This window comes from Streptomyces nitrosporeus, from assembly GCF_008704555.1.
Taxonomy (GTDB): Bacteria; Actinomycetota; Actinomycetes; order Streptomycetales; family Streptomycetaceae; genus Streptomyces; species Streptomyces nitrosporeus.
The window spans coordinates 795,803-1,026,488 of the sequence record NZ_CP023702.1; the positions used below are offsets into that span (position 1 = coordinate 795,803).

Sequence of the window (230,686 nt, forward strand, 5' to 3'; positions counted from 1 at the left end):
GGGTCCAGGTACTCCATCCCGTCCTGGGTGTGGACCTCCAGCAGGCCGGCGCGGCGCAGGGCGCGGTTGATGTCGACGGGCCGGTCCACACGGGTGATGCCGTACTCGGAGAGGGCGACGACGGTGCGGCCCTCGGCGCGCGCGTCGGCGAGCAGGGGTGCCATGGCCCGGTCGAGGTCGGCGGCGGCCCGGTGGGAGCGGGGGTCGTCGGGGCCGTGGCGCTGGAGGTCGTAGTCGAGGTGGGGGAGGTAGGCGAGGGCCAGGTCAGGGGTTCGGGTGGTGAGGATGTGCCGGGTCGCGTCGATGATCCACCGGGTGGAGACGAGGCCGGCGCCGGGGCCCCAGAAGTGGAAGAGGGGGAAGGTGCCGAGTTCGGCGGTGAGTTCGTCGTGCAGGGCCGGGGGGCGGGTGTAGCAGTCGGGTTCCTTGCGGCCGTCGGCGTAGTAGACGGGCCGGGGGGTGACGGTCCAGTCGGTGTCGGCGCCCATCGCGTACCACCAGCAGATGTTGGCGACGGTGTAGCCGGGGTGGGCGCGGCGGGCGGCGTCCCAGAGCCGGTCGCCCTGGACGAGTCCGTTGTGCTGGCGCCACAGCAGGATGTCGCCGAGTTCACGGAAGTACCAGCCGTTGGCGACGATGCCGTGTTCGGCGGGCATGGTGCCGGTGAGGAAGGTGGACTGGGCGGCGCAGGTGACGGCGGGCAGGACGGTGGTCAGCGGTGCCTGTGATCCGGTGCCGGCCATGGCGCGCAGGTTCGGCATGTGGGCGAGCAGCCTGGGGGTGAGGCCGACGACGTCCAGGACGAGGAGGGGGGCGGGGCGGGGGCCGGTGGCGGGTGCGTCCTGCGCGGCGGGCCCTGGTGCGGCGGTGGTCACGGCAGTTCCTTGAGGCCGAGGTCGGTCAGGAGGTCGCGGGCGAGGGTGAGTTCGGCGGCGATGCCGTCGGCGAGCTGGGCCCGGGTGCGGGGCCGCAGCTCGGCGGGGAGCGCCTGCCAGGTGTAGGTCTCGACCTCCAGGTGCCGGGTGAGGGGCACCGGGCCGCCGACCAGCCGGGCCAGGGCCGCTTCGAGCACGGGGAGGGTGGAGGTGAGCGGGGGCGCGGGAGGGGCGTGCAGCGGTACGTGGAAATGGGAGCGCCAGGGGGTGCTGTCGGGGAGGGTGCCGCCGAAGAGGGCTTCGTCGAGGTCGTCGGTGCCGCGCGGGCCGGTGGCGGTGAGGGTGCGGGTCTGGTGCAGGAAGCGCGGTTCGGCGAAGGCCGCGAGTGCGGCGCGTACCTCGGGAAGGTGGGGGTGTTCGGCGTGCAGGGCGACGGAGAGCTGGGCCTTGGTGACGGGGACGCCCGCGGTGCGCAGGGCGTCGAGTGCGGGGCCGGGTTCCTCGAAGGAGGTGGCGAGGTGGCAGGTGTCGACGCAGACGCCGATGCGGTCGTGGCCTATGGCGGTGAGGGGGGCGATGGCGTCGGCGGTGGTCTCGACGGTGCAGCCGGGTTCGGGTTCGAGGCCGATGCTGATGGATTTCCCGGTGAGTTCGGCGAGGGTGTCGAGGCGCTGTCCGAGGGTGACGAGGGCCCGGCGGGCGGTGCCGGCCGCGGTGGGGTCGGTGGCGTAGGGGGTGCGCCAGGCCAGCGGCAGTGTGGAGACGGTGCCTTCGGTGACGTCGTCGGGGAGGAGGGCGGCGAGGAGCCTCGCGAGGCCGGTGGTGTGGGCCAGCCGTTCGGGTTCGGTCCAGTCCGGCCGGTAGACCCGGTACTTGACCTCTTCGGAGCCGAACCCCTCGTAGGGGAAGCCGTTGAGGGTGACGACCTCCAGGCCGCGGTGTTCGAGTTCGGCGCGCAGGGCGCGGAGGGCGGAGGGGTCCTCGGTCAGGGTCCGGGCGGCGGACGCGGCGAGCCAGAGGCCGATGCCGAGGCGGTCGCGGCCGAGCCGTCTGCGTACGGGTTCGCAGTGGTCGCGCAGCTGGGCGCGCACTCCGTCGAGGGTTTCGGCGGGGTGGACGTTGGTGCAGTACGCCAGGTGGACGGTGGTGCCGTCGGGGTGGCGGAAGCGCATCGCTCACTCCCCTCCGCGGAGGACGGAGTTGCCCTCGTGAAGAGGGGCGGGGGCGGCGGGGTCGAGCTGGAGGCGGCCGCTCTGGGCGTAGAAGGCGACGGGGTTGCGCCAGAGGACCTTGTCGACGTCGTCCTCGTCGAAGCCGGCCTCCAGCATGGCGTCGGCGACCTTGCGGGTCTTCAGCGGGTCGCTCCTCCCCCAGTCCGCGGCGGAGTTGACGAGGACGCGGTCGGTTCCGTGGCGGCGGAGGACGGCGACCATGCGGTCCTCGTCCATCTTGGTGTCGGGGTAGACGGAGAACCCGGCCCAGCAGCCGCTGTCGAGGGCGGCCGGGGCGGTGGTCTCGTTGAGGTGGTCGAGCAGGACGAGTTCCGGGGCCAGGTCCGATGCGCGTACGGCGTCGAGGGTGCGGCGCAGGCCGGCCTGTTTGTCGCGGTGCGGGGTGTGGACGAGGGCGGGCAGACCGTGGTCGGCGGCGAGCTGGAGCTGGGCGGCCAGGGCGGAGTCCTCGGCGGGGGTCATCGAGTCGTAGCCGATCTCGCCGACGGCGACGACGGAGTCCTTGAGGAGATAGCGGGGCAGCGCGTCAAGGACGGGCGTGCAGCGGGGGTCGTTCGCCTCCTTGGGGTTGAGGGCGAGGGCGCAGTGGTGGGCGATGCCGTACTGAGCCGCGCGGAAGGGCTCCCAGCCGAGGAGGGCGTCGAAGTAGTCGAAGAAGCTGGCGGGCGAGGTACGGGGCTGCCCGAGCCAGAAGGAGGGTTCGACCAGGGCGCGGACCCCGGCGTCGTACATGGCCCGGTAGTCGTCCGTGGTGCGGGAGGTCATGTGGATGTGGGGGTCGAAGATGCGCATCAGGACTCCTCCGTGGGGGCGGTCAGGGCGAGGACGGTGCGCAGGTCCGGTGGTACGGGGCGGCCGGCCGCGGTGCGTTCGGCGGCGAAGTCGCGCAGCATCCGGGCGAGTTCGGTGTCTCCGCGGGCCCGGTCGCCGAGCCCGGCGACGGCTTCGACGGGCACGCCCGTGAAGAGGCACTTGAGGACGGCGTGCCGCCAGCCGTGCGGGCCGAGGTGGGCGGCGGCGTACGGGCCGACGGCGGCGGCGACGAGCCGGCTGTCGTTGGTGCGCAGGGCGTCCTCGACGAGCGGGAGTGCGTCCGGGCCGGGGACCAGCCGGTGCAGGGCGAGGAGGACGGCGCGCCGTTCGGCTGCGGTCCCCTGGTCGTAGAGCCGGGCCACGACGGCCGGGCGGGGCCGGGCCGCCAGGAGGAGCAGGACGCGTACGGAGTCGGCGTGCGCGGGGCCGCAGTGGCGGCCGGCGGAGGCGAAGCGCAGCTGCCAGGGCGGGACGGCGGTGCTGGGAGCGGGGCGGGGGGCGGCGTCCGCGGCTTCGGCGAGGGCGGCGTCGAGCCAGGCCCTGGCCGTGTCGCCGAGCCGGGCGCCGAGTTCCTTCCGGCCGGTCAGCACGGGGCGCTCACCTCCCGTGCCGCGCGGGGGCCGTGGCGGCGCGCAGGAAGTCGAGGGAGGTGCGGGCGAGGTCGGGGCCGGCGTGGGAGTGGCGGGGCAGTTCGACGACGGTGAGGCCGTCGTAGCCGGTGGCGGCCAGGGCTTCCAGCACGGGTGGGAAGTCGATCTCGCCGTCACCGAAGGGGAGGTGCTCGTGGACGCCGCGCCGCATGTCCTCGATCTGTACGTGGCGCAGCCAGGGGGCGGCGGCTTCGACGCAGGCCGCGGGCGGGAGGGGTTCCAGGCACTGGCAGTGGCCGATGTCGAGGGTGAGGCCGAGGGCGGGCGGGTCGCCGAGGAGGGTGCGGAGGTGGTGGAAGTCGGCGAGTGTGGCGAGGAGGTGGCCGGGTTCGGGTTCGACGGCGAGCGGGATCCCGGCCCGGGCGGCGGCGTCGAGTACGGGGGTGAGCGCGTCGGCCAGCCGTTCCCAGGCGGTGTCCGTGGGGGTGCCCGGCGGGGTGGTGCCGCTGAAGCAGTGCAGGGCGTGGGCGCCGAGGCCGGCGGCGATCTCCACGGACCGTACGAGCAGACCGGTGCGTGCGGCGCGGGCTTCGGGGTCGGGGTCGAGGAGGGTCGGGCCGTGTTTGCGGCGCGGGTCCAGGACATAGCGGGCGCCGGTCTCCACGGTGACGCCGAGCCGGAGGGCGTCGAGCCTGCGGGCCACCCGGCGGGTGCGGTCGCCGGCGTCCGGGGCCAGCGGGTCCAGGTGCATGTGGTCCAGGGTCAGCCCGACGCCGTCGTACCCGAGGCCGGCGAGGAGTCCGAGGGCGTCGTCGAGGCGGAGGTCGGTCAGTCCGTTGGTGCCGTAGCCGAGGCGGAGGGTCACGTGGGGCTCACCTTCCGTGCGAGGGAGCGGGCGAGGGGGCCGAGGCCCATGACGGCGAGCCCGGTCAGGGGTGCTCCGGCCCGGGTGGCCAGGGCGGCCTGGAGCGGGATCATGGCGCGGATGCCGCCGCCGACGGAGCGCCGGGTGAGGGGCGGGGACGGGTTGAGGGCGGCGTGCAGGAGGGGCCGCGCGGCGGTGCGGAGGTAGGCCCCGGTGAACGCGGTGAGCGCGAGCGTCCGCCCGGTGCCCCGGGGGCCCGGTGCCGGGGCCCGGCGGCCCCGGGACGGAAGCCGGTTGGTACGGAGGACGGCGGCCGCGAGTGCGGCGGCCGTGGCCAGCGCGGCGGTGGGCGCGGTGGTGGAACCGCCGTGTGCCTCGTGCCGGGAGACGTGGGTGACGGCGCAGGTGTGGGCGCCGAGCACCAGCGCGGCCGGCAGGGCCGTCGGCAGGGCGTGACCGGCGCCGGGGCGCGGTGCCCGTCCCCCGGGGCCCGCCGGACGCGCGGGCCGGGGGCGGGAGGCGCGGCCGGCCGGCGGGGTCCCCGGGGCGCCGCACGTCGCCGCCGCGCCCAGCAGCAGGTCGAGGCTCCGGGCCGTGGCCATGGCGGCGGGCCCCGCCGGGGTGTGTTTGAGGTGCAGGTCGTACGCCCAGACCGTGGCGGCCAGTCCGGTGGCCACCGCCAGCGCGGGGCGCCCCGCGCACGCGGCCAGGGCCAGCCCCGACGCGGTGAGGGTGGCCGCGGCGGCCAGGGCGGCGCCGGGGGTGATCCGGCCCGAGGGGATCGGGCGGTGCGGGCGGTCCACGGCGTCCTCGGCGCGGTCGGCCCAGTCGTTGAGGGCCATGCCCGCCTCGTAGAGGCAGAGGGAGGCCCCCACCGCGAGCACGGTGCCCCGGCCGGGGCGGTGCCCGGCTGCGGCGGCCCCGGCGAGCGCGTCACCGGGCACGGTGAACAGGGCCGAGATCCGGAGGAGTTCGGCCCAGGCACGCGGGCCCGTCCGGGTGCGGGGCCTGTCCGGTGCGGGCGCAGTCCCGCGCGCACCGGACAGGCTGTACGGGGGTGCCGCGTGGCGGCTCGCGGACGGCACGGGCGACGTGGACGGCACGGGCGACGCGGAGGGGACGGGCGACGCGGGCGGCACGGGCGTTCCCGCCCGGTCGGCGGGCGGGCGCGGCGGGTTCACCGGGCGGCCCGCAGACGCTCGGCGAAGCCGAGCAGCGCCGCGTACTGCTCGGGCAGTCCTGCCGGGCCTCCGTCGGGGTCCTTGAAGTAGAAGCCCAGTTCGGGGCGCGGGCCGGTGAGGCCGGTCTCATGGGCGCGGGCGAGCAGCCGGGCGAGGTCCAGGACGAGGGGGGCGGCCAGCGCCGAGTCGCAGCCCTGCCAGGTGGTCTGGAGGGTCATCCGCGCACCGAGGAACCCGTCGAAGGCGATGTGGTCCCAGGCGGTCTTCCAGTCGCCCATGGCGGGCACGTCGTCGATGTGGACCTCGCCCTCGGGCACCGCGCCGAGCGTGTCGGCGAGGACGCGTTCCTTGCCCGCGTTCTTGGCCGCGGCGGCGGCCGGGTCGGCGAGCGCGGCCCCGTCCCCGCCGCCCAGCAGGTTGGTGCCCGACCATGCCCGTACCGGCAGGGCCCGCTGGACGAACATCGGTGCGAGGACGGAACGCAGGAGGGTCTGCCCGGTCTTGCCGTCACGTCCGGCGTACGGCAGCCCGGCGGCTTCGGCGGCTTCCTCCAGACGGGGGCCGCGCAGGCCGGTGGAGGGGGTGAAGTTGGCATAGGGGCAGCCTGCGCGGAGGGCCGCCGCGGCGTAGAGGGAGCTGGTCGGCAGGCGGAGCGCTCCGGGCGCGGGCGCGGGCTCGGTCGAGGCGACGTTGACGACGACGGTGCGGGCGAGGCCGTGGCGGCGGGTGAAGTCCGTGATGTCGGCGGCGAACGCGGTGATCAGTTCGTCGTCGGTGCGGGTGTCACCGGGCAGCGGTCCGCCGGTCCGTATCTCCGCTTCGGCGGCGGCCGTCTCGGCCGGGACGGCGAGGGGCAGGCCGTGCGGGAGGACCCCGCCGGCCGCCAGCGCCTCGGCGCGCTTGGGCAGGGGGCAGTCCAGGGTGTCGTGGCCGCCGAAGACCAGGGAGGCCAGGGCCGGCAGTCCGCTGCCGGCGAAGGGCGGGGTCTCGGTGGCCATGCCGGTCGCCGGGTGGAGGCCGGCCGCGACGGCGGCGCATCCCACGGTGGCGGTGGTGGCGACGGAGCCGCGTGCTCCGATGAACCAGACTCCGGTACGGACGGCGTGTGCGGTCACGGGCTGCCTCCCTGGGGGCCGGGCGGGGGAACGAGCAGGAGAGGGGCGGGGAGAGCGGGGCGGAGAAGGCGGGTGGGGTGGGCGGGGCAGGCGGGGCCCGGTGGACGGTGAGGCGGGCGCGTCACCGTCCACCGGGCCCCCGGCCGGGGACTTCCACCGGGCTCCCGGCCGGGGACCTCCACCCGGACCGGGCCGGACCCGGTGTCCGGGCTCCCGGGCCCGGTCCGGACCAGAACGGACCGGACCGGCGGGAGGTCCCGGGCGGTGCCCTATGCCGGGGGCAGTTCCTTCAGCCGGATGTTGCGGAAGGACACCTGGTCGTCGGCCCCGTGGTTCTGGAGGCCGATGTAGCCGTCCTTCAGGCTGCGGGCGGGGTCGGTGTTGGTGAAGTCGTTGATCTTCGTCCCGTTGAGGAAGACCTGGAGGCGTTCGCCCCGGACCCGGATCTCGTAGCTGTTCCACTGGCCGGGCGGCCGCAGGACCCGGTCGCGGGCCTTGAGGTCCGCCGACTTGAAGGTGTAGACGGCGCCGGTGGTGCGGTCGGCGGCGTCGGTGGCGTCGATCTGGACCTCGTAACCGTTGTTCACCGCGGACCACGGGTCGTCGGACTCCGGGAAGCCCACGAAGACACCGGAGTTGTCGTCGCCCTCCATCTTCCAGTCCAGCGTGAGCGAGTAGGAGTGCAGCTCCTTGGCCTGGTAGGTCAGCAGGCCCATGCCTCCGGACGAGCGCAGTTCACCGTCGACGACGTCGAACTTCCCGGGTCCTGCCTGCTTCCAGCCCTCCAGCGTCGTGCCGTTGAAGAGGGACCGGTAGCCGGTGTCGGGCTTGCAGTCGGCCTTGGCCTGCCCGGAGGCGTAGCGCAGGCCGCCCAGCAGGTGCTGGCGGAAGGCCGGTTCGGCGTAGGACTCCTTGGTGTGGCCGAGGCCGGTGTAGAAGGAGCGCCCGCCCTGGTAGGTCTGGCACCAGGCGATGGGGTGGTCGCCCTTCATGGTGCCGCCGGTGTAGGTGGTCTCGTCCAGGGTGGCGAGTACCTGGGCCTTGTCGCGCGGGTTGGTGCGGTAGTTGTACCACTCGTCGGTGCGGTCCCACGCCTCGTCCAGGTGGGCGGTGGCCGGGTGGTCGTGGTTCTCGATCCGGACGGTGGCGGGCTGGATCTGCGGGTGGGAGTGGAAGTAGGCGCCGACGAGCCCGCCGTAGAACTCCCAGTCGTACTCGGTGTCGGCCGCGGCGTGGATGCCCATGTAGCCGCCACCGGTGGAGACGAAGTTCTCGAACGCCTTCTTCTGCCCGGCGTTCAGGATGTCGCCGGTGGTGGAGAGGAAGACGACGGCGTCGTAGCGGGCCAGGTTGCCGGTGGTGAACTGGGCCGCTTCCTCGGTGGCGTCGACGGTGATGTTCGCGTCCTTGCCGAGCTCCTTCAGCGCGGCGATGCCCTCCGGGATGGAGTCGTGGCGGAAGCCGCCGGTCTTGGAGAAGACGAGGACGCGCTTGGCGGTCCGGTCTTTGGGGGTGCTGGTGATCTGGAAATCGTCCACGTCGAAGAGTGCTCCCTGACCGCCCTTGAAGACCAGGTACAGGCCGGTGGCCTTCTTGGGCGCGCCGCGCAGCGGGACGTCGATGTCCTGGAAGGTGTCCCAGCTGCCGGTGACGGGGACGGGGGCGGAGCCGAGGATCTTGCCGGTGGGTGATCCGGCGCGTACCTCCAGGAAGCCTCCGGCGCCGGCCGAGGACGTCCGGGCGGTGAGCCGGGTGGTCCCGCCGAGGATGTAGGGGCTGAAGGAGATCCAGTCGCCGTCGTGGATGTCCCCGACGGTCCGGCCGCCGTGCGCGCTGGTCTTGCTCGGGGTGGTGACGCCCGAGGAGTCGTCGTAGTGCTCGGCCTGCCGGTGGCGCGGCTGGAGTTTGGCCTGGTCGCGGCCGGTCAGTGCTGCCTGGCCGCCGCCCCCGCCGTCGGTGTAGGCGGCGGAGATGCCGCCGTAGATGTTGGCGTTGGGGTCGTGGCCGCCTTCCATGGCGGTCTTGACGGTGCCTTCGCAGCCGTGCTCGGTGGTGATGTCGTGGCCGTGGCTGTCGTGGCCGAGGGTGAACTTGACCTCGACCTTCGAGCAGTCGACCGTGCCGTCCTCCGGATCGGTGACGGTCACCGCGAAGGGCACCTCGTCACCGAACTCGAAGAGCTGGCCGTCGGCCGGGAAGTGCATCTCGACGACCGGGGCGGTGTTGCCGACCGTCACGTGGACGCTCGCCGATCCGGTGCGGCCGGTCGGGTCCTTCGCGGTGACGGTGGCGGTGTAGGTGCCGTTCTTCCTGTACGTGTACGTGGGGTTCGCGGCCGTGGACGTCCCGCCGTCGCCGAAGTCCCAGGCGTAGGTGAGGGCGTCGCCGTCGCCGTCGGTGGTGCCGGCGGAGGAGAAGCGCACCCTGAGGGGCGCGGTTCCCGAGGTCTTGTCCGAGGATGCCTCGGCGATGGGCGAGCGGCCGCCGGTGGCGTTCTCGATGCGGTAGAGCGCGGAGTGCTCGTCGCCGCCGAACCAGGAGAGGCCGTAGTCCAGGACGTAGAGGGCGCCGTCCGGGCCGAAGGCCATGTCCATGACCTGGGTGCCGGTCCACGGGATGTCGTTGACGGACCGGACCGTGCCGTCGGCGTCCTGCTCGATGCGTTTGATCCACTGCCGGCCGAACTCCCCGGCGAAGAAGTCGCCGTCGTACTCCTCGGGGAACTTCACGGGTGAGTCGAGGTCCGCGTCGTAGCGGTAGACGGGACCGCCCATCGGGGACTCGGAGCCGGTGCCGAACTCGGGCAGGGAAGGCCCGTCGTAGGGGATCCAGGCGGCCTCGGAGGGCGGCAGGTCGACCAGGCCGGTGTTGTGCCGGGACTCGTTCTTCGGCGCGGCGCAGTCGAACTTCGCACCGGAGGTCCCGGTGGCGAAGTCGTAGCGGTTGTACGCCTGGTTGTCCCCGGTGCAGTACGGCCAGCCGAAGTTGCCCGGCTTCGTCACCCGGGCGAACTCGACCTGTCCGGCCGGTCCGCGGTCCGGGTCGGCGGCGCCGGCGTCGGGGCCGTAGTCGCCGACGTAGAGGATGCCGGTCGCCCGGTCCACGCTGAAGCGGAAGGGGTTGCGGAATCCCATGGCGTAGATCTCGGGGCGGGTCTTCTCCGTGCCCGGGGCGAAGAGGTTCCCCTCGGGGACGGTGTAGGAGCCGTCCTCGGCGACCTTGATGCGCAGGATCTTGCCCCGGAGGTCGTTGGTGTTGCCGGAGGTCCGGCGGGCGTCGAAGGCCGGGTTGCGGTCCGCCCGGTCGTCCAGCGGCGAGTAGCCGTCGGAGGCGAACGGGTTGGAGTCGTCGCCCGTCGAGAGGTAGAGGTTGCCCTCCGCGTCGAAGTCGATGTCACCGCCGACGTGGCAGCACATGCCGCGGGTGGTGGGGATGTCTAGGACCTTCTTCTCGCTGGCGGTGTCGAGGGTGCCGTCCTCGTCGAGGACGAAGCGGGAGAGCCGGTTCACGCCGTCGAACTTCGCGAAGTCCTCGGCGGTGCCGGTCTCCGGGGCGTCGCCGGCGGGGGTGTCCATCGGCGGTGCGTAGAAGAGGTAGATCGCCCGGTTCTCGGCGAAGCCCGGATCGACGCCGACGCCCTGGAGGCCTTCCTCGTCGTGCGAGTAGACGGGGATGGTGCCGGATATCCGGGTGTTGCCGGCGCTGTCGGTGATGCGCAGCTCGCCGCCGCGCGAGGTGTGCAGCACGCTGCGGTCGGGGAGCACCGCCAGCGAGATGGGCTCGCCGGTCTCGGCGGCCCCCTTGGCGAGGGTGACCTGCTGGAAGTCCTCGGCCGCGTCGGCGGCGGCGTCCCGTACGGCCGTGCTGTGCGCGGCCGGGACGCCGGCGGCGGCCGGCGGGGAGGCGAGGGTGAGGGTGGCGGCGGTGAGCAGTCCGCCGGTCAGGAGTGCGAGTGTCTTTCGGGCGCGGAGCCGTCTGCGGCTTCTGTGCACGTGCGTCCTCCGGAAGGTGCCGGTTGTACGGGCGGGTGGAGCCGTATCCGTTGCGCGCGGGGACTGCCGCGCTCGTGGCCCGGGGCCGGTGGGGGGCCGGGTCACACGAGTTATGTCGTGTACATGAAAAGAACGGTAGACCTGTTCGTCCAGGACGGAAAGGTCTTACGCACGAGTCGGATGCATCTTTTTCCCTTGCCAGGACAAAGCGGGGTGAGGGCAGGCCGGGGCGACCCGGGGCTCGGTGCGGGTGCCGCCGGGTCGTACCGTGCCTTCACTCCGCGGGCGCCGTGCGGCGCACGGCCGGGCCCCCGGGACCAGAGCGGGCCGGGGCCCTGCGCCCGGTCCTCAGCGGCCCCCTCCGAAGGCCGCGTCGAAGGACGCGCCCGGCGGGTCGAAGTCGTACCGCCTGAGCGAGGCCAGCGCCTCCGGCGCACCGGTCAGCCGGTCCATGCCGGCGTCCTCCCATTCCACCGAGACCGGGCCCTCGTAGCCGATGGAGCGCAGCATCCGGAACACGTCCTCCCACGGCACGTCACCGTGGCCGGCCGAGACGAAGTCCCAGCCTCGCCGGGGATCGCCCCACGGCAGGTGGGAGCCGAGGCGGCCGTTGCGGCCGTCGAGGCGTTTACGGGCCTCCTTGCAGTCGACGTGGTAGATCCGCTCCCGGAAGTCGTAGAGGAAGGCCACCGGGTCGAGGTCCTGCCAGACGAAGTGGCTCGGGTCGAAGTTCAGCCCGAACGCGGGCCGGTGGCCGACCGCTTCCAGGGCGCGGTGCGTGGTCCAGTAGTCGTAGGCGATCTCGCTGGGGTGGACCTCGTGGGCGAAGCGCACCCCTTCCCGGTCGAAGACGTCCAGGACCGGGTTCCAGCGCTCGGCGAAGTCCTGGTAGCCGCGGTCGATCATGTGCGGCGGTACGGGCGGGAACATCGCGACGAGATGCCAGATCGAGGAGCCGGTGAACCCGATGACGGTGTCGACGCCGAACGCGGCGGCGGCCCGGGCGGTGTCCTCGATCTCCGCGGCGGCCCGCCGGCGTACGCCTTCCGGTTCACCGTCCCCCCAGATCCGGGCGGGCAGGATGCCCTGGTGGCGTTCGTCGATGGGGCTGTCGCAGACGGCCTGGCCCACCAGGTGGTTGGAGACGGCCCAGCACTTCAGGCCGTACCGGTCGAGCAGCCGCCGCCGGCCGTCCAGGTAACCGGGGTCCGACAGGGCCTTGTCCACCTCGAAGTGGTCTCCCCAGCAGGCGAGTTCGAGACCGTCGTAACCGAAGTCGCGGGCGAGGCGGCAGACCTCTTCGAGGGGCAGGTCGGCCCACTGGCCGGTGAAGAGCGTGAAGGGGCGTGGCATCTACGGGACCTCCTGGAAGGGGACCGGTGTGTGTACGGAGTTCCTGGCGGCGCTCTCCTCCACCGCGGCGAGCACCCTCTGCACCTGGAGGCCGTCGGCGAACGACGGCTCGGGGGGCAGCCCTTCCGCGATCGTGCGGACGACGTCGCGTGCCTGGTGGACGAAGGTGTGCTCGTAGCCGAGGCCGTGGCCGGGCGGCCACCACGCCTCCAGGTAGGGGTGCCCGGGTTCGGTGACGAGGATCCGCCGGAACCCGGCCGTCACCGCGGGCTCGGTGTGGTCGTGGAAGGAGAGTTCGTTGAGCCGTTCCAGGTCGAAGGCGAGCGAGCCGAGCTCCCCGTTGATCTCCAGCCGCAGGGCGTTCTTGCGGCCCGCCGCCATTCGGGACGCCTCGAAGGAGGCCAGCGCCCCGGACGCCAGCCGTCCGGTGAACAGGGCCGCGTCGTCGACCGTGACCGCCCCCCGCGCGGTCCGGTCCGCGGTGCCCGCCGGCCCGGCGGGCAGGGGCCGTTCCCGTACGAAGGTCTCACTCACCGCGGACACCCCCACGAGCGGTTCACCGGCGAGGTACTGGGCGAGGTCCACGATGTGGGCCCCGAGGTCCCCCAGCGCGCCCGATCCGGCCCGCTCGCGCTTGAGCCGCCAGGTCAGCGGCGCCTCGGGGTCGACGAGCCAGTCCTGCAGATAGGTGGCTCGTATGTGCCGCAGCGCGCCCAGCCGGCCGTCCGCGACGAGGCCGCGGGCGTAGGTGAGGGCGGGCACCTTGCGGTAGTTGAACCCGACGATCGCCACCTGCCCGCGCGCCGCGGCGCGTTCCGCGGCCGCCGCCATGGCCTCCGCCTCGGCGACGGAGTTGGCGAGCGGCTTCTCGCACAGCACGTGCTTGCCCGCTTCCAGGGCCGCGACGGCGATCTCCGCGTGGCTCTCGCCCGGGGTGCAGATGTCGACCAGGTGGACGTCGTCCCGGGCGATCAGGGCACGCCAGTCGGTCTCCGCCGCCGCCCAGCCGTGGCGGGCGGCGGCGGCCTCGACGGCGGTGCGGTCACGTCCGCAGATCGCGGCGAGGACGGGGTCCGCCGGCAGGTCGAAGACATGGCCCGCGGTACGCCAGCCCTGTGAGTGGGCCGCGCCCATGAACGCGTATCCGACCATGCCGACGCCGAGCCGCGTCGTCGGCCGGCGTCCGGGCGGCGGTGCCCCGGTCTCCTGCTCCGTCTCTTCCCTAAGGGCCATGCGGGCTTCCTCCTCGTCGGTGGTGCGGTGGCGGCGGCGGTGCGGGATCAGCTGAAGCCGGTCGGCAGGTACTGGTCGATGTTGTCCTGGGTGACGACGGCCGAGTACAGGGTGAGGGAGGTGGGGATCTCCAGCTCGGCGAGGCCCGCGACACCCTTGCTCTGGCCGAGCGCGCGGGCCAGGTCGATGGCGGAGGCGGCCATCGTCGGCGGGTAGAGGACGGTGGCCTTCAGGACGCTGTTCCCGGCCTTGATGGCGTCCATCGCCGACTTGGCGCCCGCCCCGCCGACCATGATGAACTCGTCGCGGCCGGCCTGCTCGATCGCGCGCAGCGCGCCCACACCCTGGTCGTCGTCGTGGTTCCACAGGGCGTCGAACTGCTTCTGCGCCTGGAGCAGTTGCGCCATCTTGGCCTGGCCGGACTCCACGGTGAAGTCGGCGGCCTGACGGGCCACCAGCTCGATGTTGGAGTAGTTCTTCAGGGCGTCGGCGAAGCCCTGGCTGCGCTGCTTGGTGAGCTCCAGGTTGTCGATGCCGGCCAGTTCGACGACCTTGGCGCCCGCCTTGCCCTTGAGCTGCTCGCCGATGTAGTGGCCGGCGTTGAGGCCCATGCCGTAGTTGTCGCCGCCCACCCAGCAGCGGTACGCCTGCGGGGAGGCGAAGATCCGGTCGAGGTTGACGACGGGGATGCCGGCCTTCATCGCCTCCAGGCCGACCTGGGTGAGCGCCTTGCCGTCGGCGGGGAGGACGACCAGCACGTCGACCTTCTTGTTGATGAGCGTCTTGACCTGGCCGATCTGGGCGGCGGTGTCGTTGGAGCCCTCGGTGGTCTCCAGGGTCACCTCGGAGTACTTCTCCGCGCGGGTCCTGGCCTGGACGTTGATCGCGTTGAGCCAGCCGTGGTCGGCCTGCGGCCCGGCGAAACCGATGGTGACGGGGGTGCCGGGCTTGTCGTCGGCCGCGGCCGGCCGGCCGTCCGGGGCGGATGCCTCGTCCTTGGGCTCGTTGCTGGTGCAGGCGGTGAGGAAGGCGCCCGCGGAGACGGCGGCGGTGCCGAACAGAAGCCCTCTGCGGCTGGTTTCTGGCATGGCGGTGGACCCTTCATCCGGTGCGTGGCGTACGGAACGGTGAGCGGGCGGTGCGGTGGACGTACGGAACGGCGGGCGGGGGCGTACGGAACGGTGGGCGGGGCGGGAGCGGAGCTCCGGGACGCGCGCTCAGGTCCCGTCGTCCCGCAGGGAGCGCCGCTGGACCAGGACGGCGGCGACGATGATCGCCCCCTTGGCGATCTGCTGGACGTCGCTCTGCAGGTTGTTGAGCGCGAAGATGTTGGTGATCGTGGTGAAGACGAGGACCCCGAGGACGGAGCCCACGATGGTGCCCCGCCCCCCGCTCAGCAGGGTCCCGCCGATGATCGCTGCGGCGATGGCGTCGAGTTCGTACAGGTTGCCGTTGGTGTTCTGGCCCGATCCGGACAGGACGACCAGCATGAAGGCGGCGATGCCGCAGCACAGTCCGGAGAGCAGGTACAGGTAGAGCCGCTGCCGCCGTACGTCGATCCCGGCGAGCCGGGCCGCTTCCGCGTTGCCGCCGACCGCGACCGTACGGCGGCCGAAGGTCGTGCGGTTCAGGAGCAGCCAGCCGGCCGCGGTGACCGCGGCGAAGATGAGGACCAGGGGCGGGATGCCCAGGACGTAGCTGCCGGGCAGTCCGAGGTCCAGGACCGGCCGGACGGTGACGATCTGGGTCTTGCCGTCGGTGATCTGGAGGGCCAGTCCGCGGGCCGAGGCGAGCATGGCGAGCGTCGCGATGAACGGCACCAGCCGGCCGTAGGCGATGAGGACCCCGTTGACGAGTCCGGCGGCCAGCCCCACGACCACGGCGGTGAAGGCGATGCCCGCGAAGCCGTACTCCTGGGTGGCCAGGGTGGTCGCCCAGACGGAGGCGAGCGCGACCATCGCGCCGACGGAGAGGTCGATACCGCCGCTGATGATGACGAAGGTCATGCCGACGGTGACGACCCCGATGACGGATGCCTGCGTCAGGATCAGCTGGAGGTTCCCGGTGTCGAGGAACGCCTCCGGTTCGGTGATGCCGCCGACGGCCACCAGGACGGCCAGGACGCCGAGCAGCGACAGGTTGCGGACGTCGGCGCGCAGACCGAAGGCGCGTGCCGGACCGGCCGTCTTCGCGGGCGCCGCGGCGGGCCCGGTGGTGTCCTGCTTCCCGGGCCCGTGGTGCGGCGCCGGAGGGGCTGGCTGGGTCATGAGGTCGGGCTCCCTTCCATGACGAGGTCGAGTACGCGGTGCTCGTCGAGTTCGCGGGCGAGGGCGGTGTGCACGACGCGGCCCTCACGGAGGACCAGCACCCGGTCGGCCAGGCCCAGCACCTCGGGCACCTCGCTGGAGACGAGCAGGACGGCGAGGCCTTCGTCGGCCAGCCGGCGGATGACGGCGTAGAGCTCGGCGCGCGCGCCGACGTCCACACCGCGGGTGGGTTCGTCGAGCAGCAGGATCCGGCAGCCGCGGAGCAGCCAGCGGGCGAGCACCGCCTTCTGCTGGTTGCCGCCGGACAGGGTGCGTACGGCGGCGTCGGGGTGGTCGGGGCGCAGTGAGAGTTCCCGGGTGGCCGTCCGGGCCGCCGTGCGCTCGGCACGGCGGTCGAGCCAGCCGCCGCGGGCGAAGCGGGAGAGGGTGGAGAGGGAGACGTTGCGGGTGACCGATTCGGTCAGCAGGAGGGCCTGCGCCTTGCGTTCCTCGGGGGCGAGGCCGATGCCCGCGGCGACGGCGGCCCGGACGCTGCCGGCTCTGAGGGGGGTGCCCGCGACGGTGACCCGGCCCGCGGTGGGCCTGCGGGCCCCGTAGACCGTCTCCAGGATCTCGGAGCGCCCGGAACCGACGAGCCCGGCCAGGCCGACGATCTCCCCGGGGCGCAGTTCCAGGTCGACCGGTCCGAACTCGCCCTCGCGGCAGAGCCCTTCGACGGTGAGGACGGGGCCGGCGGCGGTGAGGGCGGGGCCGGCGGCCGGTCCGCCGTCCGGTGCGGGTCTCCGCGGGAAGACGTACTCGACGGTGCGGCCGGTCATCAGGGCGACGACGTCACCGGTGGGGGTGGACGCGGCGGGGAGGCCGCCGGCGACGGCCCGGCCGTCCTTGAGCACGGTGACGCGGTCGCCGATGCGCCGGATCTCCTCCAGCCGGTGCGAGATGTAGACGACGGCCACCCCGTCGGCGGTGAGGCCGTCGACGATCCGGAAGAGGTTGCCGACCTCGTCGGGGTCGAGGGCGGCGGAGGGTTCGTCCATCACGATGAGGCGTACGTCGTGGGAGAGCGCCCGGGCCATGGAGACGATCTGCCGGTGGGCGGCGGAGAGTTCGCCGACCTCGCGGGCCGGGTCGATCTCCGGGTGGCCCAGCCGTTCCAGGAGCGCGGCGGCCCCGGTCCTCGCGTCGCGGGTGCGGACGACGAACCGGGCGCTGACGGGCTCATGGCCGAGGAACACGTTCTCCGCGACCGACATGCCCTCCACCAGGTCGAGTTCCTGGTAGATGGTGGCGATGCCGAGGCGCATCGCGGTGATCGGCGAGGAGAGCCGGACGGGTGCGCCCTGCCAGGTGATGGTCCCGGAGTCGGGCTGGTGGGCGCCTGCGAGCACCTTGATGAGGGTGGACTTGCCGGCTCCGTTCTGGCCGAGCAGGCAGTGCACCTCACCGGCCTCGACCTCGAGGTCCACGCCGTCCAGGGCGCGCACGCCGGGGAAGGACTTGGTGATGCCGGACATCGTGAGCAGGGGTGGTTCTGGTGCCATGACGGGTCCCCTCGGCGGACGGGGTCCTTCCCGCTCCCGGGGTGCCGGGAGCGGGGGAAGGCCGGTGAGCGGGCAGGGCGCAGTACCCGGCGGCGCCGCGGACCGGCGAAACCGCTGAGGAACTGCTGGCGGTACTGCCGGCGGCGCGGGGTGCGGGGTGCGGCCCCACCGGCAGCGACAGGAACGGGCTGCGTGCGGAATCCGGGTGGTGACGGGACGAGCGGTGTACGGGACTGCTGTGCCGGCGGGACGGGCGGTGCGGGAGGTCCGTGGCGGCCGGGGGCGAGCGGTGGGGGGCGGTGGGGGGCGACCGGTGGGGGCGGGCTTCGGGAAAGGGGTGGTTACCGACGGGGTGGCGGTGGAGCGGTCGCCGGCAGGCGCACCGGCCCGGACGTCAGGCCGGTGAGAACAGGTGGTCGCTGATGAGGCGTGCCGCGCCGGTGACCCCGGCGGCCGGGCCCAGCTCACCGAGCACGATGGGGAGGTTGCCGGTGGCCAGCGGCAGGGACTGCCGGTAGACCTGGGTACGGACGCTGGCCAGCAGGTTGTGGCCGAGCCCGGTCACCCCGCCGCCGATCACGACGAGGCCCGGGTTGAAGAAGCTGACGAGTCCGGCGATGACCTGGCCGACACGGTTGCCGCCCTCGCGGATCAGGTCGAGTGCGGTGGGGTCGCCGGCCGCCGCGGCGGCGGCCACATCGGCGGCGGTGAGCGTCCCGGCCGCCTCCAGCCGGGACGCGAGTTCCGCCGACCGTCCGGCGCGGGCCGCGTCCTCGGCGTCGCGGGCCAGGGCCGCGCCGCTGAAGTGGGCTTCCAGGCAGCCCCGGTTGCCGCAGGCGCAGGCACGTCCGTCCGGCTCGACCTGGATGTGGCCGATGTCCCCGGCGCTGCCCGTCGTACCGCGGTAGACCTGGCCGCCGACGACGATGCCGCAGCCGATGCCCGTACCGATCTTGACGCACAGGAAGTCGCCCACGGTGCGGGCGACGCCCGCGTGCTGCTCCCCCATCGCCATCAGGTTCACGTCGTTGTCGACCATGACGGGGCAGCCCAGTTCCTGGCTGAGGGCCTCGCGGACGGGGAAACCGTCCCAGCCCGGCATGATCGGCGGGGCGACCGGCACTCCTTCGGGGAAGCGCACCGGTCCCGGTACGCCGATGCCCGCGCCGTCGAATCCTTCGGCCAGGCCCAGGGCGCGCAGCTTGGCCGCCATCACCAGTACCTGCTCGAAGACGGCGACGGGCCCCTCGCGTACGTCCATGGGGTGGTTGAGGTGGCCCAGTACCTCCAGTTCGGCGTTGGTGACGGCGACGTCGATCGAGGTGGCGCCGATGTCGACGCCGAGGAAGCGCAGTTGCGGGGCGAGCCGGATGTTGTGGGACCGGCGCCCGCCACGGGACGCGGCGAGGCCGTCCGCCACGACGAGCCCGGTCTCCAGCAGCCGGTCCACCTCGACGGCCAGTTTCGATCGGGACAGGTCGATCCGGTCGCCCAGCTGCGCACGGGAGTTGGGGCCCTCGTCACGCAACAGCCGGAGCAGTCGCGCCTGGTGCGTGTTCGCGGGTCGTGCCGTCATACGTCTCACGCGTCCCTCCCCGCCACCTCGGCCAGTCCGTCGGGCTTTCGATGGGAACGTAGCAGCGGGCGACCGGAGTGGGAAGAAGTACGGCAGGAATCCACCCCAACTTTCTCCACACCCAGGACAAAGATCGGGTGCGCCGGGCCTCCTGAAGCTGTCACCGGGCGGGGGACGTCACCCGGTGGGGGCCGCTGCCCGACGGCGGGCGTCACCCGACGGGGGCCGCTGCCCGACGGCGGCCACTGCCCGGTGGGGGCCGGACAGCGGCCGCTCGGGGCTCCGGCCGCCGCGGGCCCGGAGCCCCTTTCGTCCGGAGCGCTCAGGGGCAGCTGATGACCTGGCCCGCGTAGGAGAGGTTCCCGCCGAAGCCGAAGAGCAGCGCGGGGGCGCCGGCGGCGACCTCACCGCGTTCCACCAGCTTGGACAGGGCCATCGGGATCGACGCGGCCGAGGTGTTGCCGGAGTCCACCACGTCCCGGGCGATGACCGCGTTGACCGCGCCGATCTTCCTGGCCACGGGTTCGATGATCCGCAGGTTGGCCTGGTGCAGCACGACGGCGGCGAGGTCCTCCGGGGCCAGTCCGGCGCGCTCGCAGACCGTGCGGGCGATCGGCGGCAGCTGTGTGGTCGCCCAGCGGTAGACGGACTGCCCCTCCTGCGCGAACCGGGGCGGTGTCCCCTCGATGCGTACGGCGTTGCCCATCTCCGGGACCGAGCCCCACAGGACCGGGCCGATGCCGGGCCTGCCGCCGGTCTCCTGGTCGGCGACGACGACGGCGGCCCCCGCGCCGTCCCCCATCAGGACGCAGGTCGAACGGTCGGTCCAGTCGACGATGTCACCCATCTTGTCGGCGCCGACGACGAGGGCGCGGGTGGCCGCCCCCGCGCGGATCGCGTGGTCGGCGGTGGCGAGCGCGTGGGTGAACCCGGAGCAGACCACGTTGATGTCCATGACGGCCGGCGATCCCATGCCCAGGCGTGCCGCGACCCTGGCGGACATGCTCGGTGAGCGGTCGGTCGCGGTGGAGGTGGCGACGAGGACCAGGTCGATGTCGGCCGGCTGGAGTCCGGCCGTGGCCAGCGCCTTCGCGGCCGCGTGGGCGGCCAGTTCGTCCACGGGCTCGTCGGGACCGCCCAGGTGCCGGGTACGGATGCCGACCCGGCCGGTGATCCACTCGTCGCTGGTGTCGACCATGGCCGCCAGGTCGTGGTTGGTGAGCACCTTGGCGGGCTGGTAGTGGCCGAGCGCCACGACACGTGAGCCGGTCATGTACTGGGGTCCCCTCGCTACGTCAGGCAGGAATTCACCAGTCTTGGTTGCTACCGATCGGTACAAGGGCACGTGACCCGACACAAATACGGGCCGGTGGTTGGAGCGTCTCGAACAGAGCCTGCGGAATCCGTCCGGACAGGTCCCGGCAAAGACTTGAAAAAATCGCGTCCGCAGGGAACACATCTCGCGGTAGGGCGTGCGGGCGGGACATGGCAACCTCTGTACCGAGAGCTCCGCTCCCCCTTTCGTCCGGAGCTCCCAGGGCCTCTCCGGCCTCCGCCACGTACAGAAACGGGTTCACACGGCTATGGGACGGGTCACCGAGCGCCGCCGCACCATCCGCATCCGGGAGGGGGCGGTCACCACCCGCCCCGACACCCTCGTCGCCGAGGAGCCCCTGGAGATCCGGCTGAACGGCAAGCCGCTCGCCATCACGATGCGCACCCCCGGTGACGACTTCGCGCTCGCCGCCGGTTTCCTGGTGAGCGAGGGCGTGATCGGCGAGGGCGCGGAGGTGCGGTCGATCGTGTACTGCGCCGGGGCGACGGCCGACGGCGTGAACACCTACAACGTGGTGGACGTGCGGCTCGCGCCGGGGGTCGCCGTCCCCGACATCACCCTGGAACGCAACGTCTACACCACGTCGTCCTGCGGCCTGTGCGGCAAGGCGAGCCTGGACGCCGTCCGCACCACCACACGCCATCCCCTCACGGACACTCCCCCGGTCCGGGTGACCCCCGCCCTGCTGGCGGCGCTCCCCGGCCGGCTGCGCGAGGCCCAGCGGGTCTTCGACCGGACGGGAGGGCTGCACGCGGCGGCGCTGTTCTCGCCCGAGGGCGCACTCCTCGACATCCGGGAGGACGTGGGCCGCCACAACGCGGTGGACAAGCTGGTGGGACGGGCCCTGACGGAGGGCGGGCTGCCGCTGTCCCGGACGGTGCTGCTGGTCTCGGGACGCGCCTCGTTCGAGCTGGTCCAGAAGGCGGTGATGGCCGGGATCCCGATGCTGGCGGCGGTCTCGGCGCCCTCGTCGCTCGCCGTGGATCTCGCCGTCGAGAGCGGACTGACCCTCGTCGGTTTCCTGCGGGGCACCTCGATGAACGTGTACACCGGTGAGCACCGCGTCGCCCTGGAGGGCCCGGCGGACCCGGACTGAGGGCGTGCGGGAGGGGGCCGTGCGGGAGGGGGCGGGGCGCCGCCGGGAAGGCGGGGCCCTCACCACACGCCCCGGGGTCCCGGGCGAAGTCCCGAGGCCCCGGGCGAAAGGGGTGCCCTGCACGCTCCGCGCGGCCCGCTCCCCGTGCGACGGCGCCGCCCGCGCCGACGGGCGGGGGCGGCCGTGGGCGCGGCGTACGGATTCGGTGGAGATTCCCGGACAAGCTGCTTACTCTGCGGTCAGAAGTGCGCCCGAGCCTTGCCCATCTGGCCCGGTTTCGGCGGCTGACCAGTGCCGATGCCGCACTCCGCGCTCCGTCCGGGGCCTCCCGTGGGGGTCGCCGCGTGGGGTAGCGTCGCGGCGCCGTGCGGATGCCACAAGGAGCAGGTCGTTGCGCGAGTTCACTGTCCCACCCCTGGCCGCCGCCCCGCGAGCGGGCGGTCTCGCCGATACCGTCTTCGACTACGCCGAGGAGGATCCGCACCGGATCGCGCTCGGCCGCAAGGGCGCGGACGGCGCATGGCACGACGTCACCGCGGGGACCTTCCGCGACGAGGTGCTCGCCCTGGCCAAGGGGCTGATCGCGGACGGCGTCCGCTTCGGTGACCGGGTCGCCCTGATGTCGCGCACCCGCTACGAGTGGACGCTGTTCGACCTGGCGCTGTGGACGGTCGGCGCCCAGTCCGTGCCCGTGTACCCCACCTCGTCGGCCGAGCAGGTCCTGTGGATGCTGCACGACGCGGAGGTCACGGCCGTCATGGTCGAGCACGAGGACCACGCGATGACGGTCGGTTCGGTGATCGACCGGCTGCCGCGTCTGAAGCGGCTGTGGCAGCTGGACGCGGGTGCCCTCGCGGAACTGGTGGCGGCGGGGGCGCGGATCGACGACGAGGTGGTGCACCGCCACCGGCGTGCGGTGACCCCCGACTCCGTCGCGACGGTGATCTACACCTCCGGCACGACCGGGCGGCCCAAGGGCTGCGTGATCACCCACGCCGGTTTCATGTTCGAGGCGGACACCATGGTGGGCCGCTGGCACCCGGTGTTCCGCTCCAGGCCGGGCGACGAGGCGGCGACGCTGCTCTTCCTGCCGCTGGCCCATGTCTTCGGCCGGATGGTCGAGGTGGCCGCGCTGCGCGGGCGTGTGAAACTCGGCCACCAGCCGGAACTGTCGGCGAGGGCGCTGATGCCGGATCTGGTGTCCTTCCGGCCGACCTTCTTCCTGGCGGTGCCGTACATCTTCGAGAAGGTCTTCGACGCCGCGCGGCGCAAGGCGGAGACGGAGGGCCGGGCCGGGCCCTTCGACAAGGCGGTCGAGGTCGCCGTGAAGTACGCGGAGGCGATGGAGGAGCGGGCCTTCGGCACGGGCCCCGGCCCGTCCGCCGGCCTGCGGATGCAGCACCAGTTCTTCGACAAGGTCGTCTACCGGAAGATCCGGGAGGCGATGGGCGGACGCGTCCGGCACGCCATGTCGGGCGGTTCCGGGATGGAGCGGCGCCTCGGCCTGTTCTTCGCCGGGGCGGGTATCGCGGTCTTCGAGGGGTACGGCCTGACGGAGACCACCGCCGCGGCGACGGCCAATCCGCCCGAACGCACCCGCTACGGCACGGTCGGCCGGCCGATCCCCGGCACCACGGTGCACATAGCGCGGGACGGCGAGGTGTGGGTGCACGGCGCCCATGTGTTCTCGCGGTACCTGGGAGACCCCCGGGCCACCGACGAGGTCCTGCGCGACGGCTGGCTGGCCACGGGGGACCTGGGCTCCCTCGACGCGGACGGCTATCTCACCATCACCGGCCGCAAGAAGGAGATCCTGGTGACCTCGGGCGGCAAGAGCGTCGCTCCGGGCGGCCTGGAGGAACGCGTCCGCGCCCATCCGCTGGTCGCCCAGTGCATCGTCGTGGGCGACGACCGGCCCTACATCGCCGCGCTGGTCACCGTGGACCAGGAGGCGGTGGAGCACTGGCTCGCCATGCAGGGCCGGCCCGTGCTGTCCCCCGCGCAGCTGGTGCGCGATCCCGGTCTGGAGACGGAGGTCCGCCGGGCGGTGGTGGCCGCGAACACCGCCGTCTCGCAGGCGGAGTCGATCCGGACGTTCCGGATCCTGGCGCACCGGTTCACCGAGGAGCACGGTCTGCTGACACCGTCGCTGAAGCTGAAGCGCAAGGCGATCGAGACGGCGTACGCGGCCGAGATCGACGCCCTGTACCACTGACCGGGGCCCCTTTGCCTGACGGAGCATCAGTCGAACGTTTCGCCGGTACGCCGGCCGCCCGGGACCGGGAATGCCCGGGCCCCGCCGGTCGTTCCTCCCAGGAGAACCATTCCGACGACGTAAGGATCGACCGCTCGTGAGCCAGGTCCCCTCCATCACCCTGAACAACGGCCTCGAAATGCCGCAGCTCGGTTTCGGTGTCTGGCAGGTGCCGGACGACGAGGCCGCCACGGCCGTGGCCGCCGCCATCGAGGCCGGGTACCGGAGCATCGACACCGCCGCGATCTACGGGAACGAGTCGGGCACCGGCAAGGCCGTCGCCGCCTCCGGAGTGGCCCGCGAGGAGCTGTTCCTCACCACCAAGGTGTGGAACACCGACCAGGGTTACGACTCGACGCTCCGCGCGTTCGACGCCTCGCTGGAGAAGCTGGGCACGGACTACGTCGACCTGTATCTGATCCACTGGCCCGTTCCGGCCAAGGACGCCTACGTGGACACGTACAAGGCCCTGGAGCGGATCCTCGCCGACGGCCGCGCGAAGGCGATCGGGGTGTCGAACTTCGGCGACGGCCACCTGGAACGCCTGCTGGGCGAGACCTCCGTCGTACCGGCCGTCAACCAGATCGAGCTGCACCCGCAGTTCCAGCAGGCCGGGGCGCGGGCCTTCCACGCCGAGCACGGCATCGTCACGGAGGCCTGGTCACCGCTCGGTTCGGGCAAGGGCCTGCTGGAGGTCCCGACGGTGCTCGCCGTGGCCCGCAAGCACGGCCGGTCGCCGGCCCAGGCGGTGCTCCGCTGGCACGTCCAGACCGGCCATGTGGTGATCCCGAAGTCCGTGACGCCCTCGCGGATCGCCGAGAACATCGATGTGTTCGGCTTCGAGCTGGACGCCGACGACATGGCCGCGTTCGCCGCGCTCGACGAGGGCAGGCGCCTCGGTCCGGACCCGGCGGAGTTCAATCTCGGCGCCTGACACCCGGCCGCACCGGGCCCCGCCGCGAGGACGGGGCCCGGTGCGCGGGCGGAGTGCGCGGGGGCACCGCGCGGGGGCCGGGACCCCTCAGCGCCCCTCGGGGCCGGTGCCGGGTGCGCGGCGGCCCAGGTGCACGGTGCGTACGGAGAGCATGAAGACGTCCCCGCGCCTCCGGATGCCCGCCGGGTCGGCCGGATCGGTCAGCCGGTCCAGGGCGGCGATGTCCTGTGCGTCGAGCCGTTCGGCGAAGACCTCTCGCTTACGGGTGAAGTCGGCCACCACCCGGTCGAGGGCGGCCTCGGGCAGCGGCGCCGGCAGGTCCAGCAGGAAGCTGCGGGTGCCCTGCGCCTCCAGGCCGACGGCCCGGAAGAGCCCGGACCAGTCCTCGGTCTCCCGGACCGCCCCGGGCAGGGCGTCCCGCATCTCGTCGAACCAGCCCTCGCGCACGGCCTCCAGCCGGGTCTCCAGTCCGGGGCGCCCCAGTCCGGTGTCGCGTGGCAGGTGGCGTGCGGTCAGCCCGCCCTCGGCCAGGGCCAGGGTCCCGCCGGGGCGGAGCCGTTGTGCGAGGGCGGCCAGTGCGGCCCGCTGGTCACCGATGTGGTGGAGGGTGTTGCCCGCCCAGACGAGGTCCGCCTCGTCCAGGCTCCCGATGTCCTGCGGCAGTTCCGCGTGGACGGTCCGCACCCGTCCGGCGAGGCCCAGCCGCTCCGCGCGCGCCCGGGCGCGCTCCAGCAGGGCCGGTGTGCCGTCGACCGCGACGACCTCGGCGTCCGGGAAGACCTCGGCGAGCAGGCAGCTGACGACGCCGGGGCCGCTCCCGATGTCGAGGATCCGGCGCACCTCGGGCGCGGTGGGCAGCGCCGCGATCCAGCGGGCGGCGCCCTCGTACTGCGGGCGGCTCAGCTCGGCCTCCTGCTCCAGCAGCGGCCCCATGACGTCCCAGTCGAAGTCCCCGGTGTCGTGGGCGTGCCCGTGCGCACCGCCGTGTCCGGCTCCCTGGTGCCCCCCGTGCGCACCGCCGTGTCCGGTCCCCTGGTGACCGCCGCCGTGCCCGTGGCCGGGGTGGCTCCCCTGGCCGTGGCCCTGCCCGTGTCCGCTGTGCGCGGTGTGCTCGCTCATGCGCGCCAGCATCCACGGCCCGCCCCCGGGGAGCGAATTATCTTGCCGGTTCGGCAAGCCGCCTTTCCGGTACGGTCACCCGGCGGCGGCAGGCCCCCGTCCCCGGAGCCCGGGGGGCGGGGCGCGGGCCGGCGCGGCACCGGCGACGGCAGGACCGTCCGGACCTTGCGGCAGAACGAACGCCTTGTGTATTGCCGGTGCGTGCCGTCGGCCATAACGTGCTGGTATGGAGCTGGAGTTGCGTCATCTACGCACGGTAAGGGCCATTGCCGACACCGGCAGTCTCACCAAAGCCGCCGCCGCCCTCGGGCTCGCACAGCCCGCGCTCAGCGCCCAGCTGCGCAGGATCGAGAAGGCGCTCGGCGGGCCGCTCTTCGACCGGGACCACACCGGCGCGCGTCCCACCGCGCTCGGGGAACTGGTGCTGGACCGGGCGCGGGTGGTGCTGCCCGCCGTCAGCGAGTTGCAGGAGGAGGCGGTGCGGTTCGCCAACGCGTCGGCGGCCGTGGAGCGCTTCCGGCTCGGCGGGACCCACGGCCCGCTGCTCGGCGGTCTCGTCGACCGGCTGGCCGCCGCGCACCCGACGGCCCCGGTGACCACCTACACCTCGTGGTCGGTGTCGGAGATCGCCTCACTGCTGGTCGACGGGCGGCTGGACTTCGCGCTGATCGGGGCCTGCGGGGAGAGCCCCCCACCCCTCGCGGACCGGCTGCACTGGCAGGTGATCGGCGTGGACCCGGTGTTCGTGATGCTCCCGGAGGACCACCGGCTGGCCGGGCTGCCCGAGCTGGAACTGTCCGACCTGTCGGGTGAGTGCTGGGCCGATGTTCCCGGGGACGGCTGTTTCGCGGACTGCTTCACCACCGCGTGCGCGCGGGCCGGCTTCACCCCGGTGTCGGTGTACGAGACGGACACCTCGTCCGTGGTGCATCTGGTGCAGGTGGGGCGTGCCATCGGCCTGTGCCGGGCGACGTTCCCGCCGGCGCCCGGTCTGGTGACCCGTCCGCTGGCCGGTTCGCCGCTGACCTGGCGCCACCTGCTGGGGCGCCATCCCCGCTCGCCCACGGCCCAGGCAGCGGCGGGCGCGGTGAGCGGGCACACCCGTTCCGCGTACGCCGAGGCCGTGCGCCGCAGCGACAGCTACGCGCCCTGGCTCGCCGCCCACCCGAGGTTCGGCCCGGTGTCCTGACCGGCCCGGCGTCCCGTTCCGCCGCCGCCCCGGAGCGGGACGCCCCGTCACCGCGCTCCGTGTCCGGGTGCGACCGCCTCGACACGTCCGGCCAGTGTGAGGTCCTTCGCGGTGACCGCGCCGCCCGCGTCGTGGGTGTGCACGGCGAGCCGTACGGTGTGGTAACTGAGCGTCAGGTCGGAGTGGTGGTCCAGGTCGTCCTGGATCCGCGCGATGTGCAGGGTGAACGCGGCGGCCGCGAAGTGGGAGGGCAGCTGGTAGGTACGGACGATCCGGTCCCCGTCCAGCTGCCATCCGGGCAGCTCACGCAGCCCGGCCCCGACCTCGTCCGCGGACAGCGGTTCTGTGGGCATACCGGCTCCTGTCGGTCTCTGGCTCCTGGCCGAAAGGGCGCGTCCGGTGGCGGACGGGCCCGCGCCGCCGGTATCCGGTTTCGGATACCGACGCCGGTGACGTTACGGTTCCCGCATGACAACTGTCGCGCCCGACACGGGTGTAGGGCCGCAGCTGCGCGGCTGGCGGGAACGGCGGCGGCTCAGTCAGCTGGAGCTGGCGCTGCGCGCGGACTCCTCGGCCCGGCACATCTCCTTCGTGGAGACAGGGCGCGCGCGTCCCAGCGAGGAGATGGTCCTCCGGCTGGCGGACCATCTCGACGTGCCCGTACGGGAACGCAACGCCCTTCTGGTGATGGCGGGTTACGCGCCGCGGTTCACACAGACGGCGCTCGGTGACCCGGCGATGGCCCCGGTGCGCGAGGCGGTCGAGCGGCTGCTCCAGGGGTACGACCCCTATCCGGCGCTGGTGGTCGACGCCACGTACACGGTGATGGCGTCGAACCAGGGCATGCGGATGCTGCTGGAGGGGGTGCCGGAGCGGCTGCTCACGCCGCCGCTGAACGCGATGCGGCTGACCCTGCACCCCGGAGGTCTGGCCCCGCGGATCCTGAACCTCCCGGAGTGGCGCGCGGATCTGCTGCGGCAGATGGAGCGTCAGATGGCCCTGGTCCGCTCGCCGGAGCTGCGGGCGCTGTACGAGGAGGTCGCCGCCTACCCCGTGCCGGACCGTCCGTCGGGGGATCCCGGCGGGCCGGGTGCGGACGCCGGGTCCGGCGCGGGTGCGCCCTCGCTCGCCCTTCCGCTCCGGATCACGCACAGGGGGCGGGCCCTGTCGTTCCTCTCCTCCATCGCCACGTTCAACACGCCGATGGATGTGACGGTCGCCGAACTGGCCATCGAGACACTGCTGCCGGCCGACCGGGAGACCGCGGACCACCTGCGCTCCCTCGTCGCCTGAAGGGCGGGACCGCGGGTCAGGCCCCCGGCGGCCGGGTCCAGGGCGCGTCGCTGCGGGCCAGCAGCGCGGCGCACGCGCAGGCGACGGCCAGCAGGGCCACCGCGGCCGAGAGGGGCACCGCCGGCAGGTCGTGCAGCACGGCCAGCGCTCCGCACAGCGCGCCCAGCATCATCGCCGCCGCCGACAGGAGCCGCCGGCCGGCCCGGCTGCCGGGCCCCTTGGCGAACCTGCTGTCGGCGGCCGCCCCGGTGATGGTGAGGGTCAGTACGGTGGTCTTCAGGTCGGGTACCGCCAGTGCGCGGGCGGCCGCGTTCTGCACCCCCAGCCCGACGCCGAGCAGAGCGACGAGCGTGAACCGCACGGCCCCCGTCCAAGGGCCGCCCGACACCAGGGTGACGACCATGGCGGCGGTGACGAAGGCCGTCTCGGCGAGCAGCGCGTACAGCAGTTGCCGCCCCCGGTGGGTGCGGGCCGCGCGTACGGCGGCGCCGCCGGAGAACGCCCCGGCGGCGAAGGAGAGGAGGGCCACCACCGAGGCGAGCAGGGAGAAGCCGGGCGCTCCGGCGATGGCGAAGCCCCCGAAGACCACGTTGCCGGTCATGTTGGCGACGAAGACGTGGCCGAGCAGCAGATAGCTGAACGCGTCCACGAGGCCGGTGACCACCGTCAGGGCGAGCATCAGCGGGGGCAGCGGCCCGTGCCGGTCCCGTGGGTCGGGTACGAGCGTGGCCCAGGCCTCACGCAGGACGACGGGCATGAGCGGATCACTCCGATCGCTGGGGGTGGTCCGGATTGTGCCGCAGCCGTGCGCGGGTGGTGCCCGTACTCGCCGGGCACGACCCGAATGCCGTCGTACCCGGCGAGTCCGCCGCCTGTCCGTGCGCCCGCCCGTCTCCCCGTCCGGCCGCTACGCGGCCTGGGTGAGCTCGGCGCGGCCGAAGAGGAGCGCGTAGCCGGAGGGCAGCCGGCTCAGGATCCTGGTGAGCAGGTCGGGTCCCGCCAGGGCGGCCACCGTGGCGAGGACGGAGCCGGTGTCCCAGCGGGTGGTGGCCGGGGTGGCTCCGGAGCGGGCGGCGAGGTCCTTGACGAAGGCCCAGCCGGTCAGCGGCTGGACGTCGGGGACCTGTCCGGCGAGTATGCCCGCCGCTTCCGAGGGGAGCCGGGCGGCCAGCTCGACGCGTTCGTCCCCGGTCAGCTGGCGTCCGAGCCCTTCGAGGACCAGGCGGACAGCCGCCTCGGCCCGTTCACGGGTGGGGTAGGCGCCTTCGTAGCGGACCTTTTCCAGCATGTACTCGAACGTCGTCACGGGGGTCCGGGCCCGGGTCGTCGCGGACCGGTCGGTCGTCACTGCGCTGCTTGCCTTTCTGTCGCCGGGGTGGTGTCCTTCGGCGCCCCGGCCCCGGAGCGGGTTCCGGGGCCGGGGCGCTCGGCCGGGGGCCTGGCCGGGCCTCGTGGCCGGGGGCGGCTCGGCCGGGCCTCGTGGCCGGGGGCGGGAAAGGCGGATCAGGTGTCCGTCCCGCATCGCCCGGCCCGGATCGTCCGGCTCAGCCGGAGATCTCCTTCTTCGCGGCCGCCCCGCCGACGGCGATCTTCCGGGGCTTGGCGCGCTCGGCCACGGGGATGCGCAGGGTGAGTACACCTGCCTCGTAGTCGGCTTCGATGCCTTCGGTGTCGAGCGTGTCGGCCAGCATGATCTGGCGGGAGAAGACGCCCAGGGGGCGCTCGGAGAGCTCCATCTTCACGTCGTCGGCCCTGGCGGCGGGCCGCCGCTCGGCACGGACGGTCAGCATGTTCCGCTCGACGTCGATGTCGATCGCGTCGGCGCTGACGCCCGGGAGGTCGAAGACCACCACGTACGCGTCACCCTCGCGATAGGCGTCCATCGCCATCGTGGACGGGCGTGTCCAGGTGCCGGGCCCCGTCAGCTGCAGGCTCAGCCGGTCGAGCTCACGGAAGGGGTCGGTGCGCATCAACATCGTGGAACACCTCCATAGGTTCGGGCAGTAACTGCCAATGCGCTCACGGAAACCGTTGTAGCATGTCATCCAATGGATGACAAACATGATGTCATCGAAAGGATGACATCGGGGAGAGGGTTCTCATGACAGCAGCCGGCCGGCCGGCCTCCTCCGGCGCCGACGGACGCGGCCCGGCCTCGTTCCTCGCGGCCGCGGCGGCCCTGGAGACCATCAGCGACGCCCTGCACACCGCCCGGCGCGACGAGGCCGGCGCCCCGGCCGCCGCGGGTGCCGGACCGGAGCAGGCCCTGGCCTCCCTGCTCCTGCTGCGGCAGATCCGCGAGCAGCTCGCCGGATGGGAGAGCGGCCTGATCGAGACGGCCCGCCACGCGGGTGCCAGCTGGGCCGACCTCGCCCACCCCCTCGGCGTCGCCAGCCGCCAGGCCGCCGAACGCCGCTATCTGCGCAACCAGCCGGGCACCGCCGGGTCCACCGGCGAGCAGCGTGTCCGGGCCACCCGGGAGCGGCGCGCAGCCGACCGCACCGTCGCCGCCTGGGCCCGTCACAACGCCGCCGACCTGCGCCGTATCGCCGGCCAGATCGCCGGTCTCACCGATCTCCCCGCCGCCGCCCGGCTCCCGCTGAGCCGGCTCGACGCGGCCCTCGCCCATGACGACCCGGCGGACCTGCTGCCCCCGCTGCACGCCGCCCGTCCGCATCTGGCCGACGCCCATCCCGGCCTCGCCGCGCGGCTCGACACCCTCATGGACTCCGCGGACTCCCCGGCGGCCGGCCGCGGCTGACGGGGAGTCCGCGGCCGCCCGGAGTCACCCTCCGGGGCGGGCCGGCCGCAGCAGCACCGGGCGCAGCCTGCTGTAGCCGCGCACCGACACCGGACGGAGCACCTTGAGCTGGTAGGCCGCCGCCCCCGCCAGCTCACCGGCGAACGCCGTGTCGACCAGCACGGTGCCGGGCCGGGCCACCGCGGTGAGCCGGGCCGCGATGTTCACCGGCGCCCCGTAGACGTCCCCGAAGCGGCTGAGGACGGCGCCGTGGGCCAGGCCGGTCCGCACCCGTGGCAGTTCCTGTTCCGCGTGGACGCGGGCGGCGAGTTCCAGGGCGATGCCGGCGGCCGCGGACGCCGTCTCGCAGACGAAGAGCACCTCGTCGCCGATGGTCTTCACCACCCGGCCCCGGCCTTCGGCGACCACGTCGCCGGTCAGGCTCTCGAACCGGTCCAGCACCCGCGCGAGTTCGGTGCTGTCCAGCCCGCGGGTCATCCGCGTGTAGCCGACCATGTCGGTGAATCCCACCGCCCGGTCCCGTACGCCGGCGCCCTCCTGGAGCAGTTCCGCCCCGGCCCCCGCCGCACCTCCCGGACCGTGCTCCCGCGGCCCCTTCCCCGGCCCGGACGCGCCCTCCTCCGCCTCGGCGAGCACCTGCCCGGCGTACGCCGCGAGATGCCGGCGCCACACATGCCGCTGCAACAGCTCCATCTCCGGCAGCAGCGCCGCGGCGTGGCCCGCCAGCTCCGCCTTGTCCACCGGCCCGCCCGGATTCCTGTTCACCCAGGCCCAGAGCGTGTGCACCTGCCATTCGGCGAGCCGGGACAGATGATGGCCCAGGGCGCGGGCCATCATCGTCTCGCTCTCCGCGGTGATGAGCCCGGCTTCGATGAGCCGCTCCCCCGCGCGGAGCGCGTCGACGTCGGCGTCGGTGAACACCCGCGCGTCGTCGTCGACCATCGGGAAGCCGAGCGCGCGCCAGATCTGCGCGGTGCGCTCGGCCCCCACCCCCGACCGCTCGGCGATGTCCCGCCTCGTCCGGAGCCGGCCGCCGCCGAGGAGCACCTCCTCGACGGCCTGCCGCAGTTCACCGGCGCCGGACGCGTCCGGTGCCCCCTCCCCCGGCTCCGCCGTACTCATGTGGTGTGCACGATCAGCACGTCGAGATCCGCTTTCCTGGCGATGTCCGCGGGCACGGAGCCCAGGATGCGCCCGGCGAGCGAGCGCAGCCCCCGGTTCCCGACGACCAGGAGATCGGCCGAGCACTTCCGGGCGGTCCGCACGAGGGCGGCGACGGGCTCGCCCTCCACCGCGACCGTCCGCGTGCTCTCCGCCCCCTGGGCGCGGGCCCGGTCCCTGGCGGTGCGCAGGGTGGCCTCCGCGGGTGCCGAACCCACCACCTGGTAGGCCTCGTCACCTAACTGGTCCCGCGCCTGCGCGAGTTCGGGTCCGCGCATCGGCATGTACGCACAGGCGATCACGAGTTCGGCCCCACAGGCGGCGGCGATCCGGGCCGCCCCCTCGACCGCCGCGTACGACGACTCCGAGCCGTCCGTGCCGACCATGACAGTCCGGTAGGCGACCAAGACAACCTCCTTACCCGAAAGTAAACTTACTGTCGAGTAAAATAGGCCGCGCCGGGCCACCGGGCAAGGGGCCGGAAGGCCCCACTCGTGCGCGCGGCCGTTCCGTACGTCACAGCCCCGGCCGCGGTCCTGCGGCGGCCCGGACATCCGGCTCCCTCCGGGCCCGCGGACCACGGCGCCGGGGCGCCCGCGTACACCCCGTACGCGGACGCCCCGGCGAGCCCGGGCCGCAGGGCCGCCGTCAGACGCGCGCCCCGTTGTCTAGCGGATCGCGCCGCTTCTGCCGGGTCACCTTGCGTCCCGGTCCGCGCTTGCGCGCCGGGGGCGGCGCCTTGCTGCTCCTCTCCAGCAGGAGCGCCCCGGGGACGGCGGTCATCACCGAGGAGTAGGTGCCCACGCAGATACCGATCAGCAGGGCGAGCGCGAAGTCGGCGAGCGAGTCCCCGCCGAGCACCGCCAGGGCGACCAGGATGAACAGGGCGCCCATCCCCGTGTTGACGGTCCGCGGGACGGTCTGCAGAACGGCCCGGTTGGCGACGTCCGCGACGGGGGTCCGCCGGTTCTTCGCCCACAGTTCGCGGACGCGGTCGAAGACGACCACCGAGTCGTTGACCGAGTAGCCGATGACGGTGAGCAGGGCGGCCAGGAAGATGCCGTCGACACTGCGGCCGAGCCAGGCGAAGGCCCCGACCAGGATGACGACGTCGTGCACCAGAGCCCCGACCGAGGCGACGGCGAACGTCCACCGGAACCGGACCGCGAGGTAGGCGAGCTGCACGAAGACGGCCACGGCGAGGGCGATCAGGGCGTTGCGCCGCAGTTCGTCACCGAGACTGGGCCCGATCAGCTCGTCGCGCACCTTGGTGGTCTCACCGCCTTCCTCGGCGAGCGCGGCACGCAGGGCGTGCTCGCCGTCGTTGTCCAGCTTCCCGGTGCGTACGGACAGGTCCCCGTCGCCCGCGGTGGTGACCTCCGCGTCCTCGAACCCGGCACCGGCGACGGCGTCGCGCGCGGTCTCCACGTCGACGGGGCGGCTGGTGGAGTACTCGACGAGCCGGCCGCCGGTGAACTCGACGCCGAGGTTCACCCCGCGTACGAGGATGCCCGCCACGGCGACGGCGACCAGTACGGCGGAGACCGCCAGCCAGCGGCGCGGCCTGCGGAACAGCTGCGGGTCGCGGGCGTTCAGCCGGGTGCGGACGGCGCCCGGACGCGCGATGCCGTTGACGCCCCGGTAGGCGGCGACGAACTTGGACCCGGCCGCCACCTCGGTCAGCGCCCGCGCGATGACCAGCGCGGAGAACATCGAGGCGATGACACCGATGGCCAGCGTGACACCGAAGCCCTTGACCGGTCCGGAACCGAGGAAGAAGAGCAGGCCGGCGGCGATCAGCGTCGTCACGTTGGAGTCCGCGACGGCGCTCCACGCGTTGCGGAACCCCGCGGTGAGCGCGGAGCGCAGGGAGCGGTTCGGCCGGTCCGCGCACTCCTCGCGGGCCCGTTCGAAGACAAGGACGTTGGCGTCCACCGCCATCCCGATGGCGAGGACGAACCCGGCGAGCCCCGGCAGGGTGAGGGTGACGCCGAGGACGACGAGCGCGGCGTAGGAGATGACCCCGTACGCGGCGAGGGCGAGGGCGGCGAGCGCGCCGAAGAGCCGGTACATGACGGTGATGAACAGTGCGGTGGCCGCGGCGCCGATCAGGGCCGCCCGGGCGCTCGCGTCGATGGCGGCGGCACCGAGCGTCGGACCGACGGTCCGCTGCTCGACGATCTCCACCGGCACGGGCAGTGCCCCGCCCTTGATCAGCAGGGCGAGGTCGCGTGCCTCGTCCGCGCTGAAGGACCCGGTGATCTGCGTGGACCCGGAGGGCAGGCCGACCTCGCAGCCGACCGAGGGATCGACCTGCGGCGAGGAGATGACCTTGCCGTCCAGGACGATCGCGACCCTGCGGCGCTCGTCCTGGACCGGGTTGCAGGCGGCCTCGCCGGTCAGCTCGGTCCACTTCTTGCCCGCGTCCTTGTGGAAGTCGAGCGATACGGTCCACCCCGCGCCCTGCTGGGCGTCGAAGTTGGCGGTGGCGTCCTTGACTCCGGCGCCGGAGAGGCGCGGCGGCCCGAGGGCGAGCAGCCCGCCCTGCTCGTCCGGCAGCGTCGGCCCCCCTTCCGCCCCGGACTTCTCCTCGTCCGTCCCGGTCTGCTCGGTACCGGGTCCCTGGACGGCGTGGAAGCTGAGCTGCGCGGTCTTGCCGAGGACCTCGGCCGCCTGGCGGGGGTCCTGGACGTCCGGCAGTTCGACGATGATCCGGTCCTCGCCGGACCGGGTCAGGGTGGGTTCGGCGACACCCAGCGAGTCGATGCGCTGGCGGAGCACCTCCAGGGTGCGTTCGGTGCTCTCCCGGTCCGCCTTCGCGGTGTCCGAGTCCTTGGCCTGGAGCACCATGCGGGTGCCGCCCTGAAGGTCGAGGCCGAGTCTGGGGGACATGGTCAGCGTGATGTACACGGAGACGAGCAGTACGGCGACAGCCAGAACCGCCCGCACCGTGGTGGCGCGAGTCATGGGGATTCCTCCGAGGGGGCGTCGTCCGCCCGCGCTCAGAGAAGGCGGTGGCGGTACGACGGGTCTGTGGAACAGGACCGGTGGACGGCCGGCTGACCGGCCGTCACCCCGGGAGGACCACGGACCCCGGGCAGGGAGGCGAGGGCGCCGCCGGGCACGGCGGGGCGGGCCCGGTCCGCGGTACCCGTGAGGAGACGGGGCGCGGGCAGGCCGAGGAGACGCGGGGGCAGGGCCGCCTGCCCCAGCGGGGGGACGTGGTGCGGGACGTGGGGGCGGTCCGCACCGGCGCGCGGGCCCGGGGCGAAGACACCGGCCCACCACGCCGACGGCCCCGACACGGAGTCGGGGACGGCCCCGCCGGCCGGGGGGCCGCGGGTGGCCCGGGGGCCGGCCGCGGGCCCGGGAGGCGGCGGGGAGCCGGTCGCGGCCATGACGGCCCGTGCCGCCGCCGTAGCGCCGCCGGCAGGCGCCGCCTGTCCGCCACGGACGTCATGGACACCGCCGTACCGCGGAGCGCGGTCGGTCCGCTGGGTCCGCGCGTGGCCGGGGGTCGCCTGGCCGGTGGACACCTGCGGAGCGGGGTACGACGGCACGGCGGCCGGCGCGGACGCGGCCAGGACCTGGGCGACGGGCACGGCGCCCGCCGCCGCCGGTGCGCCGACCAGGGTGAGCACGGCCAGCAGGAGCGCGGCGAGGGCGTGGCGCATCCGCCGGACCGCCGGTGCGGCGGGCCGCCCCCACGGGCGCGCGTCGTCCCGGGGCGGCCCCGGGAGGCGGCTCATCCGGCCCGGCCTGAGGGACCGGCCGCCCCGCCCCGACCCGTATGGCCGAGGACGGAGTCGAGGATGAGGCCGGCGCCCCGGACGACCGCCGTCGAGGGGTCGTCGGCAAGGCGTGCCGGTGTACCGAGGCACAGGGAGATACGGCGGGTGACGTCCGGGCGCAGCGCACCGCCCCCGGTGAGTACGGGGCCCCTGCGCAGCGCACCGCGCACCGCTCCGTGCTTGTCCTGCCGCCACATGGACATGATCATATCCAGCACCCCGCCGGCGATCCCGGCAGGCACCGGTCCGGGTCCGGCACCGCCGGCGCGCCCCTGGTCCGTGCCGCGCCCGGCGCTGCGCCCGTCCCCGTGCCCGCCGCCGTATCCGCCACCGCCGGAGCCACCGGGATCGTGGAGATCACCGAGGCCGGATTCGGCCTGCCGGGCGTCGACGATCATCCCGTCCACGAGCAGGGTGACCTCGGTCAGCCCGGCTCCCATGTCGACGACCAGCAGCGGGCCGCCGGCCGGGGCCCCGAGGGAGGCGGCCACGGCCCTGGCACTGCTGACGGCCACGACATCGCGGACCCCGAGGGACGCCAGCAGTTCCCTGGCGCGGCCGCGGTACTCGGTGCCCGCCAGCACCGGATGGCTGAGGGCGATCACACTGCGGTGCCGGTCGGCCCCCAGTGCGGTGTCCACGAGACGGGCGAGCAGCCGGGCGCAGGAGTCGGGATCGACGATGCGGCCCCGCCGGACCGGCCGGCCGAACCCTTCGTCCCACCCCGCGCCGGTGACGAGTCCACGTCCGCTGACCCATGCGCGGGCTCCGGAGCTGCCCAGGTCGATGGCGAGCCCTCCGGCGGCGCCGCGGTGGCGGGAGGCACCGGGACGGCGGAGGTCCCCACCGGGACGGCTCCCCCGCCGGGGGGCGGGCCCGCTGTGCCGCTGTCCGTCGCGCAAAGAACGCACCGCCCCTCACCCCTGGCCCGGCCTCACAGCCATTCGCCACTCACTGACCCGCTGATAGCGAGGCATGACCGAGCCCTCACTATGCAATATCGGGCATAGGAACGCCACTCCCCCCACAATTCCAAGGTCTCCCTCCGGTCACAGCCGACCGGAACCGATGCGGGACCACCCGCGTACGGCCGCCCCGGCCCTCACCCGGCCCGCCCGCGCAGCCCCTCAGCCCCTCAGCCCCTCAGCCCCTCAGCCCCTCAGCCCCTCAGCCCCTCAGCCCCTCAGCCGAGAAACGACCCGACCATCTCCGCGAACTCCGCCGGCTCGGCGATCCTGACCCCCAGATCCTCCGCCTTGGTCCGCTTGGAACCGGCCTTCTCCCCCGCGACGAGCAGGCTCGTGCGCTTGGAGACGCTCGACGAGGACTTGCCGCCGGCCCGCTCGATCAGCTCGTTCATCTCGTTGCGGGAGAGCTTCTCCAGCGCTCCGGTCATGGCCCCCGTCACCACGACGGTCATCCCGTCCAGCGGCAGGCCTTCCGGCCGGCCGCCCGCCGCGGCCCCCTCCCCGGCCTCCGCCTCCTCCTCCCGCACCGCGCCGGGCTCCGGCGGCGGGGTGGCGCCGGGCTCGGTCATGTTGACCCCGGCGGCCACCAGCTTCGCGACCAGCGGTGCCAGCTCCGCCAGCTCCGAGACGACTCCCGCCGCCTTCTCCTTGCCTATGCCGTCGACCTGCTGGAGCGCCTCGGCGTCGGCTGCGACGATCCGGTCCATCGTCGCGAAGTGACGTGCGATCCGGCGGGACATGGAACGCCCGGTGCCCCGCACGCCCAGCGCGCAGAAGACCCGGGACAGCGGGCGGGTCCGCGCCGTCTCGATGGCCGCCAGCAGATTGTCGGTGGAGGTCTCCCCCATCCGCTCCAGGCCGAGCAGCTGGTCCCGCTCCAGGGTGAAGAGGTCGGCGAAGTCGGTGACGAAACCCGCGTCGACGAGCTGCACGACCCGGGTTCCGCCCAGGCCCTCGATGTCGAGCTGGTCGCGTCCGGCCGCGTACGAGACGGAGGCGACCAGGCGGCAGTCGCGGCCCCGGGTGCAGCGCCAGCGCTGTTCGCCGGTGTCGATCGCGGAACCGCACCGCGGGCACGACTCGGGGAACTCGATCGGCTTCTCGTCCCCCGTCCTCAGATGGGCGACCGGGGCTTCGATACGGGGGATGATGTCGCCCGCCTTGTAGACCATCACCCGGTCGCCCAGGCGGAGATCGCGGCGGGTGATGTCGGCCGGGTTGTGGAGTGTGGCGTAGCTGACGGTGGATCCGTCGATCTCCACGGGCTCCAGCACGGCCCGGGGCGCGATGATGCCGGTCCGGCCCACGTTCCACTCGACGCCGAGGAGGCGGGTGACCTTCTCGACGGCCGGGAGCTTGTACGCGATGGCCCAGCGCGGGGCCCTGGTACCGGTGCCCGCGTCGCGCTGGTCGGCGGCCAGGTCGGCCTTGATCACGATGCCGTCGATACCGAACGGCAGCGTGGCGCGCTGTGCGGCGATGTCCTCGACCCCCGCCCGGACCTCCTCGGCCGTGGCGGCCGTACGCGGGGCGACCGCCGTGTCCGCGGCGGTGTGCACACCGAGTCCCGCGACGTACCGGAGGATCTCGCTGTGCGGGAGCCCGGTCAGGGTCTCCGCGAGGCCGCCGGAACCGGGCAGCGCCAGGGCGCCGTAGGCGAAGAAGGTCATCTCCACGCGGTAGGGCCGGTCCTTGGCGCGCAGGGTGCCCGCCGCGCCGTTGCGCGGGTTGGCGAAGGGGGCGGCCCCGTGGGCGGTACGCGCCGCGTTGGCGGCGTCGAACTGCTCGTCGGTCATGAGTATTTCGCCGCGTACCTCGAGGGTGACGGGGTCCTCCAGCCGCTCGGGCAGGCCGAGCACCGTGCCGATGGCGTGCGAGACGTCCTCGCCGGCCGTGCCGTCGCCCCGGGTGATCAGCTGCTGGAGGCGTCCCTCGTGATACCGCACGGCGACGGCGAGGCCGTCCAGCTTGGGCTCCACGCTCCAGGCCGTGACGGGCCGGCCGATCCGCCGCTCGACGGACGCGGTCCAGGTGACGAACTGCTCGGCGGAGAAGACGTTGTCCAGGGAGAGCATGGGGACGGTGTGGGGGACGTCGCCGGTCGCGGTCCCACCCGCCACCTTCCCGGTCGGCGAGCCGGCCAGTACCTCCTGCGGGTGCTCCTCCTCGTAGGCGGCGATGCCCCGCGCCAGGCGGTCGTACGCGTCGTCGTCGAGGGTGCTCTCCCCCGTGGCGTAGTACGCGGCGGCGGCCCGTGTCGCCTCTTCGACCGCGGCGGCGTAGGAGGCGGCATCGGCGAGCACCACAGCTGAGTTCGTCGTCATGCCCCTATCCTGCCGCCCGCCACTGACAACGCCCTCCGCTGCTCACGGGCTTGCGCCGCGCCGTCCGCCGGCGCCCGGCGGCCGGGCCCGGGCTCCCGGGCCGTTCAGTCCCGCGCGCCCGGGAACGCGTCATCCGACGCTGCTGGGCCAGCGCCTTCTGCTCGTTCAGTCCCGCGCGCCGGGGAACGCGTCGTCGGCCCCCGGTCCCCGGAGCTCCGCCGGCACGCCGGTGCCCGGGACGGTGCGGGAGCCGTCCGCCCCGCCGGCGTCCGGGGCGTCCGGGCCCGCCGCACCGGGTTCCCCGTCCTCCGGGAGCCGCTCGTCGGCCCACTCGGTCCCGGTGAACCCCTCGGCCCGCAGGGGCACCTGGGGGCCGGAGAGTTCCCGGATCCAGCGGGCCAGTACCCGGTGCACCGCTTCCGCCCCCACCACGGCGGTGACCGTGTCCCCGTCCTCCGCGGACAGGACGTCCAGGGGGTCCGACAGCGTCCGGGGCCACAGCAGGAAGGGGTGCGACTGCCGGCCGCCCAGTCCGCCGTGCGAGCCGATCTGCTCCTCGAAGGCGTGGACCGTGCCCGTGGCGGGGTCGTACATCGAGTTGACCATGACGTCGGCGACGTGCGGGAAGGAGTCGGTGCGCCGTACCGCGTCCGCCGCGCCCGGGCCGAACACCGCGATCGGGCCCTCCCCGTCAGTGAGTTCCGACAGCGGGACCTCCTCTCCCCGGCGCCCCAGCACCACCGAGCCGTGTTCCTCGCTGCGTACCAGCAGGAAGCCGACACCGGGGTGGTTGGCGAGCGTTCCGAGCAGCGCGGGGTGGCGGCGGTCGATCTCCTCGCGTGAGGCGCGCCCCTCCAGGTCGGGGAAGGACAGCAGCCCCAGGTTGCCGGAGGCCAGGACGACGGGGTCGAAGAGCCCGGCCGCCCCCTCCGGCTGCGGTGGCTCGCCGACCGGCCGGTGCAGGGCGATGCGCACCGCGTCACGCGCCTCCGACGCGCTGCGGGTGCGCTGCGCCCGGCGCGGTACCGGCAGCCCGCACCCCGCCCGTACGAGGTCCTTGAGGGTGAGGCCGTAGCGGGAGGCGAAGGTCTCCCCGGGGCTCTGGCCGTGGTCGGAGAGCAGCACGATCCGATAGGGCCGCGGGGCGTGCTCGGCCGCCCTGGTGATGATGCCCAGGGAGCGGTCCAGGCGGGCCAGCACCTTGTCGGCGTCCCTGCTGTGCGGTCCCGAGTGGTGGGCGACCTCGTCGTAGGCGACCAGGTCGGCGTAGACGGCGCCGCGCCCGGCGAACATGTCGCCCAGGACCGCCGCGACGACGACGTCGCGTTCGACGACGGTCGCGAACGCCCGGATGAAGGGGTAGAGCCCGCCGCGTTTGACCCGCGGCAGGTCCTTCCGTATCCGGGCGCGGACGGACTGGCCGATCTCGCGGGCCACCTCGGCGACGAAGGACAGCGCGGTGCGGACGGCGTTGGCCGGGTCGGAGAAGTAGGCGAAGTAGCCGGCCCGGGAGCGGTGGCCCTTGCCGCGCCGGGCGGCCATGGACAGCACGAGTGCGAGCTGGGTGGCACCGCCGCTGAAGAGGTTGCCGCGGCTCGCCCCGTCGGCGGTGAGCAGCCCGCCGTCGTGGGTCAGGGCGATGGCCCTGCGCTGCATCTCCAGGGCGCTGGCCGGCCTGCTGGAGACCATGACGGTGCCGGTCTCCTTCTCGTACCAGCGAAAGGCGGGCACGTCGAAGTTGGAGCCGTGCAGGATGGCCAGCTGGCTGGCGCCGGTCTGGCTGGACCAGTCGGTGGTCCACGGGGTGAGCCGGTGCCCGGCCCGGTCGTCGAGGCGGGCGGCCACGGTGGGCATGAGGCCCTCGGCCGCGGCCCTCACGAGCACGTCGTGGCCGACCCCGTCGAGCTGGACGAACACGATGCCGGGAGGGCCGTCGCGCCCGTCGGGGGTGCGTTCGCGCCGTCTGCGGCGGTCGGCGAGGCGGGACAGCCGGCGCCAGTAGGCGTCGTCGTCACGGACGGCGAGCGCGGTGGAGGCGGCGGAGGCCACGGCCGACATGACGGCGGCGACGACGACCGCGGTCTCCGGGTCGGCGTGCCCCCGGTCGTCCGGGATCAGCCGGAGCGCCACCCAGAGCAGCGAGCCGTTGAGGAAGAAGACCAGGGCACCGAGGACCAGGGCGGGCACGATGAGCAGGGCCCGCACGAGCACGGGCCACACCAGTGCCGAGAGCAGGCCGAAGGCGCCCGCGCCCCAGGCCGCGGTGAACGCGGTCCGGGTGACGGAGTCACCATCGGCGGCCTGGAGCTGGAAGTCGGGCAGGAGGCCGGCGAGCACCAGCATGGTCACGGTGGAGACCGCCCACACGGCGGTCACGCGCATGAGGGCCCGTCCCGCCGTACGCCATCGCCCGTCACTCACGCCGTTCCACCTCACGTCCGGGCCCTGTGCCGTCAAGAGCCCGGAACCAGCCTTTCACAGCCGTCCGGCGGCCTTGTCAGCCCGGTCCCGTCGTCCGCCCCCGGCGCCGGGGGCCGTGCCGGCACGGCCCCCGTCAGCAGCCGTCGTACCCGGCGGTCGGCATGGACAGCCTGCGGTGGACACTCGCCTTGCCCCCGGAGGTGTAGGCGGGCTCCTCCAGACCGGCGAACTCCAGGCGCACCCCGCGCCGCTCGCACTCCGCGGCGAAACCCCCCGCCGAGGCCAGGGCGCGCGCGAGCACCCGGTCGTTGGGGACCACGAAGACCTCGACGCCCCCGCCGTCGCCCTCGTCCTCCTCCCACAGGGCGCGGTGGTCCGGCGGCAGCCCGTAGACGCGGAGCTGGCGGGTGACGACGTATCCCCGGCCGGCCGCCCAGCGGGCGCACATGGCGTGCTGGCTGCGGGTGTCGACGAGGAACGGGTCCCCGTCGAGCTCCTCGAGCGGTGTGAGACTGGCGATGGCCGCCACCCGTACGTCCCCGATGGTGTCCCCCTGGACCGCGATCCGAATCCGCACATCCCCCCGCACGGGGATGCCGTGTTCGACCCTACCCCGGGCATCGCCCTCCGTAGCCGCCCGTGCACGCCCGGCAGCGGGCGCGAAGAGGCGCACGGGGGTGCGGGGGCGCACGCCCGGCAGCACGGGCCCGGCCCGCTCCGCCGAGCGCCTACGCTCGTACCGGGCACTCCCGCGAGGCACGCGGGCCGGCCCGGCGAGGAGGCGGTGCGGTGGAGGTCACCTGGTGGGGTCATGCCACCTGCACGATCGAGGACTCCGGTGTCCGGCTGCTCACCGACCCCCTCTTCGTACGGCGCTTCGCGCATCTGCGGCGCCGCCGGGGGGAGGTGCCGCCGCCCGAGGCCGCGGTCGCGGACGCCGTCCTCATCTCGCATCTGCACTCCGACCACCTGCATCTTCCGTCGCTGGCCCGCCTGGCCCCGGGCAGCACGCTGATCGTCCCCAGGGGCGCTCCGGCGGCCGTGCCGGGCCTGCGGATGCTCCGCCGGATGCGCGGGCTGCTCATCACCGAGGTCGCCCCGGGCGACGAGGTGCGGCTCGGCCCGGTGCTGGTCAGGGCCGTCCCGGCCCGGCACGACGGCCGCCGCATCCCGGTCGGACCGCGCCGGGTGCCGGCCCTGGGGTACGTGGTCGAGGGCCTGTCCCGGACGTACTTCGCCGGTGACACCGGCCTGTTCGACGGGATGGCGGACGTGGTGGGCCCGGTCGACACGGCACTCCTCCCGGTCGGCGGCTGGGGACCGTACCTGGGCCACGGCCACCTGGACGCCGCCCGGGCCGCGCGCGCCCTGGAACTGCTGAGGCCGCGCGCCGCGGTCCCGGTGCACTACGGGACGTACTGGCCGATCGGGATGGACGGTGTCCGGCCGCACGAGTTCCACGCGCCGGGCGACGAGTTCGTCCGGCAGGCCGCGCGGCTGGTGCCGGAGGTGGCGGTGCATCTGCTGGGGCACGGGGAGCATGTGAGACCGGGGGCCGGCCGGTGATACAGGAGGTGCTCCGGCAGCTGCCGACGGAGTCGACGCAGCAGGCGGTCGGCTATCCGTCGCTGTTCGCCCTGGTGTCGCTCGGTTCGCTGGTCCCGGTGATCCCGACGGGAGTGCTGGTGAGTTCGGCCGCGGTGGTGGCCTTCCACCAGACGTCACCGTTCGCGCTGCTCGTGGTCTTCGCCGTGGCGTCCGCCGCGGCGTTCCTCGGGGACCTGTGCCTGTACTGGCTGGGGCAGCGCGGGGTGCGGTCGAAGAACGGCTCGAAGTGGCTGGCTGCGATCACCCGGCGGGCCGCCCCGGAACGCCTGGCCCAGGCGCGGGGGAAACTGGAGGAGCACGGCGTCGTGGTGCTGGTGCTGTCGCGGCTGGTGCCGGCGGGCCGTATCCCGGTGATGCTGGCGTGCCTGCTTGGCCGGATGCCGTTGCGGCAGTTCGCGCGGGGGGACGTCCCGGCGTGCCTGGCGTGGGCGGCGACGTATCAGCTGATCGGGATCCTGGGCGGCTCGCTGTTCCCCGACCCCTGGCAGGGGCTCCTCGCGGCGGTCGCGCTGACACTGCTGATCAGCGGGACCCCGGCCCTCTGGCGCCGGATGCGGGCGCGCTGGGCGCACTGAACCGCGAGGCGCGCGCCCGCCCGCACCGCTTCCGGAACCCGCCCACGCCGCTTCCGGAACCCGCCCGCAGGGCTCCGGCCCCCTTCCGCCCGGAGTCCTCAGCCGTCCAGGACGCGTGAGCCGCCGACGGGCAGGTCCCAGAGGTCGGAGCGCGGGTACCCGGCCCGCCGCCAGGCGGTGCGCAGCCGGGTCAGCGGTTCGAGCACCGGTTCGGCGGAGAGCAGGAAGGTCGCCCAGTGCATGGGCGCCATCGCGCGGGCGCCCAGGTCCGCGTATGCCTTGACGGCCTCCTCGGGGTCGGTGTGCACGTCCGAGAGCCACCAGCGCGGCTCGTACGCCCCGATGGGCAGGAGGGCGAGGTCGATCCCGGGGTAGCGGCGGCCGATCTCCTCGAACCAGTGGCCGTATCCGGTGTCGCCGGCGAAGTAGACGCGCCGGCCCCGGGCGTCGCCGAGCATCCAGCCGCCCCAGAGGGACCGGCAGGTGTCGGTGAGGGTGCGCTTGGACCAGTGGTGGGAGGGAACGAAGTCGAAGCGGACGCCGTCCAGCTCGGCCCGTTCCCACCAGTCGAGCTCGGTGACGCAGGTGAAGCGCCTCCGCCGGAACCAGCGGCCCAGTCCCGCCGGGACGAAGAGCGGGGTCCGGCGGGGCAGCCGGCGCAGGGTGGGGGCGTCCAGGTGGTCGTAGTGGTTGTGGCTGATGAGGACCGCGTCCACCGCCGGCAGCTCGTGCCAGGGCACGCCGACCGGGGTGATCCTGGCGGGGGTGCCGAGGATGCGCCGTGACCAGACGGGGTCGGTGAGGACGGTCAGGCCGCCGATGCGCACGATCCAGCTGGCGTGGCCCGCCCAGGTCACCGCGCAGGCGTCCTTCCGGACGGCGGGCAGCGGCCCGGGGGCGTACGGCAGCCGGCAGACGTCCCGCAGTCCCTCGGCTCCGGGCCGCAGCCCGTGCTCCCGGGCCAGGCGCGTCATGCCCCTGACACCAGGGAGGGGGGCGGTGAGGCGGTCCGCGAAACTGCGGGGCCAGGACCGGACCTCGCCGAGCGGCCGGGCCGTGGACGTGCCGCGGCCCGCGGGCCTGCCGCCGGAGCCCGGGAGGGAGCGCTCGGTCTGTTCCGTCATCGAGAGGCTCCCGTCATCGGAGTTCGTCGAGGGCTGCTGCGAACATGCTCAGCGCTTGTGCCACATGGGGCAATCGCAAGGGCTCCACAGCGGTGAGGGACGCCTCCTGCTCCTCGGGGGTTGAGCCGAGGAGCGGACCCGTGCCGAACCGCACGCGCAGGGCGCCCAGTTCGTCGCCGAAGCGGTGACCGCCGGGGACCGGGGTGCCGAGCCGGTCCGTCAGGTACTCCTCCAGTTCCATGGAGTCCGTCACGCCCCGGGCGGCCAGCCCGGGGCGGAGCGGGCCGAGGTCGGCGTAGAGGTGGCGGCCCGCCTGCGGGGGCCGGGCCAGCGCGCCCGCGGCCAGGACGGCGTGGTGGACGGCCGTGGCGAGGCTCGCGTGCAGGGCGGCGGCGAGACGGGCCCGCCCGGTGACCGCGTCGGGCTCCCGCAGCGCGTGGGCGGCGGCGTGGGCGACGGGGGCGGCGACCCGCGCGCCCAGAGCGGTGAGGATGTCCAGGACCCGGGCCCCCCGGGCGGCGGCGCGCCCGGTGGCGGGGAACCGCGCCACGGCGACCGGCCAGGCGGCGGGGGCCAGCGCTCCGGCCAGATCGGTCAGGACGGTGACGTCGTCGGGCCACATCTCGGCGGGGCTGAGCAGGACCGTGTCGCGCGGGCGGTGCAGGGTGTCCCGCCAGCTCTCGTCGCTCACGATGTGCAGCCCTTCGCCCACCGCGGCCTCGCAGACCTCGCGGACCAGCTCTGGCGGGGCGACGGTGGCGGTCGGGTCGTCGGCCACGGAGATCAGCAGCAGCCGGGGCCTGCCCCCTTCGGCGCGCACCCGGCGCACGGTCTCCAGGAGGGCGTACGGGTCGGGGATGCCGCCGCACTCGGCCGGGGTCGGTACCAGGTAGGCGGGCCGGCCCAGGAGCCCGGCCTGGGGCATCCAGGTGGCCGGGCAGGGCCGGGGCATGAGCACGTCGCCCCCGTACGCGGCCATGAGCGCGAAGAGCAGGGGCGGCGCGCCGGGTGCCGCCACGACGTCCCCGGGCCCGCCGTGCAGTCCCCGCCGCCAGTAGGCGTCGGCGGCCGACCGCAGGGCCGTCCCCCCGCCCGGCGGTTCCGGCCGGGCGTGCCCCGCGGAGGCGGCCAGGACACCGGCCAGCTCGGGCAGGACGGGCAGACCGTGCTCGGGCGCCGGGGGCCCGTAGCGCACGGGGCCCCGGTCCTGCCGGAGGCCGCCGTCCCCGGCCGCGTCCCGCTCCCGGCCCGCCCGCCGGTCCGCGCCCGCGGGGCGGGGCCGGTCCCGCTCGCTGCCCTGCATCCCGGACCTCCTCCGCGCGCGACACCCTCCGGCCCTTTATACGGAGATTCCCCGGCGGGCGCCCGCGCACGGGCGATCCCGCGTACCGGCGGCCCCGGGCCCGCCCCCGCCGGCCGGCCTCAGCCGGCGAACGGCGTCCCCGGCAGCCCGTGGCCCGCGTCCGGCAGCACGAGCAGGGAGCCCGACAGCGGGTGCGGGGCGTCCAGGCCGCCGCGGGCGCTCGTGACGTAGAGGTCGCGCAGGTCCGGGCCGCCGAAGGCGCAGGCGGTGGGACGGCGTACCGGCAGGTCCACCACGCGGTCCAGCCGGCCGTCGGGCGTGTAGCGGCGCAGCGCCGCGCCGTCCCAGAGGGCCACCCAGACACAGCCCTCCGCGTCCACCGTCAGTCCGTCGGGCCAGCCCGCGCCCGGCTCCACGACGGCGAAGGGGCGGCGGCCCGACACACCGCCGGGCCCGGCGCCGCCGGCGTCGAACACGTCGATCCGCCGCGTGGGCGTGTCGGTGTAGTACATGAGCCGCCCGTCCGGGCTCCATCCGGTGCCGTTGCTGACCGTGACGGTATCCAGCACGGCCGTGGCCGTGCCGTCCGCCGCCACCCGGGTCAGCGTGCCGCCGCCGGTCCCCTCGTCGTAGCGCATGGTGCCCGCCCAGAGGGCACCGTCCGGGGCCACGGCCGCGTCGTTGCCCCGGCGGCCGGGCACCGGGTCGTGGAGCAGCCAGGAGAAGGCGCCGCCGGCCGTGTACAGGCCGACGCCGTCCCGCAGGTTGACCACCAGACCGCCGCCCGCGCGCGGCTTCGCGGCACCGACGTGCTGCCCGGTCGCCATGACCGTACGGCGGCCGTTCGAGGGGTCGTACGTGTGCACGCGGGCGGAGAGGATGTCGACCCAGACCAGCCGGCCGGCCGCGGGGTCCCAGGTGGGCCCCTCACCGAGTTCCGCGTGCGCGCGGACGGCCGGTTCCCATCGGAGGCTCATACCTGGCTCCGGTGGTGCCCGAGGCGGCCGGAGAGGGCGTCCGCGCCGCCCGCGGCGAGCCGGGCCAGCTCCGCCTCGCGCTCCTCGGTCCAGCGGGTCACCGGGACGGAGATGGAGAGCGCGGCGACGACCCGGCCGGAGCGGTCGCGGACCGGCGCGGCGACACAGCTCACGTCCGGGTTCGACTCGCGGTGCTCCACGGCGATGCCCCGTTTACGGGCGACGGCGAGCGCGGACCGCAGCTCACCGGGGTCCGTGATGCTGTTGCCGGTCATCGCGACGAGTTCGCGCCCCTCCAGCCGGGCGTCCAGCTCCGCCTCCGGCAGCGCGGCGAGCAGCAGCTTGCCGACGGCCGTGCAGTGGGCGGGCAGTTTGCGGCCGGCCGCGGAGACCATGCGGACCGCGTGGGTGGAGTCCACCTTGGCGATGTAGATGACCTCGGCGCCCTCCAGGATCGCGACGTGGACGGTCTCGTCGCAGGTCTCGGCGACCTCACGGGCGACCTGCTGGCCCTCCGCGGCCAGGTCGAGCTGTTCCGCGTAGCGGCTGCCGAGCTGGTAGGTGCGCACCCCGAGCCGGTAGCGGCCCGGCTGCCCCGGGACCGTGACCAGGTAGGAGCGCGCGGCGAGGGTGGTGAGCAGTTCATGGACCGTGGTGCGCGGCAGCTGGAGCCTGCGGGTGACCTCGGGGGCGGAGAGGGTTCCCTCGCCCTGGAGGAAGAGTTCGAGTACATCCAGCGCCCTGGTCACCGCGGGGACGAGTCGCCCCATGATCACCCACCTCTTCTGTTCGACCCTCCGGCCAATGACCGGAATCACGAACGCAGGCTAGCGGGAGGCCACTTGTCCGGGCAACGTTCCCGGCGTGCGGGGCCCCGGAGGGCGAGGGACGGGTGCGGGCGGAATCGGCTTCCACGCCCCCGTTCACCCCGTATGCATCGATGCGGGCGCGCCTTCTGGTTCAGGACCCGGAGGCAGGGTATTGGCTGTGCCATGTCTCCTTCGAACAGACGCACCGCGGCCGGCTCCTGGCGGGACCGGCTCAACGCGTGGGATACGGCCGTCTTCCAGGCGGCGGCCCAACGGCGCTGGCCCGCCGCCGAGCACGTACTGCCCCGGCTGAGCCGCGGCGCCAACCACGGCGTGCTGTGGCTCGGCACCGCCGCGGGCATGGCCGCGCTGGGCACCGGCGCGAGGTCCCGGCGGGCGGCGCTGCGCGGGGTGGCCTCGCTGGCCGTGGCCTCGGCGGCGATCAATCTCGTGGCCAAGAGCGCCGTGCGCAGGGAACGGCCGGTGCTGGACGCCGTCCCGGTGATACGGCGGCTGAAGCGGCAGCCGTTCACCACCTCCTTCCCGTCCGGGCACGCGGCGTCCGCGGCCGCGTTCGCGACCGGTGTGGCCCTGGAGTCGAAGGGGTGGGGCGCCCTCGTCGCACCCGTGGCGGCCTCGGTGGCCGCCTCGCGCGTCTACACCGGGGTGCACTACCCCGGCGACGTACTGGCGGGGGCGGCGCTCGGGGTGGGGGCGGCGTTCGCGCTGCGGGGTGTCGTGCCCACCCGCGGACAGCTGCCCGCCCCGGGGCGCCCGCCGGCCGCCGCGCCCTCGCTGCCCGAGGGGGATGGCCTCGTCGTGGTCGTCAACCGGGAGTCGGGGTCGGCGACCGCCGCCGCCGGACTGGTCCGCGAGGCGCTGCCGCTCGCCACGGTGGTGGAGTGCGCGCCCGCCGACCTCACCGGCTGCCTGGAGGAGGCCGCGTCCACGTGCGTGGCGCTGGGGATCTGCGGCGGCGACGGGACGGTCAACCAGGCGGCGGCGGTGGCGGTCCGGCGCGGTGTGCCCCTCGTGGTGTTCCCGGGCGGCACCCTCAACCACTTCGCCTACGACCTGGGCATCGAGACGGTGCGGGACGCGGCGGGCGCGCTCGCCTCGGGTGACGCGGTCCGGGTGGACCTGGGCCGCTTCCGGCCGGGCCCGGAGGGGCCGGAGGGGTACTTCCTCAACGCCTTCAGTCTGGGGGTGTACCCGGAGCTCGTCCGGACCCGTGAGCGCTGGGCGCCACGGATCGGCGGCTGGCCGGCCGGGGTGCTCGCGGCCGTGGAGACGCTGCGCGGCGGACATCCGCTGACCGCCGAACTCCAAGGGAAGCAGAGGCCGTTGTGGCTTCTCTTCGTGGGCAACGGACTGTTCCGGCGGGTGGGGCCCGCCCCGGGCAGGCGCCACAACCTGGCGGACGGCCTGCTGGACGTGCGGGTGGTGCACGGCGGCCGCTCACCCGGGCTCCGGCTCCTCGCCGCCGCGGTCGCCGGACCGCTGACCCGCTCCCCCGCCCACGCCGCGGTGCGACGGCACCGTGTGCGGATCGCCGGCCTGACGCCCGGCACGCCCTACGCGTACGACGGCGAAGTGGGCCACTCGGGCACGGAGCTGACGGTCGACAAGCTCCCGGAGGCGCTCACCGTCTACTGCCCGATGCGGCCCTGAGCACGGCCGGCCGCGCTCCGGCGGCGGCTCGGACCACCCCCGGCATGACCGCATCCTGAGACGTCCATCTCAGGATGCGGCATCCGGGCGTACGGTGGTCCTACCGCCCGGCGCGCACGCGCCCGCACGGTCCGAGAGAGGACGTACGGTCATGCCACCCAGGGAAACCGCCGTGTACACCCACGGCCACCACGAGTCGGTGCTGCGCTCGCACCGCTGGCGCACCGCCGCCAACTCGGCCGCCTACCTCCTGGACGAACTCCGCCCGGACCTGCGGGTGCTGGATGTCGGCTGCGGCCCCGGGACCATCACCGCGGACATCGCCGCGCTGGTCGCTCCGGGGCGGGTCACCGCGATCGACACGGGCCGGGACATCCTCGGCCAGGCGGCCGCCGTGGCTGAGGAACGCGGCCTGGAGAACGTCGAGTTCGCCGTCGGGGACGTGCACGCGCTCGACTTCCCCGACGACTCCTTCGACGTGGTCCACGCCCACCAGGTGCTCCAGCACGTGGGCGACCCGGTCCAGGCCCTGAGGGAGATGCGGCGGGTGTGCCGGCCCGGTGGCGTCGTCGCGGCGCGGGACAGCGACTACGCCGCCATGGCCTGGTTCCCGGAGGTCCCCGGGATGGACGACTGGCAGGACCTGTACCGGCGGGTGGCCCGCGCCAACGGCGGCGAGCCGGACGCAGGCCGGCGACTGCTGTCGTGGGCGCGGCAGGCGGGTTTCACCGACATCACGCCGAGCGCCGGGACATGGTGCTACGCCGCCGGGGACCGGGCCTGGTGGAGCGGCCTGTGGGCGGAGCGCACGACGGCCTCGGCCTACGCCGGTGCGGCGGTGGGCGGCGGGCACGCGAGCGCCGGGCAGCTCACCGCGATCGCGGACGCCTGGCGGGCGTGGGGTGAGGAGCCGGACGCCTGGTTCCTCGTCCCGCACGGCGAACTGCTCTGCCGGGCCTGAGCGGGGGGCGGGCACCGGGGCGCGGACACCAGGACACGGGCGCCGGGAGAAGGGCGGCACCGGGGAATCGATCACACACCGGTGAGGTGCCAACTACCCTCGTGGTATGGAGATCCTGGGAACCACGCTGCGTATCTGCGTCGACGACCTGGAGGCCGCGGTGGCCTTCTACGAGGGCCTGACGGGCACTCCCGCCCTGCGCTTCGAGCGAGGCGGGGTCTCGGTCGCCGCGATCAGCTGTTTTCTGCTGATGAGCGGCCCGGAGCCGGAGCTGGAGGTACTGCGCAAGGTCTCGGCGACCATCGCGGTGAAGGACGTCGACGAGGCCCACGCGGCACTGACCCGGGTGGGGGCGAGGGTCGTCGCCGGTCCTGTCCCCACCCCGGCCGGCCGCAACCTGATCGCCCTGCACCCGGACGGCTCGGTCTTCGAGTACGTCGACCGGAACGCCGCGGTCTGACCGGCCGCCGGCGTACTCCCTACACCCCGGACAGCGCCTCCACCACGAGGTCGGTGAGCAGGGTGCCCGCGGTGCCGTCCGGGTCGAGGTCGGGGTCGTAGATGGTGACGTTGAGCCCGATGCAGCGTGGCGAGCGGAGCAAGGGGGCGAGGAGGGCGGCGAGTTCCTCCGGGAACAGGCCGCCGTCGTCGGGACTGTCGACCGCGGGCATCACGCTCGGGTCGAGGACGTCGGCGTCCAGGTGCACCCAGAAACCGTCGAGGGCGGGGACCTCCAGGCTCCGGACGGCATCCCGCGCGAGGCCGGTGGCGCCCCGTTCCCGGATCTCCCCCACCGTGGCGTTGGAGATCTCCAGCGCGGCCATCTCCGCCCGGTCCGGGTCGCCGTCACGCATACCGAAGAGCCGGACGTCCTCGTCCCTGAGATAGGGCCCGAGTCCTTCCAGGCCGGTGAGGTCCGCCTGTCCGCGTCCGGTGGACAGGGCGAGTTCCTCGCCGCCGGCGGCACCGACGTGGTCGCTGTTGCCGGGGTGGCGGAAGTCCGCGGATCCGTCGATCGCGGCGAGCCCGTACCGTCCGATGCGCCGCAGGGCGAGGGCGGCGCCGAGCTGGATGGAGCAGTCCCCGCCGAGCACCAGCGGGAAGTCGCCCGCCCGGACGTGGTGCTCGATCCGGTCGGCCAGTCTGCGCGTGTACCCGGCGAGGGCGGCGGCGTTGAAGACCCCGTCGCCCTCCCGCCAGTCCCCGAGGTCGTAGCGCGGGGGCACGACGACCCCGCCCTCGAAGGCGCCGAGCCGCTGCACGATCCGCCGGTCGCGCAGGGCGCCCGCGAGTTTGTGGCACCCGGGGACGACACCGGGTGCCGGAGGCCGCAGGCCGAGGTTGGACGGAGCGTCGATCACCACGATATTGCGCATGCGCCCCATCCTGACCCGCGTACTCTGCCGGCTCAACGTCCCCGGACGTTCCGGGTACGGCGTACGGGCGGAGGAAGAGGAGAGCGATGAGCACACGGCACACCTACCGGGTGATCGTACGGGGCACCTGGGAAGGGCTGACGGAAGCGGACCGGGAGCGGCTGCTGGCCGAGGCGGACCGGCACGGCCTGGCCGGGATGCGGTTCAGTGAGGAGGGGTCGCTGACCTACGACGCGGCGCTCAAGCACTTCAGCTTCCGCTACGTGGTGCTGTCCGACCCGGAGGACGGCGAGGAGATGGCGGCGGCCGTCGCCGAGGACCGCGCGCAGACGGTCCTCGCCGGGCGCGGCCTGGGCCACGGGGCGCTGCGTTCCACGGTGACCGACATGGACACCATGAAGATCAACCGCAAGGGGAGGCGGGGCTCCGGAGCGGCCTGACGCGGCGTCGTACAGCCGCGCGGCGGGGAGGCGCGGCCCCTGCCGCGGCGGCTTCGCCGTCCGCACGGGCAGCCCCGCGCCCGGCCCCGGCCTTCCCGGCTTCGCGCCGTTCGTACGCGGCGGGCGGTCAGGGCCGGTCGCCGTGCGGGCGGGCCGCCGGGCCCGTCAGGGTGGCCCAGTCGGCCGTGCGGTCGCACCAGCGGTCCAGGAGGGCCCGGTCGTGGCCGACGGCGAGCAGCCCCGCCCCGGTGGAGGCGCGGTAGCGCTCGACGGCCTCGACGAGCGCGGCGGTGGTGGACGCGTCCAGCATGGCCGTCATCTCGTCGCAGATCAGCCAGCGGGGGCGCAGGACGAGGGCGCGGGCGAGGCAGGCGCGCTGCAACTGCCCGTCGCTGACCTCGTGGGGGCGCCGCCCCAGCAGGTCCGGGGTGAGGCCGAGGGGCCCGGCCAGTTCGGCGACCCGTCCGGCGGCGAGGGCGCGCCGGCCGGTGGCGCGCAGGGGTTCGGCGATCAGGTCGGCGAGCCGCAGCCGGGGGTCCGCGGAGAGCCTGGGCTGCTGGAAGACGACGCCGACGGCGGTGCGCAGGCCGCGGGGCGCGCGGTGGCGCCAGCGGTGTACGGGGGTTCCGTCCAGGGTCAGGGTCCCGGAGTCGGGGCGGTGCAGCAGGGACGCGACCCGGGCCAGGGTGGACTTGCCGCAGCCGCTGGGACCCAGCAGGCCGACGGACTCGCCGGGGCGCACGGTCAGCGAGACCGCGCGTACGACGGGGGCCCGGCGGTCGTATCCGGCGGTGATGTCACGGAGTTCGAGCACGGACGCCCTCCGGCAGGCAGGGGTGGTGGCAGGCGACGGCGCGGTGTGTGCCCGTCGGGTCCGGCGGGCTCGCGCAGGCGTCGGTGGCCCGTTCGCAGCGGGCGGCGAAGGCGCAGCCCGCGGGGAGGTCACCGAGTTCGGGCGGCATGCCGGGGACGGGGGCGAAGTCCCGCTCGGGGAGGGCCCTCAGCAGCCCGCGGCTGTAGGGGTGGCGGGGGCCGGGTGAGCCGAAGAAGCCTTCCGCGTCGGCCAGTTCGACGAGGCGGCCGGCGTACATCACGGCGACCCGGTCGGCGATGCGTTCGGCCGCCACCAGGTCGTGGGTGATCACGAGCAGCGCGCGTCCGCCGGTGTCCGTTCCGGAGGGGCCGTCGTCCGTGGGGGTGTGAAGGTGCCGGCGCAGTTCGTCGACGGTGTGCTCGACGAGGTCGCGGTCGAGCCCGGTGGTCGGTTCGTCGGCCAGCAGCAGGGGGGCACCGCCGACGAGGGCCAGGGCGGTCGCGGCGCGCTGGGCGAGGCCGCCCGAGAGTTCGTGCGGGTACCGGTCCAGGTGCCCGCCGGGGTACGCGGCGCGGGCGGCGGCCTCCTCGGCGGCGGTGCGCAGGGCAGCGCGGCCCCGTACCCCGGTCAGCTGGGCGACGGTCTCCTCCAGCTGGGAGCGGATGGTGCGTACGGGTGTGAGGTGCGCGGCGGGGCTCTGCGGGATCAGGCCGATCATCCGGCCCCGTACCGTCCGGGCGAGGGTGCGTTCGCCGGCGGTGAGCAGGTCGAGGCCGCCGAGGCGGGCCGATCCGGCGGTCTGCGCGTTGGAGGGCAGCAGGCCGAGCAGGGCGGACGCGAGGACGGATTTCCCGCAGCCGCTCTCGCCGACCAGGACGAGGCACTCCCCCGGTGCGACGTCGAAGTGGGCGTCGGTGACGGCGGCGACATGGCGTCCGCCCGGCATGCGGAACCGTACGGACAGCCCGCGGACCGACAGGACGGGGGGCCGCGTGCGCGGGGTCACAGCATCAGCTCCGATCGGCGGCGCGGGTTGAGGCGTTCGCGCCACGCGCCGGCGAGGCCGGCGATGGCGAGGGTGGGCAGGATGATGAAGAGGCCGGGGAAGAGCGTCGGCCACCACTGTCCGGCCAGCAGGGTGCCGCGGGCGCTCTGGACGAGGGTTCCGAGACTGGCGGTGTGGGTGGGCAGTCCGAGCCCGAGGAAGGAGAGCGCGGACTCGTGCCACATCGCGTGCGGGATCATCAGCACGGCGGCCAGGGCGGCCTGGGGCAGGACCCCGGGCAGCAGGTGGCGTACCGTCACCCGCCACCGTGACGCGCCGCCGGACACGGCCGCGTCGATGAACGGGCGGGAGCGCAGGGAGAGGATCTCCGCGCGGACGATCCGGGCGGTGGACAGCCAGTGGGTGAGGGCGACCGAGATGACGACGGGCCAGACCCCCGGGCGGAACATCGCGATGATGAAGATGCCGAGCAGCAGGTGGGGTACGGACGAGAGGGTGTCGACGAGCCGCATGAGGCCCCGGTCGGCCCAGCCGCCCAGCGCACCGGCGCACGCGCCGACGGCGGTGCCGATGACGGTGGCCGTGAGGGCTGCCGCCACCCCGACGAGGAGGGAGACCCGCAGGCCGTAGACGCAGCGCAGCAGCAGGTCGCGGCCGACGTCGTCCGTCCCGAAGGGGTGTCCGGCGGACGGGGGCAGCAGCTTGGCGGACAGGTCGACGGCCTGCTGGTCGAGCTGGACGGCCGGCGGGACGAGCAGGACGGCCAGGACGGTGGCCGCGACCAGCGCGGCGGAGGTGTACACGCGGACGGTGCGGGTGGAGCGGCGGGCGGTGCCGTGCGACCGCCAGGCGGGGCCGGCCGGTGCGGCCGCCGCCTTCGTCCCCGTGTCCGCCGTTGAGGTCACAGCCGGTTCAGCTCCACTCTCGGATCGGTCAGCCCGTACAGCAGGTCCGCCAGGAGGTTCCCGGCGAGGACGGCGACGGTGGCGAGGGTGGTCAGGGCGGCGAGCAGCGGGAAGTCGACGGAGGTGGCCGCTTCCACGGTGGCCGCCGCGATGCCCGGCCAGCTGAATACGGTTTCCACCAGCAGGGCGCCGGTGATGAGTTCGGGTACCCGGGAGCCGATGAGGGTGAGGACCGGGAGGAGTCCGGAGCGCAGGGCGTGGCCGAGCAGGACGGTGCGTTCGCTCAGTCCCCGTGCGCGGGCCCCGCGCACGGGGTCCTCGGCCAGGGCGTCCCCGACTCCCTGGCGTACGTAGAGCGTGAACCAGGGCAGCTGGGACAGGGCGAGCACTCCGGCGGGCAGGACCACGTGGCTGAGGACCTGGCCGGGCGAGACGTGTTCGCTGGCGGTGTCGGTGAGCCCTCCGGCCGGGAGCAGGTCCAGCTGGAGCGCGAACAGCCAGACCGCGAGCAGGGCGGTCCAGAAGACCGGCGCGGCCTCCAGGGTGTAGGCGAGCGAGGTGACCGCCCGGTCGGTCCACGAGCCGGGGCGGCGGGCGGCGAGCACTCCGGCGGCCGTGCCGGCGAGCACCGCGACGCCGAACGCGACCGCGCACAGCAGCGCCGACCAGACGAGGCGTTCACCGATCACCTCGGTGACCGGCTGGCGCATCACCCCGGAGTCGCCGAGTTCGCCCGTGACGGCCTGGGTCAGCCACCGCCACCAGCGCGCCGCGAAGGGTTCGCCGGCGCCGAGGTTGGCGCGCAGCCGGTCCAGGGTCTCCTGGTCGGCGCCCAGGACCGCGGTCCCGCCGTAGGCCCTGACGGGGTCGAAGGGGGACGCGGCGGCGACGGCGAAGACGCCGAAGGTGACGAGGAGGAGGGCGGGGACGGCGAACAGGGCCCGGCGTGCCACCAGCCGCCCCATCGCCCCCCAGGGGAGCGGTGTCATTCCTTCGGCTGCCAGTCCTCGACGTTCCACCACGGTCCGCTGGCGAATCCGTGTTCGTGGGGTTCGGTCTGGGTGGTCAGCCCCTCCCAGCGGTCGGCGAGCACGTACAGGTGGTCGATGTGGGTGAGGAAGGTGTAGCCGGGGTCCTCGACGAGCTCCTTCTGGACCGTGTCGTAGGCGGCCTTGCGGGCGAGCGGGTCCTGGACCCGGCGCCCGGTGTCCAGGGCCTTGTCCACCGCCGGGTTGTCGTAGCGGCCCATGTTGTTGAAGCCGTCCCCGGCGAGGGAGGAGTGCAGCGTCGTGTAGAGCCCGTAGTCGGGGTCCCCGGTGCTGCCGAACCCGGCGAGGACCGCGTCGTCCTTCATGCGCGGCTCGATGACCTCCCAGGTGGCGCTCTCCGCCGTCACGTCGATGCCGGCCTTCCTGGCGTCGGAGGCATAAGCGAGGGCGTGGTCCTGGCGGACCTTGTCGCCCGAGGGGTAGAGCAGGGTGAAGGCGGCGCGGCGGCCGTCCCTGGCGCGGATGCCGTCCTTCCCGGGCTTCCACCCCGCGTCGTCCAGGACGGTCCGGGCCTTGCCGAGGTCCCGCTCCCGTCTGACGCCCGGGCCGAACCAGGGGTCGTCGACCGGGATCGGCCCGTAGGCGGGGCGGCCCGCGCCGTCGAGGATCTTGTCCACCATGGCCTCGCGGTCGACGGCGGCGTCCAGGGCCCGGCGGATCGCGCGGTCGCCGGTGACCTCGTTCGCGGTGGGCAGGGTGACGGTGCGACTGTCGTAGGACGTCGCGGTGTAGGTCTTCCTGCTGCCGTCGTCCTCGAAGGTGGCGGCGAGGGCGGGCGGGAGGACCGCTCCGTCGAGGTCGCCGGAGCGCAGCCGGGTGGCGCGTACGTCGTCGTCCTGGACGATCGCCATGGTGAGGGTCTTCACCTCCGGTGCCGCTCCCCAGTAGCGGGGGTTGGCCTTGAAGGTGAGCTTCTCGCCCTTGCGCCAGGAGGAGAGGACGTACGGCCCGGTGCCGACGGGTTCGGTGTTGAAGGAACCGGTGTTGGGGTCCTGCCCGCCGGCGGCGTGCTCGGGGACGATCGGCAGGACGGTGCGTCCGGCGAAGGGGGCGTAGGGGTACTTGAGGCGGAAGACGACCTTGTCGTCACCGGCCGCCCGGACGTCCTCGACGGCGTTCAGTTCGCTGCGCGAGGTGTTGTTGGTCTTCTCGTCCAGGACCGTGCGGTAGGTGAACACCACGTCGGCGGGGGTGAGCGGCTCACCGTCGCTGAACTCCACGCCCTGGCGCAGGGTGTAGGTGTAGGTGAGTCCGCCGTCGGTGATCTCGGGCAGTGCCGCGGCGAGCGCCGGTTCCAGGCCCAGTCCGGCGTCGTGGGCGAGCAGCCCGTCGAAGATCTTGGAGTTGCCGTCCTTGCCGTAGCCGAGCAGCGGGCTGAGGGTGTCCGGTTCCGAGGACACCCCGATCACCACCGAGTCGGCGGGGCTCCCGGCCTCCGCGCCGCTCCCGGGTGCCGAGCAGGCGGCAGCCGCCGTGCCCAGAGCCGCCGCGAGGGCCGCGGCCCCGCGTGTCCGTCGCCTCGCCATACGCCCCCACACCCCTGCTGCGCCTATGAAGTTATTGCATATTAGATGCAATAACTGGCTCGGGTAAACACCCCGTCATCCGCCCCCGGCGGGCCGGACGCGGGGCGGCCCGTGGGGCGGGCCCCTCAGGAGCGGCGGCGCCTGCGGTACACGGCGAAGGCTCCGCAGAGGATCCCCGCCAGGAAGACACCGAGCAGCGCCGCCCACAGCGGCATCGTCACCTGGGGCACGATCACGCGGATGGTGACGTCCTGGGTGTTCACGCAGATGAAGACGATCACGAGTACGGCCAGGACCGTGACGGCGATCCGGGCGGGGGAGAACGGGCCGGTGCCGGCGGTGCCCGCCGGGTCGCTCTTGGCATTCATGGGCCCAGGGTTCCCGCGGACGGCCGCCCACGGGAGCCCGGCGCGGCCGGACGGGTGACGGCCGGAGCCCGGCGGCCTCCTCGGCCGGCCACGGGCGGCTCCGGCGTCCCGGTGTCCTCCGGAATGCCGGTGACGGTGGCGGTACCGGTGACGGTGGCGGTGACGGTGCCGGTGACGGGCCTGATCGCCGGGGCGCGGGACGGGGCTCAGCGCAGCGCCGGGACCTCGGCGGTGAGCGTGCAGCGTCCGCCGCCGGCCGGCGCGTGCAGGACGGCGGGGACGCCGAAGGGGACCGTGAGCGCCGGGGACCCGTGCCCGAAGCCCAGCTCCTCGACGACCGGCACGCCGAGCGGCCCGAGCCGGTCGGCGAGCACCGCGCGTACCCGGTCGTAGGGCCCGCAGTCCTTCCAGGAGCCGCAGGCGACGCCGGCCACTCCGTCGAGCGCGCCGGCGCGCAGGAGCCGGGTGAGGAAGCCGTCGACGCGGTAGGGGTCCTCGGTGACGTCCTCGATCACCAGCAGCCCGCCCGCGGCCCGGGTACGGGCCCGCGGGGTGCCCAGGTCGGCGGCGAGCAGGCTGACGCAGCCGCCGTAGGTGATGCCCCGGGCGGTACCCGGGACCAGGGCCGCCGCCGTGTCCAGGCCGAGTGTCCGTACCGACTCGGGTTCGAACAGGGTCGCGCGCAGGGACTCCTGGGTGAGGGCGTCCTCCAGGAACGCCTCGGTGGCGATCATCGGGCCGTGCAGGGTGGCGAAGCCGGCCCGCAGGGCGAACGCCTCGTGCAGCACGGTGATGTCGCTGTAGCCGACGAAGACCTTCGGCCCGGCCGCGCGGATCGCGGCCCAGTCCAGCAGGTCGACCATCCGGTGGGCGCCGTAACCGCCGCGTGCGCAGAGCACCGCGTCGAACGAGGGGTCGCACCAGGCCGCCTGGAGGTCCCCGGCCCGGGCCGCGTCCGTGCCCGCGAGGTGGTCCAGTTCCGGGTGCGTGTCCAGGAGGTGGGGCATCGGTACGGGGTCCAGGTCCCAGCCGCGCAGCAGCGCGAGGCCCTTCTCCAGCCGTTCGGGCGGTACCGGGCCGCTCGGGGCGACGACGGCGACCCTGGAGCCCGGCCGCAGCCGGGCCGGACGGGCCGACGGGGCGAGGGGGGCGGGCGCGGGCGGGCGGGAGCCGGTCACTTCGTGAGTTCCAGCTTCGGGACGTCGTCCCGGTCGAACCCGAAGGTCTGGGCGTACAGGGAGAGTTCGGCCTCCAGCGCGCGGACCAGGGTGCCGGTGCGGCGGAAGCCGTGGCTCTCCCCCTCGAAGGTGAGGTAGGCGTGCGGGACGCCCCGGCCCTCGATCGCCGCGAGGAGGCGTTCGCACTGGGCGGGCGGGCAGATGGGGTCGTCGAGCCCCTGGAGCAGCAGGAAGGGCACGCGGAGGCGGTCGGCCCGGTTGACGGGGGACCGTTCGCGGTAGCGCTCGGGGACCTCGGCGTAGGGGCCGATGAGGGAGTCGAGGTACCGGGACTCGAAGTCGTGGGTCCCGCCGGCCGCCCAGCCCTCCAGGTCCAGGACGGGGTAGCTGATCGTCCCGCAGGCGTAGACGTCCGTCCCGGTCAGGGAGGCGGCCGCCGTCCAGCCTCCGGCGCTGCCGCCGCTGATCGCCAGCCGGTCCCCGTCGGCGGTGCCCTCGTCGGCCAGGGCGGTGGCGACGGCGGCGCAGTCCTCGACGTCGACGACGCCCCACCGCCCTCGCAGCCGCTCGCGGTAGGCCAGGCCGTAGCCGGTGGAGCCGCCGTAGTTCACCTCCACGACGCCGATGCCCCGGGAGGTGAGGTAGACGGTCTCCAGGTCGAGCACGAGAGGGAAGTGCCCGGTGGGGCCGCCGTGCGCCCGGACGACGTAGGGCGGCAGTTCGCCCTCGGGGCCGGTGCGGGCGGGGTGGTGCGGCGGATACACGTGGGCGTGGATCTCACGGCCGTCCGGGCCGGTGAAGGTGCGGACCCGGGGCTCGGGGTAGTACGCCGGGTCGACAAGGTCCCGGTGGGCCGCGCCCAGGGTCCGGGTGTGCCCGGTCGCGGTGTCCAGTTCCACCACCTCGTACGAGGTGGCGGGGCTCGCCGCGATGCCGATGACCCGGGTGTCCTGTACGGCCAGGGTGTCGGACCAGGCGGTCCACGGGCCTGCCGCGTCGACGAGTTCGCCGGTCTCCGGGTCGAGGATGCCCAGCCGGCTGGTGCCCCGGCCGTGCAGGACGGCGATCAGCCCGCCCTCCATCAGCCGGAACCAGCTCAGCCCGATCTTCCAGAGCGGTCCGCCGAACTCCTCGCCGCGGGGGGCGCAGAGCCGGCTCGTGGGCACGACCGCCCCGGCGGGGGCGTCCGGCCGCAGCCGCTGGAGTTCCCACCAGCCGCTGATGTCGGACACGAAGACCAGGGAGCCGTCGCGGTCCCACGCGATCTGGGCGACCGCCTCGTCGTCGCCGCCGACGAGGGGGCGCACCCCGGTGAAGGCGCCGTCCCCGGTGATCTCGGCCATCATCACGACCGTGCCGTCCCAGGGCATCCGGGGGTGGTCCCAGGCGATCCAGGCGGCACGCCGGCCGTCGTGCGAGATCTCGGGGCCGGTGACGAAGCGGTGCCGGTCGTCGCTGAGTTCACGTACGGCGGCACGGTCACCGGCGGCCGAGCCGTCCAGCGGCACGGCCGCGATCACTCGGCGTACGTCGGTGGGCGAAGGCCCGGTGAACTCCTCCAGCACGCACCACACCTCGCCGTGCGGCCCGCGCTCCGGGAGCAGGCGCGGGTCGGCCCAGCGCAGGCCGCCGCCGGTGCCGGAGAGCGGGGTGAGCGGCCGGGGAGCGTCCGGGCCGTCCGGGGCGTAGGCGTACAGCCGCTGGTCGGGGTGGTGGACGAAGACGACGAGCGGGCCGCCCTCCTCGGGGGTGCGGGCGATGCCGGCCCAGGGGACACCGCCGTACTCGATGACCCGGCTGCGCGGGTTCCAGGGTTCGGGCAGCACGGTCTCGACGGTTCCGTCGGCGCGGCGGCGGACCAGGGTGCGGCGTCCGCCCTCGGCCGGGCGCGGTTCGGTCCACCAGACCTCGTCGCCCACCGCCTGGACGTACTCGGGTCTGCCGTCCTGCGACGCGGCGACGGCGGCGTCGACGGGTGACGGCCAGGTTCCGTACGGCGCTGCGGTCACCATGGGTGGGTTCCCCCTCCGGTCGGGCGGTTCGGTCGGGTCAGGCGTCGCGCAGGAAGTGGTCCAGGACGCGGACGCCGAAGTGCAGGGCGTCGACGGGGACCCGCTCGTCGACGCCGTGGAAGAGCGCCTGGTAGTCGAAGCCGACGGGCAGTTTCAGCGGGGAGAAGCCGTAGCCGGCGATACCGAGCCGGGAGAACTGCTTGGCGTCGGTGCCGCCGGACATGCAGTAGGGCACGGCACGGGCGCCCGGGTCGAACAGTTCGACGGCGGCCCGCATCCTCCGGAACGTCGGCGAGTCCACCGGTGCCGTGAGCGGGACCTCGCGGTGTGCGTACTCCCAGGTGACACCGGGGCCGGTCAGCAGGTCCAGGGTCGTGTGGAACTCGTCCTCGCCGCCGGGCACCATGCGCCCGTCGATGTGGGCGGTGGCCCGTCCGGGGATCACGTTGACCTTGTAACCGGCTTCCAGCATCGTGGGGTTGCTGCTGTTGCGGACGGTCGGCTCGACGAGTCCGGCGGCCGGCCCCAGTTTGCCCAGCAGTTCGTCCACGTCGAAGCCGGGGGCGTCCGGGTCGGCCTGGATGTGGTGCAGGGCGGCGATCTCGGTGAGCGCGGCCCGCACGGTCGGGGTGATCCGCACCGGCCACCGGTGCCCCCCGATCCGGGCGACGGCCGCGGCGAGCCTGCTGACGGCGTTGTCCCGGTTGGTCTTGGAGCCGTGGCCCGCCTTGCCCTCGGCGGTCAGCCTCAGCCAGGCGGTGCCGCGTTCACCCGCCGCGATGGGGTAGAGCGACAGGCCGGGGCCGGCGTGGAAGGTGAAGGCGCCGGACTCGCTGATGCCCTCGGTGCAGCCTTCGAACAGCCCGGGGTGGCGGTCGGCGAGGAAGCCGGAGCCGTCCTCGGCGCTGGCCTCCTCGTCGGCGGTGTAGGCGATGACGATGTCCCGGCGGGGGCGGACGCCGGCGCGGGCCCAGGCACGGACGACGGCGAGGACCATCGCGTCCATGTTCTTCATGTCGATGGCGCCGCGCCCCCACACCACCCCGTCGCGCACCTCGCCGGAGAAGGGGTGCACGCTCCAGTCGGCGGCCTCGGCGGGGACCACGTCGAGGTGTCCGTGGACCAGCAGCGCGTCGGCGGACGGGTCGGTGCCCTCGATCCGGGCGACGACGTTGGTCCGGCCGGGGGTGCGTTCCAGCAGGACCGGTTCGAGCCCGGCACCGGCCAGCCGCTCGGCGACGTACTCGGCGGCGGGGCGTTCACGGCAGTCGCCGCCCCCGCGGTTGGTGGTGTCGATCCTGATCAGCTCGGAGGTGAACGTGACCGACTCGTCGAGTGCGGTGCCGTCGACCGGGCCGGGGGGCGCCTCAGCCATACTGCTCCTCCACGGCGGCCGACGCGATGGTCGTCACCGCCTTGAACGTGCGGATGCCTTCGTACATCGTCGCGCTGGTGTAGGCGACACGCCGTTCCCCGCTCGGCGCCACGCCGGGGACCACCGTCGCGGCGGCGGCCAGGTGCTCCGCGTCGAACTCCAGCTCCACGGTGAAGGGGCCGCCTGCCACCGGGGCGGTCCGGCCGGCGAGCGCGGTGGCCTCGCGGGCGGCGGTACGGATGTCGGCGGCGGTGCGCGCGGGGGTGCGGCACACGGCGGCGTACCGGGAGACGTGGTCCTTCACCGCGACCTTGCGGGCGTCCGGCGCGTAGAGCACGGCGTCCTCGCAGGTCAGGTCGTCGCCGGTGACCAGGACGACGGGAACGCCGTACTCGGCCGCGACATGGGCGTTGAGCAGTCCCTCGCTGGCCCGGACACCGTTCAGCCACACGCCGGTGATGGAGTTGGCGAGGTAGGTGTGGGCCAGGACGCCTTCGGTCCCGGCTCCGGTGTGGTAGCCGACGAAGGCGACGGCGTCGACGTCACCGTGCTGGATGCCCTCGACCATGGAGAGCGACTTGTGTCTGCCGGTCAGCATCCGGACGCGTTCGTCGAGGTGTTCCAGCAGCAGGTTGCGCATGGACCAGTGGGCCTCGTTGACGAGGACCTCGTCGGCGCCGCCGTCGAAGAAGCCGAGGGCGGCGGCGTTCACGTCGGAGGTGAACATCACGCGGCACCGCTCCCACTGCGGGGTCCCGGGGAGCACGTCGGCCGGCCAGGTCACCCCGGTGGCGCCCTCCATGTCGGCGCTGACGAGGATCTTCACGCGCACCACTCCGTTCCGCGCAGGTCACGGCGTTCCGGCTGCCGTCGGCATCGGCGCCGGGCATCGACCCCGCCACTCTGGGACAGATCGCGGACGCTGTCCAGCACTCCCTGCCGGCGGCCGGGGCGGGGAGCGGGGCGGGAGGCCCGCGCGCACGGGCCTCCCGCCGGCGGTCAGGACCGCAGGAGATCCTCGATGCGGGCGAGCTCCGCGTCGTCGAACTCCAGGTTGCGGACCGCCTCGACGCTGTTCTCCAGCTGGGCGACGCTGCTCGCGCCGACCACCGCCGAGGTGACCCGGCCACCGCGCAGCACCCAGGCCAGGGCCATCTGGGCCAGGGACTGGCCGCGGCCCCGGGCGAGCGCGTCCAGGGCGCCGAGCCGCTCCACCAGCTCGGGTGTGACCGCCTCGGCCGTCAGGAAGGGGCTGCTGCCCGCCGCGCGGGAGTCCGCCGGGACACCACGCAGGTAACGGTCCGTCAGAAGACCCTGTTCCAGCGGGGAATACGCGATGGAGCCGGTACCCAGCTCGTCCAGGGTGTCCAGCAGCCCGTCCTCCGCCCAGCGGTCGAGCATCGAGTAGCGCGGCTGGTGGATGAGGAGCGGGGTGCCCAGGCCCTCCAGGATCCGGGCGGCCTCGCGGGTCTGCTCGGCGGAGTAGTTGGAGATCCCGGCGTACAGCGCCTTGCCCTGGCGGACCGCGGTGTCCAGGGCGCCCATCGTCTCCTCGAGCGGGGTGTCCGGGTCGAAGCGGTGCGAGTAGAAGATGTCGACGTAGTCGACGCCGAGCCGGGTCAGGCTCTGGTCCAGGGAGGCCCGCAGGTACTTCCGGGACCCCCACTCCCCGTACGGCCCCTCCCACATGTGGTAGCCCGCCTTGGTGGAGATGACGATCTCGTCCCTGAGGCGGGCGAAGTCGCCCTTCAGGGCGCGGCCCAGGGTGAGTTCCGCGGAGCCGGGCGGGGGGCCGTAGTTGTTGGCCAGGTCGAAGTGGGTGATGCCCAGGTCGAACGCCCGGCGCAGGATCGCCGCCTGGGTCTCCGGGGTCCGGTCGCCTCCGAAGTTGTGCCAGAGCCCGAGGGACAGCGCGGGCAGCAGCAGACCGCTGCGTCCGGTGCGCCGGTAGGGCATGGCGGTGTAGCGGCCGGCGGACGGAAGGTACATACGAGCACTCCACGGAAGGGTTCCCCGGCCCGGCCGGGGGCGCGCCGGTGCTGCGCGCTCCCCCAGCCTGACGGAGAAAGATCCAGCGGTCCAACAGGAGATTCCGCTCGGATTCATGACCTATATTGCTCAATCGTGGAACTGCGCCAGCTGGAACATTTCGTCGCCGTCGCCGGGGAACGCCATTTCACCCGCGCGGCCGAGCGTCTCGCCGTGTCCCAGTCCGGGCTGTCCGCGTCCGTACGGGCGCTGGAGCAGGAACTGGGCACCCCGTTGTTCAGCCGCACCACCCGTACGGTGCGGCTGACGGAGGCGGGCCAGGCACTGCTGGTGGAGGCCGAGCGCACCCTGGCGGGGGCGAGGGCGGCGCGGGACGCGGTCGACGCGGTGCGCGGGCTGCTGCGCGGCACCCTGACGCTGGGTGTCGAGCAGTGCGTGGCCGGGGTCAGCCCGGCCAGGCTGCTGGCGGCCTTCCGCCGGGAGCATCCGCACATGGAGATCCGGCTGCGCCAGGAGGGCACGTCGAGCCTGCTGGACGGGGTGGCCGGCGGCCGCCTCGACCTGGCGTTCGCCGCCACGGTGAGCCCGCCGCAGTGGCGGGGTGAGCTGATTCCGCTGGCCCGGGAGCCGATGGTGGTGCTGTGCGCGCCCGGGCATCCGCTCGCGGACCGGCCCCGGGTGGAGTGGACGGGGCTGCGGGGCGAGGCGTTCATCGACTTCCACCCGGACTGGGGCCCGCGGCGCGCGGCCGACGAGGCGTTCGGCGCGGCGGAGGTACGGCGCACGGTGGCGCTCGAGGTCAACGACGTGCACAGCCTGCTGGAGCTGGTGCAGGAGGGCCTGGGTATCGCGGTCGTCCCGCACCACTTCTCACGCAAGCCGGAGGCCCGGGGGCTGGTCGCGGTGGAGTTCGCGGGCTCTTGCCGTCCGGTCTACGAGAGCGTGGTGGTGCTCCCTCCGGCCCGGGCCCTGAGCCCGGGGGCGAAGGCGCTGATGCGGCTGGTACGCCAGGACCCGCTGCGCGCGGACGCCGCCGGTGCACGCCCCCCGGGCCCGCCCGCCCGGAGTCCCGGGGCCCCCGCTGTCCGGGGCGCCCGGTCCGCGGACCGTCCACCGGCCGGCGCGCCGGCGGGTGGCGGAGGCGCGCGGTGATGCCGCCCCGGGTGCCGGCCTCGCCGGGAGGGCGGGACCGGCCCCCTCCAGGCCGCCGGGCACCACCCGGTACCCGGCGGCGCCCGCCGGGTACCGGTCCGGCCGTTCTCAGTCCTCGTGGCCCAGCTGGATGTCCCGCTCGGTGCGCCCGCCGCCGGGTACCTGGAGGACGGTGGCGACCGGCGGGTACCCGGCGGCGATCACCGTGTACTCGCCGGTCGACAGGTCGATGAAGCGGAACGACCCGTCGGGCCCGGTCGTGTGGGTGTCGACGACATTGCCCGCGGCGTCGAGCAGGGTGACCCTGGCGTCCTCCACCACCCGGCCGCCGGGCGCCCGTACGACACCGCGGAGCACCGCGCCGCCGGCCAGTTCGATGTCCTGCCGGGTCTCCCGGGCCGCCTGGACGCTCACCGGCAGCGCGGCGGGCCGGAAGGCGGGGGCGCTGGCGGCCAGGGTGTACTCCCCGGCCACCAGTTCACCGATCACGTAACCGCCCTCGCGTCCGGTGCGCGTGGAGGCCACGACCTCTCCGCGTACGTCGGTGAGGGTCACCGCGGCATCGCGCACCGGGGCGCCGTCCGGGGTGACGACCGCCCCCGCGAGCCGGCCCGCGCCGCCGAGGACCACGTCGAGGTCGATGGGCCGCTCCCCGACCGTGACGCTGACGGCCTGCGGCTGGTGGCCGCCGGCGGCGGCGATCAGCACGTAGGACCCGGCACCGGGCACGCTCAGCGCGTACCGGCCGTCGTCGTCGCTCGCCCCCCGGCCGACCTGGCGCCCCAGCACGTCGATGAGGGTGAGCGCCGCACGGCCCACCGTCGTCCCGTCGGAGTGCTGGACGCGTCCGGCGACCGGGACGCCCGGCAGCGGGGCCGCCGGTGCGGCTCCGGACCGCGGGTGGCCGGGCTGCGGCGCCCGGTCGAGGCGGGCGGTGGGGATCGGGGTGGTTGCCGTCGTCTCGGAGTCGGCGGCCGGGGCGGGGGTGTGGTGGGACACCAGCGGTTTCTCCTTGAGGAAGAAGGCGAGGAACAGGCCGAGCAGGAGCACCGGCACGAGGTAGAGGAAGATCCGGGGCATCGCGTCGGCGTACGCCTGGATGTACGCGTCCCGCAGCGCCGGCTCCATGGCGTGGACGGCCTGCGGGGTGATCGACGCCGGGTCGGGCAGGCCGGCCCCGGACGGCAGCCGCGCCCCGAGCGCGTCGTCGAGCCGCCCCGCGAACAGGGTGCCGAAGACGGCGGCGCCGACGCTGCCCCCGATCTGCCGGAAGTAGTTGTGCGCGCTGGTCGCGGTCCCGAGGTCGGCGGGCGGCACGGAGTTCTGCACGGCCAGCACCAGGACGGACATGACGAGGCCGATACCGATGCCCAGGACGGCCTGCCAGACCCCGTACGCGAACGCGGAGGTCCCGGTGCCGAGGAAGGACAGCAGCCACATGCCGAGCGCGGAGACCGCGCCGCCGGCCAGGGGGTAGATCCGGTAGCGGCCGGTACGCGAGATCAGCTGCCCCGACACGATGGAGGCGACGACGATGCCGCCCATCATCGGCAGCATGAGCAGCCCCGACTCGGTGGCCGAGACGCCCTCCACCATCTGGAGATAGGTCGGCAGGTAGCTGGCGGCACCGAACAGCGCGACGCCGACGACCGCGCCCACCAGCGAGGTGACGTTGAAGACCGAGTCGCGGAACAGCCGCAGCGGGATGACGGGTTCGGGCGCCCGGCGCTCGACGGCGAGGAACAGCAGGGTGGTCGCCACCGCGCCGGCGGCCAGCCCCAGGATCATCCGCGAGCCCCACGCGTACTCGGTGCCGCCCCAGCTGGTGAGCAGCACCAGGCAGGTCGAGGCGGCGGCGAGCAGCAGCCCGCCCAGTACGTCCAGGCGCGGCCGCGCGGCCGGCCTGGGGAGCTTCAGCACGACGGCGATGACGGCGAGGGTGACCAGGCCGAACGGCACGTTGATGTAGAAGCACCAGCGCCAGGAGGCGTGGTCGGTGAAGAAGCCGCCGAGCAGCGGCCCGGCGACCGAGGCGAGGCCGAAGACGGCGCCGATGAGGCCCATGTACCGGCCGCGTTCCCGGGGCGGGACGATGTCGGCGATGATCGCCTGCACGCCGATCATGAGTCCGCCGCCGCCGATGCCCTGGACGGCGCGGAAGGCGATGAGTTCGTCCATGGTGCGCGACCAGCCGGCGAGCGCGGAGCCGATGACGAAGACGACGATCGCGAACTGGAAGACGCTCTTGCGTCCGAAGAGGTCGCCCAGCTTGCCGTACAGCGGGAGACCGATGGTGGAGGCGAGCAGATAGGCGGTGACGGCCCAGGACATCTTGTCCAGGCCGTGCAGCTCGCCGACGATCTTCGGCAGGGCGGTCGCGACGATCATCTGGTCGAGCGCCGCGAGTAGCAGGGTGAGCATCAGCCCCAGGAAGACGAGCCTGACCCGGCGCGGGCTGATCGGTCCGTCCACGCTCCCGTCCGCCGCCTGTGCGGGCGGCGCGGGCGGGGCCGCCACGGCGGTCGCACCACCGCCCGGTCCGGCGCTCCCGGCCGGTCCGTACGGGCCGACCGGTCCGGCACCGCCGTCCCGGGCCGGGCCGCCGTCCCCGGGTCCCGCGCCCCCGCGTCCCGCCTCCCCGTACCCCGCCAAAACGGTTCCCCGGCCGTCCGGCCCGCCGTCCTCCGGGTCGTCCTCCAGCAGCGTGATCCCACCCACCACGTGACGCTCCCCTCGTCGCTCATGCGCCGCATATTTCTCGCATCCAGCGGCAAGGCGGGGCAAACGCGACCGGGCGTGTGTACGGCGCGCGGCAAGGGCGTATGCGCCGGTGGGAGGCCATGCGACACGCAACCGGCCATCCCGGAAAACCACTCGTTCCGGTGAGGCCGGTCACGAACCGGGCGTGTTCACCCGGGAGTTGCGGATCCGTCCGCGGTGGACACCGCGACACCCTCCGGGCGTCCCTGTTCCCCCCGGACCCTGCGGGCGGGAGCCGTCACTTCTCGACCTCGGCCGCGAGGTTCCCGAGCAGTTCGTCGTGGATCCGGGCGAGCCCCTTGGGCGCGAAGGTCCTCTCGAAGAACCCGCCGATACCGCCGGCGCCGTCCCAGACGGTCGTGACGACGGCCCTGGACCTCCCCTCGCCCGCCGGGGTCACGGTCCAGGTGGTGACCATCGAGGAGTTGCGGTCCTTCTCGACGAGCTGCCCGTCGACGGGCTCGCTGACCTCCAGCAGGCAGTCACGGACCCGCTTGCTGGTGGCCTGGAGCTTCCAGTGCACCAGGGTGCCCTCGCCGTCCCCGCCCTCACGCACCTCGTACTCGCTGTACTGCGCGGGGAGCACCTTCCCCCGGACCTCCTGGTAGTCCGCCAGAGCATCGAACACCGTGTCCGCGTCCGCCGCGATGATCCGTTCCGTCGTCGCCTCGACCTGCGCCATTCCTGCTCCTCCAGCACTCGGTTGTTCGGGGTGGTGCCGAGCCAACCACCTCCGGGGCGCGCCTCAAAATCCGGCCCCGGATGCCTCCCGGCGCCACGGCGCCGCCGGCCGGGCTCCGCGCCGGCCCGGCGGACCCGGCCCCGGTCACGTTCCCGCCGGCCACCCCACCCGCACGTACGCCCACCGCACATCCGTTCGCGTCTCCGGCAGGCAAACGGGTCAACTCTCGTCGAATCCGTCCCCCCGCCACCCGATCCGGGGAGCATGCGGCCGTGGCTGTGCTCCTCACAGCCGCTTTCCCCCACCACGGGAGGCCGTATGACGAAACGTGCAGGCATTCTGGCCGCGGTCGGCGCCACGGTCGCGGGGCTGGTGGCCGCGGTGCCGCCCGCCGCGTCCGACGTCCCCTCGGCGCCCCGGGCCGCCGCGCCGCTCACCTGGACCGGCTGCGCGACGAAGGCGTACCCGGCCCTGCAGTGCTCGACCGTACGCGTACCACTGGACCATGACGACCCGTCGGGACAGCAGATCACCCTCGCCCTCTCCAGGGTCCCGCACACGGCCGGCACGTCGCAGGGGCCGCTGCTGGTCAACCCCGGCGGCCCCGGCGGCAGCGGGCTGTCGATGGCCGGCTTCGTGGCCTCCGCGCTGCCGGCGGGCCTGGCCGCCCAGTACGACGTGATCGGGTTCGACCCGCGCGGCGTCGGGAAGAGCACCCCGGCCCTGAACTGCGTACCGGGCCACTTCGGTCCGGTACGCGCCGACACCGTGCCGGACTCCCCCGCCGCCGAACGGAAGAACCGGGAGCGGGCCTCGGCGTTCGCCGCCGCGTGCGGTGAGAAGCACGGCGGCCTGCTGCCCCACATGGACACGGCGAGCGCCGCGAAGGACCTGGACGTGATCCGCCGGGCACTGGGCGCCGAGCGGATCAGCTACTTCGGCTACTCCTACGGCACCTACCTGGGCGCCGTGTACGCCAAGCTGTTCCCGGAGCGGGTGCGCCGCCTGGTGCTCGACTCGAACGTCGACCCCGACGGTGTCTGGTACGAGGACAACCTCGGCCAGGACCACGCCTTCGACGCCCGCCACAAGGCGTTCGCCGCCTGGGTCGCGAAGCACGACGCCGCCTACCGGCTCGGTACAGACCCGGCGGAGGTCGAAGCCGCCTGGTACCGGATGCGCGCCGCGGTGAAGCAGAGGCCCGCCGCCGGTGCCGTCGGCCCGGCCGAACTGGAGGACACCTTCCTGCCCGGCGGCTACTACAACGGCTACTGGCCGCTGCTGGCGGAGGCGTTCGCCGCGTACGTCAACGAGGGTGACGAGGAGGCTCTCGCCGCGGCCTACGAGGACTTCGCGGCGGTCGACGCGAGCGGCGACAACGGCTACTCCGTCTACACGGCCGTGCAGTGCCGGGACGCCGCCTGGCCCCGGTCCTGGAGGACCTGGCGCGAGGACACCTGGCGGGCACACCGCAAGGCGCCCTTCATGTCGTGGAGCAACACCTGGTACAACGCCCCGTGCGCGTCCTGGCCGGTGGAGCCGCTGGAGCCGGTGCGGGTCGCCAACCACGAGATCCCTCCCGCGCTGCTGTTCCAGGCCACGGACGACGCGGCGACGCCGTACGAGGGCGGGGTCGTCATGAACCGCCGGCTGGAGGGGTCGAGTCTGGTCGTCGAAGAGGGCGGCGGCAATCACGGCATCAGCCTGAGCGGCAACGAGTGCCTCGACCGGTATCTGACCGGCTACCTCGCCGACGGCACCCTGCCCCGCGCCGGCGGCAGCGGACCGGACGCGGTCTGCGACGCGCTCCCCGAGCCGGAGCCGACGTCCGCCGCGGCGGACACGGAGGGCGCGGCGGACACGGGCGCGAAGAGCACGGGTTCCCGAGGGGCGGTGCTGCACGGCCTGCTCGGCTTCCACGGCTGAGGGGCCCCGTCGAAGCACCCGCCAGGGGCGTGGACGGGCGCGGTCCGGCACATCCGCCGGGCGGCGCCCGCCCACGCCCCACGCGCGTGCGCACCGGCGCCGCCCCCATCGGCCCGCCGTCCACCGCTCCCGCACAAAAACCACGGAGAGTAACCGCCGGACATGACGGGTGATGCATCCAGATGTCAGGCGCACGTGGCTGTTCCGCAGGTCATGAGGGCCGGACCCAGCGCGTTGTCCACTTGACTCGAATAACTGACGCCACGTTAACTTCAGTTGCCTGTGAGGAATCTGTGACTCTGGGGTGGGTGCCGTGAAGTCAGGCCGAGGGTCCGCGCACGCCCCGACCGCAGTCCTGGCTTCCGCCAGAGCGCCACCCGGTGTGCCCGCACAGGGGTGAAGGGGACGTGCACCGCTTCCCTGCCCGGGAACGGGGCGGCGACACCACCGCCCAGCGGTGGAGGGTCACACTCGTGGAGGTAGCGAAGGATCTTCACGAGCCGCGCCCCGTCGGCGCCCTCGACTACCGCCTGGCCCTCCCCGGCCACAGCCTCGCGGACTGCGAGAAGGCCTTCACCGGGCAGTGCGCCTGACCTCCTCCGGCGCCTGATCCGCCTCCTGAGGGGTCCGCGTACATGCGCCGCCCCTCCGTCTCCCGACAGAAACGGACGTTCATCCATGGCACGGATCATCCGGGCCGCGCTGACCATCGGCGTCGGCCTGGCCGCCCTCGTGGGCGGCGCGACCACCGCGAACGCGGCGGACAAGACGCATATCCAGCCCGGAACGGCGGGCGGCGGCCCATTCGCGGCCACCGCACCGGCGTGGGCCGGCACCGTGGCCCCGGCCCCGGCCGCCGCGGCCGACGAGACGCCGTCCGTCACGAGCCTGGCGGCCGAGGCCGCACGCAACGAGGTGCTGCGCATCGCCAAGTCGGGGCTCCCCGCGGAGCTGCGTACGTCGGCCTGGAACGCACTGCGCAGCACTCTCGGCGACGTCGCGATCGAGGCGTGGCTGGCCCCCGGCGGCGGGTACGACCTGGCGAAGCAGCGTCTCCGGGACACCCGGACCCGTAACCGCCTGTTCTGCGAACGGGTGGTGGCCACCCACACCGCGGAGTTCTCCCCCTGGGTGCACGCGGCCGCCACCAGCGCGGTGAAGGGCACGGACGCGGACCGGTCGGCCTTCGTGCAGACCGGTTACGCGCAGGCACAGCAGTACGACCGTGAGGCCAGAGCCGCGGACACCGCGCACCAGCAGGAAGTGGCCCAGCGGGAACGGGACTTCGTGCGGGCCCTGGCCGAGAACGACCCCGGGCAGGAGGTCCGGGTGGCGGCGCAGTGGGCCCTGCGGCCCGGCGCCGTCGACGCGGACGTGGCGGAGTTCTTCGGTTACGGCTGGGCGACCGGTGCCACGCTCGACCTGGAGGGCTACCGGCTGCGTATCTCGGACGCCGAGACACGCAGGCACCACGCCCTGACCCTGCTGATCCGTACGGCCGTCGCCGCCGAGGAGGCGCTCAAGGACGCGGCCGACGCGGCGCAGGCACGGGCCGAGGCCCAGGCCGCCTGGCACTCCGTGGCCGAGCACGCGCAGACGGCGGGCCAGGCGTGGGAGGCGGAGCGTCTCGCCGCCGCGGAGCAGGCCGCGAACTGGCAGAGCATCGCCGCGGCCGCCGCCGCGGGAGCGGACGGCATCTGGCAGAACATCGCCGGCGCCGCCGAGGCCAACCAGGGCCACTGGACCCAGGAACGCCTGGCGGCGGCCGAGTCCGCCGCCTACTGGCAGGACATGCTCGCCCGCGCCCAGGACGGCGAGGACCGTGTGACGGGCTGATCCGCCGGCGGTTCTCCGCCCCTTCCCCTGCCCGGCCCTCCGGGCAGGGGATTCCTTCCGCGTGGCGCGCCGCGGGGCACGGGCGCCGCGGTCCTTGTCGTGGGACCCGGCCGCTCCGGGCCGCGCGCCGGTGGTGCGGCCCCGCTCAGCCGGCCGGCAGCCTGCCCAGTGCCTCGGCCGCCGCCCGGCCGAGCCGGGGATGCGGCAGGGCGGCCTTCAGGACCGGGCGGGCCCTGCCGTCGCCGAGGGTGCCCAGCCCTTCCACACAGGCGAGCGCCACGTTCCAGTGCGGTTCGCCGGGCACCAGCAGCCGGTGCAGGGTGCCGACCAGCGCGGGTACGGATTCCGGCGCGCGCAGTGCCGTGAGCAGTCGCACGGGGTGCAGGGCGTAGGCGGTGCGCAGGGTGTTGGCGGCAAGGGCCGCGGCGGCACGGGGAGTCCGGGGGTCGCCCAGGAGCAGGAGGGCGTGGGCCGCGGAGCCGCAGCGTTCGGGGTCGCGGTGGTTGAGCAGGAGGACCAGTGCCTCGAAGGCCCGGCGGTCGCCCAGGCAGCCGAGCCGGAAGGCGGCGATCTCACGGGCCCAGAGCGGTTGGCGGTCGGCGACGAGGACACCGGCCAGTTCCTCGTCGTCCTCGGTGGCGAGCAGCCGGCCGAAGAGCGGGGAGCCCCCGGCCTCCGTCCGGAGCCGGTCGGTCAGCGAGGTCAGCTCATCGTTCACGACGCTCAGCTTATCGCCGCACACGGAACGTGTCGGCCCGAAGTGTGTGACAGCGCACAGGGATTCGGGGCTGGCGCGCTCGTTACCCGCCGGTTAATCTCAGGTGAGCGGGCAACACCCGCGACTCCGGCGGCCTGGTGACGCAGCCGTCCGGAGTGCCTGTCGGTTCAGCAGTACGTACGGCGTGGCTCCGGGACAGGGTCCGCCGCTCTTCCGGTCCCGCCGTGCCTCGGCACCCGCCCGGGACCGCGCTCCACGACACGCACCTTCCGCACGCCGGGCGCCGGCCTGTACGCGCCGCGGACGCCGTCGTGCTCCTCTCAGCCGTCACTCACCCTGGAGTCCCGTGATGGACACCCCGCTCACCACCATCGCCGTCGTCGGCCTCGGCACCATGGGAACCGGCATCGCCGAGGTCCTGGCCCGTGCGGGCCGCGAGGTCATCGGCATCGACATCGACGAGGCCGCCGCCCGCCGGGCCGTCGCCGCCCTGGAGGCATCCACCGCCCGCGCCGTGCGGCGCGAGCGGATCACGGAGCGGGAACGGCGCGACGTCCTCGCCCGGTTCCGTACGTTCACCGATCTCCAGGCCGCGAAGGACGCGGAGCTGGTCATCGAGGTCGTGCCGGAGTCGTACGAGATCAAGCAGGAGGTCTTCCGGGAGCTGGACGCGGTCGTCGCGCCCACCGCGATCCTCGCGACGGGCACGAACGCCCTGTCGGTGACCCGGCTGGCCGCCGAGTCGCGGCACCCGGAGCGGGTGCTCGGCCTGCACTTCTTCAACCCGGCGCCGGCGATGAAGCTGGTGGAGGTGGTCTCTTCCGTGCTGACCGCCCCGCCGGCCGTCGAGAGCGTCACCCGGCTCGCCCGCGACCTGGGCAAGGAGCCGGTCGCGGTCGGTGACCGGCCGGGGTTCGTCGCGGACGGGCTGCTGTTCGGCTACCTCAACCAGGCCGCGGCGATGTACGAGGCGAACTACGCCTCCCGGGAGGACATCGACGCCGCGATGCGGCTGGGCTGCGGGCTGCCGATGGGCCCTCTCGCCCTGCTCGACCTGATCGGTGTCGACACCGCGCGCACGGTCCTGGAGGCGATGTACGCGGCGTCCCAGGACCGGCTGCACGCCCCGGCACCGGTGCTCCGGCAGCTCAGCGAGGCGGGCCTGACCGGCCGTAAGGCGGGCCGCGGTTTCTACACCTACGACGCCCCCGGCGGCCAGGAGGTGGTGCCGGACGCGCTGACGCCGGCGGCGGGCACGGGCACGGCCGCGGGGCGGCCGGTGTCCTCGGTGGGCGTGGCGGGCTCGGGGACGATGGCCTCGGGCATCGCGGAGGTCTTCGCCAAGGCGGGGTACGCCGTGGTGCTCGCCGCCCGGAGCACGGAGAAGGCGGACACCGCCAAGGCGCGGATCGCGGCGTCGCTGGAGCGGTCGGTGTCCAAGGGCCGGCTCACGGCCGGGGCCCGGGACGAGACGCTCGCCCGGATCACTCCGGCCGGTTCCCTGGACGCGTTCGCCGGCGTCGATCTCGCGGTCGAGGCGGTCGCCGAGGACCTGGAGGTCAAGCGGCAGCTGTTCCGGACCCTGGACAAGGTCTGCCGGCCGGGCGCGGTGCTGGCCACCACGACGTCGTCGCTGCCGGTGGTGGCGGTGGCCCGGGTGACCTCGCGGCCCGAGGACGTCGTGGGGATGCACTTCTTCAACCCGGCGCCCGCGATGAAGCTGGTCGAGGTCGTGCGCACGGTGCTGACCGCCGACGACGTGCACGCCACGGTCCGCGAGGTCTGCGCGAAGATCCGCAAGCACCCGGTGGACTGCGGTGACCGGGCCGGTTTCATCGTGAACGCGCTGCTGTTCCCCTACCTCAACAACGCGGTCAAGATGGTCGGGGAGCACTACGCGAGCCTCGACGACATCGACGCGGCGATGAAGCTGGGCGGCGGTTACCCGATGGGCCCGTTCGAGCTGCTGGACGTCGTCGGCCTCGATGTGTCGCTGGCGATCGAGAAGGTGCTGTACAGCGAGTTCCGCGACCCGGGTCTGGCTCCCGCGCCGCTGCTGGAACATCTGGTGGCGGCGGGCTGCCTGGGCCGTAAGACGGGGCGCGGCTTCCGCGAGTATGCCCGCCGCTGAGCGGGGTCCGGCGGCGGGCGGCGGGCCGGCCGGGCCGCCCGCCGCCGGGGTCCCCGGTACGGGGGCCGGGTGGGGCGGGCTGCTGGGGCCCCCGGGCGGCCCGCCCCCGCGAGCAGACTCCCCCGCGCCGATGAGCTACGTTCACACCATGTCCCAACCCGCCAGGTCCACCCGTTCCTCCGCCGCGCCGGACGCCCCGGAGAGTGCCGCAGGCACCCGGGCCGCGGCCCAACGGCTCAAGATGCGCCGCGAACTGGCCGCCGCGGCCATGGAACTGTTCGCCACGAAGGGGTACGAGGCGACGACGGTCGACGAGATCGCCGGGGCGGCCGGGGTCGCCCGGCGTACGTTCTTCCGCCACTTCCGCTCGAAGGAGGAGGCGATCTTCCCGGACCACGACGACACGCTCGTACGGGCCGAGGCCGTCCTGAACGCCGCGCCGGCGCACGAGCATCCGCTCGACACGGTGTGCCGCGGCATCAAGGAGGTCATGAAGATGTACGCGGCGAAGCCCGCGGTGTCGGTGGCCCGTTACAAGCTGACCCGTGAGGTGCCCACGCTCCGGGAGGCGGAGATCGCCTCGGTGGCCCGCTACGAGCGGCTGTTCACGCGTTACCTGCTGGGCCATTTCGACGAGCGCGACCACCACGCGGGCAACGACGACCCGTTGCTGGCCGAGGTGGCGGCCTCCGCGGTCGTGACCGCGCACAACCACGTGCTGCGGCGGTGGCTGCGGGCGGACGGCCAGGGGGATGTGGAGACGCAGCTGGACCACGCCTTCGCGATCGTCCGCAGGACCTTCGGCACGGGCATCGGGGCGGGCCGCACCGTGGCGCCCGAGCCGGTGGGGGCACCGGCCGCCGCGGTCGCCGCGGAGGGCGAGGTCCTGGTCGCGGTGGCGCGCACGGACGCCCCTCTGGACGAGGTCATGCGGACGATCCGGCAGGCGCTGCGGGAACGCTGAACCGGCGGCCGTCCCTCAGGCCGGGGCCGCGGCCGTCCCGGTGTGCCAGGGCGGCGGCTGCACGCCCCCGCTCCACGCGGTGAGCCCCTCCAGGTCGACGCAGACGATGCCGCACCGCTCGGCGTACTCCAGGGCGGGCTCGGTGAACGTGCTGGTGGTGACGGCGAGGGCGGTGTCGGCCCCGTGGACGGCGTAGCAGGTGCCGCCGAAGCGCTGGAGGTCCTGGGAGCCGACCTTGTTGTCCGGGGCGTAGCGCTTGCACTGGACGACGATCCGGCGCCCGTCGGGGGCCACGGCGAGCACGTCGGCGCCCAGGTCCCCGGCGCCGCCCACGACGTCGACCTCCTGGCAGCCGTCCCTGCGGCAGAGGTCGGCGACGGCCTCCTCGAAGGCGTACGGGTCCATGCCGGCCCAGTCCTCGGGAGCCCGGTCCGCGGCCTCCTGGCGGGGCGCGGGGACCCCCGCGGCCGAGGCCGCGGCACCGGCCTCGGCGAGCACGGTGTCCGCCACCTCGTAGGCGGTCTCGACGACCGCGGCCGCGCCCCGGGCGGCGAGCCTGCGGTTGCGGCGCCGCCGCAGCAGGGCCACCGCCCCGGCCCCCAGCAGCAGGACCAGGACCACGGCGGCCACCGGGTGGCTCTCCGCGCTCTCCAGGGCCGTACGGAGCGTCAGGCCGGCCCCGCAGACCACCACGGCGATCAGGGCGAACCCGAACGCCGTGCGGCGCAGGTCGAACCCGGCCCGCCGGTCTCTTCCCACACGTCCACGTCGTGATGCCGGCACGGCCCACCCCTGTTCGTCGTCGGCGGTTCAAGATCACTCCTCGTCTTCCCCCTGCCGCCCGCTTGACGCCGTCGCGCCGGAAACCCGCTGGTGCGCCCAAAGCCCCCGTGATCGGATGCGCGGATGGACCCGCACGGCACACTGGCGCTCTTCGACCTCCGGATGCGCGAACACGCCCGCCCCGACGGCCCCGGCGTCCGGGTGGAGCGGGTGGGCGGGATCGTCCGGGCGACCGGCGCGGCCGACGACTGGAACGGCGTGCTGTGGAGCGATCCCGGCCTCACCGCCGAGGACGCCCGGGCCGGGATCGCGGCCCAGGTGGCGCACTACACGTCCCTGGGAATCGGCGAGTTCGAGTGGAAGCTGTACGCGCACGACGGCCCTCCCGGCCTGGGGCGGCTGCTCACCGAGGCGGGTTTCGAGGCCGGCGGGACGGAGACGGTGCTGGTCGCCCCGGTCCGGGAGCAGACCGCCCGGGTGCCGCTGCCCGCGGGCGTACGGCTGCGCACCGTGACCGGCCCGGCCGGGGTGGATCTGCTGGTCCGCGCCCATGAGCGGGCCTTCGGCACGGACGGGACGCGCCTGCGCGGCCAGGTCCTCCGCAGGCTCGGTGACAGCGCCTTCGCCGCCGTGGTGGCGCTGGCGGACGGGGAGCCGGTGAGTTCGGCCCGGATGGAGCTGTACCCGGGGACGGGCTTCGCCGGTCTCTGGGGCGGCGGCACCGTCGCCGCCTGGCGGGGCAGGGGGCTCTACCGGGCGCTGGTCGCCCACCGGGCCGTCCTCGCCGCGGAACTCGGCTACCGGTTCCTCCAGACCGACGCCACGGACATGTCCGCGCCGATCCTGCGCGGGCTCGGCTTCACGGCCCTGACGGCGACGACCCCGTACGTCTTCCGTACCGCTCCGTAGGCCGGGTCCGGCACACCGCGTACGGCTCCGTACGTCGTCGGCACCACGCCAGGGCCTCCTTCACACCGGGATCAACGCGACATAAAACCCATGATGGCGCTCATGCGTGCCGCGCGGATGACAACTGAGAGAAATTGCTGGCACTGGGTGCCTTGTCACTTGTCACGCAGTGCCATACGTTGAAGGTGTCCGGGCGGCCGGCGTGCAGAGACCTCTCGTACGCCGGCTGTCCCCGCGGACCCGAGTAGCCGCGCGCCCGGACGCCTGCGTCACAGGCACACCTTCCTGCTCCACCGAGCAGACCCGCAGCACCCATGCCGAACCGACGGCACACCTCCACACCGCACCGCTCCCCTGCCCACAGGGGCCCCCGGGCGTTCCCTCGACGCCCGGGACCCGATCCGCCCGGAGGCATCACCGTGAAGGAAATCCTGGACGCGATCCAGTCGCCGGACAGCACCGCCGCCGACTTCGCCGCCCTGCCCCTGCCCGAGTCGTACCGCGCGGTGACCGTGCACAAGGACGAGACCGAGATGTTCGACGGGCTCGCCACGCGCGACAAGGACCCGCGCAAGTCCCTGCACCTGGACGAGGTGCCGGTGCCCGAACTCGGGCCCGGCGAGGCGCTCGTCGCCGTGATGGCCAGCTCCGTGAACTACAACTCGGTCTGGACCTCCATCTTCGAGCCGCTGTCGACCTTCGGTTTCCTGGAGCGCTACGGCCGCCTCAGCGAACTGACGAAGCGTCACGACCTGCCCTACCACATCATCGGCTCCGACCTGGCGGGCGTCGTCCTGCGCACCGGCCCCGGGGTCAACTCCTGGAACCCCGGCGACGAGGTCGTCGCCCACTGCCTCTCGGTCGAACTCGAGTCCTCCGACGGCCACAACGACACGATGCTCGACCCCGAGCAGCGCATCTGGGGCTTCGAGACCAACTTCGGCGGCCTCGCGGAGATCGCCCTGGTCAAGTCCAACCAGCTGATGCCGAAGCCGAAGCACCTCAGCTGGGAGGAGGCGGCAGCGCCCGGCCTGGTCAACTCCACCGCGTACCGCCAGCTCGTCTCGCGCAACGGCGCGGGCATGAAGCAGGGCGACAACGTGCTGATCTGGGGCGCCAGCGGCGGCCTCGGCTCCTACGCCACGCAGTTCGCACTGGCCGGCGGCGCCAACCCGATCTGCGTCGTCTCCAGCGACCAGAAGGCCGAGATCTGCCGGAAGATGGGCGCCACCGCGATCATCGACCGCAACGCCGAGGACTACCGGTTCTGGAAGGACGAGCACCACCAGGACCCGCGCGAGTGGAAGCGGTTCGGCAAGCGCATCCGCGAGCTGACCGGCGGCGAGGACGTGGACATCGTCTTCGAGCACCCCGGCCGCGAGACCTTCGGCGCGAGCGTCTACGTCACCCGCAAGGGCGGCACGATCGTCACCTGCGCCTCGACCTCGGGCTACAACCACGAGTACGACAACCGCTACCTGTGGATGTCGCTCAAGCGGATCATCGGCTCGCACTTCGCCAACTACCGCGAGGCGTGGGAGGCGAACCGGCTGATCGCCAAGGGGAAGATCCACCCCACCCTGTCGAAGGTCTACTCCCTCCAGGACACCGGCCAGGCCGCGCACGACGTGCACCGCAACGTCCACCAGGGCAAGGTCGGCGTCCTCGCACTGGCCCCCCGCGAGGGCATGGGCGTGCGCGACACGGAGCTGCGCGAGCAGCACATCGACGCCATCAACCGCTTCCGGGATGTCTGAGGCCCACCCATGACGGAACGTCAGAAGGACCGCCCGTGGCTCATGCGGACGTACGCCGGCCACTCGACCGCCGAGGCGTCCAACGAGCTCTACCGGCGCAACCTCGCCAAGGGGCAGACCGGCCTCTCGGTCGCCTTCGACCTGCCGACCCAGACCGGCTACGACCCCGACCACGTCCTCGCCCGCGGCGAGGTCGGCCGGGTCGGGGTGCCCGTCTCGCACCTCGGTGACATGCGGCGGCTGTTCCAGGACATCCCCCTGGAGCAGATGAACACCTCCATGACGATCAACGCCACCGCGATGTGGCTGCTGGCGCTCTACCAGGTGGTCGCCGAGGAGCAGGGCGCCGACCCCGGCAGGCTCCAGGGCACCACCCAGAACGACATCGTCAAGGAGTACCTCTCGCGCGGGACGCACGTCTTCCCGCCGGTGCCCTCGCTGCGGCTGACCACCGACATGATCGCGTACACGGTCGGCCGCATCCCGAAGTGGAACCCGATCAACATCTGCAGCTACCACCTCCAGGAGGCCGGGGCCACCCCGGTCCAGGAGATCGCGTACGCCATGTCCACGGCCGTCGCGGTGCTGGACGCGGTGCGTGACTCGGGCCAGGTGCCGAAGGAGCGGTTCGGCGATGTCGTCGCCCGTATCTCCTTCTTCGTGAACGCGGGCGTCCGCTTCGTCGAGGAGATGTGCAAGATGCGGGCCTTCGGCCGCATCTGGGACCAGCTCACCCGTGAGCGGTACGGGGTCGAGGACCCCCGGCAGCGCCGTTTCCGCTACGGCGTCCAGGTCAACTCGCTGGGCCTGACCGAGGCGCAGCCGGAGAACAACGTCCAGCGCATCGTGCTGGAGATGCTGGCCGTCACCCTCTCCAAGGACGCCCGCGCCCGCGCGGTACAGCTGCCCGCGTGGAACGAGGCACTGGGCCTCCCCCGCCCCTGGGACCAGCAGTGGTCGCTGCGCATCCAGCAGGTCCTGGCGCACGAGAGCGACCTGCTGGAGTACGAGGACATCTTCGCCGGCTCCCGTGTGATCGAGGCGAAGGTGGACGAGCTGGTCACCGAGTCGCTGGCCGAGATCGCCCGTATCCAGGAGATGGGCGGCGCGATGGCGGCCGTCGAGTCCGGCTACCTCAAGTCGGAGCTGGTCTCCTCGCACGCGGCCCGGCGGGCCCGGATCGAGAGCGGCGAGGAGAAGATCGTCGGCGTCAACGTCCACGAGTCCACCGAGCCGAGCCCGCTGACCGCCGACCTGGACACCGCGATCATGACGGTGGACCCCGAGAACGAGGCCCGGGTGGTGGCCGCGCTGCACGAGTGGCGCGACAACCGCGACGAGGCCCGCGCGACCGAGGCTCTGGCGGCCCTGAAGAAGGCCGCGGCCGGCACCGGGAACCTGATGGCGGCGACCGTCGAGTGCGCCCGCGCGGGCGTGACCACCGGCGAGTGGACCTGGGCGCTGCGCGACGTGTTCGGCGAGTTCCGGGCGCCCACCGGGGTCTCGTCCGCACCGCTCGCCGTGGCCGCCGAGCCCGGCACCCCGCTCGCCCTGGTCCGTGGGAAGGTGTCCCGCACGGCGGCGGACCTGGGGGTGGGGCGGCTGCGGCTGCTGGTCGGCAAGCCCGGTCTGGACGGGCACTCCAACGGCGCCGAACAGATCGCCGTCCGCGCCAGGGACGCCGGTTTCGAGGTGGTCTACCAGGGGATCAGGCTGACCCCCGAGCAGATCACCGACGCGGCGCTCGCCGAGGACGTGCACTGTGTGGGCCTGTCCGTCCTGTCCGGCTCGCACGCCGAGCTGGTCCCGGACGTCCTGGCCCGGCTGCGCGCGGCGGGCGCCGCCGACATCCCGGTGATCGCGGGCGGGATCATCCCGCCGGCCGACGCGACCGCTCTGATCGAAGCCGGTGTCGCCGCCGTCTTCACCCCGAAGGACTTCGGCATCACGGAGATCATCGGCCGTATCGTCGACGAGATCCGGAAAGCGAACAAGCTCGACCCTCTGGAGGTCCCCGCATGACCACGCCCTCGCCCTCGGTGAACCGGCTGCGCCCCCGCCGCTCCTGTCTCGCGGTACCCGGTTCCAACCCGCGGTTCCTGGAGAAGGCCCAGGGCCTGCCCGCCGACCAGGTCTTCCTGGACCTGGAGGACGCCTGCGCGCCGCTCGCCAAGGAGGGCGCCCGCCACACCATCGTCGACGCGCTGAACAACGGCGACTGGACGGGCAAGACCCGTGTGGTGCGGGTCAACGACTGGACGACCCACTGGACCTACCGCGACGTCATCACGGTCGTCGAGGGCGCGGGCCCGAACCTCGACTGCATCATGCTGCCGAAGGTCCAGGACGCCCAGCAGGTCGTCGCGCTGGACCTGCTGCTGACGCAGATCGAGAAGACGATGGGCTTCGAGGCCGGCCGCATCGGTATCGAGGCGCAGATCGAGAACGCCAGGGGCCTGGTGAACATCGACGGGATCGCCGCCGCCTCCCCCCGTCTGGAGACCCTGATCTTCGGCCCCGCCGACTTCATGGCCTCGATCAACATGAAGACGCTCGTCGTCGGCCAGCAGCCGCCCGGCTACCCGGCGGACGCCTACCACTACATCCTGATGCGCATCCTGATGGCGGCCCGCGCCCACGACCTCCAGGCGATCGACGGCCCCTTCCTGCAGATCCGGGACGTCGACGCCTACCGCGAGGTCGCCGGCCGCGCGGCGGCCCTCGGGTTCGACGGCAAGTGGGTCCTGCACCCCGGTCAGGTCGACGCCGCCAACGAGGTGTTCTCGCCCTCCCAGGAGGACTACGACCACGCCGAGCTGATCCTCGACGCGTACGACTGGTGCACCTCGGAGGAGGGCGGCAAGAAGGGTTCGGCGATGCTCGGCGACGAGATGATCGACGAGGCCAGCCGCAAGATGGCCCTGGTGATCGCTGGCAAGGGCCGGGCGGCCGGAATGCGGCGCACCTCCAAGTTCGAAGCCCCGGAGGCCTGATATGCAGTTCGGACGAACCTACGAGGAATTCGAGGTCGGTGCAACCTACAAGCACTGGCCGGGGAAGACGGTCACCGAATACGACGACCACCTCTTCTGCCTGCTGACCATGAATCATCACCCGCTGCACATGGACAGCAATTACGCGGAGCGGACGACGGACTTCGGAAAGAACGTCGTCGTCGGCAACTACATCTATTCACTCCTGCTCGGCATGTCCGTGCCGGACGTCTCCGGAAAGGCCATCGCCAATCTGGAGGTGGAGTCGCTGAAGCACGTGGCGCCGACCTTCCACGGCGACACGGTCTACGGCGAGACGACGGTCCTGGACAAGACGCCGTCCCGGTCGAAGAGCGACCGCGGAATCGTGTACGTCGAGACCCGGGGCTACAAGCAGGACGGGACCCTGATCTGCGTGTTCCGCCGCAAAGTGATGGTCCCCACCGAGACGTACACCAAGGAGCGCGGCGGAGAGCAGCCCGGCCGCCCGGAACCGGTCCAGCCGCAGAAGAACATGGAGAAGTAGCCATGCCCCGACTCGCACAGACCGCCGGTCTGACCGACGTCCAGCAGGAAATCCTCGCCACGGTGCGTGACTTCGTCGACAAGGAGATCATTCCTGTCGCCACCCGGCTGGAACACCGCGACGAGTACCCGACCGAGATCGTCGAAGGGCTCAAGGAGCTCGGCCTGTTCGGGCTGATGATCCCGGAGGAGTACGGCGGCCTGGGCGAGTCACTGCTCACCTACGCGCTCTGCGTGGAGGAGATCGCCCGCGGCTGGATGAGCGTGTCGGGGATCATCAACACGCATTTCATCGTGGCCTACATGCTCAAGCAGCACGGCACCCAGGAGCAGAAGGACACCTTCCTGCCGCGGATGGCGCTGGGCGAGGTGCGGGGCGCGTTCTCGATGTCCGAGCCGGCGCTCGGCTCGGACGTGTCGGCCATCGCCTCCAAGGGTGTGCGGGAGGGCGAGGAGTACGTCCTGAACGGCCAGAAGATGTGGCTGACCAACGGGGGGTCCTCCACGCTGGCCGCGGTGCTGTGCCGGAGTGACGAAGGACACCCCGAGGGGACCGCCCCGCACAAGTCGATGACGACCTTCCTGGTGGAGAAGGAGGCGGGCTTCGGCGAGGTCCGGCCGGGCCTCACCATTCCCGGCAAGATCGACAAAATGGGCTACAAGGGGGTGGACACCACCGAACTCATCATGGACGGGCTACGCATTCCGGCCAATCGCGTTCTGGGGGGCGAGACCGGCCGGGGCTTCTACCACATGATGGACGGCGTCGAGGTGGGACGGGTGAATGTCGCGGCGCGTGGCTGCGGCGTCGCACAGCGTGCTTTCGAACTGGGCATTTCGTACGCACAGCAGCGTCAGACCTTCGGCAAGCCGATCGCCCAGCACCAGGCGATCCAGTTCAAACTGGCTGAAATGGCCACCAAGGTGGAAGCCGCCCATGCGATGATGGTGAACGCGGCACGCAAGAAGGACTCCGGGGAGCGCAACGACCTGGAGGCAGGGATGGCGAAGTACCTCGCCTCCGAGTACTGCAAGGAAGTCGTCGAGGACGCCTTCCGTATCCATGGCGGCTACGGCTTCTCCAAGGAGTACGAGATCGAGCGCCTCTACCGCGAGGCCCCGATGCTGCTGATCGGTGAAGGTACCGCCGAGATCCAGAAAATGATCATCGGTCGCCGGCTCCTCGAGGAGTACCGGCTCCAGGGCTGAATGTCTCCTTCGGGGTGATTTGGTGGCGAAGAACATCACATCGAGTCACCCCTGCCGGGAGCCTTTCGGCTGTCCGACTCGGCGGCTGGCTTGCCCAGTTACCGCTCGTACCCGATAGCATCGCCGGAAAGCCGCCGTCCCCCCGTTGCCAGCGCGGCATCATCCGCTACGAAGGTCATCCATGCCCGACAGCCAAACCCCTGCATCGCGCGGGGGGGTCCGCCTCGCCCGCGGCGCATCGCCGTGGCTCCTCCCGACCGTCGCCACCGCGGCACTCAGTCTCACCCGGGCCCGCAGGTCCGGTCGCTGGGCCGCCGTGGCCGTGCCCACCACCGCGCTCGCGGCGGGCATGCTCTGGTTCTTCCGCGACCCCGAGCGCGAGATCACCCAGGGGCGCGTCATCTCGCCGGCCGACGGCGTGGTGCAGAGCATCATGCCGTGGAAGGACGGACGCACCCGCGTCGCCATCTTCATGAGCCCGCTGAACGTCCACGTGAACCGCGCCCCGCTGGCCGGCACCGTGACGTCCGTCGAGCACGTGCCCGGTGGTTTCGTCCCGGCCTTCAACAAGGAGAGCGAGAACAACGAGCGCGTCGTCTGGCACTTCGACACCGAGCTCGGTGACATCGAGATGGTGCAGATCGCGGGAGCGGTCGCCCGTCGGATCGTCCCCTACGTCCCGCAGGGGACCAAGGTCGAGCAGGGCGAACGCATCGGCCTGATCCGGTTCGGTTCGCGCGTCGACATCTACCTCCCGGAGGGTGTCGAGGTCGCGGTCGAGGTCGGTCAGGCCACCACCGCGGGGGTGACTCGAATTGACCGTGACTGATCCCGACACCCGGGCGGACTGGGTGCCGGAGGCAGTCGAGGCCGAGGACCCCGACGGCACGGAGGACATGCCTCTCTCGCTGCGGCTGTCGATAGCGGACACGCTCACCCTCGGTAACGCCACGTGCGGTTTCATGGCGGTGTACTTCACCACCACCGGGATCCTGATCCCCCACCTCACGGGCAGCGACGAGTCGGGCATGGCCAGGCACTCCGCGGCCACCGCGGTGATCCTGATGCTCATGGCCGCGGTCTTCGACCTCTTCGACGGGCTCGTGGCCCGCAAGCTGCGGTCGTCGCCGATGGGCGCGGAGCTGGACAACCTCTCCGACCTGATCAGCTTCGGCCTCGCCCCGGCCTATTTCGTCCTGGTGTACGGAATGGTCGCGGACGACGCGCACCAGCGGGTCTCGGCGCTGGCCGCGATCGTGGTGCTGCTGGCGGTGGTGCTCCGGCTTGCGAGATTCTCCTGCGTGACCATGAAGGACGGCATGTTCCAGGGCATGCCGAGCCCCTTCGGGGCGCTCACGGTGGTCTCGATCGTGCTGCTGGAGCTGCCCTTCGTGCCGACGCTGCTCGCGATCGTCGGGGTGGCGTGGCTGATGGTCAGCCGGGTCGAGTACCCGAAGCCGCGGGGTGTGCTCGCGGTGGCGATGCTCAGCTGGATCGTGGCGGCGATGGGCCTCCTCGCGGCGTGGGCGTTCGACGCTCCCGGCGGGCAGCTGCTGCTGCAGACGGGCTGCGCCCTCCAGGTCGTGCTGGGTGCGGTGATCCCGCTCTTCGCCACGGCACGGCGGGTGAACACCTTCCGCGACAACCGCCGCGAGGCACGGGCGGCTCAGCTCCCGTAGCCGCGCGGAACCGACAGTGACGAGGGCCCGGACGCTCCCCAGCGTCCGGGCCCTCGCGCGTGCCAGCCTCTCCGCGCATGTCCGGTCCACGCTCCGGAGGCGCCCACCTCGTCCGGGGGATCCGGACACCCAACGGGCGTATGGTCCATATATGCGGTGTTTCACCGGTTGTCCGGTCAGGTCAGGGAAGGGCTGAGAGCGTGGAGGACCGAGCCGCCTCCTCCGCCGGAGCCACGGGCTCGGGCACGGAACTCCTCGACGGCGCCGTGGCCCGTCTCATGCGCGAGAGCGGCGCGTCCGTGGGGATGCTGTATCTGCTGCCCCGTGGCGAGTCCACCCTGCGTCTGGCCGTGCTGGCCGGCGTGCCCCCGCAGCTCGCCACCCCCTGGCACCGGGTGAAGCTGTCGGCCCCGATGCCCGTGGCGGACGCCGTGCGCCACCGCCGCCTGGTCTGGCTGGGCAGCCAGGAGGAGCTGGCCCGGCGCTATCCGCGCCCCGCCCTCGTCCTGCCGTACCGGCTGTGCCTGGCCGCCGTGCCCATCCGCACCGGGGCCACCGACCGGGGCGGTCTGGTGCTGCTGCTGCCCGGTTCGCATCCGCCGGAGCTGTCGGCGGCGGAGCGGGAGACCCTGGTCTCGGGCTGCCGGGACATCGGCCTGCTGCTCCAGCAGGCCGAGGCCGGGGGTTTTCCGGTGGTGCCGGGGAGCAGCCCGCGGGTGCTGGCCCCTCCTCCGTTCTCCGAGCCCGGGGAGGGGGAGGGGGCGGTCGCCCTGGAGTTCGTCCGGCGTCTGCCCGGCGGGAGCTGCGCCCTGAACCTGGACGGGACGATCTGCTTCCTCGACGGGGCCGCCGCCGCGCTGCTGGGCGCCGACCCCTCCGGCCTGCTGGGGACCCTGCCCTGGGAGTCGCTGCCGTGGCTGGACGACCCGGCCGTGGAGGACCGCTACCGCGACACGGTCGTCAGCCGCGAGCCGGTCTCCTTCACCGTGCTCCGCCCTCCGGACCACTGGCTGTCCTTCCACCTCTACCCGAGCGCCACCGGCATCAGCGTCCGGATCCTGCCCGCCGTGGAGCCGGACGCCCCGAGGGAACCGGGGACGCCAGGGCCTCCTGGGCACGGGCGGGCCTCCCGGCCGTCCGTGCCGGGCCGGGCCAGCGCCCTGTACCAGCTGATGCACCTGGCCGCGACCCTCACCGAGGCCGTCGGCACCCGGGACGTGGTCGAGCTGGCCGGCGACCAGATCATGCCGGCGTTCCGGATCCAGACCCTCGTGGTGATGAGCTCGGTGGAGGGGCGGCTGCGGATCGAGGGCCGCCGCGGCCAGGTCCCGGGGCTGATGGACCGGTTCGAAGGAGCCGCGCTCTCCTCGGACACCCCCGCCTCCCACGTGCTGATGACGGGGGTGCCGGGCTTCTTCACCGACTTCGCCGAGCTGGTCCGCCGCTACCCCTCGGCCGGCCTGCTTGAGGCGGTGTCCGCCTGCGCGTTCCTGCCGCTGGTCGTCTCCGGGCACCCGGTCGGCACCCTGGTCCTCGCCTACGACCGGCCCCGGGTCTTCGAACCGGAGGAGCGCGCCCTGCTCACCTCCGTCGCGGGGCTGCTCGCCCAGGCCCTGGACCGGGCCCGCCTGTACGACGCCAAGGACCGGCTCTCCCACAGCCTCCAGGCCCACCTGCTGCCGCGCACCCTCCCGCGCGTCGCCGGCCTCGACGTCGCCGCCCGGTATCTCCCGGCGGCCCGGGGCATGGGCATCGGCGGTGACTTCTACGACCTGATCCGTCTGGACGACACCACGGCGGCGGCCACCATCGGGGACGTACAGGGGCACAACGTGAACGCGGCGGCGCTGATGGGGCAGGTGCGGACCGCGGTGCACGCCTCCGCCGGGGCTCCGCCCGACGAGGTCCTCTCGCGCACCAACCGGCTGCTCACCGATCTCGACCCGGATCTGTTCACCAGCTGTCTGTACGCGCACCTGGATCTGGCCGGGCACCGGGCGGTGCTCGCCACGGCGGGTCATCCTCCTCCCCTGCTGCGGCAGCCGGACGGCCGGACCGAGGCCCTGGACCTGCCGCCCGGTCTCCTGCTGGGTGTGGACCCCGGCTCGCGGTATCCGACGGCCGAGGTACCGCTCCCCCCGGGCGCCGCGCTCGCCCTGTTCACCGACGGGCTGGTGGAGGCCCCGGGCGTGGACCTCGACGACGCCATGGCGGACCTGGCCGAGCACTTCGCGCTGGCCCTGGAGCAGCCGGTGGACGCCGTGGCCGACACCCTCGTGCGGTACGCCGAGCAGGCCACGCCGGGCACCGACGACATCGCCCTGCTCATCCTGAACGCGGTCCCGGAGGCGGACTGAGCCGGGGACGGGTGCTCCCCGGGCGGGGCGGGGTGTTCAGTCCCGCCGGAGCCCGGCGCGGCCGGCCGGGCTCCGGCGGAGGACGGACAGCTGGACCGCCAGTACCGCGCCGACGGTCAGTCCCGCGCCCAGCACCGCGCCGCCGGGCCCCAGCGCGGGCGCGGCGTATCCGAGGGCCAGGACGACGAGCGCGCCGCCGGACAGCAGCAGCGCGTGGCTCCCGGTCCCGGTCCCGGCGACGCGGTGCAGTACGCCCAGCACGAGCAGGACCAGCGCGACGGGCAGGGCGACCGCCAGGCCGGCCCCGCGGGGTGTCAGGTGCGCGTGGTGCTCGATGGTGGCCAGTGCCGCCTCCAGTCCCGCCCCGATCGCGGCGAGCGCCGCGAAGACCACGTAGTGCCCGTATCCCCAGAGGAGAGCGGTGCGCAGAGTGCTCAGTTCGGCGCCGGTGTCGATGAAGTAGAGCCACCACAGCGCGAGGACGAGAAGCAGGCCGCCGCCGGTGATCTGCAGGACGGGGGTGGAGAGGCCGTGCCCCGTCGAGGCGGCCTGGATGGCCGTGAAGCTGGCGAGGATCACCTCGCCGAGGACGATGATGGTGAACAGCCCGTAGCGTTCGGCGATGTGCCCGGGGTGCCAGGGGGTACGACGGCCTCCGTGCTCGGCCCAGGCGGGCACCGCCAGTTCCGCCGCCACCAGCACCAGGAAGGTGGTCCAGGCCCAGGTGCCCCCGGGTGCCCAGAGCCGGGCGATCCACCCCAGCTGGACCACGGCGACCCCGCACGCGTACCGCAGCGCACCGGCACGCCCCTCACGGTGGGCGAGGGCGGCGCGCAGCCACTGGGAGATCAGGGCCAGCCTCATCACGACGTAGCCGGCCACCACGACGGTGAAGTCGCCGTCCTCGAAGACGGCGCGCACCCCCGCGGCCAGGACGAGGACCCCGGTCATCTGGACGAGCGTCAGCAGCCGGTAGGGCACGTCGTCGGTGTCGTACGCGGAGGCGAACCAGGTGAAGTTCATCCAGGCCCACCAGATCGCGAAGAACACGGCGGCGTACGCGGCGATCCCCGGGCCCGTGCGGCCCTCGGCCAGCGCGTGGTGCAGCCGTAGCGCCGCCTGCGAGACCGCGACCACGAACGTCAGGTCGAACAGGAGCTCCAGAGGGGTCGATGCCCGGTGTTCCTCCTCCGGGTCCCGCCCGCGCATGGCCCACCGCGCCCTCCCGGTCCGGCCGGTGCCCGCGTCGCTCATCGCGTCTCTTCCTGTCCGCCTTCACTCCGCCCGCGTGGCTCATTCTCGCCCCCTGCGGGAGCGCGCCGGCCGGTGACACGGCCGGTCCGCGGCGCCGGCTCACGCCGGTGGCACGCGAAGGGGCCCGGGGCGGCGCGGCGGCGGGTGGAGCGGCGTCCCGGGAGGGCTCCGGACACCGGAACGGGCCCGGCCGCGGCGGCCGGGCCCGTCATCGGCCGGGTGGGGGTCAGGGAGCCGTCGTGAACGACTCCGCGGCCGGGGCCACCTGGGCCTCGCGGACCACCTTGAGCCCGCCGGGCGTCTTGGCATCCGGCTTCATGATCACGGTCTGCCGGGTGGACGGGGCAGCCGGGTCGGTGAAGTCATGGGCCATCCCGAAGTCGGCGCCGAAGTCCTTGATGGTGAGGAGGGCCTTGTCGACCCCGTCACGGGTGAGGTCCTTGGACGCGCAGGCCTTCTTCAGCGCCTCGCCGAACACGGAGGCGGCGTTGTAGCCGGCGATGACGCCGTTGTCCAGGCCGTCCTTCGGGTACTCGGCGCCGTACGCCTCGGCGAGCGCGGCCGGGCCCTTCGCCGCGTCCCCGATGGGGAGCGTGGAGGCGCCGACGTAGTAGTCCTTCTGGAGGGCGGGGCCCGCCTGGGTGGCCAGGAGCTGCGGGGCGTACGCGGAGTTGTTGCCGACGACGGGGACGTCGAACCCGGTGGCCGCGGCGACCCCGACCAGCGAGGCCGCCTGGCGGGGACCCGCGCTGATGACGACCGCCTTGACACCGGCCTGCTTGAGGGCGGAGACCTGCGCGGTCATGTCGTTGTCGGTCGGCTTGATCTTCTGCTCGACGACGGTGAGTCCGGCCTCCTTCGCCGCGTGCCTGGAACCGGCCAGGGCGTTCTCGCCGTAGTCGCCCTCGAAGTACACGTGACCGATCTTGTCGCCCTTGGCGATGCGCTTCTCGGCGAGGAGGTAGTCGATCAGGTTGATCGTCTCGACGTCGTAGGTGGCACCGATCATCCGGACGTACTTGGAGCCGAGCAGGTTCGCCGACCATGCCTGCGGCAGGACGATGCCCTTGTCCTGGCCGTCGATGCGCTTCTCGACGGCGGAGACGAACGGGGAGCCGATGAACTGGGGGAAGCCCAGCACGTCGGGTTCCAGCTCGGTGTAGGCGGCGACGGCCTTCTGCGGGTCGTAGCCGTGGTCACGGACCGTCAGCTCGATCTGCCGGTCGCAGATCCCGCCCGCCGCGTTGGTCTGCTTGACCCACAGCTGCTGGGCCTGGGTGACGCTCTTGCCCAGGGAGGCGTAGACACCGGTCATGTCGGTGAGCGCGCCCAGGGTGATCTTCGCGTCGGTGACGCCCTCCCCGGTCTTCACCCCGCTCTTGTCGGCGGCACCGTCGTCCGTCGTCTTCGCCTTCCCGCTGCATCCCGCCACCGCGAGGGCGAGGGTCGCGAGGACCGCTCCGTAGACACGCAGTTTCATTTCTTCTCCCCTGATTTCTTCGCACGCAGGCGCGTAAGGCCGCCGGGCAGGAACAGGACCACCGCGACCACCGCGGCGCCGTACAGATAGCGGGACGCCTCACCCGGTGCGATGCCGCCCGTGCCGGGGGCCGATACCAGGGGGAGGGAGTCGCTGTAGTGGGTCAGCACCTGCGGGAGCAGCGAGACGAACGCGGCGCCGACGACGGCTCCCGCGACGCTGCCGAGCCCGCCGATGACGATCATGGCGAGGTATTCGAGGGACAGGACCATGCCGAAGTACTCCGGGACGGTCCGCTGGAACACCAGGGCGAGCAGGACGCCCGCGAGGCCGGCGTACATGGAGGACAGGACGAACACCCCGCTGCGGTAGCGGGCCACCGGGACGCCCATCACGCCGGCGGCGATCCGGTGGTCGCGGATGGCGTTGAGCGCCCGGCCGGGCCTGCCGCGCAGGACGCCCCGGGCGAAGAACCCGCTGACGGCGAGGGCGGCCAGCGCCAGGTACCAGAGTTTCTCGGAGGACTGGAAGGGCACCGCGGCGACGATCACCTCGGTGTCGTCGAAGGTGAGGCCGAACAGCGAGAACGGCGGCACCTCACGGCCGTTGAAGCCGCCGGTGAGCGGTTCCGCGTTGAAGAGGACGTGCTGGCCGATGAAGATCAGCGCGAGGGTGGCGATGCCCAGGTACGCCCCGCGCAGCCGGCCCGCGATGGGGCTGAACACTCCGCCCGCCGCGCCGGCGAGAGCGACCGCGAGGATCGCGGCGAGCCAGGCCGGCAGGCCGAGTCCGCTGATCTCGTGCCCGTTCTCCGAACTGCTCTCCCCCGCCAGGAAGCAGTAGCCGTACGCGCCGACGGCGAGGAAGAAGGCGTGCCCCATGGAGAGCTGGCCGGTGCTGCCGGTGAGCAGGTTGAGCCCGATCGCGCCGATGGCGGCGGCCATCGCGAAGAGTCCGGCCTGGAGCCAGAAGCGGTCCAGGTAGAACGGCAGGAGCAGGAGGAGGACGGCTCCGGCGAGCCAGAGGTAGGTACGGGGCCGTCGCAGGCCGGCCGCGAGCGGTCCGGCCGGGCGGGCGGCGGCCTTCGGGGTGGCGGCCTCGGGGGCGGTGGTCTTCGGGGTGGTGGCCTCAGACACGGGCGAGCTCCTTCGTACCGAAGAGTCCCGCGGGCCTGATGAGCAGGACGACGAGCATCACGAGGTAGGGCGCGAGGTCGCCGATGCCGCGGCCGAGGAAGGACATGTCGCTCTGGTAGCCGGTGGCGAGGGACTCGGTGACCCCGACGATGAGACCGCCGACCAGCGCGCCGGTCGTCGAGTCGAGGCCGCCGAGGATCGCGGCGGGGAACGCCTTGAGCGCCGCGAAGGAGGTGGCCCGTTCCAGACCCGGGGTGGGGAAGACGGTGAGGAAGAGGGCCGCGACGGCGGCCAGCGCCCCGGCGACGGCCCAGGCGGACAGCGAGACCCGGCCGAGTCTGATCCCCATCAGCGCCGCGGTCTGCGGGTTCTCCGCGGCGGCCCGCATCGACACGCCCCAGGAGGTGTAGCGGAACGCGAGCAGGAAGAGGGTGATGAGCAGTCCGGCGGTGACGAACGCGGCGATCCGGGTCTCGGCGAGGGTGACCCCGCCGACGGTGACGACGCCGTCGCCCCACGGGTCTCCCAGCGAGAGGACCTCGGTGCCCATCTGCCGGGTGAGTTCGGTGGTGATGAGGATGTCGACGCCGATGGTGACGATGGCCAGGACGCTGTGGTCGCTGCCCCGGTAGCGGCGCATCACGAAGAACTCGACGGCGGACCCGACGACCGCGGCGCCCGCGATGCCGACGCCGAGCGCGGGCCAGAAACCGATGTCGTCGTGGAGCACGGCGGTGACGTAACCGCCCGCCAGCAGCAGGGAGGCGTGGGCGAAGTTGACGACCTCGGTGGCCTTGAAGATGACGACGAAGCCGAGCGCGATCAGTGCGTAGACCGACCCGATGGCGAGTCCGCCGAGGAGCAGTTCGATGAAGGTGGTCATTCCTGTGTCCCCAAGTAGGCCTGGACGACGGCCGGATCGTTCTGGACCTCGGCGGGGGTCCCGCCGGCGATCCTGCGTCCGAAGTCGAGTACGGTCACCGCGTCCGCGAGCTTCATCACCACACCCATGTCGTGCTCGACCAGCACGATGGAGATGCCGAGGCTGTCGCGTACGTCCGCGACGACGGCGGCGACGCGGCGGCGCTCGTCGGCCGTCATCCCGGCGATGGGTTCGTCCAGGAGCAGCACCTGCGGCTCCATGCAGAGCGCCCGGCCCAGCTCCACCAGCTTCTGCTTGCCGTACGGGAGGATCCCGGCGGGCTTCTCCAGCTCCGCGTCCAGGCCGATGAACCCGGCGATCTCCCGGACCCGTTCACGGTGCGCCCGGGCCTCCCGCGCGGCCGAGGGCAGCCGCAGTCCGGCGGCGACGAAGCCGGCCCGGGTCAGGCGGTGCCGTCCCAGCATCAGGGACTCGGCGACGGTGGCCTGCGGGGGCAGTGCCAGGTTCTGGAAGGTACGGGCCACGCCGAGCCCGGCGATCTTGTGCGGGGCGAGGCCGGTGAGCTCGGTGGTCCCCAGGCGGACGCTGCCGGAGGTCGCCCGGTAGACCCCGGAGAGCACGTTGAAGGTGGTGGACTTGCCGGCGCCGTTGGGGCCGATGACGGCGTGCACGCTGCCCGGTTCGACGGTGAAGGAGACCGCGTCCAGGGCGGTGAGCCCGGCGAAGCGCACGGTCACGTCGCGCACCGTGAGCGGTTCCGGTGCGGTGGGGGCGGTGCTCACGCGGACCACCTGCTCAGGGAGCGGGAGGGGGCGGAGACGGCCTCGTCCGCCTCGGCGGCGGCCGTCTCGTCGACCACGCCGAGGTAGCGGCGGCGCACCTCGTCGGAGGCGGCGAGTTCGTCCGCGGGTCCCGAGAGGGCGACCTCGCCGACGTCCAGGACGTACGCGGTGGTCGCCAGCCGCAGCGCGATGGCGGCGTTCTGCTCGACGAGCATCACGGAGGTGCCGCCCGCGTTGATCTCCTGGACCGTCTCGGCGATCTTCGCCGCCATCAGCGGGGCGAGGCCCAGGGACGGTTCGTCGAGCAGGAGCAGGCGCGGGCCCGCCATCAGGGCCCGGCCCATGGCGAGCATCTGCTGCTCGCCCCCGGACAGCAGCCCGGCCCGCTGGTGCGCGCGCTGGGCGAGCACCGGGAACAGCTCATGGACACGGTCCAGGGCCGCGGCGGTACTCCTGCGCCCGCCCCGCGCCCCGAGCGCGCCGGCGCGCAGGTTGTCGGCCACGGTCATCCGGGCGAACACCTGCCGCCCTTCGGGGACCTGGATCACTCCGGCCGCCACCACCTGGGCGGGCCGCAGCCCGTCGAGGGGCTGTCCGTCGAAGCGGATGGTGCCCGTGCCCGTGCCGCGGTGGAAGCCGAGGGTCCGCGATACGGCCCGCAGCAGCGTGGTCTTGCCGGCGCCGTTGCCACCGAGTACCGCGGTGATCGCGCCGGCCGGCACGTCGACGGAGACGTCGCGCAGTGCCCGTACCGGGCCGTAGCCCACGGACAGGTCGCGGATCTCTAGCGTTGCCATGCGTCCTCCTCCTTCCGACTGGTCGTTGTGGTGCCACGTCGTGGTGCCACAGACCAGCAGTGGGGCACACCGCGCGTCCACGGCCCGCGGCGCACTCGCTGCGGGTGACCAGTGTTCGAAGGGCCGGGTTGTGCACCTGCACAGAGGGGGGTGATCGGCTGCCGCCGCCGGGCCGGCCGGTGGCATCGTCACCGGCGACGAGCGGCTCGGCCGCGGAACGGAGCGCACCCATGCGACGGCGTAGTGACGAGCGGGCCGGGGAACTGCTCGACGCCCTGCTGGAGGGCCGGCCGGTGCCGGGTCTCACGGCTCGGGCGGCGGCCGTACTGGCCTTGCCCGAGCGGGGCCGTTACGCGGTGGCGGTCCTGCGGACGGGCGGTGGCGGCACGGCGGAGGGGCGGGCCGCCGATGAGGACGGCATGCGGTTCCTGCGGCGGGTGCGGGGCGACCGTGAGACGGTCGTCGTGGCGCTGGGTGACCGGGAACCGGACGGGCTCGGCCCGCTGCTGGCGCGGTGGTGCCCGGGTGCGCGGGGCGGTATCGGCCCGGTCGCGGACGGCCTGGCGGGGCTGGCCGCGGCCCGCCGTCTGGCGGAGACGGCCCTGGCGACCTGCCCCGCCGGTACGGCCGGCGTCGTACGCCTGGAGGAGCGGTGGCAGACCGCCCTGGTGGCGGGCCAGCCGGAGCTGTCGGCGCGACTGCTGACGGATGTCTTCGGGCCGCTGCTCGCCCTGGAGCCGGCCGACCGGGCCCTGCTGGTGCGGACGCTGGAGGCGTGGCTGGAGTGCGGGGGGTCGGCGGGGCGGGCGGCGGGACGGCTGTACTGCCACCGGAACACGGTGCTGAACCGGTTGCGGCGGCTGGAGCACCTGACGTCGCGTTCGCTGTCACGTCCGCGTGAACTGGCCGAGACGATGCTGGCGTTGGACGCGTTCCGGCTCAGGGCACCGCAGCCGTGAGGGAACCCTTGCCAGGTCCCCTCACGGCGTCAGGACGTTCCTGCCGGGGCGTCGGTCCCGGCTGTCCGGCGGTTTCGGCCGGGTGTCAGAGCAGGAAGTCGCGGGCGATCGACTCGGCCGCGCGTTCCAGCAGGGGCCCGGCCTGGGCCATGCAGAGGGCCGGGTCGGGTTCCAGTTCGGTCAGGGCGTAGGCCCGCCGGATCCCGGCCCCGTCCAGGGCCTTCGGCGGCAGGGCGAGGCGCCCGCAGACCGCGACGGCCTCCACGCCCGCCGCGCGTGCCGCCGCGGCGACACCCGCGGGCGCCTTGCCGTGCAGGGTCTGTTCGTCGAGCGAGCCCTCCCCGGTGACGACGAGGGTGGCCCGGGCCAGCGCCGGGGCGAAGCCCAGCACGTCGAGCATGACGTCGATGCCCGGCCGGAAACGCGCGTCCAGGGCGACCAGCGCCCCGTAGCCGATGCCGCCGGCGGCGCCCGCGCCGGGCAGGCGGGCCTGCTCGGGGCCGAGCACGGACGCGTAGTGGGCGAGCGCCGCGTCCAGGACCGCGATGTCGTCCTCGGTGGCGCCCTTCTGCCGCCCGTAGACCTCGGGGGCGCCCTTGGGACCCGTCAGCGGGTTGTCGACGTCACTGGCCAGGATCAGGTCGATGTCCGCGATCCTGGGGTCGAGACCCGAGAGGTCGGCCTCGGCCAGGGCCGCGAGTCCGCCGCCCCCCGGACCGACCGGCTCGCCGTCCGCGTCCAGGAGCCGGGCCCCCAGCGCGGTCAGCATGCCCGCGCCGCCGTCGGTCGTGGCACTGCCGCCGACCCCGAACACGATGGTCCGGGCGCCCGCGTCGAGCGCGGCCCTCAGCAGTTCGCCCGAGCCGTGGGTGGTCGCCGTGAGCGGGGCGAACTCCCCCGCGGGCAGGTGCTGGAGGCCCGATGCCTCGGCCATCTCCACCACGGCCGTGTCCCCGCGCACCGCGTACGCGGCGGTGACCGGGGTGCCCAGCGGGCCCGTCACCCGCGTCTCCCGCCGCTCGAATCCGGCGGCCACCGCCGCCGCCACCGTGCCGTCCCCGCCGTCCGCGACGGGCAGGGCCGTCACCCGCACCCCCGGTACGACGCGCCGCAGCCCGGCCGTCACCCGCTCCGCGACCTGTACGGCCGTGAGCGAGCCCTTGAACTTGTCCGCCGCCACGAGCACGTGGGCGGTCTCCAACACTGCTCCGTCCGTCACCTTGCATCCCTTGCTATCGAACAGGCAGTCGCGCCGCCCCGACCCTATCCGCACCACCCCCCGTCTGCCCATGGCCGGCCGGGACCCGGCTCACGGCCCCGCCCTCGACGGGCCGTTACCCTGGCCCCTGTGACCACCACCGACTACGCCACCTACATCGCCGGACTACCCCGGGTGCTGGCCGGCGCGGCCTCGCTCTTCCGGGACGCCGGGGGCCGGGTCCTGCTCGTCGAACCGAACTACCGGGACGGCTGGGCGCTGCCCGGCGGCACGGTGGAGTCCGACACCGGCGAAGGTCCCCGGCAGGCCGCCCGCCGGGAGACCGCGGAGGAGATCGGCCTCGATCTGGCGCCCGGCCGGCTGCTCGCCGTGGACTGGTCGCGCGGCACCGGGCGCCCGCCGATCGCCGCGTACGTCTACGACGGCGGGGTGCTGACCCCGGAGCAGATCGGCGCGATCCGGCTCCAGGAGGAGGAACTGCTCTCCTGGCGGCTGGTGGAACGGGCCGACCTCGGCGGGTACCTGCCGGGGCAGCTCGGGCCGCGCGTCGAGGCGGCGCTGCGGGTGCTGGACACGGGTACGGGAACGGTCGAGCTGGAGGACGGCGCCCCGGCCGCGGGGTGACGGCCCCAGGCCCAAAGGACACGGCGTCCCCGTCCCCGGGCCGGGGGTTCAGCCCTGGGGCTCCTGCGGCCTGTCACCGGCCTCCCTGCGCGCGTCGTCCCGTTCGGCGGCCCGTGCCTCCGTGCGGTGGCCGCGCGCGATGTAGTCGCGTACGACGAGTTCGACGGCGTCCTGAGGGTTGCCCACGCCCGCGAGCACCATGACCTCGACGACGAGTTCCGCGTCCAGACTTACCTTGACCTCGGCCATGGCCGGACCCTATGGGGTCCCGGCGGAAAAGTCATCGCCGTGGGTCCGGGCCGTCCGTAGGCTCGGCCCATGACTCTCGTCGCGATCCTCAGCGGCGCCGGTATCTCCACGGATTCCGGCATCCCCGACTACCGCGGGCCCCAGGGCCTGTGGCGGCAGGACCCGGAGGCGGAGAAGCTCGTCACCTACGACTTCTACATGGCCGATCCGGAGATCCGCCGTCGTTCCTGGCTGATGCGCCGCGCCCTCGCGGCGCGGGCCGCGGAGCCGAACGCCGCCCACCGGGCGGTGGCCGCGCTGGAGGCGTCCGGGACCCCGGTGCGGGTGATCACCCAGAACATCGACGGGCTGCACCAGGCGGGCGGGCTGAGCGCCCGCAAGGTGGTCGAACTCCACGGCACCGCCCACCGGGTGGTGTGCACCCGGTGCCGCGCCCGGTCCTCGATGGCCGACGCGCTGGCACGCGTCGAGGCGGGCGAGGCGGATCCGGCGTGCACGGGCTGCGGGGGGATCCTGAAGGCGGCGACGGTGATGTTCGGCGAGCGCCTCGACCCCCGGGTGCTGGCCGACGCGACGGCGATCACCAAGGCGTGCGAGGTGTTCGTCGCCGTGGGTACGACGCTCCAGGTGCAGCCCGCCGCGTCGCTGGCCGGGACCGCGGTGGAGCACGGCGCCCGGCTGATCGTGGTGAACGCCGAGCCCACTCCGTACGACGCGCTGGCCGAGGAGACGATCCGCGAGCCCATCGGGACGGCGCTGCCCGCCCTGCTGGCACGGATCGCCGGGGAGTCCCGGGGCTGAGGGCCCGGCCGGGAGCGGCGCCAGGCCCGCACGCCCGGGCCGTGCGGGCCGGACCGTGCGGGCCTGGCGTGCGGCTCACACGGCGGACGCGGACCGGCCGAGGTGCCGGAGGAAGAAGGCGGCCGCCTCCTCACCGACCCTGAAGCGCACCTCCGGGTCGGCGGGCTGGGGTGCGAAGAAGTCGTCGTGGCGGACGTCCGGGCCCGCCGAGCTGCCGGTCGCCGTAGGGATGTGCCGCAGGTACGGCGCGGTGTCGGCTTCGAACGGGGTGACCGTGTCCGCTCCGCCCCAGCGGATGTCCACCGGTATCCGCACGGCCGCCAGGCTCTCCGGGGTCACGAATCCGCCGACCGCCGGGGCCACTTGGAAGACCGCTCGCACCCGGGGGTCCGTCAGGTCGGCGGCCGCGGCGGTGTCCGGCACACCCCGCGACGCCCCGTCCGGCGGGTACTTCTTCCGCAGGGCCTCCAGGACCCCGGGGAATTCGGGGATCTCCGGAACCGGCACCGCGCCCGTCAGCACGGCCCGCATGATCCGCGGATCGACCCGGGCCCCGGCGAGCGCCGCCGCCGTGTACCCGCCGAGGGAGAAGCCCGCCACGCCGACCGGGCCCAGCGGCCGCTCACGGGCCAGCGTGTCGAGTGCGAAGGTCACGTCCCGGGGCCGCTCCCACACGTGGAGGAAGCCCTCCGGCTCGTAACCGTCGACGAAGTTGTTGCCGTGGTGGTCCAGGGCCGCGACCCGGAACCCCGCCCCGCGCAGCGGACGCGCCAGCCACTCCATCCCGCTGCCCGATCCCCCGGTCCCGTGCGAGACGACGACCAGCGGGGCGGGCCCGGCCGGCACCTGGTCCGGCTCCCACAGGTAGACACGGACGGGACGCGGCCGGTCCGGTCGGCCGAAGTCTTCGCGGGACTCGTCGTACAGGACACGTATCAGCGGCTGTTGCGCCCCGGAGGTCGTCATGGCGGCATTGTAGGGAGACCTCACGGGCCGGCCGCCGGCCTTCGCCGCCGTGCGGGCGGGCCCGGTCGCGGGTCAGCCTCTCCCGTGTTCTTCGAGCCCTTCCCGGATCCGCCGTGAAGGGGTGAACGCGTACAGCTCCAGGATCGCGGGAGGCTCCGCCAGGCCCGGGCCGCCCTCCCGCGCCCAGGCGGCGATGTCGGTGACGGCGTCCGGGTCGTTGACCAGGCCCAGCCAGACCGGCCGGCCCCCGGCGCGGCGTCCCTCCGCCGAGGGCTGCACGACGATCACGTTGCCGTGCTCGCAGGCGTCGAGGCAGTCCACGGCACGCACGGTGGCCCCGTCCCCCGCCGCCCGGCGCAGTCCCGCCAGCTGCCCGGCGTGGTCCACGCCGGGGATCTTCGGCGTACCGCAGCAGCAGCCGCGGCAGACGCTGACGGTGGGCCGGGACGGGCCGGGAGCGGGCGCGGCCCGTGGCGAACGGCGGCTCATACGGACTCCCCGGGGACGGGACGGACGATCACCGTGGGACTGTACCGGGTGCCTCCCCTCGCGGTTTCCCTGCCCAGGTGGGGTAAAGTGGTCGGTCGCGAAGGGGAGTAGCCCCGCAAACCGGTCGTCGACACACTGGAACCCCCGGGTTCCCGGTGGCCGGGCCCGCCGGTCCATGGCGGGCGGGCGAGACCTTCGGTCAGGTATGACACACCCGCACCCCGCGGGTGCTGCGGTCATGCCGGGCCGAGTGGTCCTCCGGAGAAGCCCGACAAGCACTTCGCGGAAGGCCCGGGGCCCGGCTCTCACAGAAAGCCACCCGGAATGCATCTCGACCTCCTGGCGATCCTCACCGCCTTCGGGTTGATCTTCCTCGCGGAGCTCCCCGACAAGACGATGTTCGCCTCGCTGGCCATGGGCACCCGTATGCGCCCGCTCTACGTGTGGTTCGGTACGTCGGCCGCGTTCATCGTGCACGTGGCCATCGCGGTCGGGGCGGGTGGACTGATCGGTCTGCTGCCCGACTGGACCGTGAAGCTGGTCTCGGCCCTCCTCTTCGCCTTCGGTGCCTTCATGCTGCTGCGCGGCAGCGGCGGGGACGACGAGGAGGACGCCGAGATCCGGCCCGTGACCGGCTTCTGGCCGGTCTTCTCGACGGCGTTCACGGCGGTGTTCATCAGTGAGTGGGGCGACCTCACGCAGATCACCACCGCGAACCTCGCCGCGAGCAACGACGCCTGGTCCACGGCGATCGGCGCGGCCGCCGCCCTGATGTCGGTGTCGGCGCTGGCGCTGCTGGCAGGGCGTTTCATCGCCAAGCGGGTGCCGCTGAAGACGGTGCAGCGGATCGGCGGGCTGTGCATGCTGGCGCTGGCCCTCTGGTCGGCCGTCGAGATCTTCACGGGCTGACCCGCCCCGGCGGCGGGCCTCAGAACAGCGCCGGCACAGCGTCCTCCTCGCCCCGCTCGAAGGCGAGGAGGCGCTGTTTGCGGTCCAGCCCGCCGCCGTATCCGGTGAGGCCGCCCGAGGCTCCGAGGACCCGGTGGCAGGGCACGATGATCCCGACCGGGTTCCTGCCGTTGGCCAGGCCCACCGCGCGGGAGGCGCCCGGGCTGCCGAGCGTCCGGGCGAGTTCGCCGTACGAGCGGGTCTCCCCGTACGGGATGCGCAGCAGTTCGGCCCACACGGCGCGCTGGAACGGTGTGCCGTCCAGGTGCAACGGCAGGTCGAACTCGGTCAGTTCGCCCGCGAAGTAGGCGTCCAGCTGGCGGGCGGTCTCACCGAAGGGCCGCGGGTCCTCCTCCCCGAAGGTCTCCTCGTCCGGGCGGTGGCGCTGTCCGGTCATGTACAGACCGGCGAGTACGCCGTCGGAGGCGACCAGGGTGAGCGGTCCGTAGGGGCTGTCGACGACGGTGTGCCGCCGACCGGGCGTGTGTGTGGCTGACATGGCGCGGTTCCTCATGCGGGCAGGTGGTTGATGGGGTGGTCGTCGACGGTCCACAGGTACTGCACGGCGTAGGCGCGCCAGGGACGCCAGTGCGCGGCACGTGCGGTGAGGGCCGCGGGGGTCGCCGGGAGTCCCAGCGTCCGGGCGGCGCGGCGGATGCCGAGGTCGGTGGGGAGGAAGGCGTCCGGGTCGCCGAGGGAGCGCATGGCGATGGCCTCGACGGTCCAGGGGCCGAAGCCGGGCAGGGCGTGGAGCCGGCTTCTGGCCTCGTCCCAGTCGGTGCCCTCCCCCAGTTCCAGCGATCCGTCCGCGAGCGCGCCGGCCAGGGTGGTCAGGGTGGTGCGCCGGGCGCGCGGCAGGGCGAGCGTTTCGGGGTCGAGGCCGGCCAGCGCCGCGGGGGTGGGGAAGAGGTGGGTCAGCCCTCCCTCGGGGTCCTCGACGGGCACTCCGTGCGCGGTGACCAGCCGGGCGGCGTGGGTGCGGGCCGCCGCGGTGGAGACCTGCTGGCCGAGCACCGCGCGTACGGCGAACTCCGCGGCGTCCACGGTGCGCGGCACCCGGCGTCCCGGTCCTGCGTCGACGAGGGGGGCGAGCAGCGGGTCGGCGCGCAGCTGCTCGTCGACGGCGACCGGGTCGGCGTCGAGGTCGAGCAGCCTGCGGCAGCGGCTGATGGCCTGGGTGAGGTCGCGCGGGTCGGTGAGGGAGAGCCGGCAGGCGATGTGGCCGGGGCGCGGGGAAAGCGCCACGATGCCGTGGCCGTGCGGGAGGGCGAGGGTGCGGCGGTAGGCGCCTTCCCGCCATTCCTCGACACCGGGGACGGCGGTCGCGGCGAGGTGCCCGAAGAGGTTGGTGGGGTTGAGCGGTGCCCGGTAGGGCAGCCGCAGCGTGATCACTCCGGGGGTGTCGGGGCCTTCGGTGCCGCGCGCCGCGCGGGCTCTCAGCTCCCCGGGGGCCAGGGCGAAGACCGCGCGGACGGTCTCGTTGAAGGTGCGGACGGAGGAGAAACCGGCCGCGAAGGCGATGTCGGCCATGGGCAGGGCGGTCGTCTCGATGAGGACCCGGGCGGTCTGGGCACGTTGTGAGCGGGCCAGTGCCAGCGGGCCGGCGCCGAGTTCGGCGAGGAGCTGGCGTTCGATCTGCCGGGCGGAGTAGCCGAGCCGGGTGGCGAGGCCGGTCACCCCCTCGCGGTCGACGATTCCGTCCTGGATGAGGCGCATCGCGCGGGCGACGGAGTCGGCGCGGGCGTTCCACCGCGGGGAACCGGGGCTGGTGTCGGGTCTGCACCGCTTGCAGGCCCGGAATCCGGCCAGCTGGCAGGCGGCGGCGCTGGGGTAGAAGGTCATGTTCCCGGCCTTCGGCGGTACGACGGGGCAGCTGGGCCGGCAGTAGACCCCGGTGGTCAGGACCGCGGTGAAGAACCAGCCGTCGAAACGGGCGTCCTTCGACCGGACGGCCCGCACGCAGCGCTCGGTGTCGGTGTGCATGGTCCAAGCATCGGGCACCGCCCCGGTGCCGGGCTGGCGGAAATCCGACATCAGCCCTCGGCCGGCGCCGGCCTCCTGGGTCCGCTCCGGCCTCCGGGGTCCGCCCGGCCTCCGGAGCCGCCTCGGCCTCCGGGGCTGCGCGGTGCCGGGGAGCGCGGGGCACGGGGTGTACGGCACGGGGTGTGCGGTGCCGGAAGGGTGCGGCCGGGCCGTCAGCGCGGTGCACGCGCGGTGGAGCCCCGAGGGGTGAGGGTCGGGGTGGGGACCTGGAGCGATCCGATGTGCTCGCCCTCCAGGAGCGCGAAGAGGGCGCGGGCCACTTCCGCCCCGAACTGGTGCACGTCGTGGCTCATCGCCGACAGGGTGGGGTGGGTGATCCGGCAGAGCTGGGAGTCGTCCCAGGCGAGCAGCGAGACGTCGTCCGGGACGACGAAACCCATCTCCGCGGCCACTCCCGCGCCCGCGACCGCCATGATGTCGTTGTCGTAGATGACGGCGGTCGGCCGGTCCGGGGAGAGCAGCAGGGACCGGGTGGCGCGTGCGCCTTCCTTCCCGTCGAAGCCGGTGGTCACCTGCTGCCCGGCCTCCAGTCCCAGTTCGCGTACCGTCGCCTCGAAGGCGGCGGCCCGGATGGCGCTGTGGCCCAGCCCGGCCGGCCCGCCGACCCGGGCCAGCCGCCGGTGGCCGAGCGCGGCCAGGTAGCGGACGGCCTCGGCGGTCGCGGTGGCGTCGTCCGTCCACACCGCGGGGAAGACCGGTCCGGTCAGCGACGGATGCCCGACGGCGACCGCGGGCAGCCCGATCGCCTGCAGGGCGGGGACCCGCGGGTCGTCCTCCTGGAAGTCGACGAGGACGGCGCCCGCGATGGTCCGGTTCCGCCACCAGGACGTGTACAGCTCGGTCTCCTCGCCGGTGTCGCGCGCCAGCCGCAGGAGCAGCGAGCACGACCGCTCGGCCAGGACTCCCTCGATACCGGAGATGAAGTCCATGTAGAAGGGTTCGAGGCCGAGCAGCCGGGCCGGGCGGCACAGCACCAGTCCGATGATGTCCGCCCGGCGGCTGGAGAGGCTGCGCGCCGTCTGGTTGGGTGCCCAGCCCAGGTCCCGGGCGGCTTCGAAGATCCGCTCCCGTGTGCTCTCGGAGACCCCCGGCTTCCGGTTGAACGCCAGGGAGACGGCGCCCTTGGAGACACCGGCCCGGGCCGCTACGTCCTTGATGGTGACGCGTGCCGGGGCATTCACTCGGTATCCACGCAGAACATCGCCGCCCGTACGTCGGCCCCGGTCACCGCCGGGCAGCCGTCGAGACAGATCCGGACCCGCTCGCCGGGCAGCAGTGTGGTCAGCCCCCGGTCGGCGACGGCGGAGGGGCCGAGCCGGTCCGCCTGGAGGAGGAGGTCTCTCACAAGAGTGTGCGCGTTCACCACGATGTCGACCTTACCTTCCCCGTCCCCGACGGCCTCCACCTCGATGTCGAACTCCGGCCGCACATAACCGAAGTCCTTGTCGGCGACCGGGAAATGCAGGGCCCGCAGGCCGTCGGCGTCGGCCACCAGGAACTCCTTGCCCGACTCCCCCGCCGGCCGCAGCGCCCCGGGCACGGGCAGCCGGACCACGGACCTGGCCCGTGCCGCCACCTCCAGCACCGTCCGGCCCACCACGGTGCCGTCGGCCTCGACGCGCCGGAGCGACACCTCCGTCCGCCACTCCCGGGCCGACTGGTTGACGGCCGCGAGGACCAGCCCCTCCCCTTCCGGCTGCAGCGTCAGCAGGCGGTCGGCGTACACCCGGCGCAGTTCGTGGTGGAGCGGCTTGAGTCGGCCGTCCCCGTCCACGGCGGCCCAGGAGCTCACCGGCCAGCAGTCGTTGAGCTGCCAGACGACCGTGCCCGCGCAGACGGGCCAGTGGGAGCGCCAGTGCTCGATGCCCGCCGCGACGGCACGGGCCTGGACGAGCTGGGTGAGGTAGTGCCAGCGGTCGAAGTCACCTTCGGGCAGGGCGAAGTGGCGTGCCACTCCGCGGTTCAGCTTGCCGTTGCCGTCCTCCGCCTTCTGGTGGTGCAGCATGCCCGGTGAGCCGGGGGCCAGGTCCTCTCCGGGCAGTGCGCGCCGGAGGGTGGCCATCGCGGGGGGAGCCTGCCAGCCGAACTCGGAGACGAAGCGGGGCACGTTCGCCCGGTACTCGGCGTAGTCCTGGCGGTTCCACACCTCCCAGGAGTGGTAGGTGCCGTGGGCGGGGTCGTTGGGGTGGTGGTCCCACGAGCCCGACCAGGGGCTCCCCGCGGTGTAGGGGCGGGTCGGGTCCAGCTCGGCGACGAGGCGGGGCAGCAGGCCGAGGTAGTAGCCCTCGCCCCAGGAGTCACCGGCGAGGGGGGCCTCCCAGTCCCAGTCCCGGAAGCCCCAGAGGTTCTCGTTGTTGCCGTTCCACAGGACAAGGGCGGGGTGCGGCATCAGCCGGACGATGTTGTCGCGGGCCTCGGCCTCCACCTCGCCGCGCAGGGGCTGCTCCTCGGGGTAGGCGGCGCAGGCGAAGAGGAAGTCCTGCCAGACCATGAGGCCGAGTTCGTCGCAGGCGTCGTAGAACGCCTCGTCCTCGTAGATCCCGCCGCCCCAGACCCGTATCAGGTCGATGTTGGCGTCGGCTGCCTGGGAGAGCCGGGCGCGGTAGCGCTCCGGTGTGACGCGTGAGGGGAACACGTCGTCCGGGATCCAGTTGACGCCCCGCGCGAACACCCGGACGCCGTTGACGACGAGGGTGAAACCGGTTCCGTGCGCGTCGGCGGTCCGGTCCAGTCCGACGGTACGGAAGCCGATCCGCCGCTGCCAGGCGTCGAGCGGGCCGGCCTCGTCCTGGAGGGTGACGTCGAGGGTGTACAGGTTCTGGTCGCCGTATCCGCGCGGCCACCAGAGCAGCGGATCGGCCACGGAGAGGCGGATCACGGCCTCCTCCCCGTCGAAGCGGACCTCGGCCTCCCGGCCCGCGACGCCCGCACGGGCCAGCAGCGTCCGGCCCTCTCCCCGGGCGGTGCGCTCCACCCGGAGCCGTATCTCCACCGTCCCGGTGCCGTCCTCGACGGTGACCAGGGGCCGCACGGAGGCGATCCTGGCCGTCGACCAGTGCTCCAGGCGTACGGGCCGCCAGATGCCGGCGGTGACCAGGGCCGGTCCCCAGTCCCAGCCGAAACTGCTGGCCATCTTGCGGATGTACTGGAACGGTTCGGGATAGACGTTGGGGCGGTCCCCGGTGACGGCCCGCACGCTCTCCGCCTCGTCGTAGGCGGAGGCGAAGCTCACCTCCAGCGGGCCGGCGAGGCCGGTCACGTCGAAGCGGTAGGTGCGGTGCATGTTGCGGGTGGTGCCGATCTCTCGGCCCGCGAAGGTGATACGGGCGGCGGTGTCCAGGCCCTCGAAGACCAGGTCCGTGCGCTCGTGGCCGCTCCCGTGGGCGACCTCGTTGCCGTACGTCCAGGAGCGCCGGCCCACCCAGGCGACCTCGGCCTCGTTCAGGCCGAGGAAGGGGTCGGGGATGACGCCCGCTTCGAGCAGGTCGGTGTGGACACAGCCGGGGACCCGGGCGGGCAGCCGGGCCTCGCCGTGGCGCAGGCTCCAGCCGTCGGCGAGGGGGGTGACGTCCTTCATGATGCGGCTCCGATCGTCCGGTGATGCCTGATGGCTCTGCGACGCGGCACAACGTATCCCGCAACAATCACCCTGTCCATAAACCGGTCTAGTAGCAGATTCGCCACCCACCGGATACGCGCGGCTCATGCGACCAGCGGATTCATGCTCGCCGGTAACGATTGGGCATCGCAGTGGAAACTTGTGCTTTACCGGTTCATGTTCGCCCTGCCATAGTGCCTCACATCCCACGGCACACCTGAGCCGCCACCGATAGGAGTTGGGCACATGGGGAAGAAGACGACGCTCGCGGGCACGTTCCTCACCGTCGCGGCACTGACCGTGACCGGATGCGGCGGCGGAGGGGCCGCCTCGGGCGAGACGGCCGAGGCCCCCGGGGACCCTGCCGCCGCCTCCGGCACGATCACGGTCCTGACCCAGCGCACGGACCTGGTCCAGAGCGGTGCGATGGACGCCTACGCGGCCGAGTTCAACAAGATCTACCCCAAGGTGAAGGTGGAGTTCGAGGGCCTCACCGACTACGAGGGCGAGGTCAAGATCCGGATGAACACCGAGGACTACGGTGACGTCCTCATGATCCCGGCCTCGGTCTCCAAGAACGACTACCCGAAGTTCTTCTCCCCGCTCGGCGCGGCCGACGCCATGGCGAAGAAGTACCGCTTCAGCGACAAGACGGCCGTCGACGGCAAGGTCTACGGGCTCGCCCAGTTCGGCACCGCGAACGGCTTCGTCTACAACAAGGCGCTCTGGAGGAAGGCGGGCGTCACCGAATGGCCCGCCACCCCCCAGGAGTTCCTCGCCGGCCTGGAGAAGGTGAAGGCGAAGACCGGCGCGGTGCCGTACTACACCAACTTCAAGGACGGCTGGCCACTGGTCCAGTGGACCGCCAACATCGGGTCGGTGACCTGCGACAACTACGCCACCAACAAGCTCGCGGGCGCCGTCTCGCCCTGGAAGGAGGGCGGCGAACTCCGCACCGTCGACACGCTGCTGCACGACATCGTCAAGGGCGGCCTGTCGGAGAAGGACCCCAGCACCACCAACTGGGAGGCGTCCAAGGCGAAGATCGCCAAGGGGGAGATCGGCTCCATGATGCTGGGCTCCTGGTCGATCACGCAGATGCGGGACGCGGCGGAGAAGGCCGGGGCGGACCCGGCGGACATCGGCTTCATGCCCTTCCCCGCGAAGGACGGCAGCGGAAAGTACTGCGCGACCCTGGTCTCGGACTACCAGCAGGCCGTCAACGCCCACTCCGCGCACAAGGAGGCGGCCCGGGCCTGGATCGACTGGTTCACGGAGAAGTCCGGGTACTCCGCGAAGGAGGGAGCCGTCCCCACCATCAAGTCGGCGCCCATGCCCGACACCCTTCAGGACTTCGTTGACAACGATGTCACGTTCGTGGAGCGCTCGGAGCGCGACACAGGCGCGGTCAACGACATCGACAACGCGGCCGAGATCGGACTCAACAAGCAGGACTACCGCCAGAAGCTGATCGACATCGCCCGCGGGGCCGAGAAGGGCAGCGTCGAGGAGTACTTCGCCCAGCTCGACAAGCGGTGGAACGAGGCTGCCGAGGCCTCCGGCTCCTGAACCGGCGGGGCGCCGGTCCGGCCGCACGGCACCGGCCGGACCGGCGCCCCCGGAGCAGGTGGACCACGACGCGGAAGACGAAAGGCCCGACATGACCGAGACGACCGAGACGGCGGGTGTGACCGAGCACCGCGCCGCGCCCTCCCGGCGCAGAACTCCCGGGACCGGGGGCGGGGCCGGAACCGGCCCACGGCACCACGGCCCGCGGGGGCGGCTGCTGCGACGCGCGACGCCCTGGCTGTTCCTCGTGGCACCTCTGGTGCTGCTGGTGACGTTCACGTACGTGCCCGTGGGCAACATGATCTATTACAGCTTCACGGACTGGGACGGCGTCAGTCCGGACCGGAACTTCACGGGCGTGGACAACTACGTCCAGATCTTCACCCGGCCCGAGATCTTCCGGGTGTTCTTCGTGTCCTTCTACTACCTGGCCGCCTCCGTGGCCCAGATCGTGATCGCCCTGTACTTCGCCACGGTGCTCAGTTTCGACCTGCGGTTCCGGAACCTGTTCAAGGGCATCCTCTTCTTCCCGTACCTGATCAACGGTGTCGCGATCGGGTTCGTCTTCCTGTACTTCTTCCAGGACGGCGGCACCCTGGACTCCGTACTCTCCTGGTTCGGGGTGGAGAACGACCACGCCTGGCTGGGCGACCCGGCTTCGGCCAACACCTCGCTGGCCGGCGTCTCCGTCTGGCGGTACACGGGACTGAACTTCGTGCTCTTCCTGGGGGCGATCCAGTCGGTCCCGGGCGAGCTCTACGAGGCGGCGCAGCTCGACGGGGCCACCCGGTGGCAGCAGTTCCGGTACATCATCGCGCCGAGCATCCGTCCGGTCATCGGCCTGAGCGCCATCCTGGCGATCTCCGGTTCCCTCTCGGTCTTCGAGATCCCCTACATCATGACCACGGGGGCGACGGGGACGTCGACGTTCGTCATCCAGACGGTCAAGTTCGCCTTCCAGTTCAACAAGACCGGGCTGGCCTCCGCGGCGGCCGTGGTCCTGCTGCTGATCATTCTGCTGGTCACCTGGATCCAGCGCCGACTCGTGCCCGACGAGAAGGCCGACCTCGTCTGAGGTCCCGGCCCGGGGGCGACGTGCGGGGGCCGGCCGGAGCACGTACCGCCCGCGACGGGCCGCCCCGCCCCGGAACCCCGAGGACACCGGTGCGTTCCGGTCCCCCGAAGGCACCGATGCGTTCCGGAACCCCCGAAGACACCGGCACATCCCGGGCACACCCGAGGACACCGGCGCGTCCCGGAACCCCCGAGGCGCCGCGGGCCGCCTCGCCGGCGGTCCGCCCCTGCCGCTCACGCCCCTCACGCCGCCCCGCTCCACAGAACCCGACTTCCTCTCCGCCGCGTACGGCGGAGTACCCACGGAGGAATCCGATGACCCCGGCCCCGCACACCACCACCGCCACCGGGCGGACCGCCGACGGCCGTTCCGCCCCCGCTCCGGCCTCTGCCCGGCCCCCGGGCCCGGGGCGTACCAGCGGCCTCCGGCGAAACCGGGGCCGGCTCGGGCAGGCGCTCGTCCACCTGTCGCTCGTGGCCGCCTCGCTGGTCGTGCTGCTCCCCCTCGCCGTCATCTTCCTCACGTCGCTCAAGACGTCGCGGGAGGTGACGGACACGGGGGCGCTGTCCCTCCCGGGCGACTGGCTGAACTTCGGCAACTACGTCACGGCGTTCTCGGACGGCCGGATGCTGAGCGCCTTCGGCAACACGGCCTTCATCCTGCTCTTCTCGATCACCGGCACGGTGGTCATCGGGTCCATGACGGCCTATGCCATCGACCGTTTCGACTTCCGGGCGAAGAAGCTCGTCATGGCACTCTTCCTCGTCGCCACCCTCGTGCCCGGGGTGACCACCCAGGTCGCCACCTTCCAGGTCGTCAACAGCTTCGGCCTGTTCGACACACGGTGGGCCCCGATCCTGCTCTACATGGGCACGGACATCGTCTCGATCTACATCTTCCTCCAGTTCATCCGGGGCATCCCGGTGTCGCTCGACGAGGCCGCGCGGCTGGACGGCGCGAACTCGTTCACCGTCTACCGGAAGATCATCTTCCCGCTGCTCAAGCCGGCGGTCGCCACCGTGGTGATCATCAAGGGGATCACCGTCTACAACGACTTCTACATCCCCTTCCTCTACATGCCGTCCCAGGACCTGGGCACGATCTCCACCGCCCTGTACCGCTTCAAGGGGCCCTTCGGCGCGCACTGGGAGAACATCTCGGCGGGCGCGATCCTCGTCATCGTCCCCACGCTGGTCCTGTTCCTCTTCCTCCAGCGGTACATCTACAACGGCTTCGCCCAGGGTGCGACGAAGTAACGGGCACTCCCGCGACAGGTCGCGAGGCGTGTCGGCCCACGGGTTCGGCCGACGGGCGGTTCAGCAGGTCATCGGACGGACGGGCGCGAGTCCGGTGCTCGTCCGACGAGATGTCCCAGTCGGTCTCGTCCGCGGCCTGGACCTGCTGGAGCGGCCGTCCCCACGTCCTGCCGGCCGACCGCAGCCGGTGCCGTTCGCAAACCGTCTTCCGCGGGCCGGAACCTCCCGGCAGGTCATGCCACTGCACTCCGGTCCGAACCCGGTGCAGAATCCCGTTCGATCACCTGACGGTGTGCACGCCGTCGGCCGCAACGCCCGTTGCCGGCCGGCAGGAACGGCCGCAGCCGCTCCACCCGGCGTCCCTCGGATCACCCCGCCCCATGCCCCCGTCAACGCCCCGGACACAGAGCAGCCGCATGATCCGCAAGAGCGGTTCCAACAGTCCATAACCGCCACGACGTACAGACACGCCACGACTGCGACGACGACGAGCGCAACCAAGACGATCAGTGCGCAGCCCAGTGCTCCTGCCGCCCCAGCGATCCCTGCCCAGCCGAACCACTTCGCCTGTCCAGCCCGTTGGGCCGCGTCATGGTATCCGCTGTCGTCGTACCAGCCTCGATCGGTCATGGCCGCCCCGTCGAGCCCTATGACTCGGCCATCTCACCCCCGAACACGACGGCGCGGACTCCCCGGGGCCCCGGGACAGGGACGGGCGCGGCCAGCAGCCGGCCGGTGACCACCCGCCCGTACTTCGGCCCGGCCCCTGCCTCACGTCGGCGCGTGCCCTGACGTCGGTCATGACGTCCAAACTCGCAGTGGGCCTCCCAGCGCGCAGCGAGTTCCGTAACCGGCTCGCCCAAGAGCCACTCCGGGACACCGCAGAACGCGGGAGGCGCCATCGCCGCAGGGACCTGATGAGCCATCAGGCCCCGGACAACTCGTACGACCACCCTGATGTCCCCGACCGTGCCGGAGACCGTCATCAGCGGAGGAGGCCGTAAATCCAGGTGTCCCTCTCCAGGCCGCCCCGGTAGCGTGCGCCGGCATGACATCGGAACTGCAACGCCCCCCACTGCAAGCGAACGAACGCACCGCGCTCATCGGCTGGCTGGACCTGCAGCGTCAGATCCTGCGCTGGAAATGTGAAGGGCTGAGCGACGAGGACGCGCACCGCTCGGTCATCCCGACCTCACCGGCCATGACGATGGCCGGTCTCATCTCCCATATGCGCTGGGCCGAGCACATGTGGTTGGAGGTGCTGTTCCTCGGCGGCGACAAGAAGCAGAACCCGTCGTTCGACGAGTCGGACGAGGACGCCGACTGGCGCACCGGCGGCCGCCCCCTCACCGAGCTCCTCGCGGAGTACGAGGCTCAGTGCGCCCGCAGCAATGAGATCGTCGCCGCCGCCTCCCTCGACGACGTCGGCCGGCACTCCGACTTCCGCTCCGGCAGCGCCAACCTCCGCTGGATGCTGATCCACCTCGTCGAGGAGACGGGGCGGCACGCGGGGCACGCGGACATCGTCCGGGAGTTGCTCGACGGCGCGAAGGGCTATTTCTAGCGCGGCTCCGCGTAGCGGGCCCCTCGTCCCGGTAGCCGGGCCAGCACGTCTCACGAGCAATCGCGGGAGAGTCCGTCACACGGCCCGGGACGCGGAACAGGGCTGTGCGGGCCGCGCGGTGGGATACCTGCCATGGCGGTTGCTGTTCCGAGCGGCCGTACCCCCCTGGAGGCGGCCGAACGGACGGCGCACGCCGACCGGTGCGGCGTCCCTGCCGCCGGACTTCCGCTCCCGGCCCTCCTGGGCAGCACCCCGGTCGTACGCCACGAGCCGGCCAGGGGGGCCGTGGCCTGGCCGGTCCCGCAGCCCACCTCCAGCTCCCGGCTGCCGGGGCGGGCGCCCGCGAGTTCCGCGAGGTCGCCGCACAGCTCCAGCGGGTATCCCGGTCCGGCACGGTCGTACGGCTCCGCGTCCTCGTCGGATGTCCGTGCCGGACGTGCCCGCCGGGATTCCTCGGGATCGTCGTCACGGCGCGCGTGCGCGGTGGTTCCGGGCATGCGGAGCAGGCTGTGCGATGCCTGCCCTCTCGTGGGCGGCGCCGGGTGGCTACCGTGCCGGCACCGAAGCCGGCGAGGATGTGCCCGCCCCTTCGGCGCCCGTACCGGCGGTGGCCCGGTACGCCTCCCCGTCGCCGTCGGCCGTCACGTGCTCGCCCGCCGGTACGTAGGCCGAGGCCCCCGGGCCCAGTGCAAGGGTCCCTGCGGGTCCCTCCAGCCGGATCTCCCCCCGGGTGCAGACCAGGATCTGGGGTGCCGTTGCCTCCAGGCGTACGGGGGCGCCCTCGCGGGGGCGTATCCGGGAGAGCCTGAAGTCGTCGACCGGCGCCGGGTAGGCCCCCTCCCCCTCGTCCGCCGAGGGCCTCAGGATCCGCACGGGCGCCGGGACGAAGCGCACCACGCGCAGGAGCTCCCCGGTGTCCACGTGCTTGGAGGTCAGGCCGCACCGCAGGACGTTGTCGGATGCGGCCATGACCTCCACGCCGAGTCCGTGGAGGTAGGCGTGCGGAACGCCCGCCCCGAGGAACAGCCCCTCGCCGGGCTCCAGTCGCACGAGATTGAGCATCAGGGCGGCGAGCAGTCCGGGGTCTCCCGGGTATGCCTCGGCCACGGCGTGGTAGGCCGTGAAGGTCTGCCGGTGGGGACCGTTCCCGGCGGCCTTCCCCGCCACAGCGGCGGCGACGGCGGCGACGAGTTCGCCCGGGGCGGCGAGGCAGGCGGAGAACGCCTGGCGCAGCGCGGGCTCCTCGGCGCCTTGGCGCAGGAGGGTGGTGTACGGGGCGAGTCCGGGGACGTCCAGCGTGTCGAGCAGGTCGGCGCACCGGGCCGGGGGCCGGAATCCGCAGAGCCCGTCGAAGGGGGTGAGGGCGACGAGCATCTCGGGTTTGTGGTTGTCGTCGCGGTAGTTGCGGTGGGGTGCGTCGAGCGGTGTCCCCTCGGAGTTCTCGGCCCGGAAGCCGGCCGCCGCCTGGGCCAGGTCGGGGTGCACCTGGAGCGAGAGCGGGGCGTCGGCCGCCAGCAGTTTGAGGAGGAAGGGGAGACGCGGGCCGAACCTGCGCAGGGCCGCTTCGCCGAGTTCACCGGCGGGGTCGTCGGCGATGACCGCGTCGAGCGGCCGGAGGCCGGAGCCCCGGCGCACCTGCGACGGGGCCGCCGGGTGGGCGCCCATCCACAGTTCGGCCTGCGGGGTGCCGTCGGGCGGGGTGCCCGTCAGACGGGGCAGGGCGGTCGTGGAGCCCCAGGCGTAGGGGCGCACGGTGGTGACGAGCCGGTCCATGGGTGAAGTCCTTTCCGGGCGCCTGCCCCTGGGGTCCCTCGGGGATTCCTCGGGGATTCCCCGGAGCGGACGGATGCTGGGGCGGAGGTTCCGGGCGGCGCGGGCCGGGGGGCGGGAGGCACGGGCCGGGGTGCGGAAGGCGCGGCCAGGGACGGCCGGGCCGTCCCGGGCCGGTGCCGGCCGAAGTGCGTCAGCACACGGCCGGTGCTGTCACGACCGGTGCGGTGTCGCGGCCGGGGGCGGCAGAGGCCACGGCGGCCGCCCCGATGAGGCCCGCGTCCAGGGCGAGGCCCGCGGGCACGACCGGCAGGTCGCGGGTGAAGCCGAGTACGGCGTAGTCGGCCAGGTGCCGCCGCAGCGGGGCGAACAGCACGTCCCCCGCCTGGGCCACGCCCCCGCCGATGACCACCGTTTCGAGCTCGACGAGGGCCGCGGTCGCGGCGATGCCCGCGGCCAGTGCGCGGGCGGCACGGTCGAAGGAGGCCAGTGCGCGTGCGTCACCGGTCCGTGCGGCGGCGGCGACGGCCGCGGCGTCGGGGGCCGTCCCCGCCGGGGCCGTCCAGCCCAGCTCGCGGGCGTGCGCGGCGATCGCCGTCCCGCTGGCCATGGTCTCGACACAGCCCGGCGCACCGCAGACGCAGCGCTCTCCGTGGAGGTCGACGGAGATGTGGCCGATGTGACCGGCGTTGCCCGTGCGGCCCGCGTGCACCCTGCCGTCGAGTACCAGCCCTCCCCCGACCCCCGTGGACACCACCATGCACAGTGCGTTGTCCCTGCCGCGTGCCGCTCCGAGCCAGTGCTCCGCGGCGGTCATGGCGACGGCGTCACCGACCAGCACGGGCCGCACCCCGAGGGGCACCCCCGGGTGGGCGCGCACCCGCTCGACGAGCGGAAAGCCGCGCCAGCCGGGGATGTTGACCGGGCTGACCGTGCCCGCGGCCGTGTCGACCGGGCCGGCGCTGGCGATACCGAGGCAGGACAGCCCGCTCCAGGCGGAGTGAACGGCCAGTTCGTCCAGGATCCCGGTGACGGCCGCCATCAGTTCGTACGCGGACCCGCGGGCGGGCGTGGCGCGCTGAACCCTCGCGAGGAGCCCGCCCTCCTCGTCGACGAGCGCACCTGCGATCTTGGTGCCGCCGATGTCGAGTGATCCGTACACCATCACGTTCAGCCCTTTCGCGAAGCGGGCGGGTGATCGCCCCACAGCGATACTGCCCTGCTCTGACAACGTTGTCTAGTCGTCAAGACAGAAACAGTAATGGTTTAGCAAAAGGCATGAAGAACGGCCGGAACCCGGGGGCGGAGCGGCACTCCGGGAGGCAAAGGCCCCTCCTCATGACGCCGGACAGGGCGGCCCCCTCACCCCCGTGCCGCGATCACCCGCCATGGCGGACCTGTGGGCCGCCCATCCGCCGGGGAGGCAAGCCCTCGGCGCCCTCACGACAGCACACGCAGGCCGCTCTCCAGCCGTCACGCCCTACGCCGTTCCACGGCGGGGCACCGGTGACGGCGGCCGTGCGATGCCTGGGCGGCCCGGTGTCCTCGCGCGGCCCGCGCATGCCTTCCCCATAACGCTCAACTACCGCGGGTGGATACCACTACGATCTCCAACTCCCGTTTGTATGGAGGAGATTCATGAGCGAACATCCCATCCGCACAGTTGAAGTGCCTCTGGGGGACGGCAGCGACGCGACCGTGCGTGTCCAGATCAGAGAGGTGGACGAGACGCTCGTCCGCGTCGGCCGGGGAGGCCGCTCCATCGCGCGGGCCGAACGGTCGCTCGGACAGATGCTGGACACCGTGCGTCCCGTGGCGGAGAGTTTCGTGGGACGGTTCACAGGGCTCGCGAACGCGCCGGACGAGATCACGCTGGAGTTCGGGGTGTCGCTGTCCGCCGAGGCGGACGTGGTGATCGCCAGCACCGCGACAGCGGCCAATTTCTCCGTGAGCCTGACCTGGAACAGGAGCGACGCGAGGGGCTCCGGCGCGGGTCCCTCCCAGGGGGCCGACCCGGCATAGGGCGCCCCGGGAGGACGGAGGGCACAGTGACGGAGGCGCAGAAGCGGAGCGCCCAGCAGGCTGAGCCGGCACTGGTCTCGGCAGTCGTCCGGATCAAGGGGCCCGACGGGGCGATCGGTGGTGCGGGCTTCCTCATCGCCCCGGACCTGGTGCTGACCTGCGCCCATGTGGTGTCGGACGCGCTGGACCGGCCTCGGGAGGACGAGGTCGGGGCCGGCACCGAGATCACGGTCGATCTGCCGCTGGCCGAGAGCGCCGACGACGTCGACGGGAGCGACCGGAGTGCCGCGGTCCGGTGCTGGATACCCATCAGACCCGATCAGACCGGGGACATCGCCGTGCTCCGGCTGCAGAACCGGGTCCCGGGGGCCCGTCCGCTCCCCATGGCCGACCCGCCGCACGGCGTATGGGACCACGAGGCTCGGGCCGTGGGTTTCACCGACGACAACCCGGACGGGATCTGGCAGAGCGGCAGGTTCCGTGGGCCCACCCGCCAGGGCTGGATCCAGCTCTCGCGGGCCGACGGCGAGGCTGTACACGTCAAAGGAGGTTTCAGCGGCAGCCCTGTCTGGGACGACGAACTGGGCGCTGTCGTCGGGATGATGGTGGCGGCACAGCCGGTGCGCGAGTCCCAGCAGGCATTCGTCCTGCGGATGAGGACCCTCCTGAAGGAGGTGCCCCGGCTCGCCCCGTACCTGAGCCCTGCCCCGCCCTTCCGTGGTCTGTCCGCCTTCCAGGAGGACGACGCGGACGTCTTCTTCGGCCGGCACGACGACATCGAGCGGGTGACCGCCGCTCTTCGGGGCGCCCAGCCCACCGTCACGGTGTACGGGCCGTCGGGCTGCGGCAAGTCGTCACTCGCGCTGGCCGGTGTGGTACCGAAGATGCGGCAGGAGGGCTACCGGATCCTGCGGGTGGACGCCACGCGCGCCTCCTCCCTGCGGACCGCGCTCGCCACCGAACTGTTCGAGATCGCGAGATCGGGACAGGACGGTCTCTCGCGCGCACTGAGCGCGGACCAGGTGGACCGCTGGCTCGGCGGGCTGGGGATCGCGGACGCCTACCACCGGGCGACAGGACAGCCGGCTGCCAGGCTGCTGGTCGTACTCGACCAGGGCGAAGCCCTGCTGGACCGCCCGGAGGCGGAAATCGCCGAGACGACCGGGCTGCTCTTCCCTCAACGGGGGCCGGCCGGTCTGCGCGTCCTCGTCACCCTGCGCGCCGATCTCATGGGTTCCGCGCTGAGCCACGCGCACCTGGGCCCCGCACTGAAGCGCGGCGTGACCCTCCCGCTCACCCCCATGTCCCGGGAGCAGCTGTACGCGGTGATCACCGAACCGCTCAAGCGCGTCGCGGCGGTCGAGTACGACCCCGGACTCGACCGCCGCATCCTGAACGACGCGGGCGGCGAGCCGGGGATTCTGCCGCTGCTGGGTTTCGTCCTGGCGCAGTTGTGGGAGCGGCGAACCGCCGGGCGGTTACGGGCCGCGACGTACGAGGACATCGGTGGGGTGTCCGGTGCTCTGAGGCGCCATGCCGAAGAGGCGTGGCGGGAGTGCGTCGCACCGGCGGACGAGGCGGAGGCACGGCGGCTGCTGACAGGACTGGTGCGGGTGCTGCCGGGTGGCGAGGCTCCGATACGGCGTGCGCTGACACGCGAGGAGGCCGGAGAGGAATGCTGGCGCCTGGCCCGGGCACTGGCCGAAAGGCGTCTGCTGGTCCTGTACGGAGGCGATGACCGGCCGGAGAGCGCGGAGCTGGCCCACGAGGCGCTGATCACCGTGTGGCCGACGCTGGCCGGTCTGGTCCGGGCCGACGCCGATTTCCTCGCGGCGCGGGCGGACGTGCAGCACGACATGGAGCGGTGGCGGAAGGAGGACGGGCCGGCCGGTCTGCTGCCTCGCGCTCCGCAGCTCGCTGCCTTCGAGACGAGGCTGCGGGGGCGCGAGGCGGACCTGTCCGAAGAGCAGCGGGAGTTCCTCGCGCTGGCCCGCCGCCGCCGACGGGCACGGCGGGCCCGGGTGCGTACGGGGTGGGCCGCGGGGGCCTTGGTCGTCGCGCTGATCGCCGGGCTGGGGACGTTCCTCGTACAGGAGTCGCAGGTGAGTGCGGAGAGGGAGGCGGAAGGCCGGTCGCGTGCGCTCGCGGTGCAGTCGGACGAGCTGACGGACAGCAACCCCGGACAGGCCGCTCTGGCCGCGCTCGCCGCTTACGAGATCATGCCGACCCAGGAGGCCCGCAGCGCACTGCTGCGCCGGTACGAGGAACTGCGGGGCGCCGCGTGGACGCTGACCGGTGCCGAGGGGCCGATCCGGGCCGTGGACACGAGCGCGGACGGCGCGGTGACCCTGGCGACGACCGAGGGCGGCCGTGCGACCTTGTTCCTGCGCACGGCCGAGGGCAGGGTCGCACAGGAGCAGCTCCGCCTCTCCGACAACGTCCTGTCTCCCGTGGTCAGTCGGGACGGACGACGGATCGCCTATGTGCGCGACGTGGACGGCGTGGTGGTCTGGCACGAGGTGACGCCCTCGGGGAAGCGGCTGGTGGGTCCGCCGCATCCGCTTCAGGGCTCGCTCAGCGACCGTTCCATGGGCACCCTGAACGGCACCGTCAAGATCATGGACTTCTCACCGGACGCCCGTCGGCTGGTCGGGGTGTCGGCGTCGTCATCGGGCCGGCCGGTGCAGGTGTGGGACCTGGGGACGGGACGGCCGCGGGCACTGCCGAAGCGGGTTTCCCATCTCTCCCAGGTGTGGTTCGGGCCGGACGGGAACACTCTGGTGGCCGTCCACAGCCCCGGGACCGAGGCGAAGTCCTCGATGGTGGTGGTCGGCATCGGTCCCGGCACGATGCGTGTGCTGGCGAACGACGTCGACCTCACGGGTGCTGCCGTCTCGGAGGACGGCAGCACGGCAGTGGTCTGCCGGCAGGAGAAGTCCGGTTCCGACTTGCTCGGAGAGGCCCGTTACCACGCCGTACGTGTGGCTGACGGAAGGGTTCTGAGCCGCTACGCGCGCGGGGACAGCACCTCGTGCAGGGAGGTGGCCGTCAGCGAGAAGGGCGATCGCTTCGCCGTGCTCGCCGAAACGGACGAGTGGGACCTGGCCGACACGCGCCGTGACGGGAGGACCCGGCATTTCTTCGGCCCTTCCTCATTGGAGCACATCGGCCATATGCCCCTTCTGGGAACAGCGCGCCACCCCGTCGTCGCCGCCTGGGACAACGACTCCGTGACCGGGTGGGCGTTGGATGCGGACGACGGCGCCACCGCCTTCAGCCCTCCGCAGCTGCTCGGTGACGGAAGCAGGATGGTCGTCCGCGTGGGTCTGGACGGCACCACGCTGCGCGTCATGGAGACCGAGGGCGAGGGACGGACCCTTGCCGAAGTCCACAGCGATGCCGAAACGCCCCCGGACGCGACGCAGGCGATCCAGGTCAACCGCGCCGGAACACTGGTGGCGGACGTGTCGGACCGGAACCGGATCCTGGTCCGTGCGCTGCCCTCGCTCCATGAGGTGGCCGGGTTCACCACGGCGCCGCTCCCCGCCGACGAGGACGACGCGCCGAAGGAGGGGATCGACTTCACGGAGCCGGAGCTGCTGGACTTCCACTTCCTCGATGACGATCAGCTCGTGACGGTTTCCGGTACGCGGGTCGAGCTCTGGGACGCCCGGCAGGGCCGCCGCCTGTCGCAGCCGGTCGATCTGCGTGACCTGGGGCTCACCACGAAGGAGCAGCCGGTTTTCTCCGTGGTCCGCCACTTTGAGCCCGGGTACGTGGGGGTCACCGTGGGCGGCGAGCCGGACGTGCACGCCGTCGACCTGCGAACCGGTGAGGAGAACGAGGAACTCCTTCTCCGTCTCGGTGACGACCTCCATGTGGCCGTGTTCCTGGAGGACTCGCGTTACGTGGCCGTGATGACCACAGGCGGCTTGGTGGAACTGTGGTCGGTACGTCCGAGGCGGGCGCCGAGGAGAGTGGCCGGCCCGCTCGGGCCGCTGAACCCGAACCGGTGGACGGCGGGAAGCCCCGGAGGCTCCGGGTTCTTCCTGGCCAACAACAGTTCCGTACGCTTTATGAAAGCGGACGATCCAGGGTACCGAGAGACGTACGAACTCGCGGAGAAGCAGGGCTTCCTGGCGGCCACCAGGGACGGCAGGGCACTCCTGCACTCACCTGTGTCCGGTGGCCGCCTAGGGTTGCTCCGTCTCGATCCCGCCCTGTGGAAGCGGCACCTGTGCGCCGTCCTCGGCCGTGACTTCACCGACGACGAACGCAGCGGGCTCCCCGACGGCCTGCCGGCCGGTCTCTGCCCTCCCTGACGCCGGGGTTCCGGCACAACGCCCGCCGGACCGGACGGCGCCCCGCTGCCCGACGAGCCGCACCCGGACTCCAGGGCCGTGCACCGGGCCGCCCTCACCACGGCTCCGTCAGCCGAACTGCCTGCTGAACGCCTCGTACGCCCGGTCGTCGAAGAGCACGAACCTCACCTCTTCGACGGCGGTCGGCGTGTTCCGCACCGTACCGACGGCGATGCGAGCCGCGTCGTCCATCGGCCACCGGTACACGCCGGTGGAGATGGCCGGGAACGCCACCGTCCGGGCCCCCAGTCCGTCGGCCACGCGGAGCGACTCCCGGTAGCAGGAGGCGAGCAGCTCGGGATCGCCGCCCGGGTCCCGGTACACCGGGCCGACGGTGTGGATGACCCAGCGCGCGTCGAGGCGTCCGGCGGTGGTCGCGACGGCCTGACCGGTGGGCAGGCCCTTGCCGTGGTGCGAGGCCCGGAGGTCCCGGCAGGCGGCGAGGATTTCCGGCCCGCCCGCCCGGTGGACGGCCCCGTCGACCCCGCCTCCGCCGAGGAGGGAGGAGTTCGCCGCGTTGACGATCGCGTCGGCCTTCTGCCGGGTGATGTCGCCCCGGACCAGGAGGATCTCGGGACCAGTGAATTCGGTCATGGCGCCATTGTCCCGCAGCGGGATCCGGGCTCCCTCAGGCGGCACGCAGCCGCCGCCAGACCGCTTTCGCCGCGTGGTGGCCGGACATGCCGTGCACACCGGGTCCGGGCGGGGTCGCCGAGGAGCAGAGGAAGACGGCCGGGTGCGCGGTGGCGTAGGGCACGCGCGCCGGCTTGGGGCGGAGCACCGTCTGGAGGCCGGAGAAGGCCCCGTTGGCGATGTCCCCGCCGACGTAGTTGGCGTTGCGCGCGGCCAGTTGGGGCGGGCCGGCCACCGCGCGGGCCAGCACCAGGTCGCGGAAGCCGGGGGCGAAGCGCTCCAGCTGCCGTTCCACGGCGTCGGTGGCGTCGCCCTCCCAGCCGGACGGCACATGGCCGTACGCCCAGAAGACGTGGCGGCCCTCGGGGGCACGGGACGGGTCGACGAGCGAGGGCTGGGCCGTGATCAGGAAGGGGACGCTCGGGTCGCGGCCCTCGACCGCGGCACGCAGGGCGCCGTCGATCTCGCCTGCCGTGGGGCCGATGTGGACCGTGCCGGCCCGCCGGGCCTCCTCCGCGGTCCAGGGCACGGGTCCCGACAGGGCGTAGTCGATCTTGAAGCAGGAGGCGCCGTAGCGGTAGCGGCCGTAGGCGTCGCCCAGGCCGGCGATACGGGCGAGGGCGGTCGGCGAGGTGTCGAAGACGTAGGCCCGGGCCGGGGGGAGTTCGTCCAGGCGCTTGACCTCCACGCCGGTGTGGATGGTGCCGCCCTGTTCCCGCAGGTACGAGGCGAGGGCGTCGGAGATGGCCTGGGATCCGCCGCGCGGCACGGGCCAGCCCCTCTCGTGGGCGGCGAGCGCGAAGAGCAGTGCGATACCGGTCGTGGCGATGCCGCTGGTCGGCGCGATGGCGTGGGCGGCGAGTCCGGCGATCAGGCCCCGGGCCTTGGCGCCTTTGAAGCGCCGGGACGCCAGCGCGGCCGGCTGGAGCGCGTCCAGCCCGAACCGCACCCAGCGGTAGGGGTCTTTGGGGAGTCCGTCCCACGGGGTGCGCAGGAAGTCCTCGGCGAGGGTGTCCCAGTGGCCCAGGTAGGGCGCGACCATCCTGCGGTAGGCACCCGCGTCCTCGGGTCCGAGCGTCATGGCGCTCTGCCCGACGGACCGGGTGAGCACGGCGGCGGAGCCGTCCGGGAAGGGGTGGGCCAGTGCCAGCTCCGGCTGGAGCCATTCCAGACCGTGCCGGGCCAGCGGCATGGCGTCGAAGGCGGGTGAGCCGATGGCCAGGGGGTGCACGGCGGAACAGGGGTCGTGGTGGAACCCGGGAAGGGTGAGCTCCTCCGTGCGGGCTCCGCCCCCGACGCGCTCCGCGGCCTCGTACACCTCCACGGCGAGGCCGCGGCGGGCCAGTTCGACCGCGGCGGTCAGCCCGTTGGGGCCCGCGCCTACTACGACGGCATCCAGCATCGGTGGCACCTTCGGACTCCTTCGTCAGCCGACGGCCAGGGCGTCCAGGATATTCCGGCGCGCCGACAACGGTCCCCCGGTAACCTCCGGACCGATGAACGACATGTGCGCCCCTTCCTCCCCCGCCGTCGCCGGCATGGCCGCCCGGCTGACCCTGGTCCCCGGGGTCCGGGCCGTCGCCCTGGGCGGCAGCCGGGCCCGTGGCACCCACCGCCCCGACTCCGACTGGGACCTGGGGATCTACTACCGGGGCGGCCTGGACGTGGCCGGCCTCACCGCGCTGGCCTCCGCGTTCCAGGGCGGTCCGGTGGAGGTGGCGGGTCCGGGCGGCTGGGGTCCGTGGGTCGACGGCGGTGCGTGGCTGACGGTGGACGGGGTCGCCGTCGACTGGATCCTGCGCGACCTGGACCGGGTGGAGTCGGTCTGGTCCGACTGCCGCAACGGCCGCTTCGAGGTGGGGGTGCAACCTGGCCATCCACTGGGTTTCTGGTCCCCCTGCTACGCCGGGGAGGTCGCCCTGGGGCGCGTACTGGCCGACCCCAGCCAGGAACTGACAGGCCTTCAAAAGGAGATGCGCCGCTATCCGGAGCCCTTGCGCCGGTCGCTCGCCGAAGCCGCCTGGGAGGCGGAGTTCTCGGTGGCCGCCGCCCGGAAGTCGGCCCCCGCGGGCGACACGCTGCATGTCGCCCTGTGCCTGTCGAGGGCTTTCGGCATCCTGGCCCAGTCCCTCCACGCCCACCACCGCACCTGGTGCCTCAACGAGAAGGGCGCGCTCGCCGCTGCCGCCGCCCTGCCCAGCACCCCCGCGGACTTCGCGGAACGGGCCGCCGCGGCCTTGCGGGGCCTGGACACCGCCGCGGTGGAGACGGCGGCCGACGTCGTCCGGGAGGTCCGGGCGGTGCTGGAGCGTCCGTAGAACCGGTACGGCCGGCCCCGGACCCCCCGGACCCCGGCTTCCCGCACCCGGATTCGTGTTCCGGACCCGCGCCCGCGGGTCCGTCCCCCGCCGTCGGCCGCTCAGCCGGCGGCGCCCTCCCGGCCGGCCCGCAGCGCGCCGAGCACCCTGCCGGCCACCGTGGCGTCCCTGGCCGCCGTGAACGGCAGGTCGTTGCCGCCCGCTATACGGAACGGGGTCCCGGAGAGCGTCTGCTGGACGCCGCCCGCCTCGGTGACCAGCAGCAGGCCCGCCGCGTGGTCCCAGGCGTACTCCCAGGTGAAGGCGACGGCGTCCAGTTCCCCGGAGGCCACGGCGAGGTACTCCAGGCCCGCTGATCCGCAGGGGCGCGGGGCGATGCCCTCGGTGCGCAGTCCGAGCAGGGACCGCTTCTGGGCTTCGGTGGTGAAGTCCGGGTGGGAGGAGGCCACTTCGAGTACGGCCCCCGGTGCGGGCGAGCCGCTGCGCAGCGGCTCCCCGTCGAGCATGGCTCCATGGCCGCGTACGGCGACGGCGAACCGGCCGAACGCGGGGGCGTACGTCCACGAGGCGTACACCTCGCCGTGCCGGGCCAGGGCCACCAGGGTGCAGAAGCCGGGCTCGCCGCGAACGAACTGGCGGGTGCCGTCGACCGGGTCGACGATCCAGACGGGCGCGTCGCCACCGAGCGCGTCGTAGACCGACGGGTCGGCGTGGACCGCTTCCTCACCGACCACCACCGAGCCGGGGAGCAGCCGGGTCAGGGCATCGGTCAGATGCTCCTCCGCCAGCCGGTCCGCGGCGGTCACCAGATCGTGCGGTCCGCTCTTCTCGATGATCTCGTGTGCGGCGAGCTGCCGGTGGCGCGGCATGATCTCCGCCGCTGCCGCCGCCCGGACGGCCTCTTCGACCAGGCGCAGGTTCCGCGCCCGGTCCGCGGCCAGGAAGTCTTCGATCATGACTCCAGCCTATGCCCTCCTTTCATATGACGATCAGCTCGAAGCGGGAACCGGTCGCCGCCGGATTCCGGCCCGGCCGCGGGGTGGCCCGGAGCCGGGAGAGCCGGTCCCGGCCAGGGCGCATCCGGCCCGCACTTTGCGGAACCTTTACCCGGATCGGGTCGTTGACCTGGTGAACGCGTGGGCTCGCGACCGGGCCCACGACCAGGACCCAAGACCGAGGTGACGTCCATGGCAGTGTGGGACCGGCTCAAGGACCAGGCCAGGAATCTGCAGCAGTCGCAAGGAGGGCGCTCCCCGGCCGGAGGAGGGAGCGGCGGTGGACCGCGGGCCGGTGGCGGAGCGCGCTCCCAGCTGGTCAGCACCCTGAAGACTCAGCTCACCTCCCTCAGGACGGAGCTGAAGAGCGGTGCGTACCGGGACGCGAGTATGGCTGTGTGCGCCCTGGTCGCGGCTGCGGACGGCCATGTGGACCCGTCGGAGCGCCAGCACATGGAGGCGATGATCCTGGGGAACGACGTCCTGCGGAACTTCCCTCCGGAGCAGCTGCGTCAGCGCTTCAACAAGCACGCGGACCAGCTGACCGCCAACTTCCCGCAGGGCAAGGCCGAGGCGCTGCAGGAGATCGCGAAGACCGCCAAGAAGCCGACGGAGGCGAGGGCCGTGATCCAGACCGGCATCGTCATCGCCGGTGCCGACGGCGACTTCTCGCACGCCGAGCACATGATCCTGCGCGAGGCGTGCGCGGCGGTGGGTCTCTCTCCCTCGGAGTTCCAGCTCTGACGGCGGCCCCTCATGGGCCGGGCGGAGGCGGCGTCCGGTCAGGGTGTGCCCCCGGGGCGGGAGTGCAGGGCCCGGTGCATAGACCGGAGCCGCTCGGTGAAGGCGGGCACGGGCCCCTGCACCTCGATACCGGGCGCGACCTCCTGGATGCTCAGAGCACGGACCGGGGAGGGTCCGGCGCCGAGTTCGGTCAGCCAGTGGGTCAGCTGGGCGGAGGAGTGGGCGTAGACGATGCGGCCGAGCCCGGCCCAGCCGTGCGCGGCCGCGCACATCGGGCAGTGCTCACCGGAGGTGAAGACCACGGTCCGGGCCCGGTCGTGCGCCTGGAGGTGACGGGCGGCCCAGCGGGCCAGTTCGAGCTCGGGGTGCCGGGTGCCGTCGCCGGTGGTGCGGACGTGGTTGCGCGCCTCCCGCAGGACCCGTCCGCCGTCGTCCACCAGTACGGACCCGAAGGGCTCGTCCCCGGCCCGGAGGGCTTCCTCGGCCAGGTCCACGGCTCGTTCGAGGTGCCGGAGTCCGGTCTCGGTCAGCTGGGTGTTCATCAAGGTTCCCTTTCGTTCCCCGGGGGCGGGGCCGGTCGGTGTGGTGCGGGCGCGGTGCGGCGGCCCCGTACCGGCAAAGCCCGTGGCCCTCATGACTACAGCACGGCCATGCCCAGGGGGCGGGTACCCACCGGGACCCGCCGCACCTCACCTGTGGTGATGTCGACGACGCTCAGGCCGTCCCAGTGGCCTTCACGGGTGAAACCGCCCGAGACGTAGGCGGTGCGGCCGTCGGCCGAGACCACGACGTCCTCGTGTGCGCCGTCGAGGGGGATCACGCGTTCCCCGCCGTCCGGCTCACGGATCGTCAGGGACGGCCCGTGGTCCTCGGCGGGGTCGATCGGGCCGGTCCCGACGACGTACAGGACTCCGTCGTCCGTGATCGCCGTCCCGTGCTGGTGGGTGTCGGCCGTCATCCGCTCGACGCGCACCCGTCCGGTGTCCGGATCGACCACCGCGAGGCGTTCGCCCTCGAAGGGGAGGAGAAGAGCGCCGTCCGAGGGGCGTACCGCCGTGTAGTGCGGTTTGAGCCAGGAGCCGAGGCCCCCTTCCGTGCCGTACGGGGCGACCTCGATGCGGCGGCTTTGCCGGTCCGCGGTGTCGATCACGGTGACGTCGAAGGAGTCGTGACCGGTCGCGTAGACCTGCCGCCCGTCGGAGGAGACGTCCACGTCGAAGGGCCGGCGGCCGACGGGCACCGATCCGACCACCCGCCGGCTCCTGGTGTCGATGATCTCCAGCACTCCGTCGGCGCCGGGGACGTTCACCCCCACGTAGACGTGCCTGCCGTCCGGGGAGAGCGCGATCCCCATGCCCCCTCCCCGGTACTCGCCGTGTGTGACCGGGCCCGTGTCGGTGGTGTAGGCGATCAGCGCGGTGCGCTCGCGGGTCACGGTGTCCACCGCGGCCACGCCTTCCGCTGTCGCCACCCATGCCGTTCCGTCGTCGCCCAGGGCCACTCCGTACGGTGCCGTGCCGGCCACGACGGACTCCGGCCGCCCGGCCGCCGCATTCCGCTGTTCCGGGTTCCGTGGGGCGGGATCGACGAAGGTGACGGTGTCCGACCCGAAGTCGGTGACCAGAAGGGAGTCTTGGACAGCGGAGCTCCCGGTGGCGGCGCCCCGGCCGGTGGTGCCCTGGTCTGCTCCTCCGCTGCCCGGTGCCGGTGACGGGGCCGGGGGCGGTGCGGCAGTGGCGTCCGGCCGCCCGCCGCTGCCGGCCTCCCGGGGGCCGCCGTCCTGGCCGCACCCCGCCAGGGTCACCGCCAGCACGGAGACCACCAGCAGGGCGGCGCGCCCGGTCCGCCGTGCCGTGCCGCTGCCCCGGCCGGACCCGCCCGCTCCCCCGGCCCGGGGGCGGGCGGGCCCGGTGGACCTGTCCACGGGGGCGTTCTCTTCGGGCTCGTGGGGCATATCGGGCAGCTTCCTGTCGTCCTGGCACCTCGCGCGGGCCGTCCCGTCGCGCCGGGCGGGCCGTACGGTCGCGGGCCGGGCCCTGCGGGAAGGGCCGGGCGGGGACCGTCGCCCTCCGCGTCCAGCGTCCGGCATCCCGCGCCTGTCGGCATCAGCCGATCGGCCGACCCCGGAAAATGCCGCCCGCTCCCGGTGCAGGGGGGGCGGGCGGCGCGTTTGCCGCGGTGCGGCAGGAGTGCTTTCCCGTAGGGGATCAGCTGGTCGGGAAGCTGTCTGGGTTCAGCTGGTCGGGAAGCTGTCGGGAGTGCTGATCCGGCTCTTGAGCAGAGCCCCCGATTCGGTCAGCACACCGCTGCTGCTGTAGTCGCCGCCGCCACAGGTGCCGGGGCGGAACGCCGCGCTGCCCTCCGGGGCGTCGGAGTAGGTCCAGTTCGCGTAGCCGATCTTCAGCCGGTCGAGCAGGTCCAGCCAGGCCGTGGTGCTCGCCCGGTCCACCGCTCCGTCGCCGGTGGCGCTCACCGTGCCGAACTCGCTGACGAAGAGCGGCAGCTGCGAGGCCGCGCGGCTCACCGCGGCACGGTAGTTGTCCTTGTGGCTCGCGGCGTAGAAGTGGAACGCGTACATGATGTTGGTGGCGTTGACGGGGTTGTTGACGATCTCGCTCTCGCTGGAGCCGTCCGAGACCCCCAGCGAGGACCAGCCGCGGGTGCCGACGATGACGACGGCGTCCGGGTCGGCGGCGCGGATCACCGGGATGACCTGTTCGGCGTAGTTCTTGATGCCGCTCCAGCTCACGCCGTTGGGCTCGTTGGCGATCTCGTAGATGACGTTCTTCTTGCCGGCGTTACGGGCGGCGACGGACGCGAAGAACGTCTTCGCACGGCCGAGGTTGTGGTTCGGGTCGCCCGGCGTCAGGGTGTGGAAGTCGATGATGGAGTACATGCCGCGGGCCTCCGCCATGTCGACGAGGCTGTTCACGCGGCTGGTGAAGCCGGCCGGGTCGGTCTCGTAACCGTCCTCCTGCACGTACATGGCGACGCGCAGCAGGTCCGACTTCCAGTCCTCGGCCAGCGCGTCCACGGACGCGTTGTCGTAGCACTGGCTGAACCACTGGATGCCGTGCGTGCTCATGCCCCGCAGCTGGATGGGGCGGTTGTACTGGTTGCACAGGTTCACACCGCAGACGTGGAGCTGCCCGTTGACCTCCACGGGGGTGCCGTCGCCCGGCTCGCCCGGGTCGGGCGGTGTGGTCCCGTCGACGGAGCCCGTGCAGGGGACGCCGTTGAGCGCGAAGGCCGTGGGTGCCGGGTTGGCACCCGTGAAGGAACCCGTCAGTCCCAGGTCGGCCGTCGCGCCGGTGGCCAGCGTGCGGTTCCAGTCGACGCCGACGGCGGTGACCGCGGAACCGGACTGCGACCAGGTGGCGTTCCAGCCCTGGACGACCTTCTGTCCCGCGTCCGGCAGGGTGAACGTGAGCTTCCACCCGGTGACGGGGTCGCCCAGGTTGGTGACCTTCACTCCGGCCTGGAAGCCGCCCTGCCACTGGCTGGCGACCGTGTAGTCGACCTTGCATCCGGTGGCGGCCGTCGCCTGGGGGGCGGTCAGGGCCGTGAGGCCCAGGGCCGTCGCGCAGGTCGCCAGCAGAGCCAAAAGGCGTTTCACAGCATTCCTCCTCATGCGAAGCGGGAACGGTCCGGGGAGCGCTCCCGGAAGATGTCGGTCCGGGAGCGGCCGGCCCCGCTCACCCGGCGGGGCCGGCCGCTCGCCGTCATGGGGCCGTGGTGCAGGACCGGTCGTTCAGCCTGAAGGCCCGCGGGTCGTTCACCAGGCCGGTGGAGTGGCCGTTGAAGCCGAACCGCACCGTTTTGCCGGGGGCGAGAGCGGCGTTCCAGTCCAGTGCCTCGGCGGTGATCCGGGGGCCGTCCTGCCGGACGTCGGCGCCCCACGGGTCGGTCACCCGCTGCTGGTCGGCGAACGTCCAGTCGAGCCGCCAGGGTTCGATGGCCCGGTCACCGGTGTTCTTCACCACGACCTGGGTGGTGAAGCCTCCGCCCCAGCGCTGCGTGGTGTAGGTGACCTCGCACCGCGGTGCCGCGGCCGCGCCGCTCCCCAGGTCGTCCGCGTAGGACGCGACCCAGGCGAGCGGGGCGTTCCAGTTGATGGTGATCTCGTTCGTGGCCCAGGACTCGATGTCGTCGATGTAGCACATCGACGGTGCGCAGCCTTGCAGCTTCGCCTGCGCGACCGGGTCCTCGATGGCGCCGTTCGGGCCGCCCGCCAGGGACCCGGGGGCGGGGTTCGGCAGGGACGGGTCGAGCTGGTTCGCCCAGAAGCGGTGGTGCTGGTTCCGCGAGTCCCGTTCGCCGTACCCGGTGACGTAGGACTGGTTGAGCGCGTTGCGGCCCAGCAGGTAGTCCAGCCCGTTCAGGACGGCGTCGCGGTAGACGGTCCTGCCGGTCAGGTCGTGCGCCGTGCCCAGGACGACCATGTTGTTGGCGACCTGGCTGTTCGAACCCCACACGTACTGCCCGCCGTCGGGCGCGTACGGAAGGCCGTACGCGGTCCGGGCCGAGTCGGCCGCGTACCCGTCGGCGGCCTCGGTCACCATGCCCCGTACGGCGGTGAGCTGGTCACCGGACAGCTTGTTCGGCACGGTCGCGAGGTCCAGGGCGCCGAGTCCGGCGACCGACCCCCAGGACATGCCGCCGCGCGGGAAGACCGCGTCGGTGTCACCGTGCAGCGGGGAGTTCAGGACCTCCTGGCGGTAGGTGTCCTCTCCCGTGGTGAGGAAGAGTTCCGCCGCCGCCCAGTAGAACTCGTCCCGCACGTCGTTGTCGCTGTAGGCGCCCCCGCCCGTACCGTCCTGGGGGTCGGCGAGGATGCCCGGGTGGGCCTTGGCCGCCGTCCACGCGGTCCGCGCGGCCTCCCGGCAGCGGGCGGCGAAGTCCGCGTCGTAGACCTGGAAGAGGCGGGCGCACTGCGCCGCGGTGGCCGCCAGGTTGAGGGTGGCCGCCGTGGTCGGCGGGTGCAGTTCCCTGGGCTGGGGGTCACGGTCGGGCCGGGTCGGCAGTCCCGTCCACTCCTTGTCGTGCAGCTTGTGGTGGGCCATGCCGGCCAGCGGCTCCCCCGAGGGAACCTGCATCCGCATGAGGAACTCCAGTTCCCAGCGGGCCTCGTCGAGGATGTCGGGGGTGGCGTTGCCGTGTTCGGGGAGCCTGAGTCCGCCGTCACCGAGCGGCCCGGCGTCGGCGTTCTCCTCGTACAGGGTCCGCTCGTGGACGGACATCAGCTGGGCGACGGATATACCGCCGTTGACGACGTACTTGCCGTGGTCGCCCGCGTCGTACCAGCCGCCCGACGCGTCCAGGCGGTAGTCGCACACTCCCGGCTGGCAGGGCACGTCGTTGTCGCCCTGGTTGGGGCTCACCCCCACGTGGCCGGCCGGCCGGGCGTACCGTTCGCCCACGATGTCCGCGTCGATCTCGATGCCGCTGCGGTTGTGGTAGAAGTACGCGAGCGCGTCGGTGCGCAGTGAGGCGTACAGGTCGTCACCGATGGCGAACGGCTCGCTCCTCTCCCCCGCGACCGTGACGGTGTAGCCCTCTCCCGGCGTGGTCACCGCGCTGAAGTCGAAGGTGTGCACGTTCTGCCGCGAGGAGGCGTCCACGCCTGCCGGGGTGGTGGTGCCGTCGGCCAGGCGCGTCCCGTCGGCCGAGTCGAGCGACCAGGGCAGCGGTTCGGTCCCGTCGGTGACGAAGGTGCCGTTCTTGGGGCCGTGGGTGAGGTATCCGACCTGGTTGACGCGGACGGGGGACCCGGTGTCCGGTACGTACGGCGGTGGCGCGGTCCCGCCGCGCAGCGATACGTCGTCGACGCAGAAGGTGAGCGCCTCGGCGCTGCCACCGATCTGGAAGGCGAGCTGTGCGGCCTCGTGGCCGGCTTTGGCCGTGAAGGTCTCGGTGACGCGTTCGGCGGTCGTCCCGACCGGCTGCGCGGTGGAGAGTTCCGTGGTCCAGGGCTCGGTCGCCATCTGCACGTTGGCGCGGATGGTGACCGGTGCGGTGGACGTCGCCGTGTAGCTCAGGGTGTATCCCTCACCGGCGGTGAGGGGGAGGCTGTTCTGCCCGATGATGGCGTCCCAGGGATTGGCCGTGCCCGCGGGGACGTCGGCGCACAGCCGTCCGTCCACGACCGTGACGGGGCTGTTGGCCGTCGACCACCAGGGGGCGGTGCCCGCGGAGAAGTCCCCGTTGACGATGACCTCGTAGGGCTCGTCCACAGGTTCGGCCGCGCCGGCGGGCACGGCGAGGCCGCCGGCCAGCAGCCCGGCGGCGGCCGCCGTGCCCAGTAACGCGCTCATGCGCCCGGAGCGTCCCCGGCGGCGGGACGTACGGGGCGGGTGGGAGGAAAGAGGTTGATGTCGCGACACGCTGAAGTCCTTGGAGGGAGGGGGAAGGTACGCGATGACGGGAGCACCGGCGTTGTGTCCGGTGGGGCGGAACAGAAATGGGAGCGCTCCCAATCTCGGGGGTCGCGAGTTGTGCCGTCAAGCGGTCGGACAGGATTCGCCTGCGCCGCCGGGCCCCCGGCACACGGCCGCCCCCTGCGGCCCGTGAACGGCCTTCCAGGTGGGAGGCGGTGACGCTCCGCGAGAAAACAGTTCCTGACGGTTCATCGAAACATTCGATCGAGCACCCGGCGGCCCGTAGGATCGGGGGCTCTTGGGGGTGGGAGCATGCTGAGACGGAGTTCCGGCACACCGACACTGGAGGAAGTGGCCGCCCTTGCCGGAGTGGGGCGGGGCACGGTCTCCCGGGTGATCAACAACGCGTCGGGGGTCAAGGCGTCCACACGCCGCGCCGTGCAGCGCGCCATCGACGAACTGAACTACGTGCCCAACATGGCCGCACGCTCACTGGCCGGGCGGCGCGCAGGCGCCGTCGCGCTGGTGATGACGAAGACGGACTGGCGGCTGTTCGGGGAACCGTTCTTCTCGGAGGTCGTACGGGCGGTCGGGGACGCCCTGGCGGAGGCGGACGTGCAGCTGCTGCTCACGCTCGTCCGCACGGACACCGAACGGCGGCGGCTCGTGGAGTACGTGCGCGGCGGCCGGGTCGACGGGGCGCTGCTGATGTCCGTACGGGCCGGGGACCGGCTGCCGGACATGCTCGCCGAGGCCGGACTGCCCACGGTCCTGCTGGGCAGGCGCTCGGGGGACGAGCGGGTGTCCTACGTGGACGCGGACAACGTCGGCGGCGCGCGGGCCGCGGTCGGCCATCTGGCGGGCGGCGGGCGGAAGGTCATCGCCGCGATCACGGGTCCGTCCGAGATGTACGTCGCCCGGTGCAGGCTCCTCGGTTACCGGAAGGCGCTGGAGGACGCCGGGCTCGGCGAGGTGTCGTCCCTGGTCGCAGAGGGCGACTTCACCGAGGCCAGCGGCCGACGGGCGATGGCCGGGCTCATCGAGCGGCACCCGGAGATCGACGCCGTCTTCGCCGCGTCGGACAGCATGGCCGCCGGGGCGCTGGCCGCCCTGCACGCGGCGGGGCGCCGGGTGCCGCAGGACGTGGCGGTGGCCGGCTTCGACGACTTCGAACTGGCCGGGCAGACCGAGCCGCCCCTGACGACCGTCCGCCAGCCGCTGGAGGAGATCGGCCGGACCATGGTGCGGCTGCTGCTGGAGGAGATGGACCGGCCGGAGGTGGCCTGGCGCCATGTGATCCTGCGGACGCGGCTGGTGGTGCGCGAGTCGTCCTGAGGACCGGAGCCTCCCGGGTGAAGGTTTCGGGAGCGCTCCCAAAAAGCGGGTACACCTTGGCGGACCCCTCGGTTCCGGACGCCGCCCCGACTCACCCCGGCTCACCCCGGCTCGCCCCCGCTCCGGCACCGGTTCGGCGTATTCCGTCCGATGGGTTGTCAGGGACACGACGTTGCTTTTACAGTCCCCTCTACGTACCAGCGAGTGGGAGCGCTCCCAGAAACAGTGGGCCGACGCTCCCGGTCCCGGACCGCCCCACCCGGTCTTTTCCTCCCGGAGAGGTCCCGCCTGTGAGCGTCACTGCACGTCCCGGGCGCGCGCCCCGTTCCCCCGGCCCCGACCGGTCCGCCTTCGCCGAGGCCGGGACCGGCGACCACAGCCGTACGGCTGCCCGTACCACGCGATCCACCCGGCTGCCCCCGCCCCACCCGCCCCGCCGCCGGATCCACCCGGCGCCCGCACCGCCCGCCCGGACCGCACCCGTCCTCCCCGGTCGCCCCCGCCTGTCGGGCGAGGGCCGTCCCCGGCCGGGCGAGGGCGGCGGCCACCGGGCGGTGGACACAGGAGAGAAACCCGACCGGAAGACAGTCCCCACACAGGCACAGGAGACACCATGGCTCGACGCAGAAAACAACTCGCCTCCCTGGTGGCGGCGTTCGCGACGCTGCTCGGCGGAATCGCCCTGACCCTGCTGGGCCAGGGCAGCGCGGAGGCGCACGGCGTGACGATGATGCCGGGATCGCGTACCTACCTCTGCTCACTGGACGCCAAGACCAGCACCGGTGCGCTGGACCCGACGAACCCGGCGTGCAAGGCCGCGCTCGCCGAGAGCGGCGCGACCGCGCTGTACAACTGGTTCGCCGTACTCGACTCCAACGCGGGCGGGCGGGGCCCCGGTTACGTCCCGGACGGAAAGCTGTGCAGCGCCGGCGACCGGTCGCCGTACAACTTCACCGGGTACAACGCCGCCCGCTCCGACTGGCCCCGGACGCATCTGACGGCCGGCGCGACGATCCAGGTCAAGCACAGCAACTGGGCCGCGCACCCCGGTTCGTTCCGGGTGTACCTGTCCAAGCCCGGCTACTCCCCCAGCACCGAACTGGGCTGGGACGACCTGGAGCTGATCGACACCGTCACCAACCCGCCGCAGACGGGCTCGCCGGGTACGGACGGCGGCCACTACTACTGGAACCTGGGCCTGCCCTCGGGCCGCTCGGGTGACGCGGTGATGTTCATCCAGTGGGTGCGTTCGGACAGCCAGGAGAACTTCTTCTCCTGCTCGGACGTCGTCTTCGACGGCGGCAACGGCGAGGTGACCGGCATCCGCGGCTCGGGCAGCACCCCGACCCCGGGCCCGACGACCCCCACCCCCGACCCGACGACCCCGACCCCGGGCCCGACGCCCACCGACCCGCACACCGGGTGCATGGCCGTCTACAGCGTGACCAGCTCCTGGAACGGCGGCTTCCAGGGGTCCGTCGAGGTCATGAACCACGGCACGACGGCGCGTGACGGCTGGGCCGTGAAGTGGGCACCCGGCGCGGGCACCACGGTCAGCAGTGTGTGGAACGGTGCGCTGACCACCGGGTCCGACGGCACACTCACGGTCAAGAACCTCGACTACAACCGGACCATCCCGCCGGACGGCAGTGTCACCTTCGGATTCACCGCGACATCGGCCGGCAACGACTTCCCGGTCGGTTCGATCGGCTGCGTCAACCCGTAGCCGCAAGGGCCGCGGTGACCCGTGGCCACCGGGAGAAGCGGCGCCGGTTCCCGTCCCGCGCGGGAGCCGGCGCCGTCGTGCCCGGTGGACCGGACCGGTGGCCGGCCTCGACGCGGGGGCGCCCCGCACGACGTACGGGTGGCCGGGGACTTCTTCCCGGAGCCGGACGAGGCCGTCCGCGCCATCGACGCGGTTCCGGAGGGCGCTCCGGTGGACACCGTCACCGCGCGGGGCCTCACTGTCCGGATCGGCGCGTCGCGCCCCGGCCGGGGCGCCCCGCTGGACATCTCAGCCACGCTGCCGGTACGGGAGCAGTCACGCTCCGGGCCCGGACCACCGGGAAGAGGCCCTGGCTCACGGGACAGCCCTCAAGGGTTGGTCCCGGCCGCGGCGACCTGGTCCGGACACCGTGCTCGTACGTCGTCAAGACCGCACCACGCATCGGGTTCCGTGGTACCCATCCCGTCTTCCATGAGGACTTCTGGACGGTTCTCGTGCGCAAGGGTTCACCGAGACCGGTCGACGTCGCCTCGGACAGCCTTCCCGGAGCCTGCTCCCGACCCTTTCGAGGTGGCCCGCGTCGCGCACCGAAGAAATCTGCCTGCGGCAGGTTGCCGGGCATGCGGACGCATTCCGGCACGCAACTCGGCGAGCGCCTGATTCGCCCGGCCGCTGGCCAGAAGGGGATATTCATCAAGAAACCGGAGCCCGCTGTCCGCAGCCTCGTCCAGACGCCCCGCTTTCAGCTGGAGCGCAGCCAGGTCCGCGTGGACCATCGCACGTGACCGGCGCTCGGCCTCCGGGCGATGGCGTGCGGCGGATACGAGTGCCCGGACAGCACCGTCGTCATCACCGAGAAACTCCCGCACGGCTGATTCCTGCCGCAGGAGGGATCCCTCGTGATAGCGGCCGGTGACCGAGGTGACGGGTCCTCGGGACCGGTGCAGGAGACGTTCGGCCTCGGCGACCGCGCGCATCGCGCGGGAGGGGTCACGGTCGAGTGCGTAGGCCACCGCCAGCTGGCCTTGCACGAAAGCCCGGTGGACCGGCGGGCCGGCCACGGTTCCGGTAGCCGCTTCAGCGAGATCGACGGCCTGCCGTACGTGATGAAGACTGCACGCCTGCACGGACATGGCGCGCAGCGTGACCGCGTAGTGGAGCGCCGAGTTGTTCTCGATGGAGAGTCGCAATGATGCCCGATAGTACTGCTGCGCCATGCCGTGCAGGCCGTCATCGAAATGCATGAACCCGCACAGATAGGAGAGTTGGGCCATGGCCTGGACGATGCCGCGGCGCAGGGCCGGAGAGGCGGGACGTCGTAGCTTCTCCGCTCCGTCTCCCGCCAGGTAAAGCGCCAGAGCCCGCCGAGCACGCCCGCCGCCGAAGGTGATGTCCGACTCATGGAATACCTGCGCCAGAGCCTCGGCAGCTTGTACATCCTGCTTCCGGATGGGGGCGCGCCCGCTGTCGAAGCGAAATTCTGTACAGCCCGACTCGGCAGCCGTGATTCCATCGAGTGCGGGAACGACGTCATCGGGCGTGTAGAGCGTCTTCGCCGCCCGTTCCCTGACGGGTTGTTCATTCACATCATGCTCGGAAACCCTCCGAAGTATCTCGACCGGGTCCTGAACCGGCACCCGGGGCTGGAGCTCCGTCCCGGACGGCTCGGCAAACCCCGCGTCCAGCGCGGTGACGCGCCGCCCGAGCGAGCGTGACAGGGCCTCGGTTATCAGCGGACGGGACGACCGCCGGGGCATCGTCCCCGCGAGCCAGTGCGCGACGGTGGTGCGGTCGTGATCGAGCGGCGCTCCGGACTCACGTGACACCCGGTTGACGCCCGCGGCCAGCTGGCCGGCCGTCAGGCCGGCCTCGGCGATCAGGGCGCGTAAGGCTTCGTTCGGTCGCGTCGGCCTGCCCACGGCGCCTCCCACCCTTCATCCATGTCCGGCCGTCCGGCGCACACCCGGTGAACGCCGGCCGCCCGCTCGGTGGCCTTCTCCGCGAGTACCGGGAGCGGGACGGCCGGACAGCGCCTCGCGGCGGACGCATGAGGGCGGCCACCTCCGTCGGCACATGCGTGGGTGGCCCTCATCCGCAGGGGCCCCTCCGAGGTGCGGCACACCCCACGTCACCGGTCGGACCCATGCCCATCACGTTCGCCGCCCCGCAGAACCGCGGGAAGAGGAAGCGCGGCCGGCCGCGCTGAATACAGCCGTGCGATGAAAACGGACTCCTGAATTCCGATCGCCTCCGGCACGGGCCCCGTGTCGCCTCCGGCAAGGGGCCCCGTACGCGGGCCTCCGCGGTGCGGCTGTCACCCGACGCGCGTGGTGGACACCGACCGGAGCACGGTGTCGGTCGGGCCCAGCAGACGCAGTCCGGTCAGGAGTTCCTCGGCCAGCTGCGGCGGCGCGTTCGAGGTCGCCACGACTCCGACGGGCCCGACGGAGCGCAGCCACCCCGGTTCAAGGTCGCGCAGAGCGCCGACGGCGCGTACCGGGGTGCCGGACGGCACCCACGAGAGGATGTCGTCCAGCTCCTGGTCGGCCGCGTCGGTGGCCACGAGCAGGAGATCCACGACCGCGGCGACGGAGCGCACGGAGTCGCGGCGGTCGTCCGCCTCCCAGCAGTAAGTGGCGGGCCGCTGCGGGATCACGTGTCCGAACCGGGTCCGCAGGCTGCCCTCGACGGCGAGAGACGGACGAACAGCCCGACCGGGGACGAGCACGACCCCGACAGCGCCGGGAGCCGGCACCGGCACGGACTCCGCGCCGCCCGGGTCGCTGACAACCGTCAGCCGGCCCGCCACGGCTTCCCCCAGCGACTCGACAGCCGCCCCCTCACGTCCGGGGGCGGCCAGCACCACATGCCCGCCCTGCCCGGAGAGACGGCCGATCTCGTCCGCGGCCGCCCTGTACCGCTCACACGTGGCGTCCACCACCGGCACCGGCGCCCCTGCCTCCGTCACCACCCGCTCCTCGCCACGGAGGGGCAGGGGGCCCACAACCGCCACATCGCCGGGCTTCGGCGCGACCCCCTCGCCTCCGAGACGCCCCCCGAGCCGGTGGATCTCCTTCACCGCCGCCCGCCCGCACCCCTGCGCTCCGTACACGACAACCCGCTCGCCGGATCCGTCGCTCTGCCGCGCCACCGTTTCCAGCAGCCTCCGGGTACCCGTGCACACCGCACCGGCCCCCTCCCTCACCAGGACTCGCGTACGCAGCGCCCGCGACCACTCGGCGATCGCATCCGCCGCGACCTCGGCCCCGCGTACGTCTTCCGCATGGGCGAACGCGGCGAAACCGACACAGTGCGCGGGGTCGAGCTCGTACGACAGAGCCCAGCCGGCCATACCCGCCCCGTCCAGCCCCCCGATCGCCGCCGGCGAGACCCGCATCTCTCGGACGACCGCCCGCAGGCCACTCCGCTCGACGCTTCCACGCAGCAGATCGGAATGCGCGCAGACCACTCGCTCACGCGAACCGTGGGTGAACCGGTCGGCGGCAATGACGATTTCACCCGGCTCGCAGGCTTCCGCGGAGAAGACCCTGCTCAGCATACGGGTCCTGTTCACAATCACTCCTCGTGATCCGGACTCCCCGGATCGAGGAGATCGCATTCATTTCACGTTCAACTGTCATCTGAATGAATTACCAGACCGTCAACATGCAAGGAAATTCGAATCACCCGTTCGAGGGATCGAAAACAGGCCAAACCAAAATTGATCACTGCTCGATGATCTTTTTCACATATGGCGGTAAGTCATGGCAAAGCCTCCGCAGGACTCCCCCGCCCCACCCCTCCCTCAGTCACCAGGAACAGCGGGACGGCCTGCGGCACCGGCAGGAACCGGCCACCGAAGCCTTGGGAGGCCAGGTTTCATCGCCGCCGTGTATTCAACGCGTCAGGTGCGACCGGTCCATGGCATCCGAGCTGCCATCGCATTTGAATGTGCTGGATGATCGACGACCTTTTCCACCGGGCCCCGGAACCACGGATGCCCACCCGGTGCCACGGCACCGAGCCGTGCGCGCATGACGACAGCGGGCCGAGCGGGCAGGCGGCACCTACGGGTTGCCGTCGGTGCCGCCGAAAAGCCCGTGCCGTCCCGGTCTCGATCACCCCGGATTCACCCGGACGGGCAAGGCGACGTGAACTCATGATCTTTTCGGCTTCAGCGGTCGAGTCCACTGCTCTCCTCTGCCGGCCGCCCGGGCCCTGGATCAACTGATCGGAAAGAAATGAACGAAGAGATTCGCCCATCGGCGGCAATAACCGGAATCGGCACGGAGTTATCCGGCGCATCCGGTGTCGCGGAATTCTGGATCGCTCTGCGATCGGCTCGACCCGGCGTACGGGCCTTGCAGGACGGCGCGTTCGAGAAGTTGCCGAATCCACTCGGCGCCGTCGTGGACCGTCGGCGCCCGGTGGACCTGCTGCCTGGAATCGAACCACGCTTCGCCAAGTCGTACAGCGACGAGATCCTCCTGACGATGGCCGCGATGGAGCAAGCACGCCAGAACGCCGGACTGTCGCCGGGCGAGCTCGATCCGCAGCGGATCGGCATCGCCGCTTCGAGTTCGCGGGGGCCACTGCAGTGGTGGTCCGACAACAGCCCGAACGGTCTGCGTACCCGTCCGGGAAGAGCCGACGCCCTGCTGAGCCTGCCGGGAGCGCCTGCCTCCCTGTTCGCGGTCTACGCCGGGATCCAGGGGCAGGTCTCCACCTTGAGCTCCGCATGTGTGGGCGGGCACCAGGCCATCGGCTGGGCCGCAGGCCAGATCGCCGCGGGCAGCGCGGACGCCATGATCGTCGTGGGCCACGAGTTCCCGCTGGTGCCTGACTTGCTGCACGCCTACAACGCATTGGGTGTCCTGAGCAGCCGGGTCTCCGAACCGGAAACAGCGATGCGCCCCTACTCGCTGGACCGCGACGGGTTCGCTCTGGGGGAAGGAGCCGTGGCGTTGGTTCTGGAGAATCCTGAGCATGCCAAACGTAGGGGCGCGAGGATCTACGCCACGGTCCTCGGGCAGCGTTCGGAGAACGAGGCCGCCCACGCGACGAGTATGGATGCCACGGGCACGAGCATGGCCGGGCTCGTCACCCGGCTGCTGGCGCGGCACGAAGTCGCGCCCGCCGATCTCTCCTACGTGTGCGGCCACGCCTCTTCCACAGGGCTCAACGATCGCACCGAATCCCGCATGATGGCCCATTTGTTCACGGGAAGACCGCGCTCCCGCTGGGCACCGTTGGGTGGGAACAAGCCCGTCTTCGGCCATACGCTCGGCGCATCCGGAATCGTCAATGCCGCGGCCTGCGCGTTGATGACCTACCACCAGGAGCTGGCACCCACACGCATGGTGGGCGCGGTCGATCCGGACTGCGATCACGACCATGTCGCCGAAGGGCCACGCCGCATCGAGGTGCGGAAGACCCTCTCCTTGTCCTTCGCCCTGGGGAGCCAGTCGTCCGCGCTGCTGATGGGGGTCCCCTCGTGACCCCGCAGTTCTTCGGAGATCCGGACGACATGCTGAACGCCGTCGTGCGGCCCGGGAACCACCTCCACTTCGCCGCCACGATGTCACGCCCGAACGCCCTCGTGTACGCGCTGGCGCGCACCCGTAGAAATCGCCGGGACGTGACGGTGAGCATGGCAGCCGTGCACTCCAGCGCGCATGCCCTGGCACTGTCCGGTGCCGTGCGTCATATGATCACCGGCTTCCTCGGCGACACGTATCCTCTCCCCCGGCCCAACCCCCTGTACGCGGAACTGACGCGTGGAAGGCCCTTCACCGCTAGCGTCTGGCCTCTGTGGACCCTGACGCAACGGCTGATCGCCGGTGGCACGGGCTCCCCGGCCTGCCTCAGCAGGTCCCTGCTCCACAGTGACCTCCGGCGGGGCAAGGAGGAGGAACTCCAGCGGGTCCGGCTCAGGGACGGGACGACCGCGGACCTGATACCGCCTCTGCGCCCCGACCTGACACTCGTTCACGCGGTGCTGGCCGACCGTTCGGGCAATCTGGTGCTGGGCAGTCCGGGCGGTGAAGGTGCCTGGAGCTCCGCGGCGGCCAGGGACGGGGTCCTCGCCACCGCTGAGCGCGTGGTCGACGAACTGCCCGGCACCTGCGCCGGACTCGTCATGGTGCCCGGCCACCGTGTCCGGGGGCTGTGCGCGGCCGAGCGGGGCGCACACCCGCAATCCCTGTCGTGCGGGCCGGCGACAGGCGTCGACGGGTACGACGACGACTACGCGTTCCTCGCGGAAGTGACCGAACGCTGCGGTGCGGGCGAGGCCCGGGACTGGTACGAGGAGTGGGTGGAGGCGCCGGGAAGCCATGCCGGTTACCTTCGGGCGCTGGATGCCAGAAGTACCCCACCGCCACGCACCGTTCCCACCGCCGGGAACGGCCTCACCGAGAGGGAGCAGCTCATCATCCTCGGCGCGCGCACCGTCGCCGACGAGGTGCGGACCGGCGGGTTCCGTACGGTCCTGGCAGGCATCGGCCACTCCCACCTGGCCGCATGGCTCGCCGGCTCGGAACTGGCCCGAGAAGGCGTTCCGGTCAGCATCTGCTGCGAACTCGGCTTCCACGACATGCGGCCGACGGGAGGGGACGTCTACTTGTTCGCCCGTCGGCACGCGACCCACGCCGCCTCGAACCTCTCCATGGCTGACGTCATGGGTGGAATCGTCACAGCCGGCGCGGACTCCTGCCTGGGCGTGCTGTCGGCGGGCCAGATCGACCCCTCCGGGAACGTCAACACCTCGGTTCTGCCCTCCGGAGACTGGATGACCGGACCGGGGGGAGCCTGCGACATCGTCACCGCCGCCCGGTGCGTCGTCATGGCCCCGGCACGTCAGAACCGATACGTGTCAGCCGTGCATCACGTCACCAGCCCCGGAGACCGGGTACGCACCTGTGTCAGCCAGTACGGCCGATTCGAACGCACGGGCCCGTCGGGCGAGTTCACGCTGTCGAGCTGGCTCGCCCCGCCTGGACGGCCGCGGGCGGATCCCGCGAGGACCGTGGCGGCCACCACCCGTTGGAACGCCCGGTTCCCCGCACCTGTCGTCGAGCCGGGGATCACGGAACGGGAACTCGGTGCGCTCAGGGACCTCGACCCCGCAGGTGTCTACCGATGAACCCCGGTACGGAGATCACCATGAAAGCAGTCCTCGCCCGTCACCTCGGATCCGGTGTGCTGACACTCACTCTCAGCCGCCCCGAGCAACGCAACGCGCTTGATCTCGCCCTTGCCGGACAGCTGGCGGCCGCGCTCAGGGAGTGCGCCGAGAACCGCGATGTCCGCGCGGTACTGATCACCGGATCGGGCACGACTTTCTGCGCGGGTGACGACCTGCGGGCCACCGGGGGGTGGCGGGACGGATCTTATGACGGCACCCCCAACGACCCTCGTACGCACGAACACCTGTACCTGACGATCTGCCGTCTGATGGTCGCCGTGCCCGTTCCGGTGATCGTCGCGGTCAACGGCCCCGCGGTCGGCGCGGGTCTCTCCCTCGTCTGCGCCGGGGACTACCGTGTGGCGGCTGACCACGCGTGGTTCGCCACCCCGGGTCTGCCCATGGCGCATCTCGGCGATGTGGCCATGCTCTCCAGGGCGGTGGGCCCCTCGGTAGCCACCCGGATGTTTCTCACGGGTGAGCGGGTCGACTCCCGGCAGGCCGTTGCCCGGGGGATCATCGACCGGTGCGTTCCTGTTTCGCGGCTTCATCCCGAGGCGACGCGGTTCGCCGAGGAGCTCGCCGCCGCTCCGACGAGGACCATAGGTCTCTTCAAGGAACTCCGGGAACGCGCGTGGTGTCTGGGAACCGATGAGGCCCTGACTCTGCAGGACCGGTACCACCATCGCTCGCACCACGAGATCAACGACGCACGGCGAGCCTGGGAAGCCCATGTGAGCGGGGAGACGCCGCTGTTCCGCGGCGACTGACGTACGGCTGGAAAAGGGGACCCATGACATCCGGAATCTCACGTTCTCCGCGGGACGCGGCAGTTCTGGTCACCGGGGGGAGCGGCGGAAACGGGAGCGCCGTTGCCCGCAGGCTCGCCGCGGAAGGATCGCGTGTCTTTCTCTGCGGCCGCGATCTCCGTCGGACGGCCGCGGTGGCCGACTCGATCCCCTGTCCGTACTGGACGGGAGACCTCCGGGACCCTTCCGCGGCGGTACGGGCCGTGGACGCGGCAGTACGGGCCTTGCACGGCCTGGACACGGTGGTGGCCGCGGCGGGCAGCAGAGGAAGAACCACCGACGTCAGCTCGCCCCTGCCGGATGAATGCGAGGATGTCCTTTCCCACAACGTCATCACGATGAGCAACACGCTGACGGCCTCGCTGCCCGTACTGGCTGAATCGGCCCGGGGCACGTTCCTGGGGATCTCCTCACTCGCGGGCCTCACGGGGTACGACCGCTTCCCCTACTACACCGCCGCGAAGGCGGCCACCGTCGGCCTTGTCAGAGCCGTCGCACCCACGGCCCGGCGGCAGGGTGTGCGGGTGCGGGTCCTCTGCCTCTACTTCACCGACACCCCGCTCATCAGCGATGTCCTGGCCGACCTCGTCCATGAGGGAATTCCCGTACAGAGCACCGCCGATGTCGCGGCCGCTGTGACAGCCTGCCTCCAGGCCCCCGGCACAAGCACCGTGTGGACCTCCACCCCAGGCACACCACCCGAGCCGTACGCCTTCCGGCGGATCCAGGTGCCGGGAACCACCCCGGCGCAGACGTCGGCGCCTCCCCCGGCGGTGTCCACCCCCGCTGCCGTCGGGGACGCCGCCTACGCCGACTTCCCGGGAATCATCCGGTCCGTCACCGGACGCTTCGTGTTCACGGAGATCCCGGGGGGCATGACGCGGGTGACCGGACAGTTCAACACCGGCCTCGACGACAACGACGTGGACAGGTACACGCTTGAGGTACAGCGGCTGAACGGCACCGTCCACCTCGACCTGACTCCGGCGTTCCGGCATCAGGTGACGATCTTCCCGCCTCTTTCCAGCCCGTTCCAGAACGACTATCCGGTTCTTGGACCGACAGGGCTCGGCGCGACGGGAAAGAGCCTCGTCCTCAAGTACGACGGTGAGGTCATCGGGCGCGCCGCCCTGCTGCCCATCGGCTGAAGCATCCCGACCGGGGCGGACAACCGCCGGCGCGGGTGCGTCCGCGGGGCTGTGGGGTCGCGGACGTCTGTGCCGTGGCGGTTTCCGCCGCTGTCGTCCACGTGCCGGACAGCGGTCGCGTCCGGCGGGTCCTGCCGTCGTGATCCGGGGCATCGAAGCCGACCGCGCATCGCCGGTTCGCCGTCCGGTCCCGGTCCGGGGTGCGGGGCAGCCGCACCAGAAGGCGGTCCAACTCCTTGACGGCCAGAACCTGATCGATCCGTCGCGAACGGTTCTCGGACCGGTCCGTGCCCGTGATGAGAAGAAGGGACGAACTCGCAGGACCGGGCCCTGTGGACCGGCACAGGACCGATTCCGGAATTCATGTCCCGAAGGGCGCCGAACGCACCATGTCCTGGCTGTCCGGACGCCGTTGGCCCGATCACCACTACGAGCCTCAGCCGGACAACCGCCTGGTTCTCCCCGGGCTCGCAGCCGCCCTCTGCCGCTACGGGCGACTCCTCGAACCGGCCATGCAGGAAAAGGGCCTTTAGAGGAGAAGGGGGAGCTCCTCCCCCGGAAAGGCGAAGGGGAGCGGCAACAAGTCCTTTCGGGATATGGCGATCAACCTGCGGGGTGTGCTCTTCTGAAAGAACAGCGCGAGGCCACGACGTCACCCCACGCCATTCCGTGTGCTGCGCCCCCGGCTTTCGGGCCGGCATCCCAGGAGAAGAATTCCCATGGCCCAGACTCCTTTTCCGCTCCCGCCCCCGGTCCCGTCCCAGTCTCCTGGCCCAGGCGAGAACACGGCACCGGCACCGCATGTGCTGCGCGGTCAGCTCGCCGACGGGGCCGGCCCACGGGTCGTCCGTGCCCGGACCACGGCGGTCGCGGCCCGGCAGGTCGTCGGAGGGCGGGACAGGATGTCCTCCCCCTCCCTTCCGTTCCTGCGGGACGGCGAAGGCACGCAACCCGGTGTGCCGGACCACCGGGCGGCGGGCGGGAGGCACCGTGCACACATCTGACGACGGGCCGCGTTGCCCTCTCCATCACCTGCCCCAGGACCCCGGGGCCATGGAAGACCCGTATCCCCTGCTGGAGTCCCTGCGTTCCTCCGGCCCCGTCGCCCGGGTCAGGCTGTACGAGCGGTTCGACGTGTGGTGGGTGACGGGGTACGCGGCAGCGGTGGCCGCGCTGTCGGCGCCGGAGCTCTCCAGCGACCAGCGGCACGCGCACCCCGCCCTGGCGCACCATGTGTCGCCGATGCGGGTGGGCCTGATCGACAGGGACCCGCCCGAACACACCCGGCTGCGTGGTGAGACCCTGCGCGCGTTCTCCGGCGGTCGTCTCGCGGCCTTCGAACAGCATGCCCGGACACTCGGAGCCGAACTCGTCGCGGCACTTCCCCCCGAAAGCCGCGTGGACCTGCTGCCCACCGTCGTGAGGCCGCTGGTCGAGCGGACGGTGAGTACGTTCCTGGGCCTTCCGCCTCTCGTCGACGAGGCTCTGCGGGCGCACGCGGACCTCCTCACACGCCCGATGACCGGCGACGCGGTGCGGGCGGAGATCGGCAGGGCCCGCGCGGTGCTGCGCCGTCATGTCCGCACCGGCGGAGTGCCTGAGGCAGGCCCGTCCGGTGAAGGCCGGCCGTCCCGGGACGGCGGGGTGCGCGGACACCTGCCGTCCGACGAATGGGCGGACGTGGTACTCCAGATGTACGTGGCGGGCCGCCGGAGCACCGTCGACTTCCTCGCCACCGCGCTGCTCGGCCTGCTGGCCGTCGACGGATGGGCCGGCCTCTGCCACGACCCGGCGGTGCGCCGTACGGCCGTGGACGAGTTCCTCCGCCTGGACGGGCCGATCGTACGGGGGGTGTGGCGTTTCGCCCGTGCGGACTTCGACCTGTCCGGTACCGCGGTCGCCCGGGGCGACCTCGTGATCGTCTCCCTGGCACTGGCCGGCCGCGACCCCCGCGTCTTCCCCGATCCCGCGCGTCTCGACCTCCGGCGCGCCCCCAACCGGCATCTGCAGTTCGGCCTGGGCGCGCACCGCTGCGTCGGCGTGCCGCTCGTCCACGCTCTGGCTGACGCCCTGTTGCCCGCCCTCGGCGCGAGGTTCCCCTGTGCCGGCGCGGCACCCGCCGGTTCCGCGCAGCCCGGCGGACGCGGCAGCGTCTTCCGCGGCCCCGCCCACGTCCTTGCCGATCTCGGCCCGGAGTGTCCGCCCGGACCCATGGAACCCAGGACTCCCCGGAGGACAGCGTGAAACGCGTCGACATCGAGTGGCCCGCCCTCGGCACGAAGGTCACCGCCACACTGGCCGAGGACCTGAACCCCGAACTGGCGCAGGTCTGGTGGGCCATGCTTCCCTACCGCAGTGTGCAGAGCCACGCGGTCGTCGCCGATGGTCACTTCTACCACCTGGCGCCCGGGGTCGAGCCCGTCCACACACGGCACAGGACCCCGGAGGACCGCAGCGCGGCCCCCCTCGGCAGCGTCTACCTGTCCCGCCTGCAGCACCTGCTGATCACGTACGCGCCGCTCCTCGAACCGACCGTCTGCGCCCGCGTGGCGAGGATCGGCGAGGAGGACCTGCCGACCCTCCGCCACACCGCCGAACAGTGCTGGGAAGCGGTCTACCGCACCAAACGGATCCTCGACGTGCGGGTGTCGCGCCATCTGGAACCCGGCGATTCCTGGCGGCTGCCCCGGCAGCCCGACGTGACCGATCCGGCCGCGCAGGTCCTGCTGGACGACCTCTACGCGCACACCGAGCGCATCTGGCTCACCCCGCCCGGCGAACTGCTCGACCTGCACCGAGGGCGCGTCCCGCTGGGCAGTCGCGGACAGTACTTCTCGACACTGGTGTACGTCAACGGGGAACTGCGCCTGCTGGGTTCCACCACGCTCACCCCCCTCGTGGCAGCCACCTACGACTCCCGGACCACCCTCGACTCCCTCCGGGCGGTTCTGCCGCCGCTGACAGCGATGCAAGCCGATTTCCTCGGCCATTGCGGTTTCCACGACCTCCGCGACCTCCTGCACCGGGCACACCACGTCCTGCCCGCCCTCCGTACCAAGGACGAGTTCCGCTCGCTCGTCGCGGGTCTGGCGCTGTACGTCAACTGCCTGCGCCGGTGGGCCCTGCACTACTTCCCGTGGCATCACGGCGAGAACCACCCCTTCGTCTCCCCCGCCGGGCGGGACGAGCGGGGGCGGTGACACCGTGGATCTGGGGCTCTCGGGGCGCTGCTACCTCGTCACGGCAGGCAGTTCGGGCCTGGGGTTCGCCACTGCCCAGGCTCTTCTGGCCGAGGGTGCCGACGTGGTGATCTGTTCGCGCGACGCACGACGGGTCGACCGGGCGGCCGCCCGGCTCACCGGCGCGGGCCGGGTGGCCGGCGTCGCCGCCGATCTCCTGGACCCGGCGACCGCGGACCGGTTGGTCGGCACCGCCCTCCACTCCTTCGGCCGGCTCGACGGCGCCCTGCTCGGTACGGGGAGCAGCGCTCGCGGAACCGTTCTCGGTACGGCCGACACGGCTTGGCGCGAACACTTCGAGCTCCTGTTCCTGAGCATGCTGCGCTGCGCCCGGGCGGTCGCGGCCCCACTGCCGTCCGGGGGCGCGATCGCCTTCCTGCTCTCGACGTCCGCGAGGGCCCCGCTTCCCGGCTTCGGGATCTCCACCGGTCTGCGGCCCGGTCTGGCCATGGCGGCGAAGAGCCTGGCCGCCGAACTCGGCCCGCGCGGCATACGCGTACTCTCCATGCTGCCCGGGCGTTTCCCCACCGAGGGGGCCCCTCTCCAGGCATCCGAGTCCCCGCGGGGCACCGCTCTGCGCCGGTACGGCCGCCCGGAGGAGTTCGGCCGGATCGCAGCCTTCTGCCTCTCTCCGGCGGCCGGCTACCTGACCGGCTGCGAGGTCGTCGTCGACGGCGGCAAACAGTGACGGGACACCGCTTCCCGCACCGGCGCACCCGGACGGCCCCGGCCGGCGCCGCGAAGGCCACGAACGGGACGAAGCTGTGGGGACGCCACGCGTCCCGTGTCCTCTCCGGCGCGGGAGGGGCCTGTCCGGCGGCGCTTGTCAGAGCAGCAGCGTGAGCGTCGCCGGACCGGTGAGCTGGGCGAGTCCGCCCGAGGCGCAGGCGGTCAGGTTGAGCGCGGGTTTGACGATCACGTTGGTGAAGACGGCGCCCTGCCCCAGCCCCGCGGTGACGGTGCCGACGGCAGTGACGACGGTGGTGTTGTTGGCCGCCCGCACGAGGGTGACGTCGTACTCGGCCGTGCTGCTCTGTCCCGTGTTCCAGTGGTACGTCGAGGTGGCGCTGAAGGGCTGCAGGGAGATCACGCAGCTGTAGTTACCGGAGATGGTGGTGGTGCTCGTGCCGCTGCTCACCCCCGTGAGCAGGGAGGTGCACGAGTAGTTCTCGGAGGACTGCACGGTAGTGGGCTGAGGGGTGTTGGTCAGCGGGGGCGAGTACGTGCTCGTCTCGTTCCCGGTGCACGTGATGTCCACCAGGGCTGCGGCCCTCGCGGGGGCGGCCTGCGCCGACGGAGCCGCGACGAGGGCGGAGCACACGAGGGGGAGGGCGGCACCGAGGACGGTGGGCCAACGGCGGCTGGTTTTCACGGGAGTACCTCACTCATGGCAGACAGGGGTGGCGGGTCGGGGAACATCGAGCGGAATGGGACGGCTGCGGCCGGCCGGGAGGCGTCCGGGGGCGGAGGCCGTCAGCCCGCCGCGTCGCCGTGGCCCGGTGACGGCCGGCTCTCCGTGCAGGAGCACGGCACGTTTTCCTGCAACGGCGAACCGGCCCCCCGGGACAGGAACACGAGTGCGGCGACCGGAAGGGTGATCGCGGAAACGGAGGAGCGAAAAGGATCTCATCGCCTCCGTATTCCGGCTTCACGGGACAACCCCCGGCGAGCCGTTCCCCGGATTCTCTCCGTCCGTCCTGGGGAGCACCATGGCCTGAACGGGCCAGAATTGCACTGGCCCGTTCGTGAGTCGGCGGTAGTCCGCCGTCCGGCGGAACACCGGAGGAAATGATCGCGTGTGAGAAAACGATCTCCTGATGCCCGGAAGAAAGGCCCCGGCCGCTATGCGTCCGCCTCCCCTCCTCATTCCGGAAACGCGGTGACCGGTTTCCTCCGGAGGGAAGCGGAGACCTTTTCCCTCTTGTGCGGGCAGCCGGACCGGACCGTCCTCACGCCCCGTCGAACCGATACGGATGTCTCCCCGTCCGGCCATGTACATATGAAGGAAGAGCGGTCAAGGTGAAGGGAGTTCCGCAACTCCTGGCGGATCCGTGTGCGGCGCCGGTCACGGCGCGCCGCACGGCGGGGACGTGTGCGTCCCGGGACGCACACGGACGCCCCTCCGGCGCGGCAAGGCACCGGGCCCACCGTCACGCCCCCGCCGGGAGCCGCCGGACGCCCGTACGCCACGTATCGCGCCAAAGGGCGATCGACGGCACCGGGTCGCCGTGGCACGGCAGATCGCGTGCGGCGGGCCGTTCCTCGTGCTGCGGTCTCCCCTTCATATGCCGGCGCGCTCCTTCCTGGAGGACCGTCATGACCCTTTTCCGCCGCCTCGCCGCGCCGCTCGCCCTGAGCCTCGTGCCGCTCGGAGTGCTCCTGACCACCAGCGGCCCGGCCCAGGCCGCCGATCCCCTGGCCATCGTCTGCACGACCTCCGCCACCCAGCACTACAGCCCCGGCCTCACGCTCGTCTCCCGGCCGACGCACATCACGGCGAGCGCCACCTACAGCTGCACGGGCGGTGGACCGGTCGACTCGGCTCAGCTCGGCTTCGACTACACGGTGGACGCCGGCTGCCTGCCTACCTCCTCCCCGGTGACCGCAGGGGAGAGCATCCTGGACTGGAACGAGGGGCCCGACTCCGAGATAACCTCCACCTTCGTGGTCACGCGGCCGGTGGGCCAGACCGTGGGGACCTCCGTCGGCACGGTGACAGCGGGTCAGTTCAACGGGTACATCTTCAACCTCGTCGGCACGTATCCGGCGCCGGACCTGCTCGCCTGTGCCACCTCCGAGGGGGTCACGTCCAGTCAGGGGCTGCTGGTCCTCACGCTCACCCAGCCGTTCTGAGCCCTCGCCCGGTCCCGCGCGACCGCGTGCCGCGCGGGACCCGGCGGCCTAGAGGAGGCTGCTGAACTCCGCGGTAACGACGCCGGAGCGGGAGGTCAGACCGGTGGGACTGCTGCAGGCGGTCAGATCGAGGTTGGCGAAGACGGTGGCGATGAGGATGCCGTCACCCGCGTAGAGGCCGCTGGTGACGGTGCCGGTGAGGGTCAGGACCGTGGTCCCGGAAGTGCCGGGGCTCAGCGAGGTCGTGTAGTCGTAGGCGCTGGTGGCGTAGGAGCCGCCTCCGACCGTGGTCCAGACGATGGTGGAGCTGCCCGAGGTCGGCGACTGCAGCAGTGCGCAGCTGAGGGTTCCCGTGCCACCGCCGGTGATGGTGCCGTGCAGCAGCAGCGGGGTGGTGAGGTCGGTACTGACGCAGTCCATGGAGATGGTTCCCTGGACCGTCACCGTGGCCGGGGTGTCCGTCAGGCCCGGCTGGTAGGTGGTGGTGTTGCCGCCGGTGCAGGTCGCGTCGAGCACGGAGGAGGACGCGGCTCCGGCCGGGCCGGTGGCGAGGGGGACGAGGCTGAGGGCCAGCAGAAGCGGCAGCACCACACGGCTGCGAAGAAGTCGGCGGATGCGTGTCATGGCGTTTTCCTCCGGTTCAGGGTGTTCAGGGAGTGATCAGGGCGCCGGTGTCCTGCGTGCTGCTGAGTCCGCCCTCGTCCGGCGGCCGGTGAGGGCGGCGAGCGGTGTCGGCGTCCGCAACGGGCCGTGTCGGGTCAGGCGCTGTGGTGCGCCGGCCGCCGTGGAGGGCGCGGGGAGCGACAGGCCGCCGGTGGGTGGTGGACACTGCCGGATCCCATGAGGTGCCCCGTGGCGCCGGTCCGGTGGCCGTACGGCCCCGGTGCCGGTTCCGGCCGGCCCGGACGGGCCGGGCGGGTTGTGTGCCGGGCCGGGCCGGCCCGGAGTTGTCAGCCTGGGTCCCGGTGGGCGCGTCGGCCATAGCCCGACAGGAGGGGCGCACTTCCGCGCGGGTGGTCCCTTACGTCGTGGATTCCGCGCGCCCCCCGTACCGTTCCGCGCGCCCCTGCCGTTCCGGGCCGCCCGTCCGCCGCGGTCCCCGGGGCGGACGGCCCGCGCCGCCGGGCGGACGTTCGGTCACTTGTTCACAAGTTTGCATGCGGTGCGGAGAGACCGGCTCTTCCAGGTCTCCCGTCCGGGCCCCCGGCCCGTTGTAGTGGGAGGGCGCACCGCGACAGCGGGAGGGTGGCGGGAAGACCCGCCGCGCAGGGCGTCTGCCGCCCGTGGGCCGACGGCCGGGCCGCTTCCGGTGAGCCCCGGCGGGACGGCCGCAGGGGTGGCCCGGCACCCGGATCCGTGGTCATGCGGGACCGGGGCCGTGCCGGCGCACCCGACGCACGAACCGAGAAGGTGACATGAACGTACTGGACAGTCCCGACTTCGCGCTGATCGACGACATGGAGGACGTACGCGTCCTGCGGAGCGATGAGGTGACGGTCATTCAGATCAACCGCCCCGAACGTCTCAACGCGTTCACCAGCGACACCGTCGATCACCTGAACACAGCGGTGAACACGGCCCGGTCCGACCGTGCCACCGGTGCGGTCGTGCTCACCGGGGCAGGTGAACGGGCCTTCTGCGCGGGGGGTGACCAGAAGGTCCGCGCACGGGAGGGCGACTACGGGCCGGGGGCTCTGGGCGCGCTGGCCACCGAGGAGCTGTACCGGAACATCCGGGCCTGCCCCAAGCCCGTGATCGCGGCGGTGAACGGCTACGCCTTCGGCGGGGGGCACGTCATACAGCTGGTGTGCGACCTGACGGTCGCGGGCAGCACGGCGGTGTTCGCCCAACCGGGCCCGCAGGTCGGTTCGTTCGACGCGGGCTACGGATCCGCTTTCCTGGCGCGTGTCGTCGGCGAGAAGCGGGCGCGGCAGATGCTGCTCCTCGCGGAGCGCGTCGACGCGTCCACCGCTCTCGCCTGGGGCCTGGTCAACTCGGTCGTCGAGCCCGGCGCGGTGGTGAGCACCGCGATCGAATGGGCACGCAGGTGCTGCGCCCTCTCCCCCACCGCTCTGGGAGTGCTCAAGCACTCGCTGAACGCCGACACGGAGCACATCGCGGGGCTGGGCCGGGCGTGCTTCGACACCCTGAGCCTGTTCGGGCACATGCCGGAAGCCAGGGAGGGGTACACCGCCTTCGCGGAGAAGCGGGTGCCCGACTTCAGCGGGTTCCGCACCGGCACGGCGGTGGACGGCCGTGGGTAGCGCGGGGCACGACGACGGCTTCGGCGGTCTGTACGCCCGGGGGCGGGAGACGTTCGCCGGACTGCTGCCGGACGGCGGCGAACGCCTCGACGCGATCTTCGCCCTCTCCCCCGGCCTGGCCCACGTCGCCGTCGGCACCGTGTACGGATATCTCCACCACCGCAGGGCGCTCGACGCGCGGGCCCGCGAGATCGCGGCCCTCGCGGCGATCGTCTCCTCGGGGATGTGCGGTACACCGCTGGCCGTCCACACCCGCTCGGCTCTCGCCGCCGGCGTCGCCCCGGCGGAGATCGTCGAAGTGGTGGTGGAGTGCGCCGCGTTCGCGGGCTTCCCACGAGCGGTGAGCGCGCTGCCGGCCGTCGAGAAGGTCTTCGCCGAGGCGGGTATCGCCTCTCCGCCGCAGCGCTCGCCCAGAGAGGTCGTCCTGGAGGCGCTGGACACCGCCCGGCGCCGGACGGCGACCGACGGGCGCGGGCCGGAGGACGAGCCGTTCGCCCCGGCACTGCGCCCGGGCAGCGACACGACGGTGTACACACTTGCCCCGGACCGGGCCCTCGTCCTCTGCGCGCCGGCGGGCCCTGTGGACGGCGAGGGCGAGATCCTCGACATCCGCGTCGTCGACGGCCGTGTGGCCGGGACGACCGTCCTCACGGAGAGCGCGTCCGCGGCAGGTCCGGCGGGCGCCCGGGAAACCGCCGGGGCGGCACGTCACGCACTGACGGCGTTCCTGCGGGACCTCGACGCGGTGGGCCACGGGCCGGCCGCCGAGTTCGTGCTCGGCGGGCCCGATCTGCTCGACGACACGGCGCCTCTCCTCGGACCGCTGGCGGCCGGCATCCGCCCACGGGTGTACGGACTGGGCGAGGAGTGCGCCGCGGCGGTCTTCGAGGACGCCGGCCCGTCCGGCCCGGTGATCGCGCTCGCCTTCTGCGAAGGGGGCCGGGTCCGCAGCCTCCGGGTGGCGGGGGACGACCGTGCCGGCGCGGGCCCCGGACCGGGCCTGCGCGACGGCTGACACCGAACCGGGAGGAACCGCACATGCCGCTGTACGCCTTCGAAGGGCGCTTCCCCGAGATCGCGCCGACCGCGTTCGTCCATCCCGACAGTGTGCTGACCGGTGACGTCCTGGTCGGCGGCCACTGCTACCTGGGACCGGGAGCGAGTCTGCGGGGCGACTTCGGCCGGATCGTCGTGGGCGAGGGGGCGAACATCCAGGACAACTGCGTGCTGCACTGCTTCCCCGGACGCGAGGTGCGGGTCGGTGCGGACGGCCATATCGGCCACGGCTCGGTCCTGCACGGCTGCCGCGTGGGACCGGGCGTCCTGGTCGGCATGAACGCCGTCGTCATGGACGACGCCGAACTGGGCGCGGGCGCCGTCATCGGCGCCGGCTGCGTGGTCCCGGCCGGCATGGCCGTCCCCGAACGGCACCTCGTCGTCGGGGTACCCGCCAAGATCCTGAGGGAGCTCACCGCGGACGAACTGGAGTGGAAGGCCCGGGGCACGGCCACCTACCAGGAACTCGCCGTCCGCTGCGTGACGGGGCTCAGCACCGTGCGCCCGAAGTCCGGTCCACCGCCCGGCGACAGCCCGGCACACGTCGCCGGATGGCGGCACGTACCCCTGCACGACCACCGGGCGGGCGCCTCCGCCACGGAGGCCACCGGCACACCGGCCCCGCCTGACGGCCCCGGCCGGGACCTCGGCTGAACCGCCGGACCCCGGCCCCTTCCGCCACCACCGCGCCACCGCACCATGGAGCTCACCGTGATCCACCAGCCTTCCCCCTCCGGACACCACCGCAGACAAAAAGTCATCGACGACGTGGACACCCGCCTCATCCGGCTCATCGGCAAGCGCCGGGCGGTCTCGGAGGAGGTCCGGAACGACCGTCTCGCCGAAGGCGGGACACGTACCGACACCGGGTGGGAGATGCACGTCATCAGCCGCTACCACGAGGCGTTCGGCTCCCCGGGCAGGGACATCGCGCTCGGTCTCCTGCGGCTCTCGCAGGGCGAGCCGCCGACGGGCCGGCCCTCGGCACCGGACGCGTTCCTCGGCCCCGCCGACAGCTACAGCGGCGTCGCCCACCGGCAGTTCGCCGGATCCGGCGGCCCGGTACTCCTCATGGACAGCGCCGCCGACGTGCTCGACGCCGTAGGGCGGGGGCGGGCGGGCTCGGGAACCGTACCGGTGCACAACACCACGGCGGGCCCCGTCGTGGAGGTGATGGACGCCCTCGCCCTCGGTGCCCCGCTGAGCGTCATCGGTGAACGGCGCCTTCCCGTGACCCTGGTCCTGGCCACCGTCAGGCCGGGCCCGCCCGACGGCGTACGCGTGGTGCGCACCCACCCGCACGCGTACGCGCAGTGCGCGTCCTGGTTCGCCGCCCACCTGCCGGGGGCCCGGTGTGCCGCCGCCCCGTCGACCGCCGCGGGCGCGGAGACGGTGGCCCGGGAGGGGGACGCGTCGCGTGCCGCCCTGTGCGCCCCGGCGACCGCCGAGCGCCTCGGGCTGCACCCGGTGGGCGGGAACCTGACCGGAACGCCCCCCGCGGTCACGCGGTTCCTCCGGGTCGTCCGCGTCGCGCCACCGCGTCCGCCCACCGGCCGGGACCTGACCACTCTCGTCGTACCCGCCGACCGCGTGCCCCTGCTCACCGTCGTCCGCTCACTGGCGGCATCCGGCGTCCACGTCCAGGACCTGCACCCCGGCGGGCGGCATCCCGACGGGTACCTGTGGATCGACGTCGCCGGGCACCGGGACCAGGCGCCCCTGGGCGAGGCCCTCGAACGGCTGCGGCGGGAGAGCGACCGTGTGCGGGTACTCGGTTCGTACCCCGCGGCATCCGCCCGGGCCGTTTCAGGAGAAACCCTGTGAAGTCCCCTCACCTTTCGGTAAACCGGGTGTTCCGGGCCCACCGCACCGTCTCGACGGCCGGGGCGCCCTGAGCACGCCCAGGAGACAGGGGTTTCCTTCCAGGAGGAGAGGCCGTGCCCCGCACACCCAACGAGCGCCTGCGCACCCTCGTGCGGCGCAGCGGCTGGAGCCATTCCCGGCTGGCCCAGGCCGTCCGGCTGGTGGCAGCCGAACACGAGAGACCGGTGCTGTGCGACCACACCTCGGTGTCGCGGTGGATCGCCGGGACCCAGCCCCGGCCCCCCACGTCCACCTTCCTCCTCGAAGCGCTGTCGCGGAAGCTGGGCCGCAGGATCACGGCCCAGGAGGCGGGTCTCACCCGCGCGCCCGCGGCCCCGCTCGTCCTGTCCTGGCAGGACGACTCGCTGCACCGCCTCGACCGTCTCGTCGAGTTCGAACTCGACCCGGCCCGGGTCCATCTGCTCGAAGCCGGCACGTACCGCCCCAGCGCCCTGCTCCCGCCCGACCCCTGGAGCCCGCTCGGCTCCCCGGCGGCGAACCCGGAGCCGGTGACCGGCCGCGTCGGCGGTGCGGAGGTGGCCCAGCTCCGCTCCCTGACCGAGCTGTTCGCCCTCAGCATCGCCCAGCACGGCGGGCAGGCGATCCGGCCGGCCCTGGCCGCCTACCTGGCGCACACCGTCACGCCCTGGCTGCGCGCCCCCTCCTCCGACACCACCCGCCGTGAGCTTCTCGCCGCCGGGGCACAGCTGACGCTGCTGCTCGCCGAGGCCTGCATCGACGCGGACGGCCATGCCGCCACCCAGCACTACCAGCAACTGGCCGTACGCCTCGCCGCCGGCTCGGGCGACCACGCCACCGTGGCCATCGCCCTGCGGGCGATGGCCACGCACGCCACCGGCCTGGGCCACCGGGGCCCCGCCGTCCTGCACCTCACCCAGCGGGCCGTCGAACACGCCCGCCACGCCCCGCCGGCCGTCCGCAGCTACACGTACGCGCACCTCGCGGTCGTCCAGGCCCATCACGACCGCCGCGCCGCCCTGGACGCGCTCGCCCGGGCCGAACGGTTCCACACCGAAGGGGCCGACGCCCCTCCCGGCCCTTTCACGAGCTACCCGGAGGGCGCCCTGCACTACCAGCGCGCGCAGACGCTCGACGCGCTGAAGAACACACCAGGCGCCTTACTCGCCCTGAACGCCTCGCTCCGCGCGCGTACCCCGGGCGAGCACCGCGCGGCGCTGCTCACCCACGCACGCCTCGCCGGGATCCTCCTCCGCCACGGCCACCTCGAACGGGCCCTGGCACACTGGCAGGTCTTCGTCGACGAGTACCCCACCCTCCGGTCCCCCCGCACGCACCGCATGCTGAAGGCCATGCACGGGCAGCTGCGCCCGCACGGCCGCCACCCCGGCGCACGGGACCTCCTCGCCCGCGCCGACGTGCTCCTGCGCTGAGACGGACACCGGCGGAACGGAACGGGAGGGGCCGCGTCCCGCCCCGGACCGGACCGCCGGGTCAGGAGGAGGGAAGGCCGTCGTGTAATCGAATGGATCCTGCATGGTCAACACCCTGCGGAGTCGGGGTTCCGGGACACGGCGACACCACGGCCGGTGCGTACGGATCCCTCCATCAGGCCCAAGGCGGCGTCCGGGTCTCCGTGCCGGCGGGGCCTGCCGGGCACACCCGCGAGGACGGGCCGGTCCGGTTCAGCCCCCGGCCAGTGGGGAGGCCGGCTTGGGGAAACCCCCGAGCCCGATCTCGGGGACGGTGATCCCTCCGTCGACGAAGAGCGCGTGCCCGCTCACGTAGGAGGCCGCCGGTGACGCGAGGAAGAGCGTGGCACCGGCGATCTCGTCCGTGGTGGCCCACCGTCCCAGCGGGACGTGGCTGGTGAGCCAGTCGGACAACGCGCCGTACCCGGTGGCGAAGGCGGTCATGTCCGTGCGGGTCCAGCCGGGGCAGACGGCGTTGACGCGGACGCCCTGGCGTGCCCAGCCCACGGCGAGGCTGCGGACGAGTGAGAGCTGCGCGGCCTTGGCCGCTCCGTACGCCTCCAGCGCCGGCAGGGACGCCACCCCGGCGATGGACGACATGAGGATCAGGCTCCCCCGGCCGGAGGAGACCAGGTGGTCGTGGGCGGCGCCGGCGAGTGCCGCGGTGGCGCTGAGGTTGACCGCGATGACGCTGTTCCAGTCCTCCGGGTCCGCGCGGTGCAACGGCTCCAGCAGCACCGCGCCGTCCTCGCCGTGGGGCAGGACACCGGCGTTCAGGACGACGACGTCGAGCCCGCCCAGCCCGGCCGCGGCCCGCTCCACCAGACCGGTGGCCACCTCGGGAAGCGCGAGGTCGCCGTCGAGGGCGACGGCTTTCCTCCCGCGCTCCTCGACGGCCGCCACGGTGGACCGGAGGGCGGGGAGGGTACGGGCCGCGACGGCGACGTCGCAGCCCGCCTCCGCCAGTGCCTCGGCGACCGCCTTCCCGATGCCCCGGGAGGCGCCGGTGACCAGAGCCCGGCCCCCGTCCAGACGGAAACGGTCCAGCACACTCATCGGTGTTCCTTTCCGGCGGCCGGGAGCCGCACCGGCAGAACCCGGCCGTCCCGTACGAGGTGCCCCGCCGCGGACCGGGCGGTACACGAGCGACGCGACTTGTCCTGACGCCCACTGAACCAAGCCGGGCGGCATCCGGCGGGTGGGGCGGGGTCACGACTCCGGTGCACCGGGGGCGACTTTGCGCGTTCGTGAACTTCCCGGCCCGGGAGCCGCCACCAGGACGTCCCCGGTCCGGAGGGCGGACCGCGCCGCTGCCCCGGGGCACGCCCGCGCGGCTCCTGCCGCAGTTCACCCCCTCGCGTCCGGCAGATGGGTACGGTCGGACCGTCCCCGTCCTCCACCCCCGACCGAGGAGCTCCCATGGAAGACGAGCAGGACCACCCCCTTCTCGTCCGGGCCCGCCGTCTCTCGGAAGTCCTGCTGGCCCCCGCCGCCCAGCGCGTCGACCAAGACGGCCTCCCCGCCGCCCATCTGGACGAGCTGCGCGCCTCCGGACTGCTGGGGGCGAGCGCTCCGCAGGCGTACGGGGGGGCCGGAGTCCCCGACGCGGTCGCCCGGGACATCCAGGAGGCCCTGGCCACCGGCTGCTGCACGACCTGGTTCGTGCAGGCCCAGCACCAGTCCCCGCTGCGGCTGCTCGCCGCGTCGGACAGCCCGGCGAAGGAGCGGCTGCTTCCGGAGCTGGCGAGCGGCAGGGTGATGGCGGGCGTCGCGTACGCCCATGTCCGCTCGTTTCCCCGGGTTCCGGTGCGGGCCACAGCCGACCGCGGTGGCTGGCGGTTCGACGGCACCGTCCCCTGGTACACCGGCTGGAAGCTGAACGACGTGATGCTGCTGGCCGGGATCGACGCCGACGACGAGGTGGTCTTCGCGTTCACCGAGGCCGGGGGACAGCCCGGGCTGCGCGCGTCGGAGCCCCTGCGGCTGGTCGCCGTTTCCTCCTCCCGCACGGTCTCCCTGCGGCTGGACGGCCTGTGGGTGCCGCCGGAGTCCGTCGTCCTGCGGGTGCCGAGGGAGCGTTGGGCCGTTACGGACCTGGCGCACGCCTCCCACGTCTCGCCCGCCGTGTTCGGCGTCGCCGAGGCCGCTCTGCGGTTGCTGGAGGAGACCGGTGCGGAGGCCGCCGCGACCGCGCGCGGTCTGCGGGCCGAACTGGCCCTGGTCCGGCGGCACGCCTATGCCCTGGCCGACCGGCCGGAACCGGACCACGGTGTTCCCGAGCGCACCGCTCTGCGGCTGCGCGCTCTCGACCTGCTGCGCACGGTGACCACCGCGGTGGTCGTCGCGGGAGGCGGCCGTACGACCGGCCTGGACCATCCGGCACAACGACTGGCCAGAGAGAGCCTGTTCCTGCTCGTCCAGGGACAGACGGCGCCGGTCCGCCGGGCGCACCTGGCGTCCCTGGCCCCGGGGCCGGGCGCCGCCGCCCCGCCCTGAGTCCCCGTCGTCCCGAGTCCCCGCCGTCCCGAGTCTTCCCGTCCGAGTGCACGGAGGTGCGTCACGATGCAGGAGCGGTTCCAGAGCGTCCGGAGGCAGGAGCCCGGCGGCACACCAGGCCTTCCGGAACCGGGTGTCGAGGTGTCCGCCGCTCAGGCCGGAGTGGGGCACCCGGGCGACGTCCTTCTCGTCCACGACGCCGTACTGCCGAACGGGCTCTCCTTCCGCGTCCGGGTCCCCGGCGCACACGACCTGTTCGGCGACCGGGGCAGCGGTGGTCTCCCGGACGACGCCTTCCTGCTCCGGTCTGTGGTGGAGCAGTGCGCGTACGCGACCCTTCAGCACACGGGGCTGCTGCGGCCCGGGGAGGTCCCACTGAACACGTCGTCGAGCAGCCGTGTCCTGACCGCCCCGCCGCTGCGGCGCTTCCAGGGGGAGCTGCTGGCGACATGCCTCGTCGAACAGCTCCGGACCAGCCGGACGGGACGCACCCGACGTGTGGCCGCTTCGTGCGTCCTGCGGTCGCCGGACGGCCGGGTGGTGGCGGACGGCGAGACCGGCGCCGGGGTCCTCGAACGCGCCCTGTACCGGGCCTGGCGGGGCGCCGGGGTGGTCCGGGCGGGAAACCTGCCGCCTGTTCAGGACGGGGCCCGTGCCCGTACCGGAAGGGTCAGGTCCCTGCCCGGGAACCAGGTCCTGGCCCGGGCCGGGCGCGAGGACGGAGGCGACGCGCACGCGGTGCTGCGCCTGTCCGGCCCTCATCCCTACCTGCTGCCCGCGTCCGCGGACCATGTGACGGGGAGGCTGTTCGCGGAGGCGGCCCGGCAGCTCGTGCTCGGTGTGTGCGGGCCGTACACCGGGCTGCGCGCGCTGCATCTGTCGTTCCTCCGGCTGTGCACCCTGGAGGAGTCCGTGCGGGTGCGCGCTGTTCCGTGCTCCGGGCCGCGGGCGTCCGACCGGTGGCGTGTCCTTTTCTCCCAGGCGGGCGCCACGGTGTGCGCCGGACACGTCGAGGCGGACGTCCCGGAGGGGCGGGAGCGGCGGACACGGCACCGGGACGGGTGACCCGGGGCGGGTGGCCCGGGACGGACGGTCCGGGACGGCCGCGCCCTGTGGGTGCCCGAAGACAGGGGCCGCCGTACCTGCGGACGCGCCGTGGACACCGTCCGCTTCTCACTCCCGCCTCCCGCGCGGAGGGCCGCCGGCCGTGCTTCGCCGTCCCCGTTTCCCTTCCGTCCGGCCGGGCATCACAGGAACGAGGCAGCCGTGAACCGGCCGGAGCGCCGGTCACCACGACGGAACCGTTGTCGCTCGTCCCGCGGCCGCGCCCGGCCGGGGACCGAGCAGACCCGACCGAGGAGTGCCATGGCGCACGAACCTGTTTCCCGATGCCCGGTGCTGGACGTCTCGGGGCGCTCCCTCCACGCGGACGCGGCGGCGTTGCGGTCCGAGGCGCCCGCCGTGCGGGTCCTGCTGCCCGGTGGCGTCACGGCGTGGGCGGTGACCCGGTACGACGTCATCAGGGCGCTGACCTCCGACCCCCGCGTCTCCCGCGACTTCGCGCGGCACTGGCCCGGGCGGAGCGAGGTGCCCGACGGCTGGCCGCTGGCCGCGGTCACCTTCCAGCAGAACTTCCTGAACACCTACGGAGCCGAACACCGCATGCTGCGCGGTCTGGTCGCGCCCTCGTTCTCCCCCCGACGCGTCTCGGCCATGCGTCCGGGCATCGAAGCGGTGGCGGAACGGCTCACGAACGCGTGGGCGGCGCTCGGTCCAGGAGAAGCGACCGATCTACGCGCCACCTACGCACTGCCGCTCACCATGACGGTGATCTGCGAGCTGTTCGGGGTGCCCGAGCACCTGCGGGGGCCCCTGGGCGCGGCCATCGACCGGGCCGCCGACACCGCGGCCTCGCCCGAACAGGCCCTTGCCGTTCACGCGGAGATCGACGCGCGCCTGGACGAACTGGTCTCCCACAAGCGGGCGCACCCCGGAGCCGACCTCACCAGCGACCTCCTCATGAATCCCGCGGAGGACGGCTCCGTCTTCACCGAGGAGACCCTCAAAGGGACCCTTTTCCTGATGATAGGCGCGGGATACGAGACGACGGTCCACCTCATCACCAGCGCGGCGCACGCCCTGCTGACCGGACCGGACGTCGTCACGCGGATCCGGAAGGGTGAACTGCGCTGGGCGGACGTGGTGGAGGAGACCCTGCGGCTCCAGGGGCCCATCATGTACCTGCCGTTGAGGTATGCCGTCGAGGACATCGACCTGGGCGAGGGGGTGCTCGTCAGACAGGGCGACGCGATCGCCGTGGCCTTCGCGGCCGCCGGACGGGACCCGGATCGGCACCCGAAGGGCCCCGACGACTTCGATCCCTCACGCGCGGACAAGACGCATCTCGCGTTCGGGCACGGACCGCACTTCTGCCTGGGCGCCCATCTCGCGCGCCTGGAGGCCGAGGTGGCACTGCGCACGCTCTTCACCCGGCTGCCGCGCCTGGCCCTCGCCTCACCGGAGCGGACGCCGGACCGGCTTCCCTCGTTCATCCTCAACGGGCTGACCGGGCTGCCGGTCGTTCCGGTACCGGCGGCCTGACCGCCGCTCCCACCGGGCGGGGACGGGTGGTTGCCGGGGCGGCCCGTCACGTCGTGTCCTTCATCCTCTCGGATGGCTCTGTACCGGTTCGCTGTGACAGGCGGCGCCGGGCAGGTAGGAAGGAACGGACCGTCCCACCCGTCCAGGACTTCGCGTCGGGCGGGAACGCACCGCCGTGCTTCGAGGAGGCTCCGTGCGGAACCAGACAGCACCGGACATGCCCGCCCCGCCCGTACGAGCGCCGAAGGGCGGGGTGCCCCTCCACCTCGCGGCGCTGTCCGACGGTGGCGCCGACCCGGACGCGGCCCACGACGACGCGGGCATGGAGTGGTGGTACGTCAATCTGCACCTCGTCACCGGCGCAGGTGAACCCCTCTCCGTCTTCGCGGCTTTCTTCCGCATCGGAGAGAGGGATGACGAGGGAGGAGTCTCGTACTCGCACACTCTGGCGGCGGCCTGGAGCGAGCCGCGGACGCGCCGCTACACCCCGCTCAGCTGCGTCGACGACGCGAACCTCACCCTGATCCGGAAGGTGCTGCACCACGACCGGGCCTACGCGCCCCGGCTGCGGGAGGCCCTGAGGCACCTGGTCTCAGCAGACCGCCCTCCGCTGCCGGATCTGCCGCTGGAGGGCGAACCGGCCGTGCGTGCCGTCCCGTTCGCGGTCGACTACGGCCCCCAGGGCAGCCTCGGCCGCGATCCCCGCGGCCGCTACCGTCTGCGCCTGCGCCATCCGGGGCGGCCCTTCGCGCTGGACTGCCGGCTCACCCCCGTGCGTCCAGCGGCGTGGCAGGGCGGGGACGGCACCGTGGCCGGACTGGGCGAGAGCGGTGAGGGCATGCGGTACTACAGCGTCACCCGTCTGGAGGCGGAGGGCACGGTCACCGTGGACGGCGCCGCGCACACCATCGCCTCGGGCAGCGCCTGGTACGACCACGAGTGGGGTCTCGACCCGATCAGCCCCGAGCGGGGATACACGCACGACGAACCCGAGTGGGACTGGTGCGGTCTCCACCTCGACGACGGTCAGGACCTCTCCGTCTCCTCCTGGCGCAGGTCCGACCGGCGTTCGGCCACCGGGCGGACGGTCGATCGCACCTCGCTCCTGGTGTCACCGGACGGTGCCGCCGGCACGCTCGACGACTGGCGGTTCGAGCCCCTGGAACGCTGGACCTCGCTCGCCACCTGCAACACGTACCCGGTCGCCTGGCGGCTGACAGCGCCCTCGCACGGTGTCGACCTCGAACTGACAGCGGCCTTCGCCGAGCAGGAGGTACGGACGATCACGGTCCACCGGGGTTTCTGGGAGGGACGCGTCGAGGTGTCCGGCCGTGCCGGGGGCCGTCCGGTCACGGGGCGGGGCTTCGTCGAGGTCAAGCCCGCCCAGGTGCTGCCCCGCATCGATCCCCTGATGGACACCATCGGCGCGGAGACCCGGGCCCAGGTCGCCCTCCTCTATCCGGCCGCGGCGAGCCCGTCCACGACGGAGTCGCTCCTCGGACCGATCGCCCCGGACCTGCTGGCGGTCCTGCCCCACGAGAGCCTGCACCGCGCGCTGATGGCACCGGTGGGTCACACCGTCGGCGGCATCGGGAAGAGCTGGCGGTCCTTCGCCCTGGTCGCGGTACTGGAAGCACTGGGTGTCAGCAGCGACCCGTACCGCCCTCTGCTCGCGGCGGTGGAACTCCTGCACACCGGCAGTCTCATGGTCGACGACGTGCAGGACGCCGCAGTGCTGCGCCGGGGCAGGCCTGCCGCGCACACCGTGTACGGAGAGGCGACGGCGCTCAACGCGGGAACGGCCGCCTACTTCGTCTTCGACCGGGTCCTGCGCGCCCTGGTGCTGTCCGACGCCGACCGGCTGCGGACCTACGAGATCCTGTGCGCGATGCTGCGGTGCGCGCACGCGGGCCAAGGGCTCGACCTCACCCGCGACTGGGCGGACGGTCCGGGGCCGGACCCGGCCCTCCTGGGAGAGCGCGTCCTGGCCGTGCACCGGCTGAAGACGGCGCTGCCGGTGCGAGCGCTGGCGGAGATCGGCGCGGCGCTCGGGAAGGCCGGCCCGGCCCAGGAGGCGGCGCTCTGCGACTACTTCGAGGCGCTCGGCCTCGGATACCAGATCGCCGACGACGTGTGGGACCTGAAGGGACACCGGGCCGCCGCCGGCGAGTTGAGGAAGGAACCGGGCGAGGACATCCGCAACGGCAGGGTGACATACCCCCTGGTGTGCGCGTTGGAGCTGCTGCCCGGCCCCGACGCCCGGTGGCTGTGGGAGCGGGTGCGCGGACGGCCGCAGGACCGGGCGGAGATCCACGCCTGCGTCCGCGCCATCACTGGATGCGGGGCCCTGGAACTCGCGTTGTCGCGGGCCGAGGAGAGGCTGGACCGCGCATGGGAAGTGCTGGAGCCCTTGCTGCCCCCGTATCCGGTCGTCGCCCTGCTGAGGTCGCTCGGTTTCTACGCGGTCACACGGGACGCCGAGCTGAACGGCTGAGGCGGGCAGATGAATTCGCCCGATCCGCACCACTCGGGTGCCCTGCGCGTGAGGACTGGAGGAGGGGCGAGCCCAGAGGTCCGAGCCCCGGGGGACGGGGCGGGCCGGGTTCCGGGACGCGCGTCCCGCCGGACTCGAACGGCCGGGGCGTCGCAGGCGGGCCGGCCGTGACACCGAGGGCCGAGCGTCTCGTGCGCCCCCCGGGGAGCAGCCGGCCCTCGTGGCCCCTGCCGCGCCCCGACAGCGGCGATGTCCCGCAGTCCGGCTTCGGCGCCGCGTATCGCTCGTCCGGGGCCGTGTACCGCTCGCCGCAGGCGAGCATTAAGGTGTAATCCGAAGGATGTACGCATCTGCCCGAATGCCGGAGCAGCAGGCTCAGGACCCGTACAGCGCACTGGAAGGAAACGAAGCCGTGCATGGCGAGTACAAGGTGCCCGGCGGCAAGCTGGTCGTCGTGGATCTGGATGTCGAGGACGGTGTCCTGCGCGATGTGCGGGTCGCCGGGGACTTCTTCCTGGAGCCGGACGAAGCGATCCTCTCGATCAACGCAGCCCTTGAGGGTTCACCCGCGTCGACGGACACCGCGGGGCTGGCCGCCCGGATCACGGCGGCGCTGCCGGAGTCGACCGTGATGCTCGGGCTGACAGCGGAGGGGGTCGGCATCGCCGTCCGGCGCGCTCTGGCCCGCGCGACCGAGTGGAGCGACTACGACTGGCAGCTGGTGCACATGGAGCCGCAGGCTCCGGCCCTGCACATGGCGCTGGACGAGGTGATCACCGCCGAGGTGGCCGCCGGGCGGCGAGCCCCGACCCTGCGGGTATGGGAGTGGGCCTCGCCCTCCGTGGTGATCGGCAGCTTCCAGTCCCTGCGGAACGAGGTGGACCCCGAAGGGGCCGCGAAGCACGGGATGACCGTGGTCCGCCGTATTTCCGGTGGCGGGGCCATGTTCGTGGAGCCCATGAGTACGATCACGTACTCCCTGTCCGTGCCGGAGTCACTGGTCACGGGTCTCTCCTTCGCGGACAGCTACGCCTACCTCGACGACTGGGTTCTCGGCGCACTCGGCGACATGGGGATCAAGGCCTGGTACCAGCCCCTGAACGACATCGCCACCGAGGCCGGCAAGATCGCCGGTGCGGCCCAGAAGCGCGTGGTCGGTCCGGACGGCGGCCCTGGAGCCGTCCTCCATCATGTGACGATGTCCTACGACATCGACGCCGACAAGATGCTCGAAGTGCTCCGCATCGGCAAGGAGAAGCTGTCCGACAAGGGGACCAAGAGCGCCAAGAAGCGGGTCGACCCGCTCCGCCGGCAGACGGGTCTCGCCCGGGAGCAGGTCATCGAGAACATGATCGCCTCCTTCCGCAACCGCTACGGGCTGACCACCGGCGCGGTCACGCCGGAAGAGATGGCCCGCGCGGAGGAGCTGGTGCGGACGAAGTTCGCGACCGAGGAGTGGACCGCCCGCGTGCCGTGACGGGCAGCGGGCACCGGCCGGGGCCCGGGTTCACCCCGCCCGTTCGACGCTCCACAGCGGCAGGTGCTCGAAGAAGGAGACCGCCTCCTCGCGCCAGCGGGGCCGCCAGCCGGCCGCCACCCGCGAGGCTTGTTCCGCGTGACGCCGCATCTCGTCCCGCAGTCCGGCCGCCACTCCCCGTTCCTCGGCGATGTCCCGCAGCGCGGCGAGTGTCTCCGGGGTGCCGGACGGGTCGCCGAGCGCGGCCTCCACCACGGCCCGCTCGGTGCCGCTCACCGCGGACAGCAGGGCGACGACGGTGTAACTGCGCCTGCCGTCCCGGATGTCGGTGCCGGTGGGCTTGCCCATCGCGGCGGGGTCGCCGAACAGGTCGAGGTAGTCGTCGCGCATCTGTCCGCAGATCCCGACCAGTCGCGCGTAGCGCCGCAGTTCGTCCTCGTACGCGGCCGGCCGCTCCCCCGCCGCCAGCAGCCCCAGCCACAGGGGGGCCAGGAGGGAGTACCGGGCCGACTTGTAGTCGGCCACACGGTGCAGGAGGTCCTCGTCCGGGGAGGGGGCGAAGTCGCGTTCCAGGTCGATGATCTGGCCCATGAACGTGTCGGCCGCCGCCCGGGTCTGCACCTCGGCCATCTCCTGCCGTACCGCGGCGGGCAGGTCCGCGTCGTGCAGCACCCGCAGGGACAGGGCGAACGCGAGGTCGCCCGCGAGGACGGTGAGTCCGAGGGCGGCCCCCGGGTGGTCCGGGAACTGCGCGCGGTAGGCGTAGTACGTGGAGGGTCCGCCCCGGCGCGTGGGGCTGTCGTCGATGAGGTCGTCGTGCACCAGGCCGTGGGTCTGCAGCAGTTCGACACTGAGCGCGGCGGCGTCCAGTCCGGCCACGGGGCGGTCCGTCACCAGGCGGGCCGCCTCGTGGAGCAGGGCCACCCGCATCCGTTTGCCCCCGCGCAGGGACAACTCCCGCAGCAGCCGCAGGCAGTCCGGTGTGAACCTGCTGGACGCCGGCGTGTCGAGGGTGGTGCCCAGCCTGTCGAAGTACTCCTCGAACAGGGCGTTGAACCGCCGCTCGTATCCGGCGACTCGTTCCAGTGCCGCCATCTGCTGGGTCATGCGGGGTTCCTCCGGTTCCGGAACGGACACACGCGGTTCCGGACCGGACACGCGTGCGCACCGGCGTGCGGGGTGGACGCACGCCGGTGCCGGTCGGTGACCTTACCGCCAGTGGCGCCGGGCCCGGTCCGGGCCGTCGCACCGCCCGGTGCCACCGGGGCGCCGGACCGCCGGTTCCCACCCCCGCTCCGTCCGTCCGGTGTCGACGGGGAAGGCCGGGTGTCTTGGGGTCAGATGTCGCCCCGGGCCATGGCCAGCAGCCGGTCGAGGACGGCTCCGTCGGCGCGTACGCCGTCGTGGGCGTGGTCCCGGGACACCCAGGTGCGCAGCCCGCGGACGGCGTCGGCGGTGGCGAGGGAGTGCTCCCGGTCGACGTACATGTCGTCGTGGTAGACCGCGGCGACCACGGGGACCTCGTTGGCGGCCAGCCGGTCCAGGTCGTAGAGGGCGGGCCAGTCGGTGCGGGCGGCCAGGATCCCGGCGGCCCCACGCAGCGGGACGAGCGCCGGATCCTCCTCGAACTGCCAGGGGTAGACCATCTCCCCGGTGAAGCGCAGGGGTGTGCCCGGTGCCGCGTCGAAGGCGGGGAACTCCTCCCGGATCCGGTGGGCGGACCAGTCGGTGGCGCGGGCGCCCTGGGCGTAGATGGGTTCGTGGAGCGCCGCGTAGAGGGGGCGTTCGGCGAAGGAGACCGTGGCCTCCACGCCCCGCAGGAAGGTGTCGGTGAGTTCCGGGCCGGCCGCTCCGTCGGTGAAGGCGGTCTCCAGCAGGTAGTGGAGCGAGTCGAACTTCGCCGAGGTGCCGAAGGTGATGCCGAGCGTCTGGAACCGCCGCACCGTGAGCCGCTCCCCGGTGGGCATGCGCACGTCGTGGGCGTCCAGGTGGGCGGCGACGGCGGCGGCGAGCGCCTGGTCCCCCGGGTAGCGCGCGAAGTAGCGCTCGTTGTGGGCGAGGGTACGGGCGTAGGCGGCGCGGTACACGTCGTCGGCGTGGCCGGTCAGGGTCGGCAGACCACCGGTGATGTACGCCTGGCTGAGCCCTTCGGGGGCGAGGCTGAGGTAGGTGAGGGTGGCGAAACCGCCGAAGCTCTGCCCGAGGACGCTCCAGGGCCGGTCCCCCTGGAGGTGGCGGCGCAGCAGTTCGGCGTCCCGGACGATGGAGTCGGCGCGGAAGTGGCCGAGGTGGCCGGCCGCCGCCGCGTGGTCGGAGCCGAAGCGGGCGAGGGTGCGCCGGTCCACGGGCGCCGAACGCCCGGTGCCGCGCTGGTCCATGAGGACGACCCGGTGGCCTTCGAGTGCGCGCCGGAGCCAGGCCCCCGCCGCGTTCGGGCGTTCCGCGCGGCCGCCGGGGCCGCCCTGGAGCCAGAGCAGCCGGGGCAGGTCCTCGTGCTCGCGGCCTTCGGCGACGACCTCGCGGGCGAAGAGGCCGAGGGTCCCGGAACCGGGTGTGCGGTGGTCGAGGGGCACGTCGAGGGTGTGGTCGGTGCAGACCAGGCCGCCGTGGCGGTAGGAGACGAGCGGGGGTGTGGACATGGCGCTCCTTGTCGCGTCACGGGGTGCCCGTCACCGCGCGGGGACGGGGGGCCGGGGGGCCGGGGGGCCGGGACGAACAGTCGGGGAAGGACCGGGGCGAACGGTCGGGGAAAGGGCGGAACAAACGGTCGGGGAAGGACCGGGGCGAACGGATCGGGGAAGGACCGGGGCGAACGGCGCGGGCGGGCCGGCGGTCCGGCCTGCCCGCGCCCGGCCGCTCAGTAGCCGGCGACGCCCAGTTCCCGGCAGATCTCGACGAGTTCGGGGTGGACGTAGCGCCCGTTCTCCTCGATCGCGACGCCGTCCAGGTAGATGGACGGGCCGAGCACGCTGCCGTCGGTGTGGGCCGCGGCGACCCACGGTTCGCCGCCGATCCACGCGCCCTTCGTGCCGATGCCGAGTTCGACGCATCCGAAGACCCGCTCGTCCTCGACGATGCGGCCGGTCGGGGCGAGTACGCCCGGGTTGAAGCCCAGCGACCAGTGGGCGATCCGGAACATGTTCGGGTCGTCGAAGGACTCCATCCAGCGGCGGAAGGTGTCGGCGTCGGCGCCGCCCTCGATCTTGGTGACGACGCCCTTCTCGACGGTGCAGCGGACCGGGGAGCGCAGCAGGCCGATCTCGTCCGGCGGCCACAGGGCTCCGTCGAAGACGAGGACGCCGTCCTGGGTCTCCTCCAGGGGGTTCCAGGAGATCTGGCCGGACAGCATGACCGTTTCGCCGGGCTTCTCCGCGGGCTTGCCGCGCAGGTTGATCGGCCGGTCGCCGTTGCGGCCGACGAGGTCGGTGCCGTTGGCGGAGGTGATGCGTACCTCGTCGGCGGCCTCCAGGAGCGCGACGAGGGCCTTGCCGAGGCGGATGACGCCCTGGAAGTCGGGGCGTCCGACGGTGGCGACCAGCATCTGGACGTCCATGGCGGTGAGGTTGGTGTAGCGGCAGCCGTTGGCCATGGCGGCGCGGAAGGCGTCGGAGTGCATGACGTAGGAGACGGCGAACTCGATCCACACGTCGGCGTCGGCTATCGCGCCGGCCACGGGGCGGGGCGGCTCCATCGAGGCGCCGGGCATCGTCTCGTACCAGACGATGACGGGGTGGGCGCCGGCCGCGGCGACGGCCTGTGCGGTGGCCTCCACCACCCGGCGGTCGCTGCTGGTGTCACCGGTGAGGACGACGTGCTCCCCGCGCTTGACGAGCATGACCTCCTCGACCAGCTTGCGTGCGGCCAGGGCCAGTTCGAAGCTGAGGTACTCCGGACGCGGTTCGAGCCTGCTGTACATGTCCACGGTGGGGGTTCTCCTTGCCTTGCGGGTGGTGCGGGTGGTGCGGGGATGGTCTGTGGGGCGGGCTCAGGTCTTGAGGATCTGGGCGGAGTCGCCGAGCGAGCTGCCCGCGATCACTCCGGCGCCGATGAGGTTGAGTTCCTCGTCGGCGGCGGGGCCGCGCAGCTTGCGGTAGCCGATGCGGACGGCGAGCGCGCCGAGCACCAGCCAGCAGGCCTGGGGGGTGAGGATGAGGAGGCCGGTGGCCAGCATCACGCCCATCTGCCGGCGGGTGCCGCCGATCAGCTGGATCGCGGCGCCGGGAACGGCCCAGAGCAGCATGGTGCGTACGGCGTCGGGGTCGCTGAGGCCGCTCTTGATGGTGTCGGCGTACACCTTGGCGACGGGCGGGATGAGTCCCTGGCCGAAGTAGGAGCGCCAGGCGACGGCCACGACGGCCAGGGCGACGCCGAAGCCGATCAGGGCGGCCAGGAACTGCTGGCGGCGGCCTTCGCGCTCGTAGGGGTCCCAGGGGCGGTGGTCGCGTCGCAGCAGCCAGCCCGCCTTGAGGTCGTAGCCCATGTCGGCGAAGGCGGGGCCGGTGGCGGAGACGTATCCGATCAGCAGGGCCAGCGGCACCGAGGGGATGCCCATGGCGAGGCCGAGGACGAGGAAGATCAGGGTGACCGCGAACGACGGGAACCAGCCGGACTGCATGGCCGCGAGGCCGACGATCAGCTCGTGGACCAGGGCGGCGAAGGCCGCGAAGAGGACCCAGCCGACGATGCCGAGCGGGCTCATGTCGCCGATCAGACCGCCGAGGACCGCGAGGAGGACGGCGCCGGCGGTGAACAGCGCGTAGCCGCGGATCAGGGCGAGCCGCAGCCCCCGCTCGTCGACGGTGTACGCGGTGGTCGGGTCGGGCTCGGGCACGGCGAGGGTGCTCGCCGGCTCCCGGGGAGGCTTGTTGCGTGTGCGTGCGCGACGGCCCATCAGCATGTGGACGGCCTGTCCGAGGGCGACGATGCCCGCGCCGACCATCACGCCGTGCGGGATGAACCCGGAGCCGAGATCGGTGCCGAAGAGGTCCGGGCTGTACTGGCGCAGCATCAGGCCGACGCCGAACATCATCAGTGCCCAGACGTTGCCGAGGAAGGCGACCCCCGCGGCGGAGAGCGGCAGGCTGAAGAGGGTTCCGGCCAGACCGACGGCGGTTCCGCCGGCGAGGACGAGGGCGCGGCGCCCTCCCTTGTCACCGGCCTTGATGGTCTCGGCCGCGGCGGTTCCGGGCGGCCAGGCGGCGTCGGCGGGCAGCAGCCGGGAGCCGAAGGCGCGGTAGAGCACCCAGGCGTCCACAAGCAGGCCGGCGAACGATCCGGCGAGCATCGGCCAGACCAGGTCCTGGCGCCCGAAGACGTAGGGGATGGCCACGGAGGTCAGCAGGGCGTTCGCCGATGCGAAGGTGGCCGCCGAGATCGCGCTCTGGGCGAGGTTCTGCCGGTGCACGGACCGCATCCGGCGCAGGAAGCCGAGCGGGATGCGGCCGATCAGCATCGCGACGAGCGCGCCGACGACCGAGGTGTTGGCGGAGATGCCCAGCTTGGAGACCAGGTCGATACCGATGACGGCGCCGACGGCGGCGAGCACCACCAGGATGACCAGCAGCACGGGTTCGAACACGCGCGGGTGGGAGCCCGTGTCGTCGGGACGGGAGCCGGACGGTGGTGGTTCGCGGTGCGGGGCGGAGGCTTGGTGCGCCACGGGGCACCCCCTTCGGTGAGCAGGACTGGGGAGACGCTGTCCCCCGGTCGGCGCGCGCGGGCATGGCGGGGCGCACCGGCGGCGCCGTGCGCCGCGGGATCGAGCGGTATGCGGTTGGGGCCGGTTCAGCCGCCGAGTGCCGCGGTGACCTCCGCGGCTCCGGCGCGTACCAGCGGTACGAGTGTGCCGACGGCCCGGTCCACCCGGTGGGAGGGGCCGATGACGGTGAGGGAGGCGGCGACGGCGCCTCCCTGGAGGACCGGGGCGGAGACCGCGGTGACGGCCTCGTCGTATTCCCCGTAGCTGACGCAGTGCCCGTCGGCACGGACCCGGGCGTAGCAGGTGAACAGGGCGTCCAGGTCGGTGATGGTGCGGTCGTTGAACCGGGCGAGGCCGGTGGGGCCGAACATCTGGCGGATCTCGCGTTCGGGGTGGTGCGCGAAGATCGCGTGCCCGGAGGCTCCGGCGTGTCCGGGCATGACCGCGCCGATGATCGCGGTGTAGCGGACCGGCCCGGTACCGTCGACCGCGGCCGCGCAGCGGTAGCCGGCACCGTGCGGGACGTTCAGGACGACGCTCTCGCCCGTCTCGCGCAGCATCCGTGCGAGTACGGGCCGGGCCAGCGAGGGGAGCACCCCGCTGTACTCGCTCACCCGGGCGAGCCGGGAGAGCGCCGGGCCCGGGCGGTAGCGGCGGGTGGTGGAGTCACAGAGCAGGAAACCGCGGGCGGCCAGGGTGGTGAGCAGGCGCTGGACGACAGCCTTGTCCCAGCCGTGATGGCGTGAGAGTTCGCTGACGCCCCACTCGGGGCGCTGCTCGGTGAAGGTGAGCAGGACCACCAGGGCACGGTCCACGGTCTGCAGGACGCCGGGCGCCTGGGGTGGGGAGCCGGCCTGAGGGGTGTCGCCGCCGTGGTCCGCCATGGGCCCGCCTCCTTCGTTCTGTGCATGTCGTACGCCCACCGGCGGGTCTCGGAACCGGCCCGATCGGTGCGGAAAACGCAACGCCGTTGCTTTTTCTGGCGAAAGAATGCGGGTGTATTGACCAGGTGTCAAGAGTTCTCAGGCAATTCATCCACGGTCCGCCGGGATCTCCCCAAAGGACGGGGAACGGCACGGGCGGCGTACCCGGACGGGTGCGGCACGGAGGGCGGTGGCCGCGGGCGGTGATGCGGGCGCAGGGCGTACGGGAGCAGGACCTGTACGGGGGGGGTAGGCGGCGCGGGCCCGTACGGGAGGCAGGAGGGCGGCGCGGGCCCGTACGGGAGGCACAGGAGGCGGCGCGGGGAGCCCTCTGTACGGGAGTCAAGGAGGCGGGGAGGCGTACCCGGAGCGGGAAGCGGGGGCGAGATGGGCCTCGGCGGGGTTCCTCCCGGACGGGCCCCGCGCACGCACGGCCGCCCCGGCGGGCGCAGGGCCTGCCGGGGCGGTCGGGTGGTGCGGGGTCGCGCCCGTGCCGGGCGCGGGGCGGGTCAGCCCAGCGAGGCGATGGCCTCGTTGAACGTGGCCGACGGGCGCATGACGGCCGCGGCCTTGGCCGGGTCGGGCTGGTAGTAGCCGCCGATGTCGGCCGGCTTGCCCTGGACGGCGATCAGCTCGTCGACGATGGTCTGCTCCTGCTCGCCCAGCGTCTTGGCGAGCGGCCCGAACGCCTCCGCCAGCTTGGCGTCGTCGGTCTGCTTCGCCAGCTCCTGGGCCCAGTACAGGGCCAGGTAGAAGTGGCTGCCGCGGTTGTCGATGCCGCCGAGGCGACGGCTGGGCGACTTGTCCTCGTTGAGGAACGTGGCGGTCGCACGGTCCAGGGTGTCCGCGAGGACCTGGGCGCGGGCGTTGCCGGTGGTCTGCGCGAGGTGCTCGAAGCTGACCGCGAGGGCGAGGAACTCGCCCAGGCTGTCCCAGCGCAGGTAGTCCTCCTTGACGAGCTGCTGGACGTGCTTCGGCGCGGAACCGCCGGCGCCCGTCTCGAACAGGCCGCCGCCGTTCATCAGGGGGACGACGGACAGCATCTTGGCGCTGGTGCCCAGCTCCAGGATCGGGAAGAGGTCCGTGAGGTAGTCACGGAGGACGTTGCCGGTGACGGAGATGGTGTCCTCGCCGCGGCGGATGCGCTCCAGCGAGAAGGCGGTGGCCTCCTGCGGGGTCATGATCTCGATCTGCAGGCCGTCGGTGTCGTGGTCGGCCAGGTAGGTCCTGACCTTGGCGATGAGCTGCGCGTCGTGGGCGCGGTCCTCGTCGAGCCAGAAGACGGCCGGGCTGCCGGTGGCGCGGGCACGGGTGACGGCCAGCTTGACCCAGTCCTGGATCGGGAGGTCCTTGGTCTGGCACATCCGGAAGATGTCACCGGCACCGACGGCCTGCTCCAGCACCGCGTTGCCGGCGGCGTCGACGACGCGGACCGTGCCCGTGGCCGGGATCTCGAAGGTCTTGTCGTGGCTGCCGTACTCCTCGGCCTTCTGCGCCATGAGGCCGACGTTGGGCACCGAGCCCATCGTGGACGGGTCGAAGGCGCCGTTGGCGCGGCAGTCGTCGATGACGACCTGGTAGACACCGGCGTAGCTGCTGTCCGGCAGGACGGCGATGGTGTCGGCCTCCTGGCCGTCCGGGCCCCACATGTGGCCGGAGGTGCGGATCATGGCCGGCATCGACGCGTCGACGATGACGTCGCTGGGGACGTGCAGGTTGGTGATGCCCTTGTCGGAGTCGACCATCGCCAGGGCCGGGCCCTCGGCGAGCTCGGCGTCGAAGGACGCCTTGATCTTCGCGCCGTCGGGCAGCGCCTCCAGGCCCTTGAGGATGCCGCCGAGCCCGTCGTTCGGGGTCAGACCGGCGGCGGCGAGCGTCTCACCGTACTCGGCGAAGGTCTTCGGGAAGAACGCGCGCACCACGTGACCGAAGATGATCGGGTCGGAGACCTTCATCATCGTGGCCTTGAGGTGCACGGAGAACAGCACGTCCTCCGCCTTGGCACGGGCGATCTGCGCGGTGATGAACTCGCGCAGCGCGGCGACCCGCATCACGGAGGCGTCGACGACCTCGCCCGCGAGGACGGGTACGGACTCCCGCAGGACGGTGGTGGTGCCGTCGTCACCGGCCAGCTCGATGCGCAGGCTGCCGGGCTCGGCGATGACGGCGGACTTCTCGGTGGACCGGAAGTCGTCGACGCCCATGGTGGCGACGTTCGTCTTGGAGTCGGCGGTCCAGGCGCCCATGCGGTGCGGGTGCGTCTTGGCGTAGTTCTTGACCGACGCGGGGGCGCGGCGGTCGGAGTTGCCCTCGCGCAGGACCGGGTTGACGGCGCTGCCCTTGACCTTGTCGTAGCGGGCGCGGACGTCCTTGTCCTCGTCGTTCTTCGGGTCGTCCGGGTAGTCCGGCAGCGCGTAGCCCTGCGCCTGGAGCTCCGCGATCGCGGCCTTCAGCTGCGGAATGGAAGCCGAGATGTTCGGCAGCTTGATGATGTTGGCGCCGGGAGCCTTGGCCAGCTCGCCGAGCTCGGCGAGTGCGTCATCGATACGCTGGTCGGCCTTCAGACGCTCCGGGAAACTGGCGATGATCCGTCCGGCCAGCGAGATGTCACGGCTCTCCACCGAGACACCCGCGGTCGAGGCGTATGCCTCGACGACAGGCAGGAACGAGTACGTCGCCAGGGCAGGGGCCTCGTCGGTGTGCGTATAGATGATGGTCGAGTCAGTCACCGGGTGCTCCGCTCCACGTCTGCAACATTGCTTGACATCAAGATATCTCGTGAGCGCCCCCCTCTCCACAGCGGCCCGCCCCCGTCTCACCGGACGCGCTCACTCCGCTCCGGGCGGCCCTCCCTCTCCGGCCGTGGCCGGTGTCCCGGTGGCGGGCGGCCTGCGCTCGTACCAGCGGCGGTCGGCCTCCAGCTGGGCGGCGAGGGAGATGAGCCGGGCTTCGCTGCGGGAGGGCCCCAGCAGCTGGGCGCCCAGCGGCAGGCCGTCCTGGGTGAAGCCGGCGGGGACGTTGACTCCGGGCCAGCCCAGTACGTTCCAGGGCCAGGCGTACGGGCAGGCGGCGGTGATGGCGAGGTCGGTGCGCCAGGCGCTCAGACCGTCGAAGGCGCCGATACGGGGCGGCGGGGCCGCGGTGGTCGGGGTGAGCAGCACGTCGTACCCCCTCCCGCCGCCGTGCCCCGCCTGGTACGGGTCGAAGAACGCGCCGATCCGCCGGTGCTGGCGCACCTCCCGGGCGCGGGCGGCCCGCACCACCCGGCCGCCGAGCCGCGTCCCGGTGCGCAGGGCGCTGCGGGTGCGCGGGTCCAGCAGCGCCGGTTCGGGGTGGGCCGCGGCCAGTTCCGCGATGCCGGCGGTGGCGCGGGGGACGAAAGAGAGGCCGATCAGCCCGTACCGGGGGCGGGCCTCCTCGACGTGGTGGCCGAGCCGGGCCAGCGCCTCGGCAAGCGCGGTGACGGCACGCACGACCTCGGGGTGCGGTGCGTTGCGGGTGAGGGTGAGCGGCGGGCGCAGGGCGAGGCCGATGCGCAGTCTGCCGGGATCCCGGCGGGCCGCGGCCGAGGCGTCGACGGCGGGCGGGCGGTGGGGGTCGCCGGGGTGCGGTCCGGCCGCGGCGTCCAGCAGCAGGGCGGCGTCGGCCACCGTACGCGCGAGGGGTCCGTTGACGGTGAGGCCCTGGAAGGCGTCGCTGTTCGGGTGGACGGAGATCCGGCCGCGCTGCGGTTTGATGCCCACGAGATGGGTCCAGGCGGCGGGGATCCGGATGGACCCCGCCCCGTCGGAGCCCAGGGCCGCGGGGACCAGTCCGGCGGCGACGGCCGCGGCCGAACCGCCGGAGGAACCGCCGGGCGTGCGGGTGGTGTCCCACGGGTTGCGGGTGGCGCCGAAGGCGGGCCCCTCGGTGAAGGGCCACTGGCCCAGTTCGCAGGAGTTGGTCTTGCCGACGACGACGGCACCCGCGGCCCGCAGTCGGCGGACCGCCTCCCCGTCGGCGGTGGCGGGGGGCAGCGCGCCGTCGCAGCCGAAGTAGGTGGGCATACCGGCGACATCGGTGTCGTCCTTGACGGCGACCGGCACGCCGAGCAGCGGCAGCCGCTCCCCCGAGGCGAGCCTCCGGTCCGCCTCGGCGGCCTCGGCGAGTGCCGCCTCGGCCCGCAGGTGCCGGAAGGCGTTGAGGGTGGGGTCCGCCGCCTCGATGCGGCTGAGCGCCGCCGCGACGAGCGCCGTGGACGAGGTGTGCCCGCCGGCCAGCTGCCGGACGGCGTCCACCAGTCCGGCGGCCTCGGCCGGGGTGTCCGGCCGCTGCTTTCGCCCGTGCGGTCCGGTGCGTCCGACGGGATCCGCTGAGGACATCGCTGCCGCCTCCTCGGTCCGCCGGGGCACCGGCGCGCCGGACTCCCCGGGGCCGCCCAGACGGATCTACCGGAGGGTAACGAGGTGGGGCGGTCCGCTCAAGCAGGCCGGCCCCCCTCTGTCCGGAGTTCTACGGCCGTACGTGGATCTCGCCGATGCCCGTCCCGAGCCCGGCGCAGTGCGCAGTCGACTGCCCGGACTGCCCCGGGCTCAGCGTGACGTGCTCGCCGTCCACGTCCGGGGACCAGCCGCAGACCAGGTGGACCCAGAAGGTCTGCGTGGTGGAGCCGTTGTTCCGGCACAGGGCGTACCCGGTGTGGTCGTCGACGGCGTGCTTCCCGGTGTCGCAGGAGAGCCCTTGCGGGGCCGCGGCGGCGGTCCTCGCGGCGGTCGCGGCGGCGGACGTCGCGGCGGTCGCCGGTACGGCCTGCACGAGGACGGCTGCCATGACGGCGGCACTTCCCGGCAGCACGCGGACGGATTTCCCCCGGAACGGCTTGTTCATGTCTTCCCCTTGGTCTTCCGAGCCCCGGCGCGGCGGCCGGTGATCTTCGCGGCGAACCCTTCCCACGCGCCGTAGCAGAAAACAGCTCAGGGCCTCACCCTCCGCACACGCTCATCGCCGCGCAGGCAACCGCCGGCGGGCGTACGCTCGCCCGTAGGGAGACAGCCATTCGCAGGGACCCTGGGCAGGGCGTCCGCCGAAGCCCCGGGAGGGCTCCCCCGCCGCCCCGGGAGGGGGCCTGCGGGCCCCGGCTGCAGGACGCGCCCGGGGATCCGGGCGAGGTGTACGGAATTTCCGAGCAGGATGCCCCCGAGGAGGCGTTGTGACCGGACAGCGCATGGCCGGCCGCGTCAGCGGTGTGGCGGTGGCGGTGGTGCTGACCGTCGCGACCGGTGCGGTGGCCCGGGCCGACGACGGCTTCGAGTCCCTTCCCGCGCGGCAGATCGCCGACCGCTCCCGCGACGCGCTGCTGGATGCCCGGTCCCTCCGTCTGCACAGCCGGGGTGATCTCGGGAAGGGCGGACCGGCGATGACGGTCGATCTCTCCCTGGACCGGGACGGCAACTGCGCGGGCCGTGTGGACCTGGGTGACGACCAGGGGACGGTGGAGATCGTCAAACGGGGCGACGCGGTCTGGCTGAAACCCAACGCCGATTTCTGGGAGAACCAGGTCCCCGTGGGTGGCACCACCTTCGAGGCGGTCCTCGCCGGCAGGTACATGAAGGGGGACGCCTCGGACTCCCGGCTGCGCCCGGTGGTCGAGGCGTGTGATCTGGACACCTTCCGCGCGCTGGTGTCCGACAACGCCGACAGCTCCTCCGGGACGCTCACCAAGAAGCCGGTGACGCGGGTGGAGGACACCCGCACCGTGCCCGTCACCCGCACCGTCCACGACCGGGAACTGACGGTCTACGTCGACACCGGGGGCAGGCACTACCCGGTGCGGCTCACCGTGCACGGTGCGGGGGCCGACGCGGCCGTGGACTTCTCCGGCTTCGACGAACCGGTGCCCGCGTCCACCCCGTCCCCCGAGGACACGGTGGACGTCAGTGCTCTGCTCGGCCGGTCCCCCGCGCCTTCGTGAACGGGGTGCTCGGCACCGCGTACAGCACCTGGGACGAGGCCGGACCCACGGAGAAGAGCACCGGCCCGGCGAGCCGGCGGACTCCGGCACCGGGGCCAGGACGCGGGGGAGCACGCCGGCCCCGGGCCCGGCCCTGACCGGACCGTCCGCCCCGGCCTGACCGTGCGCCGTCTACACCGGGACGCGAGCGTCTCCGGCCGGCCCGCCGGGGTACGCGAGCTTGGCCCGGTAGTACGTTTCGGCGGCGTCGGCGAACTTGTTGACGAAGTGGGCGTTGATCGCGCCCCCCGCCACCGCGCCGAGGAACGGCACGATGCCCGTGACCGCCTTCGAGCCGAGCATCACCGAGAACTTCAGCGCTATCGCGTGCGCCTTCATCTGGAGAAGCGGCTTGGTCAGCTTCGCCGCCATCTTGCCCCCGCCCTTTCCGGCCACCTTCCCCGCCACCGCAGTCACCACCGTGTGCCCGCCCTGCGTCAGGACCTGCGTCATCACAGCCTGCGCGAACGTCGGATAGGCCGCGTTGAGGGCGATCAGGCCCGCCGCGCCGCCCGAGGCGGCCGCCGTGACGCTCAGGGCGTCCCGTTCCACCGCCCCCGACCACAGTCCCAGGATGATCGCCAGGTCCTCCTCGGCCTCCACCACGGCGCCCAGTTTGTAGCCGATGCCCCAGGCGCAGACGGCCATCTTGCGCAGCAGGACGGCGAAGTCGGCGGCCAGTGTGGCGATGTGGGCCACCGGTATCGCCATCGCGGCCGCGCCGGCCGCCGCCGCCTGCGCGATCTGGGACGCCCGCCAGCCCGACAGGGTCTTGTAGTTCGTCACCGCCCGCGCCGCCGCGCTGCTGTCCCCACCCACGCTGTTGAAGGCCTTCAGGAACATTTCCGCCGTGATGTCGGCTGCCATGGCCCACTCTCCCAACGTTCCCCCGCCCGCCCTCTACGGGCACCACCCCGTACTGTCCCGGCCCTGACAGGCGCAAACTCGCCCGCTGACTTCCGGCCGCGTCCGACAGCCGTCCGAGTTCGGTGTCGGACACCCGGCGGGCCCCCAGCCTTGGACTACGTCACCGGGGACCGCCCGGGACGCATGCCGCCCGGGGAGGAGCCCCGTGATGGACCTGGTTCATCTGTCCGACATCCTGCTGAGTCATCTGACCGACCTCGTCCCGTACTTGCAGTTCGTCGCCGCGGCCGGCGGGGCGGCGGCCACCGTACGCCGGGCCGCCCGCGCGGGTCGCCGCCGGCTGAACGCCCGCCGCGCCCCGGACACCGAGGCGAGCCGCACCACCGCCGCAGACTGAACGACGGCGCAGAATTCGCAGGAACGGCAGTGCCCCCGCGCACCGCCGTTCCTACGATTGACCCGTGACCGACGAAGAGAACGGCCGAGCCCCGCGCCGCGGACCGTCCCCCGGCCAGACACCCCGCGAATGGTTCGCCGGACTGCTGCGCGCCCACATCGAGGAGCACGGCGGGGGCTCGTACGAGGAGCTCGTGGAGGCCACCGAACAGGCACACCTGCGCGTGGCCAAGTCGACGCTCGGCGACGCCCTCTCCGGCAAGCGCACCCCACGCCCGGAGACCGTCCAGAACCTGGTGACCGCGCTGCACCACCGGCAGGGGCTGCCCGGCGAACCCGAACTGCGCGGCTGGGAGCGCGACTACGAACACCTCATGGACCTCCAGTCCGACCGGCGCACCGGCACCCGCTCGGCCGCCGACGCCCGCGCCGCCTCCGAGGGCCGCACCTGGCCGCGCCGGTTCGGCCCGCTGCCCGAACCCGCCCACGCCTTCCTGGCCCGGCCCGGGCTGCGCGTGCCACCGGGCCCGGGACGGTTCCTGCTCACCGGAGCGGGCGGTGTCGGCAAGACGCAGACGGCCGCCGAGCACGTCCGCGAACGCCTCACGGCCGGCGACCTGGACCTCGTCGTCTGGGTGACGGCCACCACCCGCGAGGACATCGTGGCCGGTCTCGCCGAAGCCGCCGCCGAACTCACCGGCAGCACCGGGCCGAGCGCCGAACTCACCGCAGCACGGCTCGAACGCTGGCTGGCCGGCACCCGCCGCACCTGGTGGGTGGTCCTTGACGACCTCGCCCGGCCCCAGGACCTCGAAGGACTGTGGCCGCCGCACTCCGCCAACGGAGTCACGCTGGTGACGACGCGCCGGCAGGACGCGGCCCTCCAGGCCCGCGGCACCGTCATCGGCCTCGCTCTCTTCGACGCACACGAATCCCTGGCCTACCTCACCTCCCGCCTCGGCACTTACCACACACCCCCCGAAGCCCTCGCCGGCCTCGCCGATGACCTCGGCCACCTGCCCCTCGCACTCGCGCAGGCAGCAACCTTCCTCCTCGACAACGAGATGAGCCCGGCCGAATACCGCACCCGCCTCGCCCGCGAAGGCGCCCGCCTCGCGGACCTGGTGCCCGACGGCGCACTCCCCGACGGTTACCCACTGCCCCTCTCAGCCACCTGGGCCCTGTCGGTCCGGCGGGCCGACGAGCTGCGCCCCAGCGGCGTCGCCGGACCCGTCATGCACGTCCTCAGCCTCCTGGACGGCACCGGCGTCCCCGGCGAACTCCTTGCCACCCCCGCCCTGTCCGCGCTTGCCCCGCACCCCTGCGAGGCCGCGGCCCGCGACGAGGTCCACGACGCGGTGCACAACCTGCGGCGCCTGAGCCTCCTCTCCGTCGACACCACCACACCCCGTACGCCGCCGGGTCCCGGCGCCGGACCCGGCCCGGCCGGCACGCTCGCCGGCAAGGCGATACGCGTCCACACCCTGACCCAGCACGCCACCCGCGACCTGCTGGACCCGTCCGAACGCCGTACCGCAGCGGGCTTCGCCGCCCAGGCCCTCGTCGAGGGCTGGCAGACCCCACACCTCCCCGCCCGCCTCGACCGGGCCCTGCGCGCCAACGCCTTCGCCCTCGCCGGCCACGCCCAGGACGAACTGCTCGTCCCCGCACCCCACCCCGTCCTCTACCGCATGGGCCACAGCCTCGGCGACTCCGGCCAGGCGAGCGCGGCGCTGCGCCACTTCCGCCGCCTGCGCGAGGTCGTCGACGCCCGCTTCGCACCGGACGACGAGATCAGCCTCGACACCCGGGGACACCTCGCGTGGTGGCAGGCGAAGGCGGGCGACCCCACCGGCGCGGCCCGCGCCTACGCCTCCCTCTACGCGGACCAGGACCGTCTGTACCCGCCCGACCACCCCGGCCTGCTCCAGACCCGCCAGAGCGCCGCCGTCTGGCAGGGTGCGGCCGGCGACCCCCACGCGGCCGTCATCGAACTGAAACACCTGTATGAACTACGCATCAGCCTTGGCCGGGCCGCCGACCGCGACACCGTCAGCAACCGCAACCACCTCGCCAACTTCCTCGCGGCCTCCGGAGACCACGCCGGAGCCCTGGCCCTGCACGAGGCCGCCTGGCGCGAGGACGAGGCACGCCTCGGCCCCGGCCATCCGGACGTCCTGCGCGCCCGCTCGGCCGCCATGCACCACCGAGGAGAACTCGGCGACGTGGCAAGCGCGCTCGCCGCCCTGCGGGACCTCCTCGAAGTCCAGCAGGCCGACGATCCCGAAGGCCCCGACACCTTCGCCACCCGCGCCCGCATCGCCGACTGGACCGGACGCGACGGCGACCCCACCCAGGCCGTCGCCCTGCTGGGGCCGCTCCTCGCCGACCGCCTGCGCGTGATGGGCCCGGAGCACCCCCACACCCTGGGCACCCGCATGGACCTGGCCCGTTGGCGTACGGCCGCCGGCGAACCGGCCCGTGCCGCGACCGAGCTCACCGAGCTGCTGGCCGACGAGGAGGAACTCCTCGGCCTGGACCATCCCGCCCTCCCGGTCACCCGCGCCGCCCTCGCCGACGCCCTGGAGAAACTCCGCCACCACTGACCGGCCGGAAGCCATGTCCGTACCGCCCGCCGGCGGCCGTCCGTGATGGACCGGCGGAACGGGCGATGCGGGTGGGCGCGTATGGGTGACGCAGGCGGGTGCGCCCGGAATGGGCGGGGCGGGCGGTGCGGACCGTTCAGGCCGACAACGCCGGGATGACCGTTGATCCGTAGGCGTCGATCGTCGCCTCGCGGGCGTCGTGCATGTTGTAGACGGCGAACTGGTCGACGCCCAGGTCGCGCAGGATCCGCAGTTTCTCGATGTGCGCCTCGGCGGGGCCGAGCAGGCAGAACCGGTCGACGATCCCGTCGGGCACGAAGGCCGCGTCCGGGTTCCCGGTGCGCCCGTGGTGGCTGTAGTCGTAACCGGAGCGGCTCGCGATGTACTCCGTGAGCGCCTCCGGCACCAGCCCCGAGTGCTCGCCGTACCGTGCGACGAGATCGGCGACGTGGTTGCCGACCATGCCGCCGAACCAGCGGCACTGCTCACGGGCGTGGTCCAGGTCCTCGCCCACATAGGCGGGCGCGGCGACGCAGACGGTGACGGAATCCGGGTCGCGTCCGGCGTCGGCCGCAGCGCTGCGGACCGCCCTGACCATCCATTCGGTGAGGTACGGGTCGGCGAGCTGGAGGATGAAGCCGTCGGCCTTGCGTCCGGCCAGAGCAAGGGCCTTGGGCCCGTACGCCGCCATCCAGACGGGCAGCCTGCCCTCCTTCACCCAGGGGATCCGGAGGCGCTGCCCGTCCACTGTGGCCTCGCGCCCCTCCGCCAGGTCGCGGATCGCTTCGATGGCGTCCCCGAGCCGGGCCAGGGTGTCGGGGTCGCGGCCGGCCACCCGCATCGCGGAGTCGCCGCGTCCGATGCCGCAGACGGTGCGATTGCCGTACATGTCGTTGAGGGTGGCGAAGGTGGAGGCGGTGACCTCCCAGGTGCGGGTGCCGGGATTGGTGACCATCGGCCCGACGGTCATCCGGTCGGTGTGTTCCAGGATGCGGCTGTAGATGACGAAGGGCTCCTGCCAGAGCACCGACGAGTCGAAGGTCCAGCCGTAGCGGAACCCGTTCCGCTCGGCGCGCCGCATGAGTCCGACGACTGCCGAGGCGGGCGGGTCGGTCTGGAGGACAAGGCCGAAATCCATGACATGCACTCCTGGTCCGGGGTCTGGCGGGTGGCGCGCGGGTCGCGAATGACAGGAACCGCGGGGGTGGTGTGCCGCGTCGGCGGGCCGGTGCGCATACCGCCCCTCTCCCGGATTCCGGTCGTCAGGTGCCGAAAAGCACGCTGGTGGAGGCTCTGCGGGCACGTCCCCTGCGTGGTGCGGTGCGGGAGATCCTTCCACACCGAGCCGTGCCGGACCCGTACGACCGCGCCACGGCGGGCGAGTCGCGGGGGGACAATCCTGACCCCCCTGTCCCTTCTTGGGAAGAGGCCCTCCACCAGAGGTTCCGTGCGCGCCGTGACGTTGCGTGCCGCGCCGCGCCGCGAGGATCATGGCGCGGGCCTGCCGCCCGGGGAGCGGGCCGCCGCGTCCGTACGGCCGGTGGGCGGGACCGTGGGAACCGGCGACGGGAACACAGCAGGGCCCCGGTGGATTTCGCCACCGGGGCCCTGCTGTGCCCGTCGTCTCCCGCCCACCCGTGGCCGCGCCCCGGAGGGCCGGCGCCGGACGGGCGGGGACAGCTGGTTATCCGGCGTAGGTCTCGAACTCGGCGACCTTCGGGGTACCGGACGAGCTGGTGATCTCGAAGGTGACCTTCTTCAGCGAGGTCGCCGGGAAGGAGATGACGCCCGCTCCGCTGCCGGAACTCAGGACGGCACCGGTGTCACCGTTCAGAACCCTCCAGGAGCCGATGGCGGAACCGGAGGCCTGGCGGATGTTGATCTTGGAGATGGTGATGGCGGTGCCCCACTTGACCGAGACGGAACCGGTCGAGCCCGCCGGTGACCAGTAGGTGTTCAGGTCACCGTCGCGGACGTTGCCGTAGCTGGTACCGCTTGCCTTGCTGGAGCCGTCCGCTCCGGCGCCGATGCTGAGGTTGGTCCCGGCGGGCGGGTCCGTGGGGCCGGGCGTCGGGTCGGTCGGGTCCGGCGTCGGGTCCGTCGGGTCCGGGGTGGGGGTGGTCGGGCCCGGGGTGGGCGTGGTCGGCGTGCAGTTGCCGTCCGACACCTGGAGCCCCTTGTTGGCGCCGGCCGTACGGGCCACGACGTCCGGGACGCAGGAGGCGGAGTCGAGGCTGAACGCGTACGGGATGTTGACCGTGGTGTTGGACTTCGGGTTCGGTCCGGCCGGGTTGTACTCGTTTCCGGGCGCGGACCAGGTCACGTTGTCGAAGGTGTTGCCGCTGACCTGCCAGGACCCGGCCGCGTCGGTGTAGAAGGTTCCCAGGACGTCCTTGGAGTCCTTGAAGTAGTTGTTGTCCACCTTGGCGCGGGCTCCGGCACGGGAGTTGATCCCGGACTCGTTGAGTTTCACGTAGTAGTTGTTGTACATGTGGGCGATACCGCCACGCAGCAGGGGCGCCCGGGAGTCGATGTTCTCGTACAGGTTGTGATGGAAGGTCACGAACCCGTTGGAGAGTTCCGTCTCACTGGACCCGATGAGCCCGCCCCGGCCGGAGTTGCGCAGGGTGCTGTAGGACAGGGTGACGTACTGCGTGTTGTCCTTCATGTCGAAGAGGCCGTCGAACCCCTCCGACTCGCCGCCCGACGCCTCCAGGCTGACGTGGTCGACCCAGACGTTGCGGACGTCGCTCTCCATGCCGATGGCGTCGCCGCCGTTGGATGTGGGCGAGCCGGACTTCTTGACGTTCTTGACGCTCACGTTCTGGATGATGATGTTGCTGGACTGCCGGATGTGGATGCCCAGCTGGTCGAAGACCGCACCGCTGCCGACACCGACGATGGTGACGTTGCTGATCTGCTTGAGCTCGATCACACCCGCCGCGGTGTTGCAGCTGTCACCCGACACCTTGGCTGTGTTGCCGTGGTTGATGGTCCCCTCGACCTGGATGATGATCGGGGTGCTGCTGCTCGCCCGGTTGCAGAGGGCCTCGTGGATCGCGGTGCCCGTGGTGGCCTTCACGGTCTGCCCGCCGGCGCCACCGGTGGTCCCGCCGTTCTGGGTGGCGAAACCGGTGACACCGCCGGTGGCCGCCGATGCCTCGTCGGGGATCGTCATGATCGCCCCGGTCGCGGCCGCCACGGCCATCGTGGCCACTGCCGCATAGAGTCGCCGTGCGACTGGTCGCTTCATAGTCGTTTTCCTCAAGTCGTCTGCGAGTGCCGGATGTTGCTACTACGCGCCGTGGTCGCGACGGCGGCCCGCCCCGGCTGTCGCCGTCGCCGGGCAGGCATGACCGGATCGCTTCCGCCTCAGTGGTGCCGGACGGCGAAGACACCATTTGGCGACGGGACGACCAGTCATGACCCAAGGGCCGCCGCACCGTCGCGACTGCGACGGACGGCGTGACGCGTCGCCGCCACGGCGTACGTTCCATGGCGGTCCCGCGTCCCGGAGGAAGCCGCCCACCGGATCGACACAATTTGTCTGACTGAACGTCAATTTACGTACAGACAAAGGTAGTTGTGGCCGACAGGGCGAGGACTCACGACCGGGGAAAGCGCTTTCTGTTCGCAGAGAATAGAGTCGCCGCCGCCGGAGAGACAAGGCTTCTGACGCTTGCGGAATGAGCGCTACCGTGAGAAGGGGGCCGAGGGGCTCCCGTATGCCTCCGGCGCCGTGTCACCCGCGGAAGGCCGCACCGGGCCGTCTTACGTGGGGACGCCGCCCGGGGGCGGGGAGCATGAGGCGTTCAGGGGCGAGACCCGGGACGTCCGGGGGCAGCGTCCGGGGCCGCCCGGGGCGGGCACCCTGAAGCGGGGAGACGGCGCGGGCCCGGGTAAGGATCCCGGGAGCTGCCCCGCCCCGGGCGAGGCGCACGGCGTACAGATGCGCGGCGGGCAAGCGCGCGGGCAGTCGGGCAGGCGGGCAGGGCGTGTACGTACCGGCCGGCGTCCCGCACCGGACACCACCGCATCCGGACCGGCGGCCGCGCGGCCGCCCCTTGGGCTCCCGCCCTGGCCAAGGCACCGCACAACCGCGACTCCCCCGGGCGCGCCGGGCATCACGACAGCCCTCGGAACGGGCCCGTCGGACGGTGAGCCGACGAGGACCCGGGCGTCCTGCGTCCTACGGGCCCGGGAAGGAAAGGTCCGCGAGCTTCACGGCTGCCCGCGTGACCGGCATCGTCCGCCACGGCGCCTCGCGGCGTGAGACCGAGGGGGACGCAACCGCAGCCGGCCTCCGCAAGGGCCTGCCGGCAGGCGACGACCGCTGTCCGGGAAGCCCTTCACTTGACGTCCTGGCCGTATGAGGTGTCTTCTTCCCTGCGTGCGTCATCGTCTCCGGCTTCTCCCTCCGCTGCGGCGGACGGCATGCGGCAGGCGTACCCCTCCTGTTGGCCATCCGACTCGACGGCCCGCCACTGTCACTCTGCCACGTCCCGGGGCGGTGAAGACCCGTGGCCGCTCAGCCCAGGTACTGGCAGGTGGTACGCGGGACGAAAGTGCCGTGCCCGGCACGGCCCACGTACTTCCCCCGGTCGATGACGACTTCACCCCGTGAGAGGACCGTCTCGACCTGCCCGGTGACGGTCTTCCCCTGGTACGCCGAGTAGTCGACGTTCATGTGGTGCGTCTCGGCCGACAGCGTCTGGACGGAGTGAGGATCGTAGATGACGACATCGGCGTCGGCGCCCGGGGCGATCGTTCCCTTCCGGGGATAGAGACCGAACATACGGGCCGGGGTGGCGCAGGCGATCTCGATCCAGCGCCGACGGGAGATGTGACCGTCGACGACGGCCTGATGGAGGAGGTCCATGCGGTTCTCCACTCCGGGAAGACCGTTCGGGATCCTGGAGAAGTCACCGAGGCCCAGATCCTTCTGCCCGGTGAAGCAGAACGGGCAGTGGTCGGTGGAGACCACCTGGAGATCGTTCGTCCGCAGGCCGCGCCAGAGGGCGGCCTGATGCTCCTTGGGGCGGAGCGGCGTGGAGCAGACGTACTTGGCGCCTTCGAATTCCGGCTCGGCCAGGTTGTCGGTGGACAGGAAGAGGTACTGCGGGCAGGTCTCGCCGAAAACAGGCAACCCCCTGTCGCGGGCTGCGGCGATCTCCGCGACCGCCTCTTCCGCCGAGACGTGCACGACGTAGAGCGGAGCTCCGGCGACCCTGGCGAGCTGGATCGCGCGGTGAGTGGCTTCGGCCTCCAGCAGGGCCTTGCGGACCTCACCGTGGTGCCGGGGGTCGGTCTCGCCGCGCGCGAGGGCCTGTTCGACGAGTACGTCGATCGCGATGCCGTTCTCGGCATGCATCATGATCAGCCCGCCGACGTCAGCTGCTTTCTGCATGGCCCGCAGGATCTGCCCGTCGTCCGAGTAGAAGACCCCCGGGTACGCCATGAACAGTTTGAACGAGGTCACGCCATGCTCGACGAGTCTTGGCATCTCCCTCAGCGTCGACTCGTTCACATCCGACATGATCATGTGGAACGCGTAGTCGATCGCGCATTTTCCGTCGGCCTTCGCGTGCCAGGAGTCCAGTCCGGCCTGGAGCGCCTCGCCTTTCGTCTGCACCGCGAAATCGACGATCGTGGTCGTCCCTCCCCACGCCGCTGCCCGCGTCCCCGTCTCGAACGTGTCCGACGCGAAGGTTCCGCCGAACGGCATCTCCATATGGGTGTGGGCGTCGACGCCTCCCGGAATCACGTACTTCTGCGACGCGTCGATCACCAGATCGGCGGTCCACTGCTGGCTTCCCGGTGCTGCCAGCGCGATCACCCGGCCGTGCTCGATCAGTACGTCCGCGTGCAACTCGTCGGATGCGGTGACGACCAGGCCGCCGGTGATCAAGGTGCGTGTCATAACTCGTCCCCATTTCGCTCGGATACGGATACACGTGCTCTGCTCACCAGGGGCCGGCCCGCGTCGTCGTCCGGCTGGGAGAACCACGGCGGCCCACCGCTCCCCCGTGGTGTGCTCGTACGGCCAGCCGCTACCAGCCCGTCTTCACCGCGCCGCACGCCCGCTTGCAGCGGCGTCGGTGGCCTGGCCCTCCATCTTCCGCATGGAGTTCGTCCAGTCCTTCTCGGCCACCTTCTCCAGGTCCCGTGTCCCGACCGGGACGTTCGGCGCGTACTTCTTGATCATCACGAGTCCGGACCTGGAGCCTGCCCCGGGGTTCCGGGCCCGGGTGCCGGAGTCCGCGGGGCGCCGGGGCCGGGCCGTGGTGGTCCGGTCCGGCCCCGGCGGGGTCAGCAGGCCGCTCGCAGGGCGTCGGCCAGGATCGCCGCTCCCTCCTCGGCCTCGGCGGTGGTCAGTGAGAGCGGCGGGGCGATCCTGAGGACGCTGGTGTCGTGGCCGCCGCCCTTCCCGATGAGCAGTCCGCCCTCCCGGGCCGCTTCCAGAACGGCTGCCGCACCGTCCGGATGCGCCTCGTCGGTGCCGGGCCTGACCAGTTCGACACCGATCATCAGCCCCCGGCCGCGTACCTCGCGAACGCCCGCCGAGCGCGCGCCGGCCTCCCTCAGCCGTTCGATGAGCAGCCCGCCGACGCGGCGCGCGTTGCCCTGGAGGTCGTGTTCCAGCAGGTAGGTGAGGTTGGCGAGCCCCGCGGCCATGGTGACGGGGGAACCGCCGAAGGTGGAGATGGAGTTGGCGTCCAGGCAGTTCATGACCTCGGCGCGGGCGACGACCCCGCCGATGGACATGCCGTTGCCGATGCCCTTGGCGAAGGTGAGGATGTCGGGCGGCCCGTTCTCCGCGTGGGCCTGCCAGCCCCAGAAGTGGTCGCCGGTGCGGCCCCAGCCGGTCTGCACCTCGTCGCTGATCCACAGGACGCCGTGCCGGTCGAGGACTTCGCGGAAGGCGGCGTACAGGCCGTCGGGGGGTGCGGTGAAACCGCCGACCCCCTGGACGGGTTCGGCGATCAGCGCGGCCGGGCTCCGGGTGTGCCCGAGCAGGTCCTCCAGGTCGGCGACGCACGCCTCGGTGAACCGTGCGTCGCTCAGCTCCGCGTACGGCCCGCGGTGGCGGACCCCTCCGTGGACGTACAGGGTCTGGAGCGGTGAGAGCCCGGTGGGCGACCAGGACCGGTTGCCCGTGACCGACACCGTGGAGAAGGACCTGCCGTGGTAGCTGTTGCGCATCGCCAGGATCTGGCTGGACGCGCGGTAGGTGGTGGCCAGCAGCAGGGCGGTGTCGTTGGCCTCGGTGCCGGAGGTGGTGAAGAAGACCCGGGCGTCGGGGATCCCGGAGAGTGCCGCGACGCGCTCGGCGAGCTCCACCATGGGGCGGTTGAGGTAGAGCGTGGAGGAGTGGACGATCCGCCCGGCCTGTTCGGTGACGGCCTTGGTCACCTCGGGCAGGGCGTGCGCTGTCATGGTGGTGAGGATGCCGCCGAAGAAGTCGAGGTAGCGTCGTCCGTCGGCGTCCCAGACGTGGCGGCCCTCGCCGTGGGTGATCTCCAGGGGGTCGCGGTAGTACAGGGCCAGCCAGTCGGGGCTGACGGCCAGGTGCCGCTCGTGCAGTCCGGTCACGGTTCCACCAGCCCGTCGTAGGCGTCGGGCCTGCGGTCGCGGTAGAACGCCCACTGCTGCCGGACCTCCTCGATCAGCCCGAAGTCGAGGTCCCGCACGACCAGTTCCTCCTCCTTGTCACTGGCGACGTCTCCAACGAACCGGCCGCGCGGATCGACGAAGTAGCTGGTGCCGTAGAAGTCGTTGTCGCCGTACTCCTCCTGGCCGACGCGGTTGATCGCGGCGACGAAGTACTCGTTGGCGACGGCGGAGGCGGGCTGCTCCAGCTGCCACAGGTAGCTGGACAGGCCGCGCGAGGTGGCCGACGGGTTGTACACCAGCTGGGCTCCGTTGAGACCGAGTTGGCGCCATCCCTCGGGGAAGTGCCGGTCGTAGCAGATGTAGACGCCGACCTTCCCGGCAGCGGTGTCGAAGACCGGCCAGCCGGCGTTCCCGGGCTTGAAGTAGTACTTCTCCCAGAAGCCCTTGACCTGGGGGATGTGGTGTTTGCGGTACTTGCCGAGGTAGGTGCCGTCGGCGTCGATCACCGCCGCGGTGTTGTAGTAGAAGCCGGACCGCTCCAGCTCGAAGACCGGTACGACGATCACCATGCCGGTCTCGCGGGCCAGGTCGCACATCCTCCGGACGGTCGGCCCGTCCGGTACGGCCTCTGCCCACCGGTAGTGCTCGGGCTCCTGGACCTGGCAGAAGTAGGGGGCGTTGAACACCTCCTGGAATCCGATGATCCTCGCGCCCTGCCGGGCCGCCTCGCGGGCGTGCTCCTCATGCTTGGCGATCATGGATTCGGTGTCGCCGGTCCAGGTCGCCTGGACGAGTGCGGCGCGTACGACATCGGACATGATGCTCCTTCGACGCGGCGTCAGAGAGCCTCCGGGCGCGCGCCGTGCCCGTGGAGACGGTGCGGGGCGGCGCCTGGACGAGGAACGAACGTATGCCCCGCCACACAGCGGGGCAAGACCATCACCGTGAACCCGTCGGATCGATCATGTTTCCTACCCGAGCGGGTCATAGGGGTCATGGGCGGCCGGGGACCGGGAGCGCGCACAGTGTCGTGTAGGCGGCCTGGACGAACGGGGCGAGCAGCGTGGGCGCGGTGGCGGTGAGGGCCACCAGGCCGGTGCCGGAGTGCGGGAGGAATCCCGCGAACGCGGTGAAGCCCATGGTCCCCCCGGAGTGGTGGAGCAGGGGCCCGTCGGGCCGGGGGCGGAGGTTCCAGACGAGGCAGAGCCGCGAGCCCGTTCGGGGGATGATCAGCCGGGGCCGCTGGACCTCGGTGAGCGCCGTCCGCAGGAACCGGCCGGGAGCGGTCTCCGGATACAGCAGGGCTTCGAGGACCCTCAGCAGGTCACGGGCGCTGGAGCGCACCGCTCCGGCGGGGGCCAGCCCCGGCATCCGCAGCGGCGGGCGGGGCCGGCCGTGCCAGTGGCCGGTGGCCGCGGGCAGGCCGGGATCGCAGGTGGTGTCGGCCAGCGCCAGCGGCCCGGTGATCCGCTCGGCCAGCAGTGCGGGGTAGTCGCTCCCGGTCCCGCCGGCCGCCCGGGCGAGTACGCCGCCGAGGAGGGCGCCGCCGAAGTTGGAGTAGTGGACCCGGGTACCGGGCCGGTGGCGCGGCCGGGTCCGGGCGAGCGCGGTCAGCAGGTCGGACTCGGTGAACCGGGCGTACGGGTTGCTGAACCACCCGCTGCGTACGGCGCTTCTGATCAGGCCGGGCGGCAGCCGGGGCAGGCCGGAGGTGTGGGTGGCCAGGTGGAGCAGGGTCATCGGCGGGCCGGGGATCCGGAACGGCAGGTAGCGGTCGGCGCGGTCGGCGTAGGAGACCTCGCCGCGGGCGACGAGTTCGGCGAGCAGCAGGGCTGCGAAGGTCTTGCTGAGTGAGCCGGTCTCGAAACGGGTGCTGTCCAGGGCTCCTCCGGAGCACAGCACGGTGCGCGTCCCTCCGTGGAGGGCGCCCACCGCCGCGGCCGGTCCCGGGGCAGCGGCGAGGAGGGCGCGGAGCCGGGCCGCGGGCACGTCGTCGGCCGGGGCGCGGGGTGCGGTGCGGGGGCGGGCGCCCCGCCCGTCCGCCCGCGCCCCCGTCCTGCCCGCCCCGCGGCCGCCGGTCACGACCCGCGGGCCGACCGGGCCAGCGCGATGGAGCCGGCGACGGCGGTGACGACGACCGTGTGCTGGTGGTCGGTGAACCTGCGTCGCGGGTCGTCGTGCACCGGGTCGCTGTCCCGGGGGACGAGGCCGTCCTCGTGCTGGAGGGCGGCGAGCGCCTCCCAGTCCTCGGGGGCGCAGTGGGGGTCCTCCAGCGAGACGCCGACGACCAGGAGTTCGGTGACCAGGTCCCATTGCCCGACCTCGCGCCAGATGTCGATCCACACGGGAAGCCACCGGCGTACGTACCGGGCGAGTTCGGGCGGCAGGCCGTCCGGACGGGCGCCCCAGTCGGTGAGGTGGAAGACGGTGTGGGTCATCGCGTAGGCGGTGATCCAGTTGATCGCCCAGGGCTCGGGGGTCGCCCCGAGCCAGGTGGCGCGGGCCAGTTCCGCCATGTCGTCGGGGTGGTCGAGGCCGACCACCCGGGCGGCGTTGGCGACGGCGAGACGGCGGTTGGGCAGCACCTCGACGCTGTTCACCGACCGCATGCGGGACCGGTGGGCCAGGAGCCGGTCGAGCCCCTCGTGGCGGTAACCGCAGCGGACGAAGGGCGCGTACATCTCCAGCGGGTCCGTCATCAGGGTGTGGCGGAGCTGGCGTTCGTAGATCATGTCGCCTCGCCGGAACTGCTCCCAGGTGAAGTCCATCAGGCTCTGGGCGGCGGCGGCCCTGCCCGGTTCGGACCGGGTGTCCCGCAGGACGAGGGAGGCGGCGAGGGTGGTCTCCCCCAGGGGTTTGTAGACGCCGTCCGGGTCCGCCATGGTCTCGGTGGTGCCGGGGGGCAGTGCGCCGAGGGCGCGGTTGGCGTGCAGCCAGGCCAGCGCCCGGTCGGCCAGGCCGCGGGCGAGCGGGGTCACCGTCGCGGGGATGGGGGTCGTCATGTCCGTTCCGCCTTCTCGCCCGTGCCGGGGCGTGCTCCCAGGAGGTGCCGTGCGATCACCAGGTCGAGTGCGGTACGCGGTCCGGCGCCGCCCACCAGCCAGATGTGTTCGGCTGCGAGTGCGGGGTCCAGCGGCAGCTCGACGCCTTCGTACCGCAGCCAGGCGAGCCAGCGCACGAGACGTGCGGCGGTCGGGAAGTCCCGGCGCAGCAGGGACCGGGTGACTCCCCTGCTGAGGGGGAGCGCCCCGGTGCGGGCCGCGTCGTGCACCGGCCCGTCGAGACCGGTCGTCGCCAGCGGTGCCAGCTGGGACATGCGGACCGACCAGGGGCGCCAGTCGGTGCTGTCGGTGACGGTGCCGGCGGCCGGGGCCGGGCGGTGGGGGGCGGGGTCCTTCGCGGCGACGGACAGCAGCTGGGCGGCCGCCCAGTCCCGCCAGGCGACCGTCGCCTCCTCCGTGGAATCCGCCGCGGGGAAGGCGTCGAAGGCCTTGGCCATGACGGCGGCGTCCTCGGCGAGGAAAGGCCGTCCCGCCAGGAGGTGCGGAGCGAGGACGTCGGCGCCGAGCACCCGGATCGCGGCCAGGGCGGCGAGCGGGTCGGAGGAGTCGTCGACGTACCGGGCCGGCCGTACGGCGTCCTCGGTGCCGTCGAAGGCACCGAGGACGCCGGCCGCCAGGGCTTCGGTCGCCTCGGCGAATACGGAGGGGGAACTCACTTGTCCCGCGGCTCCTTCGGCTCCTTGGGCGAGAGCAGGAGCAGCGCCAGCAGGACGCCGGCCGCTTCGGGGGTGTAGAGCGGGGCGTCGCTCACGGCTGCTTCGGGCTGGACCATCAGCGAATCCAGCGCGGCCGTCCGCGTCGGCGTCGTGGTGGAAGTGATCTCCTGGGCAATCATGGTGCCTCCTTCATCACTGGGGACATTTACCACTTTTGCGGTCATGTCGTCCTAAATCCTAGGACGCCTGCCGGGTTTTCTCTCGGCAAGGCCGAGTTCATGGGGTGGCGAGGCCGTTCCGTCAGCCCGCACGGGCTTCTTGCGCCCGCACGTGCCCTCCAACTCGTAGCCTTCGGCAACGACCGGAGGGGCGGCCGTGCCGGAGGGGGGCGCCCGCCCCTGGCGGGGGCGGCTCCGGGTGCGGGTCACTTCACCTGGCGGGGGCGGCACCGGGCGGGTCACCAGGTCACGGCGAGGCTGCGCGGGCTGCGCGAGGTGCTCCCCGTCCGCCAGTCGACGCGGTCCGGGTCCTCTGCCAGGCGCAGACCCGGGTAGCGGGCGGCCAGCCGGTGCAGGGCGATCCGGAGTTCCGTGCGGGCCAGCCAGGCGCCGAGGCAGTAGTGGGCGCCTGCCCCGAAGGCCAGGGTCGGTGCCTCCAGCGGGGCGAAGAGGTCGTCGAAGGGGCGGCGGGTGAAGACGGCCGGGTCCCGGTTGGCCATGCCGCAGTCCGCGATCACGACGGCTCCCGCGGGGATCGTCACCCCGCCGACCTCGGCGTCCGCCGAGGCGTGGCGGGCGGTGCCCCGGTCGTCGCCCAGCGGCACGAGGTGGACGAGGCGGTCCACGGCCGCCCCGGCCGCGTCCTCGTCGGCGCCCAGCCGCTCCCAGGTCTCCGGGCGCTCGCCGAGGAGGTAGAGCAGGGAGTTGCCGAGCATGGTCATCGTGCTGTCGTGTCCGCCGACGACCAGACCGCAGACCAGGCTGACCAGCTGGGACTCCGGGATGTCGTCCTCCTCGGCCGCGGCCCGGACCAGACCGCTGATCAGGTCGTCGCCCGGCGTACGACGCCGCTCGGCGAGGAGCCCGGCACCGAAGGCGCTGAACTCCTCCAGGGCCGCCGTCACCTGGCCGTCGGCGAGCGAGCCGTCGGAGAAGGCGTGTTCGCTCCAGTGCCGCATCCGGTCCCTGGCCTGTTCGTCCAGTCCCATCAGCCGGCTGATCACCGCCACCGGCAGCGGCAGCGTGAACTCCTGGACCAGGTCGGCCGGGCGGTGCCGGACCGCCAGCCCTTCGAGGAGCTGCTCGACGATCGCGGCGATCCACGGCTGCCAGCGGGCGACGGACCTCGGGGTGAAGGCGCGGCGCAGGGTCCGGCGCAGCCGCAGGTGCTCCGGCCCGTCCTGGTTGAACATCAGGTCGGGGTCGTTCACGATCTCGGGCACGCCCGCGACCGCGGGTGCGTCGGGGTCGTAGAGCCGGGCCCGGCCGAACCTCTCGTCGGAGAGCACCTGGCGGACGTCGGTGTAACGGCTCACCAGCCAGGCCACCGATCCGTCCGGCTGCTCGACCGTGCGGGGCGGCCCCGGTTCCTCGAAACGGAGGCGGTGCAGCGGGACGAGGGGGGCCGGGGCGAGGGCGGACGGAGCGCCGTCGGTGGTGGTCACGGTGCCTCCAGAGGCCGTGGTCAGGCCGGCGCGGTACGGGGCGGGCACGCGCCGGCGGGGGTCACAGGGCGACGAGCACCTTGCCGCGGCTGGCCTCCCGGTCGCGGTACAGGCTGTCGTAGGCGGTGGGGACGCTGTCGAAGCCGCGGTGGACCGTGTGGTCGAAGAGGATCTCGCCGCTCCGGATACGTCCGCCCAACTCCGTGTGCAGAGCGGCCCAGTTGGATTCGGTGAACCATTCGAGGGAGAAGATCCCCCGGACGGTGGCGCGGGGGAACATGAGGTAGGGCAGGAGTCTCGGCCCCACGCCTTCGTTGCCGACCTGGGTCGCCCACTGCCAGCACACCGCGACCCGGCTCCCGACGTTGAGCATGGAGAAGACCGCGTCGGTGACGGCGCCGCCCAGGTTGTCGAAGTACCGGTCGACACCGTCCGGTGCGGCTTCGACGAGGGCTTCCCGCACGGCCTCGGGGCTGTCCCCGTGCCGGTAGACGACGACCTCGTCGAAGCCGAGGCCGGTGAGGTAGGACGCCTTCTGCCGGGAGGAGGTGGTGCCGACGACCCTGGCGCCCGCGAGGGAGGCGAGCTGGCCCGCCAGCGTCCCCACCGGACCCGAGGCGCCGCTGATCACGACGGTGTCCCCGGGCCTGACGGCCAGGTACTTGGTCAGCGTCCCCCAGGCCGTCATCCCCGGGCCGCCCATCACGCTGAGCGCGGTCTCCAGGGGCAGGGCGTCGTCGTAGTGGGACGGGTCCAGCCTGCGGTAGGCGGGGAAGACCATGGGAAAGGTGCCGGTCTGCCAGAGCTCCGGTTCTCCGGTGCTGACGAGATGGGTGCGCCACCCGCCGAACCCCTGGACCAGGTCTCCGGGCCGGTGCGCGGCGCGCGGGCCCGCCGCCAGTACCTCCATGACCGAGTCGGCCCCCATGTGCCCGCCGAGCGGGGTGTCCAGGGCGATGCCCTGGAGGTAGGGGTCGACCGAGATGTACAGGGTGCGCAGGAGCATCTCGTCGGGTGCCAGGCCGACGTCCAGGTCCTCGACGACCTTCTCGTAGATCCGGTGCACGTCGGGCACACCCTCGATGTGTTCGCGGACCACCCATTTCTCGGTCTTCATGGCTTCTCGCCGGTCCTCTCTGTCTGTTCCGGGACCCGGGTGCCGGTCTCGTGGAGAGCGGCCGGCAGAAGGGGGCCGGGCCGGGTGTGTACGGGGATGACGCGATGGGTCGGCGGGGGTGCGGTGCGGTCCACCGACGCGGTGAAGGGTCTGCCGTCGTCGCGGCAGACGAACTGCATGACGTGCCGCCCGGCGGCTGCCGCCCGGATCAGCCCGCCGGTGGTGGCCCAGACGCCGGACTGGTAGAAGTCCCGCAGGCCGGGCAGGCCCGGGCCGTGTTTCTTGACGAGTTCCTCCAGCGTCTCCCCGCTCTCCACGAACGGCTGCCAGCCGAGGACCGTCCCGTCGTAGTTGCCGGTGTAGCGGACCTGGGTGAGCGGGCTGGAGACGTCGCGGACGACGATCGCGTCCCGGATGCCGGGGAAACGCCGCTCCAGGAAGTCCACCAGGGCCTCGCGCGCCCGCCGCTTGGCGGCGTAGTAGCCGCGTCCGTGCCGCACGGGGAGCGTGTGGAGCTCCTCGCCGCCGCGGACCCGGGTCACCTGCTCCGGGCCCTCGTCCAGCTCCCGCCACGGGGCGATGTCGCAGAAGTAGGTGACGTAGACGACGGTGGTGCCGTCCGGGGAGAGCTCGGGGTAGTGCCGGCTGCGGAACTGGACGTTGATGCTGGGATGGCGCAGGCCGGTGAGTTCCGCGGCGGTGGCGTCGTCGAGGAGGTACGTCGTGCAGGGGTCGCCCTCGGGAAAGGGGCGGGACAGGCCGAGGAAGAGGGTGAAGTAGCCGGGGAAGACCATGCCGGGTTCGTGGATGGTCCGGGTGTACAGGCGGCGGTAGGTGTCGTCGAGGTAGCGGCCCTGGAGGAACTTCGTCATGGTGGTGTGTCCGTCGCAGGCCGACACCACGATGTCGGCGCGCACCTCGCGCCCGTCGCTGAGCCGCACACCGACCGCCCGGTCGTCCTCCACGAGGATCGTCTCGACCTTGGTGTTGTACGAGACCTCACCGCCGAGGCGCAGATAGCGGTTCTCGATCGACCGGGCGAGCCCCAGCGAGCCCCCTTCGGGGACCCCCGCCGAGAGGTTGGCGTGCGAGGCGAGCTGGAAGTGGAAGGGCAGCACCGGGAACGCCGGGTGCTTCTCGTAGAGGATGAAGTTGAACGCCTCGCGCAGCAGCGGGTCCTTGAAGCGTGCCGAGTAGTCGGCCATCAGGACACCGATGGTCGCCCGCACGGTGTTGGCGTAGGGGAGGAAGGAGGCCAGCATCCGCCAGCGTTCCGTGCGGCTCATCAGGCCGACCGGTTTGAGGAAGGGGTAGACCGCCAGTGCCTTGCGGAAGGAACGCAGCTGGGCGCAGAACTTCCTCACCGTGCGGGCGTCGGCCGGTGAGATCCGGATCAGGTGCTCCTCCAGCCGGTCCGGGTCGGAGTAGAAGTGGACGGCCCGGCCGTCCTGGCCGCGGACGATGTTGAACACGTCGAAGTGGCGTACTTCCTTGCCCTGGAGAGCGCCCAGTTCGAGCCAGATCCGGTGCATCTCGTTGCCGGGGCCACTGCCGAGGAGCCAGCTGACGCAGGGGTCCAGGGTGAAGTCGCCGCGGTCCCACGCGGTGCAGCAGCCGCCGGGCAGTTCGTGCATCTCCAGGATCCGGGTGCGGTAGCCGTTCATCTGGGCGTAGCAGCCGGTGGAGAGTCCTCCGAGGCCGGCTCCGATGATGATCATCGTCTCTCTGGGGCGGCCCGCGGCGGGCTGGGGCCCGCTCTTCCGGTGGATCATGAGCCGGTCTCCTCCCGTGCGGACCATCGGTCGAGCTGGGGCAGGCGCCCCAGCTTGCCGGGGTGCCAGGGTTCGGCACCGTCGCTCTCCCATGCCCGGAAGGTGAGACCGAGCTCCTGGCAGAGGTACTGGGCGGCGAAGCGCCCGGTGGACGCGGCGCGGATCAGGCCCCCCATGCCGACCCACTGGCCGGCCATGGAGAAACCGCTGAGTCCGGGCAGCCGCATCCGGTCCTTGCCGACCAGCCGGGCCGCGACGTCGTCGGCGTCGGAGAAAGCCTTCCAGGCGAGGATCGAACCGTCGTGGTTGCCGGTGTAGCGGTGCGTCGTGGCCGGAGTCGCCACCTCGACCACCTCCGTACGGTCCGCGAGCCCGGGCATCCGGCGTTCGAGGAAGGCGCGTACGAAGTCGGCGGCCTCGCGTTTCCGGGCCCGGTACTCCTTGCGGTCGCGGGAGCGGAGCTCCTTCCAGTACGCGAAGTCGCTGAAGTAGGTGCAGTGCACGACCGAGTGGCCGGGCGGCGCGAATCCGTCGGAGTACCGGGAGCGCACCTGCACGACGATGCTGTTCTGGAGGGCGCCGGGGAGCCGGGCGGCGTCCTGGGCGGACAGCAGATGGGTGGTGCTGTGGGCCTCGTCGGGGCCGAAGGGCCCGCGGATCCCGGCGAAGACGGAGACGACCGCGGGGAACAGGGTGCCGGGGCGGTGCAGCAGGTCGGAGTAGAGCTTCTCGATGCGGGGGCTGGTGTACCGGCCGCCCAGCAGGCCGTGGAGTGTGGTGCGGCCGTCACAGGCGGAGACGACGTGTTCGGCGAAGTACCGCTTTCCGTTGCGGAGTTCGATGCCGATCGCGCGTCCGTTCTCGACGAGGACCTTTTCGGCGCGCGCCCGGTAGGTGAGGGTGCCGCCCAGCTTCCGGTAGCGCTCCTCGACGGACCGGGCGAGGCCGAGCGATCCCCCTTGGGGGAAGCCGGCGTTGTGGTGGTGGGCGGCGGCCATGTTGAACAGGTACGGCAGGAGCGGGAACCCTTCCGGATCCTGGAAGAAGATGTTGCGGAAGGCCCGGCGCAGCAGGGGGTCCTGGAACGTGTCGGCGAAGGTGTGCATCGGGGTCGCCGCGGTGCGCCAGAACAGCCGGAAGGCCGGCAGTACCGTCCGCAGCATCGCCGCCTTCTCCCGGACGGTACGCAGGTCCGGTGCGGTCAGGAACGGGTACAGCTCGATGCGGGTGAACCGCCGCAGGTCCCGGGTGAACGCCCGGATGGGTGCCGTGTCCAGGGGGGAGATCTCCAGCAGGTGGGCCTCCAGCCGGTCCGGGTCGTTGTAGAACGACACCGTGCGGCCGTGTTCGTCCTCGACCTTGTTGAACACGTCGAAGTTGGTCATCGTCTTGCCGTCGAAGGCGCCCAGCTCGCGCCACACCTGGTGGGCGTTGTTGCCGGGGGCGGTGCCGATCAGCCACTCGATGCAGTAGTCGAAGATGTAGCCGTCGCGCGACCAGGCGGTGCAGCAGCCCCCGGGCAGGACGTGCTTCTCGAAGATCCGGGTCCTGGCCCCGCTCATCTGGGCGTAGCAGCCGGTGGAGAGGCCCGCCACACCCGCGCCGATGACGATGACGCGGGGCGGCGTGCCGGGGCTGCGTTCGGGGCGGGTCCAGTCGCTCTCGGACCCGGTGGCTGTGGTGGTGGTGTCGGTGCCGGTCGTGGTGCCGGTTCCGGCCGTGGCGTCGGTCTCAGGCTTCATGGGTCGCCGTGCCTCCTGTCAGCACGGCGCGCACCAGGTCGGCGTTGCGGACGAGGTGCTTGGGGTCGAGCATGTCCGCGTGCCGGCCGGAACCGCGCAGCACGAGCGTGTCCTGGACGGAACTGCCGTGCCAGGTGCCCTGCTCTCCGGGGGCGTAGAGGGCCGCCTTCTCCTCGTCGGTGATGACGCTGACGGCTGCGGCGGTCCTTCCGGTGTTGGGGGTGCGCCCGCAGAAGGCCAGGTACTCCGCCGCGTGGGCGAGCGTCTCGCTCGCGACGACGTCGGATCCGGTGTGCTTGCGCAGGTGTTCCCCGAGCTCCGCCTCGAAGACCCGGATGCCCTCGTCGCCCGGCTCGTAGCTCTCCAGGATGCGGCGGGAGTCCAGGACGACGACGTGGGCCACCCGGCGGCCCCGGCGTTCGAGTTCCTTGGCGGTCTCGAAGGCGAGGTTGCCGCCGAGGGAGTAGCCGAGGAGCAGGCAGGGGCCTTCGGGCCGGACGGTTTCGACGAGGTCGGCGTAGCGGGCCACCTTGTCGTCCCCGGGCAGGTAGTTGAAGCCGATGACGGTGTACTCCGGGAGGTGATCGGCGAGGCCGCGGTAGACGAGTCCGTGGCCGCCGGCGGGCGGGAAGGCGAAGAGGAGCGGTGAGCGCCCGTCGTTGAAGGTGAGGAAGGGAAGCTCCTCGGCCGCCGTGCCGTGGAGCACCTCCTGCACGGCCGCGGCCATGCCGTGCAGGGTGGTGGTGCGGTACAGCCGGCTGACGGGGACGGTGACGCCGAATTCCGTGCGCAGGTGGTGGATGAGTTCGATGAGTTTGATCGAGCTGCCGCCGAGTTCGAAGAAGTCGTCCTCCAGTCCTGCCTGTTCCACGCCCAGCAGTGCCTGCCAGTGCCGGGCGACCCCCGTCTCGTAGACCGTCACCGGCGCTTCGTGGGGACGCTGTTCCGCGCCGGTCTCCGGTGCGGGCAGGGCGGCGAGGTCGACCTTGCCGTTGGCCGTCAGCGGCAGCGCGGGGACGACGACGAAGTGCGCCGGGATCATGTAGGAGGGCAGGGAGGCGGCCAGGTGGCGGCGCAGCGCCCGTGGATCCGGTGCGGCGCCCGGTGCCGGTACGCAGTAGGCGCAGAGCGCCGCCTCCCCCCGGCCGTCGGTACGGAGGGTGACCACGGCCCGGTCGAGCGCGGGCCACCGCTCCAGCTGCGCTTCGATCTCGCCGGTCTCGACGCGGTGGCCGCGCAGTTTCACCTGGCCGTCGGTGCGGCCCAGCAGGTGCGCCCGGCCCTGGGCGTCCCAGCGTGCGAGGTCACCGGTGCGGTAGAGCCGTTCCGGCCGGGCACCGGGCTCACGGCTCAGGGTCCGGGTGACGAAGCGGTGCCGGGTCTGTTCCGGGTCTCCGGCGTATCCGGACGCCACACCGTCGCCTCCGATCCACAGCTCGCCCGGGACACCGGGCGGGACGGGTTCGCCGTGGGCGTCCAGGATGTGCAGGGTGCTGTTGGGCAGGGGGCGGCCGATCGGGACCATCCGGCCGGGTTCCAGGTCGTCGGTGGGGCCTTCGAAGCAGGCGCTGTCGATGGTCGCCTCGGTGAGGCCGTAGGAGTTGACGAGACGGGTGGCCGGGCCGCACAGCTCGCCCAGGCGGCGGTACTCCCCCACGCTCCAGGCGTCCGAGCCGACGACCAGCAGCCGCAGGAAGTCCAGCCGCAGCCCCTCCCTGGTGCAGTGGTCCATCAGTCCGCGCACCACGGCGGGCACGAACTCGGCGCAGTCGACGCGCTCCTGCCGCATCGTCCGGTAGAGCCGCGGGGTGTCGAAGAGGAGGTCGCGGTCGACCAGGACGAGATTTCCCCCGGAGCACAGGGCGCGGACCAGGTCGCCGGTGAACACGTCGAACGCCGGTCCGGCCATCTGGAGGTGGACCCGGACGTCCTGTTCCAGGCGGTAGACCTCCTGCCAGGAGGCGTACGCCGAGGCGAGGTTGCCGTGGGACACCTCGACCGCCTTCGGGCGGCCGGTGGACCCCGAGGTGGTGATGACGTAGGCGGGGGCGTCCGGGTCCACCGGTTCCCGGCTCGCCGCCCCGGCGTCCGGGGCCGGTCCGGGCGTCTGGAGTTCACCGGCGGTGACCGTCCGGACGCCCGGCACACCGGTGTCCGTCGCCGACGGGCCGTCGGTGACGACGAGCTCGGCACCGGTGGTCCGCAGGAGCTGTGCGAGCCGGTCCGCGGGCTGGTCGGGCTGGACGGGGAGGTAGGCGCCGCCCGCCTTGAGCACGGCGAGCAGGGTGACGACCAGCTCCGGTGTCTTGTCCATGCGTACGGCGACGACCGAGCCCGTGGTGAGTCCGAGGGCCCGCAGCCGGTGAGCCCCGGCCGTGGCCCGGCGTTCCAGCTCGGCGTAGGTCATCCTCCGCGCGCCGCCGCCCGGGGCCGGCGCCGTGACGGCCACAGCGTCGGGCCGGGACGCGGCGACCCTGCCGATCCGTGCGTGGACCGGCAGGAACCCCGCCCCACGAGCCCCTTCTCCGGCGGCGGAGGCCCCAGGGGCGCCGGTCAGGACGGACTCGGAGGATTCGGGGGTCCCGGAGGATTCGGGGGACCCGGGGGTCCCGGGGGATTCGGGGGCCTCGGGGGATTCGGAGGTCCTGGGGGCGAGCGGGACCGGGGCGGGAGGGGCGGTGGTGAGCGGGGCGTCGGGGCGGCTCCACTCCGCGATCAGCTGCTCACGTTCGTCTTCGCCGAGCATCCCCAGCCGCGACACGGCCGTCTCGCCCGGCGCCCGGGTCATCGCGTCGAGCAGCCGGGTGTAGTGGGAGGCCATCCGCCGGACCGTCTCGGGCAGGAAGAGGTCGGTGTTGTACTTGAGGACGCAGTGGAACCGGTGCTCGGCCTCGTCCTCGTAGGCGGACAGCGTCAGGTCGAACTGGCCTTCCTCCTCGGGGAGTTCGATGTACTTGAGGCGGTATCCGTACTGCTCGGTGGCGACCTTGTGGGTGAGCAGGATGAACATCGCCTGGAACACCGCTGAGCGGCTGGGGTCGTGCTGGAGGCCGAGTTCCTCGACCAGCAGGACGAAGGGGTACTCCTGGTTGTCGAGCCCGCCGAGCACCGTCGTACGGACCTGTTCCAGCAGTCCGGCGACGCTCGGGTCCTCCGTGAGGTCGGCGTGCAGCGGGAGCGGGTTGACGAAGTAGCCGTAGACGGAGGCGAAGTCCTGATGGGTGCGCCCGGTCACGGGACTGCCGACGACGATGTGCTCCTGGCCGGAGTAGCGGTGCAGCAGCAGGTAGTACGCGCTCAGCAGCACCATGAACGGGGTGACGTGGTGGGCGAGGGCCAGGACGTGGACCCGGGCGCTGAGAGCGGTGTCGAGTTCGAAGAACGCGGAGGCGCCGTTGTGGGTCTGGACGGCCGGGCGCGGCTTGTCGGTGGGCAGGTCCAGCAGGGGCACCTCGGCCGGCAGATGTCCGCGCCAGTAGTCCAGCATCCGCGCCGCGTCGGCGCCGGCCAGGAACCGGTTCTGCTGGTTGAGGAAGTCGAGGTAGCGGGACGCCACCGGCGGGAGCTGCGGCTTCCGGCCCTGCCGGAGCGCCTCGTACACCGCGAAGAGTTCATCGATGAAGGTGAAGGTGGAGATGGCGTCGGAGACGATGTGGTGGACGGCCTTCATGATGATCCAGCGGTCGGGTCCGCGCTTGAAGAGACGGAAGCGGACCAGTGGGTCGCGGGCGAGGTCGTAGGGCTTGCGGTACTCGGCGACGATCGTCCGGTGGATGCTCTCCCAGTCCTGTCCCTGGACGTCGAAGAGCGCCAGGTCGGGCTCCGTCCCCGGGGAGACGCGCTGCACCGCGTGGCCGTCCTGAAGGAGGAAGTTGGTGCGCAGCGCCGGGTGCCGGGCGATGAGCTCGCGTACGGCCCCGAACATCAGGTCCGGGTCGAGGGCGACGGTCACCTCGACGGCCCCGCCGATGTTGTAGGCGTATCCGTCGGGGTTGAGGTGCTTCAGGAACCAGAGCGCCTTCTGGTTCTGGGTCAGCGGGTACTGCCGCTCGTCGTCGTACACCTCGACGGTCCGGTCCGTGCCGCTCGCGCCCCCGGCCTCGGCCAGTGCCGTGAGGCCGTCGTGGAGCTGTGCGGCCAGTTCACCGGCGGGGGTACCGCTCAGCAGGGCGACCACGGGCATGGCCACGCCGAGCTCGGCGTGGATCCGGGCGCGGAGCTCCATCGCGAGGAGCGAGTCGAGGCCGAGGCCCCCGAGTCCGGTGGCCGGGTCGATGCGGTCCGTACCGGTACGGAGCACCGAGGCGCACAGCGCGGCGAACCGTTCTGTCACCAGGGCCCGGCGGTCCGTCTCGCCGGCGGCCGTGAAGACGTCGAGGAAGGCGTTGCCCGATCCGGCGTCCGCCGGGGGCGCGGCCGCGGCCGCCAGCTCCGCGACCAGGGGCGGCGGGGCCTGGTACCAGGCCAGGAAGACCGGCCAGTCCACGACGGTCGCCACGACGAGTTGCGCGTGGTCCTGGCCTATGACGCGTTCCAGGACGCTCATTCCCGCGTCGGGGGCGAGTGAACTCATCCCGCGGCTGTGCAGGTAGTGGCCGACGAGTCCGAGCTCCTCGATCATTCCGGTGGCCCAGGGACCCCAGTCCAGGCTCAGTGCGGGCAGCCCCCGGGCGCGGCGGTGGTGGGCGAGTGCGTCCAGGAAGGCGTTGCCGGCCGCGTAGTTGGTCTGTCCGGCCGTGGTCAGCAGCGAGGCGATCGAGGCGAAGAGCACGAAGTGGTCGAGGGGCTCGTCGCGCAGGTGCCGGTGCAGGAGGTGGGCACCGATCGTCTTCGGGTCGTGGACGGCGTCGAAGGTGGACCGGTCCAGATCGGCGACCAGTGTGTCGCGGACCTGGCCCGCCAGGTGGAACACCCCGCGCAGGGGCGGCCCGGTGCGGCGGTAGGTGTCGAGCCAGCTGGTCAGGGCGCTCTCGTCGGTGATGTCGAGGGGGGCGAGGACGACCTGCGCGCCCAGCGCCTCCAGCTCCCTGACGAGGGCCACGGCCCGGCCTTCCGGGGTGGCCGGATCGGTGCCTGTCCACTTCTCACGGGCCGGCACGGGGGTACGCCCCACCAGGACGAGCCTGCGGGCGCCGCGCCGGACGAGGGTGCGGCACAGCAGCCGGCCGAGCGCGCCGAACGCTCCGGTCACCAGGTAGCCGCCGTCGGCCCGGAGCCTGAGGGGCAGGGGGCGGGTCAGTCCCTGAGCGGGGCGGAGCCGGCTGGTGAGCCGGCGGCCGGCCCGCAGGGCGATCTCCTCCTCGTCGTCGAGGAGCGCCTCGCGCAGCAGGGCCTCGGCGTCCGCGCGGGCCCCGGCCGGTCCCGGTCGCCGATGAGGGTCGAGGTCGATCAGTTTGCCCGGGTGGCCCATGAGTTCCTGGTGCCGCAGCACCCGGCCGACGCCCCAGGCGGGGGCTCCGAGGGGTTCGACGTCCTCGCCGGGCACCACGGCCTGGGCCCCTCGGGTCACGATGTGCAGGCTGCCGCCGGTCCCCCGGGCGAGCAGGACCCGGGCGAGCACGGTCAGGGAGTAGCTGCCCGGACCGGTGTGGCCGGTGAGGGCGTCCGTGCCGCACCCGTCGAGGGACGGCGCGTCGAGGTTCCAGAGGTGCAGGACGGCTCCGCGGAAGGGCCGGCCCGTGAGGCGGTCGAGGTCTGCGAGGACCCGGCTCAGGTCGGCCTCGGAACCGGGGTCGACGGTTCGGGTGCCGTCCGCCTCGGAACGGGCGCCGCCGGGGCGTACCAGGTGGCAGTGTTCACCGCGGGCCGCCGCGAGGGCCGCGAAGGCGTCGGCGACTCCTCCGGCGTCGGCGAGGACCAGCCAGCCGTGCTCCCGGGCCGCGGCCATGAGGTCCGCGCCGCCGTCCTGCGGGGACGGGCCGGAGACGTCGGTCCAGACCGTCTCGGCGAGCCAGGAGTCGATGGTGGTCCGGGCCACGGCGGTCGCGGCCCGTTCCACGTCCGTCGCCCGGAATCCGCGGATGCCGCCCAGCGGAGTGCCGTCGTCGGCGTACAGGGTGATGTCCCCGAGCGTGGTGTCCCCGGCTCCGGCGGTCCCCGGTGCGGTGCGGGGCGCGGTGGCGTCGTCGGTCCCCGGCGCGGTGGCGTCGGCGTCGGTGGTCACGGTGGCGTGCACCCAGAGCGGCTGGTCGCCGACCGGCTCCAGGGCGATCTCGTCGAGTGAGAGCGGGAGCTTGATACCGGTGGCCGGTGCCGTCTGAGCCTGGAGGAGCTGCGGGGTCAGTACGGCCTGGAAGCAGGCGTCGAGCAGGGCGGGGTGCAGGTGGTGGCGGGCGGCGTCGTCGCCGATGGCCCGGGGCGGCCGGATCCGCGCGAGTACTTCGGTGGGGCCGACCCACACCTCTTCGATGGCCTGGAAGGCGGGGCCGTACTGGTATCCGAGGGCGGCCAGCGCGGTGTAGCAGGCGGGGCCGTCGAGATGCCGGACGGTGCGTGCGCGGATCGCGGTGGCGTCGAGCGGCGGACCGTCGGTGCGGCGCTGGCCGCTGCGGACCACCCCCCGGACGTGCACGGCGGCCTCCCCGTCGGCACCGGCCTCGGACGCGACGGTGAAGGCGGCGTCCTCCATGGAGAGGGACAGCCGCACGGGCCTGTCCTCCCCCTCGGGCAGGAAGAGGGCCTTGCGCAGTTCGATGTCGGCGAGGACGACCCGCTTCCCGCCGGTGACGCGCAGGACGGCCTGAGCCGCCATCTCGAGGTATCCGGCGGCGGGGAACACCACGGTGTCCTGGATGCGGTGGTCGGCGAGGTAGGGCAGGGTCTCGGTGTCCAGGCGGACCTGCCAGGACGGTTCGGTGTGGCCGGTGCGGCGCCCGAGGAGCGGATGGTCGGTGGCACCGAGCCGGACCTGGGCGACGGGGTGCGGCTCCGTCCAGTGGCGGTCGCGGCGGAAGGGGTAGCGGGGCAGGGTGACCGGGCGGCCGGCGGGCTGGAGCGTGTCCCAGTCGACTCCGGTGCCCAGGTTGTGCAGCGAGGCCAGTGAGACGGCGAACCGCTCGCTCTCGTCCTCCTGCCGGCGGATGGAGGGGAGGGTCAGTCCGCTCGCGCCCCGTGCGTCGAGGCACTCACGGATCGAGTGCCCGAGCACGGGATGCGGGCCGATCTCCAGGAACACCCGGTGTCCGTCGTCGGCCAGCCGGTCGACCGCCGCCCGGAACCGCACCCGGTCGCGCACGTTCTGCCACCAGTACGCGGCGTCGAGCTCACGTCCGTCCGCGGTTCCCTCACGGCCCGTCAGGTACAGCGGTATCCGTGCCCGGCGGGGCGCCAGGTCCGCGAGGGAGGAGAGCAGTTCGTCCTTGATGCGCTCCATGCCGACGCTGTGGTAAGGGACCCGTACCGTCAGGAACTTGGCGAAGAGCTGCTCGGCCCGCAGTTCCTCGGCCAGCAGGGCCAGCGCCGGCTCCTCCCCGGCGAGGGTGACCGACGTGGGGCTGTTGACCGCGGCGACCGACACCCGGTCCCGGTAGGGGCGCACGCGGCGTTCGGCCTCGTCCTCGGTGAGGCTCACCGCGAGCATGGTCCCCGTCCCGGCCAGGGTGTGCTGGAGCCGGCTGCGGTGGGCCACGACGCGCACGGCCTCCTCAAGGGTGTAGACCCCCGCCTCGTGGAAGGCGGCGACCTCTCCGGTGCTGTGCCCGACCACGGCGTCCGGGGTCACGCCGTACTCGCGCCACATGGCGGCCAGGCCGGTCTGCAGGGCGAAGTTGGCGGGCTGGGCCAGCCAGGTCTCGCCCATCCGGGAGGCGGACTCCTCCGCGGACATCTCCGCGAGGAGGGACCAGCCCGTGATGTCCCGCAGGGCGCGGTCGCACCGGGTGACCGCGTCGCGGAACACCTCGTCCTCGCGCAGCAGTTGGCGCCCCATCCCCCACCACTGGGGTCCCATCCCGGTGAAGACCCAGACCAGCCGGCGTTCGTCGGCGGCCCGCAGGCGGTCCTGGACGGCCCTGGGGTGCGGCTCGCCCCGGCCGTAGGCGGCCAGGGCCTCGTCGAGGGAGGCGCGCGAGGTGTAGACGACGGACAGCCGCTCGGCGTGGTGCTGGCGGCGGTGGGCCAGGGTGTGGCCCAGGTCGGGCAGGGGGACAGCGGGGCGGCCGGCGTCTTCGGCGAGTTCCTCCCGGATGGCGTCCGCCCTTTCCAGGAGCGCTTCCGGGTGCCGGGCGCTGAGCGGGAGGATGCTCCAGCGGCGTCCGCCGGACCGCGCGGTGCTCCCGGTGCCGCTGCCCGTGCCGGCCGGGACCGTCGGGGCTTCCTCCAGCAGGACGTGGGCGTTGGTGCCGCCGAACCCGAAGGAGTTCACCCCGGCGCGGGCGGGGCCTTCGTGTTCGGGCCACGGGGTGAGCCGGGTGGGGATCTCGTACGGCAGCGCCGCCGCGTCGATGGCCGGGTTGAGGTGTTCCAGGTTGATGTGCGGGGGGATGAGGCGGTGTTCGAGGCTCAGGGCCGCCTTGATCAGTCCCGCGATCCCGGCGGCGGACTCGGTGTGTCCGATGTTGGTCTTCACCGAGCCGACGTAGCAGCGTGAGCCGGGGGCCCGCCCGTCGGCCAGCGCACGCGCCAGCGCGTTGGCCTCGATGGGGTCGCCGACCGGCGTCGAGGTCCCGTGGGCCTCCATGTACTGGAGTTCGCCGGGCGAGATCCCCGCCTCGGCACAGACCTGCCGGATGAGGGAGACCTGGGCCTCGGCGTTGGGCACGGTGATGCCGTTGGTGCGCCCGTCCTGGTTGACACCGCTGCCGATGATCACCGCGTGGACGCGGTCGCCGTCCCTGACGGCGTCCTCCAGCCGCTTCAGCGCGACCAGGCCGACGCCTTCGGCCCGTACGTAACCGTCGGCGGCGGCGTCGAAGGTGCGGGAACGGCCTTCGGGCGACAGGAAGCCGCCCTTCGTCTCGGCGATGGTGTACTGCGGGGCCAGGTGGAGCAGTGTGCCGCCGGCCAGAGCGAGGCCGCTCTCGCCCCTGAGGAGTGCCTGGCACGCGAGGTGCACGGCGACCAGCGAGGAACTGCACGCGGTGTCGATCGAGAGGCTGGGGCCCCGGAAGTCGAAGCAGTGCGAGATCCGGTTCGACACCATGGTCATCATGGTTCCGGTCGCGGTGTGCGGAGCCAGCGAGGTGAAGCCCAGGTCGGAGAACTGGAGGATCTTGTAGTCCAGGGTGAACGCGCCGACGTACACGGCGACATCGCTGCCCGCCAGCTCGGCCGGCCGCTGCCCCCCGTCCTCGAGTGCGTCCCAGGCGACCTCCAGCAGTTTGCGCTGCTGCGGGTCCATATGGTCCGCCTCACGCGGGCTGATCCCGAAGAACGCGGGGTCGAACTCGTCGAATCCGTCGATGTACCCGCCGCGGCCCCCGATCAGGCGGCCGGGCTTGTCCCGGTACCGGCTGCCGAGGGTGGTGACGTCGTACCGGTCGGGCGGGGTGGGTGTGATGCAGTCCTTGCCGGCGGCCAGGTTCCGCCAGAAGGTCCGATGGTCCGACGCCCCGCCCGGCATCCGGCAGCCTATGCCGATGATGGCCACCTTGTTCCTTGACGGGTGATTGAGCGCGTCGGTCATGTCGAACTCCTCATCAAGTCATGGCGGGGCGCCAGGGGACGGTCGCGGCGGCGGGTGCGGGTGACGGCTGCGGGTACCGGTGACGGCTGCGGTGGCCGGACCGGGGTCGGGTGCGGGAGGGGATGCGGGTGAACGGGTGCGGACGCGGACAGCCGTGTCCGCACCTGGTGCCGGGCGGGGGAGGGAGCCGGGCGGGACCGGGGGCCGGAGAGCGGCCGGCCCGTCGGTCAGTTCGGTACCCGCCCGCTGTCCGGCCTGCGCTGCCAGGGATGCAGGAGGGAGGCGACGAACTCGCCGGTACCGGGGAAGGACGCGGGGTCACCGAGTCCGACCGAGGCGGGTTCGCGGCCCGGCCGCCAGGTGAAGCTGCCGAAGAAGTGGTCCCAGCAGGACAGGTCGGAGCCGTAGTGGCCCGCTTCGGACAGGTCGGTGCTGTGGTGCAGACGGTGCTGCTCGGGGCTGACGAGCAGGTGGTTGAGCCGGCCGATGCGCACATCGATGTTGGCGTGGACGAAATAGCCCTGGGCCGCGACGAACAGCCCCACCACCAGCAGTGCCGGCCGGGAGAAACCGACCAGGGCGAGGGCGAGCTGGACGAGTCCCTGGGCCAGCATGATGTCCAGGACGTGGTTGACGCCGTTGTTGGCGACGTTGACCTTCTGCGGAACGTGGTGCACGCCGTGCAGCCGCCACAGCACCGCGTTGTTGTGGCTCAGCCGGTGCACCAGGTAGCTCACCAGCGACCCGACGAGGAGGGCCGCGGGGATCTCGGCCCACAGCTGGTGCTCCGGTTCCGGGGGCGATATCCAGCCGACCGCGGAGGTGACCAGCAGTTGCGCCATCGCGCTTCCGGCCATGGTGAGGAAGAAATAGACGCCGTACCAACGCCACTCGTCGAGCTCGGGGTGCCATTCCCGGTCGTAAGGGATCAGCCGTTCCAGGGCGGCCAGATAAGTGAGGGTTCCGATCAGGAAGATCGGACTGACCCAGGCCGGGTCCCAGTTCAGCGACAGCGCTGCCGCACCCACCGCGACCACCGCCAGCAAAAGGAAGGGGTAGGCGGCCACACACAGCACGGAGGTCAGGGCATTTCCCGCGGACCGCTTTCCGTGGACCGCGGGTAGACCTGATGGGATTTCGCCTTCGGCGAATCGTTCACCCCTGTCCATACCTGACACCCCCATGTGCACTGCGACTAGGAAGGAAGAAGACGGCAGCGTCTGCCTGGATCGACAGAGCCACCGCAGATGCGGCATCTTCCTGTGGCGGGGGCCGCTCACGCATAGGCCGCTTCCGGACACCAGGTCCAGCACCACCGGCCGGATACAGGACCGAGACCCCCGTCACGTCGGTTCTGTTCCTTCTTTTTCCGTTTTCCCGGACTTCAACCTCCGGGTGGCCCACAGAATCCGGAACGGCATACCGGGCCGTTCGCCGCCCGATGCCCATTGAAACGGCATCGGCCCCGCAAAGGAATAAGGAAAGGCTCTTATCGTCAGTGTGAGTTAATTAGTATGAGTAGTGTGTATGCAGGTTCGGCTGAGTGCTCCCGAAAGGCTCCGCCGCGTACGCCGTGGCGCGCGTGAATGGAAGGGGAGGCCATCACTGCGCGCAGTGCGCCGTTCGCGCTCCCCACGCCCGCCACACGGATCGCCCCACACGGTGGCCCGTCGCACCGGCCCCCATCGTCCGCGCATCACCTCACACGCTGGACCGGCCCACCGGTCGCGCCGCCCTGGGAGGACCGCCCCGCGGAGCGACGCCGCACCGGGACCGCGGCGACGGCCAAAGGCCCTGCTCGCGGGCGTTCCCTACGGGACCGCGATGCCCGCCGCCCGCAGGGCGTGGGCCAGGTCCCGCTCCCGGGCCGCCGACACCTCGCGTGCGGCGGCCAGGAGCCGGGTCACCAGGTGCCGCGGACGCCCCTGGGCGACGCGCGCCACGTCCTGGGGCGTCCGTACGCGGACGAACGCGCCCAGCAGCACCTGCGCCTGGGGGCCCGGACCGGCCTCGTCGAGGGCGGCCACCGCGTCGGCGACCTCGGCCGCCGGCCGCGCGACGCCCTGCCGGAGCACCTGCCGCCAGTCGTCGTCACGTCCGGCCGCGGCCAGGGCCCCGGCCGCGGCGGCGAGAGCGGCCGGCGGGAGCGAGGAGACCTCCCACAGCAGCGTCGCCCGGTCCGCGGCCAGTCCCGCCCGGTGCAGTGCCGACACGCACACCGGCAGGTGTACGGCGGGCCTGCGCGCCATCTCGCAGAGCACCGCGTGCGCCTCACCGCCGCGGCCTTCGGCGCGCAGTCGCAGGAGCAGGCCGACGGCCTGTTCCGCAGCACGGACGGCCGCGGGGCCGGGATCGGTGGTACGCGGGGCGGGCCCGGCCTCCCGCGCGGGGGCGGCGCCGAAACGGGCACCGCGCAAAGCGGGCGCCGCGGACGGGGTGAGGGGCATGACGGGCAGGGACGAGGAGGCGGGGGACGTGGACGTCTCGTCCTCGAGATCGAGACCGGCGAACCGGGCTCCCCGCGGCCTCCCCCGCGTACGCCTCGAAGCGGTGCCGGCCCCGGGACCGGCACCGGCCGGCGCGGCGGCGGAACCAGGCGAAGGGGTAGGCCCCTCAACGGAGGCGGGAGCGGTTCCCGTGGCGGAGGCGGGAGCCGGCATCGGGCTTCCCAGCGCGGTCAGCCGACGGCGGATCTCGGCGCAGCGGGCCGTGGCGCGGGCGTGGTCGTCCCGGGCCCAGGCCACCGCCTCCGGCCCGTCGGGGCCGTGTGCCGCTTCCCGGGCGCCGGCGGCCCGCAGCCGGTGAGCGGCGGCCTCCCGTTCGCGGAGCATCAGTTCCAGCCGGACCCCGAGGGCCGTACGTCCGCCCGGACGCCGGTCGTACGCGGTGACGGCCGCCGTGTACAGGGCGGCGGCGCGCGCCGGTTCCCGCGCCGCGAACCCGTCCCCCCGCAGGCCGGCGAGGTCCTGGAGAAGGGATTCGACCACGTCCCAGGGCGGCAGCTCCACACCCTCGAAGCAGGCGCGCATGCCCTCCGGGTCGCGTGTGACGAACACGCCGTACCAGCCCTGCCGCGCGTCGAGCAGAGCGGCCAGGCCGCGCAGGTACCGCGCGAACGTCCGTACTTCCACCGCATACCGATCCACTGTCACCGTCGCCCTCGCCGGCCGCTCCGCCAGAACCTTCCGGCCCGCAGGAATTCGACCGCAGGGCTGTTACGGGCGGGCTACGCGCGCTTTTCGGGTGTGGGGCGAAGAGGGCGAGGCGACTCGCGCACACCCCGGCCCGTCCGGTCGCGGGGGCAGCAGCGGGGCCGCCCCGGCGGGCGGCGGCGGCCGGGTCCGTCCGGAAGGTGACGGACGGAAGGCGACAGTCGGGAAATGACGGACGGAAGGCGACGGTCGGGAAGTGACGGTCAGAAGGTGACGGCGATGCCGGTGTGAGGCCGCTTGCCGAGTCGCACGATCATCGCGGGAATGTCCACCAGCCAGTACTTCCAGGTGTATTTACGGGCCAGCATCTTACGCACCGCCGCCGTACCGGCCTCGTCGAGCAGCCGCGCGGTGCCCTCGGCGCTCGGCGCTCCCTCCGCGATCCGGCCGCGGACGTCGCACACGGTGACCCGGACCCGGCTGTCGTTGCGCAGCCGCTTCACCTTCCAGGAATCGGACCGGGTCCAGACGTAGAGCGTCTCGCCGTCGGCGGCGGCCCAGACGGGCGTGGCGACGGGAGTGCCGTCCTTCCGGTAGGTGGTCAGGCTGACGTACTCGCTGCGGGCGAAGTCCTGGAGGGTCACAAGCGCCGACCCTACCGGCCGCTACGCGGTGAGCGGCAGGGCTGTCACCGGCGGCCCCGCCGGTTCGGCGGACCCGGCCGGTTCGGCCGCGCAACGGGCGAGCAGACCGTCCATGGTGAGACCGAGGGCCCCGGCGAGCGCCGCGACCGTGAAGAAGGCGGGGGTCGGGGCGCGGCCGGTCTCGATCTTGCGAAGCGTCTCGGCCGAGATGCCGGCGCTCGCGGCGACCGCGACCATGCTGCGCGGACCGCGCGCCTCGCGCAGCAGCTCGCCGAGCCGTTCGCCGCGCCGGCGCTCTTCGGGTGTCAGGGGCGTCCGTACCATGCCGTCATTCTAATACCAGTCGGATCGGTATAATAATTGGCGCGACACGGGTCGGGACGGGCACGTCCGCCCCTACGGCGTCCACAGCCGGCCGGGGCGCCGCGCGGGCGCTCACGGCCGTACGGGCGGCAGCCACGGCCGGGGCGCCGCGGGAACCGGACTGGGCGGCACGCGAGGCAGCGCGGCCGGACGGAGGTACGGCGGGCGCCGCTTCGCCGTACCTCCGTCCGGCCGAGGGCGCCCGCCGCACCGTGGGCTCAGCGGCGTCCGGCCGGCCTCACCACCATCGCCGAGCCCCCGCCCCGCCGTTCCTTCTCGGCGGCGGCGAGCCAGCGCCCGTCGGGCAGCCGCTGTACGCCGGTCGCCGCACCGATCTCCGGGTTCTGCTTGAAGACGTGGCCGATCGCCTCCAGCCGCTCGCGTACCGGGCTGTTCCACAGCGCCGGTTCGATCTCGGTGGCCGCCGCGTTGCGCTGGCTGGCGCGCGGTGCGGCGATCGCCTCGACGAGCGGCAGGCCCCGGTCCAGGTGTCCGGTCAGCGACTGGAGCACGGTGGTGATGATGGTCGCGCCGCCGGGCGAGCCGAGGGCCACCACGGGCTCGTCATGGCGGTCCAGCACGATGGTCGGTGAGATCGAGGACCGGGGTCGCTTGCCGGGACCGGGCAGGTTCGGGTCGTGGACCGCCGGATTCGCCGGGGCGAAGGAGAAGTCGGTCAGCTCGTTGTTGAGCAGGAAGCCACGGCCGGGCACCGTGATGCCGCTGCCGCCGGTCTGCTCGATGGTCAGGGTGTAGGCGACGACGTTGCCCCACTTGTCCGCGATGGTCAGGTGGGTGGTGTTCTCCCCTTCGTACGTCGTCGGCGCGGCCGTGCCGCCGGTGGAGCAGCGGGCGGGGTCACGCGGGTCGCCGGGGGCGAGCGGGCTGGTGAGGACGGCGTCGTCCTTGACCAGGCAGCCGCGCGCGTCCGCGAACCGCTGGCTGAGCAGTTCCTTCGTCGGTACGTCCTCGAAGGCCGGGTCGCCCACCCAGCGGCCCCGGTCGGCGAAGGCGATCCGGCTCGCCTCGATGAGCCGGTGCAGATACCGCGTCTCGCTCGCCTTCGAAAGGTCTGTCCTCTCCAGGATGTTGAGCGCCTCGGCCACGCTCGTACCGCCCGAGGAGGACGGGGCCATGCCGTAGACGCCGAGCCCCCGGTACCGGGTCACGATGGGGGCCTGGTGCAGGGCGCGGTAGGACTTCAGGTCGCCGGTGGTGAGATCGCCGGGGCGCACCACGCGGGTGGCGTCCGGGTCGACGGGGGGCTTGCGGACGGTGTCGACGATGTCCTTCGCCAGTTCGCCCCGGTAGAGCTCGGCGATCCCCTTGCGGCCCAGGATCTCGTACGTACGGGCCAGGTCGGGGTTCTTCATCACCGAGCCGACCACCGGGAGTTCGCCGCCGGGCAGGAAGAGTTCGGCCGACGCGGGGAAGTCCGCGAAGCGCGCCTCGTTGCCCGCCGTCTGCGAGCGGAAGGTCTCGTCGACCACGAATCCCTCGCGGGCGAGCCGTTCGGCGGGTTTCAGCAGCTGGCCGAGCGGCTTGCTGCCCCACGCGTCGAGCGCCTTCTGCCAGGTGGCGGGGGTGCCGGGGGTGCCGACACCGAGACCGCTGGTCACGGCGTCCGCGAACGGGATCGGTTTCCCGTCCTCCAGGAAGAGCGAGGAGTCCGCACTGCGCGGCGCGGTCTCCCGGCCGTCGATGGTCCGGACGGTGCGGGTCCTGGCGTCGTAGTGGACGAAGTAGCCTCCGCCGCCGATTCCCGCCGAGTAGGGCTCGGTGACGCCGAGCGCGGCGGCCGTGGCGACCGCGGCGTCGACGGCGTTGCCGCCCTTGCGGAGGACCTCGACGCCGGCCGCCGACGCGTCCGCGTCGACGCTGGCGACGGCTCCCCCGTACCCCACCGCCACCGGCGACTTGGGGGCCGCTGCGGGCGGCCCGGGTGGTACGGGGGCTTGCGGAGCCGCCGCACCGAGCGTGCCCACGACGGCGATGATGCTCAACAACGACACATTCCGGGCGGCGGAACGACGCATCCGTACCTCCAGTGAGTATCCGTCCGCGCAGGGTAACGCCGTCACACCCGGATCGTCAGGACCGCCTCGGACACCAGCGCGAAGGACCGCTAATATGCCCGGCCATGACCGACGACGTACGCAACATCGTGCTGGGCGTCATAGCGGCGGGGATCAGCGCCTGCCTGGGGTGGCTCGCCCGCAGCTACCTCTGGCGCCGCAAGCTCCGCCGCAAACAGGCGTTCTTCGGGCTGCCGGGGAACTCCGAGTGCCTGCTCGTCGTCAATCGCGACCCCGGCACCGACGGCGCGGTCCACCGCCACGACGTCTTCGCACTGCTCGAACTGTCCGCGCTGGTCAAGGACTGCTCGGCGAACCCACGGATCCTCTCCCACGACACCGCGCAGCAGGGTTTCGGCGAACACACGGAGTTCTGCGTCGGCGGTCCGGGCTCCAACCGGCGGATGGCCGCGCACCTGTCGACCCTGCTGCCCGGCGTGAAGATCGACACGAGTCCGGAGCCGGGGCCCGACCGCGCCGCGTTCCAGGTGGGTACGGAGCGGTACCGGCTGGAACCCGGGGTCTCGGAGCACGCCCTGCTGGCCAGACTGACGGGTAATCAGGAAGGGCGTCCGGTCTTCCTGTTCTGCGGTCAGCGCGCCATCACCAACCAGGCGGCGTCCCGTTATCTCGCGCGCCACCACGAGAAGCTGGCGCGCAAGCACCGCAACAACTCCTTCGTACTGCTGCTGAAGGTGGTCAACTCGCAGTCGTACGGCCCGGATGTGGTGGAAGTGATCGGTGATGTGACACGCGCCGCCCAGGCTCCGCTCCCCGCCGCACCGCGCACTTCCCACCGGGCGACCGGCTGAGTCCGCGCGGGACGTGCGGGTACGCGGCCGGGCGGCGGCGTACCGCGCCCGCGCCGCCCGGCCGCCGGCCGTTCGTTCTCAGCCCTCCCGCTGTTCCGCGGCCTCCTTGATGCCCTGGAGGGTGGCGTCCATCCCCTTGGCGAGCTCACCGAAGCGGAACTCGATGATCGCCTCCTCCTGCTCGGGAGCCTTCTCGATGTAGGCGGTGAGCCCGGAGCGGCCGGGTCCCAGGGTGACCGTCTGCCGCAGCAGTACGCCGTCGGTGTCCTCGGTCAGGGTGAAGGACCAGGTGGCCATGGACCGGCCCGGGTCCTCGTTCGCCTCGCCGTACCGGCCGTCCGCGTCCAGGACGCACCAGGTGAGCGTCTTACCCGGTACGGCCTCGGTGAAATGGGCGACGGTGCGCCACTGCCCGATGGTGGGGTGCTCGTTGTGCCCCACGTAACTGGCCCCCTCGGCCGGGCCGGTGGCACCGCCGCGCCACTCCACCCGTGCCAGTTCGGGGCTCCACTTCGCCATGGCCTCGATGTCGGCCACGGTCTCCCAGACCCGGGCGGCGTCCGCCGCGATGCGGACCTCGCGGTGCAGGGCCGGGCCGTCTGCGTAACGCATGTCAACTCCCCCCGCGGGAACGGTCGTACGCCGCTCTCCGCAGGGGGATTCTACGGCCGGGCCCCGCGCCGGCTCAGGCCCGGGTCCTGGGCGGGCCGGCGTGTCCGGGCGGCCGGGCGGGTTCCGCCCGGCGTGCAGCTGACCTTCTCCCCCGCCGTCCGCGGTCCCGGGTCCTGCCCGGTTCCGCGGCGTCCCGCGCGGGAGTGATCACCGGCTGCCGCCGGGCGGACCCGCCGCGGCCGCTACCGGGGGCCGCCCGGCATGAGTGTTCCCGGGCCGGCCGCCGTGACGGCCGCCGCTTCCGCCTTCGGGTTGCGCCGCTGCCTCCTGGCCATCCAGGTGGCGAACCACGAGAGCAGCATGCACATGCCGATGTAGATGGGCGAGATCACCATGACCACCGGGATGAACGGCAGGTCGTAGTCGAGGTTGGAGGCGATCAGCTTGCCCGCGTGGAGGAACTCCTCGTAGGTGATCAGGTAGCCCAGCGAGGTGTCCTTGAGCGCGACCACCAGCTGGCTGATGATGGTGGGCAGCATGGCGCGTACCGCCTGCGGGGCGAGGACGTGGGTGGTGACCTGGGTCTTGCGCATGCCCAGCGCGTAGGCGGCCTCGCGCTGGCCCCGTTCCACCGAGTTGATGCCGGTGCGGAACACCTCGGCGAGCACCGAGCCGTTGTAGAGCGTCAGTCCCGCGACCAGGGCGGGCAGCGGCTGGACCTTCAGCGCGACGAAGATGAAGAAGATCATCACCAGTACGGGCATGGCCCGGAAGAACTCGACGAGAAGGGTCGAGACCCAGCGCACCGGCCGGTGCACGGAGAGCCGCCCGACGGCGAGCACGGCACCGAGCGCGAGGGAGAGCACCGCCGCGTACGCGAAGGCCTTGAGGGTGTTGCCCAGGCCGCGCAGCAGCAGTTCCTGGATTCCCTTGTAGGTGAAGGGGTTCCACTTCTGGGCGGTGAACTGGCCGGTGTCGAAGAGCAGGTACAGGAGCCAGGCGATCAGGGCGAGGATCACGGCCGTCGAGGCGACGCCGTAGGCGAGGTGCCGTTTGCGGGTGGCCGGGCCCGGGATGTCGTAGAGCGCGGTGGCGGACGGGGCGGAGTGGGTCATCGGGCGACTCCCCAGCGCTTCTCCATGAAGGTGAAGAGCGCGCTGATGGCCAGAGTGATGATCAGGTAACCGACGGCGATCCAGATGAAGGACCAGATGATGCTGTATCCGAGTTCGTTGAGCGTCTTGTAGGTGCCGAGGAGTTCGGTGACGCTGAAGGCCCCGGCGATCGCGGAGTTCTTGGCCAGGGCGATGAGCGTCGATCCGACCGGCGGGATCACCGAGCGGAAGGCCTGCGGCAGCACGACGTTCCCGAGTGTCTGTCCGAAGGTCATCCCCAGGCTGCGGGCGGCCTCGCCCTGCCCGGTGGGCACGGTGTTGATACCGGCGCGCAGGGCCTCGCAGATGAACGCCGAGGTGTAGCAGCCGAGTGCGATGACGGCGAAGAGCTGGAAGGGCAGCACCAGTCCGAAGCGCGGCAGCCCGAGCAGGACGGCGAAGAACAGCAGGGTCAGCGGGGTGTTGCGGAGCACCGTGACCCAGACCGTGCCGATGACACGCAGGGCTCCGACGGGCGCGACCCGGAAGGAGGCCATGACGAAGCCCAGCAGAAGCGCCAGGACCGAGGCGTAGACGGTGAGTTCGAGGGTGCCGAGGAAGCCCTTGCCGTAGAGCGAGAAGTTGTCTGTCAGTACGTCCATGGTGGTGGCCGGCCCCTCAGTTCGCCGGGTAGCGGTCGATGGGCGGGGGTTTCGGTGCGGGCACCCCGGACAGGCCCAGGGTCGCCTCGAAGGCCTTCTTCCAGTTGCCGTTCCTCTCGTTCTCCTCCAGGGCGTCGTCGAGCGCGAGGCGCAGGGCGTTGTCGCCGCGCGGGACGCCGATGCCGTACGGCTCCTGGGAGAAGGGCTTGCCGACGACCTTCATCTCGTCCGGGGCCTTGGCGGCGAAGCCGAGCAGGATGGCGTCGTCCGTGGTGACGGCGTCGACCTGGAAGGTGAGCAGGTTGTCGACACAGATCGAGTACGTGTCGTAGGCGACCAGCTTCGCCTTCGGGTAGTCGGCGGCGATGCGCTGGTAGGGCGTGGACCCGGCGGCCGAGCAGACGGTCTTGCCGGCCAGGTCCTGCGGTCCGTGGATGTCGTTCTCGTCGGTGCGGACGAGGAGCCCCTGACCCGCCATGTAGTAGGGCCCGGCGAAGCCGACCAGCTTCTTGCGCATGTCGTTGATGGTGTAGGTGCCGACGTAGTAGTCGATCTGGCCGTTCTGCAGAGCCGTCTCACGGTTGGCGGAGGCGATCGTACGGAAGCGGATCGTCTTAGGCTCGAAGCCGAGGGAGGCGGCCATCATGCGGGCGATCTCGATGTCGAAGCCGGAGTAGACACCGCTGGCCGGGTCCTTCTCACCGAGGTAGGGCTGGTCCTCCTTCGCCCCGACGACGAGATAACCCCGGCGGTGGGCCTTGCGCCAGGTGGGCGAGCCGGGCAGTTCGAAGCCGGTGTCCACGGTGTACCGCGGGAGTTGGTCCGCCCGCGGGCCCTTGACCGGCGGGCTCCCCTCCTTGCCGCAGCCGGCGGCGAGAGCCGCGAGCAGGAGGCCGGCCAGCACGGCCGCGATGTTCTTCGTACGCAACACGGTGCCCCCTGTCAGTGCTTGAGGATCTTGGACAGGAAGTCCTTGGCGCGTTCGCTCTCCGGGGCCGTGAAGAAGTCCTCCGGGGTCCGGTCCTCGACGATGCGCCCGTCGGCCATGAAGACGACGCGGTTGGCGGCGGAGCGGGCGAACCCCATCTCGTGCGTGACGACGACCATGGTCATGCCTTCGCGGGCGAGTTGGCGCATCACTTCGAGCACCTCGTTGATCATCTCGGGGTCGAGTGCCGAGGTCGGCTCGTCGAAGAGGAGCGCCTTGGGGTCCATCGCCAGGGCGCGGGCGATCGCGACCCGCTGCTGCTGTCCGCCGGAGAGCTGGGCGGGCAGTTTGTCCGCGTGCGCGGCGAGCCCGACGCGCTCCAGCAGTTCACGGGAGCGCCGGTCGGCGTCCTCCTTCTTGCGCTTGCGGACCTTGAGCTGGGCGAGCGAGACGTTGGCCAGCACGGTCTTGTGCGCGAACAGGTTGAACGACTGGAAGACCATCCCGACTTCGGCCCGGAGCCGGGCCAGCCCCTTCCCCTCCTCGGGGAGCGGTCTGCCGTCGATGACGATCCGGCCGGACTCGATCGTCTCCAGCCTGTTGATGGTCCGGCAGAGCGTTGATTTGCCGGATCCCGAGGGGCCGATGACCACCACCACCTCCCCGCGGCCGACGGTGAGATTGATGTCCTGCAGGACGTGCAGCTTCCCGAAGTGCTTGTTCACGCCATGCAGCTCGATCAACGGATCGACGGCCATACGCTGCCCTACCCACTTTTCGCCGCTTTCGAGGTCAGCGCAAACTATCCAGGGCGGGTGGGCACTTCAGGCGCGACACGCATCATCGGCACAAAAGGCTGCTTATCGCGTTGTGTGCCTGGGGCCGCTCTCGGCCGACTCGGCGTACATCTCCGAGAGCTCCGGACTGCCCGTCATCGCCCAGTCCAGTCCGGCCGCGACGACGTCGATCTCCCGGCCGGAGGCGAGGCGCACCACGGGCTGCCCGCTCGCCAGGATGTCCCACCCGGCTCCGGGGACCGTACGCACGAGGACGGTCCCGAGGTAGAGACCCGCGTCATTGCCCAGCCAGGGCAGTTCGTCCGGGTCGTCGCGCCACCTCGGCGGCAGCTGGTCGAGCGCGGACAACGAGGCCGGGCTGTCGTCGAGCCGGAGCCCTTCGCGCGCGGCACGGGCGCGCAGCAGCTCGCATTCCGCGAACAGTTCCGCCACACCGTCCGGGTCGGTCCTCACGGCGGCGGCCATGGCCGCCGCCTGCGTACCGCCCTGGCGCTTACGCCAGTTGTCCAGGAAAGGGATGTTCATACCACTAGGGTCGCATCCCAGGCGGTTTCCCCGGTACAGGGCGCGCGACTGTTCCCGTTCCGATACCCCGGGGCCGTGCCGGGTGGCGGGCGGGCCGCCCCGCCGGGACCGCCCGGGTGCCGGGGCGGGCACGGCGTCTCCACTGAAGCCACCTGTCCGGCACAGGAGTTGGCATCCGTCCGGCACCGGCGTCGCGAGGACCGGTCCGCATCGGCCGCCCCGGTCGCCCCGGCGCGGGGGCAACCCGTCTAAGCTGCGGAAATGACGTCACAGGACTACCTTTCCGAACTCTTCTCACTGGACGGCCGGGTCGCCGTGGTGACCGGCGGCAGCTCCGGGATCGGAGAAGCCATCACCCGGGCGCTGGCCCGCGCGGGGGCGAGCGTCGTGGTGGTGGCCCGCCGCGAGGCGGAGCTGGTGCGGACGACCGGCGAACTGACCGCCCAGGGCTGCCGGGCGGCATGGGTCAGCGCGGACCTCGCCACCCCCGAGGGGGTACGGGCGGCGGGCGAGGGCGCGGCGGCGGCGTTCGGGGAGCCGGACATCCTCGTCAACTGCGCGGGGGTCAACCTGCGTCCGCCGATGGGCGAGCTGGACGAGGACGTCTGGGACACCACCATGACGGTGAACCTGAAGGCTCCCTATCTGCTGGGGCGGCGGTTCGGCCCCGGGATGGCCGAGCGGGGTTTCGGCCGGATCATCCACATCACCTCGCAGCAGGCGCACCGCGCGTTCGTGCAGAGCGGGGCGTACGGGGTGTCCAAGGGCGGTCTGGAGTCCCTGGCCCGCTCCCAGGCGGAGGCCTGGTCCCCTTACGGCGTCACCTGCAACACCCTGGTGCCCGGCTTCGTGATGACCCCGCTGAACAGGCGGCTCTCCTCGGACCCGGAACGGGTGGCGGCCCTCGCGGCCCGTACGATGACCGGCCGCAACGGCCTGCCGGAGGACTTCGCCGGTGCCGCGGTCTTCCTGGCGAGCGCCGCGTCGGCGTACGTCACCGGGCAGTCGCTCTTCGTGGACGGCGGGTTCTCGGTCCACTGAGGCCCGGCGGCCGGCCCCCGGGGGAGGAGTACGCACACGGGCCCGCCCCTCCGGAGGGGGAACGGCACCGCCCCGGCTCCGCGACGGCGGCCCGGCCCGCGGCCCCGCGGTGGCGGCATCGGGGCCGGGCCGCCGTACCGCGGTCCGGCCGGAGCCGGATCACGCACCACCCGGACGGGACGCCCCGGTGCGCGCGCCCGGACGAGACGCCAGGGCGCGCGCACCGGGCGCCCGGTTCAGCCCTCAAAGGGCGGCTTCGCGTCGGCCGCAGCCTTCTCCCCCGCTTCCGTCTCTCCCGCTTCCGCCTCTCCTGTTTCCGCCTCTCCTGTTTCCGCCTCTCCTGTTTCCGCCTCCTCCGCTTCCGCCCGCTCCTGCGCGACCGCCGTGGCGATCAGCGTGGACGACGCCTCTTTGCCGACGCCCAGGCCGGCCAGTACGCCTGAGCCGTCCTCGAACTCCAGCAGGGCCAGCAGGATGTGCCCGGTCCCGACGTGGTCGTGCCCCAGGCGCAGCGCCTCGCGGAACGTCAGTTCCAGGACCTTGCGCGAGCCCGCGTCGTACGGGATGAGGTCGGGGACCTCGCCGGCCGCGGGGGGCAGCGCCCGGACCGCCGCCTCCCGGAGCGTGTCGGGCCGTACGCCTTGCCGGGTGAGGGTGCGGAGTGCGAGCGCCTCGGGTTCGGCGAGGAGGCCCAGGATCAGGTGGCCGGGGAGGACCTCGCCGTTACGGGCCGCGTGGGCCTCGTTGTGCGCGGCCATCGCGACGTTGCGGGCCTGCGGGGTGAAGCGGCTGAATCCCTGGTTCGGGTCGAGGGCGGCCGTCTCCTCCGGCTTCTTCGGGACGAAGCGCTTCTGGGCCGCCTGCCGGGTGACCCCCATGCTGCGGCCGATGTCGGTCCAGGAGGCCCCGGAGCGGCGCGCCTGGTCCACGAAGTGCCCGATCAGATGGTCGGCGATCTCACCGAGGTGGTCAGCCGCGATCACAGCCCCGGACAGCTGCTCCAGAGCGTCCACGTGGGTCTTCTTGATGGCCTCGATCAGATCGTCGAGGCGCACGGGAGGGTTGGCGCCCAGCGGTTTCGTCATGCGACAACCGTAGGTTGACACCCTGGGGGTGTCAACCTTGGGTTGACATTAAGGTTTCCGCTCCGCCTGGCCGCCGGCGGGCGGGCGCGGGCGAGGATCAGGCCGCGGCCGGGAACGGTCTCCGTGGACGGAGTGTCCCGGCCGTGTGTGCTCCCGGCCGCGCCCCGCCTGCCTCAGAGGTCGAGGTCCACGACCACCGGGGCGTGGTCGGAGGCGCCCTTGCCCTTGCGTTCCTCACGGTCGACGTAGCTGTCCTTCACCGCGGACGTGAAGGGGGCGTTGCCGTAGACGAGGTCGATGCGCATGCCCTTGTTCTTCGGGAAGCCGAGCTGCCGGTAGTCCCAGTAGGTGTACGGGTGGTCGTACTTGAGGGGGCGCGGCACCACGTCCGAGAGCCCCTCCTCGCGCAGCGCCGCCAGGGCGGCACGCTCGGCGGGGGTGACATGGGTGGCGCCCTCGAAGAGGGTCCGGTCCCAGACGTCCTCGTCGGCCGGTGCGATGTTGAAGTCACCGAGGACCGCGAACGGCAGCGCGCCCGCCGCGTCCGGGGCGACGGACTTACGCAGCGCCTCCAGCCAGCGCAGCTTGTAGGCGTAGTGGTCGTGGGTGACCTCGCGGCCGTTGGGGACGTAGACCGACCAGAGGCGGACGGGGCCGCAGGTCGCCGAGACGGCCCTCGGCTCCTGTACGCCCTCGTACTCCGGGCCCCCGGGCAGGCCGGTCACCACGTCCGCGAGACCGACGCGGGAGAGCAGTGCCACGCCGTTCCACCGGCCGGTGGCGTTGACCGCGGCCTCGTACCCGGCCTCGCGCAGGGCTTCGGCGGGGAACTGCTCCAGGGTGCACTTGGTCTCCTGGAGGCACAGCACATCGGTGCCGCTGCTCTCCAGCCAGGCCAGCAACCGGGGCAGCCGGGCCGTGATCGAATTGACGTTCCAGGTGGCGATGCGCATGGGGCAAACCTAACCGTTCCCGCTGACAACCGGGGTCAGAGGCGGACGGAATCGCCCGGGGCCAGCCGGCCGTGGCCGGCCCCTCCGAGTGCGCCGATCTGGTTGTCGTAGATGGGGCGGGCGAGATCGGTGAGCAGTGCGTCGTGGACGTCGACCGCACGGCGCGGCTTCACCTCGCGCACGTAGTCGATGACCTCGGAGATCTTGTTCCAGGGCGCCATCACCGGCAGCAGCAGTGTGTCCACCGGGCGGTCGGGCACGGTCAGCGCGTCGCCCGGGTGGAAGACCGAACCGTCCACCAGGAAGCCGATGTTGGTGATCCGGGGGATGTCCGGGTGGATCACCGCGTGCAGTTCCCCGTGTACGTCCACCTCGAACCCGGCCGCGGAGAAGGTGTCGCCGTGGCCGACGGTGTGCACACGGCCCGGGAAGGCGGCGGACATCTGCTCGGCGACGCTGCGCAGCGTCCACAGCTGCGCGGCCGGGTTGGACTCCAGACCGGCGCGCAGCCGGGCCTCGTTGAAGTGGTCCGGGTGTTCGTGCGTCACCAGGATCGCGTCGGCGCCGACCGCGGCGTCGTCCTCGGTGAAGCCGCCCGGGTCGATGACGAGCACCTGCCCGTCCCGCTCCAGGCGTACGCACGAGTGGGTCTTCTTGACGAGGGTGAGAGGTGATGCGTTCATGCTTCCATCCTGCTACGGCCGCGGGGTGGTTTCTTCCTGGATCACCGATCGCGCGATGTCGAACGCGGCACCGGCCGCCGGGATACCGCAGTACACGGCGGTCTGCAGCAGTACTTCTTTGATCTCGGCAGGCGTGAGCCCGTTGCGCAGCGCGGCCCGGACGTGCCGGGCCAGGCTCTCCAGGTGCCCGGAGGCGATCACCGCGCCGAGGGTGACGCAGCTGCGGGTCCTGCGGTCGAGGCCGTCGCGGCTCCAGACCTCGCCCCACGCGTAGCGGGTGACGAGGTCCTGGAAGTCGTCGGTGAAGTCGTCGGAGGCGGCCGTCGCCGCGTCCACGTGGGCGTCGCCCAGCACCTCGCGGCGTACCTTCATCCCGTCGGCGTACCGGTCGTCGCGTCCGGCCGACGCGATCTCCGGCAGGACGGCCGCGGGCGCGATCTCCGCCACCGGGACCACGGGGGCGAACGGGGCGACGGGCCCGGTGGCGGCGGCCGGTGCCGGGATCGACGCCGAGGTGTCCTGCCAGGCGCCGGAGAAGTGCATGAGCAGGAGGTCCGTGACCGCGCCGGGCTGCTCAACCGGGGCGAGGTGGGACGCTCCGGGTACGAGCGCGAGCCGTGCGTCCGGGATGCCCGCGACGAGGGTGCGCGCCTCGGCCGGGCCTGTGACCTTGTCCTCCGCGCCGACCAGGACGAGGGTCGGGACACCGATCCGGGAGAGTCCGGCACGGATGTCGAAGGCGGCGAGCGCCTCGCAGAAGGAGATGTAGCAGCCGGGGTCGGTGGTACGGACCATCTGGACGGCCCACTCCACGATGGCCGGCTGCGCGGCGGCGAACCCGGGGGTGAACCAGCGTTCCGGTGCGGTGCGGGCGATCGGCTCCAGGCCGTTGGTGCGGACGACCACCCCGCGCTGCCGGAACTCGTCGGCCGTGCCGAAGCGGGGTGAGGAGGCGACCAGCGCGAGCGCGGCGACCCGGTTCGGGTGGCGCAGTGCGAGATCGGCGCCGACCGCGCCGCCGAGGGAGCAGCCCGCGTACCCGAAGCGCTGGACGCCGAGGCTGTCGAGGGTGGCGAGCAGGCGGTCGGCCAGGTCGGAGACCGATGCCGCGGGACGGGCGGGCGCCCCGCCGTGGCCCGGCAGGTCGTAGCGGAAGACCCTCCAGTGCTGGGACAGCTCGGGGGCCTGCCGGTCCCACATGTGCCATGTGGTGCCCAGCGAGGGGCCCAGGACCAGGACCGGGGCGTCTTCCGGCCCGTCAAAGCGGTATTGCAGGGTGTCGGCGTTCTTCTCACTCACCCGTTCACGCTCCCACATCTCGCATTCCCTTCGTGAACGGGGGCGGAGTCACTCACCGGACCTCCCCACGTGTCCGCCGCCGGCCGCAGGTCGTCCACATCCGGTTTCACGTTTCACGCACCGGTGCTTCGTCCGGCCGGTCCCTTCCGCCCGGCCCGGCGTACCGTATCCGGAGCCCTGGCCGCCCCGGCGGGTCCCGGTATCCAGCAGCGGTGGATCAGCGTGTGGCGCCAGGCGCGGTGCGGTGCGTCGCAGGGCGCGGGGGCGTTCGCATACGTATGGGGGCTCCCCCGGGCGAGGCCGTCGGGGAGATGCGGATACCCCGGCAGCGCCGCGAGGCGCCGTGACTGTCGCCGCCCGCCCGCCCGCCCGGGGATCGCGGGGCACCCCTTGGCCGGCACAGGGCCGTGCGGACGGTCAGGATCGTGAAGACGCCTCCCGGCAAACCCCTGGCGGGACACGTCAGGTCAGCCCGGGGCCGGCGACGCACCGCCCCCGGCCTGCGGTCGGCGCATCCCGGCTCGCCTCCGCTCCGGCCGATCTAGCGGGTTCACGCGATGTGCCGGCTCGGGGCCGGCTGGCACGGTGTTCTGGAAGAAACACCGGGTCTTCGGTGATCCGGAAGTCCGGTGACCGGATCCGGCCGCCTGCCGACAACCTTTTCAAGGGGCCCGATGTCCGTCGTCCTTTCCACCGCGGAGCTGTCCGCAGCCGACCGTGGCGAGCGCTGGCACGAAGCAGTGTCGCAAACATTTGTACCGCTCCATGTCAATCTTCTGGAAGAAGATCCCTCACCCGGAAGAATCGTCACCCATCACTTGGGCTCCACGCGGATATCGGACGTCCGGGCCGGCTCCCAGGAGGTGATGCGCAGCAAGCGCCTGATAGCCCGGGACGGCAAGGAGTACCTCATACTCACGCTTCAGCGCCGAGGGAGCGCCGTCAAGGAGCAGGACGGGAGGGAGTGCCTGATAGAGCCGGGAAGTTTCTCGATATCCGATTCTTCCCGCCCTTTCAGGAAGAAAATCGAAGGCGATTTCCGTTTCACCTCCTTTCATTTCCCTCGCAAGGAGCTTCGTGTGCGGGACGAGGACCTGCGTGCGCTGACCGCGAGAGCCTTCCCGGGACATGACGGAAGTGCCGCACTGGTGGCGGCCTATTTTGCGCAGATGGCCCGTGAAGGAGCAGGATTCGACGAAGTCATCGGCCGTCAGTTCGTCGCCACCGGGCTCGATCTGCTGGCGCTCTTCATCAACGAGCGGCGCGGCCGCTTCAGGCCTCAGGCCCCTGAAACCGCCGCGGCCATGGTGGTACGGGTGAAGGACCACATCGCGCAGAACCTCTCCGACCCCGACCTGTCACCCGCCACGATCGCCGCCGCTCACTTCATTTCGGTGCGTTACCTGCACAAGCTGTTCCAGCTGGAGGGGACCACCGTCGGCGAGTGGATCCGGGCGGAGCGGCTGGAGCGATGCCGTCGGGACCTTCTGCGGTCCCCGGCTCTGGGACTCGGGGTGGCGACCGTCGCCCGGCGCTGGGGGTTCGTGAGCCCGAGCCATTTCAGCCGTGTCTTCCGTGCCGCTTACGGCGTAGCGCCTCGCGACTGGCAGGCTCACGGCCTGTCCTGTGAGCGGCGCGAGGGGGATTCGGGCGGTGGAGTCGGAGTCGGCGGGAGTCAGCCCGCGAGGGGAGCTCAGGAGTTCTGAGGGCCTGCCGGAGAACAGCCTGCAGGCGGTCGGCGCGCCGGCCTGCGGCACGGGACCCGGAAACCCGCAAGTCGTCCTCCGGCGGGCCCTCGGTCGTCGAGAGGGTCACCGACGCCAAGGCCTGTGGTGTGCCGGTGAGCCGGCCGGCGGCGGCAGGGAAAGGCCGCACTGCGCCGCGTCGGCGACTCCCCTGTCGGGGTCGGGTATCCGTCTCCACGTCGTCCGGGCGCGACAGCCGTCCGGTGGGCCGGCAGGCCCTGAGGGCTGTCCCGTAATCCCTGGCGGGCGCCCGTCCGGGGATCGAGAGACCCGTCAGTCACCGGTCGCGATCTCTTGCGCGTGCCTGAGAGCTTCCTCCGGTGTCCGCTCCCCCGTCAGTGCGGACTGGATCGCGGTGTAGATCCCGGTCGCCGCCTTGGGCCACCTGACGCCGAGTTCGCCGGTACGCACGCGTGCTCCTTCCACGCTCTTGACGAAGACGGCCATCGCCGGGTCCTGTTCGGCGTACCGGGCTGCGACCGCGGTGCGGGACGGCACGGTGAAGTGCTGCTTCGCCAGGGTGAGCGTGTTGGGGGCGCTGTTCAGGCACGCGAGGACCTCAGCGGCCTTCTTCTGCCGGTCCTCGGAAGCGTTCCGCGGGACCGTCCACACCTCTCCGCCCAGGGGCGTGACCGGGGCCCGCCCCGCTCGGGGGACGGGAACGGGGGCCACCCCCCAGTTCATGTTCCTGTCGTCGTCCAGGGCGGCGATCCGCCAGGGACCGTTGATCATCATCGCCGTCCGGCCGGCGGCGAACTGATCGTGGACGTCGGCCTGTGTCCAGTTCAGCACCGACTTCGACATGGATCCGTTCTCCACCAGGTCGACCCACAGGTGGAGCGCTTGCGCGGCCTGCGGGGTGTCCAGCTGCTTCTCGTGCCCTCCGTTGGACCACAGGAAGGGCAGGAACTGCCAGCTGCTTTCGAAAGTGGCGCTCGCGTCGACCGCCATGCCGTAGCGCCCCTGCCGGGTCAGCCCGGCGGCCGCCTCCTTCAGTTCGTCCCAGGTCCTCGGCACGGCGACACCGGCCTCGGCGAGCATGTCCTTGTTGTAGAAGAGGGCGACCGTGCTGACGTAGGGGGCCAGCCCGTACACCTCTCCCTCGTACGTGCCCGCCGACAGGATGCCCTCGGCGAAGCCGTCGGTGTCGATGCCGTACCGGTCCAGCGGGGTCAGCGCACCGGTCCGGGCGATCTGCTGAAGGTCGGCGTTGTCCAGCATCAAAAGGTCCGGAAGGGTCCGCGACGACGCCTGCCGCAGGACCCTGGGGACGAGGGACGCCGGTGGAACGCTCGTGTGCTCGACCGTGACTCCGGCGGTCCTGCCGCACGCGGTGAGCACTTCGCTCCACTGGGTGTGCTCGGACCGCTGGGTGTAGTAATCGAGCACGGTGATGGAGGTGACCTCGCCGGTGGCGGAGCCGGTGCCGGCTCCGCCGACGCACCCGGTGGTGGTCAGGAGCAGCACCACGGCTCCGGCCAGACGGACGGCGATGCGCCGCATCGGCCGTCCCGCCGGTGAGATCATGCGCGTGCCTTTGCGGTGTGACGGTGTGTGAGCCGGGGACGGTGCCGCGAGGACCGCGGACTCGTAGGGCGGTCAGGACGGCCCGGACCGGCGGCTCCTGTTCGCATGCATCCTAAACACCCCGCCGGACCGTGCCGCGGGGCACACGGACGATCGGCTGCCGCGCGGGGTCTTCGGCAGCGGCTTCGGGCCCACATCCGCTGTGCGCCGTCCGGTGTCCCCGCTCAAGGCCGTCGCCGCCTCGGTCATCGTCCCTGTTCCACCGCTTCCCGGATCATCGCCGCCACGGCGTCGGGCTGCGACAGCACGACGGCGTGCGACCCCTCCAGCACGTGCTCGGTGGCCGCCATGCGTTGCGCCATGAAGCGCTGGGCGGTGGGGTTGAGGATCCGGTCCGCGTCCGCGATGGCGTACCAGGAGGGCACGGAGGCCCATGCGGGCGGACCCGACCGGCCGGTCAGTGCGTCGCAGGCGATCGGGCGTTGCGTCACGGACATCAGCTCCGTGGCTGCGGGCGGCAGATCAGCGGCGTAGACCTGCGGGAACAGCTCCTTGCGGATGTACAGCTCGCTGTCCGGGCCGCCGGGGGTCCGAGTCGGCAGAGCGGCGGTGTACGTCGCGTCGGCGACGGGCGCCGGGGCGAATCGGTTCATGACGTCCAGGACGCACTCGCCTGCGTCGAGGCCGAACGCCGCGACGTAGCACAGGGCCACGACGTTGTCGGCGTCGGTGGCGGCTTGGGTGATGACCGCGCCGCCGTAGTCGTGGCCGACCAGAACGACAGGCGTGTCGATGTCCCGCAGCACGCTCCTGACGGAGGCGGCGTCCTGCGTCAGACCGCGCAGCGGATTCGCCGGAGCCCGGACGGCCAGTCCGTCGGCCTGGAGCAGACCGATGACGCCCGCCCACGACGAGGCGTCCGTGAACGCACCGTGCACAAGCACGACGGTCGGGGGTGAGGAACTGGGTGTGCGCATGCCGGTGGCCTCCGCCTGTGTGGGATGCCCCAGTCGTACGCGTCCTGATCCGGCCCCGCATCGCGTGAACGTACCAATGTATTTCTCAGCTGTCGGGCAGGGCCATGACCACGTTGGCCAGCTGCACCCGGGAGTTGATCTCCAGTTTGCGGAAGACGGATGTCAGATGGGTGTTGACCGTGTGCGGGGAGACCACGAGCAGTTCTGCGGCCGACCGGTTGGTGTGGCCCTGAGCGATGAGGCGCGCGATCTTCTTCTCCGAGGCCGTGAGAGCGCCCCATCCCTGCACGGGGCGCTGGACGGGTGCTGCCCTGCCGCCGCCGGCACCCGCGCCCTTCAAAGCCTGAC

At 72.7% G+C, this 230,686-nt stretch carries 183 protein-coding genes and 1 pseudogene (2 of these 184 cut by a window edge); 65 read left to right on the plus strand and 119 right to left on the minus strand.

The window, feature by feature from the left end; translation table 11 throughout:
• The 15 genes from CP967_RS03585 to CP967_RS03655 all read right to left on the minus strand — a co-directional run.
• On the minus strand, window positions 1–875 hold the 5' portion of the coding sequence (locus tag CP967_RS03585; protein ID WP_150486524.1) for an alkaline phosphatase family protein. The gene continues 562 nt to the left of window position 1, outside the view; only the first 875 of its 1,437 coding nucleotides appear in the window; it begins with the start codon at window positions 873–875; its stop codon lies off the left edge, out of view.
• Window positions 872–2,047 (minus strand): metabolite traffic protein EboE, encoded by a 1,176-nt coding sequence (gene eboE / locus CP967_RS03590; protein WP_150486525.1) that lies wholly within the window; start codon window positions 2,045–2,047, stop codon window positions 872–874. Before eboE ends, CP967_RS03585 begins: the two co-directional genes overlap by 4 nt.
• A 3-nt stretch (window positions 2,048–2,050) precedes the next feature.
• Window positions 2,051–2,899, minus strand: a complete 849-nt coding sequence (locus tag CP967_RS03595; RefSeq protein ID WP_150486526.1) for a TatD family hydrolase — start codon at window positions 2,897–2,899, stop codon at window positions 2,051–2,053.
• Entirely contained in the window at window positions 2,899–3,510 is a 612-nt protein-coding gene (locus CP967_RS03600) for an EboA domain-containing protein (protein WP_150486527.1), read from the minus strand. The genes CP967_RS03595 and CP967_RS03600 overlap by 1 nt, the downstream gene beginning before the upstream one ends.
• A 7-nt stretch (window positions 3,511–3,517) precedes the next feature.
• Window positions 3,518–4,375: a sugar phosphate isomerase/epimerase family protein gene (locus CP967_RS03605; RefSeq protein ID WP_150486528.1), complete on the minus strand. Its 858-nt coding sequence runs from the start codon at window positions 4,373–4,375 to the stop codon at window positions 3,518–3,520.
• Entirely contained in the window at window positions 4,372–5,460 is a 1,089-nt protein-coding gene (locus CP967_RS03610; protein WP_373300426.1) for an SCO3242 family prenyltransferase, read from the minus strand. The genes CP967_RS03605 and CP967_RS03610 overlap by 4 nt, the downstream gene beginning before the upstream one ends.
• 92 nt (window positions 5,461–5,552) lie before the next feature.
• Complete coding sequence (locus CP967_RS03615) at window positions 5,553–6,671, minus strand: inositol-3-phosphate synthase (RefSeq protein WP_150486530.1); 1,119 nt, start codon at window positions 6,669–6,671, stop codon at window positions 5,553–5,555.
• Window positions 6,672–6,940: 269 nt separating this feature from the next.
• Complete coding sequence (locus CP967_RS03620) at window positions 6,941–10,663, minus strand: ThuA domain-containing protein (RefSeq protein ID WP_150486531.1); 3,723 nt, start codon at window positions 10,661–10,663, stop codon at window positions 6,941–6,943.
• Window positions 10,664–11,011: 348 nt separating this feature from the next.
• Window positions 11,012–12,016: a sugar phosphate isomerase/epimerase family protein gene (locus CP967_RS03625; RefSeq protein ID WP_150486532.1), complete on the minus strand. Its 1,005-nt coding sequence runs from the start codon at window positions 12,014–12,016 to the stop codon at window positions 11,012–11,014.
• Window positions 12,017–13,249 carry a Gfo/Idh/MocA family protein gene (locus tag CP967_RS03630; protein ID WP_150486533.1) on the minus strand — a complete coding sequence of 411 codons (1,233 nt, stop codon included), beginning with the start codon at window positions 13,247–13,249 and terminating at the stop codon, window positions 12,017–12,019.
• Window positions 13,250–13,296: 47 nt separating this feature from the next.
• Window positions 13,297–14,337: a substrate-binding domain-containing protein gene (locus tag CP967_RS03635; RefSeq protein WP_150486534.1), complete on the minus strand. Its 1,041-nt coding sequence runs from the start codon at window positions 14,335–14,337 to the stop codon at window positions 13,297–13,299.
• A 129-nt stretch (window positions 14,338–14,466) separates the two neighbouring features.
• The gene (locus CP967_RS03640; RefSeq protein ID WP_150486535.1) at window positions 14,467–15,516 is read right to left on the minus strand and encodes an ABC transporter permease; all 1,050 of its coding nucleotides are present in this window, start codon (window positions 15,514–15,516) and stop codon (window positions 14,467–14,469) included.
• Entirely contained in the window at window positions 15,513–17,057 is a 1,545-nt protein-coding gene (locus CP967_RS03645) for a sugar ABC transporter ATP-binding protein (protein WP_150486536.1), read from the minus strand. Before CP967_RS03645 ends, CP967_RS03640 begins: the two co-directional genes overlap by 4 nt.
• A gap of 394 nt (window positions 17,058–17,451) precedes the next feature.
• Window positions 17,452–18,633 (minus strand): ROK family transcriptional regulator, encoded by a 1,182-nt coding sequence (locus CP967_RS03650; RefSeq protein WP_150486537.1) that lies wholly within the window; start codon window positions 18,631–18,633, stop codon window positions 17,452–17,454.
• A 322-nt stretch (window positions 18,634–18,955) separates the two neighbouring features.
• Window positions 18,956–19,906 (minus strand): beta-ketoacyl-ACP synthase III, encoded by a 951-nt coding sequence (locus tag CP967_RS03655; RefSeq protein WP_150486538.1) that lies wholly within the window; start codon window positions 19,904–19,906, stop codon window positions 18,956–18,958.
• 310 nt (window positions 19,907–20,216) lie between these two features.
• Between CP967_RS03655 and fdhD the strand changes: the two genes are divergently transcribed.
• From fdhD to CP967_RS03670, 3 genes are all read left to right on the plus strand, one after another.
• Window positions 20,217–21,065 carry a formate dehydrogenase accessory sulfurtransferase FdhD gene (gene fdhD, locus CP967_RS03660; protein ID WP_150486539.1) on the plus strand — a complete coding sequence of 283 codons (849 nt, stop codon included), beginning with the start codon at window positions 20,217–20,219 and terminating at the stop codon, window positions 21,063–21,065.
• A gap of 415 nt (window positions 21,066–21,480) precedes the next feature.
• Window positions 21,481–23,280 carry an AMP-dependent synthetase/ligase gene (locus CP967_RS03665; RefSeq protein ID WP_150491680.1) on the plus strand — a complete coding sequence of 600 codons (1,800 nt, stop codon included), beginning with the start codon at window positions 21,481–21,483 and terminating at the stop codon, window positions 23,278–23,280.
• 136 nt (window positions 23,281–23,416) lie between these two features.
• A complete protein-coding gene (locus CP967_RS03670; RefSeq protein ID WP_150486540.1) occupies window positions 23,417–24,253 on the plus strand; it encodes an aldo/keto reductase in 837 nt (278 codons plus the stop codon).
• Between the two features lie 87 nt (window positions 24,254–24,340).
• On the opposite strand, the gene CP967_RS03675 is transcribed toward CP967_RS03670, so the two are convergent.
• Window positions 24,341–25,372, minus strand: coding sequence for a class I SAM-dependent methyltransferase (locus tag CP967_RS03675; protein ID WP_150486541.1), 1,032 nt, complete (start codon window positions 25,370–25,372; stop codon window positions 24,341–24,343).
• Between the two features lie 226 nt (window positions 25,373–25,598).
• On the opposite strand from CP967_RS03675, the gene CP967_RS03680 reads away from it, so the two are divergent.
• The gene (locus CP967_RS03680) at window positions 25,599–26,561 is read left to right on the plus strand and encodes a LysR family transcriptional regulator (RefSeq protein ID WP_150486542.1); all 963 of its coding nucleotides are present in this window, start codon (window positions 25,599–25,601) and stop codon (window positions 26,559–26,561) included.
• A 47-nt stretch (window positions 26,562–26,608) separates the two neighbouring features.
• Here CP967_RS03680 and CP967_RS03685 read toward each other — a convergent pair whose 3' ends face one another.
• The gene (locus CP967_RS03685) at window positions 26,609–26,914 is read right to left on the minus strand and encodes a 4a-hydroxytetrahydrobiopterin dehydratase (RefSeq protein ID WP_150486543.1); all 306 of its coding nucleotides are present in this window, start codon (window positions 26,912–26,914) and stop codon (window positions 26,609–26,611) included.
• Window positions 26,915–27,029: 115 nt separating this feature from the next.
• Here CP967_RS03685 and CP967_RS03690 point away from each other — a divergent pair, with 115 nt between their 5' ends.
• A complete protein-coding gene (locus CP967_RS03690) occupies window positions 27,030–27,854 on the plus strand; it encodes a helix-turn-helix domain-containing protein (protein ID WP_150486544.1) in 825 nt (274 codons plus the stop codon).
• A gap of 16 nt (window positions 27,855–27,870) precedes the next feature.
• On the opposite strand, the gene CP967_RS03695 is transcribed toward CP967_RS03690, so the two are convergent.
• The 3 genes from CP967_RS03695 to CP967_RS03705 form a co-directional block, all read right to left on the minus strand.
• The gene (locus CP967_RS03695; protein WP_150486545.1) at window positions 27,871–28,611 is read right to left on the minus strand and encodes a YoaK family protein; all 741 of its coding nucleotides are present in this window, start codon (window positions 28,609–28,611) and stop codon (window positions 27,871–27,873) included.
• A gap of 150 nt (window positions 28,612–28,761) precedes the next feature.
• Window positions 28,762–29,142 (minus strand): DUF2267 domain-containing protein, encoded by a 381-nt coding sequence (locus tag CP967_RS03700; RefSeq protein ID WP_150491681.1) that lies wholly within the window; start codon window positions 29,140–29,142, stop codon window positions 28,762–28,764.
• Between the two features lie 256 nt (window positions 29,143–29,398).
• A complete protein-coding gene (locus CP967_RS03705; protein WP_150486546.1) occupies window positions 29,399–29,830 on the minus strand; it encodes an Hsp20/alpha crystallin family protein in 432 nt (143 codons plus the stop codon).
• Between the two features lie 125 nt (window positions 29,831–29,955).
• Here CP967_RS03705 and CP967_RS03710 point away from each other — a divergent pair, with 125 nt between their 5' ends.
• Entirely contained in the window at window positions 29,956–30,615 is a 660-nt protein-coding gene (locus CP967_RS03710) for a type III effector protein (protein ID WP_150486547.1), read from the plus strand.
• A 24-nt stretch (window positions 30,616–30,639) separates the two neighbouring features.
• Here CP967_RS03710 and CP967_RS03715 read toward each other — a convergent pair whose 3' ends face one another.
• From CP967_RS03715 to CP967_RS03750, 8 genes are all read right to left on the minus strand, one after another.
• Complete coding sequence (locus CP967_RS03715; RefSeq protein WP_150486548.1) at window positions 30,640–31,737, minus strand: adenylate/guanylate cyclase domain-containing protein; 1,098 nt, start codon at window positions 31,735–31,737, stop codon at window positions 30,640–30,642.
• Window positions 31,734–32,183, minus strand: a complete 450-nt coding sequence (locus tag CP967_RS03720) for a universal stress protein (protein ID WP_150486549.1) — start codon at window positions 32,181–32,183, stop codon at window positions 31,734–31,736. Before CP967_RS03720 ends, CP967_RS03715 begins: the two co-directional genes overlap by 4 nt.
• Window positions 32,184–32,424: 241 nt before the next feature.
• Window positions 32,425–34,743 carry a protein translocase subunit SecD gene (gene secD / locus CP967_RS03725; protein WP_150486550.1) on the minus strand — a complete coding sequence of 773 codons (2,319 nt, stop codon included), beginning with the start codon at window positions 34,741–34,743 and terminating at the stop codon, window positions 32,425–32,427.
• 35 nt (window positions 34,744–34,778) lie between these two features.
• Window positions 34,779–35,525 (minus strand): hypothetical protein, encoded by a 747-nt coding sequence (locus CP967_RS03730; protein ID WP_150486551.1) that lies wholly within the window; start codon window positions 35,523–35,525, stop codon window positions 34,779–34,781.
• Entirely contained in the window at window positions 35,522–36,478 is a 957-nt protein-coding gene (locus CP967_RS03735; RefSeq protein WP_373300425.1) for a rod shape-determining protein MreC, read from the minus strand. The genes CP967_RS03730 and CP967_RS03735 overlap by 4 nt, the downstream gene beginning before the upstream one ends.
• A 272-nt stretch (window positions 36,479–36,750) precedes the next feature.
• The gene (gene ligA / locus CP967_RS03740) at window positions 36,751–38,859 is read right to left on the minus strand and encodes an NAD-dependent DNA ligase LigA (RefSeq protein ID WP_150486552.1); all 2,109 of its coding nucleotides are present in this window, start codon (window positions 38,857–38,859) and stop codon (window positions 36,751–36,753) included.
• Window positions 38,860–39,024: 165 nt separating this feature from the next.
• Window positions 39,025–41,241 (minus strand): phage holin family protein, encoded by a 2,217-nt coding sequence (locus CP967_RS03745; RefSeq protein ID WP_150491683.1) that lies wholly within the window; start codon window positions 41,239–41,241, stop codon window positions 39,025–39,027.
• 172 nt (window positions 41,242–41,413) lie between these two features.
• Window positions 41,414–41,824: a hypothetical protein gene (locus CP967_RS03750; protein WP_150491684.1), complete on the minus strand. Its 411-nt coding sequence runs from the start codon at window positions 41,822–41,824 to the stop codon at window positions 41,414–41,416.
• A gap of 245 nt (window positions 41,825–42,069) precedes the next feature.
• On the opposite strand from CP967_RS03750, the gene CP967_RS03755 reads away from it, so the two are divergent.
• On the plus strand, window positions 42,070–42,846 hold the full coding sequence (locus tag CP967_RS03755) for an MBL fold metallo-hydrolase (RefSeq protein WP_150486553.1): 777 nt from the start codon (window positions 42,070–42,072) through the stop codon (window positions 42,844–42,846).
• A complete protein-coding gene (locus tag CP967_RS03760; RefSeq protein ID WP_150486554.1) occupies window positions 42,843–43,463 on the plus strand; it encodes a DedA family protein in 621 nt (206 codons plus the stop codon). The genes CP967_RS03755 and CP967_RS03760 overlap by 4 nt, the downstream gene beginning before the upstream one ends.
• A 98-nt stretch (window positions 43,464–43,561) precedes the next feature.
• Here the strand turns inward: CP967_RS03760 and CP967_RS03765 are convergent, their stop codons facing one another.
• The 4 genes from CP967_RS03765 to CP967_RS03780 all read right to left on the minus strand — a co-directional run bounded on the left by CP967_RS03765 (window position 43,562) and on the right by CP967_RS03780 (window position 47,637).
• The gene (locus CP967_RS03765) at window positions 43,562–44,587 is read right to left on the minus strand and encodes an MBL fold metallo-hydrolase (RefSeq protein ID WP_150486555.1); all 1,026 of its coding nucleotides are present in this window, start codon (window positions 44,585–44,587) and stop codon (window positions 43,562–43,564) included.
• A gap of 13 nt (window positions 44,588–44,600) precedes the next feature.
• Complete coding sequence (locus tag CP967_RS03770) at window positions 44,601–45,890, minus strand: aminotransferase class I/II-fold pyridoxal phosphate-dependent enzyme (protein WP_150486556.1); 1,290 nt, start codon at window positions 45,888–45,890, stop codon at window positions 44,601–44,603.
• A 119-nt stretch (window positions 45,891–46,009) separates the two neighbouring features.
• Window positions 46,010–46,867 carry an SMP-30/gluconolactonase/LRE family protein gene (locus CP967_RS03775; RefSeq protein ID WP_150486557.1) on the minus strand — a complete coding sequence of 286 codons (858 nt, stop codon included), beginning with the start codon at window positions 46,865–46,867 and terminating at the stop codon, window positions 46,010–46,012.
• Window positions 46,864–47,637 carry an IclR family transcriptional regulator gene (locus tag CP967_RS03780; RefSeq protein WP_150486558.1) on the minus strand — a complete coding sequence of 258 codons (774 nt, stop codon included), beginning with the start codon at window positions 47,635–47,637 and terminating at the stop codon, window positions 46,864–46,866. Before CP967_RS03780 ends, CP967_RS03775 begins: the two co-directional genes overlap by 4 nt.
• 222 nt (window positions 47,638–47,859) lie before the next feature.
• Here CP967_RS03780 and CP967_RS03785 point away from each other — a divergent pair, with 222 nt between their 5' ends.
• From CP967_RS03785 to CP967_RS03795, 3 genes are all read left to right on the plus strand, one after another.
• Window positions 47,860–49,347, plus strand: a complete 1,488-nt coding sequence (locus CP967_RS03785) for a bifunctional phosphatase PAP2/diacylglycerol kinase family protein (RefSeq protein ID WP_150486559.1) — start codon at window positions 47,860–47,862, stop codon at window positions 49,345–49,347.
• Window positions 49,348–49,498: 151 nt separating this feature from the next.
• The gene (locus CP967_RS03790; protein WP_150486560.1) at window positions 49,499–50,308 is read left to right on the plus strand and encodes a class I SAM-dependent methyltransferase; all 810 of its coding nucleotides are present in this window, start codon (window positions 49,499–49,501) and stop codon (window positions 50,306–50,308) included.
• A 106-nt stretch (window positions 50,309–50,414) separates the two neighbouring features.
• Entirely contained in the window at window positions 50,415–50,768 is a 354-nt protein-coding gene (locus tag CP967_RS03795) for a VOC family protein (protein ID WP_150486561.1), read from the plus strand.
• Between the two features lie 19 nt (window positions 50,769–50,787).
• Here the strand turns inward: CP967_RS03795 and CP967_RS03800 are convergent, their stop codons facing one another.
• Complete coding sequence (locus CP967_RS03800) at window positions 50,788–51,684, minus strand: arginase family protein (protein WP_150486562.1); 897 nt, start codon at window positions 51,682–51,684, stop codon at window positions 50,788–50,790.
• Between the two features lie 86 nt (window positions 51,685–51,770).
• Here CP967_RS03800 and CP967_RS03805 point away from each other — a divergent pair, with 86 nt between their 5' ends.
• A complete protein-coding gene (locus CP967_RS03805) occupies window positions 51,771–52,124 on the plus strand; it encodes a DUF6204 family protein (RefSeq protein WP_150486563.1) in 354 nt (117 codons plus the stop codon).
• A gap of 127 nt (window positions 52,125–52,251) precedes the next feature.
• Here the strand turns inward: CP967_RS03805 and CP967_RS03810 are convergent, their stop codons facing one another.
• The 11 genes from CP967_RS03810 to CP967_RS03860 form a co-directional block, all read right to left on the minus strand.
• Complete coding sequence (locus CP967_RS03810) at window positions 52,252–52,938, minus strand: ABC transporter ATP-binding protein (RefSeq protein WP_150486564.1); 687 nt, start codon at window positions 52,936–52,938, stop codon at window positions 52,252–52,254.
• Window positions 52,922–53,884, minus strand: a complete 963-nt coding sequence (locus CP967_RS03815) for an ABC transporter ATP-binding protein (RefSeq protein WP_150491685.1) — start codon at window positions 53,882–53,884, stop codon at window positions 52,922–52,924. The genes CP967_RS03810 and CP967_RS03815 overlap by 17 nt, the downstream gene beginning before the upstream one ends.
• Before the next feature lie 56 nt (window positions 53,885–53,940).
• On the minus strand, window positions 53,941–54,849 hold the full coding sequence (locus CP967_RS03820; protein ID WP_150486565.1) for an ABC transporter permease: 909 nt from the start codon (window positions 54,847–54,849) through the stop codon (window positions 53,941–53,943).
• The gene (locus tag CP967_RS03825; protein WP_150491686.1) at window positions 54,846–55,814 is read right to left on the minus strand and encodes an ABC transporter permease; all 969 of its coding nucleotides are present in this window, start codon (window positions 55,812–55,814) and stop codon (window positions 54,846–54,848) included. The genes CP967_RS03820 and CP967_RS03825 overlap by 4 nt, the downstream gene beginning before the upstream one ends.
• A 20-nt stretch (window positions 55,815–55,834) precedes the next feature.
• Window positions 55,835–57,424 carry an ABC transporter substrate-binding protein gene (locus tag CP967_RS03830; protein WP_150486566.1) on the minus strand — a complete coding sequence of 530 codons (1,590 nt, stop codon included), beginning with the start codon at window positions 57,422–57,424 and terminating at the stop codon, window positions 55,835–55,837.
• A 125-nt stretch (window positions 57,425–57,549) separates the two neighbouring features.
• Window positions 57,550–57,792: a lipopolysaccharide assembly protein LapA domain-containing protein gene (locus CP967_RS03835; protein ID WP_150486567.1), complete on the minus strand. Its 243-nt coding sequence runs from the start codon at window positions 57,790–57,792 to the stop codon at window positions 57,550–57,552.
• Between the two features lie 206 nt (window positions 57,793–57,998).
• On the minus strand, window positions 57,999–58,970 hold the full coding sequence (locus CP967_RS03840) for a S66 peptidase family protein (protein ID WP_150486568.1): 972 nt from the start codon (window positions 58,968–58,970) through the stop codon (window positions 57,999–58,001).
• Entirely contained in the window at window positions 58,967–60,982 is a 2,016-nt protein-coding gene (locus CP967_RS03845; protein ID WP_150486569.1) for a S9 family peptidase, read from the minus strand. Before CP967_RS03845 ends, CP967_RS03840 begins: the two co-directional genes overlap by 4 nt.
• Window positions 60,983–61,019: 37 nt before the next feature.
• Window positions 61,020–62,357 (minus strand): M20/M25/M40 family metallo-hydrolase, encoded by a 1,338-nt coding sequence (locus CP967_RS03850; RefSeq protein WP_150486570.1) that lies wholly within the window; start codon window positions 62,355–62,357, stop codon window positions 61,020–61,022.
• A complete protein-coding gene (locus tag CP967_RS03855) occupies window positions 62,350–63,183 on the minus strand; it encodes a M55 family metallopeptidase (RefSeq protein ID WP_150486571.1) in 834 nt (277 codons plus the stop codon). The genes CP967_RS03850 and CP967_RS03855 overlap by 8 nt, the downstream gene beginning before the upstream one ends.
• Window positions 63,184–63,356: 173 nt before the next feature.
• Window positions 63,357–64,346 carry an aldo/keto reductase gene (locus tag CP967_RS03860; protein ID WP_150486572.1) on the minus strand — a complete coding sequence of 330 codons (990 nt, stop codon included), beginning with the start codon at window positions 64,344–64,346 and terminating at the stop codon, window positions 63,357–63,359.
• A gap of 135 nt (window positions 64,347–64,481) precedes the next feature.
• On the opposite strand from CP967_RS03860, the gene CP967_RS03865 reads away from it, so the two are divergent.
• Complete coding sequence (locus CP967_RS03865) at window positions 64,482–65,498, plus strand: LysR family transcriptional regulator (protein ID WP_229888528.1); 1,017 nt, start codon at window positions 64,482–64,484, stop codon at window positions 65,496–65,498.
• A gap of 108 nt (window positions 65,499–65,606) precedes the next feature.
• Here CP967_RS03865 and CP967_RS03870 read toward each other — a convergent pair whose 3' ends face one another.
• Both CP967_RS03870 and CP967_RS03875 read right to left on the minus strand, forming a co-directional pair.
• Window positions 65,607–68,219: an MFS transporter gene (locus tag CP967_RS03870; RefSeq protein WP_150486573.1), complete on the minus strand. Its 2,613-nt coding sequence runs from the start codon at window positions 68,217–68,219 to the stop codon at window positions 65,607–65,609.
• 277 nt (window positions 68,220–68,496) lie between these two features.
• A complete protein-coding gene (locus tag CP967_RS03875) occupies window positions 68,497–68,940 on the minus strand; it encodes an SRPBCC family protein (protein WP_150486574.1) in 444 nt (147 codons plus the stop codon).
• Between the two features lie 318 nt (window positions 68,941–69,258).
• Between CP967_RS03875 and CP967_RS03880 the strand changes: the two genes are divergently transcribed.
• The 3 genes from CP967_RS03880 (at window position 69,259) to CP967_RS03885 (ending at window position 72,702) form a co-directional block, all read left to right on the plus strand.
• A complete protein-coding gene (locus tag CP967_RS03880) occupies window positions 69,259–70,866 on the plus strand; it encodes an alpha/beta hydrolase (RefSeq protein WP_150486575.1) in 1,608 nt (535 codons plus the stop codon).
• 407 nt (window positions 70,867–71,273) lie between these two features.
• Window positions 71,274–71,459: a hypothetical protein gene (locus tag CP967_RS33840; protein WP_167535320.1), complete on the plus strand. Its 186-nt coding sequence runs from the start codon at window positions 71,274–71,276 to the stop codon at window positions 71,457–71,459.
• A gap of 85 nt (window positions 71,460–71,544) precedes the next feature.
• Entirely contained in the window at window positions 71,545–72,702 is a 1,158-nt protein-coding gene (locus CP967_RS03885; RefSeq protein ID WP_150486576.1) for a hypothetical protein, read from the plus strand.
• Window positions 72,703–72,847: 145 nt separating this feature from the next.
• Here the strand turns inward: CP967_RS03885 and CP967_RS03890 are convergent, their stop codons facing one another.
• A complete protein-coding gene (locus CP967_RS03890) occupies window positions 72,848–73,420 on the minus strand; it encodes an adenylosuccinate lyase (protein WP_373300423.1) in 573 nt (190 codons plus the stop codon).
• A gap of 349 nt (window positions 73,421–73,769) precedes the next feature.
• On the opposite strand from CP967_RS03890, the gene CP967_RS03895 reads away from it, so the two are divergent.
• A complete protein-coding gene (locus CP967_RS03895; protein WP_150486578.1) occupies window positions 73,770–75,551 on the plus strand; it encodes a 3-hydroxyacyl-CoA dehydrogenase family protein in 1,782 nt (593 codons plus the stop codon).
• Window positions 75,552–75,699: 148 nt separating this feature from the next.
• Window positions 75,700–76,515 carry a TetR family transcriptional regulator gene (locus CP967_RS03900; RefSeq protein ID WP_150486579.1) on the plus strand — a complete coding sequence of 272 codons (816 nt, stop codon included), beginning with the start codon at window positions 75,700–75,702 and terminating at the stop codon, window positions 76,513–76,515.
• Between the two features lie 15 nt (window positions 76,516–76,530).
• Here CP967_RS03900 and CP967_RS03905 read toward each other — a convergent pair whose 3' ends face one another.
• Complete coding sequence (locus tag CP967_RS03905) at window positions 76,531–77,274, minus strand: restriction endonuclease (RefSeq protein WP_229888527.1); 744 nt, start codon at window positions 77,272–77,274, stop codon at window positions 76,531–76,533.
• Between the two features lie 147 nt (window positions 77,275–77,421).
• On the opposite strand from CP967_RS03905, the gene CP967_RS03910 reads away from it, so the two are divergent.
• From CP967_RS03910 to CP967_RS03950, 9 genes are all read left to right on the plus strand, one after another.
• Window positions 77,422–78,207 (plus strand): GNAT family N-acetyltransferase, encoded by a 786-nt coding sequence (locus CP967_RS03910; RefSeq protein ID WP_150486581.1) that lies wholly within the window; start codon window positions 77,422–77,424, stop codon window positions 78,205–78,207.
• Between the two features lie 419 nt (window positions 78,208–78,626).
• Window positions 78,627–79,964: a crotonyl-CoA carboxylase/reductase gene (gene ccrA, locus CP967_RS03915; protein WP_150486582.1), complete on the plus strand. Its 1,338-nt coding sequence runs from the start codon at window positions 78,627–78,629 to the stop codon at window positions 79,962–79,964.
• Between the two features lie 9 nt (window positions 79,965–79,973).
• A complete protein-coding gene (locus CP967_RS03920; RefSeq protein ID WP_150486583.1) occupies window positions 79,974–81,986 on the plus strand; it encodes a protein meaA in 2,013 nt (670 codons plus the stop codon).
• Complete coding sequence (locus CP967_RS03925; protein ID WP_150486584.1) at window positions 81,983–82,957, plus strand: HpcH/HpaI aldolase/citrate lyase family protein; 975 nt, start codon at window positions 81,983–81,985, stop codon at window positions 82,955–82,957. The genes CP967_RS03920 and CP967_RS03925 overlap by 4 nt, the downstream gene beginning before the upstream one ends.
• A 1-nt stretch (window position 82,958) precedes the next feature.
• Complete coding sequence (locus tag CP967_RS03930) at window positions 82,959–83,483, plus strand: MaoC family dehydratase (protein ID WP_150486585.1); 525 nt, start codon at window positions 82,959–82,961, stop codon at window positions 83,481–83,483.
• Window positions 83,484–83,485: 2 nt separating this feature from the next.
• Complete coding sequence (locus CP967_RS03935; protein WP_150486586.1) at window positions 83,486–84,691, plus strand: acyl-CoA dehydrogenase family protein; 1,206 nt, start codon at window positions 83,486–83,488, stop codon at window positions 84,689–84,691.
• A gap of 181 nt (window positions 84,692–84,872) precedes the next feature.
• A complete protein-coding gene (locus tag CP967_RS03940) occupies window positions 84,873–85,520 on the plus strand; it encodes a phosphatidylserine decarboxylase (protein ID WP_150486587.1) in 648 nt (215 codons plus the stop codon).
• Window positions 85,507–86,370, plus strand: a complete 864-nt coding sequence (gene pssA / locus CP967_RS03945; RefSeq protein WP_229888526.1) for a CDP-diacylglycerol--serine O-phosphatidyltransferase — start codon at window positions 85,507–85,509, stop codon at window positions 86,368–86,370. The genes CP967_RS03940 and pssA overlap by 14 nt, the downstream gene beginning before the upstream one ends.
• 200 nt (window positions 86,371–86,570) lie before the next feature.
• On the plus strand, window positions 86,571–88,727 hold the full coding sequence (locus CP967_RS03950; protein WP_150486589.1) for a PP2C family protein-serine/threonine phosphatase: 2,157 nt from the start codon (window positions 86,571–86,573) through the stop codon (window positions 88,725–88,727).
• A gap of 36 nt (window positions 88,728–88,763) precedes the next feature.
• Here the strand turns inward: CP967_RS03950 and CP967_RS03955 are convergent, their stop codons facing one another.
• From CP967_RS03955 to CP967_RS03980, 6 genes are all read right to left on the minus strand, one after another.
• Window positions 88,764–89,981 (minus strand): low temperature requirement protein A, encoded by a 1,218-nt coding sequence (locus tag CP967_RS03955; protein WP_150486590.1) that lies wholly within the window; start codon window positions 89,979–89,981, stop codon window positions 88,764–88,766.
• Window positions 89,982–90,207: 226 nt separating this feature from the next.
• Window positions 90,208–91,461 carry an ABC transporter substrate-binding protein gene (locus tag CP967_RS03960; RefSeq protein ID WP_150486591.1) on the minus strand — a complete coding sequence of 418 codons (1,254 nt, stop codon included), beginning with the start codon at window positions 91,459–91,461 and terminating at the stop codon, window positions 90,208–90,210.
• Entirely contained in the window at window positions 91,458–92,597 is a 1,140-nt protein-coding gene (locus tag CP967_RS03965) for a branched-chain amino acid ABC transporter permease (protein ID WP_150486592.1), read from the minus strand. The genes CP967_RS03960 and CP967_RS03965 overlap by 4 nt, the downstream gene beginning before the upstream one ends.
• Window positions 92,590–93,480 (minus strand): branched-chain amino acid ABC transporter permease, encoded by an 891-nt coding sequence (locus tag CP967_RS03970; RefSeq protein WP_150486593.1) that lies wholly within the window; start codon window positions 93,478–93,480, stop codon window positions 92,590–92,592. Before CP967_RS03970 ends, CP967_RS03965 begins: the two co-directional genes overlap by 8 nt.
• The gene (locus CP967_RS03975; RefSeq protein WP_150486594.1) at window positions 93,477–94,271 is read right to left on the minus strand and encodes an ABC transporter ATP-binding protein; all 795 of its coding nucleotides are present in this window, start codon (window positions 94,269–94,271) and stop codon (window positions 93,477–93,479) included. Before CP967_RS03975 ends, CP967_RS03970 begins: the two co-directional genes overlap by 4 nt.
• The gene (locus CP967_RS03980; protein WP_150486595.1) at window positions 94,259–95,059 is read right to left on the minus strand and encodes an ABC transporter ATP-binding protein; all 801 of its coding nucleotides are present in this window, start codon (window positions 95,057–95,059) and stop codon (window positions 94,259–94,261) included. Before CP967_RS03980 ends, CP967_RS03975 begins: the two co-directional genes overlap by 13 nt.
• Window positions 95,060–95,289: 230 nt before the next feature.
• On the opposite strand from CP967_RS03980, the gene CP967_RS03985 reads away from it, so the two are divergent.
• On the plus strand, window positions 95,290–96,018 hold the full coding sequence (locus CP967_RS03985; protein WP_150486596.1) for a PucR family transcriptional regulator: 729 nt from the start codon (window positions 95,290–95,292) through the stop codon (window positions 96,016–96,018).
• Between the two features lie 85 nt (window positions 96,019–96,103).
• On the opposite strand, the gene CP967_RS03990 is transcribed toward CP967_RS03985, so the two are convergent.
• Window positions 96,104–97,219, minus strand: coding sequence for a glycerate kinase (locus CP967_RS03990; RefSeq protein ID WP_150491687.1), 1,116 nt, complete (start codon window positions 97,217–97,219; stop codon window positions 96,104–96,106).
• Window positions 97,220–97,366: 147 nt separating this feature from the next.
• Here CP967_RS03990 and CP967_RS03995 point away from each other — a divergent pair, with 147 nt between their 5' ends.
• Entirely contained in the window at window positions 97,367–97,861 is a 495-nt protein-coding gene (locus CP967_RS03995; RefSeq protein WP_150486597.1) for an NUDIX domain-containing protein, read from the plus strand.
• Window positions 97,862–97,909: 48 nt separating this feature from the next.
• On the opposite strand, the gene CP967_RS04000 is transcribed toward CP967_RS03995, so the two are convergent.
• On the minus strand, window positions 97,910–98,110 hold the full coding sequence (locus CP967_RS04000; protein WP_150486598.1) for a DUF1378 family protein: 201 nt from the start codon (window positions 98,108–98,110) through the stop codon (window positions 97,910–97,912).
• 69 nt (window positions 98,111–98,179) lie between these two features.
• On the opposite strand from CP967_RS04000, the gene CP967_RS04005 reads away from it, so the two are divergent.
• Complete coding sequence (locus CP967_RS04005; protein WP_150486599.1) at window positions 98,180–98,911, plus strand: SIR2 family NAD-dependent protein deacylase; 732 nt, start codon at window positions 98,180–98,182, stop codon at window positions 98,909–98,911.
• Between the two features lie 75 nt (window positions 98,912–98,986).
• Here CP967_RS04005 and CP967_RS04010 read toward each other — a convergent pair whose 3' ends face one another.
• Window positions 98,987–99,877, minus strand: coding sequence for an alpha/beta hydrolase family protein (locus CP967_RS04010; RefSeq protein ID WP_150486600.1), 891 nt, complete (start codon window positions 99,875–99,877; stop codon window positions 98,987–98,989).
• 72 nt (window positions 99,878–99,949) lie between these two features.
• Entirely contained in the window at window positions 99,950–100,366 is a 417-nt protein-coding gene (locus tag CP967_RS04015; protein WP_150486601.1) for a (2Fe-2S) ferredoxin domain-containing protein, read from the minus strand.
• 324 nt (window positions 100,367–100,690) lie between these two features.
• Here CP967_RS04015 and CP967_RS04020 point away from each other — a divergent pair, with 324 nt between their 5' ends.
• Window positions 100,691–101,275 carry a TMEM165/GDT1 family protein gene (locus CP967_RS04020; RefSeq protein ID WP_150486602.1) on the plus strand — a complete coding sequence of 195 codons (585 nt, stop codon included), beginning with the start codon at window positions 100,691–100,693 and terminating at the stop codon, window positions 101,273–101,275.
• 19 nt (window positions 101,276–101,294) lie between these two features.
• Here the strand turns inward: CP967_RS04020 and CP967_RS04025 are convergent, their stop codons facing one another.
• From CP967_RS04025 to CP967_RS04040, 4 genes are all read right to left on the minus strand, one after another.
• Entirely contained in the window at window positions 101,295–101,813 is a 519-nt protein-coding gene (locus CP967_RS04025; protein WP_150486603.1) for a methylated-DNA--[protein]-cysteine S-methyltransferase, read from the minus strand.
• A gap of 11 nt (window positions 101,814–101,824) precedes the next feature.
• The gene (locus tag CP967_RS04030) at window positions 101,825–103,297 is read right to left on the minus strand and encodes an AlkA N-terminal domain-containing protein (RefSeq protein WP_150486604.1); all 1,473 of its coding nucleotides are present in this window, start codon (window positions 103,295–103,297) and stop codon (window positions 101,825–101,827) included.
• A 212-nt stretch (window positions 103,298–103,509) separates the two neighbouring features.
• Entirely contained in the window at window positions 103,510–104,538 is a 1,029-nt protein-coding gene (locus CP967_RS04035; protein WP_150486605.1) for a LacI family DNA-binding transcriptional regulator, read from the minus strand.
• Entirely contained in the window at window positions 104,535–106,934 is a 2,400-nt protein-coding gene (locus CP967_RS04040; protein WP_150486606.1) for a glycoside hydrolase family 2 protein, read from the minus strand. The genes CP967_RS04035 and CP967_RS04040 overlap by 4 nt, the downstream gene beginning before the upstream one ends.
• A gap of 267 nt (window positions 106,935–107,201) precedes the next feature.
• Between CP967_RS04040 and CP967_RS04045 the strand changes: the two genes are divergently transcribed.
• From CP967_RS04045 to CP967_RS04065, 4 genes are all read left to right on the plus strand, one after another.
• Window positions 107,202–108,524 carry an ABC transporter substrate-binding protein gene (locus CP967_RS04045; protein WP_150486607.1) on the plus strand — a complete coding sequence of 441 codons (1,323 nt, stop codon included), beginning with the start codon at window positions 107,202–107,204 and terminating at the stop codon, window positions 108,522–108,524.
• Between the two features lie 91 nt (window positions 108,525–108,615).
• Complete coding sequence (locus CP967_RS04050) at window positions 108,616–109,599, plus strand: carbohydrate ABC transporter permease (protein ID WP_150486608.1); 984 nt, start codon at window positions 108,616–108,618, stop codon at window positions 109,597–109,599.
• A 314-nt stretch (window positions 109,600–109,913) separates the two neighbouring features.
• A complete protein-coding gene (locus tag CP967_RS04055) occupies window positions 109,914–110,855 on the plus strand; it encodes a carbohydrate ABC transporter permease (protein ID WP_229888382.1) in 942 nt (313 codons plus the stop codon).
• A gap of 1,048 nt (window positions 110,856–111,903) precedes the next feature.
• Complete coding sequence (locus CP967_RS04065; RefSeq protein ID WP_150486609.1) at window positions 111,904–112,419, plus strand: DinB family protein; 516 nt, start codon at window positions 111,904–111,906, stop codon at window positions 112,417–112,419.
• Between the two features lie 269 nt (window positions 112,420–112,688).
• Here CP967_RS04065 and CP967_RS34500 read toward each other — a convergent pair.
• The 3 genes and pseudogenes from CP967_RS34500 to CP967_RS04080 form a co-directional block, all read right to left on the minus strand.
• Window positions 112,689–112,916 (minus strand): annotated as a pseudogene (locus tag CP967_RS34500) (class I SAM-dependent methyltransferase); the annotation flags it as partial.
• 49 nt (window positions 112,917–112,965) lie between these two features.
• Entirely contained in the window at window positions 112,966–114,192 is a 1,227-nt protein-coding gene (manA, locus tag CP967_RS04075) for a mannose-6-phosphate isomerase, class I (RefSeq protein WP_150486610.1), read from the minus strand.
• A gap of 190 nt (window positions 114,193–114,382) precedes the next feature.
• Window positions 114,383–115,354 carry an ROK family protein gene (locus tag CP967_RS04080; RefSeq protein ID WP_150491690.1) on the minus strand — a complete coding sequence of 324 codons (972 nt, stop codon included), beginning with the start codon at window positions 115,352–115,354 and terminating at the stop codon, window positions 114,383–114,385.
• A 473-nt stretch (window positions 115,355–115,827) separates the two neighbouring features.
• Between CP967_RS04080 and CP967_RS04085 the strand changes: the two genes are divergently transcribed.
• Complete coding sequence (locus tag CP967_RS04085; protein WP_150486611.1) at window positions 115,828–116,211, plus strand: CU044_2847 family protein; 384 nt, start codon at window positions 115,828–115,830, stop codon at window positions 116,209–116,211.
• A gap of 26 nt (window positions 116,212–116,237) precedes the next feature.
• Entirely contained in the window at window positions 116,238–120,533 is a 4,296-nt protein-coding gene (locus CP967_RS04090; RefSeq protein ID WP_150486612.1) for an nSTAND1 domain-containing NTPase, read from the plus strand.
• A 108-nt stretch (window positions 120,534–120,641) separates the two neighbouring features.
• Here the strand turns inward: CP967_RS04090 and CP967_RS04095 are convergent, their stop codons facing one another.
• A complete protein-coding gene (locus CP967_RS04095; protein WP_150486613.1) occupies window positions 120,642–121,166 on the minus strand; it encodes an O-acetyl-ADP-ribose deacetylase in 525 nt (174 codons plus the stop codon).
• A gap of 34 nt (window positions 121,167–121,200) precedes the next feature.
• The gene (locus CP967_RS04100; protein WP_150486614.1) at window positions 121,201–122,616 is read right to left on the minus strand and encodes a phytoene desaturase family protein; all 1,416 of its coding nucleotides are present in this window, start codon (window positions 122,614–122,616) and stop codon (window positions 121,201–121,203) included.
• A gap of 85 nt (window positions 122,617–122,701) precedes the next feature.
• On the opposite strand from CP967_RS04100, the gene CP967_RS04105 reads away from it, so the two are divergent.
• The gene (locus CP967_RS04105) at window positions 122,702–123,523 is read left to right on the plus strand and encodes a nucleotidyltransferase domain-containing protein (protein WP_150486615.1); all 822 of its coding nucleotides are present in this window, start codon (window positions 122,702–122,704) and stop codon (window positions 123,521–123,523) included.
• A 101-nt stretch (window positions 123,524–123,624) separates the two neighbouring features.
• Here CP967_RS04105 and CP967_RS04110 read toward each other — a convergent pair whose 3' ends face one another.
• Window positions 123,625–124,479 (minus strand): inositol monophosphatase family protein, encoded by an 855-nt coding sequence (locus CP967_RS04110; protein ID WP_150486616.1) that lies wholly within the window; start codon window positions 124,477–124,479, stop codon window positions 123,625–123,627.
• A gap of 231 nt (window positions 124,480–124,710) precedes the next feature.
• Here CP967_RS04110 and CP967_RS04115 point away from each other — a divergent pair, with 231 nt between their 5' ends.
• Window positions 124,711–125,262: a tellurite resistance TerB family protein gene (locus CP967_RS04115; RefSeq protein ID WP_150486617.1), complete on the plus strand. Its 552-nt coding sequence runs from the start codon at window positions 124,711–124,713 to the stop codon at window positions 125,260–125,262.
• 38 nt (window positions 125,263–125,300) lie between these two features.
• Here CP967_RS04115 and CP967_RS04120 read toward each other — a convergent pair whose 3' ends face one another.
• The 4 genes from CP967_RS04120 to CP967_RS04135 form a co-directional block, all read right to left on the minus strand.
• A complete protein-coding gene (locus tag CP967_RS04120; protein WP_150486618.1) occupies window positions 125,301–125,804 on the minus strand; it encodes a nucleoside deaminase in 504 nt (167 codons plus the stop codon).
• Between the two features lie 95 nt (window positions 125,805–125,899).
• Entirely contained in the window at window positions 125,900–127,216 is a 1,317-nt protein-coding gene (locus tag CP967_RS04125) for a YncE family protein (RefSeq protein WP_229888381.1), read from the minus strand.
• Window positions 127,217–127,495: 279 nt separating this feature from the next.
• Entirely contained in the window at window positions 127,496–128,878 is a 1,383-nt protein-coding gene (locus CP967_RS04130; RefSeq protein ID WP_167535321.1) for a cellulase family glycosylhydrolase, read from the minus strand.
• Between the two features lie 106 nt (window positions 128,879–128,984).
• Window positions 128,985–131,576, minus strand: coding sequence for a glycoside hydrolase family 9 protein (locus tag CP967_RS04135; RefSeq protein WP_150486620.1), 2,592 nt, complete (start codon window positions 131,574–131,576; stop codon window positions 128,985–128,987).
• Window positions 131,577–131,951: 375 nt separating this feature from the next.
• Here CP967_RS04135 and CP967_RS04140 point away from each other — a divergent pair, with 375 nt between their 5' ends.
• Both CP967_RS04140 and CP967_RS04145 read left to right on the plus strand, forming a co-directional pair.
• Window positions 131,952–132,974, plus strand: a complete 1,023-nt coding sequence (locus CP967_RS04140; protein ID WP_150486621.1) for a LacI family DNA-binding transcriptional regulator — start codon at window positions 131,952–131,954, stop codon at window positions 132,972–132,974.
• A 613-nt stretch (window positions 132,975–133,587) separates the two neighbouring features.
• On the plus strand, window positions 133,588–134,700 hold the full coding sequence (locus CP967_RS04145) for a lytic polysaccharide monooxygenase auxiliary activity family 9 protein (RefSeq protein ID WP_150486622.1): 1,113 nt from the start codon (window positions 133,588–133,590) through the stop codon (window positions 134,698–134,700).
• A 506-nt stretch (window positions 134,701–135,206) separates the two neighbouring features.
• On the opposite strand, the gene CP967_RS04150 is transcribed toward CP967_RS04145, so the two are convergent.
• Window positions 135,207–136,619, minus strand: a complete 1,413-nt coding sequence (locus tag CP967_RS04150; RefSeq protein ID WP_150486623.1) for an NsdA family TPR-like regulatory protein — start codon at window positions 136,617–136,619, stop codon at window positions 135,207–135,209.
• A gap of 395 nt (window positions 136,620–137,014) precedes the next feature.
• Window positions 137,015–138,274, minus strand: coding sequence for a hypothetical protein (locus CP967_RS04155; RefSeq protein WP_167535322.1), 1,260 nt, complete (start codon window positions 138,272–138,274; stop codon window positions 137,015–137,017).
• 667 nt (window positions 138,275–138,941) lie between these two features.
• On the opposite strand from CP967_RS04155, the gene CP967_RS04160 reads away from it, so the two are divergent.
• The 7 genes from CP967_RS04160 to CP967_RS04190 all read left to right on the plus strand — a co-directional run bounded on the left by CP967_RS04160 (window position 138,942) and on the right by CP967_RS04190 (window position 147,770).
• The gene (locus CP967_RS04160) at window positions 138,942–140,198 is read left to right on the plus strand and encodes a beta-ketoacyl-[acyl-carrier-protein] synthase family protein (protein ID WP_150486625.1); all 1,257 of its coding nucleotides are present in this window, start codon (window positions 138,942–138,944) and stop codon (window positions 140,196–140,198) included.
• Window positions 140,195–141,844 carry a CoA-transferase gene (locus tag CP967_RS04165; protein WP_229888380.1) on the plus strand — a complete coding sequence of 550 codons (1,650 nt, stop codon included), beginning with the start codon at window positions 140,195–140,197 and terminating at the stop codon, window positions 141,842–141,844. The genes CP967_RS04160 and CP967_RS04165 overlap by 4 nt, the downstream gene beginning before the upstream one ends.
• Entirely contained in the window at window positions 141,841–142,656 is an 816-nt protein-coding gene (locus tag CP967_RS04170) for an enoyl-CoA hydratase/isomerase family protein (RefSeq protein ID WP_150486626.1), read from the plus strand. The genes CP967_RS04165 and CP967_RS04170 overlap by 4 nt, the downstream gene beginning before the upstream one ends.
• Window positions 142,657–142,679: 23 nt before the next feature.
• A complete protein-coding gene (locus CP967_RS04175) occupies window positions 142,680–143,843 on the plus strand; it encodes an SDR family NAD(P)-dependent oxidoreductase (RefSeq protein WP_150486627.1) in 1,164 nt (387 codons plus the stop codon).
• A gap of 1,053 nt (window positions 143,844–144,896) precedes the next feature.
• A complete protein-coding gene (locus CP967_RS04180) occupies window positions 144,897–146,087 on the plus strand; it encodes a cytochrome P450 (protein WP_150486628.1) in 1,191 nt (396 codons plus the stop codon).
• Window positions 146,084–147,043: a cucumopine synthase-related protein gene (locus CP967_RS04185; RefSeq protein WP_150486629.1), complete on the plus strand. Its 960-nt coding sequence runs from the start codon at window positions 146,084–146,086 to the stop codon at window positions 147,041–147,043. The genes CP967_RS04180 and CP967_RS04185 overlap by 4 nt, the downstream gene beginning before the upstream one ends.
• 4 nt (window positions 147,044–147,047) lie before the next feature.
• Window positions 147,048–147,770, plus strand: coding sequence for an SDR family oxidoreductase (locus CP967_RS04190; RefSeq protein WP_150486630.1), 723 nt, complete (start codon window positions 147,048–147,050; stop codon window positions 147,768–147,770).
• Window positions 147,771–147,908: 138 nt separating this feature from the next.
• Here the strand turns inward: CP967_RS04190 and CP967_RS04195 are convergent, their stop codons facing one another.
• Window positions 147,909–148,454 (minus strand): hypothetical protein, encoded by a 546-nt coding sequence (locus CP967_RS04195; protein WP_150486631.1) that lies wholly within the window; start codon window positions 148,452–148,454, stop codon window positions 147,909–147,911.
• Window positions 148,455–149,398: 944 nt separating this feature from the next.
• On the opposite strand from CP967_RS04195, the gene CP967_RS04200 reads away from it, so the two are divergent.
• Window positions 149,399–149,935 (plus strand): hypothetical protein, encoded by a 537-nt coding sequence (locus CP967_RS04200; RefSeq protein ID WP_150486632.1) that lies wholly within the window; start codon window positions 149,399–149,401, stop codon window positions 149,933–149,935.
• Window positions 149,936–149,983: 48 nt separating this feature from the next.
• On the opposite strand, the gene CP967_RS04205 is transcribed toward CP967_RS04200, so the two are convergent.
• Entirely contained in the window at window positions 149,984–150,559 is a 576-nt protein-coding gene (locus CP967_RS04205; RefSeq protein WP_150486633.1) for a hypothetical protein, read from the minus strand.
• A gap of 791 nt (window positions 150,560–151,350) precedes the next feature.
• Between CP967_RS04205 and CP967_RS04210 the strand changes: the two genes are divergently transcribed.
• From CP967_RS04210 to CP967_RS04230, 5 genes are all read left to right on the plus strand, one after another.
• Entirely contained in the window at window positions 151,351–152,199 is an 849-nt protein-coding gene (locus CP967_RS04210) for an enoyl-CoA hydratase-related protein (RefSeq protein ID WP_229888379.1), read from the plus strand.
• On the plus strand, window positions 152,192–153,214 hold the full coding sequence (locus CP967_RS04215; RefSeq protein ID WP_208838858.1) for a carboxymuconolactone decarboxylase family protein: 1,023 nt from the start codon (window positions 152,192–152,194) through the stop codon (window positions 153,212–153,214). Before CP967_RS04210 ends, CP967_RS04215 begins: the two co-directional genes overlap by 8 nt.
• A 23-nt stretch (window positions 153,215–153,237) precedes the next feature.
• Window positions 153,238–153,909 carry a gamma carbonic anhydrase family protein gene (locus tag CP967_RS04220; RefSeq protein ID WP_150486634.1) on the plus strand — a complete coding sequence of 224 codons (672 nt, stop codon included), beginning with the start codon at window positions 153,238–153,240 and terminating at the stop codon, window positions 153,907–153,909.
• A gap of 57 nt (window positions 153,910–153,966) precedes the next feature.
• On the plus strand, window positions 153,967–155,079 hold the full coding sequence (locus CP967_RS04225) for a bifunctional chorismate mutase/prephenate dehydratase (protein ID WP_167535323.1): 1,113 nt from the start codon (window positions 153,967–153,969) through the stop codon (window positions 155,077–155,079).
• 113 nt (window positions 155,080–155,192) lie between these two features.
• On the plus strand, window positions 155,193–156,530 hold the full coding sequence (locus CP967_RS04230) for an NsdA family TPR-like regulatory protein (protein WP_150486636.1): 1,338 nt from the start codon (window positions 155,193–155,195) through the stop codon (window positions 156,528–156,530).
• A 252-nt stretch (window positions 156,531–156,782) separates the two neighbouring features.
• On the opposite strand, the gene CP967_RS04235 is transcribed toward CP967_RS04230, so the two are convergent.
• Window positions 156,783–157,625, minus strand: a complete 843-nt coding sequence (locus CP967_RS04235; protein WP_150486637.1) for an SDR family NAD(P)-dependent oxidoreductase — start codon at window positions 157,623–157,625, stop codon at window positions 156,783–156,785.
• A gap of 363 nt (window positions 157,626–157,988) precedes the next feature.
• On the opposite strand from CP967_RS04235, the gene CP967_RS04240 reads away from it, so the two are divergent.
• The 5 genes from CP967_RS04240 (at window position 157,989) to lplAB (ending at window position 165,637) form a co-directional block, all read left to right on the plus strand.
• Entirely contained in the window at window positions 157,989–159,065 is a 1,077-nt protein-coding gene (locus CP967_RS04240; protein WP_150486638.1) for an acyl-CoA dehydrogenase family protein, read from the plus strand.
• Between the two features lie 141 nt (window positions 159,066–159,206).
• Entirely contained in the window at window positions 159,207–160,130 is a 924-nt protein-coding gene (locus CP967_RS04245) for an AfsA-related hotdog domain-containing protein (RefSeq protein WP_167535324.1), read from the plus strand.
• A gap of 300 nt (window positions 160,131–160,430) precedes the next feature.
• Window positions 160,431–161,666: a cytochrome P450 family protein gene (locus tag CP967_RS04250; protein ID WP_150486640.1), complete on the plus strand. Its 1,236-nt coding sequence runs from the start codon at window positions 160,431–160,433 to the stop codon at window positions 161,664–161,666.
• 193 nt (window positions 161,667–161,859) lie between these two features.
• Entirely contained in the window at window positions 161,860–164,160 is a 2,301-nt protein-coding gene (locus CP967_RS04255; RefSeq protein ID WP_150486641.1) for a polyprenyl synthetase family protein, read from the plus strand.
• 412 nt (window positions 164,161–164,572) lie between these two features.
• Window positions 164,573–165,637 (plus strand): lipoate-protein ligase LplAB, encoded by a 1,065-nt coding sequence (lplAB, locus tag CP967_RS04260; RefSeq protein ID WP_150486642.1) that lies wholly within the window; start codon window positions 164,573–164,575, stop codon window positions 165,635–165,637.
• A 30-nt stretch (window positions 165,638–165,667) separates the two neighbouring features.
• Here the strand turns inward: lplAB and CP967_RS04265 are convergent, their stop codons facing one another.
• From CP967_RS04265 to CP967_RS04300, 8 genes are all read right to left on the minus strand, one after another.
• The gene (locus CP967_RS04265) at window positions 165,668–166,744 is read right to left on the minus strand and encodes a polyprenyl synthetase family protein (RefSeq protein WP_150486643.1); all 1,077 of its coding nucleotides are present in this window, start codon (window positions 166,742–166,744) and stop codon (window positions 165,668–165,670) included.
• Window positions 166,745–166,974: 230 nt separating this feature from the next.
• Window positions 166,975–168,276 (minus strand): alpha/beta fold hydrolase, encoded by a 1,302-nt coding sequence (locus CP967_RS04270; protein WP_150486644.1) that lies wholly within the window; start codon window positions 168,274–168,276, stop codon window positions 166,975–166,977.
• Between the two features lie 218 nt (window positions 168,277–168,494).
• Window positions 168,495–169,553: a 2,5-dihydroxypyridine 5,6-dioxygenase NicX family protein gene (locus CP967_RS04275; protein WP_229888387.1), complete on the minus strand. Its 1,059-nt coding sequence runs from the start codon at window positions 169,551–169,553 to the stop codon at window positions 168,495–168,497.
• 69 nt (window positions 169,554–169,622) lie between these two features.
• Window positions 169,623–171,203: an OPT/YSL family transporter gene (locus CP967_RS04280; protein ID WP_150491695.1), complete on the minus strand. Its 1,581-nt coding sequence runs from the start codon at window positions 171,201–171,203 to the stop codon at window positions 169,623–169,625.
• A gap of 218 nt (window positions 171,204–171,421) precedes the next feature.
• The gene (locus CP967_RS04285) at window positions 171,422–172,219 is read right to left on the minus strand and encodes an IclR family transcriptional regulator (protein WP_150486646.1); all 798 of its coding nucleotides are present in this window, start codon (window positions 172,217–172,219) and stop codon (window positions 171,422–171,424) included.
• Window positions 172,220–172,767: 548 nt separating this feature from the next.
• Window positions 172,768–174,987, minus strand: coding sequence for an NADP-dependent isocitrate dehydrogenase (locus tag CP967_RS04290; RefSeq protein WP_150486647.1), 2,220 nt, complete (start codon window positions 174,985–174,987; stop codon window positions 172,768–172,770).
• Between the two features lie 99 nt (window positions 174,988–175,086).
• Complete coding sequence (locus tag CP967_RS04295) at window positions 175,087–176,619, minus strand: amidase (RefSeq protein WP_150486648.1); 1,533 nt, start codon at window positions 176,617–176,619, stop codon at window positions 175,087–175,089.
• Window positions 176,620–176,749: 130 nt separating this feature from the next.
• A complete protein-coding gene (locus CP967_RS04300) occupies window positions 176,750–177,124 on the minus strand; it encodes a hypothetical protein (protein ID WP_150486649.1) in 375 nt (124 codons plus the stop codon).
• A gap of 322 nt (window positions 177,125–177,446) precedes the next feature.
• Here CP967_RS04300 and CP967_RS04305 point away from each other — a divergent pair, with 322 nt between their 5' ends.
• On the plus strand, window positions 177,447–178,208 hold the full coding sequence (locus CP967_RS04305; RefSeq protein ID WP_150486650.1) for a hypothetical protein: 762 nt from the start codon (window positions 177,447–177,449) through the stop codon (window positions 178,206–178,208).
• 171 nt (window positions 178,209–178,379) lie between these two features.
• Here CP967_RS04305 and CP967_RS04310 read toward each other — a convergent pair whose 3' ends face one another.
• On the minus strand, window positions 178,380–179,114 hold the full coding sequence (locus tag CP967_RS04310; RefSeq protein ID WP_150486651.1) for a hypothetical protein: 735 nt from the start codon (window positions 179,112–179,114) through the stop codon (window positions 178,380–178,382).
• A gap of 208 nt (window positions 179,115–179,322) precedes the next feature.
• Between CP967_RS04310 and CP967_RS04315 the strand changes: the two genes are divergently transcribed.
• The gene (locus tag CP967_RS04315; protein WP_150486652.1) at window positions 179,323–179,511 is read left to right on the plus strand and encodes a hypothetical protein; all 189 of its coding nucleotides are present in this window, start codon (window positions 179,323–179,325) and stop codon (window positions 179,509–179,511) included.
• 64 nt (window positions 179,512–179,575) lie between these two features.
• Window positions 179,576–182,116 carry a tetratricopeptide repeat protein gene (locus CP967_RS04320; RefSeq protein ID WP_150486653.1) on the plus strand — a complete coding sequence of 847 codons (2,541 nt, stop codon included), beginning with the start codon at window positions 179,576–179,578 and terminating at the stop codon, window positions 182,114–182,116.
• Between the two features lie 136 nt (window positions 182,117–182,252).
• On the opposite strand, the gene CP967_RS04325 is transcribed toward CP967_RS04320, so the two are convergent.
• The 20 genes from CP967_RS04325 to ggt all read right to left on the minus strand — a co-directional run bounded on the left by CP967_RS04325 (window position 182,253) and on the right by ggt (window position 215,559).
• Window positions 182,253–183,254: a TIGR03842 family LLM class F420-dependent oxidoreductase gene (locus CP967_RS04325; protein ID WP_150486654.1), complete on the minus strand. Its 1,002-nt coding sequence runs from the start codon at window positions 183,252–183,254 to the stop codon at window positions 182,253–182,255.
• Window positions 183,255–183,800: 546 nt separating this feature from the next.
• The gene (locus CP967_RS04330) at window positions 183,801–185,369 is read right to left on the minus strand and encodes a pectate lyase family protein (RefSeq protein WP_150486655.1); all 1,569 of its coding nucleotides are present in this window, start codon (window positions 185,367–185,369) and stop codon (window positions 183,801–183,803) included.
• 1,275 nt (window positions 185,370–186,644) lie between these two features.
• Complete coding sequence (gene hydA, locus CP967_RS04335; RefSeq protein ID WP_150486656.1) at window positions 186,645–188,036, minus strand: dihydropyrimidinase; 1,392 nt, start codon at window positions 188,034–188,036, stop codon at window positions 186,645–186,647.
• 144 nt (window positions 188,037–188,180) lie between these two features.
• The gene (locus tag CP967_RS33845) at window positions 188,181–188,324 is read right to left on the minus strand and encodes a hypothetical protein (protein WP_167535325.1); all 144 of its coding nucleotides are present in this window, start codon (window positions 188,322–188,324) and stop codon (window positions 188,181–188,183) included.
• 101 nt (window positions 188,325–188,425) lie between these two features.
• Entirely contained in the window at window positions 188,426–189,709 is a 1,284-nt protein-coding gene (locus tag CP967_RS04340) for an aspartate aminotransferase family protein (RefSeq protein WP_150486657.1), read from the minus strand.
• On the minus strand, window positions 189,706–190,548 hold the full coding sequence (locus CP967_RS04345; RefSeq protein ID WP_150486658.1) for a nitrilase-related carbon-nitrogen hydrolase: 843 nt from the start codon (window positions 190,546–190,548) through the stop codon (window positions 189,706–189,708). The genes CP967_RS04340 and CP967_RS04345 overlap by 4 nt, the downstream gene beginning before the upstream one ends.
• 175 nt (window positions 190,549–190,723) lie before the next feature.
• The gene (locus CP967_RS04350; protein WP_150491696.1) at window positions 190,724–191,719 is read right to left on the minus strand and encodes a serine hydrolase domain-containing protein; all 996 of its coding nucleotides are present in this window, start codon (window positions 191,717–191,719) and stop codon (window positions 190,724–190,726) included.
• An 89-nt stretch (window positions 191,720–191,808) separates the two neighbouring features.
• Window positions 191,809–192,732: a DUF6895 family protein gene (locus tag CP967_RS04355; RefSeq protein WP_150486659.1), complete on the minus strand. Its 924-nt coding sequence runs from the start codon at window positions 192,730–192,732 to the stop codon at window positions 191,809–191,811.
• Window positions 192,729–193,448: a hypothetical protein gene (locus CP967_RS04360; RefSeq protein WP_150486660.1), complete on the minus strand. Its 720-nt coding sequence runs from the start codon at window positions 193,446–193,448 to the stop codon at window positions 192,729–192,731. Before CP967_RS04360 ends, CP967_RS04355 begins: the two co-directional genes overlap by 4 nt.
• Complete coding sequence (locus CP967_RS04365) at window positions 193,445–193,627, minus strand: hypothetical protein (RefSeq protein ID WP_150486661.1); 183 nt, start codon at window positions 193,625–193,627, stop codon at window positions 193,445–193,447. Before CP967_RS04365 ends, CP967_RS04360 begins: the two co-directional genes overlap by 4 nt.
• A gap of 278 nt (window positions 193,628–193,905) precedes the next feature.
• The gene (locus tag CP967_RS04370; protein ID WP_150486662.1) at window positions 193,906–195,111 is read right to left on the minus strand and encodes a cytochrome P450; all 1,206 of its coding nucleotides are present in this window, start codon (window positions 195,109–195,111) and stop codon (window positions 193,906–193,908) included.
• Window positions 195,112–195,172: 61 nt separating this feature from the next.
• On the minus strand, window positions 195,173–196,228 hold the full coding sequence (locus CP967_RS04375) for an MDR family NADP-dependent oxidoreductase (protein ID WP_150486663.1): 1,056 nt from the start codon (window positions 196,226–196,228) through the stop codon (window positions 195,173–195,175).
• The gene (locus tag CP967_RS04380) at window positions 196,225–198,000 is read right to left on the minus strand and encodes a phytoene desaturase family protein (protein WP_229888377.1); all 1,776 of its coding nucleotides are present in this window, start codon (window positions 197,998–198,000) and stop codon (window positions 196,225–196,227) included. The genes CP967_RS04375 and CP967_RS04380 overlap by 4 nt, the downstream gene beginning before the upstream one ends.
• Entirely contained in the window at window positions 197,997–199,742 is a 1,746-nt protein-coding gene (locus CP967_RS04385; RefSeq protein ID WP_150486664.1) for a phytoene desaturase family protein, read from the minus strand. Before CP967_RS04385 ends, CP967_RS04380 begins: the two co-directional genes overlap by 4 nt.
• On the minus strand, window positions 199,732–209,364 hold the full coding sequence (locus CP967_RS04390) for a non-ribosomal peptide synthetase/type I polyketide synthase (RefSeq protein ID WP_150486665.1): 9,633 nt from the start codon (window positions 209,362–209,364) through the stop codon (window positions 199,732–199,734). The genes CP967_RS04385 and CP967_RS04390 overlap by 11 nt, the downstream gene beginning before the upstream one ends.
• Window positions 209,365–209,591: 227 nt before the next feature.
• Window positions 209,592–210,533, minus strand: coding sequence for a sterol desaturase family protein (locus CP967_RS04395; RefSeq protein WP_150486666.1), 942 nt, complete (start codon window positions 210,531–210,533; stop codon window positions 209,592–209,594).
• A gap of 642 nt (window positions 210,534–211,175) precedes the next feature.
• Window positions 211,176–212,516 carry a hypothetical protein gene (locus CP967_RS04400; RefSeq protein ID WP_190175089.1) on the minus strand — a complete coding sequence of 447 codons (1,341 nt, stop codon included), beginning with the start codon at window positions 212,514–212,516 and terminating at the stop codon, window positions 211,176–211,178.
• A 263-nt stretch (window positions 212,517–212,779) separates the two neighbouring features.
• Entirely contained in the window at window positions 212,780–213,160 is a 381-nt protein-coding gene (locus CP967_RS04405; protein WP_150486668.1) for a PPOX class F420-dependent oxidoreductase, read from the minus strand.
• Window positions 213,161–213,181: 21 nt separating this feature from the next.
• The gene (locus CP967_RS04410; protein WP_150486669.1) at window positions 213,182–213,484 is read right to left on the minus strand and encodes a helix-turn-helix domain-containing protein; all 303 of its coding nucleotides are present in this window, start codon (window positions 213,482–213,484) and stop codon (window positions 213,182–213,184) included.
• Between the two features lie 257 nt (window positions 213,485–213,741).
• The gene (gene ggt, locus CP967_RS04415) at window positions 213,742–215,559 is read right to left on the minus strand and encodes a gamma-glutamyltransferase (protein ID WP_150486670.1); all 1,818 of its coding nucleotides are present in this window, start codon (window positions 215,557–215,559) and stop codon (window positions 213,742–213,744) included.
• Between the two features lie 104 nt (window positions 215,560–215,663).
• On the opposite strand from ggt, the gene CP967_RS04420 reads away from it, so the two are divergent.
• Window positions 215,664–216,410 carry a hypothetical protein gene (locus CP967_RS04420; protein WP_150486671.1) on the plus strand — a complete coding sequence of 249 codons (747 nt, stop codon included), beginning with the start codon at window positions 215,664–215,666 and terminating at the stop codon, window positions 216,408–216,410.
• A gap of 78 nt (window positions 216,411–216,488) precedes the next feature.
• Here the strand turns inward: CP967_RS04420 and CP967_RS04425 are convergent, their stop codons facing one another.
• From CP967_RS04425 to CP967_RS04450, 6 genes are all read right to left on the minus strand, one after another.
• On the minus strand, window positions 216,489–217,022 hold the full coding sequence (locus tag CP967_RS04425) for an SRPBCC family protein (protein WP_150486672.1): 534 nt from the start codon (window positions 217,020–217,022) through the stop codon (window positions 216,489–216,491).
• Between the two features lie 242 nt (window positions 217,023–217,264).
• Window positions 217,265–218,137 carry an amino acid ABC transporter permease gene (locus tag CP967_RS04430; RefSeq protein ID WP_150486673.1) on the minus strand — a complete coding sequence of 291 codons (873 nt, stop codon included), beginning with the start codon at window positions 218,135–218,137 and terminating at the stop codon, window positions 217,265–217,267.
• Window positions 218,134–218,778: an amino acid ABC transporter permease gene (locus CP967_RS04435; protein WP_150486674.1), complete on the minus strand. Its 645-nt coding sequence runs from the start codon at window positions 218,776–218,778 to the stop codon at window positions 218,134–218,136. The genes CP967_RS04430 and CP967_RS04435 overlap by 4 nt, the downstream gene beginning before the upstream one ends.
• A 16-nt stretch (window positions 218,779–218,794) precedes the next feature.
• On the minus strand, window positions 218,795–219,709 hold the full coding sequence (locus tag CP967_RS04440) for a glutamate ABC transporter substrate-binding protein (RefSeq protein WP_150486675.1): 915 nt from the start codon (window positions 219,707–219,709) through the stop codon (window positions 218,795–218,797).
• 11 nt (window positions 219,710–219,720) lie between these two features.
• Window positions 219,721–220,464 carry an amino acid ABC transporter ATP-binding protein gene (locus CP967_RS04445; RefSeq protein WP_150486676.1) on the minus strand — a complete coding sequence of 248 codons (744 nt, stop codon included), beginning with the start codon at window positions 220,462–220,464 and terminating at the stop codon, window positions 219,721–219,723.
• Between the two features lie 102 nt (window positions 220,465–220,566).
• Window positions 220,567–221,028: a DUF6278 family protein gene (locus tag CP967_RS04450; RefSeq protein ID WP_150486677.1), complete on the minus strand. Its 462-nt coding sequence runs from the start codon at window positions 221,026–221,028 to the stop codon at window positions 220,567–220,569.
• A 261-nt stretch (window positions 221,029–221,289) separates the two neighbouring features.
• On the opposite strand from CP967_RS04450, the gene CP967_RS04455 reads away from it, so the two are divergent.
• Window positions 221,290–222,069, plus strand: coding sequence for an SDR family NAD(P)-dependent oxidoreductase (locus CP967_RS04455; protein ID WP_150486678.1), 780 nt, complete (start codon window positions 221,290–221,292; stop codon window positions 222,067–222,069).
• 236 nt (window positions 222,070–222,305) lie between these two features.
• Here CP967_RS04455 and CP967_RS04460 read toward each other — a convergent pair whose 3' ends face one another.
• From CP967_RS04460 to pcaDC, 4 genes are all read right to left on the minus strand, one after another.
• The gene (locus CP967_RS04460) at window positions 222,306–223,154 is read right to left on the minus strand and encodes a Clp protease N-terminal domain-containing protein (RefSeq protein WP_150486679.1); all 849 of its coding nucleotides are present in this window, start codon (window positions 223,152–223,154) and stop codon (window positions 222,306–222,308) included.
• A 173-nt stretch (window positions 223,155–223,327) separates the two neighbouring features.
• The gene (locus CP967_RS04465) at window positions 223,328–224,107 is read right to left on the minus strand and encodes an exodeoxyribonuclease III (protein ID WP_150486680.1); all 780 of its coding nucleotides are present in this window, start codon (window positions 224,105–224,107) and stop codon (window positions 223,328–223,330) included.
• 35 nt (window positions 224,108–224,142) lie between these two features.
• Window positions 224,143–224,790 (minus strand): MBL fold metallo-hydrolase, encoded by a 648-nt coding sequence (locus CP967_RS04470; RefSeq protein ID WP_150486681.1) that lies wholly within the window; start codon window positions 224,788–224,790, stop codon window positions 224,143–224,145.
• A gap of 12 nt (window positions 224,791–224,802) precedes the next feature.
• Window positions 224,803–226,107, minus strand: a complete 1,305-nt coding sequence (gene pcaDC, locus CP967_RS04475; protein WP_373300365.1) for a bifunctional 3-oxoadipate enol-lactonase/4-carboxymuconolactone decarboxylase PcaDC — start codon at window positions 226,105–226,107, stop codon at window positions 224,803–224,805.
• Window positions 226,108–226,763: 656 nt separating this feature from the next.
• Here pcaDC and CP967_RS04480 point away from each other — a divergent pair.
• Window positions 226,764–227,795 (plus strand): AraC-like ligand-binding domain-containing protein, encoded by a 1,032-nt coding sequence (locus CP967_RS04480; RefSeq protein ID WP_150486683.1) that lies wholly within the window; start codon window positions 226,764–226,766, stop codon window positions 227,793–227,795.
• Window positions 227,796–228,107: 312 nt separating this feature from the next.
• On the opposite strand, the gene CP967_RS04485 is transcribed toward CP967_RS04480, so the two are convergent.
• The 3 genes from CP967_RS04485 to CP967_RS04495 all read right to left on the minus strand — a co-directional run.
• Window positions 228,108–229,361 (minus strand): ABC transporter substrate-binding protein, encoded by a 1,254-nt coding sequence (locus tag CP967_RS04485; protein WP_190175087.1) that lies wholly within the window; start codon window positions 229,359–229,361, stop codon window positions 228,108–228,110.
• A 245-nt stretch (window positions 229,362–229,606) separates the two neighbouring features.
• Window positions 229,607–230,338 carry an alpha/beta fold hydrolase gene (locus CP967_RS04490; protein ID WP_190175086.1) on the minus strand — a complete coding sequence of 244 codons (732 nt, stop codon included), beginning with the start codon at window positions 230,336–230,338 and terminating at the stop codon, window positions 229,607–229,609.
• Window positions 230,339–230,423: 85 nt separating this feature from the next.
• Window positions 230,424–230,686: the 3' end of a helix-turn-helix transcriptional regulator gene (locus tag CP967_RS04495; RefSeq protein WP_150486684.1), read on the minus strand. It continues 2,482 nt past the right edge of the window; only the last 263 of its 2,745 coding nucleotides appear in the window; the start codon falls outside the window, past its right edge — the gene reads right to left on this strand; its stop codon occupies window positions 230,424–230,426.

Bases quoted from the DNA above. Each gene is read 5' to 3' on its own strand.
- eboE (WP_150486525.1), bottom strand. From the start codon at position 2,047: ATGCGCTTCCGCCACCCCGACGGCACCACCGTCCACCTGGCGTACTGC.
- CP967_RS03595 (WP_150486526.1), bottom strand. From the start codon at position 2,899: ATGCGCATCTTCGACCCCCACATCCACATGACCTCCCGCACCACGGAC.
- CP967_RS03625 (WP_150486532.1), bottom strand. From the start codon at position 12,016: ATGCCACGCCCCTTCACGCTCTTCACCGGCCAGTGGGCCGACCTGCCC.
- CP967_RS03630 (WP_150486533.1), bottom strand. From the start codon at position 13,249: ATGGCCCTTAGGGAAGAGACGGAGCAGGAGACCGGGGCACCGCCGCCC.
- CP967_RS03635 (WP_150486534.1), bottom strand. From the start codon at position 14,337: ATGCCAGAAACCAGCCGCAGAGGGCTTCTGTTCGGCACCGCCGCCGTC.
- CP967_RS03640 (WP_150486535.1), bottom strand. From the start codon at position 15,516: ATGACCCAGCCAGCCCCTCCGGCGCCGCACCACGGGCCCGGGAAGCAG.
- CP967_RS03645 (WP_150486536.1), bottom strand. From the start codon at position 17,057: ATGGCACCAGAACCACCCCTGCTCACGATGTCCGGCATCACCAAGTCC.
- CP967_RS03650 (WP_150486537.1), bottom strand. From the start codon at position 18,633: ATGACGGCACGACCCGCGAACACGCACCAGGCGCGACTGCTCCGGCTG.
- CP967_RS03655 (WP_150486538.1), bottom strand. From the start codon at position 19,906: ATGACCGGCTCACGTGTCGTGGCGCTCGGCCACTACCAGCCCGCCAAG.
- fdhD (WP_150486539.1), top strand. From the start codon at position 20,217: ATGGGACGGGTCACCGAGCGCCGCCGCACCATCCGCATCCGGGAGGGG.
- CP967_RS03675 (WP_150486541.1), bottom strand. From the start codon at position 25,372: ATGAGCGAGCACACCGCGCACAGCGGACACGGGCAGGGCCACGGCCAG.
- CP967_RS03680 (WP_150486542.1), top strand. From the start codon at position 25,599: ATGGAGCTGGAGTTGCGTCATCTACGCACGGTAAGGGCCATTGCCGAC.
- CP967_RS03685 (WP_150486543.1), bottom strand. From the start codon at position 26,914: ATGCCCACAGAACCGCTGTCCGCGGACGAGGTCGGGGCCGGGCTGCGT.
- CP967_RS03690 (WP_150486544.1), top strand. From the start codon at position 27,030: ATGACAACTGTCGCGCCCGACACGGGTGTAGGGCCGCAGCTGCGCGGC.
- CP967_RS03695 (WP_150486545.1), bottom strand. From the start codon at position 28,611: ATGCCCGTCGTCCTGCGTGAGGCCTGGGCCACGCTCGTACCCGACCCA.
- CP967_RS03700 (WP_150491681.1), bottom strand. From the start codon at position 29,142: ATGCTGGAAAAGGTCCGCTACGAAGGCGCCTACCCCACCCGTGAACGG.
- CP967_RS03705 (WP_150486546.1), bottom strand. From the start codon at position 29,830: ATGTTGATGCGCACCGACCCCTTCCGTGAGCTCGACCGGCTGAGCCTG.
- CP967_RS03710 (WP_150486547.1), top strand. From the start codon at position 29,956: ATGACAGCAGCCGGCCGGCCGGCCTCCTCCGGCGCCGACGGACGCGGC.
- CP967_RS03715 (WP_150486548.1), bottom strand. From the start codon at position 31,737: ATGAGTACGGCGGAGCCGGGGGAGGGGGCACCGGACGCGTCCGGCGCC.
- secD (WP_150486550.1), bottom strand. From the start codon at position 34,743: ATGACTCGCGCCACCACGGTGCGGGCGGTTCTGGCTGTCGCCGTACTG.
- CP967_RS03730 (WP_150486551.1), bottom strand. From the start codon at position 35,525: ATGAGCCGCCTCCCGGGGCCGCCCCGGGACGACGCGCGCCCGTGGGGG.
- ligA (WP_150486552.1), bottom strand. From the start codon at position 38,859: ATGACGACGAACTCAGCTGTGGTGCTCGCCGATGCCGCCTCCTACGCC.
- CP967_RS03745 (WP_150491683.1), bottom strand. From the start codon at position 41,241: ATGCGCGTGACCGCCGTGTGGGCGGTCTCCACCGTGACCATGCTGGTG.
- CP967_RS03765 (WP_150486555.1), bottom strand. From the start codon at position 44,587: ATGACGGAACAGACCGAGCGCTCCCTCCCGGGCTCCGGCGGCAGGCCC.
- CP967_RS03770 (WP_150486556.1), bottom strand. From the start codon at position 45,890: ATGCAGGGCAGCGAGCGGGACCGGCCCCGCCCCGCGGGCGCGGACCGG.
- CP967_RS03775 (WP_150486557.1), bottom strand. From the start codon at position 46,867: ATGAGCCTCCGATGGGAACCGGCCGTCCGCGCGCACGCGGAACTCGGT.
- CP967_RS03780 (WP_150486558.1), bottom strand. From the start codon at position 47,637: ATGGGGCGACTCGTCCCCGCGGTGACCAGGGCGCTGGATGTACTCGAA.
- CP967_RS03785 (WP_150486559.1), top strand. From the start codon at position 47,860: ATGTCTCCTTCGAACAGACGCACCGCGGCCGGCTCCTGGCGGGACCGG.
- CP967_RS03790 (WP_150486560.1), top strand. From the start codon at position 49,499: ATGCCACCCAGGGAAACCGCCGTGTACACCCACGGCCACCACGAGTCG.
- CP967_RS03795 (WP_150486561.1), top strand. From the start codon at position 50,415: ATGGAGATCCTGGGAACCACGCTGCGTATCTGCGTCGACGACCTGGAG.
- CP967_RS03800 (WP_150486562.1), bottom strand. From the start codon at position 51,684: ATGCGCAATATCGTGGTGATCGACGCTCCGTCCAACCTCGGCCTGCGG.
- CP967_RS03805 (WP_150486563.1), top strand. From the start codon at position 51,771: ATGAGCACACGGCACACCTACCGGGTGATCGTACGGGGCACCTGGGAA.
- CP967_RS03815 (WP_150491685.1), bottom strand. From the start codon at position 53,884: ATGCCGGGCGGACGCCATGTCGCCGCCGTCACCGACGCCCACTTCGAC.
- CP967_RS03825 (WP_150491686.1), bottom strand. From the start codon at position 55,814: ATGGGGCGGCTGGTGGCACGCCGGGCCCTGTTCGCCGTCCCCGCCCTC.
- CP967_RS03830 (WP_150486566.1), bottom strand. From the start codon at position 57,424: ATGGCGAGGCGACGGACACGCGGGGCCGCGGCCCTCGCGGCGGCTCTG.
- CP967_RS03835 (WP_150486567.1), bottom strand. From the start codon at position 57,792: ATGAATGCCAAGAGCGACCCGGCGGGCACCGCCGGCACCGGCCCGTTC.
- CP967_RS03845 (WP_150486569.1), bottom strand. From the start codon at position 60,982: ATGGTGACCGCAGCGCCGTACGGAACCTGGCCGTCACCCGTCGACGCC.
- CP967_RS03850 (WP_150486570.1), bottom strand. From the start codon at position 62,357: ATGGCTGAGGCGCCCCCCGGCCCGGTCGACGGCACCGCACTCGACGAG.
- CP967_RS03860 (WP_150486572.1), bottom strand. From the start codon at position 64,346: ATGTACCTTCCGTCCGCCGGCCGCTACACCGCCATGCCCTACCGGCGC.
- CP967_RS03875 (WP_150486574.1), bottom strand. From the start codon at position 68,940: ATGGCGCAGGTCGAGGCGACGACGGAACGGATCATCGCGGCGGACGCG.
- CP967_RS03880 (WP_150486575.1), top strand. From the start codon at position 69,259: ATGACGAAACGTGCAGGCATTCTGGCCGCGGTCGGCGCCACGGTCGCG.
- CP967_RS03885 (WP_150486576.1), top strand. From the start codon at position 71,545: ATGGCACGGATCATCCGGGCCGCGCTGACCATCGGCGTCGGCCTGGCC.
- CP967_RS03895 (WP_150486578.1), top strand. From the start codon at position 73,770: ATGGACACCCCGCTCACCACCATCGCCGTCGTCGGCCTCGGCACCATG.
- CP967_RS03900 (WP_150486579.1), top strand. From the start codon at position 75,700: ATGTCCCAACCCGCCAGGTCCACCCGTTCCTCCGCCGCGCCGGACGCC.
- CP967_RS03910 (WP_150486581.1), top strand. From the start codon at position 77,422: ATGGACCCGCACGGCACACTGGCGCTCTTCGACCTCCGGATGCGCGAA.
- CP967_RS03920 (WP_150486583.1), top strand. From the start codon at position 79,974: ATGACGGAACGTCAGAAGGACCGCCCGTGGCTCATGCGGACGTACGCC.
- CP967_RS03925 (WP_150486584.1), top strand. From the start codon at position 81,983: ATGACCACGCCCTCGCCCTCGGTGAACCGGCTGCGCCCCCGCCGCTCC.
- CP967_RS03930 (WP_150486585.1), top strand. From the start codon at position 82,959: ATGCAGTTCGGACGAACCTACGAGGAATTCGAGGTCGGTGCAACCTAC.
- CP967_RS03935 (WP_150486586.1), top strand. From the start codon at position 83,486: ATGCCCCGACTCGCACAGACCGCCGGTCTGACCGACGTCCAGCAGGAA.
- CP967_RS03940 (WP_150486587.1), top strand. From the start codon at position 84,873: ATGCCCGACAGCCAAACCCCTGCATCGCGCGGGGGGGTCCGCCTCGCC.
- CP967_RS03955 (WP_150486590.1), bottom strand. From the start codon at position 89,981: ATGAGCGACGCGGGCACCGGCCGGACCGGGAGGGCGCGGTGGGCCATG.
- CP967_RS03960 (WP_150486591.1), bottom strand. From the start codon at position 91,461: ATGAAACTGCGTGTCTACGGAGCGGTCCTCGCGACCCTCGCCCTCGCG.
- CP967_RS03970 (WP_150486593.1), bottom strand. From the start codon at position 93,480: ATGACCACCTTCATCGAACTGCTCCTCGGCGGACTCGCCATCGGGTCG.
- CP967_RS03980 (WP_150486595.1), bottom strand. From the start codon at position 95,059: ATGGCAACGCTAGAGATCCGCGACCTGTCCGTGGGCTACGGCCCGGTA.
- CP967_RS03985 (WP_150486596.1), top strand. From the start codon at position 95,290: ATGCGACGGCGTAGTGACGAGCGGGCCGGGGAACTGCTCGACGCCCTG.
- CP967_RS04000 (WP_150486598.1), bottom strand. From the start codon at position 98,110: ATGGCCGAGGTCAAGGTAAGTCTGGACGCGGAACTCGTCGTCGAGGTC.
- CP967_RS04005 (WP_150486599.1), top strand. From the start codon at position 98,180: ATGACTCTCGTCGCGATCCTCAGCGGCGCCGGTATCTCCACGGATTCC.
- CP967_RS04010 (WP_150486600.1), bottom strand. From the start codon at position 99,877: ATGACGACCTCCGGGGCGCAACAGCCGCTGATACGTGTCCTGTACGAC.
- CP967_RS04015 (WP_150486601.1), bottom strand. From the start codon at position 100,366: ATGAGCCGCCGTTCGCCACGGGCCGCGCCCGCTCCCGGCCCGTCCCGG.
- CP967_RS04020 (WP_150486602.1), top strand. From the start codon at position 100,691: ATGCATCTCGACCTCCTGGCGATCCTCACCGCCTTCGGGTTGATCTTC.
- CP967_RS04025 (WP_150486603.1), bottom strand. From the start codon at position 101,813: ATGTCAGCCACACACACGCCCGGTCGGCGGCACACCGTCGTCGACAGC.
- CP967_RS04030 (WP_150486604.1), bottom strand. From the start codon at position 103,297: ATGCACACCGACACCGAGCGCTGCGTGCGGGCCGTCCGGTCGAAGGAC.
- CP967_RS04040 (WP_150486606.1), bottom strand. From the start codon at position 106,934: ATGAAGGACGTCACCCCCCTCGCCGACGGCTGGAGCCTGCGCCACGGC.
- CP967_RS04045 (WP_150486607.1), top strand. From the start codon at position 107,202: ATGGGGAAGAAGACGACGCTCGCGGGCACGTTCCTCACCGTCGCGGCA.
- CP967_RS04050 (WP_150486608.1), top strand. From the start codon at position 108,616: ATGACCGAGACGACCGAGACGGCGGGTGTGACCGAGCACCGCGCCGCG.
- CP967_RS04055 (WP_229888382.1), top strand. From the start codon at position 109,914: ATGACCCCGGCCCCGCACACCACCACCGCCACCGGGCGGACCGCCGAC.
- CP967_RS04065 (WP_150486609.1), top strand. From the start codon at position 111,904: ATGACATCGGAACTGCAACGCCCCCCACTGCAAGCGAACGAACGCACC.
- manA (WP_150486610.1), bottom strand. From the start codon at position 114,192: ATGGACCGGCTCGTCACCACCGTGCGCCCCTACGCCTGGGGCTCCACG.
- CP967_RS04080 (WP_150491690.1), bottom strand. From the start codon at position 115,354: ATGGTGTACGGATCACTCGACATCGGCGGCACCAAGATCGCAGGTGCG.
- CP967_RS04085 (WP_150486611.1), top strand. From the start codon at position 115,828: ATGAGCGAACATCCCATCCGCACAGTTGAAGTGCCTCTGGGGGACGGC.
- CP967_RS04095 (WP_150486613.1), bottom strand. From the start codon at position 121,166: ATGACCGAATTCACTGGTCCCGAGATCCTCCTGGTCCGGGGCGACATC.
- CP967_RS04105 (WP_150486615.1), top strand. From the start codon at position 122,702: ATGAACGACATGTGCGCCCCTTCCTCCCCCGCCGTCGCCGGCATGGCC.
- CP967_RS04110 (WP_150486616.1), bottom strand. From the start codon at position 124,479: ATGATCGAAGACTTCCTGGCCGCGGACCGGGCGCGGAACCTGCGCCTG.
- CP967_RS04115 (WP_150486617.1), top strand. From the start codon at position 124,711: ATGGCAGTGTGGGACCGGCTCAAGGACCAGGCCAGGAATCTGCAGCAG.
- CP967_RS04120 (WP_150486618.1), bottom strand. From the start codon at position 125,804: ATGAACACCCAGCTGACCGAGACCGGACTCCGGCACCTCGAACGAGCC.
- CP967_RS04125 (WP_229888381.1), bottom strand. From the start codon at position 127,216: ATGCCCCACGAGCCCGAAGAGAACGCCCCCGTGGACAGGTCCACCGGG.
- CP967_RS04135 (WP_150486620.1), bottom strand. From the start codon at position 131,576: ATGAGCGCGTTACTGGGCACGGCGGCCGCCGCCGGGCTGCTGGCCGGC.
- CP967_RS04140 (WP_150486621.1), top strand. From the start codon at position 131,952: ATGCTGAGACGGAGTTCCGGCACACCGACACTGGAGGAAGTGGCCGCC.
- CP967_RS04145 (WP_150486622.1), top strand. From the start codon at position 133,588: ATGGCTCGACGCAGAAAACAACTCGCCTCCCTGGTGGCGGCGTTCGCG.
- CP967_RS04160 (WP_150486625.1), top strand. From the start codon at position 138,942: ATGAACGAAGAGATTCGCCCATCGGCGGCAATAACCGGAATCGGCACG.
- CP967_RS04170 (WP_150486626.1), top strand. From the start codon at position 141,841: ATGAACCCCGGTACGGAGATCACCATGAAAGCAGTCCTCGCCCGTCAC.
- CP967_RS04175 (WP_150486627.1), top strand. From the start codon at position 142,680: ATGACATCCGGAATCTCACGTTCTCCGCGGGACGCGGCAGTTCTGGTC.
- CP967_RS04180 (WP_150486628.1), top strand. From the start codon at position 144,897: ATGGAAGACCCGTATCCCCTGCTGGAGTCCCTGCGTTCCTCCGGCCCC.
- CP967_RS04200 (WP_150486632.1), top strand. From the start codon at position 149,399: ATGACCCTTTTCCGCCGCCTCGCCGCGCCGCTCGCCCTGAGCCTCGTG.
- CP967_RS04205 (WP_150486633.1), bottom strand. From the start codon at position 150,559: ATGACACGCATCCGCCGACTTCTTCGCAGCCGTGTGGTGCTGCCGCTT.
- CP967_RS04210 (WP_229888379.1), top strand. From the start codon at position 151,351: ATGAACGTACTGGACAGTCCCGACTTCGCGCTGATCGACGACATGGAG.
- CP967_RS04220 (WP_150486634.1), top strand. From the start codon at position 153,238: ATGCCGCTGTACGCCTTCGAAGGGCGCTTCCCCGAGATCGCGCCGACC.
- CP967_RS04235 (WP_150486637.1), bottom strand. From the start codon at position 157,625: ATGAGTGTGCTGGACCGTTTCCGTCTGGACGGGGGCCGGGCTCTGGTC.
- CP967_RS04240 (WP_150486638.1), top strand. From the start codon at position 157,989: ATGGAAGACGAGCAGGACCACCCCCTTCTCGTCCGGGCCCGCCGTCTC.
- CP967_RS04250 (WP_150486640.1), top strand. From the start codon at position 160,431: ATGGCGCACGAACCTGTTTCCCGATGCCCGGTGCTGGACGTCTCGGGG.
- CP967_RS04265 (WP_150486643.1), bottom strand. From the start codon at position 166,744: ATGACCCAGCAGATGGCGGCACTGGAACGAGTCGCCGGATACGAGCGG.
- CP967_RS04270 (WP_150486644.1), bottom strand. From the start codon at position 168,276: ATGTCCACACCCCCGCTCGTCTCCTACCGCCACGGCGGCCTGGTCTGC.
- CP967_RS04275 (WP_229888387.1), bottom strand. From the start codon at position 169,553: ATGTACAGCAGGCTCGAACCGCGTCCGGAGTACCTCAGCTTCGAACTG.
- CP967_RS04285 (WP_150486646.1), bottom strand. From the start codon at position 172,219: ATGGCGGACCACGGCGGCGACACCCCTCAGGCCGGCTCCCCACCCCAG.
- CP967_RS04295 (WP_150486648.1), bottom strand. From the start codon at position 176,619: ATGTCCTCAGCGGATCCCGTCGGACGCACCGGACCGCACGGGCGAAAG.
- CP967_RS04300 (WP_150486649.1), bottom strand. From the start codon at position 177,124: ATGAACAAGCCGTTCCGGGGGAAATCCGTCCGCGTGCTGCCGGGAAGT.
- CP967_RS04310 (WP_150486651.1), bottom strand. From the start codon at position 179,114: ATGGCAGCCGACATCACGGCGGAAATGTTCCTGAAGGCCTTCAACAGC.
- CP967_RS04315 (WP_150486652.1), top strand. From the start codon at position 179,323: ATGGACCTGGTTCATCTGTCCGACATCCTGCTGAGTCATCTGACCGAC.
- CP967_RS04325 (WP_150486654.1), bottom strand. From the start codon at position 183,254: ATGGATTTCGGCCTTGTCCTCCAGACCGACCCGCCCGCCTCGGCAGTC.
- CP967_RS04330 (WP_150486655.1), bottom strand. From the start codon at position 185,369: ATGAAGCGACCAGTCGCACGGCGACTCTATGCGGCAGTGGCCACGATG.
- hydA (WP_150486656.1), bottom strand. From the start codon at position 188,036: ATGACACGCACCTTGATCACCGGCGGCCTGGTCGTCACCGCATCCGAC.
- CP967_RS04345 (WP_150486658.1), bottom strand. From the start codon at position 190,548: ATGTCCGATGTCGTACGCGCCGCACTCGTCCAGGCGACCTGGACCGGC.
- CP967_RS04355 (WP_150486659.1), bottom strand. From the start codon at position 192,732: ATGACGACCCCCATCCCCGCGACGGTGACCCCGCTCGCCCGCGGCCTG.
- CP967_RS04365 (WP_150486661.1), bottom strand. From the start codon at position 193,627: ATGATTGCCCAGGAGATCACTTCCACCACGACGCCGACGCGGACGGCC.
- CP967_RS04375 (WP_150486663.1), bottom strand. From the start codon at position 196,228: ATGAAGACCGAGAAATGGGTGGTCCGCGAACACATCGAGGGTGTGCCC.
- CP967_RS04380 (WP_229888377.1), bottom strand. From the start codon at position 198,000: ATGATCCACCGGAAGAGCGGGCCCCAGCCCGCCGCGGGCCGCCCCAGA.
- CP967_RS04385 (WP_150486664.1), bottom strand. From the start codon at position 199,742: ATGAAGCCTGAGACCGACGCCACGGCCGGAACCGGCACCACGACCGGC.
- CP967_RS04390 (WP_150486665.1), bottom strand. From the start codon at position 209,364: ATGACCGACGCGCTCAATCACCCGTCAAGGAACAAGGTGGCCATCATC.
- CP967_RS04395 (WP_150486666.1), bottom strand. From the start codon at position 210,533: ATGGACAGGGGTGAACGATTCGCCGAAGGCGAAATCCCATCAGGTCTA.
- CP967_RS04410 (WP_150486669.1), bottom strand. From the start codon at position 213,484: ATGGTACGGACGCCCCTGACACCCGAAGAGCGCCGGCGCGGCGAACGG.
- ggt (WP_150486670.1), bottom strand. From the start codon at position 215,559: ATGCGTCGTTCCGCCGCCCGGAATGTGTCGTTGTTGAGCATCATCGCC.
- CP967_RS04420 (WP_150486671.1), top strand. From the start codon at position 215,664: ATGACCGACGACGTACGCAACATCGTGCTGGGCGTCATAGCGGCGGGG.
- CP967_RS04425 (WP_150486672.1), bottom strand. From the start codon at position 217,022: ATGCGTTACGCAGACGGCCCGGCCCTGCACCGCGAGGTCCGCATCGCG.
- CP967_RS04430 (WP_150486673.1), bottom strand. From the start codon at position 218,137: ATGACCCACTCCGCCCCGTCCGCCACCGCGCTCTACGACATCCCGGGC.
- CP967_RS04435 (WP_150486674.1), bottom strand. From the start codon at position 218,778: ATGGACGTACTGACAGACAACTTCTCGCTCTACGGCAAGGGCTTCCTC.
- CP967_RS04445 (WP_150486676.1), bottom strand. From the start codon at position 220,464: ATGGCCGTCGATCCGTTGATCGAGCTGCATGGCGTGAACAAGCACTTC.
- CP967_RS04450 (WP_150486677.1), bottom strand. From the start codon at position 221,028: ATGAACATCCCTTTCCTGGACAACTGGCGTAAGCGCCAGGGCGGTACG.
- CP967_RS04455 (WP_150486678.1), top strand. From the start codon at position 221,290: ATGACGTCACAGGACTACCTTTCCGAACTCTTCTCACTGGACGGCCGG.
- CP967_RS04460 (WP_150486679.1), bottom strand. From the start codon at position 223,154: ATGACGAAACCGCTGGGCGCCAACCCTCCCGTGCGCCTCGACGATCTG.
- CP967_RS04465 (WP_150486680.1), bottom strand. From the start codon at position 224,107: ATGCGCATCGCCACCTGGAACGTCAATTCGATCACGGCCCGGCTGCCC.
- CP967_RS04470 (WP_150486681.1), bottom strand. From the start codon at position 224,790: ATGAACGCATCACCTCTCACCCTCGTCAAGAAGACCCACTCGTGCGTA.
- pcaDC (WP_373300365.1), bottom strand. From the start codon at position 226,107: ATGTGGGAGCGTGAACGGGTGAGTGAGAAGAACGCCGACACCCTGCAA.
- CP967_RS04480 (WP_150486683.1), top strand. From the start codon at position 226,764: ATGTCCGTCGTCCTTTCCACCGCGGAGCTGTCCGCAGCCGACCGTGGC.
- CP967_RS04485 (WP_190175087.1), bottom strand. From the start codon at position 229,361: ATGATCTCACCGGCGGGACGGCCGATGCGGCGCATCGCCGTCCGTCTG.
- CP967_RS04490 (WP_190175086.1), bottom strand. From the start codon at position 230,338: ATGCGCACACCCAGTTCCTCACCCCCGACCGTCGTGCTTGTGCACGGT.